186 protein-coding genes and 44 pseudogenes (1 of these 230 only partly in view) are annotated in these 230686 nt (G+C 65.5%); 137 read left to right on the top strand and 93 right to left on the bottom strand.

Translation table 11 applies throughout. The features are described from left to right. On the bottom strand, positions 1-619 hold the 5' portion of the coding sequence (locus ACPEE0_RS19730) for a LacI family DNA-binding transcriptional regulator (RefSeq protein WP_424575315.1). It extends 434 nt beyond the left edge of the window; the window shows 619 of its 1053 coding nt (coding positions 1-619); the start codon lies at positions 617-619; its stop codon lies beyond the left edge, outside the window. A gap of 345 nt (positions 620-964) precedes the next feature. Between ACPEE0_RS19730 and ACPEE0_RS19725 the strand changes: the two genes are divergently transcribed. The 7 genes from ACPEE0_RS19725 (at position 965) to ACPEE0_RS19695 (ending at position 8117) form a co-directional block, all read left to right on the top strand. Continuing rightward, complete coding sequence (locus ACPEE0_RS19725) at positions 965-1666, top strand: nucleoside/nucleotide kinase family protein (RefSeq protein WP_424575142.1); 702 nt, start codon at positions 965-967, stop codon at positions 1664-1666. 97 nt (positions 1667-1763) lie between these two features. Further along, positions 1764-2528, top strand: a complete 765-nt coding sequence (locus ACPEE0_RS19720; RefSeq protein WP_424575141.1) for an ATP-binding cassette domain-containing protein — start codon at positions 1764-1766, stop codon at positions 2526-2528. Then, positions 2525-3610, top strand: coding sequence for an ABC transporter permease (locus ACPEE0_RS19715; RefSeq protein ID WP_424575140.1), 1086 nt, complete (start codon positions 2525-2527; stop codon positions 3608-3610). Before ACPEE0_RS19720 ends, ACPEE0_RS19715 begins: the two co-directional genes overlap by 4 nt. 46 nt (positions 3611-3656) lie before the next feature. Then, a complete protein-coding gene (locus ACPEE0_RS19710; RefSeq protein ID WP_424575139.1) occupies positions 3657-4634 on the top strand; it encodes an ABC transporter substrate-binding protein in 978 nt (325 codons plus the stop codon). 77 nt (positions 4635-4711) lie between these two features. After that, entirely contained in the window at positions 4712-6211 is a 1500-nt protein-coding gene (locus tag ACPEE0_RS19705; protein ID WP_424575138.1) for a mannitol dehydrogenase family protein, read from the top strand. After that, on the top strand, positions 6208-7335 hold the full coding sequence (gene tal / locus ACPEE0_RS19700) for a transaldolase (RefSeq protein ID WP_424575137.1): 1128 nt from the start codon (positions 6208-6210) through the stop codon (positions 7333-7335). The genes ACPEE0_RS19705 and tal overlap by 4 nt, the downstream gene beginning before the upstream one ends. 53 nt (positions 7336-7388) lie before the next feature. Further along, the gene (locus tag ACPEE0_RS19695; protein ID WP_424575136.1) at positions 7389-8117 is read left to right on the top strand and encodes an SDR family oxidoreductase; all 729 of its coding nucleotides are present in this window, start codon (positions 7389-7391) and stop codon (positions 8115-8117) included. Positions 8118-8548: 431 nt separating this feature from the next. Here ACPEE0_RS19695 and ACPEE0_RS19690 read toward each other — a convergent pair whose 3' ends face one another. From ACPEE0_RS19690 to ACPEE0_RS19675, 4 genes are all read right to left on the bottom strand, one after another. After that, positions 8549-8851, bottom strand: coding sequence for a hypothetical protein (locus tag ACPEE0_RS19690; RefSeq protein WP_424575135.1), 303 nt, complete (start codon positions 8849-8851; stop codon positions 8549-8551). After that, positions 8848-9555: an HAD-IA family hydrolase gene (locus tag ACPEE0_RS19685; RefSeq protein ID WP_424575134.1), complete on the bottom strand. Its 708-nt coding sequence runs from the start codon at positions 9553-9555 to the stop codon at positions 8848-8850. The genes ACPEE0_RS19690 and ACPEE0_RS19685 overlap by 4 nt, the downstream gene beginning before the upstream one ends. After that, complete coding sequence (locus ACPEE0_RS19680; RefSeq protein WP_424575314.1) at positions 9546-10598, bottom strand: LacI family DNA-binding transcriptional regulator; 1053 nt, start codon at positions 10596-10598, stop codon at positions 9546-9548. The genes ACPEE0_RS19685 and ACPEE0_RS19680 overlap by 10 nt, the downstream gene beginning before the upstream one ends. Positions 10599-10875: 277 nt before the next feature. Beyond that, entirely contained in the window at positions 10876-11853 is a 978-nt protein-coding gene (locus ACPEE0_RS19675) for a LacI family DNA-binding transcriptional regulator (protein WP_424575133.1), read from the bottom strand. 329 nt (positions 11854-12182) lie between these two features. Here ACPEE0_RS19675 and ACPEE0_RS19670 point away from each other — a divergent pair, with 329 nt between their 5' ends. From ACPEE0_RS19670 to ACPEE0_RS19640, 7 genes and pseudogenes are all read left to right on the top strand, one after another. Then, on the top strand, positions 12183-13169 hold the full coding sequence (locus ACPEE0_RS19670; protein WP_424575132.1) for an ABC transporter substrate-binding protein: 987 nt from the start codon (positions 12183-12185) through the stop codon (positions 13167-13169). Between the two features lie 102 nt (positions 13170-13271). After that, positions 13272-14294, top strand: coding sequence for a zinc-dependent alcohol dehydrogenase family protein (locus ACPEE0_RS19665; RefSeq protein WP_424575131.1), 1023 nt, complete (start codon positions 13272-13274; stop codon positions 14292-14294). A 22-nt stretch (positions 14295-14316) separates the two neighbouring features. Continuing rightward, positions 14317-15375: a zinc-dependent alcohol dehydrogenase gene (locus ACPEE0_RS19660; protein WP_424575130.1), complete on the top strand. Its 1059-nt coding sequence runs from the start codon at positions 14317-14319 to the stop codon at positions 15373-15375. A gap of 102 nt (positions 15376-15477) precedes the next feature. Next, complete coding sequence (locus ACPEE0_RS19655) at positions 15478-15678, top strand: hypothetical protein (RefSeq protein ID WP_424575129.1); 201 nt, start codon at positions 15478-15480, stop codon at positions 15676-15678. A gap of 192 nt (positions 15679-15870) precedes the next feature. After that, a pseudogene (locus ACPEE0_RS19650) lies at positions 15871-17191 on the top strand (ABC transporter substrate-binding protein). A 26-nt stretch (positions 17192-17217) separates the two neighbouring features. Beyond that, positions 17218-18185, top strand: a pseudogene (locus ACPEE0_RS19645) (carbohydrate ABC transporter permease). After that, positions 18182-19090 carry a carbohydrate ABC transporter permease gene (locus tag ACPEE0_RS19640; protein ID WP_424575128.1) on the top strand — a complete coding sequence of 303 codons (909 nt, stop codon included), beginning with the start codon at positions 18182-18184 and terminating at the stop codon, positions 19088-19090. Before ACPEE0_RS19645 ends, ACPEE0_RS19640 begins: the two are co-directional and overlap by 4 nt. A gap of 199 nt (positions 19091-19289) precedes the next feature. Here ACPEE0_RS19640 and ACPEE0_RS19635 read toward each other — a convergent pair. Together ACPEE0_RS19635 and ACPEE0_RS19630 are read right to left on the bottom strand one after the other, a co-directional pair. Next, positions 19290-19448, bottom strand: a pseudogene (locus tag ACPEE0_RS19635) (GntR family transcriptional regulator); the annotation flags it as partial. A gap of 20 nt (positions 19449-19468) precedes the next feature. Continuing rightward, positions 19469-20491 carry an acetylxylan esterase gene (locus ACPEE0_RS19630; RefSeq protein ID WP_424575127.1) on the bottom strand — a complete coding sequence of 341 codons (1023 nt, stop codon included), beginning with the start codon at positions 20489-20491 and terminating at the stop codon, positions 19469-19471. Positions 20492-20656: 165 nt separating this feature from the next. On the opposite strand from ACPEE0_RS19630, the gene ACPEE0_RS19625 reads away from it, so the two are divergent. After that, a complete protein-coding gene (locus tag ACPEE0_RS19625) occupies positions 20657-21388 on the top strand; it encodes a FadR/GntR family transcriptional regulator (protein WP_424575126.1) in 732 nt (243 codons plus the stop codon). Positions 21389-21529: 141 nt separating this feature from the next. Beyond that, on the top strand, positions 21530-22291 hold the full coding sequence (locus tag ACPEE0_RS19620; RefSeq protein ID WP_424575313.1) for a glucosamine-6-phosphate deaminase: 762 nt from the start codon (positions 21530-21532) through the stop codon (positions 22289-22291). Positions 22292-22344: 53 nt separating this feature from the next. Here ACPEE0_RS19620 and ACPEE0_RS19615 read toward each other — a convergent pair whose 3' ends face one another. Beyond that, positions 22345-23031: an amidohydrolase family protein gene (locus tag ACPEE0_RS19615; RefSeq protein ID WP_424575125.1), complete on the bottom strand. Its 687-nt coding sequence runs from the start codon at positions 23029-23031 to the stop codon at positions 22345-22347. On the opposite strand from ACPEE0_RS19615, the gene ACPEE0_RS19610 reads away from it, so the two are divergent. Next, complete coding sequence (locus ACPEE0_RS19610) at positions 22996-23262, top strand: hypothetical protein (protein WP_424575346.1); 267 nt, start codon at positions 22996-22998, stop codon at positions 23260-23262. The two genes, ACPEE0_RS19615 and ACPEE0_RS19610, sit on opposite strands and share 36 nt — an antisense overlap. On the opposite strand, the gene ACPEE0_RS19605 is transcribed toward ACPEE0_RS19610, so the two are convergent. From ACPEE0_RS19605 to ACPEE0_RS19570, 8 genes are all read right to left on the bottom strand, one after another. Next, positions 23222-23602 carry a hypothetical protein gene (locus ACPEE0_RS19605; protein ID WP_424575124.1) on the bottom strand — a complete coding sequence of 127 codons (381 nt, stop codon included), beginning with the start codon at positions 23600-23602 and terminating at the stop codon, positions 23222-23224. The two genes, ACPEE0_RS19610 and ACPEE0_RS19605, sit on opposite strands and share 41 nt — an antisense overlap. Next, complete coding sequence (locus ACPEE0_RS19600; RefSeq protein ID WP_424575123.1) at positions 23599-24282, bottom strand: N-acetylmannosamine-6-phosphate 2-epimerase; 684 nt, start codon at positions 24280-24282, stop codon at positions 23599-23601. The genes ACPEE0_RS19605 and ACPEE0_RS19600 overlap by 4 nt, the downstream gene beginning before the upstream one ends. Then, a complete protein-coding gene (locus ACPEE0_RS19595) occupies positions 24257-25123 on the bottom strand; it encodes an ROK family protein (RefSeq protein WP_424575312.1) in 867 nt (288 codons plus the stop codon). Before ACPEE0_RS19595 ends, ACPEE0_RS19600 begins: the two co-directional genes overlap by 26 nt. A gap of 137 nt (positions 25124-25260) precedes the next feature. Further along, positions 25261-26178, bottom strand: coding sequence for a dihydrodipicolinate synthase family protein (locus ACPEE0_RS19590; RefSeq protein ID WP_424575122.1), 918 nt, complete (start codon positions 26176-26178; stop codon positions 25261-25263). A 44-nt stretch (positions 26179-26222) separates the two neighbouring features. Next, complete coding sequence (locus ACPEE0_RS19585) at positions 26223-27029, bottom strand: ABC transporter ATP-binding protein (protein ID WP_424575121.1); 807 nt, start codon at positions 27027-27029, stop codon at positions 26223-26225. Further along, a complete protein-coding gene (locus ACPEE0_RS19580; RefSeq protein WP_424575120.1) occupies positions 27026-29137 on the bottom strand; it encodes a dipeptide/oligopeptide/nickel ABC transporter permease/ATP-binding protein in 2112 nt (703 codons plus the stop codon). Before ACPEE0_RS19580 ends, ACPEE0_RS19585 begins: the two co-directional genes overlap by 4 nt. A 3-nt stretch (positions 29138-29140) precedes the next feature. Beyond that, complete coding sequence (locus tag ACPEE0_RS19575) at positions 29141-30097, bottom strand: ABC transporter permease (RefSeq protein WP_424575119.1); 957 nt, start codon at positions 30095-30097, stop codon at positions 29141-29143. A gap of 21 nt (positions 30098-30118) precedes the next feature. Continuing rightward, entirely contained in the window at positions 30119-31762 is a 1644-nt protein-coding gene (locus tag ACPEE0_RS19570; protein ID WP_424575118.1) for an ABC transporter substrate-binding protein, read from the bottom strand. 194 nt (positions 31763-31956) lie between these two features. Between ACPEE0_RS19570 and ACPEE0_RS19565 the strand changes: the two are divergent. Beyond that, positions 31957-32849: pseudogene (locus ACPEE0_RS19565) on the top strand (DUF4862 family protein). 768 nt (positions 32850-33617) lie between these two features. Here the strand turns inward: ACPEE0_RS19565 and ACPEE0_RS19560 are convergent. Then, positions 33618-34508 (bottom strand): annotated as a pseudogene (locus ACPEE0_RS19560) (sialidase family protein); the annotation flags it as partial. Between the two features lie 255 nt (positions 34509-34763). Between ACPEE0_RS19560 and ACPEE0_RS19555 the strand changes: the two are divergent. Further along, positions 34764-37720 (top strand): annotated as a pseudogene (locus ACPEE0_RS19555) (exo-alpha-sialidase). Positions 37721-38483: 763 nt separating this feature from the next. On the opposite strand, the gene ACPEE0_RS19550 reads toward ACPEE0_RS19555, so the two are convergent. Then, the gene (locus ACPEE0_RS19550; RefSeq protein ID WP_424575117.1) at positions 38484-40385 is read right to left on the bottom strand and encodes an AMP-binding protein; all 1902 of its coding nucleotides are present in this window, start codon (positions 40383-40385) and stop codon (positions 38484-38486) included. A gap of 171 nt (positions 40386-40556) precedes the next feature. On the opposite strand from ACPEE0_RS19550, the gene ACPEE0_RS19545 reads away from it, so the two are divergent. The 5 genes and pseudogenes from ACPEE0_RS19545 to ACPEE0_RS19525 all read left to right on the top strand — a co-directional run bounded on the left by ACPEE0_RS19545 (position 40557) and on the right by ACPEE0_RS19525 (position 45970). Continuing rightward, the gene (locus ACPEE0_RS19545) at positions 40557-41198 is read left to right on the top strand and encodes a GntR family transcriptional regulator (RefSeq protein ID WP_424575311.1); all 642 of its coding nucleotides are present in this window, start codon (positions 40557-40559) and stop codon (positions 41196-41198) included. A 27-nt stretch (positions 41199-41225) separates the two neighbouring features. Continuing rightward, positions 41226-42746 (top strand): MmgE/PrpD family protein, encoded by a 1521-nt coding sequence (locus ACPEE0_RS19540; RefSeq protein ID WP_424575116.1) that lies wholly within the window; start codon positions 41226-41228, stop codon positions 42744-42746. After that, entirely contained in the window at positions 42747-43652 is a 906-nt protein-coding gene (gene prpB, locus ACPEE0_RS19535; protein WP_424575115.1) for a methylisocitrate lyase, read from the top strand. It begins immediately after the preceding gene. Positions 43653-43681: 29 nt separating this feature from the next. Beyond that, positions 43682-44817: pseudogene (locus ACPEE0_RS19530) on the top strand (bifunctional 2-methylcitrate synthase/citrate synthase). Between the two features lie 583 nt (positions 44818-45400). Then, positions 45401-45970: an adenylate kinase gene (locus ACPEE0_RS19525; RefSeq protein ID WP_424575310.1), complete on the top strand. Its 570-nt coding sequence runs from the start codon at positions 45401-45403 to the stop codon at positions 45968-45970. 328 nt (positions 45971-46298) lie between these two features. Here ACPEE0_RS19525 and ACPEE0_RS19520 read toward each other — a convergent pair whose 3' ends face one another. Next, positions 46299-46508, bottom strand: coding sequence for a hypothetical protein (locus ACPEE0_RS19520; RefSeq protein ID WP_424575114.1), 210 nt, complete (start codon positions 46506-46508; stop codon positions 46299-46301). An 11-nt stretch (positions 46509-46519) separates the two neighbouring features. On the opposite strand from ACPEE0_RS19520, the gene ACPEE0_RS19515 reads away from it, so the two are divergent. Then, the gene (locus ACPEE0_RS19515) at positions 46520-47152 is read left to right on the top strand and encodes an acetate uptake transporter (RefSeq protein ID WP_424575113.1); all 633 of its coding nucleotides are present in this window, start codon (positions 46520-46522) and stop codon (positions 47150-47152) included. Positions 47153-47177: 25 nt separating this feature from the next. Here ACPEE0_RS19515 and ACPEE0_RS19510 read toward each other — a convergent pair. Both ACPEE0_RS19510 and ACPEE0_RS19505 read right to left on the bottom strand, forming a co-directional pair. Then, positions 47178-47330 (bottom strand): annotated as a pseudogene (locus ACPEE0_RS19510) (formyltetrahydrofolate deformylase); the annotation flags it as partial. 126 nt (positions 47331-47456) lie between these two features. Then, positions 47457-47668 (bottom strand): annotated as a pseudogene (locus ACPEE0_RS19505) (recombinase family protein); the annotation flags it as partial. Between the two features lie 386 nt (positions 47669-48054). Here ACPEE0_RS19505 and ACPEE0_RS19500 point away from each other — a divergent pair. From ACPEE0_RS19500 to ACPEE0_RS19435, 14 genes and pseudogenes are all read left to right on the top strand, one after another. Next, positions 48055-49014, top strand: coding sequence for a DUF6772 family protein (locus tag ACPEE0_RS19500; RefSeq protein WP_424575112.1), 960 nt, complete (start codon positions 48055-48057; stop codon positions 49012-49014). An 8-nt stretch (positions 49015-49022) separates the two neighbouring features. Then, positions 49023-49367 carry a hypothetical protein gene (locus ACPEE0_RS19495; protein ID WP_424575111.1) on the top strand — a complete coding sequence of 115 codons (345 nt, stop codon included), beginning with the start codon at positions 49023-49025 and terminating at the stop codon, positions 49365-49367. 177 nt (positions 49368-49544) lie between these two features. Continuing rightward, on the top strand, positions 49545-50945 hold the full coding sequence (locus ACPEE0_RS19490) for an ABC transporter substrate-binding protein (RefSeq protein ID WP_424575110.1): 1401 nt from the start codon (positions 49545-49547) through the stop codon (positions 50943-50945). A 39-nt stretch (positions 50946-50984) separates the two neighbouring features. Further along, positions 50985-52067 carry a LacI family DNA-binding transcriptional regulator gene (locus tag ACPEE0_RS19485; protein WP_424575109.1) on the top strand — a complete coding sequence of 361 codons (1083 nt, stop codon included), beginning with the start codon at positions 50985-50987 and terminating at the stop codon, positions 52065-52067. Next, positions 52064-52990, top strand: coding sequence for an ABC transporter permease (locus tag ACPEE0_RS19480; protein WP_424575108.1), 927 nt, complete (start codon positions 52064-52066; stop codon positions 52988-52990). The genes ACPEE0_RS19485 and ACPEE0_RS19480 overlap by 4 nt, the downstream gene beginning before the upstream one ends. Further along, complete coding sequence (locus ACPEE0_RS19475) at positions 52990-53874, top strand: ABC transporter permease (RefSeq protein ID WP_424575107.1); 885 nt, start codon at positions 52990-52992, stop codon at positions 53872-53874. Before ACPEE0_RS19480 ends, ACPEE0_RS19475 begins: the two co-directional genes overlap by 1 nt. 4 nt (positions 53875-53878) lie before the next feature. Beyond that, the gene (locus tag ACPEE0_RS19470; RefSeq protein ID WP_424575106.1) at positions 53879-54901 is read left to right on the top strand and encodes an ABC transporter ATP-binding protein; all 1023 of its coding nucleotides are present in this window, start codon (positions 53879-53881) and stop codon (positions 54899-54901) included. Between the two features lie 63 nt (positions 54902-54964). After that, complete coding sequence (locus ACPEE0_RS19465) at positions 54965-55879, top strand: ABC transporter ATP-binding protein (RefSeq protein ID WP_424575105.1); 915 nt, start codon at positions 54965-54967, stop codon at positions 55877-55879. 26 nt (positions 55880-55905) lie between these two features. Further along, positions 55906-57417 (top strand): FGGY family carbohydrate kinase, encoded by a 1512-nt coding sequence (locus ACPEE0_RS19460; protein ID WP_424575104.1) that lies wholly within the window; start codon positions 55906-55908, stop codon positions 57415-57417. Next, positions 57407-58141, top strand: a pseudogene (locus tag ACPEE0_RS19455) (FGGY family carbohydrate kinase); the annotation flags it as partial. The gene ACPEE0_RS19460 and the pseudogene ACPEE0_RS19455, both read left to right, overlap by 11 nt. Then, complete coding sequence (locus ACPEE0_RS19450; protein ID WP_424575103.1) at positions 58135-58917, top strand: FGGY-family carbohydrate kinase; 783 nt, start codon at positions 58135-58137, stop codon at positions 58915-58917. The pseudogene ACPEE0_RS19455 and the gene ACPEE0_RS19450, both read left to right, overlap by 7 nt. After that, positions 58914-59522, top strand: a complete 609-nt coding sequence (locus ACPEE0_RS19445) for a histidine phosphatase family protein (RefSeq protein WP_424575102.1) — start codon at positions 58914-58916, stop codon at positions 59520-59522. The genes ACPEE0_RS19450 and ACPEE0_RS19445 overlap by 4 nt, the downstream gene beginning before the upstream one ends. Positions 59523-59552: 30 nt before the next feature. Continuing rightward, positions 59553-60638: a 2-hydroxyacid dehydrogenase gene (locus ACPEE0_RS19440; RefSeq protein ID WP_424575101.1), complete on the top strand. Its 1086-nt coding sequence runs from the start codon at positions 59553-59555 to the stop codon at positions 60636-60638. Between the two features lie 134 nt (positions 60639-60772). Further along, a complete protein-coding gene (locus ACPEE0_RS19435; protein WP_424575100.1) occupies positions 60773-61957 on the top strand; it encodes a phospholipase D-like domain-containing protein in 1185 nt (394 codons plus the stop codon). A 406-nt stretch (positions 61958-62363) separates the two neighbouring features. Here ACPEE0_RS19435 and ACPEE0_RS19430 read toward each other — a convergent pair whose 3' ends face one another. The 4 genes and pseudogenes from ACPEE0_RS19430 to ACPEE0_RS19415 form a co-directional block, all read right to left on the bottom strand. Beyond that, positions 62364-63026 (bottom strand): RES domain-containing protein, encoded by a 663-nt coding sequence (locus tag ACPEE0_RS19430; protein WP_424575099.1) that lies wholly within the window; start codon positions 63024-63026, stop codon positions 62364-62366. Between the two features lie 157 nt (positions 63027-63183). Then, entirely contained in the window at positions 63184-63465 is a 282-nt protein-coding gene (locus ACPEE0_RS19425) for a hypothetical protein (protein ID WP_424575098.1), read from the bottom strand. A gap of 1179 nt (positions 63466-64644) precedes the next feature. Then, positions 64645-65954: pseudogene (locus ACPEE0_RS19420) on the bottom strand (MFS transporter). A gap of 90 nt (positions 65955-66044) precedes the next feature. Next, entirely contained in the window at positions 66045-67259 is a 1215-nt protein-coding gene (locus tag ACPEE0_RS19415) for a M20 metallopeptidase family protein (RefSeq protein ID WP_424575309.1), read from the bottom strand. Positions 67260-67405: 146 nt separating this feature from the next. On the opposite strand from ACPEE0_RS19415, the gene ACPEE0_RS19410 reads away from it, so the two are divergent. Beyond that, positions 67406-68440 carry an Lrp/AsnC family transcriptional regulator gene (locus ACPEE0_RS19410; RefSeq protein ID WP_320537122.1) on the top strand — a complete coding sequence of 345 codons (1035 nt, stop codon included), beginning with the start codon at positions 67406-67408 and terminating at the stop codon, positions 68438-68440. A 241-nt stretch (positions 68441-68681) separates the two neighbouring features. Here the strand turns inward: ACPEE0_RS19410 and ACPEE0_RS19405 are convergent, their stop codons facing one another. The 3 genes and pseudogenes from ACPEE0_RS19405 to ACPEE0_RS19395 all read right to left on the bottom strand — a co-directional run bounded on the left by ACPEE0_RS19405 (position 68682) and on the right by ACPEE0_RS19395 (position 71613). Further along, positions 68682-68924: an amidohydrolase family protein gene (locus tag ACPEE0_RS19405; RefSeq protein ID WP_424575097.1), complete on the bottom strand. Its 243-nt coding sequence runs from the start codon at positions 68922-68924 to the stop codon at positions 68682-68684. Between the two features lie 15 nt (positions 68925-68939). Continuing rightward, positions 68940-69980: an amidohydrolase family protein gene (locus ACPEE0_RS19400; RefSeq protein ID WP_424575308.1), complete on the bottom strand. Its 1041-nt coding sequence runs from the start codon at positions 69978-69980 to the stop codon at positions 68940-68942. A gap of 71 nt (positions 69981-70051) precedes the next feature. Beyond that, positions 70052-71613, bottom strand: a pseudogene (locus ACPEE0_RS19395) (AbgT family transporter). 203 nt (positions 71614-71816) lie between these two features. Here ACPEE0_RS19395 and ACPEE0_RS19390 point away from each other — a divergent pair. The 4 genes and pseudogenes from ACPEE0_RS19390 (at position 71817) to ACPEE0_RS19375 (ending at position 73784) form a co-directional block, all read left to right on the top strand. Then, entirely contained in the window at positions 71817-72848 is a 1032-nt protein-coding gene (locus ACPEE0_RS19390) for an Lrp/AsnC family transcriptional regulator (RefSeq protein ID WP_424575096.1), read from the top strand. Positions 72849-72934: 86 nt separating this feature from the next. Then, a pseudogene (locus ACPEE0_RS19385) lies at positions 72935-73159 on the top strand (recombinase family protein); the annotation flags it as partial. 81 nt (positions 73160-73240) lie between these two features. Beyond that, positions 73241-73510, top strand: coding sequence for a hypothetical protein (locus tag ACPEE0_RS19380; RefSeq protein ID WP_424575345.1), 270 nt, complete (start codon positions 73241-73243; stop codon positions 73508-73510). Between the two features lie 85 nt (positions 73511-73595). Then, positions 73596-73784 carry a helix-turn-helix domain-containing protein gene (locus ACPEE0_RS19375; RefSeq protein WP_424575307.1) on the top strand — a complete coding sequence of 63 codons (189 nt, stop codon included), beginning with the start codon at positions 73596-73598 and terminating at the stop codon, positions 73782-73784. Positions 73785-74518: 734 nt separating this feature from the next. On the opposite strand, the gene ACPEE0_RS19370 is transcribed toward ACPEE0_RS19375, so the two are convergent. The 4 genes from ACPEE0_RS19370 to ACPEE0_RS19355 form a co-directional block, all read right to left on the bottom strand. After that, positions 74519-74722: a hypothetical protein gene (locus tag ACPEE0_RS19370; protein WP_424575095.1), complete on the bottom strand. Its 204-nt coding sequence runs from the start codon at positions 74720-74722 to the stop codon at positions 74519-74521. Positions 74723-74749: 27 nt separating this feature from the next. Next, positions 74750-75403, bottom strand: coding sequence for a hypothetical protein (locus tag ACPEE0_RS19365; protein WP_424575094.1), 654 nt, complete (start codon positions 75401-75403; stop codon positions 74750-74752). A gap of 669 nt (positions 75404-76072) precedes the next feature. After that, a complete protein-coding gene (locus ACPEE0_RS19360) occupies positions 76073-77212 on the bottom strand; it encodes a helix-turn-helix domain-containing protein (RefSeq protein WP_424575093.1) in 1140 nt (379 codons plus the stop codon). Continuing rightward, a complete protein-coding gene (locus ACPEE0_RS19355) occupies positions 77209-78003 on the bottom strand; it encodes a hypothetical protein (protein ID WP_424575092.1) in 795 nt (264 codons plus the stop codon). Before ACPEE0_RS19355 ends, ACPEE0_RS19360 begins: the two co-directional genes overlap by 4 nt. Positions 78004-78144: 141 nt before the next feature. Here ACPEE0_RS19355 and ACPEE0_RS19350 point away from each other — a divergent pair, with 141 nt between their 5' ends. From ACPEE0_RS19350 to ACPEE0_RS19340, 3 genes and pseudogenes are all read left to right on the top strand, one after another. Then, a complete protein-coding gene (locus ACPEE0_RS19350) occupies positions 78145-78381 on the top strand; it encodes a DUF2188 domain-containing protein (RefSeq protein ID WP_424575091.1) in 237 nt (78 codons plus the stop codon). A gap of 159 nt (positions 78382-78540) precedes the next feature. Then, positions 78541-79371 (top strand): annotated as a pseudogene (locus ACPEE0_RS19345) (DUF6119 family protein); the annotation flags it as partial. After that, positions 79271-80065 (top strand): DUF6119 family protein, encoded by a 795-nt coding sequence (locus tag ACPEE0_RS19340; protein ID WP_424575090.1) that lies wholly within the window; start codon positions 79271-79273, stop codon positions 80063-80065. The pseudogene ACPEE0_RS19345 and the gene ACPEE0_RS19340, both read left to right, overlap by 101 nt. A 108-nt stretch (positions 80066-80173) precedes the next feature. Here ACPEE0_RS19340 and ACPEE0_RS19335 read toward each other — a convergent pair. Continuing rightward, a pseudogene (locus ACPEE0_RS19335) lies at positions 80174-80741 on the bottom strand (recombinase family protein). 849 nt (positions 80742-81590) lie between these two features. Between ACPEE0_RS19335 and ACPEE0_RS19330 the strand changes: the two are divergent. Beyond that, positions 81591-81785, top strand: a complete 195-nt coding sequence (locus ACPEE0_RS19330) for a hypothetical protein (protein WP_009359040.1) — start codon at positions 81591-81593, stop codon at positions 81783-81785. Positions 81786-81818: 33 nt separating this feature from the next. On the opposite strand, the gene ACPEE0_RS19325 is transcribed toward ACPEE0_RS19330, so the two are convergent. The 4 genes and pseudogenes from ACPEE0_RS19325 to ACPEE0_RS19310 all read right to left on the bottom strand — a co-directional run bounded on the left by ACPEE0_RS19325 (position 81819) and on the right by ACPEE0_RS19310 (position 86208). Further along, positions 81819-83336 carry a recombinase XerD gene (locus tag ACPEE0_RS19325; RefSeq protein WP_424575089.1) on the bottom strand — a complete coding sequence of 506 codons (1518 nt, stop codon included), beginning with the start codon at positions 83334-83336 and terminating at the stop codon, positions 81819-81821. After that, positions 83326-83664, bottom strand: coding sequence for a helix-turn-helix domain-containing protein (locus ACPEE0_RS19320; protein WP_235047031.1), 339 nt, complete (start codon positions 83662-83664; stop codon positions 83326-83328). The genes ACPEE0_RS19325 and ACPEE0_RS19320 overlap by 11 nt, the downstream gene beginning before the upstream one ends. After that, positions 83658-84764: a tyrosine-type recombinase/integrase gene (locus ACPEE0_RS19315; protein ID WP_009359043.1), complete on the bottom strand. Its 1107-nt coding sequence runs from the start codon at positions 84762-84764 to the stop codon at positions 83658-83660. The genes ACPEE0_RS19320 and ACPEE0_RS19315 overlap by 7 nt, the downstream gene beginning before the upstream one ends. Before the next feature lie 503 nt (positions 84765-85267). Beyond that, positions 85268-86208 (bottom strand): annotated as a pseudogene (locus ACPEE0_RS19310) (LysR family transcriptional regulator). 122 nt (positions 86209-86330) lie between these two features. Here ACPEE0_RS19310 and ACPEE0_RS19305 point away from each other — a divergent pair. The 4 genes from ACPEE0_RS19305 (at position 86331) to ACPEE0_RS19290 (ending at position 89780) form a co-directional block, all read left to right on the top strand. Beyond that, positions 86331-87323: a DUF1852 domain-containing protein gene (locus ACPEE0_RS19305; RefSeq protein ID WP_424575088.1), complete on the top strand. Its 993-nt coding sequence runs from the start codon at positions 86331-86333 to the stop codon at positions 87321-87323. Between the two features lie 20 nt (positions 87324-87343). Beyond that, positions 87344-88390, top strand: coding sequence for a methionine synthase (locus tag ACPEE0_RS19300; RefSeq protein ID WP_424575087.1), 1047 nt, complete (start codon positions 87344-87346; stop codon positions 88388-88390). A 2-nt stretch (positions 88391-88392) separates the two neighbouring features. After that, positions 88393-88965 (top strand): flavin reductase family protein, encoded by a 573-nt coding sequence (locus tag ACPEE0_RS19295; protein ID WP_424575086.1) that lies wholly within the window; start codon positions 88393-88395, stop codon positions 88963-88965. Positions 88966-89099: 134 nt separating this feature from the next. Beyond that, positions 89100-89780, top strand: a complete 681-nt coding sequence (locus ACPEE0_RS19290) for a YoaK family protein (RefSeq protein WP_424575085.1) — start codon at positions 89100-89102, stop codon at positions 89778-89780. A 401-nt stretch (positions 89781-90181) separates the two neighbouring features. Here the strand turns inward: ACPEE0_RS19290 and ACPEE0_RS19285 are convergent, their stop codons facing one another. The 3 genes from ACPEE0_RS19285 to ACPEE0_RS19275 all read right to left on the bottom strand — a co-directional run bounded on the left by ACPEE0_RS19285 (position 90182) and on the right by ACPEE0_RS19275 (position 93213). Continuing rightward, a complete protein-coding gene (locus ACPEE0_RS19285) occupies positions 90182-90466 on the bottom strand; it encodes a hypothetical protein (RefSeq protein ID WP_407710317.1) in 285 nt (94 codons plus the stop codon). Between the two features lie 62 nt (positions 90467-90528). After that, positions 90529-92676, bottom strand: coding sequence for a DUF7594 domain-containing protein (locus tag ACPEE0_RS19280; RefSeq protein ID WP_424575084.1), 2148 nt, complete (start codon positions 92674-92676; stop codon positions 90529-90531). A 318-nt stretch (positions 92677-92994) separates the two neighbouring features. After that, positions 92995-93213, bottom strand: a complete 219-nt coding sequence (locus ACPEE0_RS19275; protein ID WP_424575083.1) for a hypothetical protein — start codon at positions 93211-93213, stop codon at positions 92995-92997. 387 nt (positions 93214-93600) lie between these two features. Here ACPEE0_RS19275 and ACPEE0_RS19270 point away from each other — a divergent pair. The 3 genes and pseudogenes from ACPEE0_RS19270 (at position 93601) to ACPEE0_RS19260 (ending at position 98151) form a co-directional block, all read left to right on the top strand. Next, positions 93601-95818, top strand: a pseudogene (locus ACPEE0_RS19270) (catalase). 177 nt (positions 95819-95995) lie between these two features. Then, the gene (locus ACPEE0_RS19265) at positions 95996-97195 is read left to right on the top strand and encodes a pyridoxal phosphate-dependent aminotransferase (RefSeq protein ID WP_354177144.1); all 1200 of its coding nucleotides are present in this window, start codon (positions 95996-95998) and stop codon (positions 97193-97195) included. Beyond that, complete coding sequence (locus ACPEE0_RS19260; protein ID WP_424575082.1) at positions 97192-98151, top strand: 2-hydroxyacid dehydrogenase; 960 nt, start codon at positions 97192-97194, stop codon at positions 98149-98151. The genes ACPEE0_RS19265 and ACPEE0_RS19260 overlap by 4 nt, the downstream gene beginning before the upstream one ends. Before the next feature lie 152 nt (positions 98152-98303). On the opposite strand, the gene ACPEE0_RS19255 is transcribed toward ACPEE0_RS19260, so the two are convergent. Then, a complete protein-coding gene (locus ACPEE0_RS19255) occupies positions 98304-100583 on the bottom strand; it encodes a beta-L-arabinofuranosidase domain-containing protein (RefSeq protein WP_424575081.1) in 2280 nt (759 codons plus the stop codon). Positions 100584-100717: 134 nt separating this feature from the next. Then, positions 100718-101776 (bottom strand): TerC family protein, encoded by a 1059-nt coding sequence (locus ACPEE0_RS19250; protein WP_424575080.1) that lies wholly within the window; start codon positions 101774-101776, stop codon positions 100718-100720. Between the two features lie 227 nt (positions 101777-102003). On the opposite strand from ACPEE0_RS19250, the gene ACPEE0_RS19245 reads away from it, so the two are divergent. Continuing rightward, entirely contained in the window at positions 102004-102669 is a 666-nt protein-coding gene (locus tag ACPEE0_RS19245; protein ID WP_424575079.1) for a GntR family transcriptional regulator, read from the top strand. Next, positions 102666-103840, top strand: a pseudogene (locus ACPEE0_RS19240) (MFS transporter). The gene ACPEE0_RS19245 and the pseudogene ACPEE0_RS19240 overlap by 4 nt, the downstream one beginning before the upstream one ends. Here ACPEE0_RS19240 and ACPEE0_RS19235 read toward each other — a convergent pair. The 4 genes and pseudogenes from ACPEE0_RS19235 to ACPEE0_RS19220 form a co-directional block, all read right to left on the bottom strand. Beyond that, positions 103841-104490 (bottom strand): annotated as a pseudogene (locus ACPEE0_RS19235) (MOSC domain-containing protein). Beyond that, complete coding sequence (locus ACPEE0_RS19230; RefSeq protein WP_407710326.1) at positions 104477-106867, bottom strand: ATP-binding cassette domain-containing protein; 2391 nt, start codon at positions 106865-106867, stop codon at positions 104477-104479. The pseudogene ACPEE0_RS19235 and the gene ACPEE0_RS19230 overlap by 14 nt, the downstream one beginning before the upstream one ends. 76 nt (positions 106868-106943) lie before the next feature. Continuing rightward, positions 106944-107363 carry a VOC family protein gene (locus tag ACPEE0_RS19225; RefSeq protein ID WP_035752462.1) on the bottom strand — a complete coding sequence of 140 codons (420 nt, stop codon included), beginning with the start codon at positions 107361-107363 and terminating at the stop codon, positions 106944-106946. Then, positions 107351-107806, bottom strand: a complete 456-nt coding sequence (locus ACPEE0_RS19220) for a helix-turn-helix transcriptional regulator (RefSeq protein WP_424575078.1) — start codon at positions 107804-107806, stop codon at positions 107351-107353. The genes ACPEE0_RS19225 and ACPEE0_RS19220 overlap by 13 nt, the downstream gene beginning before the upstream one ends. A 219-nt stretch (positions 107807-108025) precedes the next feature. Between ACPEE0_RS19220 and ACPEE0_RS19215 the strand changes: the two genes are divergently transcribed. Next, complete coding sequence (locus tag ACPEE0_RS19215; protein ID WP_424575077.1) at positions 108026-108454, top strand: CBU_0592 family membrane protein; 429 nt, start codon at positions 108026-108028, stop codon at positions 108452-108454. On the opposite strand, the gene ACPEE0_RS19210 is transcribed toward ACPEE0_RS19215, so the two are convergent. The 6 genes from ACPEE0_RS19210 to ACPEE0_RS19185 form a co-directional block, all read right to left on the bottom strand. Continuing rightward, positions 108451-108726 carry a hypothetical protein gene (locus tag ACPEE0_RS19210; RefSeq protein WP_424575076.1) on the bottom strand — a complete coding sequence of 92 codons (276 nt, stop codon included), beginning with the start codon at positions 108724-108726 and terminating at the stop codon, positions 108451-108453. The two genes, ACPEE0_RS19215 and ACPEE0_RS19210, sit on opposite strands and share 4 nt — an antisense overlap. Positions 108727-108842: 116 nt before the next feature. Beyond that, entirely contained in the window at positions 108843-109958 is a 1116-nt protein-coding gene (locus ACPEE0_RS19205) for a Gfo/Idh/MocA family protein (RefSeq protein ID WP_424575075.1), read from the bottom strand. Then, positions 109943-110638, bottom strand: coding sequence for a ThuA domain-containing protein (locus tag ACPEE0_RS19200; protein WP_354177152.1), 696 nt, complete (start codon positions 110636-110638; stop codon positions 109943-109945). Before ACPEE0_RS19200 ends, ACPEE0_RS19205 begins: the two co-directional genes overlap by 16 nt. A gap of 167 nt (positions 110639-110805) precedes the next feature. After that, positions 110806-111912: a GTP pyrophosphokinase gene (locus tag ACPEE0_RS19195; protein ID WP_424575074.1), complete on the bottom strand. Its 1107-nt coding sequence runs from the start codon at positions 111910-111912 to the stop codon at positions 110806-110808. A gap of 74 nt (positions 111913-111986) precedes the next feature. Further along, on the bottom strand, positions 111987-112910 hold the full coding sequence (locus tag ACPEE0_RS19190; RefSeq protein ID WP_424575073.1) for an AEC family transporter: 924 nt from the start codon (positions 112908-112910) through the stop codon (positions 111987-111989). 77 nt (positions 112911-112987) lie between these two features. Beyond that, positions 112988-113644, bottom strand: coding sequence for a cyclodeaminase/cyclohydrolase family protein (locus tag ACPEE0_RS19185; RefSeq protein WP_407710334.1), 657 nt, complete (start codon positions 113642-113644; stop codon positions 112988-112990). Positions 113645-113717: 73 nt separating this feature from the next. Between ACPEE0_RS19185 and ACPEE0_RS19180 the strand changes: the two genes are divergently transcribed. The 3 genes from ACPEE0_RS19180 to ACPEE0_RS19170 are packed head-to-tail and all read left to right on the top strand — an operon-like array spanning position 113718 to position 116254. Further along, positions 113718-114518, top strand: coding sequence for an alpha/beta hydrolase family protein (locus ACPEE0_RS19180; RefSeq protein ID WP_407710335.1), 801 nt, complete (start codon positions 113718-113720; stop codon positions 114516-114518). A 42-nt stretch (positions 114519-114560) separates the two neighbouring features. Beyond that, positions 114561-115499, top strand: a complete 939-nt coding sequence (locus ACPEE0_RS19175; RefSeq protein ID WP_407710336.1) for a carbohydrate kinase family protein — start codon at positions 114561-114563, stop codon at positions 115497-115499. 53 nt (positions 115500-115552) lie between these two features. Continuing rightward, positions 115553-116254 carry a Pr6Pr family membrane protein gene (locus tag ACPEE0_RS19170; protein WP_424575072.1) on the top strand — a complete coding sequence of 234 codons (702 nt, stop codon included), beginning with the start codon at positions 115553-115555 and terminating at the stop codon, positions 116252-116254. Positions 116255-116270: 16 nt separating this feature from the next. Here the strand turns inward: ACPEE0_RS19170 and ACPEE0_RS19165 are convergent. Further along, positions 116271-117452, bottom strand: a pseudogene (locus tag ACPEE0_RS19165) (ABC transporter substrate-binding protein). Between the two features lie 210 nt (positions 117453-117662). Here ACPEE0_RS19165 and ACPEE0_RS19160 point away from each other — a divergent pair. From ACPEE0_RS19160 to ACPEE0_RS19125, 8 genes and pseudogenes are all read left to right on the top strand, one after another. Beyond that, positions 117663-118205, top strand: a complete 543-nt coding sequence (locus ACPEE0_RS19160; protein WP_424575071.1) for a TetR/AcrR family transcriptional regulator — start codon at positions 117663-117665, stop codon at positions 118203-118205. After that, positions 118202-118555 carry a DMT family transporter gene (locus ACPEE0_RS19155; protein WP_424575070.1) on the top strand — a complete coding sequence of 118 codons (354 nt, stop codon included), beginning with the start codon at positions 118202-118204 and terminating at the stop codon, positions 118553-118555. The genes ACPEE0_RS19160 and ACPEE0_RS19155 overlap by 4 nt, the downstream gene beginning before the upstream one ends. 1 nt (position 118556) lies before the next feature. After that, positions 118557-118880 (top strand): DMT family transporter, encoded by a 324-nt coding sequence (locus ACPEE0_RS19150; protein WP_424575306.1) that lies wholly within the window; start codon positions 118557-118559, stop codon positions 118878-118880. A gap of 59 nt (positions 118881-118939) precedes the next feature. Then, positions 118940-119524 carry a TetR/AcrR family transcriptional regulator gene (locus ACPEE0_RS19145; RefSeq protein WP_424575069.1) on the top strand — a complete coding sequence of 195 codons (585 nt, stop codon included), beginning with the start codon at positions 118940-118942 and terminating at the stop codon, positions 119522-119524. 387 nt (positions 119525-119911) lie between these two features. After that, positions 119912-121611: pseudogene (gene betA, locus ACPEE0_RS19140) on the top strand (choline dehydrogenase). Positions 121612-121642: 31 nt separating this feature from the next. Continuing rightward, positions 121643-123346, top strand: a complete 1704-nt coding sequence (locus tag ACPEE0_RS19135; protein ID WP_424575068.1) for an aldehyde dehydrogenase family protein — start codon at positions 121643-121645, stop codon at positions 123344-123346. Next, positions 123321-124955: an APC family permease gene (locus tag ACPEE0_RS19130; protein WP_424575067.1), complete on the top strand. Its 1635-nt coding sequence runs from the start codon at positions 123321-123323 to the stop codon at positions 124953-124955. The genes ACPEE0_RS19135 and ACPEE0_RS19130 overlap by 26 nt, the downstream gene beginning before the upstream one ends. Positions 124956-125102: 147 nt before the next feature. Beyond that, positions 125103-126071 carry a lipid kinase gene (locus ACPEE0_RS19125; RefSeq protein ID WP_424575066.1) on the top strand — a complete coding sequence of 323 codons (969 nt, stop codon included), beginning with the start codon at positions 125103-125105 and terminating at the stop codon, positions 126069-126071. A gap of 6 nt (positions 126072-126077) precedes the next feature. Here the strand turns inward: ACPEE0_RS19125 and ACPEE0_RS19120 are convergent. Together ACPEE0_RS19120 and ACPEE0_RS19115 are read right to left on the bottom strand one after the other, a co-directional pair. Next, positions 126078-127375, bottom strand: a pseudogene (locus ACPEE0_RS19120) (Y-family DNA polymerase). Between the two features lie 24 nt (positions 127376-127399). After that, on the bottom strand, positions 127400-127831 hold the full coding sequence (locus ACPEE0_RS19115; RefSeq protein WP_009357594.1) for a LexA family protein: 432 nt from the start codon (positions 127829-127831) through the stop codon (positions 127400-127402). A gap of 116 nt (positions 127832-127947) precedes the next feature. Here ACPEE0_RS19115 and ACPEE0_RS19110 point away from each other — a divergent pair, with 116 nt between their 5' ends. The 3 genes from ACPEE0_RS19110 (at position 127948) to ACPEE0_RS19100 (ending at position 129985) form a co-directional block, all read left to right on the top strand. After that, positions 127948-128766 (top strand): Cof-type HAD-IIB family hydrolase, encoded by an 819-nt coding sequence (locus ACPEE0_RS19110; protein WP_035752476.1) that lies wholly within the window; start codon positions 127948-127950, stop codon positions 128764-128766. Between the two features lie 111 nt (positions 128767-128877). Beyond that, entirely contained in the window at positions 128878-129126 is a 249-nt protein-coding gene (locus ACPEE0_RS19105) for a hypothetical protein (protein ID WP_009357596.1), read from the top strand. Positions 129127-129172: 46 nt separating this feature from the next. Then, entirely contained in the window at positions 129173-129985 is an 813-nt protein-coding gene (locus tag ACPEE0_RS19100) for a glycerophosphodiester phosphodiesterase (protein WP_354177171.1), read from the top strand. Positions 129986-130004: 19 nt separating this feature from the next. Here the strand turns inward: ACPEE0_RS19100 and ACPEE0_RS19095 are convergent, their stop codons facing one another. Then, positions 130005-130460, bottom strand: a complete 456-nt coding sequence (locus ACPEE0_RS19095; protein ID WP_354177173.1) for a hypothetical protein — start codon at positions 130458-130460, stop codon at positions 130005-130007. Positions 130461-130595: 135 nt separating this feature from the next. Between ACPEE0_RS19095 and ACPEE0_RS19090 the strand changes: the two genes are divergently transcribed. From ACPEE0_RS19090 to istB, 4 genes and pseudogenes are all read left to right on the top strand, one after another. After that, the gene (locus ACPEE0_RS19090; RefSeq protein WP_424575065.1) at positions 130596-130817 is read left to right on the top strand and encodes a DUF6480 family protein; all 222 of its coding nucleotides are present in this window, start codon (positions 130596-130598) and stop codon (positions 130815-130817) included. 495 nt (positions 130818-131312) lie between these two features. Further along, positions 131313-132077 (top strand): Mu transposase domain-containing protein, encoded by a 765-nt coding sequence (locus tag ACPEE0_RS19085; RefSeq protein ID WP_424575064.1) that lies wholly within the window; start codon positions 131313-131315, stop codon positions 132075-132077. Next, a complete protein-coding gene (locus ACPEE0_RS19080; RefSeq protein ID WP_424575344.1) occupies positions 132038-132226 on the top strand; it encodes a hypothetical protein in 189 nt (62 codons plus the stop codon). The genes ACPEE0_RS19085 and ACPEE0_RS19080 overlap by 40 nt, the downstream gene beginning before the upstream one ends. Next, positions 132223-132980, top strand: a pseudogene (gene istB / locus ACPEE0_RS19075) (IS21-like element helper ATPase IstB). The gene ACPEE0_RS19080 and the pseudogene istB overlap by 4 nt, the downstream one beginning before the upstream one ends. Before the next feature lie 58 nt (positions 132981-133038). Here istB and ACPEE0_RS19070 read toward each other — a convergent pair. The 5 genes and pseudogenes from ACPEE0_RS19070 to ACPEE0_RS19050 all read right to left on the bottom strand — a co-directional run bounded on the left by ACPEE0_RS19070 (position 133039) and on the right by ACPEE0_RS19050 (position 139190). Beyond that, positions 133039-134436 (bottom strand): annotated as a pseudogene (locus ACPEE0_RS19070) (IS30 family transposase). 278 nt (positions 134437-134714) lie between these two features. Continuing rightward, on the bottom strand, positions 134715-135779 hold the full coding sequence (locus tag ACPEE0_RS19065; protein WP_235046832.1) for an EAL domain-containing protein: 1065 nt from the start codon (positions 135777-135779) through the stop codon (positions 134715-134717). A 215-nt stretch (positions 135780-135994) separates the two neighbouring features. After that, positions 135995-137529 (bottom strand): annotated as a pseudogene (locus ACPEE0_RS19060) (putative bifunctional diguanylate cyclase/phosphodiesterase). A 21-nt stretch (positions 137530-137550) separates the two neighbouring features. After that, positions 137551-138411 carry a sensor histidine kinase gene (locus tag ACPEE0_RS19055; protein ID WP_424575063.1) on the bottom strand — a complete coding sequence of 287 codons (861 nt, stop codon included), beginning with the start codon at positions 138409-138411 and terminating at the stop codon, positions 137551-137553. Continuing rightward, positions 138330-139190, bottom strand: a complete 861-nt coding sequence (locus ACPEE0_RS19050; protein ID WP_424575062.1) for a hypothetical protein — start codon at positions 139188-139190, stop codon at positions 138330-138332. Before ACPEE0_RS19050 ends, ACPEE0_RS19055 begins: the two co-directional genes overlap by 82 nt. Before the next feature lie 112 nt (positions 139191-139302). On the opposite strand from ACPEE0_RS19050, the gene ACPEE0_RS19045 reads away from it, so the two are divergent. From ACPEE0_RS19045 to ACPEE0_RS19020, 6 genes are all read left to right on the top strand, one after another. Next, a complete protein-coding gene (locus tag ACPEE0_RS19045; RefSeq protein WP_009357602.1) occupies positions 139303-139689 on the top strand; it encodes an STAS/SEC14 domain-containing protein in 387 nt (128 codons plus the stop codon). Between the two features lie 112 nt (positions 139690-139801). Next, complete coding sequence (locus tag ACPEE0_RS19040; protein ID WP_407710347.1) at positions 139802-140620, top strand: class I SAM-dependent methyltransferase; 819 nt, start codon at positions 139802-139804, stop codon at positions 140618-140620. A 155-nt stretch (positions 140621-140775) separates the two neighbouring features. Next, positions 140776-140949 (top strand): hypothetical protein, encoded by a 174-nt coding sequence (locus ACPEE0_RS19035; protein WP_009357604.1) that lies wholly within the window; start codon positions 140776-140778, stop codon positions 140947-140949. 91 nt (positions 140950-141040) lie between these two features. After that, positions 141041-141457, top strand: a complete 417-nt coding sequence (locus ACPEE0_RS19030; protein WP_035752484.1) for a hypothetical protein — start codon at positions 141041-141043, stop codon at positions 141455-141457. Positions 141458-141517: 60 nt separating this feature from the next. After that, entirely contained in the window at positions 141518-142327 is an 810-nt protein-coding gene (locus ACPEE0_RS19025; protein WP_407710348.1) for an SDR family oxidoreductase, read from the top strand. A gap of 65 nt (positions 142328-142392) precedes the next feature. Continuing rightward, positions 142393-143517, top strand: a complete 1125-nt coding sequence (locus ACPEE0_RS19020) for a glycerate kinase (RefSeq protein ID WP_407710349.1) — start codon at positions 142393-142395, stop codon at positions 143515-143517. Between the two features lie 177 nt (positions 143518-143694). On the opposite strand, the gene ACPEE0_RS19015 is transcribed toward ACPEE0_RS19020, so the two are convergent. The 3 genes from ACPEE0_RS19015 to ACPEE0_RS19005 are packed head-to-tail and all read right to left on the bottom strand — an operon-like array spanning position 143695 to position 145157. Continuing rightward, entirely contained in the window at positions 143695-143949 is a 255-nt protein-coding gene (locus ACPEE0_RS19015) for a hypothetical protein (RefSeq protein ID WP_424575061.1), read from the bottom strand. Between the two features lie 25 nt (positions 143950-143974). Further along, entirely contained in the window at positions 143975-144637 is a 663-nt protein-coding gene (locus ACPEE0_RS19010; RefSeq protein ID WP_009357607.1) for a DUF6766 family protein, read from the bottom strand. Then, on the bottom strand, positions 144630-145157 hold the full coding sequence (locus tag ACPEE0_RS19005; protein WP_009357608.1) for a DUF6328 family protein: 528 nt from the start codon (positions 145155-145157) through the stop codon (positions 144630-144632). The genes ACPEE0_RS19010 and ACPEE0_RS19005 overlap by 8 nt, the downstream gene beginning before the upstream one ends. A gap of 220 nt (positions 145158-145377) precedes the next feature. Here ACPEE0_RS19005 and ACPEE0_RS19000 point away from each other — a divergent pair, with 220 nt between their 5' ends. The 3 genes from ACPEE0_RS19000 to ACPEE0_RS18990 all read left to right on the top strand — a co-directional run bounded on the left by ACPEE0_RS19000 (position 145378) and on the right by ACPEE0_RS18990 (position 147761). Beyond that, positions 145378-146277, top strand: a complete 900-nt coding sequence (locus ACPEE0_RS19000; RefSeq protein ID WP_424575060.1) for an SDR family oxidoreductase — start codon at positions 145378-145380, stop codon at positions 146275-146277. Positions 146278-146337: 60 nt separating this feature from the next. Beyond that, entirely contained in the window at positions 146338-146700 is a 363-nt protein-coding gene (locus ACPEE0_RS18995) for a hypothetical protein (protein WP_424575059.1), read from the top strand. 191 nt (positions 146701-146891) lie between these two features. Next, positions 146892-147761 (top strand): glycosyltransferase family 2 protein, encoded by an 870-nt coding sequence (locus ACPEE0_RS18990; protein ID WP_424575058.1) that lies wholly within the window; start codon positions 146892-146894, stop codon positions 147759-147761. Between the two features lie 83 nt (positions 147762-147844). Here the strand turns inward: ACPEE0_RS18990 and ACPEE0_RS18985 are convergent. The 7 genes and pseudogenes from ACPEE0_RS18985 to purU all read right to left on the bottom strand — a co-directional run bounded on the left by ACPEE0_RS18985 (position 147845) and on the right by purU (position 157535). Further along, positions 147845-149792: pseudogene (locus ACPEE0_RS18985) on the bottom strand (BCCT family transporter). Positions 149793-150141: 349 nt separating this feature from the next. Beyond that, positions 150142-151016 (bottom strand): annotated as a pseudogene (fdhD, locus tag ACPEE0_RS18980) (formate dehydrogenase accessory sulfurtransferase FdhD). Continuing rightward, positions 151013-152337 (bottom strand): annotated as a pseudogene (locus tag ACPEE0_RS18975) (molybdopterin molybdotransferase MoeA). Before ACPEE0_RS18975 ends, fdhD begins: the two co-directional pseudogenes overlap by 4 nt. A gap of 192 nt (positions 152338-152529) precedes the next feature. Continuing rightward, positions 152530-153404, bottom strand: a pseudogene (locus ACPEE0_RS18970) (bifunctional 5,10-methylenetetrahydrofolate dehydrogenase/5,10-methenyltetrahydrofolate cyclohydrolase). Then, positions 153401-154057, bottom strand: coding sequence for a cyclodeaminase/cyclohydrolase family protein (locus ACPEE0_RS18965; RefSeq protein WP_424575057.1), 657 nt, complete (start codon positions 154055-154057; stop codon positions 153401-153403). The pseudogene ACPEE0_RS18970 and the gene ACPEE0_RS18965 overlap by 4 nt, the downstream one beginning before the upstream one ends. Before the next feature lie 3 nt (positions 154058-154060). Further along, positions 154061-156553, bottom strand: a pseudogene (locus ACPEE0_RS18960) (GcvT family protein). Between the two features lie 76 nt (positions 156554-156629). Then, positions 156630-157535: a formyltetrahydrofolate deformylase gene (purU, locus tag ACPEE0_RS18955; RefSeq protein WP_424574469.1), complete on the bottom strand. Its 906-nt coding sequence runs from the start codon at positions 157533-157535 to the stop codon at positions 156630-156632. A 120-nt stretch (positions 157536-157655) separates the two neighbouring features. Between purU and ACPEE0_RS18950 the strand changes: the two are divergent. From ACPEE0_RS18950 to ACPEE0_RS18935, 4 genes and pseudogenes are all read left to right on the top strand, one after another. After that, positions 157656-158335 (top strand): annotated as a pseudogene (locus tag ACPEE0_RS18950) (GntR family transcriptional regulator). A 169-nt stretch (positions 158336-158504) separates the two neighbouring features. Further along, the gene (locus ACPEE0_RS18945) at positions 158505-158771 is read left to right on the top strand and encodes a hypothetical protein (RefSeq protein ID WP_424575056.1); all 267 of its coding nucleotides are present in this window, start codon (positions 158505-158507) and stop codon (positions 158769-158771) included. A gap of 176 nt (positions 158772-158947) precedes the next feature. Then, on the top strand, positions 158948-159835 hold the full coding sequence (locus ACPEE0_RS18940) for a GAF domain-containing protein (protein WP_424575055.1): 888 nt from the start codon (positions 158948-158950) through the stop codon (positions 159833-159835). Beyond that, entirely contained in the window at positions 159832-160671 is an 840-nt protein-coding gene (locus tag ACPEE0_RS18935; protein ID WP_424575054.1) for an SGNH/GDSL hydrolase family protein, read from the top strand. Before ACPEE0_RS18940 ends, ACPEE0_RS18935 begins: the two co-directional genes overlap by 4 nt. Positions 160672-160674: 3 nt before the next feature. On the opposite strand, the gene ACPEE0_RS18930 is transcribed toward ACPEE0_RS18935, so the two are convergent. After that, positions 160675-162027 carry a uracil-xanthine permease family protein gene (locus ACPEE0_RS18930; protein ID WP_424575053.1) on the bottom strand — a complete coding sequence of 451 codons (1353 nt, stop codon included), beginning with the start codon at positions 162025-162027 and terminating at the stop codon, positions 160675-160677. A gap of 193 nt (positions 162028-162220) precedes the next feature. Here ACPEE0_RS18930 and ACPEE0_RS18925 point away from each other — a divergent pair. Both ACPEE0_RS18925 and ACPEE0_RS18920 read left to right on the top strand, forming a co-directional pair. Continuing rightward, positions 162221-162825, top strand: a pseudogene (locus tag ACPEE0_RS18925) (malonic semialdehyde reductase). A gap of 104 nt (positions 162826-162929) precedes the next feature. Continuing rightward, positions 162930-163472, top strand: a complete 543-nt coding sequence (locus ACPEE0_RS18920; RefSeq protein ID WP_009358415.1) for a 2'-5' RNA ligase family protein — start codon at positions 162930-162932, stop codon at positions 163470-163472. On the opposite strand, the pseudogene pgm reads toward ACPEE0_RS18920, so the two are convergent. Beyond that, positions 163469-165134, bottom strand: a pseudogene (gene pgm / locus ACPEE0_RS18915) (phosphoglucomutase (alpha-D-glucose-1,6-bisphosphate-dependent)). The gene ACPEE0_RS18920 and the pseudogene pgm sit on opposite strands and share 4 nt — an antisense overlap. Positions 165135-165417: 283 nt before the next feature. Here pgm and ACPEE0_RS18910 point away from each other — a divergent pair. Beyond that, positions 165418-166311, top strand: a complete 894-nt coding sequence (locus ACPEE0_RS18910; RefSeq protein WP_424575305.1) for a nuclease-related domain-containing protein — start codon at positions 165418-165420, stop codon at positions 166309-166311. Here ACPEE0_RS18910 and ACPEE0_RS18905 read toward each other — a convergent pair. Continuing rightward, positions 166271-167212: a LysR family transcriptional regulator ArgP gene (locus tag ACPEE0_RS18905; protein ID WP_009358413.1), complete on the bottom strand. Its 942-nt coding sequence runs from the start codon at positions 167210-167212 to the stop codon at positions 166271-166273. The two genes, ACPEE0_RS18910 and ACPEE0_RS18905, sit on opposite strands and share 41 nt — an antisense overlap. Positions 167213-167306: 94 nt before the next feature. Here ACPEE0_RS18905 and ACPEE0_RS18900 point away from each other — a divergent pair, with 94 nt between their 5' ends. The 3 genes from ACPEE0_RS18900 to ACPEE0_RS18890 are packed head-to-tail and all read left to right on the top strand — an operon-like array spanning position 167307 to position 168532. After that, positions 167307-167879 (top strand): LysE/ArgO family amino acid transporter, encoded by a 573-nt coding sequence (locus tag ACPEE0_RS18900; protein WP_009358412.1) that lies wholly within the window; start codon positions 167307-167309, stop codon positions 167877-167879. A gap of 58 nt (positions 167880-167937) precedes the next feature. Next, positions 167938-168147: a hypothetical protein gene (locus tag ACPEE0_RS18895; RefSeq protein ID WP_424575052.1), complete on the top strand. Its 210-nt coding sequence runs from the start codon at positions 167938-167940 to the stop codon at positions 168145-168147. Further along, entirely contained in the window at positions 168131-168532 is a 402-nt protein-coding gene (locus tag ACPEE0_RS18890) for a DUF4190 domain-containing protein (RefSeq protein WP_424575051.1), read from the top strand. Before ACPEE0_RS18895 ends, ACPEE0_RS18890 begins: the two co-directional genes overlap by 17 nt. An 86-nt stretch (positions 168533-168618) precedes the next feature. On the opposite strand, the gene ACPEE0_RS18885 is transcribed toward ACPEE0_RS18890, so the two are convergent. The 5 genes and pseudogenes from ACPEE0_RS18885 to ACPEE0_RS18865 all read right to left on the bottom strand — a co-directional run bounded on the left by ACPEE0_RS18885 (position 168619) and on the right by ACPEE0_RS18865 (position 171667). Next, positions 168619-168921 carry a lipopolysaccharide assembly protein LapA domain-containing protein gene (locus ACPEE0_RS18885; RefSeq protein WP_424575050.1) on the bottom strand — a complete coding sequence of 101 codons (303 nt, stop codon included), beginning with the start codon at positions 168919-168921 and terminating at the stop codon, positions 168619-168621. Between the two features lie 221 nt (positions 168922-169142). After that, entirely contained in the window at positions 169143-169502 is a 360-nt protein-coding gene (locus ACPEE0_RS18880) for a hypothetical protein (protein ID WP_407710361.1), read from the bottom strand. Positions 169503-169609: 107 nt separating this feature from the next. Continuing rightward, positions 169610-169813 (bottom strand): hypothetical protein, encoded by a 204-nt coding sequence (locus tag ACPEE0_RS18875; protein ID WP_407710362.1) that lies wholly within the window; start codon positions 169811-169813, stop codon positions 169610-169612. 96 nt (positions 169814-169909) lie between these two features. Further along, the gene (locus ACPEE0_RS18870) at positions 169910-170137 is read right to left on the bottom strand and encodes a hypothetical protein (protein ID WP_407710363.1); all 228 of its coding nucleotides are present in this window, start codon (positions 170135-170137) and stop codon (positions 169910-169912) included. A gap of 124 nt (positions 170138-170261) precedes the next feature. Next, positions 170262-171667: pseudogene (locus tag ACPEE0_RS18865) on the bottom strand (amidase). A gap of 196 nt (positions 171668-171863) precedes the next feature. On the opposite strand from ACPEE0_RS18865, the gene ACPEE0_RS18860 reads away from it, so the two are divergent. The 3 genes from ACPEE0_RS18860 (at position 171864) to ACPEE0_RS18850 (ending at position 173468) form a co-directional block, all read left to right on the top strand. Then, positions 171864-172190 (top strand): rhodanese-like domain-containing protein, encoded by a 327-nt coding sequence (locus ACPEE0_RS18860; RefSeq protein WP_407710365.1) that lies wholly within the window; start codon positions 171864-171866, stop codon positions 172188-172190. Next, entirely contained in the window at positions 172190-173170 is a 981-nt protein-coding gene (pheA, locus tag ACPEE0_RS18855) for a prephenate dehydratase (RefSeq protein WP_424575049.1), read from the top strand. Before ACPEE0_RS18860 ends, pheA begins: the two co-directional genes overlap by 1 nt. Positions 173171-173261: 91 nt before the next feature. After that, positions 173262-173468 carry a hypothetical protein gene (locus ACPEE0_RS18850; RefSeq protein ID WP_009358403.1) on the top strand — a complete coding sequence of 69 codons (207 nt, stop codon included), beginning with the start codon at positions 173262-173264 and terminating at the stop codon, positions 173466-173468. Between the two features lie 88 nt (positions 173469-173556). Here the strand turns inward: ACPEE0_RS18850 and ACPEE0_RS18845 are convergent. Further along, positions 173557-174611, bottom strand: a pseudogene (locus ACPEE0_RS18845) (diacylglycerol/lipid kinase family protein). A gap of 92 nt (positions 174612-174703) precedes the next feature. Here ACPEE0_RS18845 and serS point away from each other — a divergent pair. The 4 genes from serS to ACPEE0_RS18825 all read left to right on the top strand — a co-directional run bounded on the left by serS (position 174704) and on the right by ACPEE0_RS18825 (position 178929). After that, positions 174704-175984 carry a serine--tRNA ligase gene (gene serS, locus ACPEE0_RS18840; RefSeq protein WP_133349787.1) on the top strand — a complete coding sequence of 427 codons (1281 nt, stop codon included), beginning with the start codon at positions 174704-174706 and terminating at the stop codon, positions 175982-175984. A gap of 183 nt (positions 175985-176167) precedes the next feature. Beyond that, positions 176168-177181: a hypothetical protein gene (locus tag ACPEE0_RS18835; protein WP_009358400.1), complete on the top strand. Its 1014-nt coding sequence runs from the start codon at positions 176168-176170 to the stop codon at positions 177179-177181. Positions 177182-177379: 198 nt separating this feature from the next. Next, complete coding sequence (locus ACPEE0_RS18830) at positions 177380-178249, top strand: HAD family hydrolase (protein ID WP_424575048.1); 870 nt, start codon at positions 177380-177382, stop codon at positions 178247-178249. A 95-nt stretch (positions 178250-178344) separates the two neighbouring features. Further along, a complete protein-coding gene (locus tag ACPEE0_RS18825; protein WP_133349627.1) occupies positions 178345-178929 on the top strand; it encodes a histidine phosphatase family protein in 585 nt (194 codons plus the stop codon). Between the two features lie 34 nt (positions 178930-178963). On the opposite strand, the gene ACPEE0_RS18820 is transcribed toward ACPEE0_RS18825, so the two are convergent. Continuing rightward, positions 178964-179563: a hypothetical protein gene (locus ACPEE0_RS18820; protein ID WP_009358397.1), complete on the bottom strand. Its 600-nt coding sequence runs from the start codon at positions 179561-179563 to the stop codon at positions 178964-178966. A 167-nt stretch (positions 179564-179730) separates the two neighbouring features. Between ACPEE0_RS18820 and ACPEE0_RS18815 the strand changes: the two are divergent. Then, positions 179731-182168, top strand: a pseudogene (locus ACPEE0_RS18815) (phosphoketolase family protein). Between the two features lie 6 nt (positions 182169-182174). Here ACPEE0_RS18815 and ACPEE0_RS18810 read toward each other — a convergent pair. Beyond that, positions 182175-182927: a DUF429 domain-containing protein gene (locus ACPEE0_RS18810; RefSeq protein WP_424575047.1), complete on the bottom strand. Its 753-nt coding sequence runs from the start codon at positions 182925-182927 to the stop codon at positions 182175-182177. A 124-nt stretch (positions 182928-183051) separates the two neighbouring features. Between ACPEE0_RS18810 and ACPEE0_RS18805 the strand changes: the two genes are divergently transcribed. Beyond that, a complete protein-coding gene (locus tag ACPEE0_RS18805) occupies positions 183052-183882 on the top strand; it encodes an alpha/beta fold hydrolase (protein ID WP_424575046.1) in 831 nt (276 codons plus the stop codon). A 9-nt stretch (positions 183883-183891) separates the two neighbouring features. On the opposite strand, the gene ACPEE0_RS18800 is transcribed toward ACPEE0_RS18805, so the two are convergent. Both ACPEE0_RS18800 and ACPEE0_RS18795 read right to left on the bottom strand, forming a co-directional pair. Next, a complete protein-coding gene (locus tag ACPEE0_RS18800) occupies positions 183892-185178 on the bottom strand; it encodes a carboxylesterase family protein (protein WP_424575045.1) in 1287 nt (428 codons plus the stop codon). A gap of 152 nt (positions 185179-185330) precedes the next feature. After that, entirely contained in the window at positions 185331-185819 is a 489-nt protein-coding gene (locus ACPEE0_RS18795) for an inorganic diphosphatase (protein WP_013599443.1), read from the bottom strand. 154 nt (positions 185820-185973) lie between these two features. Here ACPEE0_RS18795 and dacB point away from each other — a divergent pair. Then, positions 185974-187493: pseudogene (gene dacB, locus ACPEE0_RS18790) on the top strand (D-alanyl-D-alanine carboxypeptidase/D-alanyl-D-alanine endopeptidase). Positions 187494-187503: 10 nt separating this feature from the next. Here the strand turns inward: dacB and ACPEE0_RS18785 are convergent. Next, positions 187504-187710, bottom strand: a complete 207-nt coding sequence (locus tag ACPEE0_RS18785) for a hypothetical protein (protein WP_407710374.1) — start codon at positions 187708-187710, stop codon at positions 187504-187506. Between the two features lie 316 nt (positions 187711-188026). On the opposite strand from ACPEE0_RS18785, the gene ACPEE0_RS18780 reads away from it, so the two are divergent. From ACPEE0_RS18780 to ACPEE0_RS18715, 14 genes and pseudogenes are all read left to right on the top strand, one after another. After that, entirely contained in the window at positions 188027-189229 is a 1203-nt protein-coding gene (locus tag ACPEE0_RS18780; protein ID WP_424575044.1) for a zinc-dependent metalloprotease, read from the top strand. Positions 189230-189367: 138 nt separating this feature from the next. After that, positions 189368-190432, top strand: coding sequence for a tRNA lysidine(34) synthetase TilS (gene tilS, locus ACPEE0_RS18775; RefSeq protein WP_200859162.1), 1065 nt, complete (start codon positions 189368-189370; stop codon positions 190430-190432). Positions 190433-190462: 30 nt separating this feature from the next. Then, positions 190463-191014 (top strand): hypoxanthine phosphoribosyltransferase, encoded by a 552-nt coding sequence (gene hpt, locus ACPEE0_RS18770; protein ID WP_009358389.1) that lies wholly within the window; start codon positions 190463-190465, stop codon positions 191012-191014. Positions 191015-191017: 3 nt separating this feature from the next. Beyond that, a complete protein-coding gene (locus ACPEE0_RS18765; protein WP_424575043.1) occupies positions 191018-191497 on the top strand; it encodes a hypothetical protein in 480 nt (159 codons plus the stop codon). 80 nt (positions 191498-191577) lie between these two features. Further along, a pseudogene (ftsH, locus tag ACPEE0_RS18760) lies at positions 191578-193640 on the top strand (ATP-dependent zinc metalloprotease FtsH). A gap of 9 nt (positions 193641-193649) precedes the next feature. After that, positions 193650-194294 (top strand): GTP cyclohydrolase I FolE, encoded by a 645-nt coding sequence (gene folE, locus ACPEE0_RS18755; RefSeq protein ID WP_009358386.1) that lies wholly within the window; start codon positions 193650-193652, stop codon positions 194292-194294. A gap of 11 nt (positions 194295-194305) precedes the next feature. Continuing rightward, positions 194306-195226, top strand: a complete 921-nt coding sequence (folP, locus tag ACPEE0_RS18750) for a dihydropteroate synthase (protein ID WP_009358385.1) — start codon at positions 194306-194308, stop codon at positions 195224-195226. A gap of 14 nt (positions 195227-195240) precedes the next feature. Further along, positions 195241-195672: a dihydroneopterin aldolase gene (folB, locus tag ACPEE0_RS18745; protein ID WP_009358384.1), complete on the top strand. Its 432-nt coding sequence runs from the start codon at positions 195241-195243 to the stop codon at positions 195670-195672. Further along, entirely contained in the window at positions 195669-196214 is a 546-nt protein-coding gene (gene folK / locus ACPEE0_RS18740; protein ID WP_009358383.1) for a 2-amino-4-hydroxy-6-hydroxymethyldihydropteridine diphosphokinase, read from the top strand. The genes folB and folK overlap by 4 nt, the downstream gene beginning before the upstream one ends. Continuing rightward, a complete protein-coding gene (locus tag ACPEE0_RS18735; RefSeq protein WP_009358382.1) occupies positions 196211-196756 on the top strand; it encodes a DUF3180 domain-containing protein in 546 nt (181 codons plus the stop codon). Before folK ends, ACPEE0_RS18735 begins: the two co-directional genes overlap by 4 nt. Further along, on the top strand, positions 196737-197249 hold the full coding sequence (locus ACPEE0_RS18730) for a PH domain-containing protein (RefSeq protein WP_424575042.1): 513 nt from the start codon (positions 196737-196739) through the stop codon (positions 197247-197249). The genes ACPEE0_RS18735 and ACPEE0_RS18730 overlap by 20 nt, the downstream gene beginning before the upstream one ends. After that, a pseudogene (locus ACPEE0_RS18725) lies at positions 197246-198888 on the top strand (PH domain-containing protein). The gene ACPEE0_RS18730 and the pseudogene ACPEE0_RS18725 overlap by 4 nt, the downstream one beginning before the upstream one ends. After that, positions 198881-199774 carry a Rossmann-like and DUF2520 domain-containing protein gene (locus ACPEE0_RS18720; protein WP_009358379.1) on the top strand — a complete coding sequence of 298 codons (894 nt, stop codon included), beginning with the start codon at positions 198881-198883 and terminating at the stop codon, positions 199772-199774. The pseudogene ACPEE0_RS18725 and the gene ACPEE0_RS18720 overlap by 8 nt, the downstream one beginning before the upstream one ends. A gap of 2 nt (positions 199775-199776) precedes the next feature. Beyond that, a complete protein-coding gene (locus ACPEE0_RS18715; RefSeq protein WP_424575041.1) occupies positions 199777-200709 on the top strand; it encodes a 4-phosphopantoate--beta-alanine ligase in 933 nt (310 codons plus the stop codon). Between the two features lie 46 nt (positions 200710-200755). On the opposite strand, the gene ACPEE0_RS18710 is transcribed toward ACPEE0_RS18715, so the two are convergent. After that, a complete protein-coding gene (locus ACPEE0_RS18710) occupies positions 200756-201022 on the bottom strand; it encodes a hypothetical protein (protein ID WP_407710383.1) in 267 nt (88 codons plus the stop codon). 130 nt (positions 201023-201152) lie between these two features. Between ACPEE0_RS18710 and ACPEE0_RS18705 the strand changes: the two genes are divergently transcribed. Continuing rightward, entirely contained in the window at positions 201153-201779 is a 627-nt protein-coding gene (locus ACPEE0_RS18705; RefSeq protein WP_009358376.1) for a TetR/AcrR family transcriptional regulator, read from the top strand. Between the two features lie 63 nt (positions 201780-201842). Here ACPEE0_RS18705 and ACPEE0_RS18700 read toward each other — a convergent pair whose 3' ends face one another. Beyond that, a complete protein-coding gene (locus ACPEE0_RS18700) occupies positions 201843-203774 on the bottom strand; it encodes a DUF222 domain-containing protein (protein ID WP_424575040.1) in 1932 nt (643 codons plus the stop codon). 235 nt (positions 203775-204009) lie between these two features. Here ACPEE0_RS18700 and ACPEE0_RS18695 point away from each other — a divergent pair, with 235 nt between their 5' ends. Both ACPEE0_RS18695 and ACPEE0_RS18690 read left to right on the top strand, forming a co-directional pair. After that, positions 204010-204576, top strand: coding sequence for a type 1 glutamine amidotransferase domain-containing protein (locus ACPEE0_RS18695; RefSeq protein ID WP_009357788.1), 567 nt, complete (start codon positions 204010-204012; stop codon positions 204574-204576). A 127-nt stretch (positions 204577-204703) separates the two neighbouring features. Beyond that, the gene (locus tag ACPEE0_RS18690) at positions 204704-206182 is read left to right on the top strand and encodes a DHA2 family efflux MFS transporter permease subunit (protein WP_424575039.1); all 1479 of its coding nucleotides are present in this window, start codon (positions 204704-204706) and stop codon (positions 206180-206182) included. Positions 206183-206290: 108 nt separating this feature from the next. Here the strand turns inward: ACPEE0_RS18690 and ACPEE0_RS18685 are convergent, their stop codons facing one another. Both ACPEE0_RS18685 and ACPEE0_RS18680 read right to left on the bottom strand, forming a co-directional pair. Next, on the bottom strand, positions 206291-207127 hold the full coding sequence (locus ACPEE0_RS18685; protein WP_009357790.1) for an alpha/beta fold hydrolase: 837 nt from the start codon (positions 207125-207127) through the stop codon (positions 206291-206293). Positions 207128-207183: 56 nt separating this feature from the next. After that, on the bottom strand, positions 207184-207849 hold the full coding sequence (locus ACPEE0_RS18680) for a TetR/AcrR family transcriptional regulator (protein WP_424575038.1): 666 nt from the start codon (positions 207847-207849) through the stop codon (positions 207184-207186). Between the two features lie 227 nt (positions 207850-208076). On the opposite strand from ACPEE0_RS18680, the pseudogene ACPEE0_RS18675 reads away from it, so the two are divergent. The 5 genes and pseudogenes from ACPEE0_RS18675 to atzF all read left to right on the top strand — a co-directional run bounded on the left by ACPEE0_RS18675 (position 208077) and on the right by atzF (position 216737). Beyond that, a pseudogene (locus ACPEE0_RS18675) lies at positions 208077-209579 on the top strand (amino acid permease). A 44-nt stretch (positions 209580-209623) separates the two neighbouring features. Further along, positions 209624-210499, top strand: a complete 876-nt coding sequence (locus ACPEE0_RS18670) for an urea amidolyase associated protein UAAP1 (RefSeq protein ID WP_424575037.1) — start codon at positions 209624-209626, stop codon at positions 210497-210499. Continuing rightward, positions 210496-211191, top strand: coding sequence for an urea amidolyase associated protein UAAP2 (locus ACPEE0_RS18665; protein ID WP_424575036.1), 696 nt, complete (start codon positions 210496-210498; stop codon positions 211189-211191). The genes ACPEE0_RS18670 and ACPEE0_RS18665 overlap by 4 nt, the downstream gene beginning before the upstream one ends. 11 nt (positions 211192-211202) lie before the next feature. Next, a pseudogene (gene uca / locus ACPEE0_RS18660) lies at positions 211203-214905 on the top strand (urea carboxylase). Then, positions 214902-216737 carry an allophanate hydrolase gene (gene atzF, locus ACPEE0_RS18655; RefSeq protein ID WP_424575035.1) on the top strand — a complete coding sequence of 612 codons (1836 nt, stop codon included), beginning with the start codon at positions 214902-214904 and terminating at the stop codon, positions 216735-216737. The pseudogene uca and the gene atzF overlap by 4 nt, the downstream one beginning before the upstream one ends. A gap of 89 nt (positions 216738-216826) precedes the next feature. Here atzF and ACPEE0_RS18650 read toward each other — a convergent pair. Then, positions 216827-217680, bottom strand: a pseudogene (locus ACPEE0_RS18650) (alpha/beta fold hydrolase). 48 nt (positions 217681-217728) lie between these two features. On the opposite strand from ACPEE0_RS18650, the pseudogene lysS reads away from it, so the two are divergent. The 10 genes and pseudogenes from lysS (at position 217729) to ACPEE0_RS18600 (ending at position 228542) form a co-directional block, all read left to right on the top strand. Continuing rightward, positions 217729-219268 (top strand): annotated as a pseudogene (gene lysS / locus ACPEE0_RS18645) (lysine--tRNA ligase). Positions 219269-219270: 2 nt separating this feature from the next. Then, positions 219271-219477 carry a hypothetical protein gene (locus ACPEE0_RS18640; RefSeq protein WP_424575034.1) on the top strand — a complete coding sequence of 69 codons (207 nt, stop codon included), beginning with the start codon at positions 219271-219273 and terminating at the stop codon, positions 219475-219477. A 136-nt stretch (positions 219478-219613) separates the two neighbouring features. After that, on the top strand, positions 219614-219949 hold the full coding sequence (locus tag ACPEE0_RS18635) for a histone-like nucleoid-structuring protein Lsr2 (RefSeq protein ID WP_009357797.1): 336 nt from the start codon (positions 219614-219616) through the stop codon (positions 219947-219949). Positions 219950-220300: 351 nt separating this feature from the next. Next, positions 220301-222793, top strand: coding sequence for an ATP-dependent Clp protease ATP-binding subunit (locus ACPEE0_RS18630; protein WP_035752617.1), 2493 nt, complete (start codon positions 220301-220303; stop codon positions 222791-222793). Positions 222794-222936: 143 nt separating this feature from the next. Next, positions 222937-225055 (top strand): annotated as a pseudogene (locus ACPEE0_RS18625) (alpha/beta fold hydrolase). Positions 225056-225200: 145 nt separating this feature from the next. Beyond that, positions 225201-225710, top strand: a complete 510-nt coding sequence (locus ACPEE0_RS18620) for an amino-acid N-acetyltransferase (protein ID WP_424575033.1) — start codon at positions 225201-225203, stop codon at positions 225708-225710. 270 nt (positions 225711-225980) lie between these two features. Then, a complete protein-coding gene (gene dhaK, locus ACPEE0_RS18615) occupies positions 225981-226982 on the top strand; it encodes a dihydroxyacetone kinase subunit DhaK (protein ID WP_424575032.1) in 1002 nt (333 codons plus the stop codon). 2 nt (positions 226983-226984) lie between these two features. Further along, positions 226985-227617 (top strand): dihydroxyacetone kinase subunit DhaL, encoded by a 633-nt coding sequence (dhaL, locus tag ACPEE0_RS18610; protein ID WP_133349559.1) that lies wholly within the window; start codon positions 226985-226987, stop codon positions 227615-227617. Beyond that, positions 227614-228309: a dihydroxyacetone kinase phosphoryl donor subunit DhaM gene (gene dhaM, locus ACPEE0_RS18605; protein WP_424575031.1), complete on the top strand. Its 696-nt coding sequence runs from the start codon at positions 227614-227616 to the stop codon at positions 228307-228309. Before dhaL ends, dhaM begins: the two co-directional genes overlap by 4 nt. Before the next feature lie 71 nt (positions 228310-228380). Then, on the top strand, positions 228381-228542 hold the full coding sequence (locus ACPEE0_RS18600) for a hypothetical protein (protein WP_424575030.1): 162 nt from the start codon (positions 228381-228383) through the stop codon (positions 228540-228542). A 22-nt stretch (positions 228543-228564) separates the two neighbouring features. Here the strand turns inward: ACPEE0_RS18600 and ACPEE0_RS18595 are convergent, their stop codons facing one another. From ACPEE0_RS18595 to ACPEE0_RS18585, 3 genes are all read right to left on the bottom strand, one after another. After that, complete coding sequence (locus ACPEE0_RS18595; protein ID WP_424575029.1) at positions 228565-229050, bottom strand: hypothetical protein; 486 nt, start codon at positions 229048-229050, stop codon at positions 228565-228567. 110 nt (positions 229051-229160) lie between these two features. Then, positions 229161-229592 (bottom strand): DUF3592 domain-containing protein, encoded by a 432-nt coding sequence (locus ACPEE0_RS18590; protein ID WP_009357805.1) that lies wholly within the window; start codon positions 229590-229592, stop codon positions 229161-229163. Between the two features lie 87 nt (positions 229593-229679). Next, positions 229680-230627 (bottom strand): A/G-specific adenine glycosylase, encoded by a 948-nt coding sequence (locus ACPEE0_RS18585; RefSeq protein ID WP_424575304.1) that lies wholly within the window; start codon positions 230625-230627, stop codon positions 229680-229682. Between the last annotated feature and the right edge of the window lie 59 nt (positions 230628-230686).

The following is a 230686-nucleotide window of genomic DNA, read 5'->3' as shown; positions in this document are numbered from 1 at the left end:
CGTCCGTTTCGATGCCCTCTTGGGCATGGGCTGCCCGGTAACCCTCCAGACGCAGCCTGGTGGTCGGAATGTCCGTGGAGTCAGCCACGAAGGCGATGCGACGGTGCCCGTGTCCAATCAGATGCCGGGTCGCGTCGAAGCCTCCGCCAAAATCGTCCTCAACGAAATAGTCAGCACTCAGCTTCATGGGTGCCCGGTCGATAAAAACGATCGGCAAGTTGTCCTGCAAATGGGACAGGTAGGACTGGTCGGCGGCAATCGGTGCGATGATCAGTGCCCCCACCTGCTGGCGCAGGGTTGTCTCGATAATGCTTCGCTCCAGCGAGGGATCATCTCCGAGGCTGGTCACCACAATGGCCATGTCCCGCTCACGGGCAGCCATCTCGATTTCCTTGGCGACCGCAGCGAAGAACGGGTCGGCGACGTCGGGTACAGCGATGCCGATGACCGTTGGACGGCCCTGCCGGAAGGTGCGGGCCAGCATGTTGGGCACGTACTTGAGATCCTGGATGGCCGACTTTACGCGCCGCCGCGTCTCTTCCGTGACGTGTGGATCGTCATTGAAGACGCGCGAAACCGTCTTGGCGCTGACCCCCGCCCGTTTAGCCACATCATGCATGGTGGTCACCGGTCACCCCTTACCTTCAGCGGACGCGTCACGCTCTGACTGCCCGGGTTTTCAAGCCGTCACCACGCCGCTTCTGTCATCGGTGACATTCTTCTTTACAAGCCATCCTCCCGCATGATCTAGGGATTTTCAAGAAAATTATGTCACCGATGACAAGAAAAGTTCCGCTCCTTGTTGACACCGATGACATAGTGGCGCAAGATTGCTGTTAGTCAGGTCACAGGGACACCCCGGAGCAGGGGCCTGGACCAGAAACCTGCAGTTGATTTTGGCAACGCTTCAACGGTGTAGCAGTAGAGCTTCTTCACCGTGGCATGACCGACGGAGGAAAAAGTGATGAACACCGCCAAGGATGGGAATGCCGTTCCCGCCGAGGGTGCTGAGCCGATCAGCTGCACGATCGAGGAACTCATCGAGCGTGCCCGTAGCCTCGCGGAGGGTTCGCGGCGCATCCTGGGAATCACCGGCGCTCCCGGCGCGGGCAAGTCCACGGTCGCTGAAGCCGTTGCTGAAGCTTTGGGCGCACAGGCAGCACGCGTTGGCATGGACGCGTTCCACCTGGCCAACACGGTGCTGGCAGAGCACGGCTCCCGGGATCGCAAGGGAGCCCCTGACACTTTTGATTCCTGGGGCTATGCCAACCTGCTGCGCAGGCTCAAGGACAACGACGAACCCGTGGTTTACGCCCCGGTGTTCGACCGCAGCCTGGAGGAATCCATTGGCAGCGCAATCCCGGTTGAACGTGCTGTTCCCTTGGTCATCACCGAAGGAAACTACCTGCTTCTGGACACTGACGGGTGGGCCGCGTGCCGGGAGCTGATCGACGAGGTCTGGTATCTGGAAGTGGCCGAATCGGAGCGCCAGGTCAGACTCGTTCGACGCCACGAGGCCTTCGGCAAGCCGCACGACGAAGCCGAGGCCTGGGCTCTGGGCAGCGATCAGCGAAATGCCGACGTCGTCGATGCCACCCGCGAACGAGCGGACCTCGTGGTCGCGCTGACCGGCCATCCAAAGCCTGCCTCGTACGCCCAGGCCTGACAAAGAGGAAGTACCCAGTGACAACACAACGACGTGTCTCCGGCCAGCAGGCCGGGACCGAGACAACCGTCCCGTACCAGCTGACAGGTGTTACACCATGACAACAATCCCCGTTCTTGAAGCCCGCGGCCTGACCCGCAGTTTCGGCAACGTGCGCGCCCTCGACGGCGCTGACTTCGACGTCCACGCCGGCGAAGTCGTTGCCCTCATCGGCGACAACGGCGCCGGCAAGTCAACGCTCGTGAAGGCTTTGTCCGGAAACCTGGCCCTGGATTCCGGCAAGATTCTCTTTGCCGGCGGCGAAGTTGAGCTCACTTCACCCACCCACGCCAGCAGCCTCGGCATCGAAACCGTCTATCAGGACCTGGCTTTGGCGCCGCACCTGAACGCAGCCCAGAACATGTTCCTCGGCCGGGAGATCGCCAAACCGGGCTTCCAAGGCCGGCTCGGATTCATGGACAACAAGACGATGCGCACCAAGTCACGGGAGGCCTTCGACGAACTGGGTGCGACCGTTCGCAGCCTTTCGGATCCTGTTGGCAGCATGTCCGGTGGCCAGAAGCAGGCAATTGCCATCGCCCGCGCCGTGGCCTGGGCGAAGGGCGTGATCTTCCTGGACGAACCGACCGCCGCCCTGGGCGTCGTGCAGACCAAGAACGTCCTTGAAACAATCCGCCGGGTCCGGGACAAGGGCGTAGGCGTTGTCTTCATCAGCCACTCCATGCCGCACGTCATTGAAGTAGCTGACCGCGTCCAGGTCCTCCGGCTCGGGCGCCGTGTGGCCACCTATGAGGCAAAGAAAACATCCGTGGAAGAACTAGTCGGCGCGATGACCGGCGCACTTGATGGAGCACAATCATGACCACCACCGAAGCCACACCCCGCACGGCCGGGACAGGCAGTCTACTGTCCCGCACCCACTCCCTGCGTCAGATTCTGCAGGTCCAGTCATTCCAGATCCTCCTCGTCCTGCTGGTCATCTTCCTGATCTTCTCGGCCCTGGCACCGGAGATCTTCCCGACCTGGGGAAACGTCCGCCAGATCATCCAGAACGTCTCCATCCTCGGTGTTCTCGGAATCGGCATGACCTTCGTCATTGTCACCTCCGGCATCGACCTCTCCGTCGGATCGGTTCTGGTCTTCTCAGGTGTCGTTGCAGCCAAGGTCATGCAGGCCATGGGCGGCGGCGGGTGGGGGACCGCAGTGGTCGGGATCCTGGTGTCCATCGCCTGCGGCCTCGCTTGGGGACTCCTTAATGGTGTCCTGATCGCCAAGGCCAAGGTCCCGCCGCTGATTGTCACGCTGGGTACTCTGGGCGGTGCACTCGGGCTGGCCCAAGTCATCACCGGCGGCGTGGACATCCGCGATGTGCCTGCTGTTCTGCAGGACACCATCGGCTACGGCAACGTTCCCGGGACCACGCTGCCCACGATCTCCGTGATCGCGATGGTCCTGATCGTGATCTTCGGCGTGGTGCTCCACCGGACCCGATTCGGGCTTTACACGTTCGCCGTTGGCTCCAACGAGGAATCCGCCCGGCGTGTGGGCGTCAAAGTCGACCGCCAGCTGATTTCCATCTACGCCCTTTCCGGCGCACTGGCAGGCACGGCCGGCATCCTGTCGCTCTCCCAGTACGGCACGACCGCCATCGCCGGCCAGTCGGCCACCAACCTGAACGTCATCGCCGCCGTCGTTATCGGCGGAACGTCCCTCTTCGGCGGTGTCGGCACGATCTTCGGAACTGTCATCGGCCTGTTCATCCCCGCGGTGCTGCAGAACGGATTCGTCATCGTCGGCGTGCAGCCCTTCTGGCAGCAGGTCGCCGTCGGCGCGGTCCTCGTCGCCGCGGTATACGTGGACCAGCGGCGGCGGGCAGCAGCGGCAAGAGGCCACGCCCCCAAGAAAGAAGGCGCCAAGAAATTCTTCGGCCGGCGACCCAAATAATCCGCTCCGTACCGATCAGACACCCCAGCATTTGAGGAGCTACACCATGAAACTAGTGACTCCGAAGGTCACTCTGGCCGCGGCCGGCATCCTCGCCGTGGCATCGCTTACCGCCTGCGCTGGCAGCTCCACGGGCGGCTCGGGAAGTTCCCAGCCCAAGCTGGCGTTCATCCAGGGCGTCGCCGGTGACGAGTTCTACGTCAGCATGCAGTGCGGCATCGAATCGGCGGCCAAGGCCGCGGGAGCGACGGTAAACACCCAGGGACCGGCCAAGTTCGACCCCACACTGCAGAAACCCATCGTTGACTCGGTCGTTGCTTCGCGTCCGGATGCCATTCTCGTCGCACCCACCGACGTGGCGGCGATGCAGGCGCCGCTGAAGGCGGCCGCGGCCGCGGGCATCAAGATCGTGCTGGTTGATACGACGACCCAGGACCCCTCGTTTGCCTCCTCCGCGGTTTCCTCCGATAACAAGGGCGGCGGGCTCGAGGCCTTCAAGGCCATCAAGGCCCTGAACCCGAACGGCGGCAAAGTTCTGGTGATCTCCACCGATCCCGGTGTATCGACTATCGACGCCCGTGTCGCCGGCTTCGAAGAAGGCGCCAAGGCTGATTCGTCCTTCCAATACCTGGGTGTCCAGTACAGCCACAACGACCCGGCTGAAGCCTCCAAACTCGTCTCCGCGGCACTGGCCAAGGACCCGGACATCGTGGGCGTCTTCGCTCCGAACACGTTCTCGGCCGAAGGGACAGCTACAGGCATCCGACAGGCAGGCAAGCAGAACCAGGTCAAGATCGTAGGCTTCGACGCCGGACCCGCACAGGTCAAGCAGCTCAAGGAAGGCGTGGTGCAGGCGCTGATCGCCCAGGAACCGGCATCGATCGGAACCCAGGGTGTTGAGCAGGCCATCAAAGCCATCAAGGGCGAATCCACCGAGAAGGAAATTCAGACGGGCTTCAAGCAGATCACCGCGGACAACATTAGCGGTGAAGGCGCCCAGTATGTCTACAAGTCCTCCTGCTAACAAGTTCCGGTGCTGTTGAGGTTCCCCAATACCTCAACAGCACCGGTCCCACACCTCCGACCCGAAGAGAAAAGATCATGACGTCCCTGAACGAAACGGTTCTGCCTGCGCTGGCCGACAAGCTCCCCATCCCCACCTATGACCGGAGTGCGGTCAGGACCGGCATCGTCCATTTCGGCGTCGGAGGATTCCACCGCTCCCACGAAGCGATGTTCATCGACAGGCTCCTGAACCTGGGCCATTCCCGGGACTGGGGGATCTGCGGCGTCGGTGTCCTGCCATCTGACACGCACATGCGCGATGTCCTCAAAGCCCAGGACGGCCTGTACACCCTGGTCCTGAAAAGCCCCGAAGGCGGCGAAGACGGCAGGATCATCGGGTCCATCACCGAATACCTCTACGCCCCCGACGACGCGTCAGCGGTCATCGGCAAGCTCGCTGATCCTGCGACCCGCATCGTTTCCTTGTCCGTCACCGAGGGCGGATACAGCATCAACGACGCCACCGGGGAATTCGAACCCCGCGCCCTGGACATCGTCCACGACTTGAAGCCCAACACCGTTCCCTACTCGGTCTTTGGCCTCATCACCGCTGCCCTCGTACAACGGCGTGAACAGGGCACGGCCCCATTCACCGTTATGTCCTGCGACAACATCCAGGGCAATGGCAACATTGCACGCAAGGCTCTGGTGTCCTTCGCCCGACTGAAGGACCCCAAACTTGCCGATTGGATCAGTGACAACGTAGCTTTCCCCAACTCCATGGTGGACCGCATCACCCCTGTCACCACCGATGCCGACCGCGCAGCGGTCAGGGAAAACTACGGCTTCGCAGACGCCTGGCCCGTCGTCGCCGAGCCTTTCGAACAATGGGTCCTGGAAGACACCTTCACGACCGGACGCCCGCCATTGGAAGAGGTCGGCGTACAGATCGTGGACGACGTCGAACCCTACGAGCTGATGAAACTCCGCCTGCTCAACGCCAGCCACCAGGTCATGAGTTACCTCGGCTACCTTGCAGGACACCGGTACGTCCACGAAGTCTGCACCGACCCGCTGTTCACCGACTTCATCCTCGGATTCATGGAGCAGGAAGCGACGCCAACGCTTCGCCCCGTCCCGGGCATCGACCTGAACGCGTACCGGCACGAACTCATCCACCGCTTCTCCAACCCCGCCATCAGGGACACCCTCGCCCGCCAAATGGTCGACGCCTCCGAACGCATCCCCAAATTCGTCCTCCCGGTTGTCCGTGAACAGCTCGAACTCGGTGGCCCCGTTGACCGGGCAGCCCTCGTCGTCGCGGCCTGGGCACGTTTCCTGGAAGGCACGGACGAGCAGGGCGAATCCATCGAGATCGCCGACAGGCGCCTGGGCGAACTCCGCGAAGCCGTCCGGGCGGAACAGGAAAATCCCGCAGCCTTCCTCGGCCTGACCGACATCTTCGGCGACCTGGGCAGCAACGCCCGTTTCGTCAGCGCGTACCTGCAGGCGCGGGAGGCCCTTCAACAGGCCGGCGCGCGCGCCGCTGTCCGGGACTTCACCGACAACTCCACTCTTGCTAGGAGAACACCATGACCATCTCACCCACAGCGGCCCTCTCACGCGAGGGTGTGAGCATCTGGCTCGATGACCTGTCCCGTCTGCTCATCGACTCAGGCGACCTGCAGCAGCTGATCCATGACCGCAATGTGGTCGGTGTGACCACCAACCCGACGATCTTCGCTGCCGCGCTTTCCAAAGCGCACGCCTACGAAGATCAGCTCCGTCAGCTCGCCGACGCCGGAACGGCACCGGTAGACGCGATCTTCGACCTGACCACCGAAGATGTCCGCCGTGCAGCAGACCTGCTGGCACCGGTCTACGAGGCCAGCGGAGGCTTCGACGGCAGGGTCTCCCTCGAGGTCGAACCCCGGCTCGCCTACGACACCGCGGGCACCACTGCGGAGGCGGAGAAGCTGTGGGCCGCGATCGACCGGCCCAACGCCATGGTCAAAATCCCGGCCACCAATGAGGGACTGGAATCGATCACCGAATCGATCGCCGCCGGCATCAGCATCAACGTCACCCTCATCTTCAGTCTGGACCGGTACCGCAAGGTCATCGACGCCTACCTCTCCGGTCTTGAGCGGGCCCAGCTGGCCGGCATCGGGCTCTCAAACATCCACTCCGTCGCCTCCTTCTTCGTCTCCCGTGTGGATGCGGAAGTCGATAAGCAGCTCGATCTCATCGGAGGTGACATGGCAGCCGCGCTCAAAAGCAAGGCCGGCATCGCCAATGCGCGGCTGGCCTACGAAATCTACGAGCAGGCCTTCACCTCCGAACGGGCACAGCGTCTCCTCGAAGCCGGGGCCAACCCGCAGCGCCCCCTGTGGGCATCGACGGGAGTCAAGGACCCCGCTGTGCCCGACACCGCCTACGTTGTCGAGCTCGTCGCCAACCGGGTCGTGAACACCATGCCGCACAAGACGCTCGACGCCGTCCACGACCACGGTGAGTTCCGCGGAGACACCGTCACCGGAGCCTACGCGGACGCCAGGAAAACCCTCGAGGACCTTCACACCCTCGGCGTCAGCTACCAGGAAGTGACAGCAAAGCTCGAGCTGGAAGGCGTCCAGAAGTTCAACGCCTCCTGGGACGAGCTCGTCGACACAGTCACCACCGCCCTCGAAGGCAGCCGGACGGTCCAGGCAAAAGCCTGACGTTCCTTGCCCCACAGTTTCCACACCTTTAAGAACAAACAGAAAGTACGATCATGACTGATTTCAACGGCCGCACCATTCTCGTCACCGGAGCCAGCGGGGGCATCGGAGCCGCCACCGTCAGGCACCTCACAGCTGCCGGGGCAAAGGTCATCGCCAGCGCCCGCACGCTCGAATCACTGACCGAACTCTGCGACGAAACCGGCGCTCAGCCCCTGACCTTCGACCTGACCTCAGAGCAAAGCATCAAGGATGCACTTGAAGGCCTGGACCTGTGGGGCGTCGTCAACTGCGGTGGATACGGTGGCGAAATCGCGACCCCGCAGGACACCGACATCGACGTTTTTGACAAAGTCATCAGCATCAACGCACGCGGTGCCCTCCTGGTCATCAAGCACGCCGTTCCGGCCATGATCCGCCAGGGCAACGGCGGCGCCATCGTCAACGTTTCCAGCCAGGCAAGCCTGGTGGCGTTGACGGGTCACATCTCCTACGGATCCTCCAAGGCCGCCCTGGATAACATCACCCGCGTGTCGGCGCTGGAACTGGGCAAGCACAACATCCGCGTCAACAGTGTCAACCCCACTGTCGTCATGACCCCGATGTCCGCCTGGTACTGGGGCAGGGAAGACATTCAGGGCCCCTTCCTGGAACAGATGCCCCTGGGCCGCTGGGCGACCGTCGATGACATTGCCGCACCCATCGCCTTCCTGCTCAGCGACGCCGCTTCCATGATCACCGGTGTTTCCCTGCCCATCGACGGCGGCTACAGCAGCCGCTAGCCGCCCCCTCTCCATGCCCCACGGCACGGACACCTAATGGCCCACTGCCCGGTCCGCTGAGTACAGCGCACCGGGCAGTGTCATATCACCAGTGAACAGGAGAAAGCAGATGAAACGGGCGCAGTGCCTCGTGGACGGACAGGACTGGGATGCTGAGGAGTTCAGTCAGCAGGACGTCCAGTGGCAGCAACCTCGGCGTAAATCCTTCGTCTGCCTGGCGTGCAACGGCCCGGCCGTTTACCGCGCAGGCCCCCGGCGAAAACCGTCGTTCGCAGCACATCACGCCGCAGACTGCGTCCTCAAGGCACTCCCGAGCTGGAGCGCCTTCAAGTTTCTCGAATAGAAACCATCCGGTAGCAGGCGGCCGGGCTGCATCCCCCTGGGGCAACAGGTGTGTTCCACCGAGGCATGGTCCCCCGCGTGGACTCAGGTTATTTTGCGCCGTCGGAAATCACGGGGCAACGCGGGCCCGTGGGGTGAAGGCCAATACCGTCACTGGAGAACAGCATTGCGCGGCCCCGCCCGCCGTCCATCCAAAGCCATACGATGGAACCATCGGGCATGACCGCATCCACGACGCCGAATTCGACCGGAAATCCCGCGCGAACAACTTCGACTCGATCGCCACCAATGAGGTCGCTCCACCCGTTGAGAAGGTCCTGGCGGTTGCCGTCGCCACCTTCGGCCCCGGAGACGGCGCCGATCCTGTCGGTGCCGGGCGTCAGCCCGGTCATACGGAATGGCCTTGCAAAGAGGCTGTTGCAACGAGCTGCAGATTGCCGCCCACACTTTGGAACTCCAAGCCCTCAAGCGTGTCCACCACCGCGTCGGCCAGCAGGTCATCGGCCTGGTGGGTTCCTGTGACGGCGAGTACGCGGCAACCCGCAGCCCGGGCCGCCGCGATCCCGGCAGGAGCATCTTCGACGACCAGGCATCGTGAAGGATGGACGCCCAGGCCGGCTGCGGCCTTGAGGAAGGCGTCCGGGGCCGGCTTCCCGGCGCTGACATCGTCGTAGGAAACGACTAGCTGGGGTGCCTGCAGGCCGGCTGCCTTGATCCGCACGCTGGCCAGGGTCGCCGTGCAGGACGTGGCAATGGCAGCTCTGCCGACCGGTATGGAAGACAGCATGGTTTGCGCTCCAGGCAAGGGAGCGATGTCCTCCGTGTCCTGGTGTTCCAGCTCAAGGACGCGTCGGAGGGATTCCGAAAACCGCTCGGTCCCGACCAGGGCCAGTACGATCTCCGGGGCGGGCATGCCGTGCATGTGGTCCCTGAAGCCCGGGTCCAGGTTCTCTTCGGCGGCCCAGGTCAGCCAAGAACGGACGACGGCGGGCGTGGAATCAACGAGGGTGCCGTCGAGGTCGAAGAGGACCGCATCAAAGGTGAGGCCAAGAAGCCCGTCGACGCCTGAGGGAGGCATGGCTTGCGTTAGAGGCATGGTTGAGGGCTCCTGTTTCTCCTAGGCTGACACGCGGAGAATCTCCTGCTCAGCTGGTGTGGGGGTGCTGCAGCCGCATGATTCACGCCGCACGAGGGTGACAGGCAGGACGTTGCGGCGGCGCAGCTTGCGGGTCGGGCTGCTGAGGCGAGCAAAGAGGCGCTCCGCCGCAACCCGTCCCAGGTTCTGGGGTTTTGGTCGATGACCGATACGGACGGGCGGAGCACGTCTGCCATCGGAAAATCTCCGAAGCTGATCAATGCGACATCGGTCCTCTTCGCAGCCTGCAGGGCGGGGAAGACTCCGATGGAAAACCGTGCGTTCGAGGAAAAGATCGCGGTGGGCGGGTTGTCCATCTTGAGAAGATCCACGCACGCACCCGCTGCAATATCGGGATCCCGTGCGCCCAGTGCTATCAGGTCCTCATCGATGGTGAGACCGGCCGCTTCAAGGGCGGATTTATACCCTTCCAGGCGCAGGCGTGTCGTCGGGATGGCCGTGGAGTCACCAATGAACGCGATCCTTCGATGGCCGTGACCCAGAAGATGCTCCGTTGCCTCACTGGCCCCTCCCAGGTCATCTTCGACGAAGGAGTCTGCAGAGACCTTGTTGGGTGCGCGGTCGACAAAGACAACCGGCAGATTTGCCTGCCAGCGGCTTAAATAGGACTGGTCATGGGCGATCGGGGCGATCACGAGCGCGCTGATCTGGCGCCGGACGGTCATCTCCACAATCCCTTGTTCCAAAGCCGCATCATCGCCCAGGCTCGTGACGACAATGGACATGTCCTGTTCCCTGGCGGCGGTCTCGATCTCCTTAATCAGCGCGGCGAAGAACGGGTCGGCGATGTCCGGGACGGCGATGCCAATGACCGGAGCGCGTCCTTCCCGAAAAGTACGGGCCATCATGTTCGGCACATAGTTCAGCTGCTTCATCGCTGACCGAACTTTTTCCCGCAACGCATCAGTAACGTGCGGGTCGTCGTTGAACACCCTGGAAACCGTCTTTGCGCTGGTCCCGGCCAGATCCGCTACATCCTGCATTGTTGTCACTGGTGTGTCTCATTTCCCATCGAGAGGAAGACCCTTCTGCGCAGTCGAGTCATCCTGGCGTCGATGACTGCTCAGTCATCAAACCGGTCCTGAGCCGGCTCCGATTATCCTTTCAGAAGGACGGACCGACCACGGGACATGAACGGTTGGCAGCCGCCTTGGATCACCCTCCGCGAGAGCATGGCCCCACCATCATGTCATCGATGTCATCCGTCTGCAAGGGTCCGGTTTTGGAGGTCGAAGGCTTGGGGGGCGGCCCCCACTCATCTCACACAGAGAACGACGACGATGTGCGCTCGATCAGGTCGACGCCGAAGACCGTTCGGGCCGCTGGCGGATCTCCAGGCCCGTCCAGCCGCTCAAAAAGCCGGTCTGCCGCAGTCCGGCCAAGCCGCTCCGGGGCTTGGTTGATCACCGAGATGGACGGCTCGAGCACGGCCGCCATGGGAAAGTCCCCGAAGCTCACCAGGGCGACGCTGCGGGGTTCAAGGTGCTGGATGGTTGGAAACAGCGCCTGCGAGGTCCGGGAGTTTGATGAGAAGACTGCCGTCGGCGCGGAAGGGCCCGCGAGCAGGCGCAGCAGATGTTCGCTGGCCTGATCCTGCTCCACGAGAACAACAAGTTCGTCCCGCACCGGAATGCCCGCAGCCCGCAGGGCATCTTTGTATCCCTCCAGTCGACGTCGGGTGGTGATGACGGACTCCGAGTCTCCGATGAAGGCAATGTTTCTATGGCCGCGGCCAATCAGGTGGCTGGTGGCGCTTGTCGCCCCATCCTGATCGTCTTCGACGAAGATATCGGCCTCGATGCGGGCCGGTTCGCGGTCGATGAAGACTATTGGTAACTGTCCCTGCCACTTGGTCAGGTAGCTTTGGTCGTTGCTGATCGGGGCAACGATGAGCCCGTCGATTTGGCGCCGGAGGAGCGCTTCAATGACAGGGCGTTCCCTCGGCTCGTCGAAGCCGAGGCTGGTGACCGCGATGGCGTACCCGCGCGCCTGAGCCTTCCTGTCGATCGCTTTGACGATGGCGGCGAAGAACGGGTCAGCGATGTCCGGCACGGCGATACCCACTACAGATGCCCTGCCTTCCCTGAATGTTCGGGCGAGCATGTTGGGCACATAATTCAGTTGCTCCATGGCCTGCTGAACCCTGGCCCGCGTCGAAGCAGAGACGTTTGCTTCGTCATTGAATACGCGGGAGACGGTCTTCGCGCTGACTCCGGCACGCACGGCGACGTCCTGCATGGTGGTCAACATGTGCCTCCAGTTCGAAGCGGATTTTCCAGTCACACGGGCCAGGAGGCTCCCACAAGGAATCAGCGGCCTCACCCGACGCCGGCCGATGCGGGGATTTCATTCAAACTGACATCGATGACAAAAATCAATTGACATCGATGACATGGTCGCGGTAGCTTCGTGTTCTACCAGCATTTGGCCTTCACCGAGGCCCCTGACTGAATGATCTTGCTCACTGCTCCGTCCGGCGACTACCCCGCGCCGTCAGACTCCAGTCCCCGACTAGCTGCTGCCAAGAGTCCCAAGGCAGACAACCACCAAAGAATGAGGATCCACCAATGATGTTGAAAAAGCCCCTCGTCGCAATGCTCACCCTCGGAGCATTTGCTGCCCTCCCGTTGACCGCCTGTTCCTCACCAAGCGCCGGCGGTGCCGCGGCAGCGGGGGACAAGGCCTATAAAATCGCCTTCCTTCCAGGCCTCGTGGGCGATGAGTTCTACATCAGCATGAAGTGCGGCGTAGAGAAGCAGGCCAAGGCTGAAGGCGTTTCCGCGGACACCCAGGGTCCGCAGAAGTTTGACCCGAGTCTGCAGCGACCGATCCTCGATTCCGTGGTCGCTTCCAAGCCTGACGCCCTTCTGATCTCCCCGACGGACGCCACGGCACTGCAGGTTCCGATCAAGGCTGCTGCCGACGCCGGCATCAAGGTTGTTCTGGTCGACACGACCCTTGGTGATCCGTCGGTTGCAGTGTCCGCGATTGCCTCGGACAACAAGGGCGGCGGCGCTGAGGCGTTCGCGGCGATCAAAAAGCTCAACCCTGCCGGGGGCAAGGTTCTTGTAGTGTCCACTGACCCGGGCGTATCCACCTTGGACGAGCGCGTCGCAGGGTTCGAAGGAGCAGTGAAGGAAGACTCCGCCTTCGACTATGTCGGCGTCCAGTACAGCCACAATGACCCCGCCGAGGCAGCAAAGCTCGTCTCTGCGGCGCTTGCCAAAGACCCGGACATCGTGGGCATCTTTGCCGGCAACACCGCCTCGGCCGAGGGCAGCGCCACTGGCGTACGTCAGGCCGGAATGAAGAATCAGGTCAAGATCGTCGGCTTCGACGCAGGCCCCGCGCAGATCAAGCAGCTCAAGGAAGGAACGGTGCAGGCCCTCATCGCACAGCAGCCCGAGCAGATTGGTGTTGACGGCGTTAAGCAGGCGATGGCAGCACTCAAGGGTGCCGAAGTAACAGCGAAAATCCAAACCAAGTTCAAGGTCATTACTCAGGAGAACGTCGACACCGACGGCGCGGACTACGTGTACAAGTCCAGCTGCTAGCAGAGGGACTGCCGCGTCCCGGTGCATTCACCCGGGACGCGGCATACCACCATGGCACTACTCCGCCACGCACCCCCACCCCAACGATAAGGTCAGAATCCCATGAAAGCCGTTGTCTACGACGCTCCAAGTTCCTTCACTATCCAGGACATCCCAACCCCTGTGCCGGCTCACGGCGAGGTCCTTATAAAGGTGATTCAGACGGGTGTGTGCGGGACGGATCTCCACATCCATGAAGGTGACTTCTACGCTGCCTTCCCGCTTATTCCAGGCCACGAAATCGTTGGCACCATCGCCGGGCTCGGTGAAGGTGTTACGGAATTCTCGGTCGGGGACCGGGTCACCGTGAACCCAAACATCAGTTGCGGAAACTGCCACTTCTGCCGCTCGGGACGGCCCTTGCTCTGTAAGAACCTGAAAGGCATCGGAACGAACTGGCCGGGCGGATTCGCCGAATACCTCACCGTCCCGGTGCAGTACACCTACTCCGTGGACGGGATCGCCGATGACACGGCCGTGGCAACAGAGCCCGCAGCCTGCGCGATGCACGGACTCGAGACGCTGCAGGTCAAGCCCGGCAGCACGGCCCTGGTCTTCGGCGCCGGACCCACCGGCCTGCTGCTCTCACAACTGCTTGCCAAGGGCGGCGCCGCAAAGGTCACTGTCGCCGCGTCATCAGCCTTCAAGCTTGAACGCGCCAAGGAACTCGGCATCGACGAGACCTACCTCATGGACCGCAGCGACCTCACCGGAGACGTTGCCAGACTCCATGAACTCTCCGGAGGCGCCGGTTACGATATTGTCATTGACGCCACAGGATCCCCTGCCGTAGCGGAGACCACCGTGGGCCTGACCCGCGATGGCGGAACAGTCATGTTCTACGGCGTCACGGGACCCGACGACAGGGTCAGCATCAGCCCGTATGACGTCTTCCGCCGGGAAATCACCATCAAGGGATCGTTCGCAGAGATCTCGTCCTTCCCGGCAACCATCGAAGCGCTACGCAGCGGCCGTGCCAGCACCGCAGGAATGATTACACACCGGTTCAGCATCGATGAATACGGCAAGGCACTGGACACGCTGCGCAAAGACAAAACGGCCCACAAAGTCGTCATCGTTCCGTAGCAATCAGAGAGATCACTAAGCAATGAGCACAGCCACCATGAAACGTGTCGTCGTCCGCACGGACGGAATCATTCTCACCGATGCACAGAAACCGGAACCGAAGTCCCACGAAATTCTCGTGGAGACCACGGTGACGGGCGTCTGCGGCTCGGATACGCACGCCGCTGCGGGGCATCACCCGTTTGTCCCTCTGCCCTACAACCCTGGCCACGAAGTGGTCGGTGTCGTACGGCAGGTGGGCGACTCCGTGAACGGCATCAGCGTCGGCGATCACATCACCGTGGAACCGACACTGCCGTGTTGGAACTGCAAGATGTGCACCACCGGGCGGAGCAATATCTGCGAAAACCTCCAGTTTTTCGGATGCGGCTACGAACAGGGCGGGATGGCTGATTTCTTCACCATTCCCGCCAACCGGGTGCATGTCATCCCTGAGGGAATATCTGACCTTCAGGCAGCCCTGATCGAACCGCTGTCCACCCCCGTTCACGCCGTTCGGCTGTCGGGGGGAGTGGAAGGAAAGGCAGTTGTCATCATCGGCGCCGGAACGATTGGGCTGCTCGTCCTTGCTGCTGCGCGTTATGCCGGGGCCCGGAAGATCGTGGTGACGGACATGCTTCCCAGCAAGCGCGAACGAGCGCTGCGTCTGGGTGCGGATGCAGTACTTGCAGCAGACCGGGCTGACCTTATTGAGGCGGTACGCGCTGAACTCGGTGAGAGCGCCGACGTTGTTTTTGACTGCGTCTCCATCCAGTCCACGGTGGACCTCTCCGTGAAGCTGGCCTCCAAGGGAGGCACCGTCATGGTTGTCGGCGTTCCAGCCAAGCCTGTCACTGTCGCACTGCCGGAACTCCAGGACCTCCAGGTGCGTCTGCAGGGAAGCGCCACGTACATGCCGGAAGACTATGAGGAAGCACTCAAGATCATCCAGGCCGGAAAGGTCACCGCTGAAGACTTCATCACCTCGCAGTTTTCCTTTGACGACGTCGCTGAAGCCTTCCGCGCCTCTGCCGGGGGAGAGGAAGTCAAAGTTGTTCTGACACGGGAGGCCGCGGCGGCAGGAGCAAACGTCGGTGCCTAAAGATCTCTACGCCGAGTACACTGTCCTGCCTGGGCACGAGGACCGGGTAGCCGAGATGATGCGCGAACTTATTCCCCTCGTCCAAGCGGAACAGGCAATCTCATGTTTCTTGCCTTCACCCTGGCCGAGCAGCCGCGGACGTACTTCGTCATGGAAAGGTACCGCGATGACAACGCGTTCCGGCAGCACATGGCGGCAGAGTATGGACACCGCTTTAACGCTGAGATCGGCAAACACATCGAGGGCGACACGACTTCCCTGACCTGGCTGGAAGAGTTCCCGCACCAGGGGGAGGCCGCATAACAGCCCTTCCGTACCGGCTACGGTGCGGGAAAACTTCCATTCAGCTTTGGCGGGTCCGCGTCGCGGATCCGCCATTGCTGCTGCCCAGCACTTGGAGCAGCAACGACCGCTGACCTGCAGCGCTCGAATACTCGACAAGAAATCACGAAGGAGCATCCTGTGAAAGCCCGGAGAACCCTCCGCAAGATCGCCGTGCCCATAGCCGCCATAGCCACAGCGGCCCTGGCACTGACGGCCTGTGCGGGTGCCGGCGGAGGCAATTCCGCCGGCGATCCGAACAGCATCAGTGTCCTGATGGTGAACAATCCCCAGATGGAGGACCTCCAGCGGCTCACGGCGGATAACTTCACCAAGGAAACCGGGATCAGGGTCAACTACACGATCCTGCCCGAGAACGACGTCCGGGCCAAGATCAGCCAGGAGTCTCTTCCCAGGCAGGACAATACGACGTCGCTTCCCTTTCGAACTTCGAGATCCCGTTCTACTCCGCGAACGGATGGCTCGCCCCCCTGGACGATGTCGCCAAGGACCCCGACTTTGATCAGGACGACATTCTGCCCGCGTACACCGCCTCCCTCACCGGCGAAGACGGAAAGCTCTACGGCGAACCGTTCTACGGCGAATCCTCATTCCTGATGTACCGCAAGGACATCCTGGAGGCCAAGGGCCTGACCATGCCGGGAAAGCCCACCTGGGACGAGGTCGCAGACATCGCCGCGAAGGTGGACGGCGCGGAACCGGGGATGAAGGGCATCTGCCTGCGCGGGCAGCCGGGCTGGGCCAGGTCTTCGCGCCGCTGACCACCGTGGTGAACACTTTCGGCGGGACTTGGTTCGACAAGGACTGGAACGCCCAGGTCAACAGTCCAGAGTTCACCGCAGCGGTGGAGTTCTACACCAAACTTGTCCGCGAGCACGGTGAGGCAGGCGCGGCCCAGGCCGGCTTCACTGAGTGCCTGAACAACATGAGCCAGAGCAAAGTGGCCATGTGGTACGACGCGACATCGGCCGCCGGCGCGCTGGAAGCCGAGGATTCGCCGGTCAAGGGCAAGATCGGCTACGCCCAGGCACCGGTCAAGGAAACCAAGTCCTCCGGCTGGCTCTGGACCTGGTCCTGGGCCGTACAGGCGGCCTCCAAAAAGCAGGACGCCGCCGAGAAATTCATCGCCTGGGCCAGCTCCAAGGACTATGAAGCCCTCGTGGCGGACAAGCTTGGCTGGGCCAAGGTCCCGTCCGGCAAGCGCATCTCTACCTACGAGAACGCCGAGTTCCAGAGGGCGGCACCGTTCTTCGAGGCCGAACGGTTCGCCATTGAAAACGCCGACCCGAAGAACCCGGGCGCGCAGGAACGCCCCGCCGTCGGCATCCAGTTCGTCGGTATCCCCGAGTTCCCGGCACTGGGCACCAATATTTCCCAGGGTGTCAGCTCCGCCATCGCCGGCCAAGGCTCCGTGGCTGACGCCCTGGCCAAGGGCCAGAAAGCTGCCCAAAAAATCGGCGACAAGTACAAATGACCACCACCGAACCGCAGGAGAACTTCATGACTTCCGCAACGGCGCGTATCTCCCGACCGGGAGCCAACGCAACCAGACCATCACGGAACGGCAAGTCGCGGGAACGCGCGCTGGCCTGGGCACGTCGCGGGCCGCTGCTGCCGGCCCTGGTCTTCCTCATCGTCGTCACCCAGCTCCCGTTCGTGGTGACCCTGATCATTTCGTTCCTGAGCTGGAACAGCCTGAGCCCGGACAAGACCGGTTTCGCCGGCCTGGAAACTACGTCACAGTCCTCACCGACCCGGACCTGCGGCAGGCGATCTTCACCACCATCGTCCTGACCGTTTCCGTGGTCCTGGTCAGCCTGCTCGTGGGATCGGGGCTCGCGCTGCTGCTGGACAAAAAGTTCATCGGCCGCGGCCTCGCCCGCACCCTGCTGATCGCCCCGTTCCTGGTAGTGCCCGTGGCCGCGGCCCTGATCTGGAAGCATGCCCTGCTCAACCCCACCTACGGGCTGATCAACGGCATCCTGACCTGGGTCTGGTCACTCTTTGGCAGCGCCGCAGCGCCGCAACTGGACTTCCTGTCCCAGGCGCCCTTGGCCGCCGTCGTGGTTTCCCTGGTCTGGCAGTGGACGCCGTTCATGATGCTCATCCTCCTGGCCGGCCTGCAGTCCCGCCCCATGGACACCGTGGAAGCCGCCCAAATGGACGGCGCCACCCCGTGGGGCATCTTCCGCCATCTGACGCTGCCGCACCTGCGCCAGTACCTGGAACTCGGCGGACTGCTCGGCGCGATCTACATCGTGCAGAACTTCGACGCCGTCTTCACCCTCACCGCCGGCGGACTCGGCACCGCGAACCTGCCCTACGCCATCTACCAGACGTTCTACTTCGCCAACGAATACGGTCTAGCGTCCGCCGCCGGCGTCGTGGTGGTCATCGGTACCATCATCGTGGCCACCTTCGCACTCCGCACCGTCTTTTCACTCTTCAAGAAGGAGGCAGCACGATGAGCACCCTCACCCCCGCCGCACCGTCGGGCCCCACCGCCCTGAACACTGGCCGCAGTTCGCGGCACGGCAAGACCCGGATGGACCCCACCCGCAACAACACCGCCGCCGGGATCGCCGCCTGGCTTCTCGCCCTGCTTTTCGCCACCCCGGTCCTGTGGATGATCCTTACCTCATTCCACTCCGAAACGGACGCGGCAACGAACCCGCCCTCCATCGCCGCGAACCTCACCCTGGACGCCTACAAGGAGTTCTTCGGAGAAACCTCGGGTGTCAGCCCCTGGCCCTCTCTGATCAACTCCGCAACCGCCTCCATCCTGTCCACGGTGCTGGTCCTCGTTCTGGCCATCCCCGCCGCGTATGCGCTGTCCATCCGGCCGGTGAAGAAGTGGACCGATGTGATGTTCTTCTTCCTCTCCACCAAGATGATGCCGGTAGTGGCCGCAATCCTGCCGCTGTACCTGTTCGCCAGGACCGTTGGGGCCCTGGACAACATCTGGTTCCTGATCCTGATGTACACCTCCATGAACCTGCCCATCGCGGTCTGGATGATGCGCTCCTTCCTTGCTGAGGTACCGGAGGAAATGCTGGAAGCCGCGCAGATCGACGGCGCCAACCTCCTGCTCATCCTCCGAAAGGTCATCGCCCCCGTCGCCATGCCAGGCATCGCCGCCACTGCCCTGATCTGCTTCATCTTCAGCTGGAACGAACTGCTCCTCGCCCGGGTCCTGACCGGCGTGGTGGCAGGCACCGCGCCTGTCTTCCTCACAGGCTTCGTGTCCGGTCAGGGCCTCTTCCTCGCCCAGGTCTGCGCGGCCGCCGTCGTGATCTCCCTGCCGGTGCTCTTCGCCGGGTTCGCTGCCCAGGACAAGCTCGTCCAAGGACTCTCCCTCGGTGCCGTCAAATAGCAGGCCGTCATAACGCGCTCACATGAACGCCCTTCAGCAACGGCCGCTGATGCGGCCCATGACGATAACGGCGTCCATAGCTAGCCCCAATCTTTAGCATCAGGAAAAAGATTTTTCGCAACTCCACCACGGTGGAATAAACGCCGATAACCTGCCTTTCGTCAACCTAGGGAGTGACAGCAAAGCGTCTCGAGCAGGCGACAATTGCCCCCGAAGTAGGTCCGGAGCTGACGGAGCTTCGCAGCACGCCCATAGCGTCCAGGATGCGGATGGCTTCCCGCACAGATGCCCGGGAAATTCCGTGGCTTTCGGCCAGTGTGCGTTCGCCCGGCAGACGGTGATGCCGTACTGGGTGCAGGGCTGCCGAGGGTCCAGTTTCTAATCGCTGAGCCGTTTGTGCGCATACTTGAGTTGACGGACCCAGTGGTGCTCCTCCCCTCCCTCGTGGCCGTTGAAATGGTAGATGACGATGTCTTTGATGGGCACTTGTCCTGACTCCCTGGATCGTTTGGTTCCGTAGCTGTTGTAGGAGGCAAAGACCGTGGATGGCGGGCAGACGTCGTCGAGCAGGGCGACGGAAAACAGCGCCGGCGCGGTTGCCCTGCGCGCGAGGTGGACTCCGTCGAAGTAATTCAGGACCTTGAGGCTGTGCTCGTGGCGTTCCCGGTGGCGGCCCAGGAATGCGCTGATCTCGGGGTACGGCCCGCGTTGGGCGAGCTTGATGGCCCGGGGGAAGTCCTGGAGGAAGGGTACGTCTGCCATGACTGCCCGAATTCCCTCGAGCCTTCCTGCGATGAGTCCGGCGGCTGCAAGGGCCAGCCCGCCGCCTTGGCTTAGCCCGACAAGGAAGATGTTTTCGGCGTCGACATCGGGAAAGTTTTGGGTAGCCTCGATAGCCCTGAACGCGTCGACGTACAGCCGGCGGTAGTAGTAGTCCTCCTTTGCGGCCAGGCCGCGGGTCATGAGGCCGGGGTATGCGACGTTACCGGCTGAGGGGTGCGGGTCTGCCGTGTCGCCGGTGATTCCGCCGTAGCCCTGGCCGCGGGTGTCCATGATGAAGTGGGCGTAGCCTGCCTGCGCCCACCGTGTGTCCTGCTGGACCAGGCCGCGGCCGCCGGAGTATCCGATGTACTGGACTACCGCGGGCAAGGGGCGGGCGGGTGATCGGTGGGCCGGAAGGTGCAGCCAGCCGCGGATCCGGGCTCCGCCGTAACCGGAAAAGGAAACGTCGTAGCTGTCGATGAGTGGCAAGTAGTTTTCTACGGGAGTGTATTCAGGTGCCAAAGGGATGGTGCGGGCTTCCGCGAGGGTCGCCTCCCAAAACGCATCGAAGTCCTCAGGTTCGGTAGCCGCAGACCTATAGCTGCGCAGCTGTTCCAAGGGCATGTCAACGCTGGGCATACTGGTTCTCCGTTTCTTTCGGCTGCCGGCATCCCGCCTGGAGACCAGCACGAACTGTACGATCTGGAAAATAGGCGGACACAAAACAGGACAAAGGACGTCCCATCTCCTGTACCATTAGTTTAGATGATAGGCCGCCGCCCGAGTGTGGCCGAAGGAGATGACGTGACAGTAGCACCCGCCTCGGTATCGCCGGCCAGGTTCAGCGCACAAATTCGGTCCCAGGCCCTGCAGACACGGATCATGGAGCTCATCCTGGAGCGTCGCCTGGACGTTGGTGACGCCCTTCCCACCGAGAGCGAACTGTCCACCGAACTGGGCGTAGGGCGGAATACTGTCCGGGAATCCCTGAAAGTTTTGCAGGCTCTGGGCGTGATCGAGATCCGCCACGGATTCGGCATGTTCGTAGCTCCGAACAATTTCAGCGCCCTGGTCTCCGGGCTGACCTTCCGGGGCAGGCTCTCCCTGCGGCACAAGGGCGAGGAAGCGATGGAACTGATTGATGTGCGGCAGGCTCTTGAGTCAGGCCTGGTCGGGTCGGCCATTGACCTCTTGACCGAAGAGCATCTGACGGATCTGCGGGCCACCATGGAAGCCATGCAGGAGGCCGCCGGCAAGGGCGAGCTTCTCGTTCAGCACGATGCAGAGTTCCACCGCCGCCTTTACGCCCCCCTGAACAACGACCTGCTCATCAACCTGATGGATGTTTTTTGGCAGGTTTATCGCCAGATTCATGAGGCATTGGGCTCCGGTCCGGTCAACCTGGACGAACAGGTCCGGATGCATTGGGAGATCTACGACGCAGTCGCCAACAGGGACAAAGCCTTGGCTTCTGAACGCCTGCAGCGCCACTTCGACGGCATCCGGCAGAAGCTGAAGGACGTCGCATCAGCCTGACAAGCCCTATTACCGGACAGGGAGCGGGTACCTCCTTGTCGCTGTCTGGATTGTCACGTTAAGGCTCCCCGTCCCCTCCGTCCACATGACTTGCGGACAGATCGGTGGAGCGCCCATCGTATGAGAGAGCGCCATTTCGCCATGGAAATTTTTGTCGTCCCTGATGCCTCCGCTACCGGAGCTGTCGCTGCCGGGATTCTCGCCGCGGTCATCCGTAGTAAGCCGGACGCGGTCCTTGGAGTCGCTACGGGAAGCTCCCCGCTCCCGGTGTACGCCGCGCTGGCCGAGCACCAGCTGGACATGTCAAGGGTGCGGGCGTTTGCCCTTGATGAGTACGTGGGTCTTCCGGCCGGGCACCGGCAAAGCTATGCAGAAGTGGTCCGGCGTGAGGTGACTGAGCGCCTGGGGCTGGACCCGGCGCTTGTTACAGTTCCTGACGGGGGCGCCGAAGATCCCCACCGGGCAGCAGACCAGTATGACACCGCCATCCGCGCCGCGGGAGGGGTGGATGTTCAGATCCTCGGCATTGGCCACAACGGCCACATCGCCTTTAACGAGCCGGGTTCGGAGTTCGATTCCCGGACCCGGGTGGAAGTCTTGGCAAAACGAACCCGCCAGGCCAATGCCCGCTACTTCAGCTCTCTTGATGACGTTCCTGCCCTGTGCATCACACAGGGTCTGGGAACCATCCTGGAGGCCAGGCAGCTGCTGATGGTGGTCAACGGGGCGGACAAAGCCGAAATCCTGTCCGCAGCGCTCAACGGGCCGGTGTCGCCGGACTGCCCGGGTTCGGTGCTGCAGCTGCACCCGCATGTCACTGTGGTGGCAGATGAAGCTGCCGCGGCACACCTGGGTGAGCGGGACGGGCAGGTGGCCGTGCGGGTCGCGGCTCCCAGCGCCTGAACCGTGCGCGCCGGGAACCGGCCTCCTAAGCGCGGGACACGCGCTGTAAGGGCTTAGGAGGCCGTCGTCGGAGCGGCCGTGATGCTGACGGCAGCTTGGGATAGTGGAAGCCCTTGGCGGAACACCCGGACCGGCCGGAAGTCCCCGTCTACAGCCAGGATGTCGGCCCGAAGCCCCGCCCGGAGGCTTCCAATCTCGTCCTGGTGACCAAGGATGCCGGCGGGAACGGCCGTCGCCGACAGCACCGCGTCAGCAGCATCCACACCCGATGTGATCGTGCGGCGTACTACGTCCAGCAGGGTTGCCGTACCGCCGGCGAGGGAACCATTGCTTCGAAGTCTTGCTTCGCCGCCGCTGACCCGCACCCCTGCAGGTCCCAGGTCGTAGTCGCCGTCGGGCAGGCCGGTGGCGGCCATGGAGTCGGTCACGAGGATGACGTTATTGCTGCCAACAGTCTCGAAAACCATCCGGACGGTGTCCGGGTGGAGGTGGACACCGTCGGCAACAAGTTCCACCGCGATCATGCCTGACGCTGCCAGGCGAAGGCACGCCGCAACCGGCCCGGGCTGACGGTGATGCAGGGGCGGCATCCCATTGAACAGGTGGGTAACCGTGGGCCGTACAGTGCTTCCGGGCCGATTTGAGGTCAGCAGTTCCGCGGCCCGGGTGAGGGAATCTGCAGTCGTTTGTGTATCGGCGTCTGTATGGCCAAGGGAGGGGGTAACACCCAGATCAACCATCGATTGCACCAGTTCCGCAGCGCCGGGCAGTTCTGGCGCATAAGTCATCGTGCACAGGTGCCCGCCGGAGCCTCCGGCCAGGTCCCGGAGCAGGTCGAGGTCAGGGGCGAGAAGGAACCGTGGATCCTGGGCACCACAGCGTGTATGGGAGAGGAAGGGGCCTTCGGCGTGGATGCCCGCGATCAGTCCCTCATCGGCGAGGACCCGCAGGGCCGCCGCGGCCTGGAGTAGGTCTTCGCGGGGAGCCGTGACCAGGGCTCGCCAGGAGTGTGGTGGTGCCGCTGGCGTGAAGGAATTCCACCGCGGTGCGGGCTGATGCGGGGTCACCGCCGGGGAAGTCCCCGCCTGCTGCACCGTGGCAGTGCAGGTCCACCAGTCCGGGAAGGAGCAAGGTTCCCGGTGGCAGGTCCACTTCCTCCAGCCCCGGAAGAGAGAGGGGATCAAAGTTTGCTCGCGGGCCGGCGTAGGCGATGCGGTCCCCGACGACGGCGAGCACCGCGTCCTCAAGGACGGTCCCATCGGTGAGGATGGTGCCGGAGAGCAGGAACACGCCAGGAAGATGGGCGTTCATTTCAGGGCGTCCGCGAACCAGCCGGTGATGGTGGCGGGGTGCGTGATCGCTGTTCCCACCACCACCGCGAACGCCCCGGCATCCAGTGCCTGCCGTGCCTGGGCAGGGGTGTGGATACGGCCCTCGGCAATGAGCGGCACTTCGGAGCCTGCGGCGGCGATTTGTTCCAGCAGTTCAAGGTCCGGGCCTGGGGTTTTTGGCCGTTCGCCTGTGTAGCCGGCCAGTGTCGTGCCGATGAGGTCTGCGCCGGCGTCGGCTGCGGCGACCGCGTCCTCGAGTGATCCGCAGTCGGCCATGACCAGGGCGTGGGATTCTGTGTGGATGGCCGCTACCGTTCGTGCGAGCGTGAGGCCGTCGGCGCGGTCCCGCCTGGTGCCGTCGATGGCCACGATGTGGGCCCCGGCGTTTGCTACCGCCAGGGCGTGGCGGAGGGTGGGGGTAATGAAGACGCCGTCGTGCCCGTCCTTCCAGAGCCCGATGACCGGGACTTCCACAGCTGAGCGTGTGTGCTGGACATCGGCCAGTCCTTGTACCCGGACCGCGGCTGCTCCACCGGTGACTGCGGACGCAGCGATTTGCGCTGTAGTGCGGGGGTCGCGCATGGGCTCGCCCGGGTAAGCCTGGCAGGACACGATGAGCCGACCCTGGATGGATTCAAGGCCGCCTGGGGACAGGATCATGGTCAGTTCCTTTGGAAGACGATTGCTGGAGTGAGGACGAGGCGGGCTGCGCCGACCATGGCTGCGGCGTTACCCAGGGCTGCAGGCAGCACTGGAACGTTGGCGAGGGCCGGGAGGAGTTCGGCCCGCAGGGCCCGTTCCATCGGCCGCCACCATGGGGCGCCGGCATCTGAGAGCCCGCCGGAGACCACGACGACTTCGGGTCCAGGATGTTGGCGAGCCCGCCCACGGCCTGCCCGGCCGCGGCCGCCGCGGCGCTGATGACCTTGATGGCGATGGCGTCACCATGGGCGGCCAGAGCAAAGATGCTGCGGGCATCAGGCCCTGGTGCCTGCCCGCCCAGCCGTTGGTAGGCTTCCGCGATTGCAGGTCCGGAGGCGATGGCTTCAACATGGCCTGATCCGCCGCAGACGCAGGTCAGAGGCTGGCCGTTCCGGTAGGCGTAGGGCGAGGCGAAGTGGCCGACGTGCCCACCGACGTGGCGGTGGCCAAGAACCGGTCGGCCCTCGAGGACGTAGCTTCCGCCGACGCCGGTGCCGAAGGCCACCAGGAGTGAACTGGCGGTCCCCGCGGCGGCACCGGTCCACGCCTCGCCGAGCGCGTGGGCGTGGACGTCGTTCACGGCCTGAACGGACGACGGCGGCAGGTCCAGCCGCTCTGCCAGGCCGGTGGTGACTGCCGTCCCGGCCCAGCCGAGGATCGCGTCCGTCGCGGAGATCACATCACCGCTAAGGGCATCAATTACACCGGCCGAACCGACACCGACCCGTTCGACGGTTATGCCGCCAGCGTAAGCGCGCTCCGTAAGCACGGCGATCAGGCGGGCAGTGGCGTCGAGAATGGCTTCGCCGCCGTGACGGTTAAGGGTGGGGATGGCTTCGGAGAAGAGTACTTCCCCATGTCTGAAACGACCCCGGCGGCAGTTTTCGTGCCGCCGAGGTCAACACCAATGGCATACATCGGATTCCGGTGTCCCGCTTAGATAAGGTTGTTGCGTTCGAGGATGACCTTGATGGCTGTCGTCTCTTCTTCGTTCAGTGCTGGCATCGGTGCGCTCATGGTGTTCGATTCGATGATGCCCATGATCTGCAGCGCGGTCTTGAAGGCGCCCAAACCGGCGGCTCCGCCGGAGACGCGTCCGTTGGGGGTGTATACGATCTCGAAGAGGTCGGCCAGGCGGTCCTGTTCGGCCGCGGCTTTGGCCCAGTCGCCGTCGGCTGCGGCGTCAACGAGGTTGCGGTAGCCGCGGGGGTCGACGTTACCCAGTCCCGGGACCACTCCCTGCGCTCCGCCCAGGAGTGCGCCGTCAACGACGACTTCATGGCCGGTGAAGATGTCGAAGTTGTCGATGTCCCTGGCTGCGAGCAGGAGCTGGCGGAAGGAGACGTCGTCACCGGAGGAGTCTTTGACGCCGGCGATGACTCTGTCACGGCCGAGGCGGACCAGCAGGTCCGTGGGGAGCTTGAAGTGGGTGCGGACGGGGACGTCGTAGGCGAAGATGGGGGTGCCGACGGCTGCATGGATGCTGCGGAAGTGGGTCTCGGTTTCTGCGGCGTTGCCGATGGCGTAGTACATCGAGGTCACCACGATGGCGTCTGCGCCAAGGTCGATGACGCGTTTGGCTTCCTCAATGACGCGGTTGGTGGTCTGCTCGTTGGCACCCACGATCAGGGGCACGGTACCGGCGTTGGCCGCGGCGATGGTGCTGACCACGAGTTCGCGTTCGGTGTTGGTCATGTAGGGGACTTCGGCGGAGGAGCCGAGGACGAAGAGCCCGGACACGCCGCCGTCGAGCAGGTGCCGGGTGAGGTTCTGCAGGGAGGCGGTGTCGATGCTGCCGTCAGCGTGACGGGGGGTGACGACGGGCGGGATGACGCCGGAGAACTGGGAAGACAAAGGAATACTCCGATAACTGGGTTGGGAAATACGGGGTGGGTGGTCTAGGTGTGCAGCAGGCTGGGGGCTGCGCCGAGGAGCTTCCTGGTGTAGTCGTTCCGGGGGTTGTCGAAGACCTGTGCTGCGGGGCCTTCCTCGACGATTTCGCCGAAGTACATCACGCAGATGCGGTCGGAGACGTAGCGGACGGTCTGGATGTCGTGGGAGATGAATACCATGCCGAGGTTGAGCTGGGTCTTCAGGTCCGAGAGCAGGTTCAGGACCTGCGCCCGGACCGAGACGTCCAGGGCCGAGGTTGGCTCGTCGGCGACGATGATGTCCGGGTCCAGTGCCAGGGCACGGGCGATGGCCACGCGCTGCCGCTGTCCGCCGGAGACCTGCGAGGGTGTCACTTCAGCCGCGGAGGCAGGCAGACCCACCAGGGCGAGGAGTTCCTTCACTTTTGCGGCGCGGGAGGCGGCGTTGCCGATCCCGTGGACCTGGAGCGGGTCGGTGAGGATGTCCTGAATGGTCATGCGCGGGTTCAGGGCCGTGGCGGGGTCCTGGAACACCACGGAGACGGCGCGGCCGAACTCCTTGCGCATGGCGGCGTTGCGTTTGATGGCGGGTTTTCCGTGGAAGAGGACCTGCCCGGAAGTGGGTGGCTGCAGGCCCACCAGGACGGAGGCAAGGGTTGATTTGCCGCAGCCGGATTCGCCCACGATGCCTACGGTTTCGCCGCGGCTGATGGTGAAGTCCACCCCGTTGACGGCTTTGACGATGTTGGGCCGGAACAGGCTGCCGGTACGTGCCCGGTGATAGACCTTGACGTCCTTGAGTTCAATGACGGGTTTGCCGGTGGAGACGCTCACTTGGCGTCCTCCTTTCGGTGGCTTGCCCAGTAGTGGTCCGAATCGCCGCCGACGGCGGTGAGGACCAGCTGCTGGTTCGGGTCGGCGTCCCGGCGCAGGGAGCGCGGTGCGAAACGGTCGCCGGGGGCGAAGTCCTGTGGGGAGGGCACGGTGCCGGGGATCTGGTGCAGTCGGGCGGCGTCGGCTTCGATGGAGAGTACGGCGCCGAGCAGGCCCCGGGTGTATTCGTGCTTGGGGTTCTGCAGCAGCTCGGAGGCCCGGGCCGATTCGACGACCTGGCCTGCGTACATGACGGTGATGCGGTGGGCAAGGGAGGCGACTAGGGCCAGGTCGTGGCTGACGAACACCATGGCGAACCCAAGTTGTTCGCGGAGTTCGTTGAGCAGGTCCACCACCTGTTTCTGGACGGTGACGTCCAGGGCGGTGGTGGGCTCGTCGGCCACCACGATCTTCGGTGAGCGGGAGAGTGCCATAGCGATGAGCACGCGCTGGCGCTGCCCGCCGGAGAGTTCGTGGGGGTAGCTGGCGAGGGTCCGGACGGGGTCGAGCTTGACCATTTCCAGGAGTTCGGCCGGGGTTTTGCGGCCGCCGCGGCGGGTCAGCTGGACCATCTGGTCTTTGATTTTCATGGACGGGTTCAGGGAGCTGAGCGCGTCCTGGTAGACCATGGCGATTTGTTCGCCGCGCAGCCCCTGGTAGGCCTTGGGATTGCTGTGGCTGGTTTGAGGGTCCAGCAGTTCCTTGCCGTCGAAGGTGATGGAGCCGGTGATCCGGGCGGTTTTGGGCAGCAGTCCCATGACGGCGAGGGAGGTGATGGATTTGCCGCAGCCGGATTCGCCGACCAGGCCCATGGTTTCTCCTTCGCGGACGGTGAAGGAGACGTTGTCCACGATCGCTGTCTCACCGTAGCGGCCGGGGAAACGGATGGACAGGTTTTTGACTTCCAGGACCGTGCGGGCGCTGGAGGGGACCTGGGGGAGCCGGTCGGTGCGATGGGCTTCGACGGCGGCCAGGAGTTCCAGCTCGCGGTCGAGCAGGGCGTGCGGATTGGCGGCGGCCACCCGCACATCCGTGAGGACGTCCGAGTCGGCCACGTGCTCCCCGCTGGAGCCATTGCCGGAGGCGCGGCGGACGCCGTCGAGCTCGTGCTCTTCAACCACTGAAGGCTGGGCGACGGAGGTGGCGACTTCGGTGTCCACCGCGGCGCCTGCCACCGAGGCGGCAGCGCCGTCGTCGTCCTTCACAACCGGTGCCTTGCGGAGTCTGGGGTTCACCATGGCGTCGGTGAGGCCCTCGGCGAGGATGTTCAGGGCCAGGACGGTCAGCAGGATGGTCAGGCCGGCGAAGGTAGTGGCCCACCAGCCTCCGGACAGGACCAGGTTGCGGCCGTAGGAGATGACGTTTCCCCAGGAGGGTGCGGGGTCCTGGACGCCGGCGCCGAGGAAGGACAGGGATGCTTCCAGGATGATGGCGTCCGCCACCATGACTGTGGCGAACACCAGGACCGGGGCCGCGGTGTTGCGGACGATGTGCTTGATGAGGATGTAGAAGCGGCCGGCTCCGATGACCCGCTCTGCGCGGACGTAGTCTTCGCCGTACTGGGCCAGGACGTTGGCGCGGACCACCCGTGCCAGTTGCGGGGTGTAGATGATGGCGATGGCGATGATGATGGTGGGGACTGAGTTGCCGAACGCTGCCAGCAGTACGGCGGCAAGGGCGATGCCGGGGAAAGCCATCAGGATGTCCATGATGCGCATGATCAGTTCATTGACCGCTTTGCTGGATGTTGCGGCGAGGGATCCCAGGAGGGCACCTACGAGTACGGCGAGGCCGACGGCGCCGAGGCCGATCAGCAGGGAGGACTGGGAGCCGTAGAGGAGCCGGGAGAAGATGTCCCGGCCCAGCCGGTCGGTGCCGAAGAGGTGCTCGGCTCCGGGCGGGGTGGCCGGGATGAAGGTTTCGAGCGGATCATGCGGGGCCAGGACCGGGGCGAAGAGGGCGGCAATGGCGATCACCACGAGGAAGGCGAGGGCCAGGCGGGAGCTCCAGGGCAGGGCCTTGAAGCGGAGTCCCGGGGCGCTCAGACGTTCAGCGAGTTTGCTGCGCATGGGTCACACGGTCCTGATTCGGGGGTTGATGAGCAGGTAGAGAAGGTCCACGGCGATGTTCACCAGGACAAAGGTCACGGAGATGGTCAGGACCACGCCCTGGACCAGGTTGACGTCAAGGTTGGTGATGCCGTTGAGGATCAGCTGGCCCATGCCGGGCAGGGCGAAGATCATTTCAATCACGACGGCACCGCCCAGCAGGTAGCCGATCCGCAGGCCCAGTACTGTCACCGGGGTGACCAGGGCGTTGCGGAGCACGTTCTTGGAGACCACTTCGCGGTAGGGGACGCCGTTGCCGATGGCGGTGCGGACGTAGTCCCGGTCCAGCTCCTCCACCATGGAGGTGCGGACCACCCTGATGAGGGAGGCTGAGACCGGGATGCCCAAAGCCAAGGCGGGCAGTGCCATGGAGTTGAGCCAGCCGCCGAAACCTGATTCGGGGGTGGCAATGCCGCCGGACGGAAAGAGCGGGGCCGGACCCAGGGCGAACCACTGGATCAGCAGGATGCCCAGCCAGAACGACGGCGTTGCCACCGCAGCGATGGAGAAGACACGGACCAGCTGGTCCTGCCACTTGTCCCGGTAGAGGGCACCGGTGATGCCGAACACCAGGGAGACCACGACGGCGATGATCACACCCAGGAACGTCAGCTGCAGCGTGAGCGGGAATGCCGAACCGATCATGCTGGCAACGGACTTGGCCGGGGGAGTGGTGACGCCCAGGTCGAACTGCAGGAGCTTTCCGAGGAACCGGACGTACTGGAGCAGGATCGGATCGTTCAGGCCGTTGGCCTGACGGTACTGCTCCTTGGCTTCCTCGCTGGCCCCCTCGCCGAGGGCGCTGCTGGCCTGGTCACCCGGTGCGGCCTGCAGGACGAGGAATACCAGCAGGGTGATGCCCAGGATCATCAGCGGCAGGGCTGCCAGCCGTCGGCCCAGAAGGCGCAATATCGTGGTCAATGTCTTCTCCGGTTGGTCTGGCTAGGCGGTGCGGCCCACACCAACGAAGGAAACTCCGGTGGTGGGCAGTGGCTGGAAGCCGCTGAGCTTTTTCGAATCCCAGGCGCTGGGAAGCTGGCGGTGGAACAGCGGGTAGAGCGGCACTTCCTCAGAGACCAGGTCCACGATCTCGCCGGTCAGCTTTTTGGCCTCATCCTTGGACGCCTGGCCCGCCTTGGACATCAGATCCACGAGCTGGGCGCGTTCGGGGGTATCACCCCAGAAGGCACGGTTCTTCATCCAGACATCGCCGGCATCGAACCAGCTCAGCAGCAGGTCCGCGTCGTTGCCGAAGACCGACGGGTCCCCGGGCGCTGCCACCACCGTGTAGTCGCCCTTGGCCACCCGGTCCGTGTACAGGGCGCCGGACTGGATGTTTTTCAGGGTCACTTTCACGCCCGGGATCTTGTTCCAGGATTCGAGCATCAGCGGTGCCACGTCCTTGACCCATGCAGTGTCCGTGGTGAGCAGTTCGAACTCCAGGCTGGTGACGCCGGCTTCCTTGAGCAGTTCCTCGGCCTTCTTGGCGTCGTAGCCGTAGACGTTCTTGGCCTTGACGTAGTCCGGGTGGCCCTCCTGGAAGTAGGAGCTGGCCGGCTTGGCGTTGCCGAACAGGGCCTTCTTGATGATGGAGTCCTTGTCCAGGCCGTAGTGCAGGGCCTGGCGGACCAGCTTGTTGTTGAAGGGGGCTGCGTTGCAGTTGAACATCAGGAACAGCAGACCGAAGGACTGGACGGCTTCAACGGTCGCTGCGGACTTCAGCCCTTCCATGTCCAGGTAGGGAACGTCCTCGATGGCCTGGACTCGGCCGGACTGCATGGCGGTGACCCGCGCGGCGGCGTCGGAGAGCAGCAGCCAGGTCATGCCCTTGGCCAGTGCCGGCATGGGTCCGTTGTAGGCCTCATTGGCCTCAAAGATGATCTTGTCGTCCTTGACGGCGGAGATGAGCTTGTAGGGTCCGGTGCCCACGGGCTTGGCGTCGAAGGACTTCAGCTGCTCGGAGCCCACCGGGAAGTTGGTCAGGGCCTTGGGGACCACCTTGACCACGGAAATGCGGGGGCCGAAGCCCGGGAAGGCGTACTTAAGGGTGAATTCGACGGTCTTGGCATCGAGTGCCTTGACGTCCTTGATGAAGGGGATGAACTGCGAGAACAATGACTTGTTGGCCGGATCCATGACGCGGGTGAAGGAGAAGACCACATCCTCGGGTGTGACCGGGGTGCCGTCGTGGAATACGGCACCATCGCGGATCGTCACCTGGTAGGTGGTGTCGTTGACCATCTTCGGGTCGGCGGCGGCCAGTGCGTTGTAGGGCTCGCGGGTTGCCGGGTGCAGCTCCACGAGGCCCTCGAAGATGTGCAGGTTAGCAGCCATCGGGGTCGCGCCGGAGGAGGAGATGGGGTCAAAGCCGGTGGACAGGGCGTAGGAGATGCCCGCTTCGATGGTGAGGTCCTTGTTGATCGGCGAGGTGTTGGTGGTGGCGCCGGACGTCGTAGTGGCCGGCCCGCCGCAGGCAGCAAGGGTGGTGGTGAATGCTGCGGCGACACCCATGGCGCCAGTCAGCTTAAGGAAGTTCCGGCGGCTGGCATCTTTGACCAGCGGCAGGTTCTTGGAGGGGATGTTCATAAAAGCCTCGCCATTCCAGAAGGTTTATCGGATGTAGGACATCCGAGCTCGTGGTAAAACTGTAAGTGCCATCACAGCCGGGGGTCAAGTGCCAGTGTGTTTGTCAAGAGGAACCCGGGAACGTCCCCACCGGTTCCGGTGTCACCGGCGCCCGGCTGGGAGCGGCCCTCACCCACTTTCCCTTTAGGAGTTCGATGATGTCCCTGATTGTGGGCGCCTATCCTGCTGTGCCCGCAGAGCCGCAGCGGCAGCAGTTTTACGAAGGTCTTGGACGTGTCGCTTCCATCCGGGGGCTGGAGCTTCCCTACGGCGCCTCCGGTGGTTATCCCTGGCCGGCAGGGGCTCCGGAGACCTGGTCCGCGGTGGTGACCGCTATTCCCGGGACGATGCAGCGGTTGGGGCGGGATAGGACTTTCGGCCTGGCCTCCACTGACAGGCAAGGCCGGATGGAAGCGCTGACGTTTGCCTCGGAACTGCGGGATTATGTTTTTCAACTCAGGCAGGAAGGGCACCATGTGGAGGCAGTGGAAGTGCATTCGGCCCCGCACCGGTATTCCTCCGCAGCATCCCTGAAGGAGTCCTTGAAGGAAGTGCTTGACTGGGATTGGGGAGCTGCCAGGCTGCTGATCGAACACTGTGATGCTCCCGTCCCGGGAGTTCGCCCGAGAAGGGCTTTCTGACCTTTGCCGAGGAAGTGGATGTCGTCAGTTCCCTGCATGATCACGGGTGGGAAATGACGGGCCTGGTTGTTAACTGGGCCCGTTCGGTCATTGAAACGCAAAATCCCGACACTGCGGTGGACCACCTGTCCCAGGCCCGGGACGCCGGCGTCCTCGCCGGGCTCATGTTCTCCGGGTGCTCACCAAAGGAGACCGAATTCGGTTACCCCTGGATCGATGCCCACCTCGCCGCCAAGGAAGTGGACGGCGCCCCGTCGAGTTCGCTGCTGAACCGCAACGAGATCCGGCGGTGCCTCGAGGCGGCGGGCCCGCTTCCCCTGATCGGTTTCAAGGTCGGGCTGCGGCACGGGCTGAACGCGGAGGAGCGTGTGGAGCGCCTGCAGCACATGTGCGACCTGATCCAGTAAAAACTGCAGAGACCGGACGCCCCTGTCACAGCAGCCGCCGCCCACCGACGCTCCGCTATCGCCAGGGCGGGAATGCATCATGGACGCTGACTGCACCGGTAGCAACGTCGAACCGGAAAATCCGGGACCACTCGCGGCGGGAACCGCCCTGCACCGCCTCGACGGTATATGCGACGTCAAATGTCCCCTGCGCCACGTCCTGCTCGGTGACTGTGTAGGTCGGGTGAAATACAGCACCTGCTCACCCGTAGACAAGTCCGTGGCCGGGAAGGCCTCGGATCCAGGGCCGCTAAGCCTAACTGCGAAGGCGGTCTCGGCGCCCATGTTCCTTGCCCGCCCGGTAAACGCGAGGATGTCCCCGGCCTTATAGCCGGGAACGACCGGACCGTAATTCAGCTCCTGCGCCTCGCGGGTGCCGAGGACCTGAATCTGGTCCGCTGAATAGCCTTGGCCAATCTCTTTCCAGGTCCCGGCGCCCCAGCTGCTGCCGTCCGTGGCCAGCACATGAGATTCGCCGGCGTGCTGCCACACGTCGGGCAGGCCCGGGGTGATGGACCGCAGTTCCATGTCGAAGGACAGCCCCGGCCCTGCCGTATGTGGTTGTTCGTCCTCTGTGGCTGGTGCCGGGGTCGCGAGCTGTCCGGTAAGTTGTCCCGGAGGGACCGAGGCGAAGACAATTTCCCGGTAGCCCTGGCGCTCGTACAGCACGCCGATGTTGCCGTCGGGCAGTCGCGTTGCTGTCGAATACGCGGAACTGCCAGCGCACAGGACCAGCTTCGCCGGCCACGTTGCCCCGTTGTCGGGGGAGAGGCTGAGTACAGTGTTCCGGCGCAGGTCGGTGTCATGGTTGTGCGTGGCCAGGAGCCAGGAATCGGTTTCAGGCGCGGCCAGGTCCGCCACGGCGGGTAGGCCGTCGAAGCGTGCAAGGCAGCCGTTGTCGCTGGGATCGGGAAGGTCCTCGACCGGGTCCAGGGCGCTCCAGCTGTGGCCGCCGTCGTTCGAGAGGGCGGCCAGCCGCCGCGGGGTGGCGCGGCTGTGCAAAAGCAGCCGGCCGTCAGCCAGCGCCGCCACTTTGTTCTCGTTCGGTGCGGTGCCCCCGGGGACTGCATCAATGAGTTTCCCCAGGGTCCAGGTGTCTCCGTGGTCGTCGCTGTACGCCGACACCGCCTTGATCGTGCCGGCGTGGAGGACGACGAACTGCTGCACCAGCCGGCCCCGGAACGCTCCGGTGTGGATCTGGATGCCTTGCCCGGCGGCGGCGAAAATGCCGGTGACCTGTCCGGCCGCGGAGCTTGCCCCTTTCAGCTGGCCGGTGATGCGCCGGTGCTGCCAGCTCACGCCGTCGTCGTCGGAATAGCTGACGTCGCAGTGCTGGATGGACTCGTCCTCCGGGTCCACACCTGTGGTGGATTCAAAAAAGCCGGCCCGTGTGCCCGCGGCGTGGAAGAGAAAGATCCTGCCCGTTTCGGCATCCACCACCAGGCTGGGGTCCCCGTAGCCGTTCAGCCCGGACCCGGTGCGCACGACCTCCTGCGGGCTCCACGTCTGCCCATTATCGGGGCTGCGGCGGATCAGCAGGTCGATGGGGCTGGGCAGGTCATCAAGGTTGGGTCGGCCGTCATACGCCGCCAACAGTGTGCCCTGAACGGTCACGGCCATTGCCGGGATCCGGTACTGCCGGTACCCGCCGTACCCCGCACGGCAAGAACCCTCTCAAGAGACGGACGGGCATGCGGGAAGGGGAGCGGAACGTAGGATGTCACATCTTTAGTGTAGCTACCTCTGGCTTTGTGACGGCGGACACCCTATGGTTTGTAGGACGTCGTATGTGGAAGGAGCAGCAGGGTTGCTGCCTGACCTGCATCGACGTCTTCATGTAGGGCCGCGCGGCGGCGTCCAGAAAGGGCAAAGGATTTGCGAGATACGACAAGACGCAGGCGACAACGATCGATAGGACGGGCTGCGGGGGCCGGCGCACTGGCTCTGGCTGTGCTCGCCGGAAGCGGAATCGCCGCCCAGGCCGCGCCCATTCCGTCCAGCAGCCCAACCGTCCCTCCCGGGTCTTTCCAGGAAGTGAACCTGGCAGCGGACAGGACGGGGAACAACTTCTTTTACCGCATCCCTGCCTTGACCTACCTCGGTAATGGGGTGGTCCTGGCGGCGTGGGATGGCAGGCCCGGCAGCGCCGCCGACGCCCCCAACCCCAACTCCATCGTCCAGCGGCGCAGCACCGATGGCGGCCGGACCTGGGGCCCGGTGCAGGTCATCGCGGCCGGGCACGTGGGGGATGCGACCGGCCCGAAGTACGGCTACAGCGACCCCTCCTACATCCATGACGCCGAGGCCGGGAAGGTTTTCGCCTTCTTCGTGTACTCCAAGGACCAGGGTTTCGGCGGGAGCCAGTTCGGCAACGATGACGCGGACCGGAACGTCATTTCTTCTGCCGTCATTGAATCCACGGACGGTGGCATCACCTGGAGTAAACCGCGCCTTATCACTGACGTCACCAAACCCGGGACCAGCAAGACCAGCCCTGTGGCCGGGGATGTCCGCTCCAACTTCGCGTCCTCCGGTGAAGGCATTCAGCTTAAGTACGGTCCGCACAAGGGACGGCTGATCCAGCAGTACGCAGGGGATGTTCGACAGGCGGACGGCACCAACAGGATCCAGGCCTACAGCGTCTACTCGGATGATCACGGTGTTACCTGGCACAAGGGCGCCAACGTTGGCGACCGGATGGACGAAAACAAGACAGTGGAACTTTCCGACGGGCGGGTCCTGCTGAACTCGCGGGACAACGCCAACCGGGGATACCGCAAGATCGCATACTCCAGCGACGGCGGAACCACCTACGGTCCGGTCACCCAGGACACCGAACTCCCGGACCCGGCCAACAACGGCGCCATCACACGCATGTACCCGTCCGCGGCACAAGGCTCAGCCGAGGCAAAGAAGCTGATCTTCACCAACTCCAATTCCAAGACCGGCCGCGAGAACGTTTCAGCCCGCATTTCCTGCGACGACGGCGCCACCTGGCCCGGTGTGCGGACCATCCGGCCCGGTTTTCCGCCTACTCCACCGTGACCCGGCTGGAGGACGGCAAATTCGGGGTCCTGTATGAGGCCAACTACACCGACAACATGCAGTTCGCGACCTTCGACGACGCCTGGCTCAACTACGCCTGCGCCCCGCTGTCGGCGCCCCCGGTCACCACCACGCCCGGTGCCACCCAGCAGGTGCCGGTGACAGTAACCAACCAGGAAGCCGGCACACTATCTGGCGCCACTGCAACCATCTACACACCCACCGGCTGGTCCGCCACCACCGTACCGGTGCCCGACGTCGCACCCGGCGACTCCGTGACCGTGAACGTGGCACTCACCGCTCCCTCCAACGCCAGCGGCCCGCAAAACCTTAACGCCGCCTTCACCACCGCTGACGGCCGCGTGTCCCAGTACACCTTCACCGCCACGGTGCCGGTCGCGCCCCAGGTGGGCCTCACAATTACAGGATCCGCACCTGCCCGTGACGTCGCAACCAACCCCTACAAAGCCGGTGACGCGCTGACCTACACCTTCAACATCAGAAGCACCGCCAACGTCACCGCCAACTCCGTCCCTGTCTCCGGCTCCTTTGACGCCGGCTTCCTGCCCCCGACAGCCCCGAACTGCCGTTACAACAACCTCGCCGCCGGGGTCAGCTACACATGCACCACGGCCAAGCACACCGTGACGGCCGAAGACATGTCCCGCGGCTACTTCATCCCCGAAGCCGTGTTCTCCGTGACAGCAAGCGCAACACCCACCCTCACCAAGACCGTCGCCTTCACCGGAGCTGCGGTGGCGCTGCGCGACGGGCTCCTCGCGGCGGACATCAAGGGCAGCCGCAACGACGGCGGCCGGGACCTGGCAGCCCAGCCCTACGTGGCGGGCGAAGCTTTCCCCTACAAATTCGACGTCGCCAACACCGGCCCGCTCACCGAAAGGATCGTCCCCACGGCCGGGAACTTCAGCCCCTTCGTCCCTGAAGGGCCCGGCAACTGCCGCTACAGCGCCCTGCCCGCGGGCCAAAGCTACACCTGCGCAACCCCCCGCCACACCGTCACCGCCGAAGAGGCCGAACAGGGATTCTTCGTGCCCAGCACCACATGGGAAGTCAGCGCCGCCGGCCAGACCAGCAGGACCTACGCAATGGATGGCGGCGAAGTAGACCTGAAGGTCCGCGACGCGAAACTTGAAGGCACCGTTGCCGCCGAATGGAAAGACGCCGACGGCGACAAGTACGCCTCCGCAGGGGACACCATCACCTATACCTACACCCTCGGCAACGCCGGCAACGTCCTGCTGACAGGTGTCGGCGCCCCCGCGGCCGGCATCAGCCAAGAACGGCTCGCAGCCGGTGACAGCATCACAACCACCCACGACCACGTGCTCACAGCCGCCGACCTCACAGCGGGCACCCTTGAGTCCATGTCCTTCGAGGCAAGCGCCAAGAACGGGGCAAAGCACGTTTCCACCGCGGTGACCGGTGGCCGGATCGAGCTCAACCTCCAGCCCGCACAGCCTGAAACTGAACCTGCCCTGACTGTTCAGAACCTCGACGGGCTAACCGCACCATCCGATCTGGGCACCAGCGACAAGTACCGCAACGGCCAGAAAGTCATCCTCAACGGCCTCGAATACGGCCAGTGGTACTACGTCTACCTCAACAAGCACAGTTACAGAATCGGATGGATCTTCCCGACCACGGATAACACCGTCGAATTCATCCTCCCCGCCGACGTCCAAAACGGCCGCGACGACATCGTGGTCCTGAACAAGGACGGCGATCAGGTCTCCTTCGACCGACTACACGTCACACCGAAAGGATGACCAGGCAGGGCATTTGAAGCTCCTCCACCATTAGGAGTTACACAGGAAATGGAACAGCCGACGGTGATCCCGTCGGCTGTTCCTTCTTAAGGGCGTACGTTTCATTGCTCCCAGAGCGATTTCCCCACCTGCTTCAAACGCCGATAATGCAGATTTCGTCACGTAGCCGTTTGGTGCGTCCCGGGGAGCAGAAGCGATAGCGGCCTTCATGCCTTGGCGTCAGAACAGTGCGCAATACAGTTTTACTGACAGTGGCTCATGATGTTCTCAGATCCCACCCTGACAGTCGGAGGGGAAGGAAACAGGGCGGTCAAGCTGGGAATGGTCGACATAGCTCAATGAATTTGGACCTGCTGAGGTCGGCTAGGGTAAAAGGTGGCTATAGCACATGTTGTGACTGGGCCGCGGCGTAGGAGAACAAAGGGAAGCCACGCCTGCAGAACAAGTACGCCCACGTCAGGCGGTTCTGGCGTCAGGTTTGGGCGTGGTTTAGGCTGACTCTTGCCAAGGGCCAGTCTCATCCGCATACACGGGAGGAAGTTCCCAGACGCTACTGCGTGAATGGCAGCTTCCAGCGCGACCGTTAATGTGGACGCAAACCGCAGCGCGCCCTGGGCTCTCGCACTCGTGTGAACATGTTGCTTCCAAGTGCATCGGCTCGGGTGTCGCTGCCACACCCGCGTCCAGTTCACCGACCGCTGCACCCGCATTGTTCGCCCGGTCGTCGTTAGGACGCCCCTCCCCGCCTACCCGCGCCCCGGGGCTAATCGCCCGCGGCGGCGGGGCGCAGGGTCTCGATGAGCTTCTCAATCACGCCGGAGTCTTCGATCGTGGACGGCACCAGGTATTCGTCGCCGTCGGCGATTTGGCGCATCGTCTTGCGCAGGATCTTTCCTGAGCGGGTCTTGGGCAGGGCCTCTACGACGGTGACGTGCTTGAAGTCCGCCACGGCGCCGATGTCGCGCCGCACCAGGGCGATCAAATCCTTGACCAGGATCTCCTCGGGCACGTCGACCCCGGACTTGAGCACGACGTAGCCGCTGGGCCGCTGCCCCTTCAGCGGGTCCGCGAGGCCGATCACGGCGCATTCGGCCACTGCTGGGTGCTGGCCGATCACCTGTTCCATGGCTCCGGTGGACAGCCGGTGCCCGGCGACGTTGATGATGTCGTCGGTGCGGCCCATCACGTAGAGGTAGCCCTCCTCGTCCCGGTAGCCGGAGTCCCCGGTGGTGTAGTAGCCCTCGAAGGCCTGCAGATAGGAGGAGATGTAGCGCTCGTCGTCACGCCAAAGGGTGGTCAGGGTGCCCGGCGGCAGCGGCAGCCTCAGAACGATGTTGCCTTCTGTCCCGTTCTCGACGTCCCCGCCGGTGGCGTCGACAATGTTGAGCCTGAAGCCGGGCATCGGCACGCTGGGCGATCCGGCCTTGATCGGCAGGTCATCGAGCCCGCGCGGGTTCGCGCAGATGGCCCAGCCGGTCTCGGTCTGCCACCAGTGGTCCACCACCGGCACCCCCATCACGCGGGAGGCCCAGTGAAAGGTGTCGGTATCCAGGCGCTCACCGGCAGCAAACAGGGTGCGCAGGCTGGAAATGTCGTACCCTTCCAGCAGCTTCGCCTCGGGGTCGGCTTTTCGGATGGCGCGCAGGGCGGTGGGCGCCGTGAACAGTACGTTGACATTGTGGTCCTGGATGACCCGCCAGAACGCGCCGGCGTCGGGCGTGCCAACGGGCTTTCCTTCGTAGATCACCGTGGTGGCGCCAGCCAGCAGCGGGGCGTAGACGATATACGAGTGCCCCACGACCCACCCAACGTCGGAGGCTGTCCACATGACATCACCGGGACCAACGTCGTAGATGTTTTCCATGGTCCAGCTGAGGGCGACGGCGTAGCCGCCGTTGTCCCGCACCACCCCTTTGGGCGCACCGGTGGTGCCGGAGGTGTAGAGGACGTAGAGGGGGTCGGTGGCCTTGACGTCGACCGGCGCGGCGGGTACGGCGGTGCTCATCTCGGTATCCCAGTCCAGCCAGCCGGCGTGGTCCGCCACGGAGGAGGCGAAGCCCTCCCGGGCCTTGACCAGGACCGGCAGGCTTTCCGCACCGGCCAGGCCGAGGGCTTCCTCGACGGCAGGCAGGTACTCGATCCGGCGCGAGGGTTCGATGCCGCCGGAAGCCGTGACCACCGCTGCGGGCGCGGCGTCCCGGATGCGGGCGGCCAGTTCCCTGGGGGCGAAGCCGCCGAAGACGACGGAGTGCACAGCTCCCAGCCGGGCGGTCGCCAGCATGGCGATCGCCGCTTCGGGAATCATGGGCATGTAGATGACCACCCGGTCGCCTTTGCCAACACCGCGGGAGCGCAGAACTCCCGCGAACTGTGCCACCAGCCCGGTCAATTCGGCATAGGTATAGCTGCGTTTGATTCCAAGCATTGCTGAGTCGTAGATCAGCGCGTCCTGGTCACCGCGGCCAGCCTCCACGTGCCGGTCCAAGGCGTTGTAGGACGTGTTCAGGACGCCGTCAGGGAACCAGCCGTACAGCGGTGCCCTGCTGGAATCGATGGCTTGGCGCGGCGGGGTCGACCAGGAGATCTTCCTGGCGGCGTCCAGCCAGAATTCCGCGGGCTTCTCCAGGCTGTATGCGTAGCTGTCCCGGTAGTTCTTGGTGACCATGAATTCAATCCCGTCGACGATGTGATGCGGCTCATGCTAGCCCGAGACTGACGCATGACACAAGAGTTTTGTATACACCAACGACAGAAGCTACCCCTGGATCCGCGGAGCGCTAGGCAAAAGGGGCCGATCATGTATACACTGGACTCGACGCCGGTGAAGGAGGCAGGATTGCGCGCCAGTGACAAGGCCTATGCGGCCCTGCGTGATGACATCATTGAATGGCGCCTCCTCCCGGGCACTGTCCTGGCTGAAGTTGAGCAGTCGGAACGCCTCGGGGTGTCCCGCACGCCGCTCCGGGAAGCGCTGGGCCGCCTCACGGCGGAAGGGCTGACGACGGCGGCGGGCGGCCGCGGCGTCGTCGTCACCGATATTTCGCTGGCCGACATCGACGAGCTGTTCGAGCTGCGCGAAACACTTGAGTGCAAGGCAGCGGCGCTAGCTGCCGAGCGGGGCGACGCTGCACTCTTCCTGCAGCTCCAGAAGGAGCTGCAGGAAGCGCCGGCCATGATCAGCGGCGATGATCCGGCGCGCCACGACTACTACGTTCTTGTCGGCCGGCTCGATGAGGCCATCGATACCGCCATCTCCAACTCCTACCTGGCCCAGGCCATGAGGAGCCTCCGGGTGCATCTGGTGCGTGTCCGCAGGCTGGCGGCCGACGACGCCGCCCGGCTGACCGCGGCAGCGGCCGAGCACGCGGCCATCGCCGAGGCCATCGCGGCCCGCAACCCGCGCCTGGCAGCAGCGGCCACCACCGCGCATCTGCACCGCAGTCTTTCCCACGTCAAAGCCACCCAAACACCTCATTAGCCGTCCATATACAGCAAGGGAGCCCCCATGGTTAAGGAACATCACGTCCGCGTGTACAAGAGCGAGGAAAACCTGCCCCGCGAGGACCAGCTGGCCCACAAGATCGCCCTGGTGGCAGCCGACCCGGTAGCCGTCACTGATGATGTCACCGAGATGGTGATCAACCGCATCATCGACAACGCCTCTGTGGCCATCGCCTCGCTGAACCGGGCCCCGATCGTGGCTGCCCGGGCGCAGGCCCTCACCCACGCCCCGTCGACCGGGGGCCAGGGCGCCAAGGTCTTCGGTATCGGTGACCGCGTCTCCCCGGAATGGGCGGCCTGGGCCAACGGCGTGGCCGTCCGGGAACTGGACTACCACGACACCTTCCTCGCCGCCGACTACTCCCACCCGGGCGACAACATCCCCCCGATCCTTGCCGTCGCCCAGCACGTGGGCGCCAGCGGTGCTGACCTGGTCCGGGGCATCGCCACCGGGTACGAGATCCAGGTGAACCTGGTCAAGGCGATCTGCCTGCACAAGCACAAGATCGACCACGTCGCCCACCTGGGCCCGTCCGCCGCCGCCGGCATCGGCACCCTGCTGGGGCTCGACGTCGAGACCATCTTCCAGTCCGTCGGGCAGGCCCTGCACACCACCACCGCCACCCGCCAGTCCCGCAAGGGCGAGATCTCCACCTGGAAGGCCCACGCCCCCGCGTTCGCCGGGAAGATGGCCGTCGAAGCCGCCGACCGCGCCATGCGCGGCCAGACCTCCCCCGTGCCGATCTACGAAGGCGAAGACGGCGTCATCGCCTGGCTCCTGGACGGTCCCAATGCCTCCTACATGGTTCCGCTGCCGTTGCCGGGTGAGGCGAAGCGGGCCATCCTGGACACGTACACCAAGGAACACTCCGCCGAGTACCAGGCACAGGCATGGATCGACCTGGCCCGGAAGCTGAACCGGGAGCACCCGGAGGCCACCGACCCGGCGAATGTGAAATCCGTGCTGATCAAAACCAGCCACCACACGCACTACGTCATCGGTTCCGGCGCGAACGATCCCCAGAAGTACTCCCCCGCCGCGTCCCGGGAAACCCTGGACCACTCCATCCCCTACATCTTCACCGTGGCCCTGCAGGACGGGGCCTGGCACCACGTGGACTCCTACGCCCCTGAACGCGCCGCCCGGCCGGACACGGTGGCCCTGTGGCAGAAGGTCAGCACCGAGGAAGACCCGGAATGGACCCGCCGGTACCACTCCCTGGACATCTCCGAGAAGGCCTTCGGGGGATCCGTGGAGATCACGCTGGCCGACGGCACCGTCATTCAGGACGAGATCGCCGTGGCCGACGCCCACCCCCTCGGTGCCCGGCCGTTCGCCCGCGAGCAGTACGTGCACAAGTTCCGGACCCTGGCCGCCGGCCTCGTGGAGGAGGCCGAAATTGAAAGGTTCCTGGCCGCCGTCGAACGCCTGCCGGAACTTGCCGCAGGTGAGCTTGACCAGTTGAACATCACCGCCGCCCCCGACGTCATCGACCTCTCGGCCGCACCGAAGGGATTGTTCTAAATGCTGTATTCAAAGACCACGCCTGAGCAGAAGCGCATCAAGCTGCGGGAAATCCTGGCCTCGGGGACCATCGCGCAGTTCCCGGGGGCGTTCAACCCGCTTTCGGCCCGGCTGATCGAGGAGAAGGGCTTCGAAGGGGTCTACATCTCCGGCGCGGTCCTCGCCAACGACCTCGGCCTGCCCGACATCGGCCTCACCACGTTGACGGAGGTCGCGACCCGGGCGGGGCAGATCGCGAGGATGACGGACCTGCCCGCCATCGTGGACGCAGACACCGGCTTCGGTGAGCCCATGAACGTTGCCCGCAGCGTTCAGGAACTGGAGAACGCCGGCCTGGCCGGACTGCACATTGAGGATCAGTTCAACCCCAAGCGCTGCGGACACCTCGACGGCAAGAACGTGGTGGACCTGGAGACGGCAACCAAGCGCATTCGTGCCGCCGCCGACGCCCGCCGCGACCCGAACTTCCTCATCATGGCCCGCACCGACATCCGCGCCACGGATGGACTGGCGGCAGCGCAGGACCGGGCAAAGGCACTCGTTGAAGCAGGAGCGGACGCCATCTTCCCGGAGGCCATGAAGGACCTCAGCGAGTTCCAGGCCATCCGCGACGCCGTGGATGTGCCCATCCTGGCCAACATGACAGAGTTCGGCAAGAGCGACCTGTTCACCACCAAACAGCTCCAGGACGTCGGCGTAAACATGGTCATCTACCCCGTCACCCTCCTCCGCAGTGCCATGGGCGCCGCCGAACGGGTCTTGGACACGCTAAAGAACCTGGGAACGCAGGAGGTACGGGTGCCGGAAATGCTCACCCGGGCCCGCCTGTATGACCTCGTGGACTACGAGGCTTACAACAAGTTCGATTCTGGCATTTTCAACTTCCAGATCCCCCACATTCGCTAGTACAAGGAACTGCAACGAAGGAGTTCAGCATGGCTGACACAGAGATCAAAAAGGGCCTCGCAGGCGTCGTTGTGGACTACACCGCCGTCTCCAAGGTCAACCCCGACACGAACTCATTGCTGTACCGGGGCTACCCGGTCCAGGAACTGGCCGCCCGGTGCAGCTTTGAGGAAGTCGCCTACCTGCTCTGGAACGGAGAACTCCCCAATCCCGAGGAACTGGCCGCCTTCACAAGACAGGAACGGGCCGGTCGCGCCCTGGAGCCGGCAGTGAAACAGGTTGTGGACGCCCTGCCGGTCACGGCCCATCCCATGGACGTCTGCCGCACCGCCGCCTCGGTCATGGGCGCCCGGCACCCCCTGGCAGAGGACTCCTCCCGGGAGGCCAACATGGCCAAAGCGGTGGACCTATTCGCAGCCATGCCAGCCGTTGTGGCCTACGACCAGCGCCGCCGGCGCGGGCAGGAACCAGTGGAGCCGCGCGATGACCTCGGCTACTCCGCCAATTTCCTCTGGATGTCCTTTGGCGAGGAAGCCGTGCCGGAGGTCGTCGAGGCGTTCAATGTTTCGATGATTCTCTACGCCGAGCACTCCTTCAACGCCTCCACCTTCACGGCGCGAGTTGTGACCTCTACGTTGTCCGACCTTCATTCTGCCGTGACAGCGGCCATTGGGGCCCTAAGGGCCCCCTGCACGGCGGCGCCAACGAAGCCGTCATGCACACCTTCGAGGAGATCGGCATCCGGGCCGAGGAATCCTTTGAGGAAGCGGCGGCACGGGCCAAGGCCTGGATGGAAGATGCCTTGGCCCACAAGAAAAAGGTCATGGGTTTCGGCCACCGCGTCTACAAGCACGGCGATTCCCGCGTGCCCACCATGAAGGCAGCTCTAGACAAAATGATCGCCCACTACGGGCGGTCTGAACTGCTGGGACTCTACAACGGACTCGAGCAGGCCATGGACGAGGCAAAGGCCATCAAGCCGAACCTCGACTATCCGGCCGGGCCCACCTACCACCTCATGGGCTTCGACACCAAGATGTTCACCCCCATCTTCGTTGCCAGCCGCATCACTGGCTGGACAGCCCACATCATGGAACAGGCCGCATCGAACTCCCTCATCCGCCCCCTGAGCGCCTACAACGGCGTCGAGCAGCGGTCCCTCTAGCTGGCAGAACCACGCCGGCCCCTAGCTGCGGTGAGGCGCGCCCGATGGTCACCCGGATCATCAACTATCGCAACGTTCTGGGCGCCTCACCGCTTTACCAGCCCATACTTCACTACCAGCCCGCACTTTTCAGCAATACCGGAACCGACAGGACGCCGTGGATCCTTACTTGGAGCCAGACTGGCAGCGCCTCTTAGGCCTAGTGGAAGTACGACGTCACGGTGAGCTCATCAGAGCAGGAACGGTCGAAGAGGTTATGCCTGACAATTCCATGCTCTGGAAGTTGAGGGATATCAGGTCTACGCCCGCTACCCTTGGGATCCGCCCCCGCGGGCCCTTTCCCGGGCACAGTCAGAGTCTGACAAGAACAACGGCCTGCCCTCTGCTTCTGCGAACCAGAACGTCCAGCCCTGCCCGGACCGCAACGACTTGCGGTCATGAAAATCCGCGGCCCGAATCCTGCACGACTAAACTTCCACCCCGGCAATCGAGTACGGCAACGTGTCCGCAGATTACCTCACAATCCTGATGATGCCGGTGCGGACGGGAACCGCCACTACGAAAGGCTATTGCAATGACCAGAATGTTAATTATCGGACCACCGGGTTCGGGCAAGGGCACGCAGGCGGAACGAATTTCAGAGCGCCTCAGCATCGTTGCGATTTCGACCGGTGACATCTTCCGGGCCAACGTTAAAGGCCAGACCCGGCTGGGTGTCGAAGCCAAGAAGTACATAGATGCCGGGGACTTCGTTCCCGACAGCGTGACCAACAAAATGGTCCGCGACCGCCTCAGTGAGACCGACCTCGAGAACGGCTTCCTCCTGGACGGCTACCCGCGCACCACGGCACAGGTTGACTACCTTGATCAGATCCTGAAAAGCGGTGACCAGAAACTTGACGGCGTCCTTCAACTCACCGCCGACGACGAGGAGCTCGTGGCCCGGCTCCTGGGCCGTGCCAAGGAAACCGGCCGCAGCGACGACAACGAGGCCGTCATCCGCCACCGCCTGGACCTCTACCACCAGCAGACCGAGGGCGTGGTGACCCAGTATGCCCAACGCGGCATCCTGACCCAGCTTGACGGCATCGGCCAGATCGACGAGGTCACCGAGCGCATTATGCAGTCCATTAGGGCACTCCAGGTTGCTTAAGTCAGACAAGAGGAAGGCCGGCGCCCTGCCATCTGGCGGAGCTCACAAGGCGACGCCCGACGCTGGAAGTTTGGCCTTCTCATCAATTCTCGAAGGAAGCGCAAATAGATCCGCAACTCCTAGGGAAAGAAAGGAACAGGGCAGGAAGCCCTCTCGTTCTGGCCCAGGAGGAATGTGATGTCGTTCTTCTCGGTCATGACATCCAGCAACTGAACGACCTATGAAGCTAACCCAGCTCGTCGGAAGAATCCGAGATTCGGAAGGACCGGGGATGGCTCTGCTGCCTCCGTAACTCCTATCGCGAATGCACGGCAGAAGTGCAAGTCTGCTAGACCTCGAACGCGTTGATGCCTGGACCCGTGTACAGCGTGCCAGACCAAGAAGAGCCGTACAGGGGGAAGAGTGGACTCGGACAGGACTGGCGGCTCCGCCAGAGAGTGGAGCGGCCGTGGCGGTCGCGGACGTAGGTGGGCAAAAGCTGTTCATGCAGGAACTCTTCGGTCGAGCCGTAGACCAGCACCATCACCAAGCCACTCAAAAAGGAGTTCAATGATGAACAACCCCGCCACCGCAACAAGATCCCGCCCCGCGGCCAGCCCAGTACCGGCCGCTGCCGGGGCCACGGTTTCCGCTGACCCTGCCGCCCTAGGCCTGGCCGCGTTCGCGTTGACCACTTTTGTCCTCAGCACATTCAACGCCGGTCTGTTGCCGGCCACAGTGGAACCCGTCGTTCTCGGCCTTGCCCTGTTTTACGGCGGCATCGCCCAACTCATTGCGGGCATCTGGGAATTAGCCAAAGGCAACACCTTTGGCGCGACGGCCTTCTGCTCCTACGGCGCGTTCTGGATGGCATTCTGGTATCTCGTGCAGTTCACGGACCTCTCCGCCGCGGGAAAGGACGCCGGCAAAGGCATCGGCGTGTTCCTCCTGGCCTGGGGGATCTTCACCCTCTACATGACTGTAGCCGCACGCCGGACAAACCGGGCCGTCTTCCTGGCATTCATCACCCTAACTCCGACGTTCTTCGCCCTTGCCATCGGCGCCTACACCGGCGCCGTCACCGTCACCAGAGTAGGCGGCTGGCTGGGACTCCTGACAGCTCTCCTCGCCTGGTACGCATCCTTCGCGGTCGTAAGCAACTCCACCCACCAACGCATCGTTCTGCCCGTCAACCCACGCTGACCCGTACCCCCACGCATAGGGCCACTTATCCGAGCACTACGGTTCTGTTGCCTTGGAGGATTACGGCCCTCTCAGTGCAACGGACGGCCTTGGTGAGGCCCTTGTATTCGGTGTCGCGCCCGGCGGCCACCAGGTCCTCGGGACCATAGGTGTGGTCCACTTCCACCGTCTGCCGGCTTGGTGTCCGGGGTAAGGGGCACGTGGAAGAAGGGGATGCGGGCCACATTCCTCGAGAGTGTGGTTGGAGACTACAGCTGCCAACCTCACCGGGCACCGACCACAGCGGCTCAAGGTGAAGTCTCAGGAGGCCTTCCTGACGTGGGTATTGGTACACCGTTTCCCGGCAGATGCCGTAGTCGCTGGCGAGGACGAAGTTGGGAACTCCACGGGCGGCCCGCTGGACCAGCCTGGCCGCCCGTTCCGGTGTGAGGGTCTTCTTACGCCGGCGGTAGGCTCCGCGCTGCTGGCCAGGGCGATGTCTTCTCGCTGCCGCTCCCTGGTCAGGGAGCGTGCGTATCTCATGCTGCCTCTGCTTCCTCTGGGTCGCCAGCTTCGACCGCTTCCAACACGCTCCTATGGTCTGGGACGGGATCGAGCCAGTCCGCGCCGGGGTGGTATTGAATCGGGTTCCGCCATGTCATGCTCTGCCGGGTTGAGAGGTGCCTATCAAGCGGTTCACGTCACAGAAGCCGCCACGTTTAGATACGAAGCGGAACAGTCCTTGGACCCGACAGCGACCGAGAAGACGACCGAGAGGGTTGGCAAAAAAGCCTTGACAGAGTGAAAATATGAACGTTATCGTGAACGTTATCATTCCGATCTTCCCCCAGAAAGGGGCATCAACATTAGCGTTATCGTGAACGTTAATGTTGGAGATCCAAAGGTCCTGAAACGGAGCCAACGTGAGTATTGATGTATCAAGTGAACTGGTGGACGCTCTGCGGAAATCCGCCGTCGCTGCAGACCCGGCGCTGTCCAAGTTCAACCCATTGCCCCGCATTTTGGTGCATGACGATTTCAACTCCGGCACCCACGGCTGGATAGAACTCATTGGTAACCATGACGAGCAGGGAAACCTGGACACCGTGGATGACCACATGCGTGACTTCCGCCCGCCGCAGTTGAGTTCCTGCAACTTCTTTGACGTCGGAACCCATGGCGCTATGTCCGGCACGTATGCCCTCAAGATTTCCACACGTCCGGAGGCCGGGCATACCGGGGTAGCCATTCGCAGGCTCACGATGGCCGGACGGGGCAAGGTGCAGTTCGAGACCTACCTCGCGTACAAGGCAGAGGCTCATTCAGAGGAAAACGGCGCCGCATATGAAGCAGGCAGCGGTGACTGGGACGCAAATTTCCACCCGTCGGAGCGGCAGTTCGGTGCGCTGACGATTGCCACGGACATTTGCGACGGGGTGCGTTATCACTGTGTGGCTCGTTACCTGAACACCAGCCTGGACAATAAGATCGTGCAGAAATGGGTTTACCCGTCAGTTCCGGAACCCACTCCCCGCGAGCACTTCGAAGGCAAGCTAAAGCTGCCGCGGACAGCCGATTTCACTGCGCCCAACCCGGAGGACTGGCACGAGTTCACCGAACGGCAGGAACTGTGCTTCAACGAGGTCCCTACGAAGGTGAACTGGCACTACGTCAGATGGGTCATCGACACAGAAACCCGCACCAATGTTGAACTGCAGGTCAACGACGAGATCTTCGACATGCGCGACGTTCCTGTACCCGCTTATGACGAAGAATATGGGTCGCTTGGCAATTTGCTCAATTTTTACGTGTCCGTCCGCACACACACTAACGTGCGCAATTTCGTTTATCTCGACTCAGTTCTCATCTCCGTTGATTGGTAGGCCAGCACATGAAACAGTCTTTTACCGCAGTCCTGGAACGGAATGCCACTCTTCGTGGGAATTTCAAGACGGAACCCTACGAGGTTGCATGGGCCAATGAAGCCCGCTGGTTCATCAACACCTTGGCCATCGAACCCGGAACAGCCATCAAGGCGCGGGTACAGATCTCACCCGACGGGCTGAACTGGTGTGACGTGGACGGCGAAGCGCAGACTGTGTCGGATACCGGGACCGTCAGTTGGACCACCTCGGAATTCGGGGGATGGCTTCGCCTCAATGGGGATATCGAATCGGGGGCGGAGGATTCGCAGGGCAGCGCCAAGGTGCAGATCTACCTGGCGCTCAAGGGCTAGGACAAACAGCAGCTACCTAACGAGGGAACAAAGATGTTCAACAGAACGCCCGGTGGGCTTGAGTTAAATCGACGGAATTTCATCTTTCTCACGGGCGCGGGGGCGGCTGCCACGTTCCTTGCATCCTGCGGGGTTGGGGGAGGAACCACTGCGGGGGCGGACCGTGCGCTGAAGGCCGTGTTCGGACAGCCCATCACGGACCTGGATCCGCATGCAGCCAACACGGCTGTGGACGAGGCATCACTGATCGCGAAATACCTGATCTTCGATACCTTGGTGCGGCGCAACGGCACGGCCATCGAGCCTTCGCTTGCCACTAAATGGGAGCAGCCCGACCCCACCACTTGGGTGTTCACCCTCCGCGAGGGCGTGAACTTCCACGACGGTACGCCGCTCACGCCTGACGATGTGGTGGCCTCGGTGAAACGCATTCAGGCGGTCACCTCGGCCCAGACCCCGCTGTGGAAACCAGTGGTCTCCGTGGAAGCCAGTGGACCCAACACCGTCACCTTCAAGACGGACAGCCCCCTGGGCACGCTGCCGGTAAACCTCACCCTGCTCTTCATCGTCCCGGGGAAAGCAGCGGACACCGCCGGATTCTTCACCAAGCCGGTGGGGTCCGGGCCGTACACGGTGGATTCCTTCGTCCCCTCCTCCGTGCTCAAACTCAAGCGGGCTGAGTCCTACTGGGGCGAGGCAGGGAAACAGCCTGATATTGAGATGCCGTACATCGCCGAGACCTCAAGCTCCATCACCTCACTTAGTACGGGTGAGGTTGACCTCCTGTGGCCCATTCCCGCTGACCAGGTCAAGGAAGTCGAAGCAATCGCGGAAGCAACAGTGGAGCGGATCCCCAGCTACGTCTACTACTTCAACTGGTTCAACTGCAGCCGCCCACCTTTCACCGATCCGCGAGTGCGCAGGGCCATGTGGCACGCGGTGGACATCGAAAAGATCGTTTCCACTCTTTACGGTGCGGGCGCGGAAGTGATGACAGCACCCATCCCGTCAACGGTATTTGGCTATGCCAGGCAGGAGCCCTATAAGTACGACCCTGACATGGCCAGCAAGCTTCTCAGCGAAGCCGGGATGCCTGACGGTTTCTCCACTTCATTGATGTGGTTCGCCGGGACTGGGCCGGCGGCCACGGAGCTTGCCCAGGCCATGATTTCGGACTGGGCGAAAATCGGGGTCAAAGTCGAGGCACAGAGCATCGAAAAGGCGCAGTGGCTGCAGCGGCTAAATTCGCTGGATTGGGACATGGACCTGCAGACGAACACGGTGACCACAGGGGATGCAGACTTTACGCTTGGCCGGCTGTACACCACGGCTGCCAACCGTCTGGGCTACTCGAACAAGGACCTCGACGCTGTGCTGGACAAGGCTCATTCGGTGGGGGACCAAGGTGAGCGCGAGAAGCTTTATGCCGAGGCCTGCAAGACTATCTGGGAGGATGCTGCCGGCATCTTCCCGGCAAGTATCATCACCGCCTACGGCCGCCGGAAAAAGCTTGAGGGCTTCGTCCCGGTCGCCAGCAACCAGCCGGACCTTTCCCGCGTATCCCTGAGCACAACGTAACGCCGGAAACCCAACCGGCGGAGACTGAAGAAGGTAACCGTGAGCAGTAACAGAGCAACGCTCAAGAAAGTGGCCGATACCTTAGGCCTTTCCGTCAACACAGTCTCCCGCGCCCTCGCGGGCAAGGACGCTGTCAAGGAAAGCACCCGCCAGCTCATCGAGAAGACGGCGGCTGACATGGGCTACGTGCCTAACTCCATGGCGAGGTCCCTGGTCCTGGGGAAAGCGATGACGATCGGGCTGGTCATCACCAACCCGTCAAACCCTTTCTATGCCCGGCTCATCAGCTCCGTCGAGGAACAATGCAGGAACCACGGGTACTCATTGCTGCTCTTCGCCACCGAAGAGAACCCTGCAAATGAGCGCACAGCGGTCCAAACCCTATACCGCTGGGGCGTGGACGGTGCCATAGTCGTCCCGTCCCAGCAGTCGGTGGAATCCTGGGAACTCCTGAAGCGCTACGACATTCCCATGGTCCTTATCAACCGCTACCTGGACGGTTTCGACTGCGACTTCGTCGGCGTCGATTACGAACAGGGCGCTTACGACGCCACCCGCCAGCTGCTCCAGACCAACGCCGAACGGCGCGTCTTCCTCCTGGAAGAGGACTTGGAAATCTCCACCGTCCGCTCGCGCATCAGCGGCTACGTCAGGGCCATGACCGAGGCCGGGCAGGGTCCCGAACGGCACCTGGTCCAGCGGGTCCCCACTAACAGGCTGGATTCAAGCACATTGCCGTGGGACCCCGCGGCCGCCTACCGTGCAGCGAACGACCTGATGGACCAATTTGTCCCGGGCACAGCGGTCCTGGTGGGCAACGACCACTTCGCCCTGGGAATCTACAAGGCTTTGGTGGAAGCCGGGCGGCGGATCCCCGAGGACATCGAAGTGTTCGGATACGGAAACCACCCCTTCTCTGCCTACATGCAGCCCCCACTGTCTACTATGGCCCTGCCGGCTGAATCGATCGGATCCTCGGCCGTGAACCTGCTGATGCAAAGGATTGACCGCACAGCTTCCTCGGACGAGGTGTCGCACATCATTACTCCAGCGGAAATGATCCTTCGCGAGTCAACGCGGCACCTCAATGGAGCCGTAATCTCCGCAGGAGCAACCAGATGAATGCATTTGTGGCCAAACGTATCTGGCAGACCCTGGTCCTGATTTTCGGTGCCGTCACCGTAGTTTTCATCGTGCTGCGCGCCATTCCTGGCGACCCCGCGCTGCTCATGGTGGGAGCAAACGCCACCCCTGCGGAAGTGGCACAAGTGCGGGTAGAGATGGGACTCACGGACCCGCTCTGGATCCAGTACTTCCAGCACATGTGGGATGTTCTGCGTGGTGATTTCGGCGAGTCGTGGCGGCTGGGCGGCGACGCCTTGGCCATCACGCTGTCCCGGCTGCCGGCCACCCTGCTGCTGGCATTTTACGCTTTCGTCCTTACCGTGGTCCTGGGCGTACCTCTGGGCATTTACTGCTCTCGGCGCCCCGGCTCAATCGCGGACAAGGTCATCTCCGTCATGTCCCTGACCGGCCAGGCCCTGCCCGCGTTCTGGATAGGCATCATGCTGATCCTAGTGTTCTCCCGGTGGCTGAATTGGCTCCCGGCCGTCCCGGACGGAACCATCAGGACCGCCATCCTGCCCGCGTTTACGCTAGCCCTTCCCTTTATCGGATGGCTTGCACGCCTGGTCCGGAACGGGGCACTGGAGGAAAGCAGCAAGGATTACGTTCGGACGGCCAAAGCCAAAGGGCTTGGCCAAGGCACCATCTTCTACGTCCATGTCATGAAGAACACCATGGTCCCCATTGTCACCGCCCTGGGATTTATCGTGGGCCACTTTATCGCGGACGCTGTCATCATCGAGAACGTCTTCTCCTGGCCCGGGATCGGCTCGCTCATGGTGGATTCCATCACCAACCGCGACTACTCCATCGCGGAAGCCACCGTCATCGCCATCACCGTCGCTTACGTCATCATCAACTTTGCCGTCGATCTGCTCTACTTCGCAGTGGACCCCCGAATCTCACCGGAGACAGCCTGATGTCAAACACATTGACCGCCGCCTCGCCGGCGAAGACGCGGACCACTCGCCGTAAATTCTTCCTCAGTCCACTGACAGCTGCCGCTGCCCTGGTCCTTTTGCTGTTCGTCGTGGCCGGACTGTTCGGCAGCTTCCTCATCCCTTACGACGGCGTCAACACGAGCGTGGCGGACAGGCTGCTGCCTCCGGGTGGCCGGCTCAGCAACGGCACAGTTGCACTGCTGGGTACGGACCAGTTGGGCCGGGACATGCTCGCCCAGATCGTGGCGGGCAGCAGGGTGTCCCTGACTGTCGCCTTCGCCACGATCGCGATCGCAGGAGCAGTTGGACTGGTCCTGGGCGTCACTTCAGGTTTCTTCGGGGGTAAATGGGACGCGTTCATTTCGCGGCTGGGCGACATCCAGTTGGCCTTTCCCTCCATCCTGCTGGCCATCCTCCTGGCCGGCGTCCTGGGGCCAAGCCTGATCAACGTGATCCTTGCCCTCGCCATTACGCGCTGGGTGATCTTTGCCAGGGTAGTCCGGGCTTCCGCCTTATCCACCCGCAGCCTCGATTTCGTGGATTCGGCGCGCGTACTGGGAGCATCGAATACGCGCATCCTGCTCAAATACATCATCCCGTCGTGCTGGCAGCCGTTGATTGTGGCAGCAACCGTCCAGGTGGGGCTCACCATGGTGGCGGAAGCCTCCCTCAGCTTCCTGGGCTTGGGCGTGCCCCTCTCCGACGCCTCGTGGGGCGCCACGATCGCCAACGGCCGCGATCACCTTGCCAGTGCCTGGTGGATCGCAACCCTGCCGGGACTCGCCCTCGCCCTGGTGGTTGTCTGCGTCGGCATTCTTGGTGACGCCTTCCGCGACCGCTCCGACCTGCTCAAGAACGGATAGGACCATGACTGCCGAAAAATCAACGGGCAAACCGCCGCTGCTGCAGGTTTCCGGATTATCCATCGACTTCCAGGGCGACGGCGAAGCTGTGAAAACAGTGTGTGATGCCAGCTTTTCAGTCGAGGAAGGCAAGACACTGGCAATTGTGGGTGAGTCCGGCAGCGGAAAGACCCTCACCTCCCTGTCCATGCTCGGATTACTGCCGCCGCGGGCCGGAATCTCGGCCGGGAGCATCAAGTTCCGCGGCCAGGAACTCATCGGCCTCTCCGAACAGGAGTGGCGCTCCATCCGCGGGCAGCAGATATCGATGGTGTTCCAGGACCCGATGTCTGCCTTGAACCCGGTGATAACGGTGGGGGAGCAGATCGCGGAAATGTTCGTGCGGATCCGCAATATGCGCCGGCCGGAGGCGCGCGATCAAGCATTGGCGCTCATGAAGGAAGTCGGCATTCCGGATGAAACCAACAGATACAACAACTACCCGCACCAGTTCTCCGGCGGCATGCGCCAGCGCGTTGTCATCGCGATTGCCCTGGCGCTGCAGCCCAGCCTGATCATCGCCGATGAACCAACGACTGCGCTGGACGTCACCGTGCAGGCCCAGGTCCTCCGTCTCCTCCGCCAGCGCTGCCAGGCACGCGGTATGGCGATGATCATTGTCAGCCACGACCTCGGCGTTGTGGCGAGGTCCGCGGACGCGGTGGCGGTCATGTACTCCGGCCGCATCGTGGAGTTCGGCTCGGTTGAACAGGTCTTTACCCGCCCTGCCCACCCTTACACCAAGGGCCTCATGGCGGCGACACCTGAACGGTCAGGTCAACGACGGGCGGTGCCCATCCCCGGGCATCCCCCCGACCCCCGCAGCCGCCCTCAGGGGTGCGACTTCAATCCAAGATGTCCGTTCGCCACCGACGAATGCACGGCGTCCGTTCCCGAATTACGGGCTATAGGATCTGGCCGCACCGTCGCCTGCCACCACGCTGAACGAGTCCAGTCCCTCACCTCCACGGGAGCCACCCATGTCTGAGAACGCCGCACTCCTGGACGTATCCGGCCTGGTGGCCGGATACCAGGTCAAGTCAGTATCCTGTTGGGCAAGAAAAGGTCCGTCCACGCCGTTTCCGGCATAGACCTGACTTTGGCCCGCGGTGAGACGCTCGGAATCGTGGGCGAATCCGGGTGCGGCAAGTCCACCCTCGCAAGGACTCTTGTAGGGCTGCTGAAGCCGCTCTCCGGAAGCATCCACTTCGATGGCCGCGACGTTCGTTCCCTCCCGGCCAAGGAAGCACGGCCGGCGCGTCGGCATATCCAGATGGTCTTCCAGGACCCGTTCTCCTCCCTAAACCCGCGGATGCGCGCCGGGGAACTGATCTCCGAAGGATGGGAGATCCACCCGGGGATCGTGGACCGGAAGGATTGGGCACAGGAAATCAGCACCTGCCTGGAACGGGTTGGCCTGCGCCCGGAACACGCTGACCGGTATCCGCACCAGTTCTCCGGCGGCCAGCGCCAACGGCTCTGCATCGCCCGCGCATTGGCGTTGAAACCGCAGGTGATTGTCTGCGATGAGGCAGTGTCGGCCCTGGATGTCTCCATCCAGGCGCAGATCCTGAACCTATTGGAGGATCTGCAGCGCGAATCCGGCATCTCCTACATCTTCATCTCCCATGACCTCGGCGTCGTGCGCCACATTGCCCACAGGGTGGCTGTGATGTACCTCGGAACAATCGTGGAAACAGGCGATGCAGACCGGGTGTTCACCAATCCCCGGCACCCATACACCAAGGCCCTCCTTTCCGCAGCACCGAGCATGGATGACTGGATGAAGAGAGAGGACACGGAAATCATCCTCAAAGGTGATGTGCCGTCACCGCTCTACCCGCCCACAGGATGTCGGTTCCGGACCAGGTGCTGGAAGGCGCAGGACCGCTGCGCAACCGAGCCGCCCGCCCTGGAACTGCGGTCCGGCGAGGATGCGGTTGCCTGCCACTTTCCGCTCGCCTGAACCCTTAGTCCCAGGAAGGACATCCCATGGCCATCATCAGCGTCGATGTCGGAACATCCGTGATCAAAGCCGTCGCGTACGGCTCCGACGGCAAGGAACTCGGCCTCGCCCGGCGGGCCAGCACCGTCTTGCGCGAGCGGCCTGGCTGGGCTGAGCAGGACATGCAGGGAGTGTGGAACGCGGTTGCCTACACCCTCGCTATGGTGGCGCGGCAGGCCGGTGAACCGGTCGAGGCCATTTCCGTCACCGGCCAGGGTGACGGCTGCTGGCTGGTGGATGCAGCGCTGCAACCCACAGGCAACGCCATATTGTGGAACGACGCCCGCGCCAGCGGAATAGTGAGTTCTTGGACCTCTGCGGGGCTAGAAGAGGAAGTTTTTGCCATCAGCGGCACGCGGACTTTCGCCGGGCTTCCGCACGCGATCATGGCCTGGCTACGGGAAAACGACCCCGCACGGCTGGCACGGTCACGATACTCGCTCAGCTGTAATGGCTGGGTATTTTCCCGCCTCACCGGAACAGCCGCCATCGACGAATCGGATGCCGCGGCCCCTTTCCTGGATGTCAGCCTCCGAACGTACAGCCCCAAGACCTTGGCGCTTCTCGGTATCGGTTGGATGGAACAGTACCTGCCACCACTCCTGTCCGACGACGCCCGCATCCGGCCCCTCAGCACCGACATGGCCGTCACCCTTGGCTTGCCTGCAGGCATCCCCGTGGTGTTGGCTCCCTACGACATCGTGGCCACGGCGATCGGCGCGGGAACAGTTTCCCCGGGAAGCGCATGCACCATCCTGGGGACCACGCTCTGTACGCAGACAATCGTCCAGCAGCATCCCTCCGGCACCTCCGTGGCAGGGGCGACCATCCCCATCGGACCGCCGGGACATTACCTGCGGGCCTTTCCCACCCTCGCAGGGACCGAAGTCCTGGCGTGGGCTGCCGCGCTGCTGGGGGTAGATGGTGCTGCGGCCGTATGCAACCTGGCTACCCAGGCGCCGCCCGGTGCAGACGGGCTGGTCTGCCTTCCCTACCTGTCGCCCGCGGGGGAGCGGGCCCCCTTCCTGGACCACCAGGCACGCGGCATGCTCCTGGGACTGTCCTTTGAACACAGCGCCGCCCACGTGGCCCGCGCCGTGGTGGAAGGCCTCAGCTTTGTGATCCGTGACTGCCTCGAAGCTTCCGCCATCGCCCCGACCGAACTGCGGCTTTGTGGCGGCGGAGCAAACAGCGACGCCTGGTCGCAAATCATTGCCGATATCGTGGGCGCCCCAACCGTTCGTCCGGCCGCGGCGGAAGTAGGTGCCGTGGGCGCGTTCATGGTGGCCAGGGTAGCGCTGGGAGCAGACCCTGACCTTCCGAGTGCGGCACGGACCTTTGCCAGGGAGCGGGACTTCTTCGTACCCGGGCCACAAAGCAACGAATACCAGGCGGCATTTGCCGGTTTCCAAGAGCTGAAGGACTTGGCGGGCCAGACCTGGCCCCGGCTCGCATCGATGCGGGGCCCACGACTGAAGGGCCTGGCCAGTGCGTCGTGACACGGGAGTTCGCGCGGAGGACTGCTGGATCGGGATCGACCTGGGCACCCAAAGCGTGCGCGCCCTTGCCGTCACGGCTGCCGGAAAGGTCATCGGTTCCGGGCGGCGACCACTGCAAAGCCGCCGTGACGGAGCACGGCACGAGCAGGATCCCCACCAATGGTGGGAAGCAGTGGCCGGCGCCTGCTCCCAGGCCACGGCTGACCTGCACGGCACCGTCAGGGGCGTGGCCGTTGACGCCACCTCCGGAACCATCCTGCTCGCCGGGCGCCAAGGGACCCCGCTGAGTCCGGCACTCATGTACGACGACACCCGGGCCGTCGCGGAAACCGACCATGCCAACGAGCTCGGGCACCCGCTCTGGACAAGGCTGGGTTACCAGAGGATGCAAAGCTCGTGGGGATTGCCCAAAGCCTTGTGGCTGCTCACGAACACGGTTGCGGACCAACCCCCAAGAGTGCTGCATCAAAGCGATTTCATCAATGAAATGCTCACGGGAACCAGGACAGCCACTGACCTCAGCAACGCGCTCAAGACCGGATGCGACCTGCTCACAGGCACCTGGCCGCAGGATCTGATGACCGCCCTCGGCATCCCGGACGGCGTGCTTCCCGACCTCACACTGCCGGGCACAGTTATCGGCCAAATTTGCCCTGCAGCGGCCGAAGCCACCGGCATACCGGCAGGTACCAGGGTGGTCGCCGGGATGACGGACGGATGTGCCGCGCAACTCGGATCCGGGGCACTGGCTCCCGGATCGTGGAACTCGGTCATCGGAACCACCCTCGTCATCAAGGGCGTGACGCAGGAACTGCTCCACGACCCCGACGGAGTCGTCTACTCGCACCGGGCCCCCGGCGGGGGCTGGCTTCCGGGAGGAGCGTCAGGAACCGGAGCCGGATACCTGGCGCAGCGGCTACCCGGAGCAGACCTGAATGCGTTATCCGTGGGCCTCCCGGCACATACCCCGAGCAAGAGCATTGCCTACCCGCTGGCGTCGGCGCAGGGAGAGAGGTTCCCCTTCGTTGCACCCAGGCCGAGGCCTTCATCCTGGATCAGGAACAGGACCAGGATGACGCCGGACTCTATGCCGCAGCAGTCCAAGGCATCTCCTTCATCGAACGGCTTTCCTTTGACCATCTACATCGCCTGGGGGCCGCAATGGACGGGCCACTGGTCCTCACTGGAGGAGCCGCCCGCAGCCGCGAATGGTCGCAACTGCGGGCCGACATCCTGGCCCGCCCCGTCACCCTGGTGGAAAACGCGGAACCCGCGCTGGGCATGGCCATCCTGGCCGCTTCAGCAGAACTGGGACCGCTCCCCGCCACGGCCGAGGCCATGGTCCACGTGCAGGAGGTCATCGATCCCCGTCCGCAGGCTACGGCGACGTTCATGGAAACCTACCTCCGGCTCATCCAGGAACTCCACTCCAGGGGATGGCTCGGGGACGGCCTGGCCGCCCACGCGGCGCACAACACACAGAAAGTCTTCACCGCATGACACGCATAATCCTGGCCAGGCACGGCGAAAGCATCTGGCACCGAGAGAACCGTTACGCTGGCACCACTGATATCCCCCTCACGGCGACCGGGCGGGCCCAAGCGGATGCCCTGGCGGCTTGGGCCGGCCAACAAAACCTTGCTGCCGTCGTCGCATCCGGCATGGGCCGTTCCGTTGAAAGCGCAAAACCAAGCGCCGCTGCATCTGGCCTGGAGCTCGCAACCGACGCCCGGCTGAAGGAACTCGACTTTGGACAGGCCGAAGGGCTCACAGCGGATGAGATCAGGGTAAAGCACCCCCGGCACTACCAGGCCTTCCTCGCCGACCCTGCCCTGAACCCGCTTCCGGGCGGGGAGCGGCCCTGGGACGCTGCTGCCCGGGGGCTCGCTGCGCTGGCGGACCTGCGAAGCTCCCACCCCGACGGCCGTGTCCTCGTCGTTGCCCACTCCACCCTCATCCGGCTGGTTCTTTGCAGCCTCCTGGGCCTCCCCCTGAGGGACTACCGGAGGGTCTTCCCCAAGCTGGACAACTGTTCCTTGACTGAAATCCGGCTTTCACCCGCAGGCGTCTCCCTCCTTCAGTTCAACGCACCACTGCAACCCTGACGACTTCCAGCACATGAACCGAGGCATCCTTTGACCAAAATACTCACCGCCGGTGACCACTTTGTCCTCAATTCGCTCCTCCAGGAGGCCCTTGTACGCCACGCGCCCACGGCCGTCGAGGTCAGTGAACTGACCCTTCCATGGCCCGTGGAGCCGTTCCACCCCGTTGGCGAGGTTGATGAGGCCTCCGGCACGGAGGATGAGCTGATCGAGGCCCTCCAGGGAGTCCAAGTGTGCCTGACGCAGATGGCCCCGCTGACCGAGCGGGTACTCCACGAGTGCCCCGACTTGCGGCTCTTTGCGATCACCAGGGGAGGCCCGGTCAATGCCAATATCCCCGCCGCCACCCAACACGGGGTGGCTGTCACCTCCGCCCCGGGCCGGAACGCAACTGCCACCGCCGAGCACACGGTTGCCCTGCTGCTGGCCGCCGTCCGCCAGGTACCGCAGCGGAACTCCGAACTGCTGGCGGGGGAATGGCGCAGCGACTACTACCGGTACCAGGATGTCGGTCCGGAAATCCGTGGGGCCACTGTGGGCCTGGTAGGGTACGGCGCCATCGGGTCCCGGGTGGCAGGCATACTCAACGGATTCGGCGCGCGGATCCTAGTGTTCGATCCCTTCCTCCAGCCAGGCGCACTCCCCGAGTCCGCGCACCAGGCCGGGTCGCTGGAGGAACTCCTGGCCGCCGCGGACATCGTGACGCTCCATGCCCGGCTGACAGCGGCAACCACAGGGCTGATCGGGGCCAGGGAATTAGCAGCGATGCGCCCTGGATCCATCCTGATCAACGCTGCCAGGGGAGCATTGGTGGACTACGACGCTCTCTGCGATGCCCTGGAAGCAGGCCATCTCTTCGCAGCCGGCTTGGACGTCTACCCGGCCGAACCCCTTCCCGCCGCTTCGCGCTTGAGAACCATCCGCTCCGTGGTGATGACACCTCACCTCGCGGGGGCCAGCAAACCCACAGCACACAAGGCCGCCGATATCGGCGCTTCCGAGGTGGGAAGGTTCCTGAGGGGTGAGGCGCTCCAGCACTGCTCTAACCCCAGGCGCTTACCTCCCGGATGTCCTAGTCCGCCACCTGCCCGCCACGCCTTGGACCCCAACCGTTAACGACTCCCTTCAAAACTGAAGCGGACTTCACGACCCAGAAAAAATGAACGTTTCCGCGAACGCTCACCTCACCGGCAGCTCCAGTTACTTATCCGATAATCCAATCCGAACCAACCGAAGGAAAAGATATGCGCATGCCAAAAACCAAGGTTTTCGCCGCCGCTGCGACCGCAGGCCTGCTGGTGCTTTCCGCCGGAGCCGCCAACGCCCAGATGGCAGCGGCCGGAACCGCTGAGGCGCCTTGCGTCGACGCGCCCCTCAAACCGGTAACTACCGGGGCGGCCTTCAGCAACCCCGTTGCAGGCCGGGCCACCGGGGTCGTGGAGCAGGTCTGCAACCTGGTCAACCAGGCGGCTCCGGGATCCAGCATCCGGCTGGCCAACTTTGTCATCTCCGGAAATGCAGGCATGGATTTCACCAACGCCCTCCTGGCTGCCCATGACCGGGGAGTGGACGTGCAGGTGGTGATCGACGGCTGGCAGATCGACAATCCTGCCTCTGTGAAGCTGATCGAATCCCTCGGCGTTGATGAAGCTGCCCGCTCGTGGGTGCATGTCTGCAGCCACAAGTCCCCAGAGGGCAATACCTCATCCTGTATCGGCACAAAAGGCCAGCACAACAAGTTCTACCTGTTCTCCGAGACCGGCGGCGAGAAGGACGTGGTAGTGCAATCCTCGGCGAACTTCACGGACGTCAATTCAAAGACTTACTGGAACAACGCGCTCACCTTCACAGGGAACCACAAGCTCTTCGAAGGCTATGGCAGCTACTTCGATGACCTGGTGACCGAAGCCCAGGACCCTAACTACTACCGGACGGTCTCCACGGGTATGCAGGGCGGCAACGTCACCGCGCACTTCTTCCCCAGCGCTGCAGTCGACCCGGTCCTCGACCGAGTGCAGGAACTTGATTGCAAGGACAACGGCTCTACAGAGATTCGAATCGGCATGTCCGAATGGGATGAGTCCCGCACGGGTATCGCCGACCGGCTTGTAGAGATGTCCCAAGCCGGCTGCAGGGTCAAAATCGTGCATGGCCCCGTGAGCGAAACGGTGCTGCAGCGCGTTAGCGGGCAGCCGGGCATAGAACTACGTGAACTGGACTCCAGCGTGCTGCCCGGGCGTATCCATTCCAAGTACCTGATCGTAGAGAATGCCACCGGCAAGGGCTCAGGGCAGAATCTTGTCCTTACCGGCAGCCACAACTACAACACCACCTCTCTGCGCAGGAACGATGAGGCCATCGTTGAAACATCACGGCCTGACATCTACCTGCAGTACCGGGACAACTTCGAGGAGATGTGGGACGTAGCACGCTGAGATTGGTTGCTATCGTCACGTGCTGCTGCGGGATGACCGTGTCAAAGCACAGTCCATTCGCAAGATGGTGCTACGAACGGTAAACCGCTAGCCTCAGCGGATTGCGCACTACAAGCGCAGTCCGCTGAGGCTGCCAGCATTTGTGCCGGGCGCCAAAGCGTAGGCAGATTCTCCGCCGCACCAGCTTCGCTGCACGATTATCCTGCCTTCCTGGACGTCCCCGCCGTAAACCGGGCGCTGGCTGAACAGTTCTGACTCGAGGAGTCCGGGGAGAAAACGCCACGAAATGACGGCAGGAGACAGCCCCTTTCCAGGCACTCCCCTGCCTGTTTCAAAGAGCCGATAACCGGCCTTTCGTCAGCTAACTGACAGCTGGGCCTGACTGCAGAGGCTGTTGAGGCGTGCCCTACTCTTCACGCCGCCACTTGAGCTTGGGAATTTCGAATGCCTCCGTGATAGCTGCTGCGTCATGGTGGACGTCGACTATCTGGGTTCGGCCCAGTTTGGGGCTGACGGGGGGATCCCCTGGCCGCTCAAAAACGGCCCACAAGCGAAGGTCATCGCCGTGCCGGGAGGCGAAGGTAACCCCGTCGACCGCAGTTGTTTCGTAGAGCCATGCTGCGATGGCCTGGGTCAGCTGCCGAGGTCTGGCATCCTTCAACGCCGCGGTATCAAAGTCAGCCAGCCCGAGACTCAAAGCCGTGGCAATGAAATGCGGATACAGGGCGGCCACGGTTTGCGAGGCGGTGACGGCGCAGTAACGCCCGGAGAGCTCGGCGCGGGTCGCGGCGCGTGCCTCCAGCCATTCACGCGGAACTTCGCCTGGTGGGATGGTCGGGTACAGCACCTGGTCTTCGGCGTCATCGACGATTTCGTCCACTTCCGCGGCGAGCCGGGCATCGCGCCGGAAACCGGCCAGAACCTCCAGGAGGCATGCTTTCAGGCTGGAGCCGGCGTAGACAGTGCGGAAGTTGCCGTGCAGGTCATCCCAGCGGCCGGGGAAACGGCCGTCCGTGGCCCATTCCCAGCCGCTCCACGCCCAGGGTTCGGGCGGAACCCGATGCGCCATACAGTGCCGGCCGCCGGAATGATGGCTAGTTCGTTCTGCTCCATCCGTCAGCCGGCGGCCGCGAAGGACCGGGCAGCGGCAAGGACAGATTGTGCCGCTTCGTCGATAAGGCCTTCACGCAAGAGCCTGGCTGGCGGTACGTCGTCCAGCTGCGGGTTCATGCCCTGGAACAGGCCTGAACCACGGCCCTGGAGTCACGCTCGGCCAGCAACGCCGCGACATGATACGCGTGCCGCAGCCGGGTCATGACTTCCACGGAGGGCTTCCGCTCACCGTCTGCCCACTGGCGTACCGCGCGGGTTTCTTTCACCGAGCCGATGTAGGCGACCAGTTTCGCTCCCAGGATGTCCCTGAGGTCGCGGACCAGCTCGGCCTCGGGCAACCTGATGGAATCCTGGTGGGCCTTCAGCCCTCCGCGGGCTCCTGCAACTGCTGGCATGTCTCCATGCTGCCACGGATGACACATTGTTTCAACGGTTAGAACACACAACAAATCACACCCGAAATAACAGGCGGCAGAACGCCGATAATGGAGAATTCGTCAAACTGCCCAAGCCTTAGTCCTGTAGGTATTTGAGGACAGCGAGGAAAAGCTAGTGGGCGGGGTCCGAGGGCCAGTTTCACGCCGAAACCTACGAGGACAGATCCGTGATGCTGTTGATGATGCGGATGTTTCGGGCGACCTCGAGCCAGCGGGCGGCGCAGCCCGTGCCGGATTAGCAATGTGAACCAGGCCATGGACAGCAGGCAGTGGACGCCGGCGAGCAGCACGCCCATCAGCAGTGGTGACGTGCCTGCGGGTATGAACTGGGGGAAGGTGGCGATGTAAAAGACACCCACCTAGGGATTGAGCAGGTTTGTTCCGGTTTGTTCCGGTACCGGTCAGCCAGCCTTTGAACAAATGATTGCTTCCGGAGGTGAATTCAGCCGCTTTACCTGCCGGCTTGGCAGGAACTTTGTCTTTTCGCAGACTCTTCCGCAGGAGAGTCGCTGCCAGCCAGACCATGTAGGCCGCTCCGGCGAGCGGAAGCACACGGTAGGCCTACTCCGAAGCGGCGAGCAGCGCTGATACGCCCACGGCTACGCCCCAGATCATCGCGCCGGTGCTGATCCCCAGGGCGGTGGCGAAGGCGAAGCTTCGCGACCGGGAAATGGATGACCGCAGGACTAACGCTGTGTCCAGGCCGGGCCGGGGACCAGTGTCAGAAGTCAGGCAACAAGCGCGAAGGAAAGAACAGCTGACATGAGAGTCACCGTTCAAGAATAGGTGGGGGAGAGCTGTAGCGTTCGAAAAAGGAGTCTGTTGCGACGATGGTTGAAAACCTCCCCTCATAAGTTGGAATGCATCAAGCAGCCGCGCGCAGTTCAGAAATCCCTCCCGGGCAAGCCCACTGCGGACGGAACCTTGAACGGTGGACAGGCAGGCAAGCACTTCGGCACTCGGGGGCTGAAAGTCACTTATCCCGCGGGAGTCCGGCGCCGAACCTACCCGGCGGACGGGGGAGCGGCGGTCCCGGCCAATCACTGTTTCGCAGCTCAGAAAACCCTTCCCCTCCCTAAGACATGCCTTGCAGTGCCGCCTCGCCATCGTCGCAGGGGCAATGGTGTGGGCCGCTGGCTAGCGGGTGCTGAGGTCGATGCCGCGGCTTTCGCGTAGCGAGAGCGCTGTGGCAGCGCCGATCAGCAGCAGGACGATCGTGTACACCCCGAAAACGGTGGGGCCGCCGGGGCCGACCAGATGCTGAACCCGGCCTGGAGGTATGCGGCGGTGCCGCCGAAGGCTGCCACGCAGAGTGCGTACGGGATTGCCACTCCGATGGTGCGGACGGCAGTGGGAAAGAGTTCCGAGTAGACGGCTGGCATGATGGAGGCGGATGCGGCGATGAAGACCAGCATGGCAGACATGGCGAGTCCCAGTTGCATGGCCGAGTTTTGGACGAACCAGATGGCGGGGAAGAAGGTCAGCGCGCTGCCTATGCCGCTGATCAGGAGGACCGGTTTCCGGCCTATCCGGTCTGAGAGCCGGCCCCACAAGGGCAGGGCCACGATGAAGACCAGGTTGGCTGCCACGCCGGCCCAGAGGGCTTCCGTTGCGTCGATCTTCAGGACGTTGATCGCGTAGGCCGGGGTTGAGACGCCCCAGACATCAGTAGGCGACAGTCAGGCCCACGGTAAGGCCGATGACCTGCAGGGCCTGGCGCCAGTGCCGGGCCAGATCGGTGAACAGGCTGCTGTGGGGTGGGGTGGGGTTGCCGGGGACGACAGCGTCATGGGTGGCGGTCCCGGATTCGAAGAGTTCGGACTCTTCCATGCGGGCTCGCATGACCAGAGCGACCAGCCCGAAGACTGCGCCGAGGAGGAAGGGGATGCGCCAGCCGTAGGCGGCCATGGTCGATTCCGGCATGGCAGTGGAGAGGACTGCGCCCAGCAGGGTCCCGAACAGGATGCCGACTGTGCCCGAAGCGTAGATCAGCGATGCCCAGTAGCCGCGGCGGGACGGTGGTGCCATTTCCGAGAGGTAGGTTTGGGCGCTCGGAAGCTCCCCGCCATGCGCGAGGCCCTGGATCAGCCGTGCGATAAGCAGCATGACCGACGCGCCCGCGCCGATCGAGTCGTAGGTGGGGGTCAGTCCGATCGCCAGGGAGCCGAGCGAGGCCAGACCGACGCAGAGCGTCAGTGAGGCCTTGCGGCCTACCTTGTCGCCGATCCAGCCGAAGATAAAACCTCCGAGCGGGCGCGCGACAAACCCGACGGCGAAGATCGCGAGGGTTGCGAGGAAGGCGCTTGAAGTGTCCTGCTTGCTGAACAGTTGGGAGGCAATGAAGGAGGCGAACGTGGCGTAGATGGCCCAGTCGTACCATTCGACGGCGTTCCCGGCGCCGGTGCCAATCAGCGTCTTGAGGATTCGGGACCGCTGGGCGGGCTCATGCGGGTGGACCCATCGGCCTGCGTGGCCATCTTGGGGCGGGGAGTGGACATGGAAGTCTCCTGGGAAGGGGCGGGGAAGGTAAGCCAGGCTCAGGCGGAGGCGAGGCGATCGAGGGCAAGACGTGCGTAAAGTGCGGCTCCGTCGGCCAGTACGGCGTCGTCGAAGACGGCAAACGGTGAGTGATTGTAGGCCGCTGTGGCGGCGTCGGTGCCGTCGGGGACGGCGGAGAGGAACAGGAATGCGCCCGGCACTTCGGCCAGGACGCGGGAGAAGTCCTCGGAACCTGCCAGCGGGTGGGCCAGCTCGCTGTAGCGCCCGGGGCCGAACAGTTCGTCGACAGTGTGTCGCGCGAAGGCGGACTCGGCTCCGTCGTTGAGGGTCACCGGGTACTCCTCGATGTAGTCGACCGAGACCTCCAGCCCGTGGCCTGCTGCGATGGCTCCCAGCAGCCGCGGAATTGAGGTTTTTAGCCGTGTCTTGGCTTGGGCGGAGAAGGAACGGATGGTGGCTTCGAAGCGGGCCGTGTCAGGGATGACATTGCGCTTGGTGCCGGCCTGCAGCATGCCGACGGAAATCACGACAGGGTCGAACACGTCGAACTGGCGGGTGACCATTGACTGCAGCGCCAGCACCATTTCGGCGGCGACCGTGACCGGGTCTTTGGCAGCGAACGGTGCCGAGCCGTGCCCGCCTGCCCCGTGGACGGTCACGACCAGCCCGTCCGAGGAGCTCATTACCGGGCCCGGACGGGAAAGGAAGGCCCCGCTGTCGCCGAGGGCGCTCATGACGTGCAGCGCGTAGGCGGCGTCCGGGCGGTGTCCGGCGGCATCCAGGACGCCCTCGCGGATCATGACTCCGGCACCGTCGAAGCCCTCTTCGCCGGGCTGGAACATCAGGACGACGTCGCCGGAGAGGTGGTCCCGCCGGGACGCGAGCAGGTTCGCCGCGCCCACCAGCATCGCTGTGTGCAGGTCGTGGCCACAGCCGTGCATTGCGCCGGGAACCTCGGAGGCATACGCAAGACCTGTCTTCTCCTGTACCGGCAAGGCGTCCATATCACCACGCAGCAACACCACCGGACGCACCGATTCTCCGGCGTTCGATCCCGCTGCTCCCCGCAGCACGGCCGTCACAGACGTGGTGTCCGTGCCCGTGGTGATCTCATAGCCCAGCCCATCGAGGGCGGCGAGGATTTTTTCCTGGCTGCGCGGAAGGTCCAGCCCGACCTCCGGCTCGCGGTGCAGGCGGTGGCGAAAGTCGGCAATCTCGCCGGCCAGGGCGGCAGCATCATCGCGCAGGGCGATGGTCAGGTCGGCTGAGGAAGCGGGACGTGCCACGGCGGGCCCTTTCGCTGGAAAATGGATCCCTCGAGTGTGACGGCCTTCCCCTGACCCACGCTCGATAACGTGAGAAAATTGCAGCCAACCATCTGAAAACCGAAGGATCCTGCATGGAGCTTCCTCCTGATGACCTCGAACTGATTCACGCTCTTCAGCTCGCTCCCCGCGCCACGTGGACCCAGCTCGGATCCGTGCTCCGCCGGCATCCGGCAACCCTTGCCGCCCGCTGGGAACGGCTCCGCGCGGACGGACAGGCCTGGATCACCGGTCATATCGGCACCGCCGACGGCCAGGGGTGTGTCACTTTCATCGGCCTCGAATGCCGTTCCGGGCACCGGGCGGAAGTACTCGAACGCCTGTGCGCTGTCCCCGAGATCGGAACCGTGGAGGAAGCGGCCCGGGCCTGGGACCTCCGGCTGACCGTCCTCACCCGCAATTGGGAACAGGTGGCCAGGGGCGTGCTGCCAATAGTGCGCACCGATCCCGACATTATGCGCAGCCAAGTGACGCTCGCGACCAGGCTCTACTCGGCCGGAAACAACTGGCGCCTGGACGTGCTGTCCCCTGAGCAGCAACGACGCATAGCTGCCCTGCATCCCGGCGTGACACGTCCGCCCGGCGCCACTCCTCCAACCTTGCCGCAATTAATGACCGTACTGGCACGGGACGGGCGAGCCTCCGCGGTCGAGATCGCAGCCGAAACGGGCACCCATCCGACCACCGTAACAAGACACTTGCGCCAGGCATGTGAGACCGGCCTGCTGGCGTTGCGTTGTGAACTAGCCCAGGACTGGTCCGGTTACCCCATAGGTTGCCAATGGTACGTGCGCGTACCGCCCGCCCAGCTGGAGGCGGCAGTAAGTTATCTTCGCTCCTACCGAACCTTAAGGCTTTGTGCCGCCACAACCGGAGACGCCAATCTGACGTTCTATCTCTGGCTACGCACACCAGGTGCCATCGCCGACGTGGAAGCCGGCCTCCAACAGGCTGCACCTGCGGTGCAAGTCATCGAGTCCGACGTCGGGGTCAGAACGCACAAACGTACGGGATGGATGCTGAACGAGGATTCCACCGCCACCGGCGAAGTAATTGTCACCCCGGTCCTGCCCCCAGCACCACCGCTGCACGACCACCGCCGCCACTGAGAGGCGCGGCCCCACCATTAGACGGAGCACCACCCCGACTAGTGGCGGGACGTTTTTGCCGCAGCAAAGACCGCCGCGGCCAGTAACGGGGCCGGTCCGGTGACCGGCCGAGGGGCGCAGTAAGTGCGCCTCGTGGGAGCCCGGTGTCCGGTCCCTGCGGTGATTGTCGTCGATCCATGGAGTTGGTCTATAAGTGTTTCGATGAGGGCCTGTCCAGTCCGTCGAGGTGGTTCCCTGAGTTTCAGGAGGCGTTGAACGTCGAGGCGGCGGGCATGGGGAGCCATCCTTTGAGGTCCTTCACGCATCGTCCGCCTTGGATGATGGCGCCGATGGTGGTCGGGTCTGAGAGCAGGCTGATGTCCGTTAGCGGGTCAATCTCTGTTATGACCAGGTCGGCGAGCTTGCCGGCCTGCAGGGTGCCAAGGTGGTCGTCCAATCTCATCAGTTCCGCCGCGTTTTTGGTGGCTGCGACAATGGCGTCCATGGGGACAGGCCCAGTTCAACCATGTACGCGAGCTCTTTCAAATTCTCGCCGTGGGGACAAACGCCGGCGTCTGTGCCCATGGCGACCTTCACCCCTGCTTTGAGAGCCGCGCCGAGATGTTCGCGGGCGATCCCGGACCACAGCACTTTTTTTCTCGTACAGGTAGGCCGGGACCTTCGCGGGGTCCGGGACGCGCAGGGCGGAGCTTAGGGTCGGGACCAGGAAAGCGTCCTGCTCCTGCAGGAGCGCGATAGCTTCAGCATCGATCTCATATCCGTGTTCGATGCTCGTAACCCCTCCACGCAGTGCTTCGAGGATGCCGGCGGCACCCTGGGCGTGTGCCGCGACAGGCTGGCCGCTGCGGCGGGCGGTCTCGTTCTTTATCAGCCGGATCTGGTGTTCAGGAACGCCAAGATCGTGGGGTGTGTCCGAAGGGCTGGATACGCCGCCTGTGGTGCAGATCTTGATGACGTCGGCCTCGGAGCGAATCAGCGTCCGAACGGCGCGTCGCATTTCGTCGTCAGAATCTACGGTCATCAAGGCCGTCAGTGACATGCTCCTTTCGCCGTTGGGCATGCACGTGTCGGCGTGTCCCCCGGTGGGGGAGAGCACAGCAACCGCCAAATGAAGTCGCGGGCCGAGGATGGCGCCGCCCGCTATTGCCCTGCGGTAGCCAGCGTCGAGACCGCCGAGGTCCCTGGCTGTGGTGATGCCGGCCATGAGGGTGTCGTGGATGATCCCTGCGGCGGCCAGGACGTGTTCGGACTCGAACCGTGCGGCGCGCTGTGCCGGGGGCGTTTCCAACGATAGCGACAGGTGGACGTGAGTATCGATGAACCCGGGCAGGAGCGTTTTTCCTTTGAGGTCCACGGTCGTTGCTTCAGGATGGTCATCGGGGCCGCGCCGTGGGCCGGCATAGAGGATGCGGTCACCGTCGATAATAACTTCTGCGTCATCGACAGGTGCTGCGCCGGTGCCGTCGATCAGTCTGGCTCCCGTGAGCCTCAGAACGGCCCCGGTGGGGGAGGGGGTCAGGGGAAGTCGTGCTTCGTGCATCACAGTACTGCCTTACGTCGCATCATTATGGTTGGTGTTCTTGGCGTCAGGGGCGCAGTCTTTTGTTTCGGTCAGCGGACCAGGATTCCCATGCCCGGCCCGGTTCCGGTGCCGGTGAAGAAGAATGCGCTGAGCACGAGTACCCAGAGGAACCAGAACACGATGGTGAAGGGGAGCATCCGGCCGATTATCGAACCAATGCCGGCGTCGGGCTCATATTTTCGGAGGAACGCGAGGATGATGACGAGGTAGGGGTTCAGGGGAGTGAGGGCCTGGGTGGCGGAGTCCCCGACGCGGAAGGCGGCCTGGATAAACCCGGCTTCATAGCCGATCAGGGCGAACATCGGAATGAATACTGCGGCGATGAGGGTCCACAGCGAGGAACCCGACGCGATGAGCAGGTTCAGCAACGAGACCACCACAATGAATGCGATCACGGCACCGAAGCCGGTGAAGTTGACGTCCTGCAGAGTGCGGGCGCCGTTGACAGCGACCCAGGAGGCCAGACCGCTCCAGGTAAACAGGGCCAGGAACTGAGCCATGACGAAAGCCACCACGATGAAGGAAACGGCGTCCTTGACGGACTGGCCCATCATCTCAACCACGGATTGGATCCCCGTGATCTTGCGCAATCGGGCCCCGTACACGATGGAGGGAACGATCAGGACGGTGAACACGAGGAAGATGACTGAACTCAGCAGGGGGGATTTCGGCAGGAACCCGCCTTGCTCGTTGCGCAGCGGTGAGCCTTCGGGCAGGGTCAGTGCCAGCACGCCGGCGACTACGAGCACCAGCGCCAGCCCGGCCCAGCGCAGGGCGCTGCGTTCGGGTGCGGTGACTGCTGCGGATGCCGCTGCATCACTGTCGTGCTCGGCTGCCTTGCCGGTACCGACGCCCATCCGGTTCAGGCGTGGCTCAAGGATCTTGTCAATGACAAGGCCGCCGGCCACTGTCAGAACGACCGATAGCACCACGTTCAGTGCCAGGTTGGACACCGCCGTCACGGGAAGGACCGCCCCGGCCACTGGTACGGCAGCAGCGTTCGAGATGCCGGCCAGCAAGGCGTCGGTCGACGTGACGAAAGGCGTGCAGCTGAACGCGGCAATGCCGATCGCGTAGGATCCCAGCAGCCCGGCGACCGGGTTGCGTCCTGCAGCTTTGAACACCAGCGCCGCGATCGGCGGAATTACCAGGATCGAGGCGTCAGACATGATGTGTGCGCACAGCGCCACGAGCGCAATCACGTACGGCAGTGCCCATCGCGGTGCCCTGCCCAGCGTCGATTTCACGAGAGTGAGCAGCAGGCCCGTGCGTTCTGCCACGCCGACGGCAAGCAGCAGGGTGACCACTACGCCGAGAGGGGAAAGGAGATGAAGTTATCGACCGCTGTGGTCATCAGCCAGGCGATGCCCTCGCCGGTGAACAGTCCCTTGACGGGAGTCAACTTGCTGCTGCCGGGAACCTGCGTGTTGACGCCGAACCATGACACAACCGTAGAGACAATGCCGACCCCCAACAGCAAGTAGAGGAACAAGGCGAAAGGCTCAGGCAGCTTGTTGCCGGCGCGTTCTACACCGTCGATAATCCGGGCCCCAAGTCTGCGGCGCGGCTCCGTGGGAGTCTTCAGAGCCATCACAACGCTGACCCTACATTCGGGAGGCAAAAGGCGACCTGGCCTGCCCGGCGTATCACTGCAACCTGCTTGTCCGCTTTTGCGACGGACTGGAATGATGAGGGGGATCCCATTGGTTCTCCGATGTGGCGTGGGTCATATGGACGAAGGCAAACTCTACGGTCCACGAGAAAATGCGTCCCAAAATGCAGGAAAATAATCCCATGGAAGAAATAGTGCAGCATAGTTCTCCCTTGGCGGAACGGGACATTGAGTTAGTCAACGCCCTCCAAGTGGCACCGCGTGCGCCATGGGAAGACCTGGCTGAGGTCCTGAACGTTCACCCCACGACGCTTTCGCGACGATGGGCGCGGTTGACCGGTGCTGGACTCGCCCGTGTCTCGATCACACCGGGGCCAGAACTTTTGCGGGTCATGGACGTGGCGTTCGTCGAACTGACCTGCCAGAACAACCGCGTCCTGGACGTTGTCGAGAAACTCATTCTGGACCAGCGGCTCATGTCCATCCAGTTCATCGCCGGCCCGGCACATCTTTTGTTGACGATCGCTGCGGCAGAGCACAGCCTCTCCACTTTCCTGCTCACTACCATCGGCAGTCTTGACGGGGTGCTGCACTACTCGGTGCGTTCCGTCACCAGCCAGATCCTCGACGCCGGCCGGTGGCACTTCCACGCACTGCCGGCAGCAAAACTGCGCAGCCTGTCCCAACTCCATAAGCAAGCATTTAATGCCGGCGAAGGAGCCGCGGTAAAAATGGATACCGCCAACCAGGCTCTGATGCGTGAGCTCAGTGCTGATGGCCGCGCCAGTCTTCGCGAACTCGCTGCCGTCGCCGGCATATCCCCGGTGGCCGCCGCACGGCGCGTTACCCGCCTGGTCGGTGGAAAATACATCACCGTGCGCTGCGACGTCGCCCGACGAGGATCAGGACGCAGCTACAGCGCCATCCTGTGGGGCTCAATACCGCCTGACCGGGTCCCGACCCTGGGTGAAGGACTCCCCGACCGGGTACCGGCCCTGCGCCTAATGTCATCGGTCACCGGGGCCAACAACATCCACATGGTCGTCTGGCTAAACAACCCCATGGACCTACTCCACGTCGAGCGGCAGCTCCTCCAGTCCGTTGACGGCCTGGCGATCGAGGACCGCCGTATAGTGCTCCGCACCTTTAAATACAACGGCGTAAGACTCAACGACGACGGAACATTTGGCCAGATAGTCCCCATGGCCTACTAGCCATGAAAACGAGAATGCTGGCCCGCTCAGGACTTGCTTGGAACGAACACCCTGATGAACAAGCGGATGTCCGCCGGCGACCATTGGAGTTCGCACGCGAGCTCATCTCCGAACGCACCATCGCCGGCCTCGCGTCAGCCTGCGCTTGTGGCCGGAATGGGGAAGGCCCTACAAAATGACCGCGGCGAAACTCCGGCTCGCTTTGGCGTCCATGGGCAAGCCCGGAACCAAGTCAGCACCCTCTGCACCGAACTCGGGATCACCCGCCAGACCCTGACCGGCATGTATCCCCGACCGGGGAACCCCAGCCCGGGCTGCTGGAGGGAATCGCCGGTACCCTTCAGGTACCCCTCGACGCCACCTTCGAGCTCGTGTCGGCGATCGGAGACGAGATGCCTCTGCTGCAAAGTTTCCTCGAGCGTCAGCGAGAGAGGGATGCGATCTTCGACTACGAATCGGGAGGCGTATTCGTGATCTTCCGACGCCAGTATGCCGAAGGCGACATCGCCTTCTATACCGGTGTCCATGGAGGGTACATCGGGGCCATCAAGGGGCTGTCGAGCGTACCGGCGCACTTCGCCGCTGCCGTGGCTCTCGCTCGGATGGGGAGAAAAGACCGCTGTCTGGTCGACGCGCGGATCGCTTGGCCGAGACTTGCTTAGGACCACCTGTCGAGCCTGCTCCCGGGATGGGCGGAACGATTTACGCAGGGATTGAAGACCATCCTTCCAGGAGAGGACAAGAGTCATTGAGACCGCAACCCTGTTTCTAGAGAGCGGATCCATCAAGGCTGCGGCGGAGTCCCTCTATTGCCATCGGAATACGGTGGTCAATCGGTTGGCGAGTCTTCGCGCAGCAACTGGACTGGATCTTCACGTACCGCGGGACGCGGCGCTGGCAACGGTCTTACTCGCGGACGTGGCACCAGAAGCTTAGCCACACGATCAGGCTCTTGGCAGCCACCATGCCCCGGGGCGCAGAGGAAATAACCGATCAGGCAAAGCTAGGACGGTCTCAGTGCTTTGCAACAGCTGTCCTAGTCCAATATCAGGTTCCATTTTCTGTTCCTCAGTACATTCATTGCCAGTCGCCTTTGCTCTGGCAAGTTCGCCCCCACGTTCGCATCAGACGTTCACCGCAGCCCGCTGGCTGTTGTCCAGAAGCTATCCCTCGCTACGGAGCTTTTCTAGTCACAGAAGACGTACGGCGATCGGGTGCCAATTTCCACTGGCACGGTCAGAAATGCTACGAACAGTGCCTACCAGGGTGTCCTAACGCCGATAATGGAGATTCTGTAAAGTAGCGGAGCGAACTCGAACCAATGGCTTACTCCAACGAGAAGAAAGACGCCATTTGAAATTGAGCCCCAGGTCCTCCGGTGAGCGCCAATCACCAAGTCTCGCGGCCGGGGAGGTGGTCCGAGTCAGTTAGGACGTCCCGCGTCTCGCCAATTCCTCCCGCCCCGTCGCTGCCTCAGGTCCGACCCCACTCCGAAGTTAGGGTAGGTCTGCTACACCCCGCTCGGTCTCGGCAGACCCAGCCTAGGTATATCTGGTGAGAGGCCAAAGCTCGAGCGGCTGCGGGACCTACCTGCAGGTTCCTTGTTCTTGCGTATGCCGACTAGCGCGGCGCAAAACATTATGGAGCAACAACGAACGGAGCTACGAGCCTTACGATTTCTTGTCAATCGAGGTAGCCGGAGCAGACTTTCGAGTAGGGCGAATCAGAGTATGACGAGGGAGGCGAAGTCGGCGGGCGGCTTCTTTTCGCCGATCTTCCATAAGTTCAATTGCTTCTGGAGCGTTGATGGCTCCCTGGAGCATACGAACGCCTGGCGCGACTTCCAGCCACTTTGGTTCAGCTGCAATGCTCACGGCGGCCTCCTAATGGTCATTGGGGCTTCACTTGCCTAACGCTCCCTTAGCAAGAGCATACAGGAGCTGAGTGACACGCCTATCAGCATCGTCAAATTCTCCACCCAGCTTGATTGCGGCAGCATCTTTAGGGTCCATGTCCAGAGCTACGACACCGCAGGGCGACGCACCCTCATAGTAGGGAACGGCCATCACGAATGGGCCCAATGATTGGCTGCTGCTGGCGGGTCTCGCGACCTTCAAAAACTCCTCGTGGGTTAAGCCGAATTTCGACTCTTGAGGGAGGGCTTCCCAGCTGTCTTTAGATCGATCGTAGGCCTTTGCCCATGCCTGAGAAACATCCACAGCTAGCGGATTATTGTCTTGCAGAGCTGTACCCATCACGCCCATGCCGACCCGCCAGCGGAGACCCGAAGAATGGGTCTCCATCAGCAGTGTCGATTCAGCTACCTTGAACAGGGGCTTACGTTCGCGCTTGACCCAATCCAAGAAGTTCCTTCTCCTGACAGCCCATACCTTGACGGCACATTCAGACAGTCGTAGTGCATGTTTGTTCACAACAGCCAGATCCTCGAGCTCTCGCAGCACTACGTTGATGTCTATGTAGATTGCCTGCGCCTTCTTCTTGTTCTTGCGCGACAGCCAGTCCCAGAGAGCATCTAGTAGTCCCCAAAGGGTCACAGGTGCGGCGGCGGCTGCGCGGACCAGGCTCCAAACATCCGGCGCCGGCGAAGGGAATAGTCAGGGACCTAGCACCCAGCCCATTAGGAGCATTAAGACCGCTATGACGAGGAGTACTATCCTAGTTTGCGATCCAAAGCGCTCAAACTGTTGAAAGATCCACGAATTCACTCCTCGACGCTATATGACGAGTCGTCAGTGCGGTGCAGATGACACCGAAACCCTGCTTAGCGGGACAACTGGGCCCCAACAGGCGGGTTAGTAGGAAGTCGAATAAGCAAACCGAGAAGGGCGCTTCCTTCCAGGAAATTGCGTGCACTACTCATCGGCACTCCCTTGACCCCTAGGGCTACAACGCAGCAGGCAGCTTCGTCAGCTTTGCGGCCGGCCAGGATTCACAACTAGTGGAAGCCAGGAACTCCGCAGGTCGGGATTGTCGGCAAATCGAGAACTTGGCGGATACATGCGGGATTCGCTCGCCTGATGACAGCTATAACGGACGTTCTGTCAACCTAACTCTGTGTGCCTTGCGGCTCAACGTGTCGGAAAAAACTAGTCAATGAGGCCTCGGCAGCTGATCCGACAGATTGTCAGATTGCCTCACAAGGCTGAACGGCGTTCTCGATTTTTGCAGGGATGGCAGAGTTCTGAGCGAAGGGTCGAGGGGTGCTAGTGAGGTTCAACCACGACAAGTTTTCGCTGCTTCCTTCCGCTGCCAGCAGCAATTACCGATTCGAGCTGCTCTAACGGAAAGCGGCTAGATGTTGCAATCTCTTCTAGGGAGATGCCCTCGGAAAGGAGTAGATCTTTGGCCTTTTCTAGAAGAGATGGTGACTCTGGTGGGCCCAGTGGTCCAGGTTCGGGTAGGCCCATCGTCGATAGTTGGATATTTGCCCTGCGGTAGAGTGCATCGGACCATAGCCCGAGCCGATTGGCCCGGAAGCAGAGAGCTCTGAGGCTGACTCCCCATTTTTTCTTCGCTTGCTGAAGTGTTTCCCAATCGAGTCGTTTGGGCAGGTCCGGGACGATCTCTTCTTCCGGCATTAGGAAGGCGGCCGCGAAGCCATGCGCTTGATTCTCGACGAGCTTGGAACCAGGTGCGACTCCTTCGTGCATCACAAGGTGGCCTAGTTCGTGCGCTGCATCAAAGCGGCTTCGTGCTTTGTCGTCCTTTTGTGGAGAGAGGAGGATGAGCGGACGTTCACCCGAGTTGGTAGAGAAGGCGTCGACGGCCGAGTCGATAAAGTTGGGAAGCCTTAGGGCGATGATTCCATTCGCTTCAACGAGTCGCACCATGTTGGCTATTGGCCCGGAGGGAACGCCCCACGACTTGCGAACCTCGGCGGCAGCGGCAGAGATTTCCGAGCTACTTGGCGTTTCTGGCAGGAAAGCAGCTGGCAAGTTGACTCCCGGCAATTCGACGTATTGTTCAAGCACGTCAATCACGGCCAAACCTGTTTCAGCGAAGGCTAGGGCTTGGTCGCGCGTGAGGGCGGGTGTAGCGCGTAAAGAGCGAAAATGCGCTTCGGTGGCTGGCACTTGGGTTATGGGGCGTCCCATCCGCAGATAGTCGGTAGGTACACCGAGTGCAAGGGCCAGCTGTCCCAAGACCGTACGTGTGGGCCGGCTTTGTCCCTTTTCGAATTGGGTTACGGCAGCTGGTGTGATTCCCGCGTTTGAGGCAAGGGTGGTTCGCTGGAGTCGCTTGAGTCGTCGTGCCACGGCCAGCCGCTGCCCGTCGAAGTCGACCACAGCGCCGTCGGCACGCCGTCGTCGTGCTGCCATGAGCTGGTCGGATTCGCTGGTCATTTCGATTCCTCTTTAGGCGGCTTGATCTTCAGCCGGACCTTAGGCGTCGGCTCTTCGAGCGCGTCAAAGTCGGCTGAGTCTGTTGGCTGTATCGACGAAGGGACAGGCAACAATATGTTCTCGTCGGTTTCGTCCAGCCACAAAGGGCGGCTTACTGCAATCCATGGACTAGGGCCTATCACGGGTATGCCCAGCCAGCCAGCTGTTAGTCCCGTGGATTCTTGCCCGCTCCACACCAAGAACACATCAGAGTAGGCATTAACTGCAGATCGGGTGTCCTGGTCGACGGCTGCTATATCGAACAGAGACTCCTGGCCTGAACTACTTGCTTGGGTGGGCTTGAATGCGGTGTTCCGCAGTGCCGCATTCAATCTCGTCAAGCTGTTGCTGTCCCATTTGAAGTCGCGTTCCCATAAGGGAGTTCTGCTTCCGCTGCGCGGCGCCTTGAGGATATGGAGATTCACACCCCCGGCTGTGATTAGCAGGGAGCCGTCAGGTTCGGATGCCCTGGCTCGGCTTGCGCCCCAAGCACCTTCCCCCGCTTGGAATGCTTTTAAAGCCCTTTGACGGATATTGTGCGCGGACAAGATGCCGAACGCGCCGGCGGTGTCCCCAAGAGCGGCCGGTTCATAGCGATCCATGTTGATGGACCAGACATCACTGATCGTCTTGTGAAGCCAGTCCAGCAGTTCCGACTCCCTGAATTTGTCTGTGAGTGAGTCAAGAAACTGAAGCCCGCCTGCGTTCCATGGGTACATGCAACAAGTAAAGCACACAGTCTCAACGACCATCTCTGCAGCTGAAAAATTAGCGAACCGCACGTTCCCTGCGGAAAAATTAAGCAGAATCCTTGCTTCTTAGGCACAGTTCGCTTATGGTTGCCGGAGGGCAGCGGAAGACTGCCGGGTTCGGTTCACGATGAAGGACGGGTTATGGGGACTAACAGGCGGATTGTGCAGAAACGCGATGACGGCACGTTTGAAGTCAAGAAACCGGAGTCCACGCGGGCGTCTGCTGTAGCCAGAACACAAGGTGAAGCGATAGTTCGGGCTCGGCAGATCCTGTCAAAAGATGGGGGAGGGGAACTTCAGGTCAGAGGCCTCAACGGCCAGATTCGGAAGCAGGACACGGTTACTCCTGCCAACGACCCTCGTTCTACCAAGGGCTGAAACAGGTGCCAGTGCCAGCGAGTGAAGAAAGCCGGATGTCCCTGTATCGACTCACGGGGCTCGACTCGTCAGTAGATGCGATCCGAGAAAAATACGTAGAAGGCTTCCACGGTGAGACAGTGCAGGTAGGCGACCGTTCCGCCCTGCTTTTTCTGCGGTAGGACCGACGAAAAGGACGTGGGCTGGGGCCCGACCCTTCACAGCCTGAGCGGCAAGGCGGTCAGCCTGAAAAGTTCTGTTCCTGCAGCAGTACTCCTGATCCCCGACGAGCAGCCCAGCGTCCCGCACAGCAGCCGGGAGGACGCCGCAGTAGAGGCAGCGACCGATGACCGTGTTGTCTGGGCAGTTACGTTTGGCATGGGATTCCAGCTCCTCGATCAGCGATACGTTGATAACGGCTTCGGTCAGCGCATCGCCATACGCTGTGCTGACCAAACCAGGCTGAACTCCGTCACCAAAGTAACTCTCGATGAAAGATCCAAGACCGAACGATCATCAATCCCGTCTGGGGCGTCACTGCGGAGCTTTGGCTTCGAAGACATCGGCGAACTCGCCACGCGTCTCGTGGCCTCCGGCAACGTACAAGGCGTAGGCAACCCCCTGAAGCCGGTCACGATCCGCGGCGCCGATGCCCTCAGCCTGCCGCTGTCCAAGAAGCCCGAGGCCTTTCTCCAAGACCTAGAGAGCATCAAGAAGACACTCAAGCTTCCACCCGTGAGTGACGAGCTGGGCTTCTTGGAGAAACTGACCCTCATTAAGGACAAGGAGTTGATTGCGACCCTCGACGAAGACTTGCTTGACGCCATCATTGCGTCCGACGGTAAGCGGCTCGGCCTTGCATGGCCTCACGAAACCATTGACGAATTCGGCATGCCCCAGGCATACAAGCTTGTCGGCACGTCGGAACGATCCCCCCCGAGACGGACTTCCTACACTCGATGCCCTGCTGGAGCCTGTTCGCAAGGCACCCCCAGCTCGCCGGAAGCATAAGTTCGACAGCCTTGCCGTCATGCTCTTGGAAAACGCGGATGAGCAGCTGGCCAGCGGAAAGCTGCCCGTACGGAAGTGGCTATCGTACGAAACTGACAGGCATGGCCGGAAGTACTTTCTCCATGGTGGACGGTGGTACATCATGGAACGGGACTACGCCGAAACAGTCCGGAAACGGACCGTGGAGATCTTCAACAGGGCTTCGCCGCTGCCAGCGCTCCCAGCGTGGACGACTAAGTCCGGGGACGAGTTGGCCTACAACCAGGAGCTAGCTGAACTTACCGGCGGCCTGTGCCTCGATCGTCAATTGATCCAAGGCGACACGCGCAAGGGAAGGATTGAGGCCTGCGACGTGCTCCTTAAAGATGGAACGTTCATCCACGTTAAGCACGCGGATTCGTCATCACCAGCAAGCCACCTACTCGCCCAAGCGTTGGTGTCCACTGAAGTCCTTACCTACGACAAGACGGCAAGGCAGAGCCTCGCAGCAAAAATTGAACAACAAGGCGCCGATCCGGCCGATTACCAGCTCATGCCCAAGCGGGTGGTAATCGTTATCGCCAAAACTGGAAAACTTCTGGACGCAGACTCCCTCTACACCTTCACTCAGGTCAATCTTGGGCGTCAGGACCGTGCACTCGCTTCACGAAGCGTCGATGTGTTTCTGGTCCCCATCATCAAGGAGGATAGATAGGGAACGCCGTCGGCAACTGACTCTGCGTGGTTTCTCTCGCAGCCGGTAATCAAGGTGTTTACTGCCGGATCGCTCGGGCCAGCGTCGTGGGGCCCGGATTTAGGGTGGCTACTTCGGTCTGGCATGGCGCAGGTACTGGTAGACAGTTTCCCTGCTGATCCCGTACTCGCGGGCCAGGGCGACTTTCGGAACCCCGGTGCCGGCGCGCTCCACCATTTCAGCGGCCCGTTCCGGCGAAAGTGTTTTCTTCCGTCCCGTGTAAGCTCCGCGCTGCTTGGCAAGGGCAATTCCTTCCCGCTGCCGCTCCCTGATCAATGAGCGTTCGAACTCTGCGAATGCACCCATGACGGAGAGCATGAGGTTGGCCAGCGGGGAGTCTTCGCCGGTGAAGACCAGATTCTCTTTCAAGAACTCGACGCGTACTCCTCTGCGAGTGAGGCCCTGCACCAGGGCGCGCAGGTCGTCCAGGTTTTCGGGCGAGCCGGTCCATGCTGTGTACCACGACGGCATCGCCGTCGCGTGCAAACCGCATGAGCTCGGCGAGCTGGGGCCTGGCGGTGTCCCTGCCAGAGGCTTTGTCGGTGAAGACCCGATCCAAAACTTGGTCTTCGAGCTGGCGCTTCTCGTTCTGGTCCAACGAGCTCACGCGGACGTACCCGATGCGTTGACCTGCCATGGCTGCCTCCAACCTTCACGCTCTGGGATTGAGTGTCAGCGCCTTCCCGGACGCACGTCAAGGGCCACCGCAGTCGGCCCGACGCCGAGCGGGGCGGCTCAGCCCCTTGTTTTCTGCAGCGGTCATGGGTCCGGTGCCGCGCCGGCATTCTTCAGCGAATTCTCAGGTTGCAGCTACACACTGAGGTGAAGCTCCGGTCCAGCCGCTATCTGGTCGGAGCTTCGCCATGTGCGGCCCGGGGAGTGGCAGAGCCCCGCGGGTGGACCGTGGTCACCCCTGGTGCGCCTCGGCAACTGCAGTGAGAGGCCTGGGCGCAGAATCCATCAAAGTCAGATATGCGAACACCGGTACGGGTGCTGGTGTCCTATGCGGTCGCGCCGGGGTTGCTTGTCAGAAACTATCCGCGCGGCATTTGCGTTGTCCATCAGCATCCTTCGGAAGCGGGGCAGTGAGTGATGAACTCAAAAAGGCAATGCTAGTTGAACCTTCAACTAAGTTTACTGGCATCCCTGCGGATCTAAGCCGGTCGTATTCTCTCGAGAGTCGGATGAGGAACAGAGCTGGGATAAAAGACCACGTGTGCGATAAGCGGTCAGCCGGTATCGTCTCGGAGTAGCAAGGACGGCTACTAGTGGAAGCGATCGACATGCGTGGAGTAGGGCCCTTTTCGCAACGGCAAAAGCTGATAATGACGATCGGGACGTCTAGCTTGACCGCGCTTGCGTTTATTACGTTTGTCGTGCACCTAGTCACAGGTAGCGGCGAATGGCCGTTTTATGGATTGTGTGTTGTAGCTGGAGTAACCATGGTCGTTTGGGTCCGAAAGGCTCCGACTACTGGTGCTCGAGGATGACCGGTCTCGGTTTGAGCCTGTTCGCGATTGGCGCTGTTGGTTTGTTGGCCAGCGTCGTTTATGCGCTCATCGATAAGCTGAAAACTGGGGTCCTGTTTCGGCGGAAGAAACTTCTACTCCCTGTGGCGTTCGGGTCGGGTGCGCTTGGTCTGGTCGGCATGCTGATCGTTTATTTCTCCCAACAGCCTTGAACGGATGAGGCAGGTGGTTCCCAAGCGGTTGCCTCAGGGTCTGGTTCTGAGGTTGACGTAGCGGGACCAGGCGTCGCCTGCCGCGTCTGCGTGGAGAAAGGCTACTTGGTGGCTGTATCCGAGTGCGTCCGCGACCAGTGGCGGTGGTGAGACTAAGAGGTGTTCGTCGAGGGCCGTGTTTCGTGCGCCCCGAAGGTCGATGCCCAAGCTTCGGAGCCTATCCATGATGCCGTTTGGGTGAAGTGGTTGTCCGGCCCGGGTCCCCGGGAAGAGCCAGGGGCTTTGTGCGTCTGATCCTGTTCTGAGATTGGGACGGCCTGCAAGGTGCTCTCGAAGCAAGTCGGCGAAGGGTTCGGGAATGGGCACTGGGTGCGGGCCGAAGGTGATCCGCATGTTCCCGGTGCTTTCATTGGTTTCGATAGCGTCGGTCCGGAGTTTTGCGACCCGAACGAGCGGCTGGGCATAGAGAAGCAGCAGGATGCCGGCGACTCGGTAGGGCAGGGACTCGCTGGTGCCGGTAAGCAGTTCCCGGAGCCAGGCCACGCGCTGGTCCTGGGTGATCGCGGGGCGGGTTTTGGCTGCGTAGTGGCCCATGTCCACTCGGTGGTTTTTGCCGGTGTTCTTGATGAAGACGATGAAGGTGCGGATGGCTTTTCTTGTCGTGGGACCGGTTGCGAGCCAGGTTTCGATGTCTTGCTGGGTGCAGCTCGCAGCCGTCCGCTGGTGGGTTTCCCAGAGCCAGTCCAGAAACTTTACGGTTTCGGTGATCTCTTGCTTGGCCGAGTGGACCGGGGCTTGGGCGCTCTTCTCCGGTGTTGTGATGGACCGGATGCGCCGGAGGTGATGCCAGGTGGCGAACTGTGCGACGGGTTTGGCGACCTCCTCGGGCAGGTGGCGGACCTTGTCGTCAATCCAAGTTTCGAACCGGGCCAGATACGGGTCTTGGTAGGGGAGGAGTCCATGATGAATGAACAGGGCGCGCAGGTGATTGGCTTCGCGGCTGGCTGACTTAGCCGCGGCATCGAGTCCTTCGTGCGTCAAGGGGGTTTCCCCGCTCGATAGAGAGCCGAGGAGTGCTTGGACTATGAGGGAGCGCTTCCACGTGATGATGCTCTCGGGCCGGTCCGCTTTGCAAAGGGCCTCGACGATTTTGCCGGCGGTGTCCGGGTCGACGGGGTGCATGAGCAGTAGTTCGTTGAGGTCCTCCCGGAGGGCGCAGCGGGCGCATATGCCGCGCCGGTAGAACTCGCCCTCCGTATTGCAACGGGTGCAGTGGAAGTCGTGGATGATGCCGGCGCAGGGCGCGCAGCGGGGCCCTCCGGCAGCCGCGGGAGGGCCTGGCAACAGTCGATGCTGGCCGCAGTCCGGGCAGGTCCCGTGGGTGCGGGTGGCGGTGGTAAAGCATGGGCCGCAGATTTTCCCTTCGGGCCAGGTGGCGCGGGTTTTACCGGCGGCCCGGCCGCAGCGTGCGCAGGTAGCAGTCCCGGTGGTGCGGGGCCGGCCGCGGCTGGTGTTGCGGGGGCTGAGACCTTCGGGTTTGTCAGTGATCATTGTCGATGATGCGTGCGCGCCGTGGTCTGACGGTGCGGTTTAGGTCGACGACGTTGGGGGCGCTGGTGCCGGTTTTGCGTCCGCGGACGTCGGCGGCCGTGACGGTGATGAGGTCCTCGGGTCCGCAGGAGAAGATGTCGCAGATCGCGGCGATGACCTGCAGTGCGACGCGTTCAGGTTTCTGGTTGACGAGCCGGTAGACCTGTGGTCGGGACAAGGTGATCCCGCGCTCGGCCAGCAGTGGGATGAGGTCGGTGGTGTTGTGAAGTCCCCGTGCCGCCATGAGCTCGGAGAGCCGCCACTTGTATTCAACTTCGCGTCTCACCATTGACCTCGCATCTGCACGCCCAGGACTTCATCCAGGGTGCGGTCCAGCGCAGCCCGGAGGGTCGTGTTGCGGAAGTCGTCGCTGACGAACTGGTAGATCCCGGTGGTGGAGGCGTGTTCGTGGCCCATCTGATGTTGCACGAATCTAGGATCCCATCCGTCCTCCAGCAGGTGCGTTGCATAGGAGCGCCGGAGCGAATGCAGGTCCAGGCCATCCATTGGCAGGCCCAGCTCGTCGAGGTAGCGCCGGAGCCGGCGCAGCAGGGTGGATTCACAAATTAGGCCACCGCGTTCGCTGGGGAACAGGTCCAGGGTGTCGAGCGTGCCTCGTCCGTTGGCGAGCCAGTCCTCGAGGACGCCTGCGGTCCAGTCGAAGACCGTCAAGACGCTGCGGGGTTTGTGCGGGGACCCCTTGCGGGATTTGCCGAACCGGACCTTGCAGACGCCTGCCTTGCCGAACCTTCGTGCTTGGGGGTTGGCCGCAAAGTCGATGGTTTGCAGGTGCCGGAGTTCGTTGAACCGCAAGCCGTACGAGTAGGCGACTTTCAGCATGACGGCGTCCCGGTAGGCTGCCTGCCAGCCTTTCTTGCCCGAGGCGGCGATGAGTTCGACCTGGTCGTCGGCGTGATCGAACAGCATCTGCAGTTCCGTCTTGGTGAAGGGCCGCTTGGAGGCGCGTCCTTCGTACTCCTGTGTGTGGGAGGCGGTGTTCCAGTCAAAGAAGACCTGGGACGGGTGTGTGCCGAAGCGCTGTTCGCAGACCTGGTCCCAGCCGTAGTCGGGGTTCGACACGTAGGACGTGAACCGGCGGAGCGTGGACTGGTAACCCCGGATAGTGGAGTGCGTCAGCTGGTGGATTGAGCGGAGGTCACCGAAATACTCCTCGACGTGCTCCGGTGCCCAGTTCCAAGGGAACTCGTTCACATGGTTGACGAACCTGCGGACACTTGCGATTCCCTTGTCGATCGTGTCGAACTGGAGGTTCCTGGAGAGCTGCTGGTTGCGCCACCCGGTCAGCATGTCCTCGAGCGTCTGTTCCTCGGGATGCAGCAGCTGCACCGCGCTCAGCTGCAGCACACGCCCGGACGCGTCGACCGCCATTCTCACCCCGCTTTTCCCTCGAAGTTGTGCTCAAATCCTGAATCAATGATTCATTAAATGCATCATCAGCACAAAACTGCAGGTCAGAGGCTTGTCATGACTGCTTAAAGGTTCAGCCGTGCAGCTGCCGGACAGCACCTGACCAGCTGCACATCAAAGCTTTCGCGTCGAATGTTCCGCGGAATCTCAAGGAAGTTAGAGATCTGCTCGCGCATCCGGGGGATCGGGACGATTGATTCATCTGATGCAATACGCAGAGTACGAGTTTACATAAGGTCCACTATCGGCGTTTCAGAATGCCCGGGGGAGAGCCTATTTTGGCCTAAACCCGAGCGTTCCGCTCGGGCTGGATCGTCACCACCTGGAACAGGCCAGTTTCCTCGCTGGCGTTCGCCCCGGCCATGCCAACGACGGCGACGGGCATGTGCGATACCAGCAGCCCGCCCGGCTGCAACAAACACGTCCGATCACCGAAGGGGTAAAGACCGCCCGCTCAACAGCAGTCAGTCGAGTAGCGCTACGCCAAACTCAGCGACGACGGCCCGCAATTCCCCGAGGTAGCGCTGCGCTTGGTCGGTAAGCGGAATCGCGGCGTGGCCGATCCAGCCGATCTCGATGCGTTCGTCAACGTCGAGCGGGATGGCGACGATCTCCGGGTCCAGCTGCCCGCTGATGATGCCCGTCGAGATCGTGTAGCCGTGGAGCCCGATCATGAGGTTGAAGATCGTCGCACGGTCAGAGACCCGGATCTCCTGCTTACTGGACAGGGTGGAGAGATCTCCTCGGCGAAGTAAAAAGAGTTGTTCGCACCTTGATCGAAGGTTAGCCGCGGCAAGCCGGCGAGATCGGCGAGAGTCGCACGCTCTTTTGAGGCGAGCGGGTTGTTCCGTGAAATGAAAATGTGCGGTTCGGCGAGGAAAAGCGGAGTGAACGCGAGCCCGGATTCCCGGAGCAGCTTGTCGATGATCTTCCGGTTGAAATCGTTCCGGTAGAGGATGCCTATCTCGCTGCGGAGCGTCCGGACATCCTCGATGATGTCCCAGGTGCGGGACTCCCTGAGCGAGAACTCGTATTCGGCGACCTCGGTGGCCTTGACCATCCGGACGAAGGCGTCCACCGCGAACGAGTAGTGCTGCGTTGAGACCCCGAGCAGACGTCGCGTCGGTGGCCTGCCAAGGTATCGCTGCTCGAGGAGAGCGAATTGCTCGACGACCTGCCTCGCATAGCCGAGGAACTCTGCCCCGTCGGCGGTGAGGGTGACCCCGCGGGCTGAGCGAACCAGGAGCGCACGGCCCACCCGGGCCTCAAGGTCCTTCATCGCCGCGGACATTGTCGGCTGCGCTACGTAGAGAAGATCGGCAGCCGCGGAGATCGACCCCTCAGCTGCAACCTCAATGAAGTACCGGAGCTGCTGCAGGGTCAGTCCGCTCGAAGGCTGGGGCATAGGAATATCCTATATGAATGCATAGCATCGCCTAGTTACCCGATACCCCCCTGAAGTCAGCACTATGGATACATCCCCTTCTGAAAGGCCGTCGCCGGCCATCATCAACGGATTGGCAGCGCATGGCAGACGACTTCACCTTCAGCATCAGCACGACCCGCTTCGACGAGGACTACTCCCCGTCGGAAGGCTCCCGGATCACGACGAACTTCGCCAACCTCGCACGGGGCGAGCACCGCCAGGAGAACCTCCGCAACGCCTTGACCATGATCCGGCGCCGCTTCAACGATCTCGCAGACTGGGACAACCCGGACCGAGACCGCTACACGCTCGAGCTTAATATCGTCTCCGCGCAGATTGAGTTCACTGCGGAAGGTACGGATCAGCAGTTCCCCCTGTTCGAGGTTCTCGACATCCAGATCATTGACCTGCTGAACGGGGTCCGCCACCAAGGAATCGTCGGGAACAACTTCTCCTCCTACGTCCGTGACTTCGACTTCAGCGTCGTACTGCCGGCGGCAGCAGGGGACTCAGGCAAGCCCACCGTTCCCGAAGACTTCGGCGACCTTCACGGCAAGCTGTTCCAGCACTTCCTCGACTCCCCGGTAGGCCAGGAACGCTTTCCGCAGCCGCCAGTGGTCTGCATCAGCGTTTCCACGACCAAGACGTACCGGCAAACCGGGAACCGTCACCCGGTCCTCGGTGTCGAGTACAAACAGGACGATTTCTCGCTGACGGACGCGTACTTCGGAAAAATGGGGCTGCAGGTCCGCTACTTCATGCCACGCGGCAGCGTGGCTCCCCTCGCCTTCTATTTCCGCGGCGACCTGCTCAACGACTACTCCAACCTGCAGCTCATCGGCACGATCAGCACCATGGAGACGTTCCAAAAGATTTACCGCCCGGAGGTCTACAACGCGAACTCTGCCGCCGCCGCCGTCTACCAGCCGAGCCTGGGCGAGCAGGATTACTCGCGGACCCAGATCGCTTACGACCGCGTCGAGCGCAGCCAGCTCGCGCTCACGCAGGCGAAGTACACGGAGGAGCACTTCATCACGCCCCACAAGGATCTGTTGGACCAGTGGACCGCCAACTACCCCGCTCTCGTCAACTGACCCACGGAGAATCGCCAATCATGAACACACTTTTGCCCACCACCCTTGTCGGAAGCCTGCCGAAACCATCGTGGCTCGCCCAGCCGGAGACTCTGTGGTCCCCGTGGAAGCTGGAGGGAGATGCGCTGCTCGAGGGCAAGCAGGATGCGCTGCGCATCGCCATCCACGAGCAGAGCCGGCGCGGCATCGACATCGTCAGCGACGGCGAGCAAACCCGCCAGCATTTCGTCACCACCTTCATTGAGCACCTCAGCGGGGTGGACTTTGAACAGCGTAAAACCGTGCGCATCCGCGACCGCTACGACGCGAGCGTACCGACCGTCGTCGGACCGGTGGGCCGCGAGCGGCCGGTATTCGTCGAAGACGCAAAGTTCCTCCGCGCAACCACCGACAAGCCAATCAAATGGACTCTTCCCGGCCCGATGACCATGGTGGACACACTCTACGATGACCACTACAAGAGCCGCGAGAAGCTGGCCTGGGAGTTTGCCGCGATCCTGAACCAGGAAGCGAAGGAACTGGAGGCCGCCGGCGTGGACATCATCCAGTTCGACGAGCCCGCATTCAATGTCTTCCTCGATGAGGTCAAGGACTGGGGCGTGGCCGCGCTTGAGAGAGCGGCAGAAGGACTGCGTGCGGAGACCGCCGTGCATATCTGCTACGGCTACGGGATCAAGGCGAATACTGACTGGAAGGCGACGCTCGGCTCACAGTGGCGGCAGTACGAGGAAACGTTCCCGCTGCTGCAGAGCTCCAGCATCGACATCATCTCGCTGGAATCCCAGAACTCGCACGTGCCCATGGACCTCATCGAGCTCCTTCGCGGCAAGAAAGTCATGCTCGGGGCAATCGACGTCGCAAGCGAGACCGTCGAAACCCCGGAGGAGGTCGCCAACACCCTCCGCAAGGCACTGCAGTTCGTCGATGCGGACAAGCTCATCCCCAGCTCGAACTGCGGCATGGCACCGTTCCCGCGGGACGTCGCACTGGCCAAGCTGAGTGCCCTCAGTGCGGGGACAAGCATCGTTCGCGAGGAACTCGCCCGCTCCGTCCCCAGGGTGTCATAACGGTGTTTCACGCCTACCCCACAGACACCTGGCTCGAGGCTCCGCGGCAAAGCTTCCCGTCCTCCCTCTCGGCCGATGAATTCAAAGCACTGTTCCGTGGGCACCCGGGAGGTGTCGCCGTCGTCACGGCCGATGCCGGCGAAGGGCCTGTGGCGCTGACGGTATCGTCGGTCGTGTCGGTGAGCGCGGACCCTCCGTTGCTGATCTTCTCGGTCTCGGCACTGTCTTCTGCGTCCGAGGTGCTGTCGCGCGCCGAAACCGTCGTCGTGCACCTGCTGGACGCGCACGACGTCGGCTTGGCGAAGTTTGGAGCGACCCCCGGCGCCGACCGCTTCGACCAGACGCACCGCTGGTCGGCCCTTGCAACCGGCGAAGCGGTGTATGACGATGTCCGCGCCTGGGTGCGCTGCGCCGTCATCGATCGCATGGAGGTGGGGACCTCCACAATCATCGCCGTTCACGCCCTCGAGTCCCGCGTGATGCGTGACGTCCAAGCGGGCGAACCCGGCGACGCTCTGGTTTACCACAACCGTTCATGGCACCGTCTGGGCGAGCACTCCAAGCTTGAAGGCTGAGCGCCGCGCTAACAATGCTGGGCAGCAAGGCGAACGGCCCATGACGGCGGGAGCATAAGCCCCGCCGTCGTTTTAGCGACGGTCACACCTCCCGCCAAGCTGCAGCCCTTCAGAACCATTCAGGAGATTCAAAAATGACCACATCCCTACATACCCCATCTGCCGCACCCGGTGCCGGACTTGGTAATCAAGCAGACGAAGCACAGGTCCTGGCCGAGAAGCGCTGGAATGTGCAGTTGCTTGGGCTCCTAATGGTCCTGACTTTTGGGACTGGGATCGTCGATGCAGTTGGTTATCTCGCCCTTGACCACGTCTTCATCGGAAACATGACGGGGAACGTGGTGATACTGGGCATGGCCATGGCGGGAGCAGATGGCCTTCCAGTGCTAGGTCCTCTGACAGCGATGGTGTGTTTCTCAATCGGCGCCGCGGTGACCGGGCTGGTACTGAGAAAACGATCTGCGGAATGGCGCCTGCCAATCACGGTGCTGCTGCTTGTCGCAGGGCTCCTTCTTTGCTCCCTCGGGGCCCTAGCCTCCCTGGTCGAAAATAACCTCACCACCGACGTCCGAGTCATCATCTCTTCATTGGCGGCAGCTGCAATGGGCATTCAGGCATGTGTGGCCCGAAAGCTCGCGGTCAGGGAAATGACAACCGTGGTCGTGACCTCCACCTTAACCGCGTTGTCGGGTGAGCTTTTCCTCGTAAGGGGGCACAAGGGATTGCTGAACCGGAGAAGTGCTGCGATTGTTGTGCTTCTTCTTGGGCGGCTCTTGGCGCGCTGCTTGCCGGCGCCGGAGCCGGCCCTGCTTTGATCGTTTCCGGAGCCCTGATAGTTGTTGTGGCATTGCTGGGGCAATGGGGAGCCCGGACTCATCGTTCCTGCCTATCTACCTGAGCCGAGGCGCCGAAGACTCTCAGTCCAACTCCATGGGGGAGCAGTTTAGAAGGGTGCGCCCTTTCTAGTGCCCGCATATGGTGCGGACAGCTGAGACGGCAGCTGTTCCGCACTGCCCCGAAGAAGTGCCGCGTCGGACACCGCTGCTTGGCCTTTGTGTCCTGAAGGACGCACCGCTTGGGAAGCGGTCGGCCAAGGGCTGAGCCGCATGGCCAGCTATCCGGGTCGGCTCCCCTGTTTCAGTCATCGATGCGGAGGGAACTCTCGGGAGTGGTACTAGCTATCGCGGGAAGTCAGCTATCTGGTCATCTTTTGGCGTCAGCTGTTCAGCTCGTACCACTTGCGGTTCTGCACTGCGTTGGTTCCGTCCACGTGCAGGCATCCACCGCTGCACACTGATCTGTCCACGCAGAACCCTGTGCCGTCCTCTTGGGTGGCGTAGCACAGGGATGGTGCGACTGTGCCGTTGGCTGATGGGTCTTCGTTCGTGGGTGGTTCGGTGTTCTGTGCCGGGGCTTTGTCCGCGCCGCCGACTGCTGATGCGATGGTGCCTGCTGCGACTACTGCTGTTACTGCTGCTGTTGCAGCTTTCCTGATGCCCATGGTGGTGCTTCCCTTTCCGGCAGATGGTGGGCCCCATGATTGGGGGCCACCCTTTCTCTTGCTTATGGTGCGGGGCGTGATCCGCTGTCGGTTTGCATGGCGCCGTGAACAGGCTTGAACTCCCATGAGTAGGAACCGTCAGCCTTCAAGCTCATCCGCAGATGCCCCCACGTGTCGCTGAACCGTTTCTGCATGTAGCTTGGCGAGCTCGTGAACGCACGCAGGCTGATGCCGCCCGTGGACACCTGGAACTGCTGCATCCCGTCAGTGGTGCAAACGTCACTCTTGTTCACCGGGCAGGTCCGCTCATAGTTGTGCTGCGAACCCGACAGCAGCACCCGCACCCGGTGCTTGTCGAACACGTCAATCCATGGCTTGCCCTGAGTGAAGCGGCTGTGGCTGGACGTGTTGGACGTGAAGTACGGGTCATGGTAGACAACCGCCAGGTGCTTGCCCGCGGCTTTGGCCCGCCCGAGGTCCGCGTCGAACTCTGCGGTCATTTGGCTTGCACGCGTGGAGTTGTAACGCCATACCGCCGTGGGAGCAAACAGGATGTGCCAGTTGCCCTTATCAATCGCGTACCATTCCAGTGCGTCCTGGAACCTGCCCAGCGTGGTGCTGGTAGCAGACTTGGACGTGCTCACACACTGCCCGTCCATGTAGCGGTCCAGGTCGTCGTTCCGGCCAGGCTCCACGTCATGGTTCGGCCCAGGCGTCCAGTAGGTCTTGGACTTGATCGCCCCCCAGTTGCGTTCATAGTTCGCGTAGGAATCGTTGCCCGGACCGCAGGTACCGACGCTGTACTGGAAATCACCGACGCCGATGAAGTTATCCAGCGCTCCACTGTCCAGCGCGCCTCGGATGCTGGCCGCGTTCTTCCCGGACGCCGAATTCGGGTCCGTCACGCCGGACGGGTTCATATCACCCGTAGCGGCGAAGTCGAACGTATCTCCGCTGGCCGGCGGCATGATAGGCGCGGGTGTGGGTGTAGGCGAGGGTGTTGGTGACGGCGCGGCCACGTTGTAGACGCGCACCCAGTCCACCCGCATTTCCCCGGCCCCGTCAGCCGTGCTGTCCGGGAACCAGTCCAGCTGCAGCGTTTGGTGCATGGGGCCGGGAGGTTGATGTGCCGGGTCCCTGTCCTCGAACCACTTCACGCCGTCCACGTAACCAACGATGCCCTTGTCGGTCCACTCGACCGCGTAGTTGTGGAACTGGGACACATCGAGGGCCTTCTGCGCCGATGTTTGTTTGTTCTCGCAGGAGTAGTGGTGGAAGAACTTGATGACGTTCCAAGCGCCATCAGTTTCGGCGTAGTCAATTTCGCCGTCGCACGGCCAGTTCTCACTGTCCGGCCAAAGGATGGACACCATGTGATATTCGTTGTCACCGGATCCTGCTGCCCGGACTTCCCACCGCCCATACTTGCGTTTGTCGAACTTGGCGCCCATGCCGGCGGTGGTGCCGTTAGGCGTGCCGTTGATCACGAGTTTGGAGCCGTCAACGATGGCCTGCTGAGGTGAGCGGATGCCGTTGCCCGCGTGGCCGGCGCTGTTGTAGACGGTCCACTTGGCCGGGTCAGGTGCCCCGGTGTAGTTGAATTCGTCCCCAGCCACTGGGGTACCCCAGTTGAAAGTAGCGGCGGCGGTGGTGCCGTCACCCGGCGGCTGCGTTGGCGTTGTGGTGACAGCTTCCGTAGTGACTACCAGGCGCGGGCGCCGAGCCGGATCCGCGGACTCGTCAGATTTGAAGCCCACCCACTTTTGCCCGTTCGTTTCGAGCTTCAGATTGTTCTCGCCGGCCGTCACACCCTTGGTCACGTCCCACTCCACCCAAGCGCCTGCGGCAAAGCCGCCGGTCTTCCCGAGCCAAGTTCCCCGTGCAGGTGCGTTGTTCCACGTCACGCCGGTTTCAGTCCAGCCGCCCGCCGTGGTGTAAACGTCCACGTACTCACTCGCGGTTGTGGACGCTTCCGAGTAGGCCCTCAGCTTGGCCGACGTGATCTTTTCGCCAGCCGGGACCGTGACGTTGAAGCGCAGCAGGCCATGACGCCAGATGTTCGTCCGGCCTTCCGTCGACCAACGGACGCTGGACCCGAAGTTCTCCGTTGGCCGGTCCGCCTGCACGTACGTGTCGGCGGCGGCCAGGACAGTAACCGGACCCGCCGCGCTCACGGTCCCGCCGCCCACGACGGCAAGTGTAATAAGCATGGCTAACGTTGCTAGGGCGGCAGCGGTCCTCCGCAGGGTGGTTCTCATGGCAGTGCCCTCCATGGTGTTAGGGGTTTTGGCTATGCCTTGCCCCACCCTGCCGTCGCAGGACCGGTGTTGGCCGACGTATGAGTGGCCGGTAGCCAAATCATAGATGAACGTGTGACTTGTGTGACAGACGTTGAATTTGGGGCGGAAGTATGGGTCAGCCAATTGCGGGACCCCTTCAATGCAGCACCCTTGACCATCCTGAATAACATCGAGCTAGCCCCGCCCAGCTCTCAGCAACGGAAAGACGGTCGTGGAAGAACCGGAAGGTTAGAGGCCGAACCGCTCCTGCGCAGTCCGGGCGGACGTGCCGAGGGCGGCGCCGATTGCCTCCCAGGAGTCTCCGTTTGCGCGGGCAGCCCGGACTGCGGCTTTCAGTTCGGCCTCGGCCTTCGCGGCAGCCGTGCGGGCAGCGGTGATCCGGCGGAAATCTGCGGCAGTCCTGTCGGTGTGAGGTGCCGGGCTGAGGCGAAGGAGTGTGCCATCCACCCGGAGCGGCGCGACCAGTTGCTCGATGTGCAGGACGTAGCCTTCTTCGGGCCGGCGCTGTATGCAGGCAGTGAGGACGGGGGATCCCGGTGGGGTCGCAGAGGCATTGGGCGGCGCTCCAGTACAGATACCAGTACAAGCCGCCACGGGTTGAAGCGCACGAGTACCCAGTACTTGTTCCTTCCCGATCTGGGCACGGCCCGGGACCCGATCGACAAGGGAGCAGCTCCTGGGGCGCACCTACGCGGGTATCCGGGCCAGCACTGACGGCCGCTGCAGGGTTGGGGATTTGTGGCAGAAAGCATCGTTGCCTAGGGTACTAAGCACGCTTAGTATCTTGGTTTCGACAGCGGACTGCCAGATTTCCCATCCTGAGGAGAAGAATTCGTGCCAGAAGAGAGCAACATCTACATCCCCGGCGTCCCCGCCAGCGAGCCTGCCAGCCTGGAGGAACCGACAACCCCGCGGGAGCCGCTGCCGCCAAAGCCGGACCAGCGAGGACCTGAAGCCGTCTCACCCACTGGGAGCCCGACTGGGGCGCCGGCCACGGCGCGGGCCCAGTCCGGCCAGTACCTGACTACCGCCCAGGGGCTGCGCGTTCGCGACACCGACCACTCCCTGAAGGCCGGTTCGCGCGGTCCGATCCTGTTGCAGGACCACCACCTGCGGGAGAAGATCACGCACTTTGACCACGAACGCATTCCCGAGCGGGTGGTGCACGCCCGTGGCGCCGGGGCCCACGGTGTCTTCCGTTCCTACGGCACTGCTGCAAACATCACCCGTGCTGGCTTCCTGGCCAAGGACGTGGAGACTCCGGTTTTCGTCCGCTTTTCCACCGTATTGGGTTCCCGTGGCTCTGCTGATACGGTCCGGGACACCCGGGGCTTTTCCACCAAGTTCTACACGGACGAGGGCACCTACGATCTGGTGGGCAACAACATCCCCGTCTTCTTCATCCAGGACGGCATCAAGTTCCCGGACATCGTCCACGCCGCGAAGCCGCACCCGGACCGGGAAATTCCCCAGGCGCAGAGTGCCCATGACACGTTCTGGGATTTCGTCTCCCTGCACACCGAGGCCCAGGCGCACACGATGTGGAACATGTCCGACAGGGGAATCCCGCGTTCCTACCGGACCATGGAGGGCTTCGGCGTCCACACGTTCCGGTTCGTCAACGCCGAGGGCCGCACCACCCTAGTGAAGTTCCACTGGAAGCCGAAGCAGGGCGTCCACTCGCTGGTGTGGGAAGAAGCGCAGATCATCAACGGCATGGATCCGGACTTCCACCGCCGGGACCTCGCGGACGCCATCGAAGCAGGCGCCTACCCTGAGTGGGAGCTCGGAGTCCAGACGTTTCCGGACACCGAGGACCAGATGTTCGAAGGCATCGACCTGCTGGACCCCACCAAGTTCGTTCCCGAAGAACTGGCCCCGGTCCAGCCCATCGGCGTCATGACCCTGAACGCCAATCCCACCAACTTCTTCGCCGAAACGGAGCAGGTGGCGTTCCACCCGGGCCACCTCGTCCCCGGAATCGACGTCACCAATGACCCCCTGCTCCAGGTGCGCCTCTTCTCATACCTCGACACCCAGATCTCCCGGCTGGGCGGGCCCAACTTCGGCCAGATTCCCATCAACCGTCCGCAGGCCCCGGTGAATGACATGCTGCGGGACGGCATGCACCAGCAGGCGGTCCACGGTGGGGCGGCTCCTGACCATCCCAACTCGCTCGACGGCGGCTGCCCGTTCCTCGCCGGGCAGGATCTTGGCGCATTCATCGACGTGCCGGAGGAAGTGGCTGCCTCCATCAAGGAGCGGAAGAACCCGGCGTCCTTCGATGACCACTACAGCCAGGTGGGCCTCTTCTACCGCAGCCTGAGCCCGGTGGAGCAGGACCACGTGATCCAGGCCTACACCTTCGAGCTGGGCAAGTGCTACGAGAAGTCCATCCGCGAACGGCAGCTTGCAGCCTTGGCCAACGTGGACGCCGGACTGTGCGCAGCGGTAGCCAAGGGCCTGGGCCTCCCCGCCCCGCAGGCAACAGAGCAGGTCCCGGAGTCCGACCCCAGCCCCGCTTTGTCGCAGGTGGGCAAAACGCCGGCCCGTTGCCGGCCGCATTGTCGGGATCCTCGCCGATGAGAACAGCGACCTTGCTGCCGTGAACGCAGCACGAAAGGCGCTGGACGCCGAGGGGATCGTCCCCCTGGTCATCGCCCCGCAGGGCGGCTTCCTTGGGTCAGAGGACGACGGCGGGGTCCCCGTGCAGCGGACGTACCTCACCGCCCGCTCCACGGAGTTCGACGCCGTCATCGTTGCGGCTTCTGCCGCCCCGGCGCCCGACGCCGAACCAGGACTGGACGCCAAGGCCGGCACCCCCGGGAGTGCACTGGATCCCCGGGCTGTCCTGCTGCTGACTGAAGCATTCCGTCATGCCAAGGCCATTGGCTCCTTGGACGCCAGCACGGATGTCCTGACGGCGGCAGGCATACCCGGGGATGCCCCAGGAATAGCTGCCGGGGAGAACGCTGAAGCCTTGGTCGCGGAAATGACCCGGCTCTTGGCGGCCCACCGCGTCTGGGAACGGTTCCCGGTGACGTCCGCCTAGGCACTCCAGGAAAGCCAACCAAGGGAGGGGAGCGCCGCCGTCGTTCCGTCGGCCGGCGTTCCCCTCTCTGCGTCTCCATTAATCTTCGAGAAAGCCTATATATCAAAGCGTGCAATCTGATATATTAGCCAGCGGATCGGCAGTACCGATTGTCAACTCGATGAGGAGTGGAACAGCATGCAGCAACTCGCACACCGGCTCGACCGGCTGGGCACCGAGACGGCCTTCAGCGTCGCGCAGGCCGCCGCGTCCTGGAAGGCGCAGGGGAACCGGGTCTACCCGTTCCACCTCGGCGACATCAACACCCCGACGGCCCCGCACATCGTCGAGGCGATGAACAAGGCCATCGCGGACGGCTACACGGGCTACTGCCCGGGCCCCGGCATCCCGCAGCTGCGGGAGGCCCTTGCCGAGGACATCGGCTCGCGCCGCGGCATCCAGTTCTCGCCGGACAACGTGGTGGTCATGACCGGCGGCAAGCCCGTCATCACCAAGTTCCTCCAGGCGGTCATGAACCCCGGCCAGGAAGTGCTCTACCCGAACCCCGGCTTCCCCATCTACGAATCCCAGATCGAATACCTCGGCGGCACGTCCGTTGCCTACCGCTACGTGCCCACCTCCACGGGCTTCGCAATCGACCTGGACCAGATCCGCGCATCGATCACCCCCAACACGGTCGCCATCATCTACAACGACCTGCAGAACCCCATCTCCGCGGAATCCACTGCCGCGGAACGCGAGGCCATCGCGCAGATCGCGATCGAGCACGATCTTTGGGTGCTCTCCGACGAGGCGTACTTCGAGACCCGCTACGAGGGCGTCTCGAACTCGATCGCGTCCCTGCCCGGCATGGCAGAACGCACCGTCATCCTCTACACGTTCAGCAAGAAGTTCGCGATGACGGGCTCGCGCCTCGGTTGCGCCGTCGCCCCGGTCGAGATCGCCAAGGTGCTCAGCACGCTCAACACCAATGACGAATCCTGCACCACGCACTACGTGCAGTGGGCCGGCATCGAAGCACTCCGCGGTTCCCAAGAGCCGGTACAGCAGATGCTGGACGTCCTCAAGACACGGCGGGACGCGGCCTGCGAGCTCCTAAACGGGATCCCCGGCATGCACGTCGCCGTCCCGCAGTCCACGTTCTACCTGTTCCCGGACGTCACCGAGGCCATGGAGCGCCTGGGCTACACCGCGGTGGGCGATTTCGCCACCGAAGCCCTCTACAAGACCGGCGTCTCCTTCTGCACGCGTGAGCACTTCGGCCGCCGCCAGCCCGGCGAAGACCGGCAGTACATCCGCCTGGCCTACTCGGGCATCGACGTTCCGGACATCCGTGAAGGCCTCGGCCGCCTGCGTGAGTGGATCGAAACCGCATGAGCCGCGTCGTCGTCACGGGACGCATCCCCGAAGCAGCACTCGAGAAGCTCCGCGCCGAGCATGAAGTCGACGCCTGGGCAGGCCCGGAATCCATCAGCCGCGAGGAACTGCTGCGCCGGGTAGCCGGCGCGGACGCCGTCGTCAGCCTGCTCACCGAACGCATCGACGCCGAACTGCTCGACGCCGCCGGCCCGCAGCTCAAAGTCGTGGCCAACGTCGCCGTCGGCTACGACAACGTTAACGTCCCGGCCTGCACAGAGCGGGGCGTCGTGGCCACCAACACCCCGGGCGTGCTCATCGACGCCACGGCCGACATCGCGCTCAGCCTCATCCTCATGGCCACCCGCCGGCTTGGCGAGGGGGAGCGCCTCATCCGCTCCGGCGAGGCCTGGAAGTGGGGCATGTTCTTCCTCCTGGGCAGCAGCCTCAAGGGCAAGACCCTCGGCGTGGTCGGCATGGGCGGCATCGGCCAGGCCACCGCACGCCGTGCCAAGGCGTTCGGCATGGAGATCGTCTACCAGTCCCGCAGCGAAATCGATCCCGCCGTCGCCTCTGAACTGGGCGCCCGGCGGGTGGACCTCGACGAACTGCTCGCCGTCTCCGACGTCGTGTCCCTGCACTGCCCCTACGGCCCCGCCACGCACCACCTCATCGGCGCGGAGCAGCTGGCAGCGATGAAGGACTCGGCGTACCTGGTCAACACCGCCCGCGGACCCATCGTCGACGAAGCGGCACTCGCCGCCGCACTGCGCGATGGCATCATCGCGGGAGCCGGCCTGGACGTCTACGAGCAGGAGCCGACCGTGCATCCCGGGCTGCTGGACCTTGACAACGTGGTCCTGCTGCCCCACCTGGGCTCCGCCACCGTCGAGACACGCACCGCGATGGCGATGCTCGCCGCGGACAACGCGCTCGCCGTGCTCAGCGGGAACCAGCCGCCTGCCCCCATAGGGTAACAGGCCACAGCTGCCGTGCCGCAGATTTCCGGGGGAACGGATCTGCGGCACGGCCATCCCTCAGCGTTCGACGGCGGTGCCGCCGCATCCGGGACAGGATTACGACGGCGGGACGCACCAAAGCGGGCAGCGCCGGCTGGGTGGATCCAGGGTCAGGCTCCCCGCCGGAGCAACGCAACGGAGAACAGGTCGCCGGACGTGTGGCCGGGCAGGGCATGGACGCTGAAGACCAGCCGCCCGTCTGCTTCGTGGCCGGGGTAGGCCGCCGGAACCTGGTAGTCGAGCACCACAATGTCGCCGTCCCGGCGCTCCAGGGCCGGCCGGTCCAGCACTGCGCCATTAAGCCGCAGCTGATGGCCGCGCCCTTCGTCAGCCCGGAACCGGACGCGCAGGCTTTCCGCCTCCTGCCCCGGATCCGACAGGACGTAGGAGAACCACCCGGTGGCACTGCGCCAGTGCAGCCCGTCCCCGCCGCCGGCGCGCGTGGCCTTCCCGGCGAAGCCGTGATCGGATTCGGGCTGTTGTTCCCCCGCCATGACCTCGTCCACCACCGCCATGCGTTCCGCGGCGGCCTGCTCCAGGAGCCGCAGTTCGGCGGACCGCTGGCCGGGATCGCCCGTTGGCCAGTAGACGGTGTAGCGCTCGTCATGGATGCCCGCGAAAGGCTCCAGCAATACAGTGCCCGCGCGCCCGGATGCGTCCACCACGTCCACTTCGGCACGCAACGCCTCCCGGTCCACAAGCCTGATGGCGCCGCAATCCGGCACCACGGGAGTCTGGCTGAGCGGCAGCATGGGTCCGGAGGCGACGTGCCCCATCCGTTCGTCCGGCGCCTCAAAGCCTTCAACGCCCTCATGTCCTGCCCGGGCGGCCAGCACCACGGGCCCGTACCGGAACGAGACCCATGGGGACCCGTCCGGCAGGGCCTCGGCAGCGAAATCGGCCTGCAGCCGGATGTTCACGGTGGAGATGCCCTGCCAGGTGCGGCTGATGCTCACGTACCTGCCGCCGTCCTCCGCCTCCGCGCCCGGCCCTGTGCCGGCGTCGACCTCCATCTCCGCAGCCCAGAAGGGCCGGCGCAGCCGGATGGTGGCCTTCACCGGCGCTTCCGCGGTAACAACCAGGGCCACGTGGTCGGAGAACGGAAACCCGGTTTCCAGCCGCACGCGCAGGCCGTACTCCGGCCAGTCGAGGGTGGACGGGATGTACAGGTTGACCAGGAGGTCATTCCCGGCGCGGCTGTAGATCAGCTCCCCGTAGCGGGCGTGGTTCTCCAGGCCTGATCCCACGCAGCACCACATGGACTCCTGCGCCCGCGAGTACACCCGGTAGTGCCCCGGCCGCATCGGCGTGAAGTACACCAGCCCGCCCGTCCCGGGGTGCTGCGAGGACAGGATGTGGTTGTACGTGGCCCGTTCAAAGAAGTCGACGGCGGCCGCGTCACCGTGGGCCTCAAAGCGCAGCTTGGCCAGCTTCAGCGTGTTGTACGTGTTGCAGGTCTCCGGTCCCTGCGGGTCCTGGACCATCGGGGAGAAATCCGACGCCGGGTGGAAGTGCTCGCGTACGCTGTTCCCGCCGATGGACACCGACCGCCGGGACACTACTGACTCCCAGAAAATATCGCACGCGTGTGCCAAATCCGCGTCATGCGTCGGGCCGGCCAGCCGCGCGTAACCTACCACCTTGGGAATCTGGGTGTTCGCGTGCAGGCCATCCAGCAGGTCCTGCCCGGCAGCCAGCGGATCCAGCAGTGCGCGGTGCGAGAAGCGCCGGGCCTCCTGGAGGTACTCCTCCCGGCCCGTCAGCTCCCACAGAATGGCAAATGCCTCGTTCATGCCCCCGAATTCGGCGTGGAGGACTTCCTCGAACGCGTCATCACCGAGGTGCGCCGAGACCCGCAGCCACCAGCCCGCCAGCCCGACGGCAATGTCCAGCGCTTCCCTGGACCCGGCGAACACGTGGGCGTCCAGCAGCCCTGCCAGCGCCTTGTGCAGGTTGTACAGCGGAACCCACCGGCCATTGAGCGTGAACAGGTCTGCATCCACGTCACCGCGGGCCAGTTCCTTGCCGAGGTCCCGGCCGCGGGGCACCCCGCCCAGGTAGCCGTCACCGTGCGCGGCCTGGCAGGTTCCGAGGATCACGACGGCGGCCCGCACCTTCGCCAGGAGTTGCGGGTTGCCGGTGGCTGCATACAGCTTGGCGCAGCCGGACAGGTAGTGCCCGCCGATGTGGCCGCCCAGGCCATCCGACTCCCAGTTGCCGTAGGGTACGGCGGCGGGCTCCAGTCCGGCCTCGTGAAGATAGGGCGCGAACAGCCGGTCGGCGTCGAGGGACAGGATGTAGCGGACAGAGGTGTCCTGCGCCTGCCGGAGCGGGCTGTCCAGGAGCCGGATCCGGTCCAGCGGGAACGAGGTCCCCCTTGCATTCGCCACGCCACTCCTCTTTGCCTGAACTGCCAGCCATATTCCTTCTACAACGATGTAGATTATGCGGAAAACAGCGGGGACAGCAAGCCCCTGTGCCGCGCCTGCTGTCCCCGCTGCGTCTTCTGCCTACCTGGCGCCGGCTACCGCACGGACTCCTCTGCGGGCGGGACGTCCTCCTTGCCCCGTGCCTCATGCCGGCCGCCCCACAATGGCTGCAGCGCCTCGAGTTCCTCGGGCGTCGCATTGCGGAAAGGCGGTACTGCCGGCGCCGGCGGCTCATGCCGGGCCTGGCCGCGGGTGGCAATCAGGCTCGCGGCGATGGAGACGCCCAGGATGGTGGTGATGACAGCGAGGGAGACCGGCGTCGGAATGTAGTAGACGTCGATCTTGAGCGCCATCTTGATGCCCACCCAGACCAGCACCAGGGCCAGGCCCGCCTTCAGGTACACGAACCGGTGGATAAGGTCCGCCAGCAGGAAGTACATGGCGCGCAGGCCCAAGATGGCGAAGGCGTTGGCCGTGAACACCAGGAAGACCTCGTCCGTGACGGCGAAGATGGCGGGGATGGAGTCGACGGCGAAGATGATGTCCGTGACCTCCACCAGGACAAGGACGGCCAGCAGGGGAGTGGCGAGCAGGACGCCGTTCCTCCTGATCAGGAACCGCTGGCCGTGAAAGGCATCCGTCATCGGCACATGCCGGCGGAACAGCTTCAGCGCCCGCGACTTCTCCGGGTCGATGTGCTCGTTGCGCTGTTTGAGCATCCGGTACCCGGTGAACAGCAGGAAGGCGGCGAACAGGTAAAGGACCCACCCGGCGCTGGCGATGATCGCCGACCCGGCTGCGATGAACACGCCGCGGAATAACAGCGCCCCCAGGACGCCGAAGAACAGGACCCGGTGCTGGTACTCGCGCGGCACCGCGAAGAACGTAAAGATGATCGCCCAGACAAACACGTTGTCTACCGCCAGCGACTTTTCGATGAGGTAGCCCGCGAAGTACTGCTGCCCGAACTCAGCGCCGTACATCAGCCAGACGACGCCGCCGAACGCCACGCCGAAGACCACCCAGACGGCGGACCAGGCCGCAGCCTCGCGGACGGAAATGACATGCGCATGGCGGTGGGCGACGAGGTCGACGACGAGCATGAGGAGGATGAATCCGACGACAGCGAACCACATCCACAGGGGAACATTCATGGAGCACCTGCTTCCAGTCAGTAGTAACCAACTGGAGGTCTCTCCCGGCCAGTGCTGGCCTGTCCACCGGAAGGCGCTGGGGCCTACGTACTGACGATGGACGGAGTGGGGGATACTCCCCTCCGGAAAGACCAAGTTAACTGCTTCGCCGGAAATTGGCAACCGCCCGGTCCGCGCGCCACATCTGTATAGATGTATACATGTATGATTCCGGAGGAGGTAACACCATGCCAGAATCACCGGCCCGGAACACCGGAGCCCACGTTGTCTATGCCGAACTGAAGCGCCGGATCCTGACCCTGGAGCTGAAACCGGGGGAGCGCATCTACGAACCGGCGATGGCGTCGGCGCTCCAGGTGAGCCGCACGCCCCTGCGTGAAGCGGTGCGGCGGCTCATTTCCGAGAGCCTGCTGGAGCAGCAGCCAACCGGCGGTGTGGTGGTGCCGGCGCTGGATGAGGCCGCGATTTCCGAACTCTATGAGGTCCGGGCTGCCATGGAATCCCTCATGGCGCGGAACGCCTGCCTCAAGGCGACGGAGGCGGACGTCGAAGCGCTGCGCGGCATCCTTGCGCGCAACGCAGCCATGGTGGAGTTTGCCGATGACGCGATGCAGCAGGGGATGGCCCTGCATGCCAAAATTGCCGCCATTGCCGGGAACTCTTGGGCCCGGCGCTTCCATGAGCAGATCTCCAGCCAGATGGAACGGTACCGCCACTTCACCAACAGCACCCAGGAGCGGCGGGACCAGGCCCTGGACCAGCACCGGACCCTGGTGGATGCCGTGGCGGCCGGCAACCCGGAGAAGGCCGCCAAGGTCGCCTTCGACCACGTGATGGGTGCACGCGACGCGGCAGTGCGCGCCGTGACCGCCAACGCCGCGGACAACCAGTGATCGGGGAACTCGGACGCCGCTCCGCCACAGCCCTGCTGGTCCATTCCACGCTGATCCAGGCCGTCACCTTCCTGGTCCGGCCGGCCGCCACCTACCGTGCACTCGAACTCGATGTTCCCGGCTTCGCCCTGGGGCTGCTCGCCGCCAGCTATGCCGTCTTTCCCCTGCTGCTCGCCGTCCCCACGGGCAGCCTGGTGGACCGCCTGGGTGAACGCCGGCTGATGGCGGCCGGCTCCGCCGTCGTTCTGCTGTGCTCCGCTTTCCTGCTGCTGTGGGGTTCGTCAATCGTTGCGCTGGTGGCCGGAACGGCGCTGCTGGGCGCGGGACAACTGGCCTGTGTGGTGGGGCAGCAGGCGGTGGTTGCCAACAACGCCGCCGCAACCCGGCTGGACTCCGCCTTTGGCTACCTGACTTTCGCGGCCTCCCTGGGCAGGCCCTGGGACCGCTGGCGATTTCGCTCGTGGGCGGAGCTTCCGTGCGCCCCGATACCCAGGCCATTTTCTTCCTCTCGGTCTGCATGAGCCTGGTGCTGTTCCTGGCCACCTTCCTCATTTCGGCGAAGTTCGGGGGAGGCAAGAAAAACGCGATTGCCGGAGAGGGCGCCAAAGGCAGTGCCCTTGGGCTGCTGAAGGCACCGGGTGTCGCCAGGGCGCTGGCCACCAGTGCCACCGTCCTTGCCGTGGTGGACCTCACCATGGTCTACCTTCCCGCGCTCGGCGCCGACCGCGGGCTCACTGCCGCAACCGTCGGCGCCCTGCTGACGGTCCGGGCCGTGTTCTCCATGGTCTCCCGGATCCTGCTGGGCAGGATTGCCCGGACGATCGGCCGGATGAGGCTGCTGGTGGTGAGCCTTGCCCTGTCCACCGCCGCGCTGGCTGCCGCCGCGATCCCCATGCCGGCATGGCTGCTCTTTGTGGTCATGGCAGTGCTCGGACTGGGACTGGGCATCGGCCAGCCCCTCACCATGTCCTGGCTTTCAGCGCAGGCTCCGGCCGGGCAGCGCGGGCGTGCCCTTGCCCTGCGGCTGGCGGGGAACCGGGTGGGCCAGGTGGTGCTGCCCAGCGCCATCGGCGTCGTCGCGGCAGGCCTTGGCACGGCCGGCGTCTTCCTTGCCTCGGCGGTGGTGGTGGGCGGAACGCTGGTGCTGCTCCGGGGTGTGCAGCTGGATTAGTTACGGCAGCCGCGACGGGCGCAGCACGCTGGGCACGCCGGCCTGCGCCGGATCCAGCGGTACCGGGCTGACCAGGACTGCCGGGCCGCGGTGCAGGAAGCCGCCGGAGACAGCACGGCAGCGGATGCCCCCGCGTCCGCGCATCGCGGCGTGGGCGCCCGGGGCGAGCACCTCGTTCATCCAGGCGCACGGCTGGGCGTGCCGCCCGGCGTGCAGCGTTACCGCCGAGCCGCCCGATTCCAGCACGAAGTCCTGCCCAGCAGGGGCGCCAGCTGCGCGCCGCGGAGCACTACGTTCCGCCGGGTCAGCAGCGGATCGAAGGGCCCGGCCCCCAGCTCGGCGGCAATGGCCTCCAGGGATTCGACGGCGAACAACGTCACCGCGGCATCCATGTGGGCCGCCTTGCCGAAGAAACGGTCTCCCACGATGCCCTTGCCCGCCACCACCTCGGCCTGTTCCGCGTCCACCGTGGGCACGTCCGCGGCGCCGTCCCGGGCACGGCCAAAATAGGCATGCCCGGGGGACACCAGCAGGTGCAGGATCTCGACGTCGTACCGGTAGGTTTCGACAGGCTCAACCACCGGACGGGCAGGCTCAACCACCGGATCGACAGGCTCAACCACCGGACGGGCAGGCTCAACCACCGACATACGCCGCCAGGTGCTGCCCGGTGAGCGTGGCCCGCTTGGCCACAAGGCCGGCCGGCGTGCCCTCGAAAACGATCCTGCCGCCGTCGTGCCCTGCTCCGGGCCCGATGTCGATGATCCAGTCCGCGTGCGCCATCACGGCCTGGTGGTGCTCGATGACGATCACCGACTTGCCCGACTCCACCAGCCGGTCCAGCAGGCCCAGCAGGTTCTCGACGTCGGCCAGGTGCAGGCCCGTGGTGGGCTCGTCCAGGATGTAGACGTCGCCCTTCTCCGCCATCTGCGTGGCCAGCTTCAGCCGCTGGCGCTCGCCGCCGGACAGGGCGGTGAGGGGCTGGCCAAGCGTGATGTAGCCCAGGCCGACGTCCGCCAGCCGCTCCAGGATTTTGTGTGCGGCCGGGGTCTTGGCGTCGCCTTCGCTGAAGTAGGCCAGTGCCTCCTCGACGGACATCGCCAGCACTTCGGCGATGTTGCGGCCGTCCAGCGTGTACTCCAGCACGGCGGCCTGGAACCGGCGGCCTTCGCAGTCCTCGCAGGTGGATTCCACCGTGGCCATGACGCCGAGTTCGGTGAAGATCACGCCGGCGCCGTTGCAGGTGGGGCAGGCGCCCTCCGAGTTGGAGCTGAAGAGCGCCGGCTTGACGCCGTTGGCCTTGGCGAAGGCCTTGCGGACGGGTTCGAGGAGCCCGGTGTAGGTGGCGGGGTTGCTGCGCCGCGAGCCCTTGATGGCGCCCTGGTCGATGGTAATGACGCCTTCGCGGTCAGCCAGCGAGCCGTGGATGAGCGAGCTTTTGCCCGAGCCGGCCACACCCGTGACCACGCACAGGACGCCCAGCGGCACGTCCACGTCCACGTTGCGCAGGTTGTTGGTGGACGCGCCGCGCACTTCCAGCGCCCCGGCCGCAGTCCTGAAGGTGTCCTTGAGCCGGGCCCGGTAGCCGATGTGCCGCCCGGTGATGGTGTCGCTGGAGCGCAGCCCGTCGACGTCGCCCTCGTAGACAATCTCGCCGCCGCCGGAGCCGGCCAACGGGCCGAGGTCGACGACGTGATCGGCAATGGCGATGGTCTCGGGTTTGTGCTCCACCACCAGGACGGTGTTGCCTTTGTCGCGCAGCTGCACCAGGAGGTTGTTCATCCGCTCGATGTCGTGCGGGTGCAGGCCGATGGTGGGCTCGTCAAAGACGTAGGTGACGTCGGTCAGGGAGGAGCCAAGGTGCCGGATCATCTTGGTGCGCTGCGCCTCGCCGCCGGAGAGGGTGCCGGCGGGCCGTTCCAGGGACAGGTAGCCCAGGCCGATCTCGGCGAAGGAGTCCAGCAGGTCCCGGAGCCCGCCGAGCAGCGGCCGGACCGAGGGCTCGTCCAGCCCTCGGATCCATTCGGCGAGGTCGCTGATCTGCATGCTGCAGAGGTCTGCGATGTTCTTGCCCTTGATCTTCGAGGACAGCGCCTCAGGCGTCAGGCGGGTGCCCTTGCAGTCCGGGCAGGTGTCGAACGTGACGGCCCGCTCCACGAAACGGCGGACGTGCGGCTGCATGGCCTCCACGTCCTTGGACAGCATGGATTTCTGGATCTTGGGGATGATCCCCTCGAACGTGAGGTTGACGCCTTCCACCTTGATCTTGGTGGGCTCGGCGTACAGCATCGTGTCCAGCTGCCTCTTGGTGAAGGAGGCGATGGGCTTGTCCATCGGCAGGCCCATGCCCTCGAACAGCCGCCCGTACCAGCCGTCCATCGAGTAGCCCGGCACGGTCAGGGCACCTTCGTTCAGGGACTTGGAGTCGTCGTAGAGGGCGGTCCGGTCGATGTCGCTGATGTTGCCCATGCCTTCGCAGTGCGGGCACATGCCGCCCAGGTACGTCACCTGCTGGACGACGCTTTTCTCCACCCGGCCGCCCTTCTCCGTGCTCATTACGCCGCTGGCCTTGCGGGTGGGGACGTTGAAGGAGAAGGCGGTGGGCGGGCCGACGTAGGGCTTGCCCAGCCTGCTGAACAGGATGCGCAGCATGGCGTTGGCGTCCGTGGCGGTGCCTACCGTGGAGCGCGGGTTGGCGCCCATGCGCTCCTGGTCCACGATGATCGCCGTCGTCAGTCCCTCCAGCCGGTCCACGTCGGGACGGGCCAGGCTGGGCATGAACCCCTGCACGAAGGCGCTGTACGTTTCGTTGATCAGCCGCTGCGACTCCGCGGCGATGGTGGCGAACACCAGCGAGCTCTTGCCCGACCCGGAGACCCCGGTGAAGACGGTCAGCCGGCGCTTGGGCAGCTCCAGGCTGACGTCCTTGAGGTTGTTTTCCCGCGCGCCCTGGACGCGGATGGTGTCGTGGGTGTCAGCGACGTGCATTCCGGCCGTGGGGGTGCCGGTGCTCGTGTCCGTGCTCATGAGGTCTCCATCTGTTCGGCCGTTCGGGCGGAGGGAGGCCGGTTCGGAGCCCTCCTTGGCGTCGCTGGGTTCAAGCTTAGGGCTGCTGGTTGATGCGGACGGTGTTGCCGGCGGGGTCGCGGAAGGCGCAGTCCCGGATCCCGTACGGCTGGTCGATCGGTTCCTGGACGACGTCGGCCCCGCTCGCCTCCACCTTGGCGAAGGCGGCGTCCACGTCGGGGGAGGACAGGACCACGGTGGCGTAGGTGCCCTTGGCCATCATTTCGGCGATGGTGCGGCGCTCGTCGTCGGTGATGCCGGGGTCCGCGGCGGGCGGGTAGAGGACGATGGAGACGTCCGGCTGGCCTGCCGGGCCGACGGTGATCCAGCGCATGGTGCCGCGGCCAACGTCGTTGCGGATTTCGAAGCCCAGGGCGTCGCGGTAGAACGCCAGGGAGGCGTCGGGATCGGTGTGCGGAAGGAAGCTGGAGGAGATGGTGATGTTCATGGCAGCCATGCTAGTTGCGGCTCCGGAAGCGGCGCTTCTCGATTCCTGACCGGTCTGCTGACCTGCTTTTCCACGCAGGCGGGGATGCCCGCCGCCGAGCGTTCCGCCTCCTGTTTGTAGGCGCTGGGAGGCATGCCCACCAGCTCGCTGAAGCGGGTGCTGAAGGTGCCCAGCGAGGAACAGCCGACGGCGAAGCACACCTCGGTGACGCTGAGGCCGCCTTTGCGGAGCAGCGCCATGGCGCGTTCGATCCGCCGGGTCATGAGGTAGCTGTAGGGCGATTCACCGTAGGCGAGCTTGAACCGTCGGCTGAAGTGGCCGGCGGACATATGGACGTCCCTGGCGAGGGACTCGACATCCAGCGGCTCGGCGTACTCCCGGTCCATCCGGTCCTTGGCGCGGCGAAGCTGGGTGAGTTCGCGGAGGTACGGGTCCGAGGGAGTGGAAGTCACCTTCAGATCGTGCTACGGGGCGGGGGTGTTGTCCAGAGGTGTGCAGCATCACTGCGCGGCGGTCAGAACAGCGCGGGCCTGCAGGATATGATTGTCCCGCCAGCTGGTAGTCCTCGCCCGAACAGGGCTCGAGTAAACGCAGCATCCGGTCAAAAACAAACCTTCATCACTATCGAAACCCCTGCCCGGATACTGCCCGGGACACCTTGAAAGGACGCCATGGAGCTGCTGTGGGAAATTGCCGGCTGGGCAGGCGCGGCTGCGATTCTCAGTGCATACCTGGCCGTGTCCATGGGCTGGATGAAGGCCGGAAAAGGCTTCCAGGTGGCAAACCTGTTCGGCGCCGTTGCCTTCATCATCAACGGCACCTTGCACGGTGCCTGGCCCTCGGTGTTCACCAACGTGGCCTGGTTCCTGATCTCCGCGGTGGCGCTGGTCCGCATGCGGGCAACGGACGGCCCCGCTGCCGCTCCCGCCGAAGCTCCCCAGGTGCAGTACCCCGGCGTCCCGGACACCACCGGCCAGATGGCAGTGGTTGAGGTCCTGACGGGCGCCATTCCCGTGGTGGCCCCCCGCCCCACGATGGCGCCTGCACCGGTGGCCTGTTCCGCACCTGCCATGGCTGAGGGGCAGCGGCTGGCCGTCTAGGCTGGCGCGCCGGTCCTTCCCGTACTAGGGACGGGTGCCGTCACCCGGACTTCACGATAACGCGGTGGGATGCGGACAACCTCGAGTTCGGCCAGGTCGAGGAGCCGCCTGTCGCCGGTGAGGGTGTCGAGGATCCAGACCAGCCCGTGGTCCGGCGCAGTGTCCACCACCGGACCACGGTGAACCAGGGTGTTCCTGTAATACGCTTCGATGGCATCGCCTGACGCGAGTCCGCGACAGAAATCGACGTCGATATGGTCATTGTGGGCCATGACCTTTTCCCCGCCTCTCGCATGGGAGTTTCCTGGTCCGATTCTCCCGGGTGCAGGTGTCCGCAAGGTGTCTTCGGGGTGATCTTCTGCTGACGCTATCCGTTTCCGGGACGCGGTCACCGGGCCTGCAGCGCGTCCGCCTGTTGTGCCAACGTAGCCAGTTCGACGCCCTCCGGCCGCTCCACGGTGCTCTCGATGCGCACGGAAGAACCGGTGCGGGCTGATTCGAGGACGGATTCCATGACCTCCAGGACGTGGTAGGCCAGGGTGCCGCCCGCCCGCGGCTCACGGCCCGGCGGGGTGGCGGCCAGGTCCGCGATGCCGAAGCCCCGTCCGGAATCAAGGTATCCGGCCGACACCGGAAGGGTCTCCCAGCCACCAGCGTCCAGGGTGAACAGTTGGACATCGCCGTCGAAGTGGTTGGGGTCGGGCACGATCAGCGATCCGAGCTCGCCGTGGATCTCGATGTTCGGCGACTTGGACTTCACGGCGTCGAAGCTCATGACCAGGGTGGAGAGCGCACCGGAGGCATGGGTCAGGACACCGGTCACGTGGGAGTCGATGTTCACCGGGACCTTTTCGCCCTGGCGGGGCCCGGATCCGATGGTCCGCTCACTGCGGGTGTGGCTTGCGGCTCCCATCACCGAGACGACCGGGCCCAGCAGGGTTACCAGTGCGGTCACGTAGTAGGGGCCCATGTCCAGGAGCGGGCCGCCGCCGGGCTGGTAGTAGAAGTCCGGATTCGGGTGCCAGCGCTCATGGCCAGGCGTGGCCATGGTGGCGGTCGCGGAGATCGGCGCCCCGATGAGGCCGTCGTCGATTGCCTTGCGTGCCGTCTGGATGCCCGTGCCAAGGACGGTGTCCGGGGCACAGCCGACGGCGACACCCGCCTCGCCCGCTGCGTCCAGCACCTGGCGTGCCTCGGCTGTTGTGGCTGCGAGGGGTTTCTCGCCGTACACGCCTTTTCCTGCGGCGATCACCTTCAACGCCACCTCGGCGTGCGCGGCCGGGATGGTGAGGTTTACAACCAGTTCGACGTCGTCCGCGGCGAGGAGTTCCTCAACGGTGACGGCACGGACGCCGTCGTACTGTTCCGCCACTGCCTGCGCGCGCTTCAGGTCCAGGTCGGCCACCGCCACGAGTTCGAGGTCCGGAAGCCGGCGGAAACTCGCGAGGTACTGCCCAATGATGGCTCCGCAGCCAATGATTCCCAGTTTCAACGGCTTGCCCACAGCAGGCCCCTTTCGATGATGGTGCGGACGTTGGTGTCCTGGAGGATTTCCACCCGGTGGCCCGGGGTGGCGACGAAGATCCGCCCTTTGCCCCATTGGCGGGTCCAGATGGCGGGGGACGTGACTTCACGGTTCCAGGGATCCCATTCCCGGACTGTCTGCGTGGTGGTGGCGAGGACGTCGATGTAATCGTCGGCGAGCACCCAGTACTGCTCGGTGACCAGATCGAAGTCCTTGATCCCCTTGGTGATCGGGTGCTCCGCTGCTGCCGGCAGCATGTTGACGGTGTAGGGCACATAGTTGTCGGACTGTTCACCGACGCACGCATCAGGGTGCTTGCCCGGGTGGCAGGCGAACTGGCCGCCGATCAGCTGCAGGTAGTCGGAGGTGTTCCGGTAGGAATCGGCGATCCCGCCGTGCCAGCCGGCAAGCCCTGTCCCGTTCTCTATAGCGGCGCGCAGCCCGGCGAACTCGTCCTTCTCGATGGTACTCATGGTCATGCACTGCATGACCAGGTCCACGCCTACCATGTACCCGGCGTCCGCGTAGACCTTGGGCGATTCCTCCACGCGCACGTCGTAGCCGCTGTCTTTGAGGAAGGGAATGAAGAGCTCGGTGGCCTCGTAGGGCTGGTGGCCGTCCCAGCCGCCACGGACCACCAGGGCTTGTGGCTGCTTCATAGCTTCTCCATCCGGTTTTGCTTCTTCGCAAATATTGGGAGACGCAAAGAGTCCCCGTTCGAAGCCTGCGCGCTGCTGATTTAGGTCACCCTCTAAACTAAAAGGATGCCGTACCCGTGGTCAAGGGTTGCAGCGTGCTGATTTAGCGAGGAGGCACCCGATGACTGCTACTTCTTCGTCAGCCGGTACCGTTCGATCTGTTTGAGCCGCCGCATGAGGCTGTCGCGCCGGGGGTGCGGGACGACGTCGGGCGCTTCTGCGGTGAGTTCGATGTGCTTTTTGCCGTACTGCCACAACAGGAGGTCGTCCAGGAGGCGGTCCGGCCCGGGGGAGTAGCGGTGGTCCAGTGCCTTGCGGACCTCGGTGATCCGGTTGGCGCTGAGCAGTCCGGCCAGCTGCATGGTCTGGTTGAGGCCGTGCGCGGCGAGAAGTTCGGCTGCCCAGCCCCAGTCGTCGTCGACTTTCCGGTCAACGTGCGGCAGCAGGGTCCGCCAGACGTCGCGGATGCGGTTGGGCGTGAGCGGCGCCGCACCCTCGCCGTCCATGTCCCAGAAGCTGCGGACCTCCTCATAGCGTTCGTGCAGGTCCGCGAAGGCCGTCTCCACCGTTTCCAGCATGGCGGCGGTGGCGGTGAACTGGCGGTCGAAGTGCGGTGTCCAGGCGCGCGGGTCCTCGGCCTTGAAGCGGATGTCATGCTCGATCTCGCTCCAGGCATGGGCGAAGATGGTGCGGATCTGGCACTCGAAGAAGTAGCTGCCGTTGGGCTGGGCGTCCGGGTTGAAGACCTGCTGGTATTCCTTGACGGCCTCGTTCTGGATGGTCCGCAGGATCAGGTGCCGGCTGGAGTAGCCGTAGGTGCCGGATTCGATGGAGCCGATGTCCTTCTCGCGGTCGCCGCGGCAGTCAAACAGCTGGCGCTGGCGCTTGATCAGGTTGGCCACGGTCGCATTCTCCGCCGGCAGCCTGGTGATGACACGGATTCCCACCATGTCATTGAGGGTCCGGAAGGGGTCCGGGAACTTCAGCACGCGGGGCCCGCCCGGTTCCAGCGGCTCCTCGGTCCGGGAGATCTTTTCCTTGAACGAGTCGACGGTCTTGGTCCGGCCGGTGACGAAGAGCGGGGTGACCTCGGTGTCCTTGAGCATGTCCCGCATGATGATCAGGACATCCTTGGTGACGAGCTTCAGGGCGGGACGGACGCGCTCGTAGATCTCCACGTTGTGCTGCACGGACTCACGCAGCGGCGCGTCAAGGCTTTCCCAGTTACTCGGCATGCTCCCAGCTTACGGCGGGGGTAGGACACCAAGCGGGAATGCGACGCGACCCGGACTGGCTCGAGGATGCCTGATTAGTTCAGCACCCACGCCGCCCCGAGCAGCAGGGGAACGGCAAGCGCCGAGGTGAGCACCGCCGTCGACTGTGCCAGGCCTTCACCCACCCGATAGCGGACTGCGTACAGGACCACGTTCTGCCCGGTGGGCAGGATGGCGCAGGCCGTGACCACGAAGGTGCTGAAGGTGTCCAAGCGGAACACGAACACCGCCAGGGCCCAGGCAAGGACGGGCTGGGCGACGGACTTGAGGAAGACGGCCACCAGCGTCGGGGCGCCGTCGCCGCTGCTGCCGCGGGGTGAGAGCCCGTGCAGTGACATGCCAAAGATGATCAGCATGAGCGGCACGGTCACCTGGGCAATCAGCGAGAGGGGATCCAGCACCAGTTCCGGAACGGGGATGCCGGCGGCGCTGACGACGATCCCGAGGATGGCCGCCACGGTCACGGGGTTGCGGAAGGGCGTGGCGACGATCCGCCCGGCGGAGGGCTTCTCACCGCCGGGATTGCTGAGGTCCAGGATGGTCAGCGCGATGGGAGTGACGATGGCCAGCTGGAACAGCATGATGGGCGTGACGTACGTGGCACTGCCCAGCACATAGAGGGAGAGCGGAACGCCGAGGTTGGTGGAGTTGACGATGCCGGTGGCCAGTGCGCCGATGGTGGTCCGGCGGACGCCCCACCTGGCGATCGCTCCGATGATGGCGAACAGGACCATCATGGCCGCGGCTGTGGCCACCGAGATCAGGCCGGTTTCGCTGAGGACGTCCGAGATGTGCCGGGTGGCGATCATGGAAAACATCAGGCTGGGCAGCCCCACCAGGAACGTCAGGGTGGACAGCACCTTAGTGCCGTGCGGGCCCAGCGCGTTGGTCCGGCCCAGGATGTAGCCGACCAGCATGACGGCGCCCACAACAAAGAAGCCCTTTAAGACTCCGTCCAAAATTCGTGTCCCCTATCCCGGTCCGCCAAGCCCGGCGCTATCTCCCGCCGGGCAGCCCAAGCAGGGGAACCGTGCCCTCAGATGCTATCGGTGGGGGCGGCGCGGTCATCAATCCGGGCGGCCAGGCCGTCGATCCGGTCCAGGGCGGCGGTGAGGCGTTCTACGTTATCCCACAGGTCCGGGTGCTGCTCCCGGACATCCTCCAGCGAGGTGCCGGCGGACCGCAGCGACCCCAAGTCGAAGCTGACGTTCGTCCGGGCTCCGGCCACCGCCGCCCGGAGGGCCCCGAACGCGACGACGGCGTCGGCCACGAGCGCGGGGTTCCCCTTGTCCGCCAGCCAGGCGAGGTCGTCGATCGCGTCGATGGCGCGCTCGCCGAGGACGGCTGAGGCCTTGGCGGCCTCCACGGATGCGTTGCGGATGGCCCCGTCGCGTTCCGGTCCCGGCTCCAGCCGGAACGCTGCGCCGAAGGCCCGGGACGCCGTCGAATCGTCATCAGCAAGTTTGAGCGCTTCCCGGCGGAGCTGCTGCGCGCGTTCTTTGATTGAGGCGACCCTGCCGCCGTCGTCCTCCTTCTCGGAGTAGCCGGCGACCATGGAGGTCAGGGACGCGGCGATGGCCAGCATGACTCCCGTGCCGGCGCCGCCCCCGGGCGAGCCGGTGGACTCGGCCAGGGCGCGGGTCCAGTCGTCGACCGTCGAATCGTGGGTGGTGACTGCTTCAGAGGAATCCATGACAGGAACGTGCCCACAAAGGTCGCCCGCCAAACGGAAAGGACGACGGCGTCACTCGCTGTAGTCTCGGCTCATGATTGAGCGCCGCCGCTACTCTTACGGCCAGGACCCCAGCCAGTGGGGCGAGCTGTTTCTGCCGCCACGGCCAGCCGAGTCCGGGCCGCGGGGCGTGGTGGTGGTCATCCACGGCGGCTACTGGCGCGCCAAGTACGGCGCTGAGCTGGGCGAACCGCTGGCGCTGGATTTGGCGGAGCACGGCGTGGCCGCCTGGAACCTGGAATACCGGCGGGCGGGCAACGGTGGCGGCTGGCCCGGCACCTTCCAGGACATCCTCGCCGGAATCGACACACTGGGTGAATTGGCAGGGCCGCACTCTCTGGACCTCGGAAAGGTGGTGGCGCTGGGCCATTCGGCGGGCGGGCACCTCGCGGTCTGGGCGGCGGGACGGGACAGGCTGGGCTCCCTGGGCCTGACGGAGGAGGAGGGGAAGGTCCGGGCAAACAACGCCGGCGTCCGGCTCGCCGGCGTGGTGAGCCAGTCCGGCGTCCTGGACCTGGCAGGGGCGGAAAGGCTACGCCTCAGCGACGGTGCGGTGGCCAACCTGCTGGGCGGACCGCCGTCGGACTTTCCCGGCCGGTACCGGTACGCGGATCCGATGGCTGCGCTGCCGCTGGACGTCCCCGTCTTCGCCGTCCATGCGGAGGATGACGACGACGTCCCGCCGGCAATGTCCGCAGGGTACGTTGACGCGGGCCGCTCGGGGCCGGTGCCCCCGCGGCTGGTGACCGTCCCCGGCGACCACTTCGAGCTGATCGACCCCGGCGCGGAGGCCTACCGGACGTGCCGGGAACTCCTGCTGGAGCTGTTGCGCTGACACGAACTGCTGGCAGCGGCCCATCTCTGGCAGAGTATGACCATGCTCACTGTTATTGGCGAAGGCCTTGTTGACGTTGTCCAGCGCGCCTCGGGAATCGAGGCCCACGTGGGCGGCAGCCCGCTCAACGTCGCGGTGGGCCTGGCCCGCCTTGACCACCCGGTGCAGTTCATCGGCCGCTACGGACGGGACGCCTACGGTGACTCCGTGGCCGCGCACCTCCGCGCCAGCTCCGTCATGCTCCCGCTGGGCCCGGATGACCTGCCCACCAGCGTGGCCACCGCCCTGATTGACGACGACGGCGCCGCCACCTACACGTTCGACCTCGCCTGGGAGCTTCCCGGCATCGCCGACCGGCTGGGCTTCATGCTGCAGGGCACCACCCTGCTGCACACCGGGTCCATTGCCACGATGCTGGCGCCGGGCGCAACCGACGTCCTCGCCGCCGTCGAATACGCGCACCCGTCCGCCACCATCAGCTTTGACCCCAACTGCCGGCCGAGCATCATCACGGACGTCGATTACGCCCGCCGCCACACCGAAAAGTTCGTGTCCCTCGCGGACGTGGTCAAGGCCTCCGACGAGGACCTGGCCTGGCTGTACCCCGGTGAGGATGTGCTGGAATCGGCCCGGCGCTGGATGACTCTCGGCAGGACCGAAAGGCCGGCCATGGTGGTGGTCACCCGCGGCGCGGCCGGGCCCTGGGGCATCACCGCCGCCGGCGAAGCGGAATGCCCGGCCCCGAAAGTGGACGTGGCGGACACCGTGGGCGCAGGGGATTCCTTCATGGCCGCGCTGCTGTCCGGCATCGTGGACCGCGGCCTGGACGGTGCCCAGAACCGCAAGGACCTCCGCGAACTGCCCGCCGAAAGCCTCGCCGAACTCCTTGAGCACGCTGCCCGGGCAGCCGCCGTCACCGTTTCCCGCCCCGGAGCCAATCCGCCCACGCGGGCCGAGATGAACGGGGTCTCCGCGGGCTGACGCGGGGTGCAACGGCTCTAGTGCTACCCGGTCCGGGCCGCCACACTGGGCGAATGACCGGTGAACTCATGCTCCCCTCCGCCGTCGATCGCCGCGCTTCCGTCAACCACGCCTTGCATCCGGACCGTCTGTGGGTCCGGGTGCTGCGTGCCGCGGTGGGCATCTTCGTGCTGGCGGCCGTTATCCAGAAGACCTACGATGCGACGTTGCCGGGCAGCGATGTGGACATCGCCCAGCTCTACTCGGAATTCACGGTGCAGGGGAACCTCGTGCTCGCACTGGTGCTCCTGGCTTCAGCCTGGCGGCCAAGGGCCCGGCTGCCGCAGTGGTGGGACCACCTGTTCGGCGCCCTCGTCCTCTATCTGGTGATGACCGGCATCATCTACATCGTCCTGATCGCTCCTGCCGACGAACCCTGGTGGAGCTGGAACCTCTACTGGCCGCAGTTGGCACACCACCGGCTGGCGCCATTGTTCGTTGCACTCGACTGGCTGCTGGTGACCAGGACTGCCCGCGGCACGTGGTGGCGTCCCCTTGCATGGTTGGGCTACCCCGTTGCCTTCCTCGTCTTTTCCTGGGTACGCGGCGGCATGGATGGCTGGTATGTCTACGACTTCCTCGATCCGACACTCGAAGGTGGCTGGCCGGCCGTTCTCATCACGACGGCGGAGGTACTCGTCGCGTTCCTCGTGGCCGGGCTCCTGGTGCACCTGGCCGGAAAACTCCGGGCCTCGCTTGCGGCGGGGACCAGGTGAGCGCGGCTGCCTTCGCCTACTCCTTGCCGAGGCCTGCCGCCGAGGTCTTCCCGTCCGTCACCTCATTGAGCGCGGCGAGGTCGAAGATGCCGTTGATGTCGGCCTGCTTGGTGGTCCCGGCGGTGACGCCGTCGGCCAGGAGCTTCTGGTAGGTTCCGGCCAGCGGGTCCACGGTGAACACGATGTTCTTCAGCGAGCGGTCGATCACGTCCGCCTTCAGCTCCGCGCCGGCAGCCTCCTTGAGGGCGGCGTTGATGACGCTGGCCTTTTCGCCGTCGGACGCGCTGTTCAGCCAATCCACCGACTTCGCATGGCCCTTGAGGAGGGCCTTCACGGTGTCCGGGTGCTCGGCCGCGAACTTCTGGTTCACGATGAGGATGGTGGTGGGGAACTCGCCGGGCTTACCGGAGAGGGAGCCGTCCCAGAGGTCCTTTTCGTCGACGAGCACCTTCGCTCCGGCGGTCAGCACGAGGCGTGACGCCCACGGCTCGGGCAGCCACGCGCCGTCGAGCTTTCCGTCCTGGAACAGCTTGAGCGTCTGGGCGTTTTCGGTCGGGTTGATGGCCACGTCGCCGCTGCCGTCCACGTTGGTCTTGTAGCCCTGGAGGAGAGCCAGGCGCGGAGCGCAACGTCCTGCGTGCCGCCGAGCTGCGGCGAGGCGAGCGTCTTACCCTTCAGGTCCGCCGCGGAGCTGATCTCCGGCTTGACCACCAGCTGGGCGCCGCCTGCCGCAGCGCCGGCGATGATGTGGATCGACTCGCCCTGGCTCTTGATGAAGGAGTTGATGGCCGGGTTGGGGCCGATGTAGGTGGCGTCGATGGCGCCGGCGTTCAGCGCCTCGATGGCGGCGGGGCCTGCGTTGAACACCTGGGTGCTGAGTTTGGTGTCCCCGAGCTCCCTAGCGATGTGGCCCTGGCTCACGCCCACCAGTGCGGGAGCGTGGGTGACGTTGCCGAAGTAGCCGAGCTTCAGTTCAGCCGCGGGGTTTCCGGCGGGTGCAGCTTCGGCAGCAGGAGCAGTCCCGGCGTTGGTGCTGTTGACGGCGGAGGCGACGGCGGCGCCACCGCCAACGAGGGCGAGGACTGCTGCTGCGATGCCGATTTTGAGGCCGAGGGGGGCGCTTGGGTGCTGCCTGGCCGGCGACAATGCGGGTGGAGTTTCCCGCGTTCTGCGGGCTCTTCTCTGTTGGTTCTGACATTGGGATTCCTTTGCTGGGTCTGATGCGTTGAGAGTACGGAGCGCCCAGCGGCCCCACAATCGTTCCTGTAGCAGGCGTTCACGGGAAGACGCGGACGCTCAATACGGCGTAGCGGAGCGTCAAGAAACGTCGCGCTTCGTCTTTTTGGGACGGCCTGCAGAGGGCGGGAACGGCGCTCAAACTTTACCGTCCGGATGGTAAAGTTTGAGGGTGAGAGAGAGTCAGCGGCCCCAAATCCTTGAAGCGGGCCTGCGTGTGGCGGCGCGCAACCAAGGCGCCGCCATCACCCTGGATGCAGTGGCTTCGGAGGCGGGTGTCACCAAGCCCGGGCTGATGTACCACTTTCCAAGCCGGGATGCGTTGATGGTCGCCCTGGTGGAGTACGCCGCCTGCCAGCTGGAGCGCAGGATGGTGGCACTTCTGGGCGGCAGCGACGGAACGGTGGAGGAACGGTACCGCTCCTATGTCCAGGCAGCGGCTGACGGGCAGAACATGCGTGCGGAGTGGGCCTTGTGGTTCCACTCCTCATGCCGGGCCGAGCTGCAGCAGGCCTGGGCCCGGCACCTGGACCACTGGCTCTTGATCCCGGACGGGACGCCACCTGCACGGCGGGCGAGGCTTCTGACTGCCCGGCTGGCGGCGAACGGACTGTGGGCTGCCCAGGCCAGCGGCGTGGGTGCCCCCGGCAAGGCCGACAGCACGGCAATCGTGGCCCACATCCTCGGCCTGATCGATGAAGGGGGAGCGGAGTGAGGCGGTGGCTTTACCTCGGCGGAGCCGTCGTCACGGAAGTCAGCGCCACCCTGGCCCTGAAGGCGGCCCTGGAAGCGCCGGGCTGGTACGTCCTGGTGGTCGCCGGCTATGCCGCCGCCTTCTTCCTGCTGACCGTCTGCCTGCGCCTGGGAATGAGCATCAGCGTCGCCTACGGCGCCTGGGGCGCCGGTGGTGTCACCGCTACTGCACTGTTGTCGGCCGCGATCTTCGACGAGCCGCTGACGTGGCTGATGGGCTTCGGCATCGCGCTGATCCTGGCGGGAGTCATCACCGTGGAAGCCGGATCGCAAAAGGCCCACCGTGCCGGCCGCGGGGAGGAGCAGGCGTGACCTGGTTTTCCTCGGCTTGGCCATTCTCACCGAAGTTGCGGCAACCATGTCCCTGCGCGCCTCGGAGGGCCTGAAAAAGAAGGTGTGGCTGGTTCCCATCGTGTCCGGCTACGTAGCGGCCTTTGGGTTCCTGAGCCTGGCGCTTGACCATGGGATGCCCCTTGGGGTGGGGTACGGCATCTGGGTGGCCTGCGGCGTGGCGCTGACAGCGGTGGCCAGCCGCGTCCTGTTCAAGGAACCGCTGACGCGCACCATGGCCGTCGGGATCCTGCTCATTTCCGCCGGAGTGATGGTCGTCGAAATCGGTGCCGGCCAGGCCCACTAGGAGAGCCCGCGCCCGGCACCCGGGATGCACCGCCTGCGTGTTCCCCATATTCTGGCCGGGTGGACACAAGCACCGTGAACTCCGGCGAACAGGTCGACCGGCAGGCCCGCATCCTCGAGGCGGCACTGGACCTCCTGTCGCGCCACGGCATCTCGGGTGTGAGCATGCGTGCCGTGGCCCGCGAAGCCGGGGTGGCGCTGGGGCTCGTGAACTACTACTACGAGGACAAGACGAGCCTGATCCGCGCCGCCCTGCACCGGATCGATGAACGCGACCTGAGGCTGGTGGCACCCGACCCCGCGTCACCCCCGGACGAACAACTCCGGAAAGCCCTCCGGCGCGTCGCCGACCCGGAGTTCCTCACCACCCAGCACCTGTCCCTCCGCCTTCACTTGTGGGCACTCGCCCAGGCCCATGAGGACTTCGCGCACATCAATGCGGCAGCGTTTGACCGCTACCTCAGGGGGCTCGCCGCACTGCTGGCGAATGCGCGGCCCGAGCTGTCCGCCGACGTGTGCAGGGAGCGGGCGGCCGACATCGTCGTCGTGCAGAACGGCATGTGGCTGACAGCCCTCCTGGGCGTGGACGAAGCCTCGATCCAGCGAAGCATCGCCCGGACCGAAGAAATCGCCTTCGCCGCCTAACGGCATGCTCCAATACCCCGGCGGACCAAACGAATCCGCCGCCCTTCGGCGCGCCCGGATCGGGTTCCGCTGCCGCGTCACATTTGAGCCAGGAACGGTACAACCTGCCCAAAGGGTGCCTCGAAAAACGCGGAAATCCGCGCTCTGCAAGCGAGCCCGCGTTACGCCCTTGTAAATTTTGAACGTTTGTCCAGCAGACCTATTGAACACTCGTTCAAACTGGATTACTGTCCTTGGGTATGACCTGCACCACACAAGCGGAGCCCATCTTTCCTGGAGGGCTTCACCGGCGAAGCTCCTCCGCCACAGCCTGACCACTGACCCATTCCCTGGACGGCCACCGCGAAGTGCGGGAGGCCTCCCCCAGGCAGAAGGAGATTTAGCAGCATGACAAAAACCAGTTACGACTACGTCATCGTCGGCGGCGGAAGCGCGGGTTCCGTGCTCGCCAACCGGCTGAGCGACGGCGGCCGGGCCAGCGTCCTGGTCCTCGAGGCCGGGCGGAGCGACTACCCTGGGACCTCTTCATCCAGATGCCCGCCGCGCTCACCTTCCCCAGCGGCAACCCGCTTTATGACTGGCGCTACGAGTCGGACCCCGAGCCCTACATGGGCGGCCGCCGCGTGGCACATGCCCGCGGCAAGGTCCTGGGCGGCTCAAGCTCGATCAACGGCATGATCTTCCAGCGCGGCAACCCCCTCGACTACGAGCGCTGGGGTGCCGACCCCGGCATGGAGACCTGGGACTTCGCGCACTGCCTGCCGTACTTCAACCGGATGGAAAACGCGCTCGCCGCCGACCCGGACGATGAACTCCGCGGGCATGACGGTCCGCTGGTCCTGGAACGCGGTCCAGCCACGAACCCGCTCTTCCAGGCGTTCTTCAAAGCCGCGCAGGAAGCCGGCTACCCGCTGACGGACGACGTCAACGGCTACCGCCAGGAAGGCTTCGCGGCCTTTGACCGCAACGTGCACAAAGGCCAGCGGCTCTCGGCGTCGCGCGCCTACCTGCGGCCCAACTTCGGCCGGAACAACCTGACCGTCCTGACCCGGGCACTGGCCACCAAGATCAACTTCACGGGCAACGTGGCCACCGGTGTCACCTACCGCCGCAACGGCAAGACCCACCAGGTGAACGCGGGCGAGGTGATCCTGGCCGGCGGCGCCATCAACACCCCGCAGCTGCTCCAGCTCTCCGGCGTCGGCGACGCCGCCCACCTGAACTCCCTGGGCATCAACTCCGTGGTCAACCTGCCCGGCGTCGGCCAAAACCTGCAGGACCACCTGGAGGTCTACATCCAGCACGCCTGCACCCAGCCGGTGTCCATGCAGCCGGCCCTGGACGTCTGGCGCATGCCGTGGATCGGCATGCAGTGGATGTTCGGCCGCAAGGGCCCGGCCGCCACCAACCACTTCGAGGGCGGCGGCTTCGTCCGCTCCAACGAGGACGTGGCGTACCCGAACCTGATGTTCCACTTCCTCCCGGTGGCCGTCCGCTACGACGGCCAGAAGGCGGACGCCAAGCACGGCTACCAGGTGCACATCGGGCCCATGTACTCGGACGCCCGCGGCACCCTCAAGATCAAGTCCACCGACCCCACCGTGCACCCGTCCATGGTGTTCAACTACCTGTCCACCGACCAGGACCGCCGTGAATGGGTCGAGGCCATCCACGTGGCCCGCGACATCCTGGGCCAGTCCGCCATGAGCCCCTTCAACGGCGGCGAACTTTCCCCGGCCGTGCGGTGCAGACCGACGCCGAGATCCTGGACTGGGTTGCCCGCGACGCCGAGACGGCGCTGCACCCGTCCTGCACCGCCAAGATGGGCCCGGACTCCGATCCGATGGCCGTGGTGAACCCCTGGACATGACCGTGCACGGCACCCGCGGCCTCCGCGTGGTCGACGCTTCGGCCATGCCCTACGTCACCAACGGCAACATCTACGCCCCCGTGATGATGCTCGCCGAAAAGGCCGCCGACCTGATCGCCGGCAAGGCACCCTGGCGCCGCAGCACGCGGAGTTCTACCGGCACGGCATCAGCCCGCTGGAGCGGAACGCCGCCGCTGCCCCGGCAGGCAGGGCCTAGGCATGATTGATGCACAGGAAAAGGAGCAACCATGACCGCCACCGTTGAGCAGGCACAGCAGGCCCAGCAGGCCGGCCAAGCGCAGGACACCATCAAGGGCCTGTACATCGACGGCGCCTGGCAGCAGGCGTCCGACGGCGGCACAACAGTCGTGCGCTGTCCTGCAGACGGCAGCGAGGTGGCAGTTGTTGCCAAGTCGACGCCGGAGGACGCGGAGCGGGCCATCGCCAGTGCACGTTCCGCGTTCGACGGCGGCCCCTGGCGCCGGCTCACCGACCTTGAACGCGGAGCGGTCATGCTCCGCGTGGCCGACCTGCTGGAGCGGGACAAGGCCGCCTACGCCCGGGCCGAGGCGCTCGATACCGGCAAGCGCCTCGTCGAAGCCGAATACGACATCGACGATATCGCCGCCTGCTTCCGGTACTACGGAAAGATCGCAGGCCTCGACGCCGGCCGGGTGATCGACACCGGCCGCCCGAACGCCATCAGCCGCGTGGTGTACGAGCCGCTGGGCGTCTGTGCCCTCATCGCCCCGTGGAACTACCCGCTCCTGCAGGCCGCCTGGAAGGTGGCCCCGGCGCTCGTCGCGGGAAACTCGTTTGTGCTCAAGCCCAGCGAGCTCACGCCGTCCACCGCCATCCTGCTCATGGAGACCCTCGCGGAAGCCGGGGTTCCCGCCGGCGTCGCAAACCTGGTGACCGGAAGCGGGTCGAAGGTGGGCGGCCCGCTCAGCTCCGACCCGCGCGTCGACCTCGTCTCCCTGACCGGCAGCCTGGCCACCGGCCAGACCATCATGGCCGCCGCCGCGGAGACGGTGAAGCGCGTCGCCTTTGAGCTCGGCGGAAAGAACCCCAACGTCGTCTTCGCGGACGCGGACTGGGACGCCGCCGTCGACAACGCCCTGACCGCCGTGTTCCTGCACTCCGGCCAGGTCTGCTCGGCAGGGGCGCGGCTCGTCGTCGAAGAGTCCATCGCGGAACGGTTCGTGGCTGAGGTGGTGGAGCGGGCGCAAAAGATCCGGATGGGCGGGCCCTTCGATCCCGACGCCGAGACGGGCCCGCTGATCTCCGCCAAGCACCGGGACCAGGTCCACGCCTATGTCCAGGCCGGGATTGCGGAGGGCGCCGAGCTGTTGTGCGGCGGCTACATCCCGGACGAGGGACCGCTCGCGGACGGCTTCTTCTACCCGCCCACGGTGCTCGGCAACTGCCGCTCCGGCATGAGCGTGCTGCAGGAGGAGTCATTCGGCCCGGTGCTGACCGTCGAGACGTTCCGGACCGAGGCCGAGGCCGTGGCCATCGCCAACGACACGGAGTACGGCCTGGCCGGCGCGGTCTGGACCTCGGACGCATCCAAGGCGCAACGTGTTGCGGGCGGCCTCCGGCACGGAACAGTATGGATCAACGACTATCACCCGTACGTCCCGCAGGCGGAGTGGGGCGGCTTCGGAAAGTCCGGCATCGGCCGGGAGCTCGGCAGCGCGGGACTCAATGAATACCGCGAGGCAAAACATATCTGGCAGAACATCCAGCCCGCACCCAGCGGCTGGTCGGCCCACCTGCCGGCGCCGGGGTGGGGCCGCCGGCTAGCAACAGCATTTGGGGGAAACGGCCGGGCGCTGCAGGCGTGGCGCCCGGCCACCGATATCACCCGCGTCCAATGGCGGCCGCGGGGCATCACCATCGTGCTTTTCTCATCTAGGAGTTCGGATGTTGGAACCCAGCAAGAGTACTGATTCAAGTGGCATGGACGAGTTCGGCTATGCCCAGACCCTGGACCGCAGCATCGGCAAGTTTGCCAGCTTCGCGGCCGGCGTCAGCTACATCTCCATCCTCACCGGCGTTTTTCAACTGTTCTACTTTGGCTTCTCCATGGCCGGGCCGGCCTACGCATGGTCCTGGCCCATCGTCTTCGCCGGCCAGCTCATGGTGGCCCTCTGCTTCGCCGAGCTGGCCGGCCGCTATCCGGTGGCCGGATCGGTCTACAACTGGGCCAAACAGCTCTCGTCCGGGACGTTCGCCTGGCTGGCCGGCTGGCTGCTGCTCATTTCCTCGATCGTGGCGCTCGGGGCCGTGGCCCTGGCGCTGCAGCTGACCCTGCCCCAGATCTGGTCCGGTTTCCAGATCATCGGAGACGGCACCGGCACCTACGATTTCGCCCTCAACGGCGTGCTGCTCGCCAGCATCATGATCTCCATCTCGACGCTCATCAACGCCTTCGGCGTGAAGCTGATGACCAAAATCAACAGCATCGGCGTCTTCGTGGAACTCGCCGCCGCAGTGCTCCTCATCCTGGCCCTGGGCTGGCATGTGGTGCGGGGGCCGGAAGCCCTTTTCAGCACCGAGGGCTACGGCATGGACCACGACCTTGGCTTCTTCGGGGTGTTCCTCATCGGCGCCATGGCATCGGGGTACGTGATGTACGGCTTCGACACCGCCAGTTCCCTCGGCGAGGAGACGAAGGATCCCAAGAAGACCGCCCCCAAGGCCATCCTGCGGGCAATCACGGCGTCCTTCATCCTCGGCGGGCTCATTCTCCTCGGCGGGCTCCTGGCCGCCCCGGACCTGAACGACCCCAAGCTGGGCTCTGCCGACGGCGGCCTGCAGTACATCGTGCTCTCCGTGCTGGGAGGCCCGTTCGGCAAGGCCTTCCTGGTGTGCATCGTCGTCGCCGTGTTCGTCTGCACCCTCGCCGTCCACGCCGCAGCCATCCGCATGATGTTCGCCATGGCCCGGGACAACAACCTGCCCTTCAGCCGCCAGCTCAGCAAAGTACACCCGGAGCGGAAGACGCCCACGGTGGCGGCCATCGTCATCGGACTCATCGCCATCATGCCGCTGATCGTCAACGTCTCCCAGCCCGCCATTTTCACCATCCTGTCCAGCATCAGCATCGTGCTGATCTACCTCTCCTACCTGCTGGTCACCGTCCCGTTGCTGCGGCGGCGCTTCCTGAAGAAATGGCCGCTCTCGGACGACACCCACGGAAAGGCCGGGTTCAGCCTGGGCAAGTGGGGTCTCCCGGTGAACATCCTCGCGGTCCTGTGGGGCGGCGCCATGACGCTGAACCTGATCTGGCCCCGGCCGGAGATCTACAACTCGGTGCCGCCCTTTGAGTGGTACCTGCAGTGGGGCGGCGTGATCTTCGTGGGCGCGGTCGCCATAGGCGGGACCCTGCTGTACCGGCTGAAGATCCGGCACCAGACAGGTGTCCTGGCCGAGCATGCAGCCGCTGCCAGGCCCGCGGCAGCCCAGCCCGCCGCAGCCCTGCCCACCGCCGGCGTCCGCGATCCGGATGCTCCGGCGGAACCGCAGCTGGTATCAGCGCCCCTATCAAATCCGTAGCACTGTCCAACCAGTAGCGCTGTCCAACCAGTAGCACTGTCCAACCCGTAGCGCTGTTCAACCTGGGACCATAGCCAGGAAGGGCGTCCCCTCCACCACTCGGCGGAGGGGGCGCCCACAGGCATTTCCCGGCCAGATGGACCTAACATGTCCCACATGAAGGTTGCCCGAGAGGCCCGCTCTGCTGCCCTGGTCATTAACTCCGGATCACGCCGCGGGGCGGCCGCGCGCGAACTGGCGGTGGAAGCGCTGCAGAAGGCAGGCGTGCCGGTCTCCGCAGTGCATCACGTGCATTCGGGGGCCGAGCTGGCCGGGACGCTGGACCGGGTGGTTGCGGACGGGCATGACCTGCTGGTCGTGGGTGGCGGCGACGGGACGGTTTCCTATGCCGCCGGCCGGATCGCCGGCACCGAAGTGATGCTCGGCGTCCTTCCGCTGGGCACCGCCAACGACCTCGCCCGGACCCTGCAAATCCCGGACAACCTGGCCCAGGCATGTGCCGCCATCGCCGGTGGGAAGGTGGTGGACATCGACCTGGGGCGCGCCAACGGGCAGCCCTTCCTCAACGTCGCCTCCGCCGGCCTGTCCGTCCAGGTGACCGAGGCGCTCAGCCCCGGCCTGAAGCGGCGCCTGGGGCCGCTGGCGTACGCCATTGCGACCCTGCGTTCGTATGCCCGGCACAAGCCGTTCCGTGCGCGGCTTGAGTTCCCGGACGGGGACCACGAGCCATTGCAGCTTGAGGGCCTGCTCCAGGTGGCGGTCGGCAACGGCAGGCACTACGGCGGCGGCAACACGGTTTCGCCCACGGCCGGGATCGACGACCACATCCTCGACATTTACGCCATCCTGGCGGCGCCGCTCCGGGAGCATGTAAAGATCGCCCGGCTGCTCCGGAATGGGAGCTTCGTGGAGCACGACCGGGTGTACCACCTGACCAGCCGGTCCGTCCGGCTGGTCACCGAACCGCCGATGCCGGTGAACCTCGACGGCGAGATCGCGGCCGTCACGCCCGCCGACTTCGCCATCGAGCGGAACGCCGTCCACGTGGTGGTGCCGCAGGCCAGCACCGGTGCCATGTTCGACGGACCGTCCGCCCTGCCGGAGCCCCCGGCCTGACAAGCCTTAGGCCGCCTTCACCAGCGGGAGCTCGTCCCAGTGCGTGGTGTACCGGGGGGACTGCATGCCGCGCTTCATGGACCAGTCCACGCCGCCTTTGATGCCGCCGTGGCCAAGCCCGATGGAGCCGCGCCCGAAGCGGCGGCTCACATCCTCCAGGAGCGGGCCGATGCCGCGCTCTTCATGCCGGTTCTCGAAGGGTTCCAGGGGAGACTGGTTGCCGGTGGGGCGCAGGTCCGTGAGCATGAGGCCGGCCTTGGCGTACTTGAGCCCGTTCCGGATGTGGGGCAGCAGGGCATGCGTGGCTTTGGTCAGCAGGAGCGGATCCGCCGTGGGCATGGGAAGGGACAGGCACACCGAAGGGTAGGCCTGCTCGTTCTGCCTGAACGGGGACGTGGCGGCGAACGCTGTCAGGACTTTTGCCTGCAGGCCGTGTTTTGCGAGCCTGGCGCTCGCCTGCTGGCCATAGATGCTGAGCACCTGGCGCATGCCGTCAACAGTGGTCACCGGCGTGGAGAAGGAGCGGGAAAAGATGAGCTGGTCCCGGCCCAGGCGCTCCTCCTCCATGGGAATGCAGGGGATGCCGCGCAGTTCCAGCACCGTGCGCATCACCACTACCGAGAACTTGTCGCGGATGACCACAGGATCCGCCCGGACCAGGTCCAGCACCGTGAAGATGCCCAGGACATTCAGGCGCCTGGTCAGCCGGCCCGCGATGCCCCACACCTCGTCCACGGGAAGCCGGGCCAGCAGGGACTCCTTAACCGGTGCCGGCACGGCCTCCCAGTGGCACACCCCGCCGAAGGAGGCGTTGTTTTTCGCCCACTTGTTGCACAGCTTGGCCAGCGTCTTGGTGGGCGCTATCCCCACGCAGACCGGGACGCCCACGTTCCGCCGGACCTCGGCCTTCATGGTCCGGCCGAGCGCCAGCAGCTCTTCGGGCCGGCCCTTCACGCCCAGGAAGGCCTCGTCGATGCTGTAGACCTCCAGCCACGCCGAATGCCTGCCGAGCAGCTCCATGACCCGGGCGCTGATATCGCCGTACAGCTCGTAGTTGCTGGACCTGGCCACCAGGCCCCACTCCTTTGCCCGGGGTGCGAGTTTGAAGCAGGGTCGCCGGTCCGGATGCCCAGCGCCTTCGCCTCGGGGGAGCGGGTCACCGCGCAGCCGTCATTGTTGGACAGGACGATCAGCGGCCGCCCTTCGAGCGACGGATCAAAGGCGCGCTCGGCCGAGGCGTAAAAGCAGTTCACATCCACGTGGGCGATCTGCGGCATCTGCCGCATCAGGACAGGCTTGGGCATGGCCCTCCTTCCGCAGTCTGCGGGTCACACATGGTGCAGGCACCTGGTGGCCACGCCCCACACCGTCAGCTCGGACAAGGCGGGGACCCGGATGTCCGGGTACTTCGGGTTCTCCGCCTGCAGCACCACCCCCGTGGGCGTGATGCGCAGCCGCTTGACTGTCAGTTCTCCATCCAGCACGGCGACCACCACCGAGCCGTCCTTGGGCTCAAGGGCCCGGTTCACGATCAGTTCGTCGCCGTCGCTGATGCCGGCGCCCTCCATCGAATCTCCGGTTACGCGCACCACGAATGTGCTGGTGATGTCCTTGATCAGGTGCGCGTTCAGGTCGATCCGGCCATCGAAGTAGTCCTGCGCCGGCGACGGGAAGCCGGCCGCAACCGCGACAGGGGAGATCAGGACCGACAGGTACGAGGCACCCGCATCTATCACGCGGGGACCAATAATAACGCCCACAACACACCCTTATTCGAATATTTGTTCGATTAGTTCAGTGTAGCGCTGCAGGCTGACAAGCGGACCTCCCAGCTGCGGGAATCATCCCCTTGGCCGCCGCCACGTAGACTTGCAGGATGCGGTTGGTGGCAAGCGATATTGACGGAACGATCCTCGGGCACGACGGAAAAATCAGCGACCGCACCGTCCGCGCCTTCCACGCCTGCCGGGACGCCGGCGTCGAACTCGTCTTCGTCACCGGCCGGCCGCCCCGCTGGCTGCATCCGCTCCAGGACCAGCTGGGCCATACCGGGACGGTCATCTGCTCCAACGGGGCTGTGGTCTGGGACCTCGAAGCGGACAAGTTGGTCTCCGCCCGCACGCTCGGCATCGCCGCGGTGCTGGAAATCCGCCGGATCATCAAGGACCTCCGCCCGGCTGCCCTGTTTGCCGCGGAAACGCTGACCGGGTTCCACCTTGAGCCCGGGTTCATCGAAAACGAGTCGAGCGAACTGCTGTCGCAGTTCACGCCGGCGCCGCTGCGGGAAACCCTGGTTGGCGATGACAGCGTGGTGAAGTTCCTCGCCATTGTCCGGGACGGCACTCCGGACGACTTCCTCGCCGAGGTGCGTCCCGCCGTCGAACATCTCGCCGCCGCCACGCACTCCTCGCCGGGCGTGGCCATGCTGGAACTGTCCCTGCCGGGCGTGAACAAGGCCGTCACCCTTGCCGAATACGCTCGGGCGCTGGGCATTGACGCCTCCGACGTGGTGGCCTTCGGCGACATGCCCAACGACATCGAGATGCTCCGCTGGGCCGGGCACGGCTACGCCATGGCCAGCGGCCACCCGGAGGCCATCCGCGCGGCGGGCCAGCGTGCGCCGCACTTCGACGACGACGGCGTGGCCCAGGTCCTGGAGGCGCGCCTCGCTTCCCTGGGCGCCCCGCGTTCCTGATTTCCGCGGCCGCCGCCGTATTCACAGCTGGCGCTCACCTCGCGTTCACCTTTGCTCCGTAGCGTGAAGCCCGGAGAGCAGACTCCTCTCCGGCAGGCCGAAGGGGTAGGGATGGCACGGAATACCAAGCGCGATACCGCCGATGCACCACTGCGCAGGGCAACGCCTGCGCCGCACTGGAAGAAGCTGCGGCAGGGCGACCGCGTCCGGGTCCTGCTGACCCCCGGGTTCGAAGCCGGCGGCGTGGTGGACGCCGTCACGCCGGACAACACCGTGGTGTGGATCAATCTTGACGGCGGCCGCGGCCGGACGCTGCTGCACTGCGGCGACGGGGTCGAGATCCTGCCGTTCGAAGACTGACCCGGGGCGGCGCCAAGGGTCCGGCCAGCTCGGGTACGCTCGCACTGTGACCCTGCCGTTCTTCGCCAATCCGGATGCCGCCGGCAACCAGCTGCCCATCGCGATGGCCCACCGCGGCTTCTCCCTTGAGGGGCTGGAGAACTCGAAGGCCGCCTTCCGGGCCGCCGTGGACCTCGGCTACCGCTACCTGGAGACGGATGTCCACACCACGTCCGACGGCGTGCTGCTCCTTTTCCACGATGACACGCTGGAACGGGTGACGGACGGCAGGGGCAAGGTTTCGGAGCTGACGGCGGCGGAGGTTGCCCGGGTGAACATCGGCGGCCGTGAGCCCGTCCCGACCTTTGACGAACTGGTTCCGGAACTGCCCGGCATCCGGCTCAACCTGGACGTCAAGGACTGGAGCTCCGTCAACAGCACGGCGGCCGCCATTGAGCGCCACCGGGTGCATGACCGGGTGCTGGTCACCAGCTTCTCGGACCGGCGGCGGCGGGCGGTGCTGAAGCTGCTCAGCCGCCCGGTTGCGGCCTCGGCGGGGGTTACATCGATCGCTCTTTTCACGTGCCTGGGCCCGCTGCTGCCTGGACCTGCCTTCCGCTGGCTGATGCGCCGCGTCCTGTCCGGCGTCCACGCACTGCAGGTTCCGGCCCGCCGCGGTGGCATCGAAGTTGTCACCCCCGGGTTCGTCCGCCGGGCGCACGGCCTGGGCCTGGCGGTGCACGTCTGGACCATCAACGATCCCGCCGAGATGCGCCGCCTGCTGGACCTCGGCGTGGACGGCCTTGTCACCGACCGAGGCGACCTGCTCAAGGAGATCCTCGTCGAAAGAGGCGGGTGGCCGCCCGGGCCGCCCGCCTGATCCGCTGTTTTACCTGGTGCTAGCCCCGGCCTGTGCTGGTGGACGGGTCCTGGTCGCCCTCCGTCGGGTCGGCGCGCAGCTCGTCCGGGTTGCTGTCCGGCAGCCCGCCCGCAACGCCGCCGGGGCCCCCGTTTCCTGCCGCAGCCGCCCCACCCGCGGCGGCGGCACTGCCTGTCAGCCCGTCGTCGCCCGTTCCACGGCCTGCTTCCGCCCTGTCATTGTTCGTTTCGTCAGTGTCCCCGCCAAAGGGGCTCTCGGAGACCGGCCCGGGAGCCGGCCCGGTCTTCAAGCCCGGCGCCTTCTCCTTCTCCGCCTCCATTGCATTGGACCCCTCGCTGATGGAGGAGTGGACCTCCACGTCGTCATTGGGGTCCGTGGGGTCGGGAACGTTCATCTTCTCCGTGGGCTTCGATGTACCCGCCAGGTCCTCCATGGCGTTCTCCGCTGCCTTGCCGATGCTGTCGCCGATTCCCATCTCTGTTCCTCCTGACATCGTGCGTGCGGGCGCCCCAGCGGCCGCCCGGCCCTACCCCTCCAGAATTATCAGCATGCTTACAATTAGTCCAGAGCTGGGGTGAAGAACCGCGGCCGGGAAGGAAGGACACGCACCATGAGCAGCTACCATCCGGAAAATGATCCCGCCAATCCTGACCAGCCGGGCAGGGGCCACGCTGACGCCCAGGCAGCCCCGGGCAAGGATTCGGCAGGCTCGGCGAACCCGGACCCTGCCGAAGGCAACGTCACCGGCCTGGAACCGGGCGGGGGAGTGCCGCCGGGTGAGACGCCTCCGGCGGAGGACCAGATGAGTGGCGACCAGGGCCACGACGAATAGGGCGCGCACAGCACAATACGCGCACAACACAACAGTGGACCGGTGGCACGCATGGCGGTTTCAAGGGGTCGTTGCAACACCTGCTGGTTAGGTGGTTAGTAGTAAATTGTTGACGCCAACCGAAAATCGGGCCAATAACGCCAACTGAAAATGAGGCCACTGACCATTATGGAAGGTGATCACATTGGATGTTTGGGCGCAGATACGCCACCGATACGCGACGGAGAAGATCTCCAAGAGGGAGCTGGCTAAACAGCTCGGGGTTTCGCGGGGGACGGTGGACCGGGCGTTGGAGGCAGAGCGGCCACCGAAGTATGAGCGGAAACCGGCCGGTTCGAGCTTTGATGCTTACGCGCCACAGGTGCGGGCCTTGTTGGTGCAGACGCCGACGATGCCGGCCTCAGTACTGGCCGAACGCGTCGGCTGGACGGGCTCTGCATCCTTGTTCCGGGACAAGGTCCGTGGACTCCGGCCCGATCTATGCCGGCGGATCCGGTGGACCGGCTGGTCCATAAACCGGGCCAGGCGATGCAGTGCGATTTATGGTTCCCCCATGAGCCGCTACCCCTGGGGCACGGGCAGGAGGGCAAGCCTCCGGTGCTGGTGATGACGAGCGCGTTCTCCGGATATATCCAGGCCAGGATGCTGCCGACCCGCACGACCTTTGATCTGCTTGGCGGGATGTGGTCGCTGCTGCAGGAGGCCGGCGCGGTCCCGAAGCAGCTGGTCTGGGACAACGAATCAGGGATCGGCCAGGGCCGGCTGACCGAGCCGGCGGCGGCGTTCGCGGGCGTCCTGGGCTGCGAGATCCGGCAGTTGCCGCCACGGGATCCGGAATCCAAAGGAGTGGTGGAGCGGATGAACCGTTACTTCCGCCAAGGCTTCATGCCCGGACGGACGTTCGCGTCCCCGCTGGATTTCAACGATCAGCTCGCGGACTGGCTGCCACGCGCGAACGCGCGCTACTCCCGGACCCGTCATGGCCGTCCGATCGAGCTCTTCGTCCGGGACCGGGATGCGATGCGCCCGTTAACGCCAGTGGCGCCCGAGTTCGCCTTCCGCAGCAGCGTCCGGCTACCACGGGACTACTACGTGCGGGTCTTCTCCAACGACTATTCCGTGGACCCGGGCGCGATCGGGCGGATCGTGAACGTCGAAGCAGACCTGGAAAAAGTCACCGTGAGCGCAGACGGCCGGCTACTGGCCAGCCATGAGCGGCGGTGGGCCAGGCACCAGATCTTCACCGACCCGGCCACGTAGACAAGGCCGCCTCCCTCCGACGGATCCACCGCAGCGTCAAGGCCGGACGGTCCACGGTAGTGGAGGAACGTGACCTGTCGATCTATGACGAACTGTTCGGCGTCGCCATCCCCGACGATGCCCGCGAGCTCTCCGGGGCAGCACGGTGAACGCTGCAGTGAAGGACATCGAGTACTACGCCCGCGCACTGCGCGCCCCGCGGATCGCCGACGGCTACCGTACCCTCGGCGACCGGGCCCGGGAGGCAGGCTGGTCACACGAGGAATACCTCGCCGCTGTCCTCTCCCGCGAGGTTGCCGAACGCGAAGCCTCCGGGGCCGCCCTGCGGATCAGGGCCGCGAGGTTCCCCGGACACAAGCTGCTGGAGGAGTTCAACTTCGACCACCAGCCCGCCGCGGACCGGAACCTCGTCGCGCACCTGGGAACTGGGGTCTTCCTGGAGGAAGCCAAGAACGTGGTCCTTCTGGGCCCGCCCGGCACCGGGAAAACCCACCTGGCCGTCGGGATCGGGATCCGGGCCGCACACGCCGGGCATCGCGTCCTGTTCGACACCGCGACCGGGTGGGTATCGAGACTGGCCGAAGCCCACGACCGCGGACGCCTGCCCAGGAACTGGCCAAGCTGCGCCGTTACAAGCTGCTCATCGTTGACGAAGTCGGCTACATTCCCTTCGACCAGGACTCGGCCAACCTGTTCTTCCAGTTAGTCTCATCCCGCTACGAACACGCCTCCCTGGTGCTTACCAGCAACCTCGCCTTCAGCAGGTGGGGCGAGGTCTTCAGCGACGCGACAGTGGCCTCGGCGATGATCGACCGGATCGTTCACCACGCAGAAGTCCTGAACCTCACCGGTAGCAGCTACCGGCTCCGGAACAAGACAAGAACCCAGCTTCAGGCACAATAGAACAGCAACCCGTGGCCCTGTTTTCAATCGGCAAAACTGGCCCTGTTTTCGGTTGGCGTTAACATAAATCACGTAAACGCTCGGCTGGAGTTTTCCAGCCGAGCGTTTTGCGTGGGCGGCCGTTGAGTTCCTGGGCGACGTGTTCGAGGTCCTCGGGTCCGAAGACAGACAGATCGGTGCCTTTGGGGAAGTACTGGCGCAGCAGGCCGTTGGTGTTCTCGTTCGAGCCGCGTTGCCACGGGCTTGCGGGGTCGCAGAAGTAGACCTGCATGTCGGTGGCGAGAGTGAAGGATTTGTGGGCAGCCATTTCCGATCCCTGGTCCAGGTCAGGGATCCCCGAAGGTGCGCCGGAAGGGTGGCCATGGTTTTGATGAGGCCGTCACGGACGGTTGAGGCAGAGTGGTCCTTTGGCAGGTGGACGAGCATTAGGTAACGGGTGGTGCGCTCGACCAGGGTCGCGATCGCGGACTGGTTGTGGGCGCCAGTGATGAGGTCCCCCTCCCAATGCCCCGGTATGGCGCGGTCCTCGATCTCGGGCGGACGTTCGGAAATCATGATCATGGGGTCGGTGAACCTGGGAGTGCGCTGATCAGCGGTGGCATGGGGTTTTCGCCGGGTCCGGCCGGTCCGCAGAGCTGCTTGCACCTCACGTTTAAGTCCGCCTCTGGCTTGGAGGTAGAGGGCCTGGTAAATCGTCTCTGGGCTCACGCGCATCTCCGGGTTGTCGGGGAACTCTTCGACCAGCGTGTGGCTGATCTGTTCCGGAGACCAGCGTAGGAGCAGCTTGTCCTTCACGTACTTACGCAGGTCCGACTCGCCCGCGAGTTTGGCTGTCTTGGGCCGGGCCCGCCGGGCAGTTGCCTTCCGATGTGCACCGTGGGGAAGGTAGCCCATCCGCGGATCGGTGTTTCGGGCCAACTCGCGGCTGACTGTTGAGGGCGATCTGCCGAGGGCGTGGGCGATCGCCCGCACCGAGGATCCGGCGGCCTGCAGGTCCCGGATAAGTTCCCGTTCCTTGACGTTGAGGTACCGCGGGTGGATAGGTTTCTCCAGCGCGGCCACCGGGACCTGGACCGTTTCTGTTGTGCCGGCGGCAGAGGTCATAGTGATCACACCACGTTTGTAGTCGACCACCCGGCCATCCGGATAAATGCGTCGTCCGCCGGACTTCCGGATTCCCTGGTCCCGACTCCTCAGCGGTCCGTAAATGAATACCAACTGCCGCGGCAGCTTTCCGTCGGCTCACGCCGGCGTTGCGCAGCCGGGAGAACTCGTCCCTTCCAGGGTGTGGACCTGTCCCCGGCTTTCCCTGACCCTTCAGCCCGGCTTTCCGCACCCACGCGGCGCACGTATTGGGATTCAGCCCGAGTTCCTTTGCAGCCTCCGTGGTGCTCTTAAGACGGTCGAACACGGCGAAGAACTGCTCTTTCTGCCTAGCCGTGTACTTCCGGTGCACCGACTGCTTCCGTACTTTGCCCCGGGGCAAACCAGCCTTGCGGATCCATTGGTGACAGGTCATCACATTGAAACCGAGTTCCCTCGCGGCGGCACTGACATTTTGAACCCGATCGAGGGCCGCAAAGAACTGATCCTTCTGCTCCTGCGAATATCTCCGCCGCCCAGCGGGCTTCTCCCTAAAGACGACACGGTCGTTGCAACTCCCAAAAATTCTGGGTGTTGCAACGACCGCTAGAACCCGCCCATGCCTGCCGGTCCACTGTCCGAAGATTCAGCTCAAGGTGCGTCGTTTCCCTGGGGATTGAGCGTGGCCTGGTCCGGCCCCACGAGCTGCCGGTTCAGGCCGTCCGCGTCCAGCCGGGTGTTCCAGGAAACCCAGTCCTTTGGCCGGACGGACGGGCGTCCCAGCAGGTAGCCCTGCCCCGCATCGATGCCCAGTTCGGTCAGGACTTTCAATTCCCCAACCGTTTCGATGCCCTCCGCCACGAGGGTTGTGCCGATCTGCTGGCTGAAATCCACCAGACAGGCGGTCAGGGCGCGCTGCAGGCCGTCGTTGTCCACGTCCCCGATCACGTCACGTCCCACCTTGAGGAAATCGGGGCGCAGGTGCACCATGCGGCTCAGGGCGCCGGCCCCGGAGTGGGTGTCGTCCACGGCGATCCGCAGGCCCTGGTCGCGCAGCGGATTGATCGCGGCGATGAACTGCGCGTATTCCTCATCCGGAATGGTTTCCGTGAGTTCGAGGACAATCCGGTTGATGGGAAGGTCAATATGTTCGAACAGTTCCGGCAGCCGCGGGTCCAGGCAGGACGTGGGGGAGATGTTCAGCGACACGAACAGGTGCGGCGGAAGGTCCCTGGCAGCCGCTGCCGCGGATCCGAGGGCCGAGAATTCCAGGTTGGCGCCCAGGCCCACGGCGGCAGCTTCGGCGAACCACAGCTCGGCCGCCGCGCCGTCGTCACTGACGAAGCGGGACAATGCCTCCACGCCCACCACGTTTTTGTCGCCCAGCCCGTAGATCGGCTGGAAAGCCGTCATCAGCATCTGGTTCTCAAGCAGCGCGCTGATCCGGGACATGCTGCGGATGGCATCAATCTGCTCGGCGAGTTTGGGCGGGAGGGCGGCGGGAGTGAGGCGCATTTCCCGTGCGGTCTCCAGCGTTTCAACAGTATTGGCATCGCTGCGCCGCGTTTCAAGAAGGTATTCCAGCAGGGCCCGTTCGGGCACCCCCGGATTCTCGTCGAGGCTGTTGCTAAGGCGCTGCCGGACGGCCGCGCCGGACGGATCTGTTTCCGCCAGTACCGCGGCAATAATTCCCCATGCCTGTACACGAACCGACATTAGCTACGCCCCCAGTTGACGAAGTAATGACCCAGTGGCCCAATTAATTTTCAATTTATGAACGCCTTTTAATTCCGGTGCTTCTGTGAATCCCCAGCTCTAGCGGCCAGGAAAACCAGACACCGCACGATGATCGTATATCGGCAGCACCAAAAAACGCAGGGGTTTGCGGGAGTTTTAGCAGTAATTTGGGTACCTTGCGGTAACTTGGCGGGTCAGGGGTTGGCGCCTTCGGGCTGGTCGGCCAGCAGCAGCGGGATCTGGTCGGGCGGCACCGGCCTGCTGAAGTAGTAGCCCTGCGCGCTCAGGCAGCCGAGCCCCCGCAGGATCCCGGCCTGCTCGGCGGTTTCAACGCCCTCCCACACAGCCTCCAGCCCGCATGCACGGACCAGCTGCAGGACGGCCGCCACCAGCGCGGGCTGGCTCGGATCCGTGCCCAGGCCGGTGATCAGCGAACGGTCAACCTTCACCCGGTCCACCGGGAGCCGGCGCAGATAGCTGATGGAGGAGTAGCCGGTGCCAAAGTCGTCGATTTCGATTCCCACCCCCAGGCCGCGCAGCCCGGCCAGCGAGTAGCGGTCCAGTTCGTTGCCCTTGACGATGGCCACTTCCGTCAGTTCCAGGACCACCTGCTCGGGCCGTACCCCGGTTTCCTTCAGCACATTCCGGACATCCTCGATGAACTGCAGGCTCTGCAGGTCCGTGGCGGAAATGTTGATGCGGACGGAGAACCTGTTGTCCACCAGGGAGGCGGCGATCCACGACCGGAGCTGGTGCACGGCCGCCCGCAGCACCCACAGGCCAAGCTCGGAGATCAGCCCGGCTTCCTCGGCCAGCGGTATGAACTCGTCCGGCATGATGAACCCGCGGGTGGGGTGGTTCCAGCGCACCAGCGCCTCCACGCCCTCCACCCTCCCTGTGGCGAGCTCCACCACAGGCTGGTAGTAGAGAGTCAGGCCGTCGCTCTTGATGGCGGCGCGCAGGTCTTCCACCAGCTGGCTGCGGAGCCTGCGCATCAGCAGCAGCGCCGGCTCGAAGCGGTGCAGCCGGTTCTGCCCCTCCGCCTTGGAGGCATACATGGCGACGTCGGCCTCCATCAGCATGTCCTCGGGGGTCTGGCCTTCGGCGCCCGCACTCAGCCCGATGCTGGCCCCGCAGCGCACGCTCCGGCCGGGGAGTTCGATGGGCTGCTTGAGGGCTGCGAGGATCCGGTGGCCTACGACAGTGGCCTGGTCCGGGGTGGCGGACGGCATGACGATGGCGAATTCGTCCCGCCCAGCCGGGCCACGACGTCGTCCGCCCGCACCGCGCCCCGGAGCCGTTGCCCCACGGTGATGAGGACCTGGTCGCCCGCGGTGTGGCCCATGCTGTCGTTGATGGATTTGAAGGCGTCCAGGTCCATGAGCAGGAGCACCGGCCCCTCTTCGGGAGCGGCCCCGGCGTCCAGTGCCGTCTTCAGGGCGTCGATCAGGGCGGAGCGGTTCGCCAGGCCCGTGAGCGGGTCCTGCATGGCCATTTTCTGCATCTCAAGGTGAGCCTCGTGCAGGAGTTGGGTCCGCACCTGGACCCGCTGCTCGAGCTCTTCGTAGATGATCTGCAGGTCCTCCGCCAGCAGGTTGGTACCGGTGATGATGGCGTCCAGCTCGTCCCGCGCCGGGGACACCTCTATCCGGGAGCTGAGGTCTCCCGATGCCAGCCGGACAATGCCTTCCAGCAGCTGGGAGAGCCGGGGATCATTGTCCGCGAACATCAGCTTTCCTTCTTCCCCCGCTCAGTTGGCCCGGGACCGGTCGGCATCCAGGGGGAGGCTGACGGTGACGGTGGTGCCGGCGCCCAACGTGGACGCCACGTCTATCTTCCCCCCATGCCGCACCACGATGTCCTTGGTGATGGCCAGTCCCAGGCCCGTCCCCGGGATCGCCCCGGACATGGCGTTGGAGGCTCGGTAGAACCGGGTGAACACGTGGTCGATCTCGTCGCTGGAAATGCCGATGCCGGTGTCGGCCACGCTGACCGTTGCCCAGCGGGTGCCGTCCTCGGCGGCGTGCGACTCGCTGCCCACCTCGATCCGTCCACCGCTGGGGGTGAACTTGATGGCGTTGGATACCAGGTTGGTGAAGACCTGCTGCAGCTGCACCTCGTCGGCCAGGATCTCCGGATCCTCCGGCACCGGGTCCACCTCGATGGTCACGTTCTGCAGCTTGGCCAGCGGCCGGAGCGCCGCCGCCACCAGGTCCAGGGTCTGTCCCAGGCGCACGGGGGTGAAATGCATCAGGCTGTCATCCAGGCCGTTGCGCGAAACGCTCAGCATGTCCTCGATCAGCGACCGCAGCCGCTCCGTGTTCCGCACCACGATGTCCAGCATCTGGTGGACCTCGGGCGAGACCGGCTGCTCGGTGCTTTCCTGGATCATGTCCAGGTACGCCATGATCGAGGTCAGCGGTGTGCGCAGCTCATGGTTCACGGTGGCCAGGAAGTCCGTCTTGGCCTTGTCCAGCTGCTGCAGCTGCTTGACCACCTGCTGCTGGCTGCTGATCAGGTGGCTCTGGATCAGCCCGTACGCGGCGTTGCCCGCCACGTGCTGGATGAGGCCAAGCTCCGCACGGGACCACTGGCGCCGCCGGTCACGCATGGCAATCCAGATGATTCCAAGCGAGGAATTTCCCTCCCCAATGGGCACTGCGAGGGTGGAGAACGTGCTGGAAAGGCCCGACGCCGTTCCCCCGCCTTCGCCGGTCCGCGCGCCCTCGGCAGGGGGGTCGTCCGTTTCGGGTGCGTCCGTGGACATGGTTTCCGCACCGGCCCAGAGCAGGTCCGCCGTCCGGTGCGCCTCTTCCCGTCCGGCAGGACGCCGGGGGGCAGCGGCTGCAGTCCCGGGGCGTCCCAGGTGGCGGTGATGCGCGGAACCCGCTCGTCCTCGAAAGTGGCCAGCAGGACATGGTCGGCCTTGAAGGTCCGGCCGAAGCCTGCCACCACATGGTTGGCGATCTCCTGTGGATCGTTGGTGGCGCGGACCGCAGCGGAAACCAGCCGGAGCTGTTCGCGCAGTGCCTCGGCCCGCTGCCGTGAGGCGTTCCGCCTTGCCACCAGGTCGATCAGGGCGGAAGCCCGGTGGACGAGCTCCCGTGGGGCCGGCGGCTTGGTGATGCAGTCATGGATGCCGGAGGGGCGGGCGGAGGTTTCGGCGGGATTGTCCAGGTCCACCATCAGCAGGACCGGCGCTTCGGTTCCAATGGCAGGAAGCAGCGACGCGTCCGCAATGATGACCGCCGGCTTGCCGTCCTGCAGGAGTGCTGCCAGTCCGGCTGCGTCGGTCGCGGACGTCACGCAAAAGCCCGCCTCTTCAAGGGCGGAGGCGTTCCGCGCGAGCCGCGCGGCGTCGGGGTCCGCCACCACGGCGGCGCGTGGCACGCGCAAGTCACACGGCGAATCAGCCGCCACAATGACCCCTTCCCTCCCAGTTGAGTACATTGTAGGGGGATGCGGGACGTGTGGCTCCAGAAAAATCGTGCGGAGGGACAAAGTGACAGAGCAACCGGAAGGATCCACCAAAGGAGATCTGAGCCTGGATGAGGGCGGGATCCTCCAGCTGCGGTGGCCGCGGGGCGCTTCGATCAGCGAGGCCGACGCCGAGAACGCCATGGACAGGGTCAACGACCTGTGCGGTGAGGACCGGCGTCCCATGCTGGTGGACATGGCGACGACGGAACGGGTGAGCCGGGGAGCGCGTGCGGTGTTCGGCCGGCCGTGCCAGGCCTCCCGCATCGCGCTGCTGGGTTCCTCGCCCGTGGACAAGGTCATGGCCAACTTCGTCCTGGGAGTGAGCAAGCTGCCCTGCCCCACCCGGTTCTTCACCTCCAGGCAGGAAGCCATGGCATGGCTCACCCTGGACGGCGGCCCCTCGGCCTGAAGCCCGCTCACTCCGGGCATGGGCGGCGGAAGGGACGCGCCGCCGTCGTAAGATCCGGCCTCAATGCCCGGCAATGGCGGGCTGTGTGTGCTCCGCGACATATATTTGACCGGTGTACTCCCCAGCGAAGTCTTCACCCGCCAAGTCGCTACTGTCTGCCCTGCGGAAGTACCTGCTGATTCCCAGGCTTGTCCGGCTCTCCCGCTCTGCACCCAAGGACCGGCCGCTGGCGTGGGACCGGTACTGGGCGGGAATCAGGGCAACGGGCGTGGGCGGCGAGGTGCTGTGGGATGCCGGGACGGACGACGAGTTCCTTGGCTACAAGGATGTCCTCCTCCGCTACCTGGACCCGGAACTCCCGGTGGTGGACGTGGGCTGCGGACACGGCAGCTTCACCCGCGCGCTGGCTGGAATTTTTCCCGAGGCCGTCGGCATGGACGTCTCCGAGCACGCGGTCAGGCGGGCAGCGGCGGAGTCCGGGGAGACCGGCAACGTCCGCTTCGAAGTGCGCGACATGACCGCGCCAGGGGCGGAAAAGGGCTTCGACGGCGGCGCCAATGTCTTCATCCGCGGCGTTCTCCATGTCCTCGAGCCGGCTGACCAGGCGGCCTTGGTGGAAAACCTCCGCCTTCTCGCCGGGAAGCGGGGCACCGTGTTCCTGGCTGAAACCAACTTCCAGGGCAACCCCGTGGACTACGTGACCCATCTGGGCGCCACCATGCAGGGCATTCCCGCTCCGCTCGAACGCGCCATCAGGGGCCTGCCAATGCCGGGCCACTTCGGCCCCGTGGAAAGGCAGCAGGTACTGCCCGCCGAAGCCTGGGAGCTGCTGGAGGACGGCGAAGTGGCCATCGAGACCAACCCCGCAACCGGCGTGGACGGGCGAAGCCGGGTGCCCGGGTACTACGCGGTACTGCGGCCGCGGGGTTAGCCGCCGAAACCGGTCCTTCCACCGTTGTGGGAAGCCGCTGAAACCAGCCAATCCCCTTGACACATGGCCGGATCCGGAGGCTACATAATAAGTAGACTTATTAGTTCCAGCCTCTGGGGAAAGGAAGGCCACCATGGCGGAGGAACCGCCTGCGAGTGCTGCGGATCGACTTCGGCGGCGACAGCGATAAGCTCCGCCACATCAGCCGGGACGAATGGTTCGAGACCTTCGACTCCCGGCGCCTCAATTACATCCATCAGAAACAGCGTAGCGACGGGCAACAATCCACCTTCTTTTGGTTGGAAAACCCCAACCGCGAAGATGCCTAAGCCGCACCGGCGCCCCCATCGTTTCAGCAGCACCGGAGCACATCCGGCGCCACTTCGGCGACGGCGGACGCAAGACCACCAGGAACCAACAATGCGAGAACTCATACCGTCAGGCTCCCTCCGGGGCATGCTGCTGCCACCCACTTACGGAAGCCACGTCACGGACTCCACCGAATTCACCGTCCTGTCCGTCGAGATCTGGGACACCGGGCTGGTGGTAAATATCCAGATGGCATCCGAAGGGGGACCGCAGCCGAACATCATCCTGCAGGACCATTTTGGAACCCAATACAGGCTCAAAAACTCGGCAATCCTGGGCTCGCGGAACCTGCAGGTCTTCACCCCCTCCGTGCCGCCGGGCACCCGGAGCCTGACAGTAAGGTCCGCGGACGACACCGACCGGCCTGTGGTCACCTTCGCCGTTCCGCTCATGGCCGTCAAGGACGAACCGGACGTCGCAGCCGCCCGGCGCTTCCCTCCCGAGCCGGAACTGCGCCGACCCGCCTGACCCGCCCCGCCTGACCCCGCACCACCTTCCAGCACCTGACCTACCGAAAGGCTTGCCACGATGCAGGACACCAGCAACTTCGCGCCCGCCACCGCCATCGTCACCGGCTCGGACTCCGGGATAGGCAAGGCCACCGCCGTCGCTCTTGCCAGGGCTGGCATGGATGTGGGCGTCACCTGGCACTCGGACAAGGCCGGGGCGGAGCGGACGGCTGAAGAGATCCGGGCCGCGGGCCGCAAGGCTGTCGTCCGCCAGCTGGACACCACCGAACTCCGGTCCGCGGGTACCGTGATCGACGAACTCGCGGACGAGCTGGGCGGCGTGGACGTCTTCGTCAACAACGCCGGTACCGGCGAAAGCACCAAGTTCCTGGACATGGACCTGGACCGCTGGATGCAAACCCTGGACACCAACCTCAACGGTGCCTTCGTGTGCCTCCAGGCCGCCGCCCGCCGCATGGTCCGGGCCGGCAGGGGCGGCCGGCTGATTGCCGTCTCCAGCGTGCACGAATTCCAGCCCCGCGTGGGCTCCTCCGCCTATGACGCATCCAAGCACGGGCTTGGCGGACTCATGAAGACCCTTGCCCTGGAACTGGCCCAGCACGGAATCACCGCCAACACAGTGGCGCCCGGCGAGATTGCCACACCCATGACCGGGCAGGAGGACGAGGACCCCACCACGAAGGACCGCCCGGGCGTGCCCCTCGGCCGGCCCGGCGATGCGCGGGAGGTCGCGGCCGTCATCGCGTTCCTGGCCTCCCCTGCTTCCAGCTACGTCACCGGCGCGGCCTGGGCCGTGGACGGCGGCATGCTCCAGATGGGGCCGCAGGCCGGTTCCCACATCACCAGCCACGAGTGGCGCGAGGGGTAGGCTGCTTCCCTCCGTATTACGTCGGGGCAAGCGCTTTCCGTCGGCTTGCTGGCATGATGGAGCGCATGCGCATCCTTATTGCTCCGGATAAGTTCAAGGGCTCCCTGACGGCTGCTGAAGCCGCAGCGGCCATCGCGGAAGGGGCCCTGCGGGTCTACCCCGACGCCGTGGCCAACCAGTTCCCGATTGCCGACGGTGGTGAGGGCACCCTGGAGGCGGCAGTTGCTGCCGGATACGAGGAAAGACTCAACGCCGTGGTGGGCCCCGTCCTCGCCCCGGTCGGCGCCGCCTGGGCCATCCGGAAGTCCGGCGACGGCGCGGTTACCGCCGTCATCGAAACCGCGCAGGCCTCCGGCCTGGCGGACATGGAGCCCACTCCGGACAATGCGCTCCGCGCGCACAGCTACGGGTGCGGCCAGCTCATCGCCGCCGCCCTGGATGCCAGCGCCACCGAGATCGTGCTCGGGCTGGGCGGCTCAGCGATGACCGACGGCGGCAGCGGCGCGCTCCGGGCACTCGGGCTGAAGCCCCTGGACTCCGCCGGCAACGTGGTGCCACTGGGCGGCGGATCGCTCGCCGACGTCGTCTCGCTGGATACCAGCGGACTGGACCCGCGCCTTGCAGCCACCACCTTCCGCATCGCCGTGGACGTCCGCAACCCCCTTTACGGCCCGCAAGGGGCCGCCCACGTCTTCTCGCCGCAGAAAGGCGCGGACCAGGACGGCATCGAACTGCTCGACGCCGGGCTCCGCAACTGGGCCTCGGTGCTGCGGGAGGCGACCGGCCGGGACGTCAACGTTCCCGGCGCCGGCGCCGCGGGCGGGTTCCCGGCGTCGTTCCTTGCCTTCACCGGTGCCGCCCTGGAGGGCGGCTTCGCGCTGGTGGCGGGACTCACCGGACTGGCCGACCAGCTGTCCGGCGCTGACCTGGTCATCACCGGCGAAGGGTCCATGGATTCGCAGTCCCTCACGGGCAAGGCCCCCATCGCGCTCGCAGATGCGGCGCGGGAGAAGGGCATCCCGGTGATCGTCGTGGCGGGCCGGATCCTGGTGACCCTCGAGGACCTTGCCGAACACGGCGTGGTGGCCGCGGCGCAGCTGCTGGACGTGGCCTCCAGCCCGGCAGACGCCGTTGCCAACGCGGGAAAGTACCTTGCCTGGGCAACAAGCCAGGTGCTCGAAGGGGCCTAGGTTCCCCCGCCGCCTTTTCCAGGCGTAGGCTGCAACATCGCGGCCCCTGCCAGCAGGCCGGCGTCGACCGGTCCAGCGCCTGTCAGCCGACGATGGTGGTGTTGCGGCGGCGGCGCCAGAGCAAAATCAGGATCAGGACCACCACGGCGATGGCGCCAATGACCAACGGAGCCCAGTTCAGGCGGGTGCCTTCATTCTCCGCGGACTCACCGGTCCCGGGATTGGCCGGGCCGCTGGAGGCGGTGTCCCCGGGGACGGCGTAGGGGTGTTGCCGGCAGGCACCAGCAGCCCTCCGGAGGATACCGCGGCATCCACGGTGGCTGCCGCGGAACTCGCTGGCGCAGCCGGGGCTGCAGAGGCTGCGCCTGCCGCAAGCCCGGGGACAACCATGAGCAGCAGGGCCAGGAGGATGGTTTTCGCAACGGTTCGCATGGATTCCTCTCGATGTCGATCCGGCTCAGGAGCCGGTTTCGTAGTGCGGTTCGGCGACAGGCTTGGACTCGGGGGAGCCCTTCTCGCGGAGGTACACGGACGCACCCACCAGCACGGCGATGGCCAGGAACTCGCTCTGCCAGTTCTGGAAAGACTCGAACCAGAAGCGGCTGGTCCCGATGTACTGCAGGAACGTGACGGTGGGCTCGCCATGGCTTTGCTGTTCCTCGTTGTAGGCCTCGGTCCCGCCCAGGGCATGGGCCGTGAAGGATGCCAGGAAAAGCGCGAACATCAGGATGGACAGTGAGTGCTCATAGAACTTGAGCACCATGCCTCCGCGCTTAACCGGCCACGGCGTTGCCTTCTTGATGGCTGCCTCCCTGGGATCCTCGTCCTGCGGGGCTTCCTTGCCCATCGGCTTGGACTCCGAGGATCCCTTCTGGAACAGGAAGACCGTCAGCACCACGTAGAGGGCCATCTGCAGGAACTCAGATTCCCAGTTTTCGAAGGTGGCCTCCACAAACTCGCCGGTGCCCAGAAACTGCAGGACCGAAACCCCTGCCTCGCCGTGGGCCTGCTGTTCCTCGCTGTAGGTTGCCGCGCCGGAGAGGATCATCCCGCCAAAGAAGATCAGGAACAGTGCCAGGTTCACCAGCAGCAGTCCGTGCTCTTTGGCCCATTTAGCCATCGCTGTCCCGTTCGGTGGATGGTTTGCCGTTCGCCGCTGCACGCCTGTTCAGGTGCAGGGGAACATAGACCAGCAGGACCAGCAGTACGCCCAGCAGTGCACCTCCCGCGGTGAGGCCGGCGGACCGGTCCAGGGTCACGTCGAAGACCAGCGCGGCGGTCCCGGCGCTCAGGAGGCCAACTCCGCCCAGGGCGATCTTGGTGATCGTGTCCGCGCTTGAGACGAGGGTTTCCTTGAGCCGCTTCCGGAAGAGGCGCCGGTGGACGCTGACCGGGAGGAGGATGAATGACGTGGTCAGGGCTGCGACCACCACATTGGCCAGGTACAGGTTCACCTGGAAGTCGTCCAGGTCCTCAAACCGCTCCTGGAAGGGGAGTGTGAGCAGGAAACCTGCCAGGATCTGGACGCCGGTCTGCAGCACGCGGAGTTCCTGCAGGAGCTCGGCCCAGTTACGGTCCAGTTGTTCCTCGCGGGTCTCGTTCCGCCCCGTTCTGCCGGTGTAATCCTCCACCTCTGACATTGCTTCTCCTTCCTGCGACAGCCAGTCCTTGGTCCCTTTCTACTCCCCAGGTACCCAGAAGCAAGGCAGGCATTGCGTCACGACCATCATTTGATAAGTTTACTGATTATTCGTACCAATCGGTGGACTTGTTCCTCCGGCCGGGATAGCTTCGAAGGGCCGGTGCTCCGGCAGGGCCCTTCGAAACCGGTACAGCGGAACCGACACAGGGAGGCGGACTATGAGCGGCAGCGACAAGCAGACAGACCAGCCAAAGGACCCCCGGGGCGGCTACCACTCGGGCCCCTTTCCGGAGCAGGAGCAGAAGCAGCCCGGCCTCACGGCGCCCATGGATCCCAAGCCGGACCACGGCGAGCTCAGCTACGAGGGGCACCGAAAGCTTGAGGGAAAGGCCGCACTCATCACCGGTGGCGATTCCGGGATCGGCAAGGCCGTGGCCATCGCGTTCGCCCGCGAGGGGGCCGACGTCGCTATTTCCTACCTGCCCGAGGAGGAGGACGACGCCCAGGACACCGCCGACTGGATCCGGAAGGCGGGCCGGCGCGCCCTCCTGTTCGCCGGTGACGGGCGGGAGGAAGAGTTCAGCACCCGGATCGTCGAGGAAGCGGCGGCTGAGTTCGGCCGCCTGGATGTGGTGGTGCTGAACGCGGCCTACCAGAAGAACCGCGAGAGCCTTGAGACCCTGCCCACGGAGGAATTCGACCGGGTCTTCAAGACCAACCTCTACTCGCTGCTGTGGAGTGCGCGGGCGGCCGTCCCGCACCTCAAGGCAGGCGCCTCCATCATCACCACCGCATCGATCCAGGCGTTCAACCCGTCGCCCGGCCTGATCGACTACGCCATGACCAAGGCGGCGCAGGTGGCGTTCACCAAAGCCCTTGCGCAGGAACTGGGCCCCAAGGGCATCCGCGTCAACGCCGTGGCCCCCGGCCCCATCTGGACACCATTGATTCCCGCCACCGAATGGCCGGACAAGCTTCCCAAGTTCGGCCAGGACACGCCCCTGGAACGCGCGGGCCAGCCCGCCGAGCTGGCGGCCGCCTACGTGCTGCTGGCCTCCGAGGACGGGTCCTACATCTCGGGGGCAGTACTGCCGGTGACCGGCGGCAAGGGACTCTGAGCACACGCCGGGACCCAGGCCGCAAGCCCCTCTCAAACCGCAAACCCAACAGGAGGAACCATGACGCAGGAAAACCAGCACGCGCAACCCGAGTCGGATCCCGGCGGCTACGGAACCCCCACCGCCGAGCAGGAGATGGGCGGAAGCCAGGGCGCCGGCGGCGCTGCCGGCAGCCAGGCAGCAGGCAGCGCCGACACCAACGAGCCACAGGCCGGCGCCGGCACGGAGCCGGTCCCGCACGACATGGACCTTCCCTCCAGCGCCGCCGAGATCGACGAATCCAACGATGACTCGCAGGGCTCCGCGCCGGTCTCCTCCGAGTCCGGCCAGGAAGCGGCGGGCATCCCGGACGGCAGCGGCAACGACCTTCCGCAGGAAAAGTCGCCCAAGGATGACGGCGGCGAGAGCTTCGACGCCGGCTGAGCCAATGTGAGCGCGGCGCCTGCATGAAGGCAGGCTGCACAGCCACGGGGCCCCTGTTCCGTTTCCTCGATTCGAGATGCGGGACAGGGGCCTTTGCCTTGCCGCCGGCATACATGCCTGCGGTCTGGGTAAAGGACATTCGAAACCCATTCACCAGTTGCCGGCCCTGCCCGCCGGCACCAGGAGGAACTGTGAGCAGGAGATCGTCCGAACAGTGGGCACGCCCGGCAGGCCTGCCCGGCCACGTAGCCGTCGACGTGCTGGTGCCAACCTGCAACCGCCCGGCTGAACTCGCCGTCACCCTCGCCGGACTCGCCGGCCAAACCGACCCCGCGTTCGCCGTCGTCATCAGCGACCAGTCCACCGGGGACCCGGGGTGGGAGCATCCCGCCGCTGCTGCCATGGTGCGGGTCCTGGAGGCGCAGGGGAGGCCGGTCACGATGCTCCGGCACCTGCCGCGGCGCGGACTGGCCGAACACCGCCAGTTCCTGCTGGAGCAATCCACCGCGGACCAGTGCCTTTTCCTTGACGACGACGTCTGGCTGGAGCCGGGTGCCTTGGCCAGGCTGAGCGGGGCGCTGGACGAGCTCGCGTGCGGTTTTGTGGGGATGGCGCCCCAGGGGCTGTCCTACCTGAATGACAGGCGCCCTGAGCAGACAGCCAATTTCGAAGCCTGGGAGGGGCAGGTGGGTGCGGAGCGAATCCGCCCCGGCGCCCCCGGCTTCGACCGCTGGCCGCTCCACAGTGCGGCCAATCTCAGCCACCTGAGTGCCGAGCTGTCCCTGCAGCCCGGCCAGTGGGTGCCCTACCGGGTGGCGTGGCTGGGCGGCTGCGTGCTCTACCGGCGGGAAGCACTGAACGACGCCGGCGGGTTCACCTTCTGGGCGGACCTTCCGGCTGACCACGCGGGCGAGGACGTCCTGGCCCAGTGGCAGGTTATGGAGCGGTTCGGCGGCGCCGGTATTTTGCCGTCGGGGGCAGTCCACCTGGAGTCGCCCACCACGGTGACGGACCGGCGCGTGGAGGCCTACGACGTAATGCTGAACCGGGAATCGGCTTAGAGGTGCCACCTGTTCCCGAAACCGATAGGGGCTTAACGCGATTCCGGCCCCGGTGGGTGTCCACCGGGGCCGGAATCGATTGGCTATTTCTTGTCGTTGTCCACCACGGAGCTGCCGCCCGGGCAGTCTTCGGGTCGGGGCATGAATCGCCGCAGTCGTGCCGGGTGACCAGGTCGAACTGGACGCCGCGGTGCTGTTCCACGCCCGTCTTGATGGCCCGCTCCACCACGGAGGTGGCCAGCCGTTTGCGCAGCGAGAGCGGATCCCGCCGCAGGTCCTTGGCCAGGGCGAAGCAGAGCAGCAGCATGACGATGACGAACGGCAGTGCCGCCACAATGGTGATCCGTTGCAGGCCGGACAAAGCCTCGGAGGGCTCATCGCCGCCCGCCAGCAGCATGACTGCTGCCACTGCTCCGGTCAGCGTTCCCCAGAAGATGACCAGGCCGCGCTTGGGTTCGGAGGAACCGTTGGAGCTCAGCGACGACATGATCAGCGATGCAGAGTCGGCACCCGTGATGAAGAAGATGGCAACCAGCACCATGGCCAGGACGATAACGGCCGCCGTGAGCCATCCCGGCATGGAAAGGTTCTTCACCAGGTTGAAGAGGGCACCGTCAAAATCGATGCTCGCCACCCCGTCGGTGACGGTCATCAGGCCCGGCTGGTTGGCCTTGTCCGCTTCCTGCTGGATGTTGAAGGCGGTGCCGCCGAAGATGCCGAACCAGATGACGCTCACAATGCTCGGAACCAGCAGGACGCCGGTAACGAACTGGCGGATGGTCCGGCCGCGGCTGATGCGGGCAATGAACATGCCTACGAAGGGCGTCCAGGAAATCCACCAGGCCCAGTAGAAGATGGTCCAGCCGGACAGCCAGGTCCGCAGCGCTTCGTCGCCGACAGCCTCTGTCCGGGAGGACATCTCCGCAAGGTCGCGGGCGTAGTCTCCCACGGCCGCCGGGATGAGGTTGAGGATGAACAGGGTGGGTCCGGCCACGAAGACGATCATGGCCAGGATGACGGCCAGGACCATGTTGATGTTGGACAGCCACTGGATGCCGCGGCTAATGCCGGATACGGCCGAGGCAACGAAGCAGGCCGTCAGGATGGCCACGATGGCCACCAGGACGGGGTCCCGATCTCGCCCATCCAGCCATTCGACGTCAGGCCGCTGCCGATCTGCAGTGCCCCGAGGCCCAGCGAGGCCGCGGTGCCGAAGAGCGTGGCGAAGATGGCCAGGATGTTGATGAACTTGCCAACCGGTCCTTCGACCGTCCGGATGCCGAAGATGGACGTGAAAGCGGCCGAAATCAGCTGCTTACGGCCCAGCCGGTAGGTGCCGTAGGCCATGGCAATGCCAACCACCGCGTACATGGCCCAAGGGTGCAGGGTCCAGTGGAAGATGGACGTGGCCATCGCCGTCTGGATCGCGTCCGGGGTACGGCCGTCAACTGTGCCCGGCGGGGGAGAGATGAAATGGTAGAGCGGCTCTGCCACACCGTAGAACATGAGGCCAATGCCCATGCCGGCTGCGAACATCATGGCCACCCACGAAACCGTCCGGAATTCCGGCTTCTCGCCGTCTTTGCCGAGCGGGATGTTCCCGAACTTCCCAAGGGCCAGCCAGAGGACGAAGACAACGAACAGGGAGGCCAGGACCATGAAGAGCCAGCCGGTGTATTCCATCACCCAGTTAAGGGCGTCTTTTGATGTGGTGGAGAGGCTGTCCTTGCCGGTGAAGCCCCAGATCACGAAGGCGATGGCGATGACGCCGGTGATCCCGAACGTGGTCTTGTCCAGGATGAGCTTGCGGTTGCGGCGTTCGGAGACGGCCTGTTCGGTCTTGGTCTGTCGCAGCTCCTCGAGGATCTGCTCGTACTCCTCGTTCTCGGGCAGGACGGTAGTTTCGGCCTCGGTCTCGGCGGGATCGATGGGGGACGCCGTGGCGGAGTCCGGAAGGGTTGGATCAGGCAACGGATCGCTGCCTGACGGTTTCTTGGGTTGTGGGGACTTTAGTTCACTGTTGATGGCCATGAGCGGGTCCTTTGCTCGGCGAGTCATGGGCTTGCGATTAGGCGTGGGGTATCAAGCCGGAGATTTCCGTTCGGAAAAGGCTTTGGGGGGCATGCCTTGTGCATTGATGCACCTCTTCGGTTGAGAAACGTGGTCGCACTAGGGCTGGAAGCCCGTCGGGGGAGGTGTTCCGCAAGAATCAACAGAACTCGCGCTAAGCAACAGAGTGAACCAGGCCACATTGAAAGTCAAGGGATTTCGGCCCATGACACAAATCTTTAACACTCGTCGTTGCGTAGGTCACACTGTTGCTTATTGTGGTTCAGGTTGCGCTAGGAGCGGCTAAGGACCGCGGCACAGCGGCGCTGCGCTAGGCAAAACTTTCCTGCCGGACCGCCGTCGCTGGCCGTCCCACCCGTTCGCGTCCTGCATAGACGTTAAGCCGCTCCCCCGGCTGAAGCCCACCAGGGTCACGCCCGTTTCGGCGGCCAGGTCGGCGGCCAGGCTGGAGGGTGCGCTGACTGCAGACAGGACCGGAATTCCCGCCAGGGCGGCCTTCTGGACGAGCTCGAAGGATGCGCGGCCGGAAACCTGCAATACGGTGCCACTGAGCGGCAGCTGCCCCTCCCTAAGGGCCCAGCCCACCACCTTGTCTACGGCGTTGTGCCGGCCAACATCCTCGCGGAGGCACAGCAGCTCCGCTTCCGGCCCATCAACCCTGAACAGGCCGGCTGCGTGGACGCCGCCCGTCTTGTCAAACACGGCCTGCGCTGCCCGCAGCCTGTCCGGCAGGCCCGCCAGGACGTCAACCGGGACCCGGAGACCGTCCTCTGCCGGGTGGAAGTGGATAGCCTTGCGGACCGCGTCGATCGATTCCGTTCCGCAGATGCCGCACGAGCTTGAGGTGTACACGTGCCGCATGGTGTCCGGCATCGGCACGTCCGGCGCCAGCTGGGCGTCCACCACGTTGAAGGTCTGGGTTTCCCCGTTCCTGCCGGCGCAGAACCGCAGCGAGACCAGGTCCGCCTGGCGCCGGATGACGCCTTCCGAGACGAGGAAACCGGCTACGAGGTCGAAATCGTCCCCTGGGGTGCGCATGGTGACGGCGAACGAGCGGCCGTTCAGGCGGATCTCAAGCGGTTCCTCGGCGGCCAGGACATCTTCCTTGTGCCGCACCGGGTACTCAGTGCCTGCCCCGTCCAGGTGGAAGCGGTGAATTTTGCGGCGCTGGGTCATGCGGGTCATGGGATGCTCCGTCCTTGGGGGTTCGTGCCGGGAACCATGTCCATGCCGGGGCTCCAGGGAAGTGGAAGCACCGGGACGGGCTGCCCCAGTCCACGCCGTCCGGCGGAACCACCATGACTCCCTCCGCCCAGGCAAGCCCGCGCATCATGCCCGGGCCTGTGTGCTGGACAGGAAACGCCAGCCCCGACAGGATCCTGCAGGGGACAAGGCGGGTGCGGCCCGGGTCCGGTGGCATGTCGCTGCCGGACAGCACGTCCGTCGCGGGGGGCAGGGGGCGGCCGCCCAAGGCGGCGATCAGCGGGGCCCCGACGGTCAGGAGCGCCATCATGGCGGCCAGGGGGTTGCCCGGCAGCCCGGCCACAAACCGCCCGTCGGGAAGTTCGGCCAGGACGGCAGGGTGGCCGGGGCGCATGGCGATGCCGTCGAGCAGGATGCGTCCGCCCAGTGAGCCAATGGCGGCACGGAAATGGTCTGTACCGGACCGTCCAGTTCCGCCCGTGGTGATGACGACGTCGGCCTTGCCGCCGCCGGGCGCTGTGGCGGTATCAAGGGCGGACAGCCACTCGCTGAAGGAATCGCCGATCCTCACCGGACTGCCGGCAATGCCGCCCAGCTGCGAAAGAACTGTGCCCAGCTGCGGGCCGAAGGTATCCCTGACCTCGCCGGCCGCGGGGACTCCCTGCGTCACCACTTCGGAACCGGTAAGGACGACGGCGACCGACGGCCGGGCCCGCACCTGGACTTCATCGTGCCCCGCCACAGCGGCCAGGGCGATGCGTGCCGGGTTAAGGACGGTGCCGGCGGGCAGCAGCACATCGCCGGCCAGCGCCTCCTCGCCGGCAGGACGGATGTGTTGTCCGCGGCGGGGTTCGTCCGGCCGGGCGTCGGGGCCGACGGTGAGGAGCGGGCTCCCGGAGGGCCCGGGGACCACCTCGCCGCTCTCCTTGCGCAGGATGGCCTGGGCGCCCGCGGGGACCAATCCGCCGGTAGCGATGACCCTTGCATGGTTGGGTGCCAGGCGGCCATAGGCCGCCAGGCCCGGATGCGCCGGTGGCTGCTGCGGGTCCGGAAGCAGCCAGGGGCCTGCGCCGTTGACGGCCCAGCCGTCCATGGCGGAGGACGCGTAATGCGGCAAATCCTGCAGCGCCGTGACGTCCCGGTTCAGGACCCGTCCATCAGCGTCCGCCAGCGGAACCCAAACGGGCGGAAGCGGACCGGCGCACTCGTACGCCAGCCGCCGGGCCTCGGCCCAGGAGGGGGCCTCATGGCAGGGGTGTGCGTGGGCGGCCCGCGGGCCGGCCATAGTTTCAGTAATGAGCATCGGTGCTCCTTCCCTTTCGGATGGATGCCGGAACCGGCCGGGGTACGGCAATGGCCCCGTTATCCGTAAACGGTGCTTCGATGAGGAATACCTCCCCAGGTTTTAGGCCCACCGAAGCACCAGTTACGGATAACGGGACCATCAGGCCCGTCTTGATTGGGTTGATCTGCCCGTCGTTCCTTCCGCGGCTGCCTAGCCCGCGGCTTCAAGGACAAGGGCCGGCGACTGCAAACGTGCCGCCTCCACGGTGTGGAGGAGCAGCAGCGCCGTGGTGACCGAACCCACCCCGCCCGGGACGGGGGTGAGGGCGGCAGCGACGCCGCTGACGCTTTTCTCATCCACGTCACCCACGAGGGAGCCGTCGGGAAGGACGTTCGTGCCGACGTCGACCACTACGGTCCCGGGGGAGACATGGCTGCCGGTCAGCAGGCCGGTCCGCCCCGCGGCGACTACCACCACGTCCGCCTCCTTGGTGTACTTCCCAAGCGGCCCGGACCTGGAATGGCAGACCGTGATGGCGGCGTCACGTGCCAGCAGGAGGAGGGAGAGCGGCTTTCCCACCACGGCCGAGCGGCCGACGATCACCACGTTCCGGCCTGCCACCGGAATGGCGTAGTGGTCAAGGATTTCGACGACGGACCGCGCGGTGGCGGGTGCGAAGGCTGCCTGGCCCACCGCCAGGCGCCCCAGGCTGAGCGGGTTCGCGCCGTCGATGTCCTTTTCGGGTGCGATGAGTCCACCAGGGAATCGGTGCGCACGCCCTCCGGCAGCGGTGTCTGCAGGATGATGCCGTTCACCGACGGTTCGGCACTCAGGTCCCGCAGGACACTGGCCAGGACTTGTTCGGTGGCGTCGTGCCCGAGGTCGATGATCCGGCAACCAATTCCTGCACGTTCGGCTGCCCGCTCAATAGAACGGACGTACCACTTGGTCGACTCGTCGTCGGTGGCCATAACCACGGCCAGGACGGGGCGGACGCCGTCGTGCTCCAGGGACCGGATCTCCTGCTGGACCCGTTGCCCGATGATCCCGGCAAGCTCCTTGCCGGACAGGGTGGCAGTAGTCAATGGAGGATCCTTTCACGTACGCGGGCTGCGAGGGAGTCGGCGGCAAGCACCACTTTGTCCTCAAGGCCGTCCGTTTCCTGGGCGAGCTGCGCACGCGCGCCGGGATCCTTGACGGCCACCACATTGATGTCGATGTTGACCCGCGCGGTGGTTGCTGCCGCACGGGCGGCATCCGCGGCTGCGGCAACGTCGCTGATCACGTTGGGATTGGCCACGTCGAACAGCTCGGTTGCGAGCTCCACCACGGACCCGGCAACACCGATCAGGCTTGCCGGTGTCCTGGCTGCCTGGACGAGGGCTTCCTGGATGGTGGCGGCACGGGCCGCCTTGAGCTCCGCTGTCTCCGAGGGGAGCTTGTAGGCATCAATGACGCCCTGGAAGGCAGCTTCATCCGCATCCGCCAAACCGAGTGCTTCGAGCACCAGGCCTTCGGCGGCTTCCGTGACGCGCTGCACCAGGGCCGCGTGCTGCTCATACTTCGCGCCGGTGGAGTAGCGCGCCACCATAGCCACAAGGGCAGCGCCCTGGGCGGCGTGCAGCGCGGCTGCCGCGCCCCCGCCCGGGGTGGGCTGGCGGGAAGCCAGCCGCGTGAGGTAACTGCTGATGGTCTCCGAGCCGATGGTTGCGGCCCCGGCCGTTTCCGTTCCGGTCATGGCTTAGCCCCGGAGCCTGGTCATGGTGGGGTCGTAGAGGGGGTCTTGGGTGATGGTGGCGGGGATGCGGCGGCCGAAGTATTCGATTTCGACGGCGTCGCCGATGTTGACGGTGGATGGGAGGTAGGCGTAGGCGATGGGTTTTTGGATGGTGTAGCCGTAGGCGGCGCTGGTGATGTAGCCGAGGGGCTGGTTTTTGTAGAACACGGGTTCTTTGCCGAGGACGATGGAGCGGCCGTCGTTGATGGTGAGGCAGCGCAGGCGGCGTGTGGAGTTCTCTTCGGTGCGGCCTTCGAGGGCTTTTTTTGCCGACGAAGTTGTCTTTGGTCATTTTGACGGCGAAGCCGAGGCCGGCCTCGTAGGGGTCGTGTTCGGTGGTCATGTCGGTGCCCCAGGAGCGGTAGCCCTTTTCCAGGCGGAGGGAGCTGAACGCTGCGCGGCCGGCGGCGATGATCCCGTGGGGTTGTCCTGCCTTCCACAGGGTGTCCCAGAGGCGTTGGCCGTTGTCGGCGCTGGTGTAGAGTTCCCAGCCGAGTTCACCGACGTAGGACAGGCGCATCGCGGTGACGGGCACGCCGCCGATGACGACTTGCTTGGACCGGAAGTATTTCAGGCCGTCGTTGGTGAAGTCGTCGTTGCTGACCGCGGCGACGACGTCGCGGGCGAGGGGGCCCCAGAGGCCGATGCAGCAGGTCCCGCCGGTGGTGTCGCGGACCTGGACCCAGTCGGCCGGGCCGCCGTTAGCGGTTTGGTGGCGGGCGGCGCGGTCGAAGTAGGCGGTGTCGATGTTGCCGTTGGCGCCGAGCTGGAAGGTGTCTTCGGTGAGGCGGGCGACGGTGATGTCGCTGCGGATCCCGCCGGCGTGGTCCAGCAGCAGGGTGTAGGTGACGGCGCCGGGTTTTTTGGTCATGTCCGCGGTGGTCAGTTCCTGGAGGAGTTTCTGGGCTCCGGGGCCGGAAACTTCGAGGCGTTTGAGCGGGGTCATGTCATACATGGCGACGGCGGTGCGGGTTTTCCAGGCTTCGGTCGCGGCGATCGGGGAGCTGAACATCCCGGACCAGGCATCCCGGGCCGGGGGCTGCCAGTTGGCGGGCATGTCTTTGAGGAGGTCTGCATTGGCTTCGAACCAGTAGGGCCGTTCCCAGCCGCCGCCTTCGAGGAAGACCCCGCCGAGCTGTTTGTGCCGGGCATGGAAGGGGGAGACGCGCAGGTTGCGGGGGAGAGTTTGGGCTGCAGCGGGTGCAGGACGTCGTAGATTTCGACGAAGTTCTGCTGCGAGGTCTCACTGACGTATTCGTTGGTGAGCTGGACGTCTTCGAAGCGGTGGATGTCGCAGTCGCCCAGGTCGATGGAGGACTTGCCCTCGACAAGGAGTTCGGCGACGGCGCGGGCGATCCCTGCGGAGTGGGTGACCCAGACGGCTTCGGCGACGTAGAAGCCGTCGACTTCCTTGGATTCGCCCACGAGGGAGCCGCCGTCGGGGGTGAAGGAGAAGATGCCGTTGAAGCCGTCCTCGATCTCACTTTCGTGCAGGGCGGGCAGCAGCTGTTTGGTTGCTTCCCAGGCGGGCAGGAAGTCCTCGAGGGTGAAGTCCAGCCGGGAGGGCATGTTGTGTTCGCTGATCTCGTTCGGCTTGAAGCTGCCGAGTTCGTCGAGGTCCACGGGCATGGGTTTGTGGGCGTAGGAGCCGATGCCGTACCGGTCGCCGTGTTCGCGGTAGTAGAGGTCCTGGTCCTGGTGGCGCAGGATCGGCAGGCGGGCCCCGTTCGGGAGCTCGTTTTTGCCCTGCTGGGCCGGGACCGGGGTGGTTTTGACGTACTGGTGTGCCAGCGGCAGCAGCGGCACTTTCATGCCGATCAGCTCGCCGACCTTGGCGCCCCAGAACCCGGCGCAGGAAACCACGATGTCCGCGTCGATCACACCGTCGGGGGTCCGGACGCCGGTGACGCGGCGGTTTTCCTGTTCGATGCCGGTCACTTCGGTGTTGCCGATGTACCTCACGCCGGCGGCTTCGGTGCGTTTGATCAGCAGCTGCACCGCCCGCGCGGCACTGGCGAGCCCGTCGGAGGGCACGTGCAGCCCGCCGAGGATGTCCTCTTCGTTCAGGAGCGGGTAGAGCTCCTTGCACTCGTCGCGGGAGAGGATCCTGCCCTCGATGCCCCACGATTGGGCGTAGCCGAGCTTGCGCTTCAAATCCGCGAGGCGGGTTTCGGTGGTCGCTACCTCCAGGCCGCCGACCTGGTTGAAGCAGGAGACGCCGTCCTCGGTGAGGGAGAGGAGTTTCTCGACCGTGTATTTGGCGAACAGGGCCATGGACTTGGACGGGTTGGTCTGGAACACCAGGCCGGGGGCGTGCGAGGTGGACCCGCCCGGCATGTTCAGCGGCCCCTGGTCCAGGACCGTGATGTTGTTCCAGCCCCGGGTGACGAGTTCATCGGCGAGGTTGGTGCCCACGATCCCGGCTCCGATGATGACAATACGTGGCGACGATTCCATAAAAGGGTTCTCCTGCAAATTCTTCTAAGACTGTGTGCCCGGTGGCGGTGCGGTTGCCCTGGTGGCGGGGTGGGGGTTAGCGGAAGACGACGGTGCTGGTGTCGTCGAGCAGGACGCGGTGCTGGCAGTGCCAGCGGACGGCGCGGGAGAGGGCGAGGGCTTCGGCGTCCTGGCCGACGGTGGAGAGCTGGGCGGGGCCGTAGGTGTGGTCCACGCGGATGACTTCCTGTTCGATGATCGGGCCTTCGTCCAGGTCGGCGGTGACGTAGTGCGCGGTCGCGCCGACGAGTTTGACGCCCCGGTCGTAGGCCTGGTGGTAGGGGCGGGCGCCCTTGAAGCCGGGCAGGAAGGAGTGGTGGATGTTGATCGCCCGGCCCTCGAGCTTGCGGCAGAGGTCGTCGGAGAGGACCTGCATGTAGCGGGCCAGGACCACCAGGTCCGCCTGGTACTCGTCCACGAGGTCCAGGAGCTTCGCCTCGGCGTCGGCTTTGGTGTCCGGGGTGACGGGGAGGTAGATGAAGGGCAGGCCGGCAGCTTCTGCCATTGCCCGGTGGGTTTCGTGGTTGGAGACCACTGCCACGAGTTCCCCGCCCAGGGTCCCGCCGCGCCAGCGGAAGATCAGGTCGTTCAGGCAGTGCCCGAACTTGGAGACCATCACCAGGACCCGCTGCTGGGTCTGGTCGTGGAAGCTGAACTTCATGTCGAACCGGTTCGCGATCGGGCCGAATTCGGCCGCGAGGGTTTCCGGGGTCAGGTCCGGGGAGCCGGAGAACGCGGTGCGCAGGTGCAGGGTCTGGCGCAGGCTGTCATCGAACTGCTGGTGCTCGTCAATGTTGAAGCCGCGCTCGAACAGGAAGGTGGTCACGGCCTGCACGATCCCGGCCTGCTCGGCGCACGAGAGCGTGAGCACGAACTTCTGCGCCTGCTCCGTTGCCGGCGCTGCCAGGGCTGCTGCTGTTGCCTCTGTCTGCATGAGGGTCATGGCCCCTCCTCCTTTAGATATATTCAAAAGTACCGAACTGATATATTAGATTGGACCCCAGCGTATACTCGACTGTGACGCAGGTCAACAGTTAATTTTCGCGAGGAGAAGGGGCCTGGCATGGCACTGGAAACTTTGGCGGCCGCGGAAGAGGGCAGCAGGAAGTCCCTCGCCGACGTCGCCTACGAGAGCATCCGGGACCGGCTCCTGGTGCTGGACATCAAGCCCGGCGAGCTGCTGAATGATGAGGCGCTGGCGAAGTCGCTGGGCGTGGACGCACTCCCGTGCGTGAGGCGCTGAAGCGGCTTGAACTGGACCGGCTGGTCATCACGTACCCGCGGCGGGGCACCTTCGCCACCCGCGTGGATGTCACGGACCTGTCCTTCATCTCCGAGATCCGCGCGCAGCTGGAGCCCCTCGCGGCTGCCCGCGCCGCAAGGGTTGCCACCGAGGCGGTCAGGCAGCAGCTCCGGGCCATCCTCAAAGACGTTGAGGCGTTTGACGTCGCAGCCGCCTCCGTCACGGAGACGCTCCGCCTGGATGCCCGCGTGCACCAGGGGATCTATGCCGCCGCTGCCAACCCGCACCTCGAGGACATCCTGATCCGCTACGACAACCTTGCCACCCGGATCTGGTGCATGGTGATCGACCGCCTTCCCGACCTGTCCCTGCATGTGCACGAACACGTGAACCTGCTGAATGCCGTAATTGGCGGGGATGAGGACAAGGCTGCGGAACTCGCGCGGGTGCACGTCAGTGGCTTTGAGCGGGCGGTGCGCGAAGCTCTGTTCGCTGCCTGAAACGGCGTTGGCAGCGGGGGCGGGTCCTTCATTGCGGTGCTGTCAGTTTTGAACCTCCTTTGACTCTTGATGTGACCTGGAACATACTTGGTTCCCAGTCTGATATATCAACTAGATATCAGTTCGAGTCCCGATAGACGCTCGAGTGGAGCCCAGCGATGGAGGAACCATGAACCTGTGCGTACTGGCCGACCTGCCGGCGGCCGTAAGCAGCCCCAAGCAAGAAGACGCGGCGCCCGGCACCAACCGCGGGCTGCGCAAGGATTGGTCGCGCCTGACCGGCCATACCGTGGAGGTGTGGCTGGGGGGTGAGTATGTGGCCAGCGGCGTGGTGGACCAGGCTGCGGAGGACGGTTCAGTCCTGTGGATAGCCGGCGAAGGCATCACAACCCGCAGGCTCTTCGACAAGTCGACCGGGTACCAGGTCTGGCTCTGAGAGCAGATCCCCGGTGCGGGGAGTGCCGGCACCCAGGCGGCGGGCGCCTTCCCGGGCGTAGGTAGCACTGCGGAAAGCCCCAAAGTTTCCCGGAGTTCCCCGCAGCGTGGCTGCGGGACGTATTCTTAGAACTAGGTTTTGCAGTGGGCCGGAGCGCTTCGAACAAGGCGTGGAGAATGGCCGCTGAACCCACGGGGCAGGTTGGCTGGGGACCTCTTCCAATGCCGCCGGAGCCTGTTTTCGACAGCAAGGACGTCGAGACATACCTCTGGGAAGTCACCCGCGACTTCATGACAGACATCAAGGGTGAACGCCGCGGTATCGCCTGGGCTGCCACGCTTTTCCGCCTTGGCAAGGCGCACACGCTTGCTGCCAGCACCGAACAGGCCCGTGAGGCGGACCGGGAACAGTGCTCTTTTGCGGACGGGCCAGTCGTGGAAGCCCTGCGCACCGGTGAATTCGTCCTGCTGTCCGATCTCAGCCGGGACCGGCGCTGGCCCGGCTATTCGAGCGCAGCTGCCAGCCACGGGGTGCAGTCCCTGCTCTCCGCGCCCATCGTGTCCGAGGGCGGCACCAGCGCGGCCATCAACCTCTACGCTTCCGTACCCCACGCCTTCACCAGCGACGACCTGGTCAGGATCCGCAGCTACGTGCACCAGGTGGCGCGCGCCCTGCGCGTTGTGGTGCGCGTGGCCGAACGGGCCGAGACCACGGCGGGAATCGCCGTCGTGCAGAGCTCGCTGGTCCTGGTGGACCTGGCGGTGCGCAGCCTCATGAACGAGTACGGCCTCAGCCGCGAAGGGGCCCTGCGGTTCCTGCAGACGCAGGCACTGCATCACGAGCTGGACCTGCGGGATGCGGCCCTGAATATCATGGCGCCCGGTGCGGCCATGGACCGGCCCGGCCCGGCAGTCACCGGACTCCGGCAGGAACCGCCCGACGGCGTTGAAGACTTCCGGCTGCTGGCACCGGCGGAGCTGGACCAACAGTCAGACATGCCATCGGCGGCGGGCTCCGCAAAGAAGCAGCGCCCGCGTTCAACCGTGCGAAGGAGGACGGCATGACAACGGAAAAGCAGGACCTGCAGGCCGGCGCTGAAACCGGAGGAAGGCACCCCTGGCGCCGGTTCGTGGCATTGGGCGACTCCTATACGGAGGGTGTGGGCGATCCCGAGCCGCGCAGCCTCGGCGGGCTCCGGGGCTGGGCCGACCGTGTGGCGGAGGAACTCAGCGCCGGACAGCCGGGCTTCGCCTACGCCAACCTCGCGGTCCGGGGCATGCTGCTGCGGCAGATCCTGGACAGGCAACTTGCCCCGGCCCTGGCGCTGAAGCCGGATTTGATTGCCATGTCCGGCGGCGGGAACGACATCATTTTCCGCCGCGGCGATCCGGACAAGCTCGCCCGGCACATGGACCAGGCGGTGGAAAACCTGGCCGCCACGGGAGCGACAGTCCTCCTGTACGCAGGGCCGGACTGGGGCGGCACCCCCGTCTTCAGCCAGATCCGGGGGAGGGTGGCCATCTATAACGAGCACCTGCACAAGATAGCCCTGCGCCACCATGCCATCATGGTGGACCTGTGGTGCCTGCCCGAGCTCCAGGACATCAGGATGTGGGATCCGGACCGACTGCACCTGTCCCCGCTGGGCCACCATGCCGTTGCGGTGGCCACCCTCAATGCGCTGGCAGTGCCGCACGCCCTCGAGCCGCTTGAGCCGCGGCCGGTGCCGGCCCACGGCTGGACGCAGGCGCGGGCGGAAGACCTGGTGTGGGCCCGGCAGTACTTCTTCCCCTGGATGCTGCATCGCATCCTGCCGCACGGGTCCGACGAGTCGTTGGCGGCAAAGCGGCCCAAGCCGGGGCCCGTCCATGGCCTCAACCGCCCTGACGAAGTCGCCTAGGTACTAGCGCTTCCTGGGAGCCCGTTTCGCCGCAGCGTTGGCGGCGGCCTTGGCTGCCGGCGGCAGTCCTGCCTGCTCGGACTCCGGTTCCGCCACGGTTCCTCGGGCCTTGGCGATGGCCTTCATGCCGTGGTAGATCACCAGCGCGGCTGCCGAGCCGAGCGCGATGCCGGTGAAGGTGAGTTCACCCACGGTCAGCGTGTAGTCGGCGATGCCGATGATCAGCGCCACTGCCGCGGTGGTCAGGTTCACCGGGTTGGAGAAGTTCACCTTGTTCTGCACCCAGATCTTCACGCCAAGGATGCCGATCATGCCGTAGAGCATGGTGGCCGCGCCGCCCAGCACGCCCGGCGGGACGGTGGCGATCAGCTCACCGAACTTGGGTGAGAAGCTCAGCAGGATGGCGAAGATGCCGGCCACCCAGTAGGCCGCCGTCGAATACACTTTGGTGGCAGCCATGACACCGATGTTTTCGGCGTAGGTGGTGGTTCCCGAACCGCCGCCGATGCCGGCGAGGACGGTGGCGGCGCCGTCGGCCATCAACGCGCGCCCGGAGACGCCGTCGAGGTTCTGCCCGGTCATCGCGGCCACGGACTTCACGTGGCCGATGTTCTCCGCCACCAGGACCAGGACCACCGGCACGAACAGGCCCAGGACGCCGATGTGGAACTCGGGGGTCTGGAACTGGGGCAGCCCAACCCATGCTGCCGCGTTCATCTTTTCGTAGCTGACTTCGCCGCGGAGCATGGCCACGAGGTAGCCCACCACCACGCCCACCAGGATGCTGAGCCGGCCCAAAATCCCGCGGAACAGGACGCTGACCAGGATGATGGTGGCAAGGGTGACGACGGCGGTGACGGGCGCGGCGGCGAAGTTCTGCTTCGCGGCGGGGGCCAGGTTGAGGCCGATCAGCGCCACGATGGCGCCGGTGACGATGGGCGGCATGAGCCGGTTGATCCACTCCGCCCCGAACTTCTGCACAATGGCACCCACCAGGGCCAGGAGGGCGCCGGCCAAGACCACGCCGCCCAGTGCGCCGGGCACGCCGAACTGCTGCTGGGACGCCATGATGGGGGCGATGAACGCAAAGCTCGAGCCCAGGTAGCTGGGCACCCGGCCCTTGGTGATGACCAGGAACAGCAGGGTGCCGATGCCGGAGAAGAAGAGTGTGGTGGCCGGCGGCATGCCGGTGATGATGGGCACCAGGAAGGTGGCGCCGAACATGGCCACCACGTGCTGCATGCCCACGCCGATGGTGAGCGGCCAGGCCAGCCGTTCATCGGGGGCCACCACGTGGCCTGGCTTGATGGATTTGCCGGTGCCGTGCAGCTTCCACTTGATTCCGAGCATGCTCATGGGAGGGGGCCTTTCAGGGGTGCCGCCGATGGCGAAGATGAATGCCACCAGAATACCGCCAAGCCGTTTGTCCCGGCCGCTGTGGCTAAGGTCACGTGATTTTCGGGAAGAGCAGGGCAGAGGTTGAAGTTGCAAGTATGGACAGCGAAGAGGCCGACCCGGCAGGCGGGGAGGCGCAGCGAAAGGTATGCAAATGACCATTGCCCACGAAGAAGCGGTTATCGATTCGGCCGCCGTCGACGCCATTTTCGCCGAGGCCCGCACCGCCAACACCTTCACCGGTGAAGTCACCGAGGAACAGGCCCAGGCCATCTACGAACTCACCAAGTTCGGCCCCACCGCCTTCAACTCCCAGCCCTTGCGCATCACCTACGTCCGTTCCGACGAAGCCCGCGCCAAGCTCGTGGACGCGCTCATGCCCGGCAACCGCGCCAAGACCGCCTCCGCCCCGCTGGTGGCCATTCTCAGCTACGACACCGACTGGGCCGGCCAGTGGGACAACTTCCTCCCGGGCTACAACGCCCCCAAGGCGATGTACGACGCCAACCCGGAACTGGCCGCGGCCACCGGCAACAACAACGCGCACCTGCAGGCCGGCTACTTCATCCTGGCCGTCCGCTCCCTCGGCTTCGCGGCAGGCCCCATGACCGGCGCCGACTTCGGCGCGATCGACGAGGCCTTCTTCCCCGCCGGAGACCAGAAGAGCTTCCTGGTGGTCAACATCGGCCAGCCCGGTGAGGACGCCTGGGCGAAGCCAAGCCCAAGTTCGCCTACCAGGACGTCGTCCGCACCGTCTAATGCTTCGGATGCTCTATCATTTATGGTCCTTATCCGCCCGAAATGGGAGCCATAAGTGATAGAGCATCGGCGTTTAAGGGGGGGGGCGGTGGGAGACTGGGGCCATGCCTGCACAGCTCCGGAAGCCACCGCGCAACCTCATTTTCGTGGCATTCGTCGAACCGGTGGCCGGGGATGCCGTCTTCCCGCGCACGGACTGGCCGCTGCACATCACCCTGGTGAGGTTCGACGCCGGCAGTCCGGACAGTGCCGACGCGGCGGATCGCGTCGCCGCCCTTGCCGACGCTCCTGCGCGGGCCGCGCTTGGCGCCCGCCTGGCGGTAGCGGAGGACGCGGCCTTCGGGCGGAACGGTTCCGTGGCCGTCAGCCTGGTGGAGCCGCATCCGGCGCTCCAGGCCCTGCATGAGGCCCTGGTCCAGGCAGTCGCCGCCGTGGAGGGCAGGATCCTTACGCCGCGCCACACCCTTTCCGGCTACCGCCCGCACGTTTCGCACCACGGCACCGGCCCTGGCCTGAAGCGGCTGAACCCGGGCGACGCCGTCGTGCTGGACCGGATCGCCCTGGTGGACATGGCGCCGGATGGTGACCACACCATCCGGCGCGTCCTCCGCCTGTGGACCCTGGATCCGGGGAAGGAAACCGCCTAGGCGATGACGCCGTCCACCAGCGCCTTGGCCTCGGCCTGCACCTGCTTGAGGTGCTCCTCGCCCTTGAAGGACTCGGCGTAAATCTTGTACACGTCCTCGGTGCCGGACGGGCGCGCAGCAAACGCAGGCGTTCTCCGTGACCACCTTGAGCCCGCCGATGGAAGCGCCGTTGCCCGGCGCCTCGGTGAGCTTCGCCGTGATCTCCTCGCCCGCCAGGGACGTCGCGGTGACGTCCGCAGCGGACAGCTTGCCCAGCTTGGCCTTCTGCTCGCGCGTGGCGGCGGCGTCGATCCGGGCGTAGACCGGCGAACCGAACCGGTCCGTCAGGCCCTTGTACAGCTGGGACGGGGACTTGCCCGTGACGGCGGTGATCTCGGACGCGAGCAGGGCCAGCAGGATGCCGTCCTTGTCGGTGGTCCAGACGCTGCCGTCCTTCTTGTTGAACGAGGCGCCGGCCGATTCCTCGCCGCCGAAGGCGCCCTCGCCGGACAGCAGGCCGGGCACGAACCACTTGAAGCCCACCGGGACCTCAACAAGCTTCCGGCCCAGGCTTTGTGCCACGCGGTCGATGATGGAGGAGGACACCAGGGTCTTGCCCACCACCGAGGCAGGGTTCCAGCCGCTGCGGTTCCGGTACAGGTAGTCGATGGCGACGGCGAGGTAGTGGTTGGGATTCATCAGCCCGCCGTCGGGGGTGACGATGCCGTGCCGGTCGGCGTCGGCGTCGTTGCCCGTGGCCACGTCGAAGGCCGGCTGGCCGGAGGAGGAAGCGTCGGACATCCGCTGGATGAGGGATGCCATGGCCGACGGCGACGAGCAGTCCATCCGGATCTTCTCGTCCCAGTCCAAGGTCATGAACGCCCACTGCGGGTCCACGGTGGGGTTCACGACGGTCAGGTTCAGCTGGTGCCGCTCGCCGATCTCGCCCCAGTAGTCAACGGACGCCCCGCCCATGGGGTCGGCGCCGATCCTGACGCCGGCCTCGCGGATTGCGTCAAGGTTGAGCACGGACGGCAGGTCGTCGACATAGCTGCTGAGGAAGTCGAACTTGCCGGTGGTGTCGGCGGCCAGGGCCTCGGCGACCGGGATCCGCTTCACCCCGCGGAGGTCGTTTTCGAGCAGTTCGTTGGCGCGGTTGGCAATCCAGCCGGTGGCGTCGGAGTCGGCGGGGCCGCCGTGCGGAGGGTTGTACTTGAAGCCGCCGTCCGCGGGCGGGTTGTGGCTGGGGGTCACCACGATGCCGTCAGCCTGCGGTGCCCCGGGTGCGGCCTTCCGGTTGTAAGTGAGGATCGCGTGGCTCAGGGCCGGCGTGGGGGTGTAACCGTGCCGGGCGTCGACGAGGACCTGGACACCGTTGGCAGCCAGTACCTCCAGCGCGCTGTTCTGCGCCGGTTCGCTCAGCGCGTGCGTGTCCTTGGCCAGGAACAGGGGACCGGTGACGCCCTGCGCTGCCCGGTACTCCACGATGGCCTGCGTGATGGCAACGATGTGCTTTTCGTTGAACGACGCCTTGAGGCTGGATCCGCGGTGCCCGGAGGTGCCGAACACAACGCGCTGCCCCGGATCAGCGAGGTCCGGCGTGATGTCGTAGTACGCGTCGAGGAGCGCAGTGATGTCAACAAGGTCCTGGGGTTGGGCAAGTGTGCCCGCGCGGCTAGCCATGGCACCAGCATGCCAGAACCTCGCGGCAGTCAAAACGAACCGCCCACATTCCGGCCCCTGTGACGGCGGCACGTCATCAACAGCAGGGCCGTGAACCAAGTAGCCAACCTGAGTACACGGGCGAAAAGTACTTATATACCGGCCCCTGCACGCCCTGTTACTTTCGGAAAATCCGGAAGAACATCCGCAGGCAAGGACGACGGCGGCCTGCCGCCGCCGTCGCGACGGCAGGGAAGCAGGGACCAACCATGGGGCAGGAGACGGAGCGGCCGAGCAGTCCCGGCTGGCTGCTGAGCGGGTTGCCAGGCTCAAGCGCCAGCTCGACCAGGCCGAGCGTGCCACGAAGGCGTGGGACGCGGGGGCCGCGGGCGAACGGGTGGTGGCGGACAAGCTGAGTGAGCTGGTTCCCCGCGGCTGGTACGTCCTGCACGACGTGCACTGGCCGGGGCGCCCGAAGGCCAACCTGGACCACGTGCTGGTCGGCCCCGGCGGCGTTGTGGTGGTGGATGCCAAGAACTGGACCGGTGAGGTGCGGGTGGCATCCGGGGTGCTCTGGCAGGGCCGCTACGCACGTACCCAGGCGGTGGAGGGTGCGCTGGCGCAGTGTGCCGCCGTCGCGTCCATCCTTTCTCCGCCGTACCGCAGGCTGGTCCGGCCGCTCATCTGCATGGCCGCCCAGCCGGACCTGTTCGGCGTCACCAACTCCGACGTCGCCGTCGCCGGGGCGCAGCGCGTCGTGGGGGCCATCGAGTCGTTGCCGGCCGTGCTGGACCAGAAGGCGGTGGTGGGGCTGTACGAGCACCTCGGCCAGCAGCTCACGCACGAACAGGAGCCCGGCATCACTGCCTTCCGGAATGTGCGGCCTGGAACCGTGGTCCGCCCGGCGGGAGGGTTGCCACCCGGAGGCGCGCATACGGAAAGCCAGCGCACGGAAAGCCAGCGTACGGAAGGCCCGCGCGCGGAGGGGGCCAATGCGGGCGGCAACCGGACCCGCAGCGGCAGCATCGCGCGGCATCCGGCCGGGCGTGGACTCCCCGGCGGCAGCCAACCGGGAACCGCCCGGCCCGGCAGGAGCATCAAGGCACATCCGCACGGCGGAACAAGTGCCGGCAGGCTGGCACTCCTCGCTGCTTTCGTTATCTTCGCCGTGTACGTCCTGCCGTACTGGACCCGCTAGGCCCCTTGCCCGTCCTGCGCTCCGCCGCGGCGGGCAGCAGCCGGTGACGGCCGGCGTCCCGGATGGTCCGGGTGATCCGGTGCAGCCGCGCCGAGTCGAGGGTCCAGGACTGCCAGTAGAGGGGCACGTCCTCGTGGACGTCCTCTTGCAGCAGCACCAGTGACCCCTCGGACAGCTCATTACCAAGCTGCAGTTCCGGAACCATGCCCCAGCCCAGCCCGGCTTTGATGGCTGCCAGGAAGCCCTCGGACGAGGGGACGGTGTGCGTCGGAGGCGACTGTTCCACGCCCTTGGCCGCCAGCAGCTGGCGCTGGAGGTTGTCCTTGGCATTGAACTTCAGCACCGGCATGTCCGCCCAGTCCGCACCGCCGGCACCTCCGAACTGCCGGTGCAGGCCGGCGGCGGCCACCGGGATGTACCGCATATGGCCCAGCAGTTCCACCCGGCAGCCGTTGACGGGGACGGGATCGGAGGTCACGGCGCCCATGACGTCGCCCTGGCGCAGGAGCTGGCTGCTGTAGCCCTGGTCTTCGACGTGCAGGTCGAGCGTGGTGTCCTGCCAGCCTGCGGCTTCGTGCAGGACCGGAACGAACCAGGTGGCCAGCGAATCAGCGTTGACGGCGACCGGCAGCTGGGCGCGCGACGCGACGCCGTTGCCGAGGGCTGCCGAAGCTTCCGCTTCCAGGACCTGCACCTGGCGCGCCATCCGAAGCAGCACCACCCCGGCGTCGGTGGCGGTGCAGGGCACACGGCGGCGCACCAGGACCTGGCCTGTCGAAGCTTCCAGTGCCTTGATGCGCTGGCTGACAGCCGACGGCGTGAGCCGCAGGAGGTCTGCAGCAGCCTCGAAGGTGCCTTCATCGATGACAGCGGTGAGGGCGCGGAGGTGTTCGAAGTTCATGAAGTAATTCTAATGATCCCTAAGAATCAATCGTTTGTCTTCATCTTCTTACCTCCGTACCGTCGGAGGCATGTGGATGACAGGAATCATCGGAATGCTGACGGGCTTGGCTCTGATCGTGGCGATCGGCGCGCAGAACGCCTTCGTCCTGCGGCAGGGGATCCGCCGGGAACACATCGGCGCCGTCGTGGCCGTGTGCATGGTGGGCGACGCCGCCCTCATCCTCGGCGGCACCGCCGGGATCGGCGCCCTGGTCACCCGCTTCCCCGAGGCGCTGGAGGTGCTGCGCTGGGGCGGCGCCGTCTACCTGGTGTGGTTCGCCATCAGGTCGTTTGCCGCTGCGCTGAAGCCCTCCGGCCTCCACGATGAACCGCCCCGGTCAAAGGGATCCGTGGTGGCCACAACGGTGGCGCTGACTTTCCTGAACCCGCACGTGTACCTCGACACCGTGGTGCTGGTGGGCAGCCTCGCCAACCAGCAGGGCCCGGACCTGCGGTGGGTGTATGCCGGCGGGGCGGTAGCGGGCAGTGTCCTGTGGTTCTCGGCGCTGGGCTACGGTGCGCGCGCGCTCGCAGGCGTCCTGGGCAGCCCCCGGACCTGGCGCGTGGTGGACCTGGTGATCGGTATCGTCATGCTCGCCCTGGCGGTGAAACTCGTCCTGCATTGACGGGTCCGGGAAGCGGGGCAGGCGATAGGCTGGAACCGAAAATTCCAGGGGGAAAACCATGACTGACCAGCCTTCCCAGCGCCCTGATTCCCAGTGGCCCGACTCCTCGCGCAAACCCGCCTCCGAGCCCGGGGTACCGCCGTCGGGCGCTGAAACCCCGTCCGGGTACGAGCCGCCCCGCTTCGTGCCGCCGTACGGATCGGACGCGCCGTCCGCGCCGTACGGATCGGACGCGCCGTCCCAGCCGGCCTATGGCCAGGGACCCTGACGCCCAGGGCAACCAGTACGGCGGACAATACGGTGGAAGCCAGTACGGCGGCGGCCAGTACGCGCCGGGAACCGCGCCATACTCCCAGCCGGCAGGCCCCTATGGGCAGCCTTCCTACTACGGTGCGCCTGCCGAGCCCAAGACGCTGAGCATCGCCAGCATGGTGTGCGGCATCGCCTCCGTCATCATGGGGTGGCTGCTGCTCCCGCAGATTGCGGCGATTGTGACCGGGCATATGGCGCTCAAGCGCGAGCCGTCCGGCAAGGGTATGTCCATCACGGGACTGGTGCTGGGCTACCTGTGCCTGCTGGGCTACGGGGCGTTCTGGCTGCTGCTCATCATCGGGCTTGCCTACGCCGGCACCAGCGGATCATATACCTACTAAAATCCAGATTGCTCTATCACTTGTGGTCCCTAAACCCGGGGCTCAGGGACCACAAGTGATAGAGCAACGTAGGTTGGTGCGCTGGCCTACCTGCGCTGGCCGGTCCGCGCGCGGCGGGCGTTGGCGCGGAGCTGAAGAATGCGGGCGCCACCGGCCACCGCCACCAGGACCCCGCCGGTAACGCTGGCGATGAACAGGGCCATGCCCAGCGGGACGGCACCTTCGAAGCCAAGGAACCGGACCAGCACCAGGTCCTGGTTCTGCAGGATGAAGACGATGAGCAGGATCAGCAGGACCAGCGCTGCCACCACGGCAGCCCAGACGACGCCGGCGCGCGTCACCCGCGGTTCGGCCGCCGCGGGCTGGGAGGCTGCAGGGCCGGACGTCACGGGACTTGTAGGCGCGGGGCCGGTGGGCGCACCTGCCCGCCCTGGTTCGGAGCTGCGGTTCCGCCGGCGCGTTCAGCCTGGTAGTTCTTGTCGGGCCCCGGCTCTGGCTGGCCCCCGGTCCCCGGTGTGTACTGTCCAGCACTCATTACCGTCCCCTTCCGCGATCATAAGCATGCTTACCATGCCACCTTAGCCGGAGGGTTTCGGCCGGCACAACACTGCTACGTGCCGGCGATGCGCTCCACATGCTCGCGTTCCGCCGCCGTGAGTTCGCCCGGTGCAGCTTCCAACAGGGTCCACCGGGAGGATTTTCCGTCCGGGCCGGCCATGGATCCGCGGCCGAGGGCCGCCCCGATCCGACGGCGGACCTCGCCTTCCTGGGCATCCTCCGCCGCGAAGATGGTCCGCAGCCTCAGCGTGCCGGCGACCAGCTCGGTTGCCGTGTGGTGGGCAGCGAGCGGGCAGGGCGGAGGGTGCTCCCAGCTGCCGCACAAAGCTTCTGTGATTGCTGCCCCCGGCGCTGCTGGATCGGCGTCGGCGTCCATTCGAAGGGCGGCCACGTGCACGAACTGTCCCTGCATGCGTCAATTCTCCTGTCTCCGGCAATTCTCTGGGTACGGGCCGGCCCGGAAGCGCCTTGCACGGCAGAAGGGCCTCCAGTGGAGGCCCTTCTGTGGTCAGCGGCGCGTTACACCCGTTCCCTGCTCCGTTCAGCGGAGGGGGTGCGGGGAGTTGGCGTCCTGCGCCAGTTCGGGAAAGCCCAGAACGTGTAGTCCTGCGCCTTGATCCGCGGCTCCGGGGTCTCCGCCGGAGTGTCCTGCTCGGCTTCAGGCCGGCGGTCGGCTTCCTTCTTGCGTTCCCACCCGAAGTCCTTGTTGTATCCGTAGCACATCACAGACCTCCTCATAGTGACTGCCCTTTAATCGTCCTCCTGATCCGCGGGGGAGTCGACACTCTGCGGCTACATTCGGGATCCGCGTGAGGGCTGTCAGGAGGAAGCGCCGGCCACCGACTCGGCCTCCTGCGGTCCGTGGAACTCGCACGGTCCCTGGTGGCGGAGCGGGAGGAGGCAGGTCCTGCCGGTCGGAAGGTGCACCAGGGCGCAGCGGCCGGTCATGGCGAGGTCTTCCCGGACCGTGGCATTGCTCAGGTCCGGCCGGGAATCCCCGAAGGAGCGGGTTTTGCCGGTGGCAGGGGCGGGGATTTCAGCGTTCATGCGGGCAACTCCTCGTCGAGCATTGGCCAGGTGGAGGATGCAATGGGTGACGCCCTTAAGAGTCTGTACCTGCCGGGTTACAGGAGGGTTAAGCTGCGTTAGGTGCAGGTCAACATCAGGCCGGCTAGAAGCCCAGCTGGCGCGCCACCTGCAGGAGCAGCAGCTCCGAACCTGGCTGGCCCACCAGCTGGATCCCCATCGGAAGGCCCTGTCCGGGGGCCGTGCCCGTCCAATGCACCGGAATGGTGATGGCCGGCAGTCCGCACACATTGACCATTGAAGACCATGGGGCGAATTCGCACTGCCGCCGGTAGTCGCCGTCGGCATCCCCCGGCCACTGCGCGGCAGGCCAGCGGTCACCGCCGTGTGCGGTCCCGGTGAACCAGCCCACCGGACGCGGCGTCTGGGCTAACGCCGGCATCAGCATCAGGTCCCACTGCGCATACTGGGCCACTGTGTCCTGCTGGAACTTCCGCAGGAATGCGAGTGCTTCGGCAAGCTTGGCCGGGCTGCGCTGCTGGGCCCGGCGGCGGAAGGTGCGCGTCAGCGGGGCAAGCAGGGCTTCACGCTGCGGGCTGATCCGGGCAGCGCCCACTCCCGCGGTCCAGGCGGTGGTGAAAGCCTCCGGGTAGCGGTTGTCATAGCGGACGGCGGCGTCGGCAACCGCATGCCCGGCGTGCGCCAGGAGCCTTTCCCCGGCCTCAAGGGCGTCCAGCGCTTCCCGCTCCGGCGTGAACGGGTACGTGCCGGACCAGGGGCTGTCCAGGGTGACGCCGATCCGCAGCCGGGGCGGCTCCTGCCGATCGCCCGCAGGTACCCGCCGCCGGGCACCATGGCATCCAGCAACAGCGCTGCGTCCGCGGCGCTTCTGGCGAGTGGCCCCGGCACCACCAGCCGGGCAGGATCCCCCTGGCTCTCCCCGGCGGGCACCAGGCCCCTGCCCGGCTTCAGTCCCACCAGCCCGCAGGCCGCCGCGGGGATGCGGACGGAACCGCCGCCGTCGGTCCCGGGAGCGAAGGGGAGCAGGCCTGCCGCCACGGCGGCAGCGCTGCCGCCCGAGGACCCGCCGGAGCTCCTGCTGGGAGCGTGGGGATTGCGCGACGGCGGCGCGATCCGGTTTTCGCTGTAGGCCGTCAGGCCGAACTCGGGAACCTGCGTCTTGCCCAGGCAAATCACGCCGGCTTCCTTCATCAGCGCCACCAGGGGCGCGTCCGCCGGTGCGGGCTTGTGCTCCAGGGCGGCGCTTCCGTGGGTGGTGACGACGCCCGCAACGTCCGTGAGGTCCTTGAAGGCCAGCGGCATGCCATGCAGGACGGGCAGTTCCTCCCGGGCCGTGCCGGAACGCCGGGCATCCGCTGCACGCGCCTCCGCCATAGCTTGGTCCGCCGTGACGGTGATGAAGGCGCCAAGCATCGGGTTGCGCTGCTCTATCCGCGCCAGGAAATGGGCGGTAACGTGCGCTGCCGAAACGTCTCCATCCCGCAGGCTGCCGCGCAATTCGACGGCGGACAGTTCGTGGAGCTCAGCCACCGTGCTTCGGTTCGGTGCGCTGGCTGGCGGCGCCGGTCCGGGCGGTTGTGGAGCCGGCCGGGATGCCGGGCTTGTCTGCGGGCACGCGTCCTCCTTTGGATTCCCTAGAAGAGTAACTTGCCCGCTCCGCAGGGCCCGGCGCCGGCCAAAGCACTAGGCTTTAAGCTGACTCCGATCCGCCACGACAGGACTTGCCATGAGTGATTTCGATACCGTTCCCGTCCACGACATCCCCGACGGCGCCGTGGTGCTGGATGTCCGGGAGGACTATGAATGGGTGGCGGGGCACGCCGAGGGGGCAGTGCACATTCCCATGGACCAGATCCCCGCCCGGCTCGACGAGCTCGACCCGGACGAGGACCTCTACATCATCTGCCGCACCGGCGGACGCTCGTTCCGGGTGGCGCAGTGGCTCACCGGCCAGGGCTACACCGCCATCAACGTGGCCGGCGGCATGGACCAGTGGCTGGAGCTCGGAAAACCCCTGGTCTCGGACAACGGGCTGAAGCCGATCGTCCTCTGATGCCCGCCATACCGGCCACCTACGCCTTCCTCGGTCCCGAGGGAACCTTCACCGAGGCCGCCCTGATGCAGGTTCCGGACGCCGCGGCGGCCACCCGGCTCCCGGCGTCGAACGTCAACGCCGCGCTGGACCTGGTTCGCGAAGGATCCGCCGGCGCCGCGATGGTTCCCATCGAGAACTCGGTGGAGGGCGGCGTCACCGCCACCCTGGACGCCATCGCCGGCGGCACCGAACTGCGGATCATCAGGGAGGTCCTGGTGCCCATCAGCTTCGTCCTGGTGGCCCGGCCCGGTGTCCGGCTGGAAGACGTGCGGCGGGTCTCCACCCACGGCCATGCCTGGGCGCAGTGCCGGCTGTGGATGGACAGGCACCTTCCGGCTGCGGAATACGTGCCCGGATCCTCGACGGCTGCCGCAGCAATGGGCCTGCTGGCCGAGGACTGCCACTACGACGCCGCGATCTGCGCGCCGCTCGTGGCCCGGGAACAGCCGGGGCTCTCCGTGCTGGCCGAGAACATCGGGGACAACCCCGGGGCCGTGACCCGCTTCGTCCTTGTCAGCCGGCCCGGCCTGCTCCCCGAGCGGACAGGTGCTGACAAGACCACTGTGGTGGTTCCCCTTCCGGAAGACCGCCCGGGTGCCCTGATGGAGATCCTGGACCAGTTCGCCAGCCGCGGCGTGAACCTGAGCCGGATCGAGTCCCGCCCCACGGGGCAGTACCTGGGGCACTACTTCTTCAGTATCGACGCCGACGGCCACGTAGGCGACGCCCGGGTTGCCGATGCCCTCGCCGGCCTGCACCGGATCAGCCCCAATACCCGGTTCCTCGGCTCCTACCCGCGGGCCGACGGGCAGGAAACCGCAGAGGAAGCCCACACCTCCGATGCCGCGTTTGCTGCGGCGCGGGCATGGGTGGAGTCCCTCCTTGATCCGGCATCAGAAGCGGCGGAAAGCGCTTCCGCCGCTTCGCCCACAGCGTAGGCGATTGGGGTTCCGGGTACTTCCCGGGGCTGTGGACAGTGCGTATGCTTACTTGATCCATACGGATGGCCCCTAACGAAGGGAGCGGGTCATGACCAGCAGCAGCACCGAGAACGATGGCCAGGGAATGATCGTCAATCCCCGGCCCACCGCCGATAACCAGGACTGGGACGGTGACGATGCAGACCGTGCTGACCGCCTGCGCTTCGAAGAGGAGCAGGCCATGATCCGCGAGCAGTCCGAAGCCCGCGCCGCAGCAAAGGCCGCCGCCGAGGCCGCCAAGGACTCAAGCGACTAGGACCCCGCCAGCCGTTTCCCCACTCCGGACTACCCAACACATAACGTATCCGTCCCCAAGGCACCCGCCGGACCCGCCGGCGTCGTCCTTACATCCGGCCTTTGACCCTGACCAGCAGCGACCGTGGATCCACCTGCACGGTGAGCCGCGTGGCCTCACCTGACGTGTCGCCGTCGAGCTGGGTGGGCATGGGCTCGGGGCAATCGATCACGATCCTGCCGGAGCGGTAGACCGTCATGATCGGCAGCTTTCCGCTGTGCTTGAACATGATCTTCATGTACATCAGCAGCCAGCCGAGGGCACTGCGCGGGCTCATGACCACCACGTCCAGCATGCCGTCGTCGATCATCGCCTGCGGGATGAAATCGATGCCGCCCGGGACCAGGCCGCAGTTGGCAAAGAGCACGCTGCGGATGTTCCGGACCTGTTCGGGGCCGCCGTCCAGCGAGATGGAAACCTTCTTCCGCCGGCCGGGAAGGTGCCGCATCCCGGCCTCGGTGTAGGCCAGCCAGCCCACGGCCTTCTTCAGTCCGTCATTCGTGTCGGCAAGCACCTCGGCGTCCATGCCGATTCCAGCGATGACCAGGAAGACGTGCTCGGAGGAGTGCCCGGTGCGGGAATTGGTGATTCCCATCCGCGCCGTGTCGATGAAGCGCTGCCGGCCGAACAACGAAATCTGGACGTTGCCCTGCAGATCGTTGACATCCAGCTCCAGGTTGCGTGCCAGCAGGTTTCCCGTTCCCAGCGGAACGATGCCCATGGCCACGCCGGTGTGCGCCAGGGACTCGGCCACCACCCGGACCGTGCCGTCACCGCCGCCCACCAGGACGACGTCGGGCTTGGTTGCCAGGGCGGCCCGCGTCTGGGAGTAGCCGGGATCATCCGCGGTGGTCTCGAAAACGCCGGCTCTTCCCAGCCTGCAGTCTGGCAGGCACGCCGGATGGCGTAGGTGGCGTCGTCGGCCCGCGCCTTAATGGGGTTCAGGATCACCGCCACCCGCTGCCGGGTGAGCCCGGATTCATGGGCGTCCCCGCCCACTGCGCTGCGCACGTGGAGGGCCTTGAGCTTGCGCACGCCCCACCAGCTGGAGATGGCGAAGGCAAGCGCCACCCCGATCAGTAGGTAGAGAATCCAGTCGCTCATGGTGGTTCAACAGTAGCCCGGCGGAAGGCGGCCCGTTCCGGCACGCTCCGTAACCGCCCGACGTCGTGCATTCTTTTGGATACCCTTGGATGGTGATCGACGTAAAAGACCTCAGCGAAAACCCGGACAAGTTCCGGGCCAGCCAGCGCGCCCGCGGCGCGGACGAATCAGTGGTGGACGCGATCATTGCCGCGGATTCCGCCCGCCGGGCAGCGTTGATCCGCTTCGAAAACCTGCGGGCCGAGCAGAACGCCTTCGGCAAGAAGGTGGCGCAGGCCAAGGGCGAGGAGAAGCAGGCCCTGCTGGCAGAGGTCAAGGAACTGGCCAACTCGGTCAAGGCGGCGTCCGCCGAAGCCGATGCCGCGCAGACCAAGCAGGAGGAACTCCTGCGCACCATCCCCAACCTCATCGAGGACGGCGTTCCCGAGGGCGGCGAGGACGACTACGTTGTGGTCAAGACCGTCGGTACGCCGCGCGAATTTCCCGACTTTGAGCCGCGCGACCACCTGGAGATCGGCGAGCTGATCGGCGCGATCGACATGGAACGCGGCGCCAAGGTGTCCGGCGCACGCTTCTACTTCCTCCGCGGCGTGGGCGCCCGGCTGGAGATGGCCCTGCTGCAGATGGCCATGGACCAGGCCATCGAGAACGGCTTCGTCCCGATGATCACCCCCACCCTGGTGCGTCCCGAAACCATGCAGGGCACCGGCTTCGATGTGAAGCACGACGCCGAGATCTACCGTCTCGCCGAAGACGACCTTTACCTGGTGGGCACCTCCGAGGTTTCCCTGGCCGGCTACCACGCCGACGAGATCCTGGACCTCTCGGCGGGCCCCATCCGCTACGCCGGGCAGAGCTCCTGCTACCGGCGCGAGGCCGGATCGCACGGCAAGGACACCCGGGGCATCATCCGCGTGCACCAGTTCAATAAAGTGGAGATGTTCATCTACACCACGGTTGAGGAAGCTGCCGCCGAGCACCAGCGGCTGCTGGCGTGGGAAGAGGAAATGCTGGCCAAGTGCGAGCTGCCGTACCGCGTCATCGACACCGCCGCCGGCGACCTTGGCACCTCCGCCGCCCGCAAGTTCGACTGCGAGGCGTGGGTCCCCACGCAGGGCGCCTACCGCGAGCTGACCTCCACCTCAAACTGCACCACGTTCCAGGCCCGCCGCCTCAACATCCGTGAGCGGGCTGTTAATGCGGATGGTGTTGCCAAGGGCACCCGGGCTGTTGCCACGCTCAACGGCACCCTGGCCACCACCCGCTGGATCGTGGCGCTGCTGGAGCACCACCAGAACGCTGACGGCTCCGTGAACGTCCCCAAGGCGCTGCAGAAGTACCTGGGTGGCCTCGAGGTGCTTCCGGTCCTGTAGCCCCGGGTTTGTTTGGTCGCTCCCAGGCTTGTCCGCGGATCAGTGCCCTCAAGGGCCGGATGTGCGAACAAGCCTGGACCGATGCGCAACTCTATGGTTTGCCGGTGCCCTTCGTTTTCCCCGGCTATCCACATAGCAGGGCCGTCCCCTGACCGCCGGCTGTCCGGCCATCATTCTGGAGGGATGGACGTTCCGCCTGGACTGATCGACTCTGCCGCTGTTCTGCGCACAGGATCCGGCACCGACCGCATCCACCGGGAATTCCGGGCCGGGAAACTGGTACGGATCCGGCGTGGTTTCTATGTGCCCACCAATGACTGGGTAGCGGCCCAACCGTCGCACCGCTTCGCCTGGTCGACGGTGGCAATCACCAGGTCAATCAACGGTGCAGTACTGACCGGACAAACCGCTGCCCTGGCCAGCGGGCTGCCCACTCTCGGCACTCCGGCTTTCGTTGAGCTTGCCACCACACAGCCGGGACGCAGCGGTGCCAGGAAGTCGTCACTTCAGGTGCTGGGCGAGGACAGCACGGCCTTGGAGGCGCGGAAGATTCGCTCATATCCGCTCCGCTACTGCCTCAGGTCGGGAATGGAGCCGGTGCGCCACGGTGAATTCCTCTGTGTGGGACTGGCCCAGGTGACGGCCGACATTATGGCTTCCGCAGCGCTCAGCGAGGCGTTGGTTGTGGCGGACGGAGCCGCGCGCAGGCTAAGTGGCCAATGGACGATTGCGCCGGGGTCAGGTTTGATGTCCGTGCCTGAAGTGGCAGCCGCCATCTCGGCGCAGCCTAATGAAGCGGCCCGGCAACGGGCAGAGTTCGTGGCATCGCTGGCAAGCCCGCTGCCGGAATCGGTGGGCGAATCCTACAGCCGGGCTGCATTTGAGTTCCTTGGATTCGAGCAGCCGGTCCTCCAGCAGGTATTTAACGACCGGAACGGCTTCATCGGCAGGAGTGACTTCTGGTGGCCGCGGCAAAGAGTCGTAGGCGAGTTCGATGGCAAGGCGAAGTATGTTGACCCGGCAATGCGGGGCGGGATCTCGGCAGACGAAGCTGTTTACCGGGAGAAACTCCGGGAAGACCGGATCCGCGCCTTGGGGTATACCTTCGTGCGGTGGGCTTGGAGTGATGTCCAAAGCCCGGACCGCCTTAAGCGCAAGCTCCTGGCTGCCGGCCTCCGTCCACGACAGAAACGCTGAGGCCCGGCGCCGTTCCCGGGCTTGTTCGCGACTCCTAACCATCAAGGCACGGAACGGCGAACAAGCCAGGGGTTGAGGCGGTGGAGCTGCCAAGGTAAACACTCACACGGGGGACAACCTGTGAGTATTAACCCGGAGTTCAGCCAACCTGTGGCGCGCGTCCTACCCGGTGTCATGGCCTTCTGCTCTACTAGATGAATGACAACGCTGACTGAAAACACAGTCGCCGGCAACGATGACCGGCGAGACAACCAGAACAACACCGAGGGCCAGAATCGCCGGAAGCTCATGATCGCCCTGGATGTGGACGGCACGCTCGTGAACCATGACGGCCACATGTCGCCGGGTGTCCGGGAAGCTGCGCAGGCCGTAGTGGGCGTGGGACATGAAGTCATGATTGCCACCGGCCGGTCCCTGAATGCCACCCTGCCCATCATCGAGAAGATCGGGATCGAGCGCGGCTACGCCGTGTGCTGCAACGGCGGCGTAACCCTGCGCCTTCACCCCGAACTGGAGGACGGCTACGAGGTCATCCACAAGGCAACCTTCGATCCCGCCCCCGCACTCCGCGCCCTCCGGGAACGGCTGCCGTCCGCCAAGTACGCCCTGGAGGACGCTGACGGCAACTTCCTCTCCACCGAGCGGTTCCAGGACGCCAGCTTCGGGGTGGAAGCCGTAGGTGTGGATTTCCATACCATGCTCGAAGCCACGGCAGTGCGCGTGGTGGTGTTCAGCACCGAAAACACGCCGGAGGAGTTCAACGAGGCCATCCGCCACATCGGCCTTGCCGGCGTCACCTACTCGGTGGGCTGGACCGCGTGGCTGGACATTGCCGCAGCCGGGGTTACCAAGGCCAGCGCCCTGGAAAACCTCCGCCTCCAGCTGGGCATCGATCCGGACCTCACCGTTGCCATCGGCGATGGCCGGAACGACATCGAGATGCTTGCCTGGGCAGGCAGGGGCGTGGCCATGGGCCAGGCGCCGGAGGAAGTGCTGGCCGTCGCTGACGAAGTCACCCACTCGGTGTTCGACGACGGCGCCGCCCACGTGCTGCGCAGCCTCCTCTAGGGATCCGTCCGGAAGGCCCGGTGAACCGGCTGCGGGCGGACGGTGAGGGCTGCCTGGTCCTGACCCCGCCGCCAGCCAAGGCAGAATCAGGAACCATGACCCTTACGACGTTCGCCCTCGTCCGCCACGGCCAGACTGACTGGAACGCCGAGCGCCGGCTGCAGGGAGCCACTGACATTCCCCTGAACGACGTCGGCCGCGGCCAGGCGCGTGACGCCGTCGCCGTCCTCGCCCCGTACCAGTGGGACGCCATCGTTTCCTCGCCGCTGAGCCGTGCGGCCGAAACAGCAGACCTGATCGCCGAAGGCCTGGGCCTGGCAGTGGCCCGGCGCGTACCGGAACTGACCGAGCGCAGCTTCGGCCCGGCCGAGGGCATGCAGGCAGGGCCCGAGCTGGAGGCCCTGCGCGTCCCGGGCGGCTTCAAGGGCGCCGAGAGCGAGGACGAGGCAGCAACCCGCGGCCTCGCCGCGCTGGAAGCCCTCGCCGACGAGTTCCGCGGCCAGCGCCTCCTGGTGGTCACGCACGGCACGCTGCTCCGCGTCACCCTGAGCCGCGCCACCGGGCAGACCCTGACGAGCGTCAACAACGCCGTCCTCAACCTGGCGCACCACCACACCATCGACGGCTGGCAGCTTGAATACTTCAACGGGGAACCTGTGCTGGCGGCCACCTCAAGCTAAATACAGGCCCGACGGCGGCCGGCGGCTTTGCCGGTCAGCGCACCTCGAGGATCAGTCCCAGCAGCCGGGCCGCCGCCGGCCGTGCTGCGTGCTCCTCGTTCCACTGCGCCCGCGCCACCGCCTTGCTGACGGCCTGGGTGGTGATGCCCAGCTCCTGCGCCACGGCCTTCTGCTGCCCACGGACGCCGGGCGTCAGCAGGTCGAGCACCCGCCACTCGGCGCCGGACCTGTCGCGCACAATGTGGCCGAGCAGCCGGAGCACCGCCTCGGCGTCGTGCGCCACGTCAGCCAGCGGACCCTCCACCGCCACAGGAACGCGGTCCTTGCTGCTGCGCAGCCGGTCCACTGCCCGCCGCGCGTAGACCAGGCCGTGTCCGGAAGCATCCTTGATCTGGTTGGGCAGCGGCTCGTTCACCGGTCCCACCCCGATCCCCACATACCATAAGCCGCTGCGCAGGGCGATCAGCGCCGCATCCACCGCCTGGTGCGGGCAGTCGACGATGCCCTGGACCTCGTCCTCGACGGAGCGGTCAAAGTCCAGGCGCGCCGGAATATGCCGCAGGTCCTTGAGGAGCTGCGGAACCCGGTCCCCATCGCGCCGGCTGTCCGTTTGATTGATAGTCAGCGTGAACATTCTGGCTACACACTACCCGGTGGTAGGAATCCCGGAACTTCAGTGTTACGGCTGGTCAAGCCGTAAGACGGACCCGATCCTGCCGCCAGCAGTTGCCTCGGCCCGGCCCATCTGTTGCGATGGAGTGACGGCTGCCGGAAGGCGGCGGACGCGACGTGAGGATGGCTATGACCGGCAGCATGGGGCAGGACGAGGCAATGCACGACGACGCAGTGCAGCACGACGCAGGGCAGGAAGAACTCGAGCTGGTGGACCGCTGGTGGCGTGCGGCCAACTACCTTTCCGTTGGCCAGATCTACCTCCGCTCCAACCCGCTGCTGCGTGAACCGCTCACGGCGGAGCACACCAAGTCCAGGCTGCTGGGGCACTGGGGGACCACCCCCGGACTCAACTTCGTCTACGCCCACCTGAACCGCGTGATCCGCCGCGACTCCACCGAGATGCTCTTTGTGGCCGGACCCGGCCATGGTGGTCCCGCCGTCGTCGCCAATGCCTGGCTGGAAGGCACATACTCGGAGATCTACGCCCACGTGGGCAACGACGCCGAGGGCATGGCGGAGCTCTTCCGCCAGTTCTCCTACCCGGGCGGCATCCCCAGCCATGCCGCGCCGGAGAGCCCCGGCTCCATCAGCGAGGGCGGTGAACTCGGCTACTCGCTGGCCCACGCCTACGGCTCGGTGTTCGACAACCCCCAGCTGGTCACCGCCGTGGTCATTGGCGACGGCGAGGCCGAAACCGGGCCGCTGGCCGCCAGCTGGCACTCCCACAACTTCCTGGACCCGGCAGCGGACGGTGCCGTGCTGCCCATCCTGCACCTCAACGGCTACAAGATTGCCAACCCCACCGTCCTGGCACGGATGCCGGAGCAGCAGCTGGAACAGCTGCTGCGCGGCTACGGCCACGAACCCTATTTCGTCACTGTGGACGACCCCGACGCCTTCGAAAAAGCGCACCGTGACTTCGCCGAAGCGCTGGACCGCTGCATGGCGGAGATCCGCGCCATCCAGGACGCCTACAAGGCCCCCGCAGAAAATCCCGAAAACAGGGATACTGCGGACCGGGCAGCACCCCGCTGGCCCATGATCGTGCTGCGCTCGCCGAAGGGCTGGACCGGGCCGCGGAGCGTTGACGGGAAGCAGGTGGAGGGCACGTGGCGCAGCCACCAGGTCCCGCTCTCGGAGGTGCGGACCAACGGGGACCACCTGCGGCAGCTTGAGGAGTGGCTGAAGTCCTACCGCCCCGAGGAGCTGTTCGACGGCGACGGCCGGCTCCGCCCCGACGTCGCCGAGGGGGCGCCCACCGGGAACTTCAGGATGAGCGCCACACCCCACGCAAACGGCGGCCTGCTCCGGCGTGCGCTGAAACTGCCAGAGTACCGGGACCACGCGGTGGAAGTTCCGGCCCCCGGCACGGAGCGGGTGAGTCCCATGATCACGTTGGGTTCATGGATGCGGGACGTCATCTCCCTGAACATGGAAAACTTCCGGCTCTTCGGCCCGGACGAGACGGCGTCAAACCGGCTGCAGAACGTCTACGAGGTCACGGACAAGGTGTGGCAGTACCGGATCGACGACGTCGACGAGCACCTCGCCCGGTCCGGCCGGGTCATGGAGGTCCTGAGTGAGCACCTGTGCCAGGGCTGGCTCGAGGGTTACCTGCTGACCGGACGGCACGGGGTGTTCAGCTGCTACGAGGCGTTCATCCACATAGTCGACTCCATGTTCAACCAACACGCCAAATGGCTGAAGGTCCACCGCAAGCTGCCGTGGCGCCAACCGGTGGCTTCACTGAACTACCTGCTGTCCTCGCACGTCTGGCAGCAGGATCACAACGGCTTCTCGCACCAGGATCCCGGGTTCATCGACCATGCGGTGAACAAAAAAGCCGAGGTGATCCGGGTGTACCTGCCGCCGGACGCGAACACCCTGCTGTCCGTCATGGAGGGCTGCCTGGCGTCCACGGACTACGTGAACATCGTGGTCAGCGGCAAGCAGCCGTCCCCACCTGGCTGGGACCCGCCGATGCCGCCCACCATTGCCGGCGCGGGCTGGGAATCTGGGGGTTCGCCGGGTCCGAAGTCCCCGGTGAGGAGCCGGACGTGGTCCTCGCCTGCGCGGGCGACGTCCCCACCGTGGAAACCGTGGTCGCGGCGGAACTGCTCCGCGATGGCGTACCCGGGCTGAAGGTCCGGGTAGTCAATGTGGTGGACCTGATGCGGCTGCAGGACGAGAGCGAGCACCCGCACGGGCTACCGTCACGGGATTTTGACGGGATCTTCACCACGGACAAGCCGATTATTTTCGCCTACCACGGCTACCCGGCGCTGATCCACCGGCTCACCTACCGCCGCACCAACCAGGAAGGCATGCACGTGCGCGGGTATAAGGAGGAGGGAACCACCACAACGCCCTTCGACATGGCCATGCTGAACGGCATCGACCGTTTCCAGCTGGCGATCGATGCGATTGACCGCGTTCCGGGGCTGGCCGAGAAGCACTCGCTCCTGCGGCAGGACCTCCAGGACCGGCGCATGCGGGCGAGGGACCACACCAGGCAGCACGGTGAAGACCTGGAGGAGATCAGGGACTGGAAGCTGGGGAGCTGACCCGTTTTAGTCCGCCAACTCGTCCAGCGGGCAGGACGGCAGGTGGATCCACCCCTCCGTCAGCGCGGCGGCGGCCTGGGTTTCGCCGGGCAGGAGCGTGCGACGGCGCGCCACGGCGCGGGCGGTCAGCGAAGCGACGACGGCGTCGAAGAGGTCGTCCGATCCGGCCAGTTCGTCCCCGTACCCGGCCAGGTCCAGCCAGGGCGCCTGGCTTCGCAGGGCGTCCAGCAGCACCCCGAGCCGTTCCGCCTCGGGGATTCCGCGTCCCTTGTAGCCGCGCCCGTTGAGCCCCCAGATCTTCAGCGAAGCTGCGGGATAGACCTCCGCCAGCCGGCCGGAGCCGTCCCTTGCCTGCGGTCCGTGAATCGCCGCGATTTTTGCCTGGATCACGGCGCAGCGCATGGCCGGATGGGCCAGCCGGTCCGCGGAGACGCTCAGCGGGATGAGGCCCGTGCGTGCGGTGACGAACTGGTCCGTGTCGCGGTAGGCCAGGAGGCGCCGCCCGGCTATGCCGTCGTGCGCCAGGACCGGTCCGGCGTCGAACGCTGCGTGCCCGGTGAGGAACGGGACCAACGCGTCCGGCCAGCCCACGGGACAGTCGACGCCCGCCATGTCGCAGGTGCCGAACAGGTCCACGATCGCTTGGTCGTCTACATCGAGCGCAAGGTGCACCAGTTTCGCTGCGCCACCGTCCCACTCGATGACTGCCACCGCAGTCTTCTTCGTGGCCGCAGCCAGGTCCACGCCGAGCGTCTTCACGTGACCAGACTCTACCTCCGGCTGGTCCGGCCGGCGCCGGACACCACGTGACTCCCTGCCCGTGTTCTGCAACTCTGGTGCGTGGTGGGCTGCCCGGCCGACCCTGCGTGAAAGGACCATCCCCGTGCCATGGCTTGACGTACTCGGCAACGACATCCACTACACGGACTCCGGCCGCGGCCGCCCTGTGGTGCTGCTTCACGGCCATGCCTCGGGGGCAGCATGCTGGGAGCCGATCATCAGCGAACTGCAACAGGGCTTCCGCGTCCTGGCCTATGACACCTACGACCATGGATGGTCCTCCAACTCCCCGCGGCAGGGGCCGCTGGTGGACAGGGTTGCCGAGCTGGACGCTTTCATCACCGCCCTCGGCCTTGAGCGGCCGGTCATCGTGGGCCAGTCAATGGGCGGCATGACGGCACTCCGCTGGGCCATCCGCCACCCCCACGGTGCTGCTGCGCTGGTGGTGTGCGGGATGGGCTGGCCGCTGGTGGTGCCGCCTCCCGGACAGGCCGGCCAGCCGGAAAAATTCGAGGTGTTCAGTTCACTGGACGATGACGAGCGGATCTGGCTGGGCGTCGGAAACTCTTTCACGGAGCAGTGGGTCGCCGACAACCCGCGCGACTATGCCCGCTACATCCGGATCCGTTCCACTGCCACCGCCATCGAGGCCGCCCGGCATCCCCGCAGCCTCGAGGAAAGCCAGGGGGAGTTCCTCAGCGCCGACCCGGCCGACGTCGAGTGGTTCCAGCAGGGCCTGGAATCAGTAGCCAGTCCGCTGCTGGTGATGATCGGGGACCAGGAAAGGCCGCGGATCCGGCGCGGTGCCGAGCATGTTGCCGCAACAGTGCCCGGCGCCCGGCTCCTGGTGGTCGAGGATGCCGGGCACAACGCCTACTTCCAGCGCCAGGACATCCTGGTGGAGGCCATCAAAAACATTGCCGGCGCGGCCTGAACTCCTGGATTAGGCGGCGTGGTAGGTGAGCGTCCCCGGGATTCCGCCTGCGTCACCCAGCGCATCACCGCGGGCGAAGCCTGCCCACAGCGCCCGCACCTGCCTGCCTACCGCGTCCACCTCGTCCCAGCCGGCCCCCGCGATCAGGCCCACGCCCTCCCAGGTGCTGCGTGTACCGAAAAGCAGCGGAAGGTCGATGGTGTGGGCAGCGCCAAAAATGTTGCCCGGGGCGTGCCAGTGCAGAATGTAGCGGTGTGCACGGCCGCCGGCACGCGCATGGCGGCGGGCAAACCTCCGGGCCGCCCTGCCGTACACGGTTTCGGTGACCACCCGGTCCACAGCGCGCACCGCCGCGGCTCCCACCACGGGAACGCCCTGCACCCGCATCAACAGCCGGTTCCGTGGCAGGAACAGCCGTGCTTCTTCGGAAGTATGCCCAATCAGCACGTCGATGCCCGGGGCGGAGCGGTTCCAGGCGGCCTCGATGTCCTCTTCTTCGGGCAGCGGCGCGTGACCGTACTGGGTACCGAAGGGCATCGCCGCCAGCATCCCAAACCTGCGGGCCACCTGGGCAACGTGCGCTTCCCGCTCCACCACCTCCATGGCCGGAGTGTCCTCGGTGACCGCATCAGCCGCGATGCCCATGGCGTGGTTCATCTTCGCGCGGCCCCGGGCAATGCCCAGCGGTGCGCTCTGGATGATGGCCCGTTGAAAGAGCGACGGCGCTTCCGGCGTCGCCATGAGGTGGGCGATGGCATCACCACCGGCGGACTGGCCGAAGGCGGTCACCCGGCCGGGGTCGCCGCCGAAGGCAGCGATATTCCGCCGCACCCACCTGAACGCTTCCAGCTGGTCCAGCAAACCAAGGTTTCCGGGCCGGCCGTTGTGCGTGGCCAGGAATCCGAACAGCCCCAGCCGGTAGGTCACGGAAACCACCACCACACGGTTTTCGGCCACCAGCACGGCAGGATCGAAGATCGCGAGATCGCCCGACCCGGTGGTGTAGGAGCCGCCGTGGATCCACACCATGACGGGCAGGCGTTCATCGGCGGCGGCATCCCCGGGCATGGTGATTGACAGGTTCTGGCAGTCCTCGCTGCCGGGAAGTTCGCCGTACCGGGTGCCCAGGACGTCGTCGAGGAAGGGAACCGGGCCCTGCGGGCACGCTGGCGCCAGTGAGGTGGCGGAGAAGGGCTCCGTCCAGTCCGGAACCGGGACGGGCGGCTGGAACCTGGCGGCGGTGGCGTAGGGGATACCGGTGGCGCGGAGGACGTCCCCGTCACGCCAGCCGAGCACGGGGCCGCAGGGGGACTGAAGGTAGCCTCGGAAATCACAGGTCCACGATTCCACATGTTCAAGATGGCGGGGCAACAAAAATCCCCGCCTCCTGGACCATTCCCCCTTGCATGATGGGGGATCTGTCCAGCAGACGGGGATCTGTGGCGAACTTAGTGGCCGGTGGGCACGTAGCGCTTGATGGACGCTTCCAGCTCTGCCTCGGCGGCGGCGCGGTCGCCCCAGCCCTCGGCCTTGACCCACTTGCCCGGCTCCAGGTCCTTGTAGCGGGTGAAGAAGTGCTCGATTTCCTTGATCAGGAACTCGTTGACGTCGCTGACTTCCTGGATGTGGTCGAAGCGGGCGTCCACCGGAACGCACAGGATCTTGGCGTCTCCGCCGCCGTCGTCGGTCATGTTGAAGACGCCGATGGGGCGGGACTCCACGATGACGCCGGGGTGCAGGTCGAAGTCCTGCAGGAGCACCAGGGCGTCCAGGGGATCGCCGTCCTCGCCGAGGGTGTTTTCGAAGTACCCGTAGTGCGTGGGGTACTGCATGGCGGTAAAGAGGACGCGGTCCAGGCGGACGCGGCCGGTCTCGTGGTCAACTTCGTACTTGACGCGCGATCCCTTGGGGATCTCGATGGTCACGTCGTGCTTCATGGAATGCTCCTCGGCAATTGCAGGGGGTGCGCGGCACACTTGACGGGCCCAAAAAAGGAGTGTCCGTGCCGCCGACTACACTTGAGGATATAGCGAGAGGCCCTGGAATCAGGAACTTGTGGGGAAATTTCAGGACTTGAGGACCAGCACCAGCATGACCAAAACAACCGGCACGGATCCGTGGCCTGACCGCATCCGCCGGGGCGTCATGAGCGGCAGGGAGAGGGCGCGCCGCACCTGGCCGCAGGCCGCGCTCCTCGCACTCCTGGTGGTGCTGGCCATCCCCGCCGTACTGCTCGTAGCCCCCGGATTCCTAGGCCCGGAGCCGCCCGCCCCGCCGCCTGCCGCTCCGGAATGGCAGCAGGCCCCCACGACTCTTTCCCCGCAACAAGGCCTTCGCGCTTTGGACGCATCCGCAGCAGTCCCGTCCCGGGAATCGCTCACCGCGCAAGTGGACCCCCTGTTAAAGGCCGACGGCGGCGGCGGGTTCACGGGCATCGTCCAGGATGCGCTTACGGGCCAGGTCCTCTTCGACAGGGGTGCCTCCGAAGGCCGGGTGCCGGCGTCGAACATGAAGCTGCTGACGGCGCTTGCCGCGCTGCGCACCCTGGGCCCGGAGCATCGATTCAGCACAACCGTGACTTCCGGCCCGGCCGCGGGCCAGGTGGTTCTCACGGGCGGCGGGGACGTCCTCCTGGGCCCCGGGGAATCCGACGCGGAACGGGTGCTGGGCCACGCCGGCCTTGCCACCCTGGCGGCCCGGACCGTGGAGGCGCTGCAGGCGCGTGGAACAACCGGCGAAGTCAAAGTCCTGGTGGACGATTCCCTCTTTACCGGGCCTGCCCTCAACCCCGCCTGGCAGGAGGGCGATGTTGCCGCCGGCGAGGTGGCGCCGCTCTATCCGCTGGCACTGAATTCGGCACGTTTCGATCCTGCCGTCACCACCGGACCGCGCCCGCAGGATTCCGCCATCACCGCCGCCCAAGAGTTCGCGGCCCGGTTGCGGGAAGCGGGCGCGGCTGCGGGACTCACCGTGGCGGCCGGCATCGAACGTTCACCCGGGGCGGCCCAAGGCGGGGTGGACGGCGGGTCTGGCGCGGCCCCTGCCGTCCTGGCGGAAGTGGAATCGGCCACGGTGGCGCAGCAGGTCGACCTGATGCTGCGGGATTCGGACAACTACCTGGCCGAGGCACTGGGCCGGCTGGCTGCCGTTGCCACCGGCCAGCCCGGCAGCAATGACGGCGCCACGGCGGCTGTCCGGGCCCAGGTGGCAGAGGCCGGGATCCCGGCGGACTCCATGAAACTTGTTGATGTGTGCGGGCTTGCCATGGGCAACAGGTCTCCGCCCGCCAGTTCGCCGAGGTGGTGCGTGCCATGACGGCCGGTACCGACGGCAGGCTGCGGGAAGCACTGGACGGGTTCCCTGTGGCCGGCCTGACCGGCACCCTGGACACCCGATACGGGGAAGGCACCACCGCGGGCGGCGCGGGGTTGGTACGGGCCAAAACCGGCACGCTGAACACCGTGCTGGCGCTGAGCGGCTATGTGGTGGATGCGGATGGCCGCCTCCTGGTGTTCTCCTTCATCGGCAACGGACTCACGCCCGGCGCCGCCGGCAACAAGGTGGCACTGGACAGGGCGGCCACGGCCCTCGCCGCCTGCGGCTGCCGCTAGGACTCTGCCGCTAGGCCTCGCGGCGGACCGGTTCCGTTGCCGCAAGCTGCGGCGCCACGCTGGCGGACACCACGCCCGACGGCGGTGCCGCCTCCGCTGCCACGGCGGCAGGGGCAGCGGTACCCAGCAAGGCGGCCATGACGACGGCGGCAACCACCGATGTCCAGCCCTTGCGCGGACCGGCGGTCAGGGGAGCAATGGGGCGGTAGGGAATCATGGTTACCTCCTGGGGACATGGGCTCAGCGGATATAAGCGGCCGCGGACCGCATAACCGGCGCGGGCGAGCGCCGGTTATGCGGGCCAGCGCCGGTTATGCGGACCGGCCGTTCGTGCGGACCGGGCCACCGGCTTGATAGCAACAACATTGCCGGGTCCTCTTAGGCAAGGGCTTTCGGGATCCTGTGCGCGGACTGTGTGAAGCGGACTGTGTGAAGCGGACTGCGTGAATCCGCGCCGGCAGGGACGCCCCGTGTGGTTCGCCGGTCAGCGAACTTAAGGACGATCCCCGGCCTGCTGTGTTCTGATGGGACCTATGGAGTCCACTGCACGCGAGTCCGCATCGACCCTGCCCACATCGGACGGGTCGGAAGCCCTGTCCACGAACGGGCAGTCCACCAGTGCGCAGCCGAACGCTGCCCAGCCAGTCTCTGCCCAGTCCCTGATCAACTGGGACCTGGCCGCCTCAACCGCGGCGCGGCTGGCTCCTGCCGGGCCGGTCCTGAACCAGGCGGAAATCGCGGAAGCCGTGGACAGCCTGCGCCGACTCGCCGACGCCTCCGTATCCCACGTCCACGAAATCACCGGGCTCGAAGCCGCGCGGGACCTGCGGGACTCCACAGTTCTCGTGGTGGACAGGGCATCCTGGGCGAAGGCCAACACCCAGAGCTTCGCCGTGATGCTGAAGCCCGTCATGGAGAAGATGCTTGAAAGCCGCCGCGGAACCTTGAGTCCTGCGGCAGCCAGCGTCAGCGGCGCCATCACCGGAAGCCAGTTGGGCGCCGTCCTTGCCTTCCTGTCGAGCAAGGTGCTCGGCCAGTACGATCCCTTCGCAGCGATGGCCGAAGGGTCGAACGCGCCGTCGGGCGGCAGGCTCCTGCTGGTTGCGCCCAACATCGTGTCCGTGGAGCGCGAGCTTAACGTCACGCCGGAGGACTTCCGTCTTTGGGTGTGCCTGCACGAGCAGACCCACCGCGTTCAGTTCGCCGCTGCCCCCTGGCTGCGGCACCACATGCTGCAGCAGATCGACGAACTCAGCGGGCACCTGCTGGGCAACGTCGACTCGCTGATGGAGCGGGCCACGGCGGCCGCCCGCTCGCTGAAGGACCGCACGGCCACCGGCACCACCCCCGGCCGGGGCGCCATCCTGGACCTGCTGCAGGACCCGGAGGAAAAGGCCGCCATCTCGCACCTCACGGCCGTGATGAGCCTGCTGGAGGGGCACGCGAACGTGGTGATGGACGCCGTCGACGCCAGCATTGTGCCGTCCGTGAAGACCATCCGGCAGCGCTTCAACGACCGCGGCAAGGACCGCGGCGTGATCGAGAAGTTCATCCGCAGCCTCCTGGGACTCGATGCCAAGATGCGCCAGTACTCCGATGGCGCCCGGTTTGTCCGCGCCGTGGTGGACGTTGCCGGGATGGAAGGGTTCAACCGGGTCTGGGAGTCGGTGGACCACCTGCCCGCCGAGCCTGAGATCCACGACGCCAAGCTGTGGCTTGAGCGGATGGGACTGTAATTGCCGGAGGCTGAAGTTGTTCCTGCGGCTGCCGCTCCCGCAAGCGTCCCCGGCAGGACCATCAGCACAGGCAGGACCACCAGCACAGGACGACGGCGGCCCGGCAGGCTGGCGCCCGTCGTCGGCACCGCGCGCAAGATGTTGGGCGACGCCCTGGCGCAGGCCGGGTATCCCCGCCACGTCCTGGTGGCCTGCAGCGGCGGGCCGGACTCGCTGGCGCTCGCCGCCGTCGCAGCCTATTTCGCACGCCGCGGGCACGTTGAGGGCCACCCGGTGACGGTGGGTGCGGTGGTGGTGGACCACCAGCTCCAGGAAGGTTCCGGCCACGTGGCCGCACGCACGGCAGCGGCGCTGACGGACCTTGGACTGTCACCGGTGGAGATCCGCGCCGTGACCGTGGCGGGCGCGGGCATGGGCCCGGAGGCCGCGGCCCGGGAAGCGCGGCACGAAGCCCTGGAAGCGGCGGCTGCCGGCCAGGGCGCTGACGCAATCCTGCTCGGGCATACGCTCGATGACCAGGCCGAACAGGTATTGCTGGGGCTTGCCCGCGGCTCGGGAACCCGTTCCCTCGCCGGCATGCGGCCTGCCCGCCGGGGCCAGGGAAACAGCGTCCTGCTGCGGCCGTTCCTGGGCCTCCGGCGCGCGGATACCGAGGAGATCTGCGCCGTGGAGGAACTGGAGCCCTGGCACGATCCCACCAACGCTGACCCGTCCTTCGCCAGGTCCCGCACCCGGGTGGAGGTCCTCCCGCACCTTGAGGAGAAGCTGGGTCCGGGCGTTGCCGAATCCCTGGCCCGGACGGCAGCCATCCTGCAGCTCGACGCCGACTACCTCGAGGATGTGGCCGAAAGCACCTACGCCGCCCTGGCCGAGCGGACCGGTCCCGACGTCGCCCTCCCCGAGGAGGCGTTGCGCGCCTTGGCCCCCGCCATCCGGTTCCGCGTGATCGCCAAGGCAGCGGCCGACGTCGGCGGGCAACAGCCCAGCTACCAGCGGCTCCTTGCGGCGGAGGCGCTGCTGCGGCGGCAGGGCTCCGCGGGTCCCGTCCAGCTTCCTGGCGGAGTAGGCGTGTACCGGTTGTCGCTGGCTGAACTGGAAAGCGCCCCGGACGATGCCGGGCCGGATCAGCCCGGATCCGTTCCCCGTGGAGGGCCGCGCTGTGGGAAGCTAGTGTTCCGGCATCAAAAGCCGCCCACAAAATAGTCGCACCCCGCATCTACACAGGAGCCATTGGTGGATTCAAACGACGTCCAGGCAGACCTCAAGCACGTTCTCTACACCAAGGAACAGATCCAGCAGCGGATCACCGAACTCGCAGCCCAGATCGACAAGGACTACGAGGGACGCGAAATCCTCATCGTGGGCGTGCTCAAGGGCGCTGTCATGGTCATGGCCGACCTGGCCCGGGCGCTGCACAGCCACATCTCGATGGACTGGATGGCTGTCTCCTCCTACGGCTCCGGCACGCAGTCCTCCGGCGTGGTGCGCATCCTCAAGGACCTCGATACGGACCTGATGGGCAAGGACGTGCTGATCGTCGAGGACATCATCGACTCCGGCCTGACCCTGTCCTGGCTGAAGACCAACCTGGAATCGCGCGGCACCGCGTCCGTGGAAATCTGCACCGCGTTCCGCAAGCCCACCGCCGCCAAGGTGGAAATCGACGTCAAGTACGTGGGCTTCGACATCCCCAACGAGTTCGTGGTGGGCTACGGCCTGGACTACGCCGAGAAGTACCGCAACCTGGACTTCGTGGGCACGCTGGCCCCGCACGTATACGAGTAAGCCATGGAACTCGGCGCTTTTTCGGTAGGCCTCGCCGTGGAGGACCTTGCGGCGTCCATGGAGTTCTACGGGAAACTGGGCTTCACGCAGTACGCCGGGGATCCGGCCCAGAACTGGGTGATCATGAAGAACGGCCACGCGAACATCGGGCTGTTCCAGGGGATGCTTGAGAAAAACGTGCTGATCTTCAACCCCGGCTGGAACCAGGACGCCGAAGCGCTCGGGTCGTTCACGGATGTCCGTGAACTCCAGCGGCAGCTGAAGGCCCAGGCGCCAGGTTCGACGCCGAGGCGGACGAGGCAACAACGGGCCCCGCAAGCGCGATCCTGGCAGATCCGGACGGCAACCCCGTCTACCTGGACCAGCACGTGTAGGTGCCGCGTGTGTACCCAGCAGTCCCCGGGCCAGCCCCGGCGCCCGTACGCCTACAGGGAACTTTTGCTTTTCACCATGCGTGATCTACTCCGGACGGTGTATAGCTAGAAGCTGACGCAGCACCATCACGCGCGCAAACTACTCGCCGTGCAGCACTACCAGAAGGGACGGGGCCAGCCCCCGAACAGATGAAAGCTAAGAACTTTTTCAAGGGCCCGGGCATCTGGATCGTCGTCGTGGTCGGTCTGCTCCTGGTGGCTTTTGCGACGCTGGCTCCCGGCGGTGCGGCACGGATCGACACCGACAAGGGCCTTGAACTGCTCGCCGGCGACCAGGTGGAGCAGGCAAAGATCTTCGACGGCGAAAACCGGGTTGACCTGACGCTGCGGGACAACCTGAACCTGGACGGCCAGGACAAGGGCAAGAGCGTCCAGTTCTTCTTCGTGGACGCCCGCGCGGAAGACGTGGTTAAAGCTGTCACCGATGCCCGTCCGGCCCAGGGTTACACGGACCAGCCCATCGAGAGCAACTGGTTCTCCGGCCTGCTGTCCCTCCTGATCCCCGTCATCCTCCTTGGCGCACTCTTCTGGTTCCTCATGACCCGTATGCAGGGCGGCGGCTCCAAGATCATGCAGTTCGGCAAGTCCAAGGCCAAGATGGTCAGCAAGGACATGCCGCAGGTGACCTTCGCGGACGTCGCCGGCTCCGACGAGGCCGTCGAGGAACTGCAGGAAATCAAGGAATTCCTGCAGGAACCCGCCAATTCCAGGCCGTCGGTGCCAAGATTCCCAAGGGCGTACTCCTCTACGGCCCTCCGGGCACCGGTAAGACCCTCCTGGCCCGCGCCGTCGCCGGCGAGGCCGGCGTCCCCTTCTTCTCCATCTCCGGTTCCGACTTCGTGGAAATGTTCGTCGGTGTGGGTGCCTCCCGCGTCCGCGACCTCTTCGAGCAGGCCAAGGCCAACTCCCCGGCCATCATCTTCGTTGACGAGATCGACGCCGTCGGCCGCCACCGCGGTGCCGGCATCGGCGGCGGCAACGACGAACGCGAACAGACCCTGAACCAGCTGCTGGTTGAGATGGACGGCTTCGACGTCAAGACCAACGTGATCCTCATCGCCGCCACCAACCGTCCCGACGTGCTGGACCCCGCGCTGCTCCGTCCGGGCCGCTTCGACCGCCAGATCGGCGTGGATGCCCCGGACCTGATCGGCCGCGACCAGATCCTGCAGGTACACGCCAAGGGCAAGCCGATGGCCCCCGGCGTCGACCTCAAGGCAGTCGCCAAGAAGACCCCCGGCTACACGGGCGCGGACCTTGCCAACGTGCTCAACGAGGCCGCGCTGCTCACGGCCCGCTCCAACGCCAACCTGATTGATGACCGTGCGCTGGACGAGGCCATCGACCGCGTCATGGCCGGCCCGCAGAAGCGCAGCCGGGTCATGAAGGAACACGAACGCAAGATCACCGCGTACCACGAAGGCGGCCACGCCCTGGTGGCGGCCGCGCTGCGCAACTCCGCGCCGGTCACCAAGATCACCATCCTGCCCCGCGGCCGCGCCCTCGGCTACACCATGGTGGTCCCGGAGAACGACAAGTACTCCGTAACCCGCAACGAACTCCTGGACCAGATGGCCTACGCCATGGGTGGCCGCGTGGCCGAGGAGATCGTCTTCCACGACCCGTCCACCGGCGCATCGAACGACATCGAGAAGGCCACCGGCACCGCCCGCAAGATGGTCACCGAATACGGCATGAGCGAGCGCGTGGGCGCCGTCCGCCTCGGACAGGGCGGTGGCGAGCCGTTCCTGGGCCGCGACGCCGGGCACGAGCGCAACTACTCGGACCAGATCGCTTATGTGGTGGACGAGGAAGTGCGCCGCCTGATCGACCAGGCCCACGACGAGGCCTACGCCATCCTCACCGAGAACCGCGACGTCCTGGACCGCCTGGCCCTCGAACTGCTGGAACGCGAAACGCTGAACCAGGCCGAGATTGCCGACATCTTCCGTGACGTCCGCAAGCGCGACTTCCGCGAGGTGTGGCTGTCCAAGGAGACCCGGCCGGTGCAGATGGCCGGGCCCGTGGAAACGCCGCGGGAACGGGCCGAACGCGAGGCGCAGGAGGAAGCCAAGCAGGCCCGCCTGGACGAGCCGCTGGACGCCCAGCCCCCGCATCCGCAGGGCGTCCCGGAGGATGCACCGTTCAAGGGCGGGGTCACGGACTCGGGGCCTGACGCCCTTCGCGGCTAAGCTTTCTTCGTGACTTCCTTCGACGACGACGACGTTCCCGCTTCCGCCGACACCCTGGCGGAGGATGGTTCCTCCCATTCCAAGCACCAGAAAGTGGACCGGCCAAGGATCGAGGCGGCCGTCCGCGAAATCCTGCTGGCCATCGGCGAGGACCCCGACCGCAGCGGCCTGGTCGACACCCCGAAACGGGTGGCCAAGGCGTACGCGGAAGTGTTCGCCGGGCTGCACCATGACCCGGCGGACGTCCTGTCCACCACCTTCGACCTGGACCACGAGGAACTGGTCCTGGTCAAGGACATCCCCTTCTACTCCACCTGCGAGCACCACCTGGTGCCGTTCCACGGAATGGCCCACGTTGGTTACATCCCCTCGCATGACGGAAAAATCACCGGGCTGAGCAAGCTGGCCCGGCTGGTGGATATCTACGCCCGCCGCCCCCAGGTACAGGAGCGGCTCACCACTGAGATCGTCGAAGCACTGGTCCGCCACCTCAACCCGCGTGGCGCCATCGTTGTTGTCGAATGCGAGCACATGTGCATGTCAATGCGCGGTATCCGCAAGCCCGGAGCGAAGACCGTCACCAGCGCGGTCCGCGGGCAGCTTCATGACCCGGCCACCCGTGCCGAAGCCATGAGCCTCATCCTCGGAAGGTAACCAAACAGACCATGGACTCACTAGCTGCAGCCCCGGGAACCGGGCCCGCAACCTCGCCGCTGCCCATCCTGCGCAAACCGCGCCCGGCAGCGCGCTTCGAAGACCTTCCCACCGACCGCACCCTGGTCATGGGAATCCTGAATGTCACGCCCGATTCCTTCAGCGACGGCGGCAAGCATGCCACCGCGGACAGCGCCATCGCCGCCGGCCTGCGTATGTTTTACGCCGGAGCGGACATCATCGACGTCGGGGGCGAATCCACCCGCCCGGGCGCTGAGGACGTCAGCCCGGAAGAAGAGCAGCGCCGCGTCATTCCCGTCATCGAGGCCCTGGTCAAGGCGGGGGCGCTGGTCAGCATCGACACCACCCACGCCTCCACCGCTGCTGCCGCAGTGGCCGCCGGCGCGGCGATCATCAACGACATCTCCGGCCTCAGCATCGAACCTGAGATGGCCGAACTCGTGGCCGCTTCCAAGGTCCCGTACATCCTCACCCACCGCCGCGGCGACGCCCGGACCATGAATTCCCTAGCGGAATACACGGATGTGGCCGGGGAAGTGGTGGCCGAACTCGCCGGCGTGCGGGACAAGCTCTACGCCGCGGGCGTCAGCCAGGAGCAGATCATCATCGATCCAGGCCTCGGCTTCGCGAAGAACGACGCGCAGAACTGGGAGCTCCTGCAGAACCTGGACCAGCTGGACAGCCTGGGCCACAAGGTCCTGGTAGGTGCTTCCCGCAAGCGGTTCCTGGGAACCCTGCTGACCGTGGCCGGCAAGTCTGCCTCTCCTGAGGAGCGCGACTCCGCCACCGCCGCGATCACCGCCATCTGCGCCTACCGCGGCGCCTGGGCGGTCCGCGTGCACGACGTCGGCGCCAGCCTGGACGCCGTCAAGGTCGCCGCCCGCCTCGCGGCCGCCTCCACAACGACGTAAGGGCCGGGGGACCCATGGACAGGATTACGCTGACCGGTGTGACCGCCGTCGGCCATCACGGCGTTTTTGATTTCGAACGCCGCGACGGCCAGCCTTTTGTCGTGGACGCAGTCCTGTACCTGGACTTCGCCAAGGCGGCGGAATCCGACGACGTCGCCGACACAGCGCACTACGGCGAGGTTGCGCAGCGTATTACCGAATGGGTCTCGGGTGAACCGCTGAATCTGATCGAAGCCCTGGCTGTCAGGATTGCCGACAGCCTGCTGGCGGAATTCCCACTCCGGGCGGTGGACATCACCGTGCACAAGCCGCAGGCACCCATCGAGGTGCCCTTCGGCGATGTGGCAGTCTCTGTCCACCGCGAGAAGCCCGTGCACCGGGAACAGCCGGCCCGGCGGGAACGGTCCGCGCACGGGGAGAGGCCCGTGGAGGGGGATACGGCGTGAATGCCGGCTATGCCAAGGTGGTGCTGGCCCTTGGCAGCAACCTGGGGGAGCGGAACGACACGTTGTCCGAAGCGGTGGGGGACCTCGTTGACCCGCCGGAAGTACGGCTCCTGGACGTGTCCCCGATCGTCCAGACCAAAGCGGTGGGTGGCCCGCCAGGCCAGCCCGACTTCCTGAACATGGTCATCACGGTGGAAACCAGCCTTTCCCCGCTCGAGCTGCTGGCACACTGCCATGCGGTGGAGAACAAGCACCACCGGGTACGGGAGGTGCGCTGGGGACCGCGGACGCTCGACGTCGACATCATCACCTACGGGGACCTCCGCAGCGACAACCCCGTGCTCACGCTGCCGCATCCCCGGGCCGCCAGCCGGGCCTTCGTCCTGTACCCCTGGTCCCTGATTGAACCCGCCGCAACGCTGGAGGGTGAACGCATCAGCGCGTTGGCTGCCCGGGCTGACGACTTCGAAGACCTGGCGCCGTTCGACGGCTTCGGGGATTTCGACGGTATGCCCACGGCCGGGGCGGTGGAGGAACGATGAAGCCCATCAGCCCGCTGCGCCTCCTGGTCATCGGCGTCATCCTGGCCGTTGCCGGCTGGTCGGCCACAGTGGTCACCAGCCGGTACAGCATGGCCACTCCGGTCCTGCCTGCCACCGCCCTCGCCACCATGGGCGTGATCGTGGCCATCACCCTCATCCTGGGGATCCGCGTCCTGCGGTGGCGCAACAGCCTCAAGGACAGCACCAAAAAGAAGACCGTGCTGGATCCGCTCCTGGCCGCCCGCACCCTGGTCCTCGCCCAGGCATGCGCCTACGCAGGCACCGTACTCCTGGGCTGGCACGTGGGCATTTTCCTGGACCAGCTGCGCATCTGGAGCCTCCGCAGCGACCAGGGCATCACCTGGCTGGCCCTGGCCATGGCCGGCGGCGGACTGGTGATGATCGTGGTGGGCCTGCTGGTGGAGCGCTTCTGCCGGATCCCGCCGGAGGACGGCGACACCAAGGGCGTGGACGGCAAGCCCGGCCGCGCGGTCCGCGGGGAGGCCGCAGGGGAAGGCGAATATGCATACCGGGGCGATTGATCCGCCGGGCATCGTCTGGCAGCGGGTCTCGCCCAAGTACGTCACGGTCCGCCTGGTGGAGTCGGCCCTGGGCAACGTGGTTGCCGTACTGCTGCTGTCCCTGCCCCTGGTGTTCGTGCTCCTGGGCTGGTGGATCTGGCCGCCGCTTTGGCTGGCCGTCGCCGTTCCCGCCGGGATGCTCGTGGTTGCTGTCTGGCGGCTGGTGCTGATCCCGCGCCAGGTCCGCGCCATTGGCTATGCAGAACGGGACGACGACCTCCTGATCCGCACCGGAATCTTCTTCCAGCGCACTATGGCCGTTCCGTACGGCCGGATGCAGTACGTGGACATCGGGGTGGGGCCGGTGGAACGCGGGCTTGGCCTGTGCACGCTCAAGCTGCATACCGCGTCGCCCGGAACCAACGCCAGGATCCCGGGCCTGCCCGCAGCCGAAGGCGCCCGGCTCCGTGAACAGCTGGCAGCCCGGGGCGAAGCCAGGCTGGCAGGGCTGTGACCGCTGACGGGCGGATCCCCGGCCCGGGCGGGCCTGCAAACGCGCCCCTGCCGGCCGCCTCCCCGCCGCCCGCTGCAGGCCAGTTGGCGCCCGACGGCGAGTGGTTGCGCGTGCACCCAGCCTCGCCGTTCGTCCGGGGCTGGCTGGCGCTGGTGGCGATCGGTTTCTTCTTCGGCCGCGACATTTTCGAGCGGTCGCTCCAGGGCCGGCCCGTGTTCGAGGAAGGGCTGGCAGGCCGGGCGCCGTTCCTGCTGGCCGGCGGCGGGACCGTGCTGCTGCTCACCGTGCTGGGTTTCGTCCTCACCTGGTACTTCACCAAGTACCAGGTATCCGGCGGCTACGTCAGGGTCAACACCGGCTTCCTGTTCCGCCAGCAGCGGCAGGCGAGGCTGGACCGGGTGCAGGCCATCGACATCGTGCAGCCGCTGCTCGCCCGGATCTTCGGCCTGGCCGAACTGAGGTTCGAGGTGGCCGACGCCGGGGAGTCAGCCGTGCGCCTGGCCTACCTGAAGATCGACGAGGCCCGGCAGCTCCGCGCCACCATCCTCGCCCGGGCCGCAGGTGTGGACCTCGGCCCGGAAGGGGCGGGGGAGGCCGCGCCCGAGGCGCCGGAACTCCCGGTGCTTGCGGTGCCGCCGTCGCGCCTTGTCGGTTCGCTGCTGCTCAGTGAGCAAAGCTTTTTCGTGGCCCTGGGCGCCGTGGTGTCCGTGGTCCTGTCCGCCGTCACGGACAACCAGGGTTCTACCTGTACCTGATTCCGGCGGCTCTGGGCCTCGCGGCGAGCTACTGGAACCTGTTCAACAAGGGCTACAACTTCACTGCCGCCATCTCGCCGGACGGCATCCGGCTCCGGTACGGGCTGCTGGACACGCAGGCGCAGACGCTCCCGCCCGGCCGGATCCAGGCCCTGAAGATCACCCAGCCGCCGCTGTGGCGGCCGTTCGGCTGGTACCGGATGCAGGTCAACGTTGCCGGCTACGGCCTGGCGGAGAACGCGGGGGAGGGGACATCGCGCACCACGCTCCTGCCCGTGGGGAAGCTCGAGGACGTCATGGGCATGCTCGCGCTGGTGCTGCCGGATCCCGGCACGGACCAGCCGGCTGCTGTTTTTGGTGCCGGCCTCACCGGACTGGATTCCGAGGGCGGCTTCGTCACCACGCCGCGGCGCGCACGGCTTCTTGCCCCGCTGGGCTGGCGCCGGAACGGTTTCACGGCCACCGGCACTGCCCTGCTCATCCGCTCCGGCCGGTGGTGGCGGGAACTTGTGGTGGTGCCGCACCAGCGAACCCAGTCCATGGCGCTGCACCAGGGACCTCTGGCGCGCCGGTTCGGTGTTGCCGACCTGGTCCTGCACACCACGGCGGGCCCGGTCACTCCCCGGCTGGCCCAGGCGGACAGCCACGAGGCACTCGCGCTGTTCGACGCCCAGTCAGCCAGGGCCAGGCTCGCCAGGAAGCGGCAAACCACAGAACAATGGCTCCGGCAGGTGGCACCGGCAGGGATTGAACCGCAGCCGGGTGCTGTTGAACCGGCGCCGGGTGCAGTTGAACCAGCACCGGCCGCAGCTGAACCGGGGCCGGTGGTCCAGCCCGCGGAAAGCCCTGCCCACGATCAACAGGAAGGCCGCCAGCATGGCTAAGCCCGGACGCCTCGGCGTCGGAATCATTGGTGCAGGGAAAGTGGGGGCGGTCCTTGGCGCCGCCTTGCGCGCAGCGGAACATGCGGTCGTCGGGGTGTCTGCGGTGTCTGATGCAAGCCGTGAGCGGGCTGAATCGCTGCTTCCCGGCGTTCCGGTCCTGCAGGTGCAGGACATCGTGGAGCGCGCGGAACTGGTGCTGCTCGCGGTGCCGGACGATGCCTTGCCGGATCTCGTAGACGGGCTGGCCACCCTGGGTGCGTGGCAGCCGGGCCAGCTGGTGGCACATACGTCGGGCCGGTTCGGGGTGGGCGTCCTGCATCCCGTGCGTGCCGCGGGTGCGGTTCCGCTGGCACTGCATCCGGCCATGACCTTCACCGGGATGAGCCTTGACCTTACCCGGCTGCTCGACTGCACCTTCGGGGTCACCGCGGACGCGGCCATGCTTCCGATTGCCCAAGCGCTGGTGGTGGAGATGGGGGCGGAACCGGTGGTTATCGCCGAGGCAGACCGCACGCTCTACCATGCAGCGCTGGCGCACGGGTCAAACCACCTGGTAACCCTAGTGGCGCAGGCCTCCCAGCTGCTGGGCGAGGTGGGCGTGGAGCAGCCCGAGCGCATGCTTGGCCCGCTGCTGCGCGCCACCCTGGAAAACGCACTGGCCTCGGGCGAATCTGCCCTGACCGGACCGGTGGCGCGGGGCGACGTCGGAACGGTGAGAGCGCACGCGGAAGCTTTGCGCGAGTACGACGGTGGCGGGCAGGGCGACGTGCTGGAGGCCTACCTGGCGATGGCACGGGCCACGGCGCGGCGGGCCGAAGGGCGCGGACTGTTGAAACCCGATCAGCTGGACGGGCTGCGGCACGCCCTGGAACAGAGGGAGGACTGACGATGCCCATCAAGCTCGTGACCACAGTGGCGGAACTGCACGCCGAGAGTGCCCGGCTCCTGGCCGCCAAGCAGGGCGTGTCCCAGGCCCTGGTGCCCACCATGGGCGCGCTTCACGAGGGCCATGCCGCCCTGGCGCGTGCCGCCGTCGCGCAGAACGATGTGGTGGTGGCCAGCATCTTCGTCAACCCGCTGCAGTTCGGCGATGCAGTGGACCTGGACCGCTATCCGCGCACGCTGGACGCGGATCTTGCGCTGCTGGACGCGGAAGGCGTGGACCTGGCTTTCGCGCCTTCGGTGGAGGAGGTCTATCCCGGCGGGGAACCGCTGGTGCGGATCACGTCCGGACGGCTGGGGGAGAAGTGGGAGGGCGCCTCCCGCCCCGGGCACTTCGACGGCGCCCTCACCGTGGTGGCCAAGCTGCTGCACTACGGCATCCCTGCCGCGGGGCTCCCCGGTTCCGGTCCGGCAGTAGCCGATGCTGCCGGGACCCGGCTCCCGGCCTACAGCGCATACTTCGGGCAGAAGGACGCCCAGCAGCTGGCGCTGGTGCGGCGCATGGTGGCTGACCTGAACTTCCCGGTGGAGATTGTGGGGGTTCCCACCGTCCGGTCGGCGGAAGGCCTCGCGCTGTCCAGCCGTAACCGTTTCCTGTCGGACGACGAGCGGGAGGCGGCGCTGGTGCTGTCCCGGGCGCTGCGCCTGCTGGAGGCGCGGGCCGACGCGCGGGAGCCGCTGGACCTGGAGTCGGCCGTGGACCTGGTGAAGTCCCAACCGCTGGTGGAGCTGGACTACTTCGATGTGGTGGATCCCGCCACCCTGGAGCCGCTTGCCGAGAACTGCCGCGAGACCCCGTTCCGTGGTGAGGCGCTGGCACTCATCGCCGCAAAAGTGGGTCCGGTACGCCTGATCGACAACGCGCCACTGAATTCGTGACCGGCATCCCTGGATCCGCGACGCGGCGCAGGGGCCTTTCCGCCGGCTACAGTCCGGGGTGCTCGCGGTTTGTCATGAGCTGTTCGAGGAGTGCCCGCTCGGGGCGGCCGGGGTTCCGGGCCACGCACCGTCGTAGCCTCGCGCGGGAGAGCTCTTCTCCGGGGTCCTTGCTGCAGAGCAGTTCATCGATGATTTCCTGTGCCTGCCATCGGAGGGATTCGATGGCGAACTGCCTGATCTCGGCAGGGGTATCGCCGGCCATCCAGGGGTCGGGATCCGAAGGCACGCTTTGGAACAACCGCTCTGCTGACATAGGGGCCTCCTTGCACCAATCCGAAGTGGCCGGTGTGGCTGGCCTCCACGGTGTCCGTAGCACTGCGCGTAGGAAAAACATTACAGCGGGAAAGACCGGTCTGTCTTCCCCACGATAGACTGGAATTGCGATGAATCCCGAGGCAGAATTCACACCGCCTGCCGCCCCTCCGGCGGCAGATGCGGCGATCAGTCCTGCCGGCTCCGTGGAGAAAATCCTGACGGTCGCCTATGACCTCTTCTCCAGGCGGGGTGTCCGCGATGTGGGGGTCAACGAGCTGATCGAGAAGTCGGGCGTGGCCAAGGCGACGTTCTACCGGCATTTCCCGTCAAAGGATTCCCTGGTCCTGGCCTTCCTTGAGCAGCGTGACAAAGAGTGGACCGTCAAGGCCATTGTTTCCGAGGCCCGCCGCCGCGGCAGCACTCCCGAAGAGCAGCTGCTGGCCATCTTCGACGTTTTTGGGGACTGGTTCCTTCGGGAAGATTTTGAGGCCTGCTCCTTCATCAACGTCCTGCTGGAGATGGGGCCGGCCCACCCGCTGGGCCAGGCCAGCATCGACTACCTGGCGAAGATCCGGGGCCATGTGCAGGTGCTGGCGGAGGAAGCCGGGCTAGTCCGTCCGGAGGAGTTTTCCCGGTCCTGGCACATCCTCATGAAGGGGTCCATCATTTCCGCTACCGAGGGTGACATGAAAGCCAACAAGCGCGCGCAGCAGATGGCGGGCTGGCTGATTGAGCACCACCGGCCCGGTTCCTGATTCGCTAACCGTCGTACCGCAGGTTTGCGTGGCTTCAGCCGTAGCTGGGTTCTTTGGGCGCGGTCAGGTGTGAAGCAAGGATGGGACGCCTGAAGCCCAATCGCTAAGGGTCCTGCCCCTGAGGGTTAGGTCCTTTTCTGGATCCGGTGGGAGGACGACGGGCATGGCGTAGAAGTCGTCCCAGACGGGGTCGTAGGGTGCGATGTCGTCGGCGTCGATGAGGGTGTCGTCTTCTGGTTCTTCCCAGGATGGCTCTTCACATGGGGGATCCAGCAGATGCGGCACAGTATTCATCTCCTTGAGCAGGACGTTGTCTGGCCAGATGGTTGGTTCCCGGTCGGGTTGTTCGGCGGGGTAGGTGCGGCCGGTGGGTGAGGTCCAGCCTGGTGGTTCGTTTTTTGTTGCTTGGCTGGGTGTCCAGCCGCTGTTGTGTTTGAGCCGGTGGTGTTTTGGGCAGAGTTGTGCCAGGTTGCTGATGCCGGTGGTGCCGCCGTGTTGCCAGGCTGTGAGGTGGTCGGCTTCGTTGTCGAGTGCGTTGTTGTTGCAGCTGGGGAAGGTGCATTTGCCGTCCCGAAGGGTGAGTGCTTGTCGCATGGCTTTGGTGAGCCGGTAGCTGGTGCGGCCGATTTCCAGCGGGGTGCTGTCGCGGGGGTCGATGAGGACGCGGGTGAAGGAGTTGGCTCCGTCGGTGAGGAGTTTGCGGGCCATCGACGCGGGGATGGGGCCGTAGCTGTCGAGGGTGGCCGGTTCATCAGTTAGGCCGAGCAGGGCGAACACGGGGACGGTGACGAGGACGTCGGTGCGGGGTGTGGGGACTTTCCCGGCTCCGGGGCTGGTTGCGTCAGGGAACGTGGTGGTGATGCTGGTTCCTGCCTGGCCGCTGGTGTTGGTGCTGGTTCCTGCTTGGCCGGCGCTGTTGTCCTGGGTGGCAGGGTTACTGGTTGCGTCGATGTGACTGTTGGTTCCGAGGTGAGTGTTGTCGGGGATGCCGAGCTCCGCTGCTGGTTCGTCTGACCCGACGAGCGTGGCGAGCCCGAGGAATTCATTGGTGATCTTTTCTTGGCTGCCTTCTGTGTCCCCGCCGTCTGCGAGGGTGCTGCTGCTGGGAGTGCTGCCGGCGATGGCGTCTGTGGCGGTGGTGATGGCTTGGGCGGGGGCGAGGAGGCGTCGGGCGACTTCATCGGCCCTGATCTGGGTGAGGGTTCGGGTTTCGTTGGGGCCCTGGAGGCCGCGGGCGATGGCTGTAGTTTTGTTCCAGGCCGCCAACGCGCAGTCTGCCTGCATATAGATCGCGAACCAGGCCATGCCGTCGCGGTCGGGGGTGAATTCGACCCGCCGGTCGGCTGCGGATTTGGTGTGGCGTTTTTCGATGGATTCGGGGTGGTGGCGTTCGCGCCAGGATCGGACCTTGGCACGCAGCCGGGACGGTACAAGGTTTGTGGCGGGGCAGCCGCGGGCCGGGTTCGGCGCGTCCGGGTCCAGGAAGTGGTCCGCGAGGGCCACGGCGGCGGGGTGGTCCAGGTTCTCGGTTTCGTCGGCGATGATCCTGGCGCCCTGCCAGGACGAGGACCCGGTGGACAGGGCCTCGTACACGGATGGGAGGGAGCAGACCTGCCGGGCCTGGGTGATGAACGCCCCTGCTGCTCCGGAGTTGATTGTCAGGACCCCGGCGATTTCTTCCAATGCTGATATTTCCGCATACGTGCGGTCCTGGGTGGAGGCGTCGGGTGCTGTCATGGCCTGCTGCAGGTCAAGGCACTGGGCAGCGTCCCTGGCCTTGAGTGCGGTGGTCTGTGCCTCAAGCTTGGATTCCAGGCCAAGCCGTTCCAACCGAAGCTCATACAGTCGGCCGAGAACATCAACCCCGGATCCGTCCGCATCTCCATTGCCATGCGGGGTCTTCAAGGCTGCTTCTTCAAGGAACAGCGCGTTGATGGCAGCTGTAGTGGCAAAAACGCCCTCCATCGGTGCCGCTACTACTGCGCTGTTTCCCATACCTAAATCATCGTGGGAGGGTACGACATTCTTTCGGCTCCCGGCACAGGATCGAGGCCAAGCCAAGCCAAACCGGCCGGCCGCCGTCGCAATACCCTTAATCCCAGCCGAGGGGATAGTCAGCTTGCTTATTACTTTCAGGATTCCTAGGCTGGTAGGTGTCAGGCAATCAACTCTCGCGGCGGAACTTGGCGCGCCAAAAGCGGGCCGGGGCCGCCTCAGATGAGGAGGAACAATGTCAGAACACAACATCGCAGGCAAGAAGGTTGCATTCCTGCTGACGGACGGCGTGGAGCAGGTTGAACTTACCAGCCCCTGGCAGGCCGTGAAGGACGCCGGCGGACTGCCCACGCTCGTGGCCCTCAAGAGCGGCAAGCTGCAGGGCTTCAAGGGCACGGAAAAGGGCGACACCTTTGACGTCGACCTCACTGTTGCCGAGGCCAACGCATCAGACTTCGACGCACTGGTCCTGCCGGGCGGCGTGGTCAACGCGGACCACCTCCGCGTTGACAAGGATGCGCAGAGCTTCACCCGCAGCTTCTTTGAGCAGCACAAGCCCGTCGCCTCCATCTGCCACGGGCCGTGGATGCTCATCGACGCCGGCGTGGTGCGCGGGCGGAACGTCACGTCCTACCACACGCTGGAAACAGACCTGAAGAACGCCGGGGCCAACTGGACGGACCAGGAAGTGGTGGTTGACCAGGGCCTGGTGACGAGCCGCAACCCTGACGACCTTCCGGCATTCAACAGCAAGCTGGTGGAGGAAATCTCCGAAGGCCAGCACGCAGGCCAGACAGCCTGACACCTTCTGTTCCCTCAGGGTTTGAAAAAAAGATCCGGTGCGGAGGAATTACTCCAGCCGGTAGAGTGTTGGCATCTGCAGCGGCCATGTTCGCGCACCACACTCATCACTCCCTGAGGGAACACTCATGTCTACCGAAGTCTCGCCGAACGCCAGCGGCCAGTCCGTCCAAGCAGAAGGAACGCAGCCCGCCGCGCCGGAGAAGATGTCCCGGGAGTCCGTGACCATCATCAGCACGCTGCTGGTGGCCACGTTCGTGGTCATCCTCAACGAGACCATCATGAACGTCGCACTCCAGCGGCTCATGGTGGACCTGCAGGTGGACGCCCCCACCGTCCAGTGGCTCTCCACCGGGTTCATGCTGACCATGGCAGTGGTCATCCCCACCACCGGCTTCATCCTCCAGAGCCTGTCCACCCGCAAGGTCTTCATGCTGGCCATGGGACTGTTCGCCGGCGGCACCGCCCTGGCGGCCGTGGCTCCCGGATTCGAGATCCTGCTGCTCGCCCGCATCATCCAGGCCGGCGGCACGGCGATCATGCTGCCGCTGCTGATGACCACCATCCTCACGCTGGTGCCGATGGCCAAGCGCGGCGCCGTGATGGGCAACGTCAGCATCGCCATCTCGGTGGCGCCCGCCATGGGGCCCACTGTTTCAGGCCTGATCCTGGAGCACTTCACCTGGCGCTTTATGTTCGTGTTCGTCCTGCCGGTGGCACTGGCCGCCCTGGCAATCGGCGCCAAATACCTCACCAACGTTGGTGAAGCTGAGCGGACCAAGCTGGACTTCCTCTCCGTCCTCCTGACGGTTCCCGCGTTCGGCGGACTGGTCTACGGCCTGAGCCAGATCGGCGGCGGCCACGGCGGGCAGGCCGGTCCGGGTGCGGGCGCCATCACGGCCCTCGTGATCGGTGTTGCCAGCCTGGCAGTCTTCGTCCTGCGGCAGCTGCGGCTGCAGAAGGCCGAGGCGCCGCTGCTGGACCTCAGGGCGTTCAACTTCCGGATGTTTACCGTCTCCGTGCTGCTGATGGTGGTGGCCATGATGGCGCTGTTCGGCGGCGTCATCCTGCTGCCGCTCTACCTGCAGGAAGTCCGTGGCCTGGGATCCCTGGAAACGGGCCTGGCACTACTGCCGGGCGGCCTGGCTATGGGCCTGCTGGGCCCGGTTATCGGCCGGCTCTTCGACAAGGTGGGCCCGCTGCCGCTCACGGTCACCGGCTCCATCCTGATGGTCGTTACCCTCTGGCAGTTTTCAATGCTCGACGCCGGCACGGCAGTATGGTGGATCGTCACCCTGCACGTGGGGCTGAGTTTCGGGCTGGCGCTGCTGTTCACTCCCGCGTTCACCACCGGCCTGAACCCGCTCCCGCCGCACCTGTACTCCCACGGGTCGGCGATCATGAGCACCACCCAGCAGGTGGCCGGCGCCGCCGGAACCGCCCTTCTGGTGTCCATCTTCGCGGTGGTGTCCGCGACGTCGGGCCTCGTCGCCGGGATGAGCGCCGCCTTCCTGACGGCAACCGTCATAGCCTTTGCCGCCGTCGTGCTTTCAGTGATGATGCGCAAGACGGAAGGCGCCACCGCAGGCCACGGCGCCGGGCACTGACGCGTCGGTGATGGAGCCTGTTGAGATCCCAGGAGGTTTCGACAGGCGGGTTTCGACAGGCTCAACCGCCGATGGGCCGGCGTAGAACTCCGCTGGCCCAACCGCCGATCAGCCGGCGTAGAACTCGGCCAGTTCCTTGATGAGGACGTCCGGGGCCTTGATGGCGCCGTCATGCCCGAAGCCGGGAAGAATGGTGTAGCTGGACCCGGAGAGGACGTCGTGGATCTGGCCGCACGCCACCCCGAAGTAGGCCGGGCTCTTCTCGCCCACCACGATCAGGGTCTCCAGCGGAAGTGCGAGGAACGGCTCGGCCGGCATGTCCGCCGCGATAATTGCCTTGATTTCCCGGACGCCGGTGCGCATCAGTTCGCGCTGCTGCTTGCCTTCGGACGTGCCGGCGGTCAGCTTGTTGGCGAGGGTCAGCATGGACAGCGGCATCCGGGACGAGAACGGTCCGCCTTCTTCGAGCCCGCGCTGGATCACGGCGAGGGCCCGGTCGTCATCACCGGCGGCAGCCGCGGACTCGTACTCGGCGATCCACTCCGCCTTGACGGAGTGGTTGACGGAGACGGCGGGGTCGTACACGGCGAGCCGCTCCACCGGCAAGGTCCGCGCCGCGTGCAGGGCCACGGCGCCGCCGAAGCTGTGGCCGAAGACATCCGTGCTGGACGTGTGTTTCATGACGGTGTCCAGGTCGCGGATGTCCACATCCAGCGTGTAGTCCTCCGGCTGCGGCGACGACGATCCCCGGCCGCGGCGGTTGAACGTGTGCACCGGGCGGCCCAGGGCTGCGCTGAGCTTCTGGGCGAACTTGGTGTAGTCGGCCGCGGTCACCATGGAGGGCGGGATGACCACCACGCCCGAACCGGCGGAAGCCAGTTCGGCGCCGGTGGAGAAGAGCTCCAGAGTGCCGCCGTCGGGGGTCCTGATGTTCTCACGCGTCATGGTCCGAGCCTAGCCGAGCAAGCTGGGCGTCAGCATCACGGACACCCGGGCGGAAATCAGGAGAACCGGGCGATGAGGGCTGCGCTTTCGGCCCGGATGGCCGGCAGTTCCGGGCCCCGTCCGCAGAGGATAAGGCCCGCATCCGCGGCCTGCAGCGGGGAATCACCCGTTACCAGGCCGTCCGCGCGGAGGCTGATCAGCGACTCAACCAGCCGGAAGGTGACATCCCCGCCGCCGGCTTCCTGCATGCCGGTTTCGCCCGCAGCGGAGCCGCCCAGCCGCCGGTACAGTCCGCGCAGCTCCTGCCGGTCGGCAAGGAACCGGGCAAAGCGCTCATTCCGGACCTCGGGCAGGTGGTACAGGATCCCCAGGTTCCAGCGGGCGCTGCAAAGCTGGGTGCCGTCATAGAGGGCGACGGCGTGAAGCCGGCTTCCAGGGGCCGCCTCGCCTTCCGCGCCGGCAGCGACAGCCCGGGCGAACGCCAGCCCGCCGGACACGGTGCCGTCCAGGAGGTCCTCGAGGATGTCGTCCTTGGTTTTGAAGTGGTGGTACAGCGATGACTGCCGGATGCCCACGGCGTCCGCAATGGACCGGGTGGAGGTGCTGGCGTAGCCCTGCGTGGTGAAGAGCTCGGCTGCGGCGTCCAGGATTTCATCCCTGGCTGTGGCTCCCGGACGGGAGGGCTGTTGGTGGCGGGGGCGTCCCGGGCCGGCTGAAGTCACCGCATCATTCTTGCATTACCGCCGGGGCCGGTTTGGCCCGGACAGGATGGTGAGGGGCCGGAAATACAACGGAAACAAGATGTCTATCCGCCTTTTACAGAAGTGAAACTGTTTGGGGACATGGCGCTGGAAAACTATCAAGTGACCGGTAATCAGCAGCCATCGGCCGAGAGCTGCGCTGCCGGGAGGCTTTATTCCCCCCCGCCGTTCCAGCCCCGGAGATTCTGATGACATCAACTGTTCTCCCCACCGTCCACCAGGACGATGCGGACCTGACGTCCCTTGGCTACCAGCCCACCCTCCACCGGAAACTCGGCCGCTACGCTTCCTTCGCCGCCGGCTTTTCGTTCGTCTCCATCCTCACCACCATCTTCCAGCTGTTCGCGTTCGGCTACTCCTTCGCCGGACCGGCGTTCTTCTGGACCTGGCCGGTGGTGCTGGTCGGGCAGCTCCTGGTTGCCCTGAACTTCGCCGAACTCGCGGCCCGCTACCCGCTGTCCGGTGCCGTCTACCAGTGGGCCCGGCGCGTGGGGGAGAGGGCGTGGGCTGGTTCGCCGGCTGGTTCATGGCCATCGCGCAGGTGGTCACCGCCGCGGCAGCCGCCATCGCCTTGCAGGTGGTGTTGCCCCAGTTGTGGGACGGATTCCAGGTGGTGGGCGGGGACCCGGCGCTGAACACCGTCACCGGTGCCGCCAACGCGGTGATCCTCGGGGCCGTGCTCCTGGTGGCCACCACCGTCATCAACTCGCTGGGCGTAAAGCTCATGGCCCACGTGAACTCGGTGGGCGTCACCTGCGAGATCGTGGGCGTCATTGCCGTGATCCTTGCGCTCATCACCGCCGCGCAGCGGGGTCCGGACGTGGTGGCAGACTCCACCGTCCTGCAGACCTCCGAGCTGGGGGCAGTGGGCGCCTTCCTGGTCTCGGGCCTGATGGCCGCCTACGTCATGGTGGGCTTCAACTCCGCAGGTGAGCTGTCCGAAGAGACCAAGGACCCCCGCCGTACCGCACCCCGCACCATCCTCTCCGCCCTCCTCATCTCCGGCATCGGCGGCGCACTCATGATCATCACCGCCCTGATGGCCGCACCCAGCCTCGACGACGGCCGCCTCGCCACCGAGGGCCTGCCCTACGTCCTCACCGCGGTGCTGGGCACCTTCTGGGGCAAGGTGCTGCTGGTGGACGTCGCCATCGCCATCTTCGTCTGCACCCTCGCCATCCAGACCGCCGGCTCCCGGCTGGTGTTCTCGATGGCCCGGGACGGCAAGCTCCCCCGCCTCCGCGCTGCTGTCCTCCGTCCACCCGACACGCGGGACCCCGATGTGGCCCTCGATCGTGATCGGCGCCCTGGCAGTAGGCGTGCTGGCCATCAACGTGGGCAACGCCGCCCTGTTCACCACCCTGTGCAGCGTCTGCATCGTCATGGTCTACCTCGCCTACCTCCTGGTCACCGTGCCGCAGCTGGCCAACCGCCTCCGCGGCGACTGGAACCGCGTGGGCCAGACGATGCCGGAAGGCCTCTTCTCCCTGGGCCGCTGGGGGTTGCCGGTCAACATCCTCGCCGTGCTCTACGGGGCCGTCATGGTGGTCAACCTCGCCTGGCCGCGGCCCGAGGTCTACGACCCCAGCGGCGAGAACGGCATCCTCCTCTACTCGGCGCCCCTGATGGTGACGGCAGTCCTGCTGGTGGGCCTGTGGGTCCGCCGCCGGAACCTGGCTGCCAGCGCCTGACGCACCGGACCAATCCTTCGCTTTCGAAACAACACAGGACTGACATGACCCAGACGATCGAAACCAACGCCACCGGTACGGCCACCACCGCCGGTGCCCGCGCCCACGCCAGGGAGCAGCACGGCAGGACCGCGGAGACCATGCGCTTCGTGCCAGCCGCTTCCGCCCCCGCACGCCTGACGGACGGACTGCCCGACGGCGTCCGCCCCACCTGGGCGGAGTCCCTCGCCTTCGGCCGGTACACCACCATGACCCTCGCCCGCGGCACCAGGATCCGGCTCGCCGACACCGCCGGTGACACCTGCGTGCACGCCCTGCTGTACCGCGCCGGTGCCCTGCACGAGCGGCTCAACGTTGCGGACACCGTCAAGGTCCCGTGGCAGGCCTACCCCGGCGCGGGCCACCCCTTGCTGTCGGACGCAGGCCGGCTGATGGCAACCATCGTCGCCGATACGTCCAACCGCCACGACGCCCTCACCGGTGCCACCACCCTGGCCGGTAACACGGCGAAGTACGGCGCCGGTACGGCGCACAGCCCCTCCCCGGCAGCCCGCGAATTGCTCACCCTCGGCGCACTGAAGTGCGGGCTGGGTCCCAGGGACGTGGCGCCGTCGCTGTCTTTCTTCAAGGGCATCAACGTCGACCCGGCCGGCACCATCACCTTCACCGGAAGCGCCGGCCCGGGAGCCGGCGTCGAACTCCTGCTCCAGATGGACGCCGTGCCGGTGCTGGCCAACACCGCCCACCCGCTGGACCCCCGCCCGGAATTCACCGGAACCGCCGTGGACATCACCGCCTGGCATGCACCGGAGGACCTGGTCGCACTCGAAGCCGGCAGCCTGGCCGGACCGCTGGCCCCCGAGCACCTGCAGGCGCTCCGCAATACCGAACACGACCTGACCGCGAGGAACGCCCGATGAACACCGCCACTTTCACCAAATTCCCTGCGGACACCACGTCCGTCCCGGCCGCAGGCGAAACCGCCCTGGCGGCAGGCCAGGTGATCCTGGACGAATTCGTGGAAGCCCGCGGCCCCTGGTCCGCCGTGGTGGCAGCCGGCGACGTGCTGACCATCGTGGACCTGGAAGGAAACCAGGCCGTTGACTGCCTCCTCTATTCGGCCGCCGATACTTCCGTCCGCTATTCCGCCGCTGCCACCATCGCCGCGCAGCAGTCGATCGTCCTCACCACCGGGTCCGTGCTCCGGGCGGACACCGGCGCCCCGCTGATGACCGTAGTGGCGGACGAGGTGGGCGTGCATGACACCATCGGCGGCGCCTGCTCCCAGGAGTCCAACACCCTCCGCTACGGCCAGCACACCCGCGAACAGCACGCCTGCGTGGAGAACTTCCTGATCGAAGGCTCCCGCTGGGGCCTGGGCAAGCGGGACCTGGTGTCCAACATCAACTGGTTCATGAACGTCCCCGTGGACCCGGACGGTGCGCTGGGCATCGTTGACGGCCTCTCTGCCCCCGGCAAACGGGTGGCCCTGCGCGCCGAGGCGGACACCCTGGTCCTCGTCTCCAACTGCCCGCAGGTCAACAACCCCTGCAACGGCTTCAACCCCACCCCAGTCCGCATGATCGTCACCCGGCCGGAGGCAGCGCTGTGAGCACCACAAACCTGAGCACTTTCGACACCCTGCTGATCGCAAACCGCGGTGAAATCGCCTGCCGCATCATCGACTCCGCCCGGAAGCTCGGGCTGCGCACGGTGGCCGTCTTCTCCGAAGCGGACCGCGGCGCCCGCCACGTCCGCCTGGCTGACGAGGCAGTGCTCCTGGGCCCGGCACCCGCGAAGGAGTCCTACCTGAAGGTTGACGCCCTGCTGGCCGCCGCCGCGTCCACGGGCGCCGGCGCCATCCACCCCGGGTACGGCTTCCTGTCCGAGGACGCTGCCTTCGCCGAGGCCGTGGAAGCGGCGGGGCTGGTCTTCGTCGGCCCCACCGCTGAACAGCTGCGCATCTTCGGCACCAAGCACACAGCGCGCGACGCCGCCCGCGCGGCCGGGGTGCCGATGATCGCCGGTTCCGGGCTGCTTGAGGACGTGGACGCCGCCGTCGCGGCCAGCCAGGCGATCGGGTTCCCGCTGATGCTGAAGGCCACCGGCGGTGGCGGCGGGATCGGCATGACCGTCTGCCGCACCGAGGCCGAACTGGTGGATAGCTTTCCGCGCGTAGCCCGCCTGGCCGGCGCCAGCTTCGGCACGGCCGGCGTTTTTGCCGAACGGTATGTCGAGAACGCCCGGCACATCGAGGTCCAGGTCTTCGGCGACGGCGAGGGGCGGGTGGTGAGCCTGGGCGACCGGGACTGCTCGCTGCAGCGCCGCCACCAGAAAGTGCTCGAGGAGGCACCGGCCCCGGACCTGCCGGACAGCCTGCGGGAAGAACTGCACCGCACCTCCCGCGCCCTCTGCGCCTCCCTTAACTACCGCTCCGCCGGCACCGTGGAGTTCGTCTACGACTCCGCCCGCCAGGAGGCGTCCTTCCTCGAGGTCAACGCCCGCCTCCAAGTGGAGCACCCCGTCACCGAGGCCGTTACCGGGGTGGACCTGGTGGAATGGATGCTCCGGCTGGCGCAGGGCGGCGGGGAAGCGAAGAGCGTCCTTGCCGGCCTTCCGGACGGCCTGCCCGTTTCGGGCAGCGCCGTGGAGGCCCGCGTCTACGCCGAAGACCCGGCGCGCAATTTCCAGCCCAGTGCCGGGACTGTCACGAACGCTGTATTTCCCGCCACGGATGGTGTCCGGGTGGACGCCTGGGTGGAGACGGGCACCGAAGTGTCCACCAACTACGATCCCCTCCTGGGCAAGATCATCACCTCCGGCCCGAACCGGGCCGAGGCCTTCGACCGGCTGGCAGCCGCGCTCGCCGGCACCCGGATCGACGGGATCGAGACCAACCTGGGGATGCTCCGCGCGGCCACCGGCCTGGAGGTGGTCCGCAGCGTGCTGCACTCCACCAGCACGCTGGACAAGGTGGGGACCCCGAACCCCGCATCACCGTGGGCCGCCCCGGCCTCCAGACCAGCGTCCAGGACTGGCCGGGAAGGACCGGCCTGTGGCAGATCGGTGTGCCGCCGAGCGGGCCCATGGATGACTTGTCCTTCCGGCTCGGCAACATCGCCCTGGGCAATCCCGAAGGCGCCCCGGGGCTGGAGTTCACCATGACCGGGCCCTCCCTGACCTTCACGCACGCCACCACTGTCTGCGTCACCGGCGCGGAAGTAACGGTCACCGTCGACGGGAAAAAGGTGCCCGCGTGGACGCCGGTGACGGTCCCCGCGGGCGGAACGCTCGACGCCGGCACGGCCTCCGGCGCCGGGCTTCGCGGCTACGTCCTGTTCCAGGGCGGCCTGGACATCCCGCAGTACCTGGGCAGCGCCTCCACATTCACCCTGGGCCAGTTCGGCGGCCATGCCGGGCGCGTGCTGCGTGCCGGAGACGTTCTCCGCGCAGCAGCACCGTCCGCTGGGGGCGGCAGCGACACAATGGCGACGGCGGCAGTTCCCCTGGACAGCCGTCCCGCCCTGGCCTCAAGTTGGGAACTTGCCGTGACGGAAGGGCCGCACGGCGCGCCGGAGTTCTTCCGGCGCGAGGACATCGACGAGCTCTATGCGTCCGAGTACGAGGTCCACTTCAACTCCGCCCGCACCGGCGTGCGGCTCATCGGCCCCAAGCCGCGCTGGGCACGTACCGACGGTGGCGAGGCCGGCCTGCACCCGTCCAACATCCACGACACCGCCTATTCAGTTGGCGCGCTGGATTTCACGGGTGACACCCCCATCCTGCTCGGCCCGGACGGGCCCAGCCTGGGCGGGTTCGTCTGCCCGGTCACCGTGGTGACGGCCGACCGCTGGAAGCTCGGCCAGCTCCGGCCGGGCGACAAGGTACGGTTCGTTCCCGTCCGTGTCAGCCAGGCACCGTCGGCCAGGGACCTGGGACCCGGCCGGCAGCTGCTGCTTCCGGGCAGCGACGGGTGGCAGGCTGGCCTGCCGGCGGAAAGGGACGGCGACGACGGCGTACTGGGCCGGGTGCCGGAAGGTTCCGGCCGCCCTGCAGTCACGTACCGCCGCTCCGGCGACGACAACCTGCTGGTGGAGTACGGAGACATGGTGCTGGACCTGGGCCTCCGGGCGAGGGTCCATGCCCTGCACCAGCACATCGAACAGCTCCGGGTGCCCGGAATCGTGGACCTTACGCCGGGAATCCGTTCCCTGCAGATCAAGGTGGACCCCTCGGTCCTGCCCACCAGGAAGCTGCTGGGAATGGTCCAGGAGATCGAGGCTGCACTGCCCGCAAGCTCCGAGCTGGTGGTCCCCAGCCGCACCGTCCGGCTGCCACTGTCCTGGGACGACCCCGCCACCCGGGAAGCCATTGAACGCTACATGGCAGGTGTCCGGGACGACGCCCCCTGGTGCCCTGGAATATCGAGTTCATCCGCCGCATCAACGGCCTGGACTCCGTCAACGAGGTCTTCGACACCGTCTTCAACGCGGAGTACCTGGTCCTGGGACTGGGCGACGTCTACCTCGGCGCGCCGGTGGCCACGCCGCTGGACCCGCGGCACCGGCTGGTCACCACCAAGTACAACCCGGCCCGCACCTGGACGCCGGAGAATGCGGTGGGCATCGGCGGCGCGTACATGTGCATCTACGGCATGGAGGGCCCCGGCGGCTACCAGTTCGTTGGCCGCACCACCCAGGTGTGGTCCCGCTACGCGGACTCCGCGCCGTTCGAGCCAGGCTCACCGTGGCTGCTCCGCTTCTTCGACCGGATCTCCTGGTACCCGGTCAGCCCGGAGGAACTGCTGGACCTGCGGGCGGACATGGCCGCCGGAAGGGGCCGCGGCGTCGAGATCGAGGACGGCAGGTTCTCCCTGGCCGACCACGAACTGTTCCTCGAGGAGAACCGGGAGTCCATCACGGCATTCCGCGAGAAGCAGGGGGCGGCCTTCGCCGTGGAGCGCCAGGCCTGGGCCGACGCCGGCGAGTTTGACCGTGCGGAGGCGCTCGCCGCCGTCGTGGCCCCCGCTGCGGACGAGGTAGTGGTTCCGGAGGGAGGGTCCCTCGTCTCGGCACCCTTCGCCGCCAGCGTCTGGAAGGTGGACGTGGCGGAAGGCGATCTCGTGGTGAAAGGCCAGCCACTGGTGTCCCTTGAGGCCATGAAGATGGAAACAGTGCTGGAAGCCCCGTCCGACGGCGTGGTGCTCCGCGTCCTGCCGGCCGCGGGTTCGCAGGTGGTGGCGGGCGAGGCAGTGGTTGTCCTCGGCGGCTCGGACCTCGAGCCCGTTGGCATGGAATCCCCGGAACTGGAAGAGGCAGCAGTATGAGCACCCCAGCCGCAGGCGCCGCCACGGCCCGGGTCCGTGCAGCCCTGGCTGCCATCGAAACAATCGACCGGCCCGAAATCTGGATCACGCTGCGCGGCTGTGAGGAGCTCCTTGCCGAAGCCGCCGCCATCGATACGGCAGTTGCCGGCGGTGCGCACCTGCCGCTGGCGGGGCTCCTGCTGGCAGTCAAGAACAACGTGGACGTGGCAGGCATTCCCACGACGGCGGCGTGCCCCGGCTTCGCGTACACCCCAGACAAGGATGCTGGGGCGGTGGCCCGGCTGCGTGCTGCCGGCGCCCTGGTCCTGGGTGCCACCAACCTGGACCAGTTCGCCACCGGGCTGGTGGGCACGCGCAGCCCCTATGGGGCCGTCCGCGACTCCCGCCGCCCCGGCTTCATCTCCGGCGGGTCCAGTTCCGGCTCCGCCGTGGCCGTGGCGCTGGGACTGGCGGACATCGCCATCGGGACGGACACGGCAGGCTCGGGCCGGGTGCCGGCAGGACTGCAGGGGATCGTGGGGATCAAGCCCACCCTTCACGTCGTATCCACCGCCGGCGTGGTTCCTGCCTGCCGGTCCTGGGATGCCGTCACCATCTTCGCCCGGCACCTTGCCACGGCGGAACTGGCCATGGGTGTCATGGCAGGCAATGCCCGTGAATGGCCGGCGGATGTCCGGCTGGCGGCACCGGCACGGCCGCGGGTCGCCTACCCGGCAAGCCTGCCGGCCCTGCCGGAGGCCTGGGCCGCGGAGTTCCACCGGAACATCCAGCGGCTCCAGGGCCTGGGCGTGGACGCCGAACCAATTGAGTTCGACGCCTTCCTCGACGCTGCCCGGCTGCTGTACGACGGCGCGCTGGTGGCCGAGCGCTACGCCGCTGTCGGGGACTTCCTGGCGGAGTGCGACGGCGGCGCGGGCCTCGATCCCACCGTGGCGCGCATCATCCGGGCTGCCGGGAAAGTGCCCGCACACCGCTATGTCGCGGACACTGCAAGGTTGGAGGAGCTGAAGCACACGGCCATGGAGCGGCTGCACGGCTTTGACGCCCTGCTGGTCCCCACCGCCCCGTTCCACCCGACGCTGGCCGACGTCGCTGCCGATCCAGTGGGCGTGAACTCCCGCATGGGCACCTACACGAACTTCTGCAACCTCTTCGACCTGTGCGCCGTGGCCGTTCCGGCCGGGGAAGTGGACGGCGCGCAGTTCGGCATGACAGTGGTGGCCCGGACCTTCGACGATGCGGTGGCCGCGGATATTGCCCGCCTGCTGGAGGTTACCCCTGGGGTGCCCGCCCTCTTCGCCGCGGGAGCGTCGCCGTCGGCCGGGCAGCCTGCCGGGGTGCCGGCGTCGTCCGCTCCCTGGCCGGTGGCGGCAGGTGCGGCAGCTGTGCCGCTGGTGGTGGTGGGCGCGCACCGCAAGGGGCAGCCGCTGGCGCACCAGTTGGAGGAACTCGGCGCCGCCTGGGACGGGACCGTCCGGACTGCCGCCCGCTACCGCATGGTGTCGCTGGACACGGTGCCGCCCAAGCCGGGGGTGTACAGGTCCGACGACGGCGCGGAGCTGGTGGGGGAGCGCTGGCTGCTGCCGCCTGCCGCGCTGGGTTCGTTCCTGGCGTCCCTGCCCGAGCCCATGCTGCTGGGGTCCATGCTGCTGGCGGACGGCACTTCCGCCGTCGGCTTCGCCTGCGACGCCGTGGCCGCGGCCGGCGGGGAGGACATCACGGCCTGGGGTGACTGGCTGGCGGACCGCAGCGGCGGGCGGAAGGAAAGGAGCCTCTGGCAGGATCTCGGCGACGCCGCCCTGGCCGGATTTACCCGGGGCGAACGCACCTGATCCCCACCCCCATCGGGTTTTTGTCCACGTATGGCGACTTCAGGGCGCGCTTCAGCCCGCCATATGTGGACAAAAACTCGGGTTTCCGGTCAGCCTTTGAAGTACTCCGAGATGTCCGTCACGAGTTCGTTGACCGCCGCCGGGATCGAGCCGTGGAAGCCCTTGGGGGAGAGCTCGAACGTGCTGCCGGGGACGGCCGCGTGCAGCCGTTCCGCCGTGACCTTGTAGTAGCCGGGACTCTTGCCGCCGGCCATGAAATGGGTATTGGGAGGCAGCACGCTGAAGTCCCTGGCATGGTCGGCCTCCTTGTACGCGGCCCGCAGTTCGCCGACGCCGCTGGGCATCACTTCACGGAACATCCTGTTGATCTTTGTCCGTGAGAGCAGCGCCATCAGCCCGGCAAGGACGGGTTCGGGGATGCGGGCCAGGGCCGACCCCGGGGACGTTGCTTTCTTCATGTGCGCCAGGGCGTGGCCCACCCTGCCGTTGTTGACCGCATCCTCAAACCCGTCCAGCCACTCGGTGTCGATGCTGCCGTCGATGTTCACGGCTGCGTCGTACACGGCGAGCTTGTCCGGAACATACGAGGTCCCGGTGAATTCCTGGACGGCGTTCAATGCCACGGAGCCGCCGAGGCTGTGGCCCAGGATGTTCCGGGCGCCGGTGGCGTCCATGACCGTGCGGACATCGGCGATCTCGGTGCCCATGCAGTAGTCGGCCGGCTGTTCTGTTGAGCGGCCGCGTCCCCGGCGGTCGTACACGTCCACGGCCCAGCCCTCGCCCAGGCCCTTGGCAAGGGCGATGGAGAACGGCCGGTAGATCAGGGCAGTCAGGAACGCCCCGCCGATCAGCAGCACCCGGCGTTCCCCGGGGCATCCACGGTGCCGTAGCTGTACAAGGCCAGGCGGCCGCCGTCGTGTGTTGGAAGGAACCGTTCTTTCACCCACCCCATCCTAGGCGGGAGCGGGCACGCGAAGTCCCGGTAAACTTGATGACTGTGACTTCCCAAAACACCCCCGCCCCCAAGAACGCCCCCGAGCCCCTCGATGCCAGCGAGCAGATGCGGATCCGCATGGAGAAGCGCGCCAAACTGATCGAGCGCGGCACGGAGGCCTACCCGGTGGGTGTGGAGCGGACGCACTCGCTCGCCGAAATCCGGGAAAAGTACCGCCCACCTCGAGGCGGACGACACCACCGGCGACATCGTTGGCGTCACCGGCCGCGTGGTGTTCATCCGCAACACCGGCAAGCTTTGCTTCGCGACCCTGCAGGAGGGCGGCACCGACGGCAAGGGAACCCGCCTCCAGGCAATGCTCAGCCTGGCCAACATCGGTGAAGAAGCGCTCGCCGACTGGAAGGCACTGGTTGACCTCGGTGACCACGTCTTCATCAAGGGCGAGGTCATCTCCTCACGCCGCGGTGAGCTCTCCATCATGGCCGACTCCTGGTCCATGGCCTCCAAGGCGCTGCGCCCGCTGCCGGTGCTGCACGCCGAACTGAACGAGGAAACCCGCGTCCGGCAGCGCTACGTGGACCTGATGGTCCGCGACGAGGCCCGCGAAATGGTCTACACTCGTGCCGCCATTACCCGCTCCATCCGCGAGACGCTCTTCCGCCACCGCTACGTGGAGGTTGAAACCCCCATCCTGAACCTGGTCCACGGCGGGGCCCTGGCCCGCCCGTTCGAGACGCACATGAACGCGTTCGACCAGAAGATGACCCTGCGCATCGCCACGGAGCTGTACCTGAAGCGGGCCGTGGTGGGCGGAATCGACCGGGTCTACGACATGGGCCGCGTGTTCCGGAACGAGGGCGTGGACTCCACCCACAGCCCCGAGTTCACCACCCTTGAGTGCTACGAGGCGTGGGCTGACCAGTTCGTCATGGCGGAGCGCATCAAGGAGATCATCCTGGACGCCGCTGACGCCGTGGGCGCCGGCCGCACCATCCAGACCGAGGCCGGCGAGATCAACCTCGACGGCGAATGGGCCTGGCTCGCCGTGTACCCGGGGCTGTCCGACGCCGTCGGGCAGGAAATCACTCCGGACACCCCGCTTGAGGTGCTTCGCGAAGTGGCGGAAAAGCACGAGGTCAAGGTGGACCCCAAGTGGGACGCCGAAAAGCTGGCCGTGGAGCTCTTCGGCGAAATCGTGGAACCCACCCTGCTGAACCCCACGTTTGTCTACGACTACCCGCCCTCCGCCCAGCCGCTGGCACGCCCGCACCGCAAGGACGGCCGGCTCATCGAAGCCTGGGACCTGATCATCGGCGGCATGGAGCGCGGCACGGCCTTCTCCGAACTGATCGACCCCGTCATCCAGCGCGAACGGCTCACGGAGCAGTCCCGCCACGCCGCGGCCGGCGACGACGAGGCCATGCAGCTGGACGAGGACTTCCTGCGGGCACTGGAATACGGCGCACCGCCCATGGGCGGCATCGGGCTGGGCATCGACCGCCTGGTGATGCTGTTCACCGGCGCCGGAATCCGGGAGACCATCCTCTTCCCGCTGCTGAAGCCCGAAGGGCACTAGGCATGGAAGATGTAGCAGTCCTGCTTCCCTCCATAGTGGTGGGCCTCCTTTTCTGGTTTGCCATGAAGGCGATTTTCAATGCCGACAAATCGGAACGGCAGGCAGAAGCCCGCGCCCAGGCCGAGGCCGACGCGCGGGCGGCACAGTCCGCCGAACGCAGGCAGGCCGACGAACCGCCGTCCGGCCAGCCGGGCCCCGAAGCCAAATAAAAATCCCCTAATCTTCTGCGGTTATCCCCAAGGAACCATTAGGCGCTTTGACGCGTTGCCATAAAGAGAGTCATACTTTTTAGGGAAACATCCTGCTTTTCTGAAAAAACCACCCTTTCCAAGAGGAAGACGTTAAATGGCACAGAAAGTAAACATCATCCTCGTTGATGATCTGGATGGGGGATCCGCAGACGAGAATGTGAAGTTCGGCCTTGACGGGACGAACTACGAGATTGACCTTTCAGCGGCCAATGCCGCTGAACTCCGGTCTTCGCTGGAGCGCTTCATAGCCGCTGCACGGAAGGCCTCGGGAGGCCGCGCCGCCGCCCGCACGCCCAAGGCTCCGGCCGCAGGCCGCAGCAATGATTCAGCCCAGATTAGGCAGTGGGCCCGGGATAACGGGTACACCGTAAACAGCCGCGGCCGAATTCAGGCGGAAATCCAGGAAGCCTACCAAAAGGCAAATTCCTAGCAGCAGCCAGGACCTGGTTAAACCCCGCTTCCCGTCGCCGGGAAGCGGGGTTTTTTCGGTTTCCCGCACAAAATGTGCGGGAGCGGCACCGCCCTCGGGGGAATTTAGGCGCGGCCTGCAGAGGGATGCCTGCGGCACTTTTTTTATAAGCCCGGCGCCAGCTTCGCCATTTGCTTCGTTATCAGCAGGGGAGGGCAGCACTCCGCCTTGTCCCCGGCCGCCCGTCCGGGCCGGGAGGTATGCCTGCGGGATATTCCCGAACGGTGCGGGTTTCCCCTGTGGCGAACACGCTCCACAAGTCCGGGCCCGCCACGTAGCATCAAAGTACGTCGTAGCTAGGAGTGTGGCGAAATGTTTGAGCGATTTACGGACCGTGCCCGTCGCGTAGTTGTGCTTGCCCAAGAAGAGGCACGCATGCTGAACCACAATTACATCGGTACCGAACACATCCTCTTGGGTCTGATCCATGAGGGTGAGGGCGTTGCCGCCAAAGCTCTTGAGTCCTTGAGCATTTCGCTCGACGGCGTTCGCGAGCAGGTGCAGGAGATCATCGGACAGGGCCAGCAGGCGCCGTCCGGGCACATCCCCTTCACCCCCCGTGCCAAGAAGGTACTGGAGCTCTCGCTGCGCGAGGCACTCCAGCTGGGCCACAACTACATCGGCACGGAGCACATCCTGCTCGGCCTCATCCGCGAGGGTGAGGGCGTTGCCGCCCAGGTGCTGGTCAAGCTCGGCGCCGACCTCAACCGCGTGCGCCAGCAGGTCATCCAGCTGCTCTCCGGCTACCAGGGCAAGGAAACCACCGGTGCGGGCGTTGGCTCAGGCCAGCCCGAGGGCGCGCCGGCCGGCTCCGTCGTGCTGGACCAGTTCGGCCGCAACCTGACCCAGGCTGCCCGCGAGAACAAGCTGGATCCGGTCATCGGGCGCGAGCAGGAGATGGAACGCGTCATGCAGGTCCTCTCCCGCCGCACCAAGAACAACCCGGTCCTCATCGGCGAACCCGGCGTCGGCAAGACCGCCGTCGTCGAAGGCCTTGCCCAGGCCATTGTGCGCGGCGACGTCCCGGAGACCATCAAGGACAAGCAGCTGTACACCCTGGACCTCGGCTCCCTGGTGGCAGGCTCCCGCTACCGCGGTGACTTCGAAGAGCGCCTGAAGAAGGTCCTCAAGGAGATCCGCACCCGTGGCGACATCATCCTCTTCATCGACGAGATCCACACGCTCGTTGGTGCCGGCGCCGCCGAAGGCGCCATTGATGCCGCGTCCATCCTGAAGCCTATGCTGGCCCGCGGCGAGCTGCAGACCATCGGTGCCACCACGCTGGACGAGTACCGCAAGCACATCGAGAAGGACGCCGCGCTGGAGCGCCGCTTCCAGCCGATCCAGGTCAAGGAACCCTCCGTGGCGCACGCCATCGAGATCCTCAAGGGCCTGCGTGACCGCTACGAGGCACACCACCGCGTCACCATCACCGACGGCGCCCTGGCCTCTGCCGCCAGCCTCGCCGAGCGCTACATTTCGGACCGCTTCCTGCCGGACAAGGCGATCGACCTGATCGACGAGGCAGGCGCACGGCTGCGCATCCGCCGCATGACCGCTCCGCCGGAGCTCAAGGCCATGGACGAGCGCATCGCCAAGCTGAAGATGGAGAAGGAATCCGCCATCGACGCGCAGGACTTCGAAGGCGCAGCTTCGCTCCGCGACAAAGAGCAGAAGATGATCGCCGAGCGTGCCGAGAAGGAACGCCACTGGAAGTCCGGCGGCATGGACGACATCTCCGAGGTGGACGAGGACCTCATCGCTGAGGTGCTGGCCAACTCCACCGGCATCCCCGTCTTCAAGCTGACCGAGGAAGAATCCTCGCGCCTGCTGAAGATGGAAGAGGAACTGCACAAGCGCGTCGTTGGCCAGGACGAGGCCATCAAGGCACTGTCCCAGGCCATCCGCCGCACCCGTGCAGGGCTCAAGGACCCCAAGCGCCCCGGCGGCTCGTTCATCTTCGCCGGCCCTACCGGCGTCGGCAAGACCGAGCTGGCCAAGGCACTCGCGGAGTTCCTGTTCGGTGAAGAGGACGCCCTCATCACGCTGGACATGTCCGAGTACTCCGAGAAGCACACGGTCTCGCGGCTGTTCGGTGCCCCTCCGGGCTACGTCGGCTACGAAGAGGGCGGGCAGCTGACCGAGAAGGTCCGCCGCCGTCCGTTCTCCGTGGTGCTGTTCGATGAAGTCGAGAAGGCCCACGCGGACCTCTTCAACTCGCTGCTGCAGATCCTGGAAGACGGCCGCCTGACCGACTCCCAGGGCCGGGTGGTGGACTTCAAGAACACCGTGATCATCATGACCACCAACCTGGGCACCCGGGACATCTCCAAGAGCGTTGCCACCGGCTTCCAGTCCGGCACCGACACCCAGACCGGCTACAACCGCATGCGTGCCCGTGTGACCGAGGAACTCAAGCAGCACTTCCGCCCCGAGTTCCTGAACCGCGTGGATGACGTTGTGGTGTTCCCGCAGCTCACCCAGGACGAGATCATCGAGATCGTCGACCTGTTCGTCACCCGCCTGGAGAAGCGCCTCAAGGACAAGGACATGGGCATCGAGCTCACCAAGGCCGCCAAGGTGCTCCTGGCAACCCGCGGCTACGACCCCGCAATGGGTGCCCGGCCGCTGCGCCGCACCATCCAGCGCGAGATCGAGGACCAGCTCTCCGAGAAGATCCTCTTTGGCGACATCCACCCCGGCGACATCGTGGTGGTGGACGTGGAAGGCGAAGGCGACGACGCGAAGTTCACGTTCGCCGGCAACGCCAAGCCGCGCATCCCGGAGATCGCTCCGAGCGTCTGACCCGAACCCCACAAAAGGTACAGCTCCACAAAAGCCCCGCCGCTCCGCAAGGAAACGGCGGGGCTTTTGCGTTCCCCTGCACGGCATGCCGAAAAGGCCGCGGGTGCTGTGATGCGGGACACAAAGCGTGTTGAATCGGAGGCATGGCTATTTTGAACCCGGCGATCCCGGGCGATCAACCACAGACCCCTTTCCACGACCTCGACCACTACCTGTCCATCCCGCGGGTCAGCGGGCTCACCCTCAGCCCGGACGGATCCCGCCTTGTCACAACCGTCAGCACCCTGAACGGCAAAGGGACGGAGTTCGCCACGGCCCTGTGGGAGCTGGACCCGGCCGGCCAGCGGCACGCCCGGCGGATCACCCGCAGCGCCAAGGGTGAGGCGGGTGCCGCCTTCGCCGCCAACGGAGACGTCTACTTCACCTCAGCCCGGCCCGACCCTGACAGCCCGGACGAGGATCCGGTCAATGCCCTCTGGCTGCTTCCTGCCGACGGCGGGGAAGCCCGGGTGGTCCTCAACCGGCCGGGCGGCGTCGCCAGGGTACTGAACGGCCAGGGGCGCGGACGCTGCCTTCGTGACCGCCGAGGTCCTGGCTGGCTCCACCGACGAGGAAGACGACGCCCGGCGCCGCAAGGCCCGCAAGGACAACAAGGTCTCGGCCATCCTGCACAGTGAATATCCGGTGAGGTACTGGGACGCCGACCTTGGACCCGGGCAGCCGCGGATCTTCGCCGTCGAACCGGGAGAGGACAAGGGACCGGGCAGGCCGACAACGGTGGATGCGGCCGCGCCCCTGGTGCTGCGGAACCTGACGCCCGGCGCGGGGCCCCGGCTGCGGGAGGCGGAGACGGTTGCCAGCCCGGACGGCAGGACGATCTACACGAGCCTGACCAAGCCACTTGCCCGCGCGGACAGCCGTTCCGTCCTGGTGGCCGTGGACGTGGAGTCCGGCAGCATGACGGTGCTGCTGGACCATGAAGGTATGAGCTACTTTCCCGGCCCCGTCAGCCCGGACGGCAGGACGCTGGTGGTGGTCAGCGAGAGCGACTCCACGCCGCGCCAGGCGCCGGAGGTCAAGCTTCACCTGCTGGACGTCACCAACCCCGCCGACGGGACCGCGCGCCTGCAGCCCCTTGCGCACGACTGGGACCGCTGGGCCAGCCGGCCGCCTGGCTGCCGGACGCGTCAGCCATCCTGGCCACGGCGGACGACGACGGCGCGTCGCCCCTTTTCCGGATCAGCGTTCCGGCGTCTGCCGCTGAGGTGAGTGTCTCCCGGGTGACGCAGGACGCGGCGGCGTACACCGACGTCGTGGTTTCGCCGGACGGGCGCGCCGCCTACGCGCTGCGCAGCTCCTATGCCTTCCCGCCCGAAGCGGTACGCATCGACCTGGCGACAGGGGAAACCACACGGCTGCCGGCGCCCGCGGAGCGGCCCGTGTGTCCGGGAAGCCTGCAGCGCATCGCAGCCACGGCCCGGGACGGGTCGCGGGTTCCGGCCTACCTCGCCCTGCCCGGGGAGGCGTCCGCCGGCAGCCCGGCGCCACTGCTCCTCTGTATCCACGGCGGGCCGCTGGGATCGTGGAACGCGTGGACGTGGCGCTGGAACCCCTGGCTCCTCACCGCCCGCGGCTATGCGGTGCTGCTGCCGGATCCCGCACTGTCCACCGGCTACGGCCAGGCCTACATCCAGCGGGGATGGGGCGCCTGGGAAAGCCCCCTTTACGGACCTGATGGCCGTGACGGACGCCGCCGTGGAGCGGCCGGACATCGATGCCTCGCGGACGGCTGCCATGGGCGGCTCCTTCGGCGGCTACATGGCCAACTGGGTGGCCGGCCAAACGGACCGGTTCGACGCCGTCGTCACCCATGCCAGCCTGTGGGCCCTGGACCAGTTCGGCCCCACCACGGACGCGTCCCAGTACTGGCTGAAGGAAATGACGGAAGAGATGGCGCTGGAGAACTCCCCGCACCTGCACGTGGAGAAGATCAGCACGCCCATGCTGGTCATCCACGGGGACAAGGACTACCGGGTGCCCATCGGGGAAGGGCTGCGGCTTTGGTACGAACTGCTCTCCAAATCCCAGCTGGCCGCCGATGCCGACGGCCAGACCGCCCACCGGTTCCTGTACTTCCCCGACGAGAACCACTGGGTCCTCCAGCCGCAGCACGCCAAAGTCTGGTACCAGGTGGTTGAATCATTCCTGGCCAAAAACGTCCTCGGCGAGGACGTCGCACTGCCGCCTGAGCTGGGTCTTTAGCCACTTCGCGCATGTTCCGTGGCTAAGTAGGGTGACGGCCATCAGAGGTTTCCCGGCGCCGGCAGCAAGCGGCAATGGCTCCGGCGCCGTAGCGCTCCCGGGCCGGTGGACGAGCCCCTGAGTGCAGGCCAACTAGGATTGGCGTGTGAGCGACTCCTTCCACATCCGCCCGGCCCGTACAAGTGATGTGTCCGCCATCAAGAAGCTGGTAGCGCCGCTGGCGGACAAGCGGATCCTGATGGCAAAGGAAACGGTGGCCTACTACGAAAGCCTCCAGGAGTTCAGGATCGCAGAGTCCAGCGAGGGGGAGGTCATCGGCTGCGGGGCCTTGCATGTCATGTGGGAGGACCTGGCTGAAGTACGCACGCTGGCCGCTTCCGAGGACTGGCGCGGCCGGGGCGTGGGCCACGTGCTGGTGGAGAGCCTGCTTGATGAAGCACGTTCCCTTGGCGTGGCCCGGGTCTTCTGCCTCACCTTTGAGGTGGACTTCTTCAAGCGGCACGGGTTCGAAGTCATGGCGGACCAGTCGGCGGTGGATCCGGAGGTCTACTCCGAGCTCCTGCGCTCCCACGACGAGGGTGTCGCCGAGTTCCTGGACCTCGCGCGGGTCAAGCCGAACACTCTCGGAAACACCCGCATGATCCGCTTCCTGTAGGAGGCATGCCGCCTTGCGCCTTCCGTTGCGCACCGGGTACCCGCCGCCAGTGGCACTGTCCTGGCTGTCTCACGCTTAACACACCCGCGTTGGCTTAATTCGATTTGATGGATAAACTGGCTGGGCCGGTATGGGGACCCGGTAAAGGGACAGTCATTGGGGGCTGTCCCTTTGCCGCATTCGCCTCCCACCAGCGGAAACCTATCGTTCAGGCGTGCCCCGGTAGTAGGGTCGAAAAGACATCCTTCAGCAGCACAGCCGGGAGCCGCCGTGAAGAAACTCATCAACGACCCCAAGTCTGTGGTTGACGAATCCGTCCAGGGCTTTGGCCTGGCCAACGCAGACCTTGTCACGGTGAGCACGGATCCCACGTTCATCAGGCGCCTGGACGCTCCGGTCAGCGGAAAAGTGGCCCTCGTGTCCGGCGGCGGAAGCGGGCACGAGCCCCTGCATGCCGGGTTTGTGGGAAAAGGGATGCTCGATGCCGCCGTACCCGGGGCAGTGTTCACCTCGCCCACCCCGGACCAGATCCTGCCTGCCACCCTCGCAGTGGACTCGGGCGCCGGCGTCGTGCACATTGTGAAGAACTACACCGGTGACGTCCTGAACTTCGAGACGGCGGCGGAACTTGCGGAGGCGGAAGGCATCAGCATCCGCACGGTCCTGGTCAACGACGACGTTGCCGTGGAGGACTCTCTCTACACCGCAGGAAGACGCGGCGTGGGCGGCACCGTGCTGGTGGAGAAAATCGCCGGCGCTGCCGCCGAACGGGGCGATGACCTGGATACGGTGGCATCCACTGCCTCGCGCGTCAACGCCAATGTCCGCAGCATGGGTGTTGCCCTCTCGGCCTGCACCGTCCCGCACGCCGGTACGCCCAGCTTCGACCTGGCAGAGGACGAGGTGGAGATCGGCATCGGAATCCATGGCGAGCCCGGCCGGCACCGCATTCCGCTGGAAAGCGCGGATGCCATCACGGACAGGCTGCTGGAACCCGTCCTCTCCGACCTCGGCATCAGCAGGGGCGACAGGGTGCTGCTCTTCGTCAACGGAATGGGCGGCACGCCGCTGAGTGAGCTGTACATCGTCTACCGCCGTGCGGCGCAGGTCCTCGCGGACAGGGGCGCCGTGGTGGAGCGCTCGCTGGTGGGCAACTACATCACGGCGCTGGAGATGCAGGGCTGCTCCATCTCCGTCCTCCGGCTGAACGACGAACTGACGGAACTGTGGGATGCGCCAGTCCACACCGCAGCCCTGCGGTGGGGTGCTTAGCCGTGGTGCTGGACGTCAACTGGGCAGTGAAATGGCTGACCCTCTGCGCGCAGGCGATGGCCGAACACCGGGTGGAGCTGATCGAACTGGACCGGGCCATCGGCGATTCCGATCATGGCGAAAACATGGACCGGGGCTTCCAGGCCGTCCTGGACAAGCTGGCGGAAGCCCCGCCGGCCACTCCGGGTGCGGCGCTGAAACTCGCGGCGATGACCCTGATGTCCAAGGTGGGCGGGGCCGCGGGCCCGCTCTACGGCACCGCTTTCCTGCGGGCCGCCGGAACCATGGGCGACGCCGCTGAAATCGACCCCGCAGGCTGGGCCGCGGCGGTCAGTGCCGCACGGGACGGGATTGTTGCCCGCGGGAAGGCTGAGCCGGGGGACAAGACCATGGTGGATGCGTGGGCGCCCGCCGCCGACGCCGCGAAAGCCGCCGCGGACACCGGCGGCCCGGAGGTCCTGACCGTGCTGGTTGCCGCCGCCGAGGCGGCCGAGGCCGGGGCGGTGGCCACAGATCCGCTGGTGGCGCGCAAGGGCCGTGCCAGTTACCTGGGCGAGCGGAGCGCGGGCCACCGGGACCCCGGCGCGGCATCCAGCGCGCTGATCCTGCGTGCTGCGGTGGGGGCTGCTGCGTGACGGTCAGCATTGTGGTGGTGTCCCATAGTGAAAAGATCGCCGACGGCGCCGCGGAGCTGGCCGCGCAGATGGCACCCGACGTCCTGGTTTTGACAGCCGGAGGCACCGCCGACGGCAGGATCGGCACCAGCCTGGAAAAAGTCCTTGCTGCCCTGGACCATGCGGCAGGCGGTGACGGTACGGTGATCCTCACGGACCTGGGATCGGCGGTGATGACAGCGGAATCCGCCCTGGAGTTCGCCGAAGATCCGGCAGGCGTGCTGCTGGCCGACGCCCCGCTGGTGGAGGGACTGGTGGCCGCGTCCGTGGCCGCGCAGGGCGGGGCGGACGTGCAGGCGGTAAAGCGTGCGGCGGAAGCTGTCCGCGGACCCTCCCGGAATAGCGGGCCGCCGCCCCAGCGGGAGGTCTCGGAAGGGTCCGTCACGGGGCAGGGCCCGGACTTCACCGGCGACTTCGAGCTCATCAACCAGGCAGGCATGCATGCCCGGCCTGCTGCAAAGATCGCCGGCGGACTGTCCGCCCTGGATGCCGAAGTAACGGTCAACGGAGTGGACGGCGCATCCATGACGGCGCTCATGACGCTGGCAGCAGGCAAGGGATCCGTCCTGCACGTGGAAGCCCGGGGAGTGGATGCCGAACGTGCCGTGAACTACGTGGGCGGGCTTGTGCAGGCGGGCTTCGGCGAGCCGTAGCGCCCGCCAAATCGCTGCCATGCGGTGTGTTCCGAAAGGCTTCACCGGCTCCTGCGAATAAGCTCGATGGCATGGAACGGCAGGATCCCGAAGGCAGCTACCCGGCTATTGAAGTGCTTGACGGGCAGACGTCTGTGGAGGATCTGCTCGCGGACCTGGGTTTCGAATGGCGCGTCGAATCTTCGGATCCGGGCAGGGCGGACGAGCCCTTCAGCCAGCCGGCGTTGTTCTGACAGCACCCCGGCCGCTTTGCCCTCAGCTCCGTTCGTGAAGGCCCGTCCCGTCCAGGGTCACGGAGGCGGAAATGAATTTTCCGCACTGCACCCCGAACGGATAGTTGGCCTTCGGCCGGAAGTCCAGGGTGTGCACGGGCAGCGGTGACCCGTCAGCCGCATGTCCGGAGGACGTCACCGTCATCAATGACTCCGTGAGCGTGTCCAGCATGAGCATGCCCACCTTGGTCCCGTCCGGCGAGGCTGTGGCGGAACAGACGCCTTCCGGGGTGCAGCCCTGGTCGATCGAGGTGCTGCCGGCCTGGAGTTCGACGTCGGCTTCCTTGCAGGTGCCGTCCTGGCAGGCCTTCACATGGAGGGATCCGACGTGGGGGACGTAGTCCGCTGCGACCGTAACGGAGACCACCGTGGCCTGGGCTATGGCCGGGCAGGCAACTGCGCCCGGCCCGCAGCCGGAGGCGAGCCCCGCCGTCATCATCAAAGCCAAAAGCAGTCCCTGCCTGCGCATACTTCAGCGTAGGACGGTGCCGGGGCCGGGTGGGCCTGAAGGCGGCAAGTGGTACCGCCATTGTTATGGCCCGGACGCTGCTGACACCCGAAAGGAGACCGAAGGCGCCGTCAGTCGAGCGGGAAGATGCTGATGAACCAGAACAGCGCAAGGGCAAAGACGGCGAAGAACGGGACCAGGCAGCCGAGCGTGGTCCGGGGCACCGGGGAGACCTGCAGTGATTCGTTCGGATTGTCCGGGTTGTAGGCCACCTCGATCAGGGATCCGGGTACCGGCTCTGCCGCCCGGGAGATTTCCGATTTGCCGGTGTACAGCGTCCCGGCGGAATCGCTGAACTGGTATGTGGGGAAGAACCGCCGGCTGCGGCTTGAGCCGCCCCCGCCGCTGGTCCAGCCGGGAACGCTGCCGGTAACAGTTGCCTGGGCCTTGGGCCAGACTGCCATCAGCTGCTCCTGCCGCCGGGTCTTCCGCGCAGCGTGAACCATGGCAAAGGCAGCTGCGGCGACGAAGAGCGCCCACACAACGTACAAGATGATTCGCATGCATCCCCCGGTTCCGGTCACCAGAAAGTATGCCATCCCGGGCATGATTCGGATGCACCGCTGCCGGCCGCACCGTGCCGGCGGGCGTCAGGCAGGCAGGCGGTAGCCGCCGTCGTGCAGTTCTGCCAGCCCGTCCGCCAGCAGCCCCGCCAGCGACCGCTCCAGCTGTTCCGGGGGCGGGTTCAGCCGGTGCAGCGCGGCCAGCGGCACGCCGATACCCTCCGGCGCGAAGCCCAGGTCGGCCGGGGCATGATGGAACATCTCGGCCGGCACGGGGGCCTCGGCCAGGCGCAGCACCGCCACCACGGCTCCCCGCACCTGGCGGTCGGTACCGTGCCAGGCCTGGCCCTTGGGAACGTACGACGGCGGCGGCTCACCGGCCGCGAGCCAGGCGCAGGAGTCCTTCACCGGGCACGCGGGACACTTGGGGACCCGGGCAGTGCAGACCAGGGCACCCAGTTCCATGACTGCCGCGTTCCAGCGGACCGAGGTGGCGTCGTCGTCGGGCAGGAGCGACGCCGCCAGGCGCATCTCGGCAGCGGTCAGCGCGGGGGCAGGGAGGGCGGACCCGGTCACCAGGCGCGCGTGCACCCGGCGGATGTTGGTGTCCACCACGGTTTCGCGGCGGCCGTAGGCGAAAGCGGCGACGGCGGCCGCCGTGTAGCTTCCCACGCCGGGGAGCGCGAGCAGTTCCGGGTAGGTGTCGGGGACCTTGCCGGCATGCTCGCCCACTATCGCGGCGGCAGCAGCGTGCAGCCGCAGCGCGCGGCGGGGATAGCCGAGCCTGCCCCACGCGCGAACGGCTTCACCGGCCGGTTCGCCCGCCAGGCCGGCGGGAGTGGGCCAGCGTTCAAGCCACTCGTGCCAGACAGGCAAAACCCGGACCACGGGCGTCTGCTGCAGCATGATTTCACTGACCAGGACTCCCCAGGGGGAGCACGACGGGTCCCGCCAGGGAAGGTCGCGGGCGGTTTCGGCGAACCAGCCGGTGATGCTGTCGTGAAGCTGCTGGAGCCCTTCCGCGGCGCCAGGCACGGCGGCGGGGGCTGCTGGAGCGGGAGTCTTGGTGTCGATGCCAACACTGTAGTGGATGC

Source organism: Arthrobacter sp. SD76 (genome assembly GCF_049726125.1).
Classification (GTDB): Bacteria; Actinomycetota; Actinomycetes; order Actinomycetales; family Micrococcaceae; genus Arthrobacter; species Arthrobacter nitrophenolicus.
Note: the sequence above shows the minus strand (reverse complement) of the source record. Positions and strands in the feature narration are given on the sequence as shown.

Coding starts and splice junctions, on each gene's coding strand:
- ACPEE0_RS19725 (WP_424575142.1), top strand. CDS start 965: ATGAACACCGCCAAGGATGGGAATGCCGTTCCCGCCGAGGGTGCTGAG.
- ACPEE0_RS19720 (WP_424575141.1), top strand. CDS start 1,764: ATGACAACAATCCCCGTTCTTGAAGCCCGCGGCCTGACCCGCAGTTTC.
- ACPEE0_RS19715 (WP_424575140.1), top strand. CDS start 2,525: ATGACCACCACCGAAGCCACACCCCGCACGGCCGGGACAGGCAGTCTA.
- ACPEE0_RS19710 (WP_424575139.1), top strand. CDS start 3,657: ATGAAACTAGTGACTCCGAAGGTCACTCTGGCCGCGGCCGGCATCCTC.
- ACPEE0_RS19705 (WP_424575138.1), top strand. CDS start 4,712: ATGACGTCCCTGAACGAAACGGTTCTGCCTGCGCTGGCCGACAAGCTC.
- tal (WP_424575137.1), top strand. CDS start 6,208: ATGACCATCTCACCCACAGCGGCCCTCTCACGCGAGGGTGTGAGCATC.
- ACPEE0_RS19695 (WP_424575136.1), top strand. CDS start 7,389: ATGACTGATTTCAACGGCCGCACCATTCTCGTCACCGGAGCCAGCGGG.
- ACPEE0_RS19690 (WP_424575135.1), bottom strand. CDS start 8,851: ATGACCGGGCTGACGCCCGGCACCGACAGGATCGGCGCCGTCTCCGGG.
- ACPEE0_RS19685 (WP_424575134.1), bottom strand. CDS start 9,555: ATGCCTCTAACGCAAGCCATGCCTCCCTCAGGCGTCGACGGGCTTCTT.
- ACPEE0_RS19680 (WP_424575314.1), bottom strand. CDS start 10,598: ATGCAGGATGTAGCGGATCTGGCCGGGACCAGCGCAAAGACGGTTTCC.
- ACPEE0_RS19675 (WP_424575133.1), bottom strand. CDS start 11,853: ATGCAGGACGTCGCCGTGCGTGCCGGAGTCAGCGCGAAGACCGTCTCC.
- ACPEE0_RS19670 (WP_424575132.1), top strand. CDS start 12,183: ATGATGTTGAAAAAGCCCCTCGTCGCAATGCTCACCCTCGGAGCATTT.
- ACPEE0_RS19665 (WP_424575131.1), top strand. CDS start 13,272: ATGAAAGCCGTTGTCTACGACGCTCCAAGTTCCTTCACTATCCAGGAC.
- ACPEE0_RS19660 (WP_424575130.1), top strand. CDS start 14,317: ATGAGCACAGCCACCATGAAACGTGTCGTCGTCCGCACGGACGGAATC.
- ACPEE0_RS19655 (WP_424575129.1), top strand. CDS start 15,478: ATGTTTCTTGCCTTCACCCTGGCCGAGCAGCCGCGGACGTACTTCGTC.
- ACPEE0_RS19640 (WP_424575128.1), top strand. CDS start 18,182: ATGAGCACCCTCACCCCCGCCGCACCGTCGGGCCCCACCGCCCTGAAC.
- ACPEE0_RS19630 (WP_424575127.1), bottom strand. CDS start 20,491: ATGCCCAGCGTTGACATGCCCTTGGAACAGCTGCGCAGCTATAGGTCT.
- ACPEE0_RS19620 (WP_424575313.1), top strand. CDS start 21,530: ATGGAAATTTTTGTCGTCCCTGATGCCTCCGCTACCGGAGCTGTCGCT.
- ACPEE0_RS19610 (WP_424575346.1), top strand. CDS start 22,996: ATGGCCAAGGGAGGGGGTAACACCCAGATCAACCATCGATTGCACCAG.
- ACPEE0_RS19615 (WP_424575125.1), bottom strand. CDS start 23,031: ATGGTTGATCTGGGTGTTACCCCCTCCCTTGGCCATACAGACGCCGAT.
- ACPEE0_RS19605 (WP_424575124.1), bottom strand. CDS start 23,602: ATGAACGCCCATCTTCCTGGCGTGTTCCTGCTCTCCGGCACCATCCTC.
- ACPEE0_RS19600 (WP_424575123.1), bottom strand. CDS start 24,282: ATGATCCTGTCCCCAGGCGGCCTTGAATCCATCCAGGGTCGGCTCATC.
- ACPEE0_RS19580 (WP_424575120.1), bottom strand. CDS start 29,137: ATGCGCAGCAAACTCGCTGAACGTCTGAGCGCCCCGGGACTCCGCTTC.
- ACPEE0_RS19570 (WP_424575118.1), bottom strand. CDS start 31,762: ATGAACATCCCCTCCAAGAACCTGCCGCTGGTCAAAGATGCCAGCCGC.
- ACPEE0_RS19550 (WP_424575117.1), bottom strand. CDS start 40,385: ATGGTCACCAAGAACTACCGGGACAGCTACGCATACAGCCTGGAGAAG.
- ACPEE0_RS19540 (WP_424575116.1), top strand. CDS start 41,226: ATGGTTAAGGAACATCACGTCCGCGTGTACAAGAGCGAGGAAAACCTG.
- prpB (WP_424575115.1), top strand. CDS start 42,747: ATGCTGTATTCAAAGACCACGCCTGAGCAGAAGCGCATCAAGCTGCGG.
- ACPEE0_RS19525 (WP_424575310.1), top strand. CDS start 45,401: ATGTTAATTATCGGACCACCGGGTTCGGGCAAGGGCACGCAGGCGGAA.
- ACPEE0_RS19515 (WP_424575113.1), top strand. CDS start 46,520: ATGATGAACAACCCCGCCACCGCAACAAGATCCCGCCCCGCGGCCAGC.
- ACPEE0_RS19495 (WP_424575111.1), top strand. CDS start 49,023: ATGAAACAGTCTTTTACCGCAGTCCTGGAACGGAATGCCACTCTTCGT.
- ACPEE0_RS19480 (WP_424575108.1), top strand. CDS start 52,064: ATGAATGCATTTGTGGCCAAACGTATCTGGCAGACCCTGGTCCTGATT.
- ACPEE0_RS19475 (WP_424575107.1), top strand. CDS start 52,990: ATGTCAAACACATTGACCGCCGCCTCGCCGGCGAAGACGCGGACCACT.
- ACPEE0_RS19470 (WP_424575106.1), top strand. CDS start 53,879: ATGACTGCCGAAAAATCAACGGGCAAACCGCCGCTGCTGCAGGTTTCC.
- ACPEE0_RS19460 (WP_424575104.1), top strand. CDS start 55,906: ATGGCCATCATCAGCGTCGATGTCGGAACATCCGTGATCAAAGCCGTC.
- ACPEE0_RS19450 (WP_424575103.1), top strand. CDS start 58,135: ATGTGCCGCGCAACTCGGATCCGGGGCACTGGCTCCCGGATCGTGGAA.
- ACPEE0_RS19445 (WP_424575102.1), top strand. CDS start 58,914: ATGACACGCATAATCCTGGCCAGGCACGGCGAAAGCATCTGGCACCGA.
- ACPEE0_RS19435 (WP_424575100.1), top strand. CDS start 60,773: ATGCCAAAAACCAAGGTTTTCGCCGCCGCTGCGACCGCAGGCCTGCTG.
- ACPEE0_RS19430 (WP_424575099.1), bottom strand. CDS start 63,026: ATGGCGCATCGGGTTCCGCCCGAACCCTGGGCGTGGAGCGGCTGGGAA.
- ACPEE0_RS19425 (WP_424575098.1), bottom strand. CDS start 63,465: ATGCCAGCAGTTGCAGGAGCCCGCGGAGGGCTGAAGGCCCACCAGGAT.
- ACPEE0_RS19410 (WP_320537122.1), top strand. CDS start 67,406: ATGGAGCTTCCTCCTGATGACCTCGAACTGATTCACGCTCTTCAGCTC.
- ACPEE0_RS19405 (WP_424575097.1), bottom strand. CDS start 68,924: ATGGACGCCATTGTCGCAGCCACCAAAAACGCGGCGGAACTGATGAGA.
- ACPEE0_RS19400 (WP_424575308.1), bottom strand. CDS start 69,980: ATGCACGAAGCACGACTTCCCCTGACCCCCTCCCCCACCGGGGCCGTT.
- ACPEE0_RS19390 (WP_424575096.1), top strand. CDS start 71,817: ATGGAAGAAATAGTGCAGCATAGTTCTCCCTTGGCGGAACGGGACATT.
- ACPEE0_RS19380 (WP_424575345.1), top strand. CDS start 73,241: ATGCCTCTGCTGCAAAGTTTCCTCGAGCGTCAGCGAGAGAGGGATGCG.
- ACPEE0_RS19360 (WP_424575093.1), bottom strand. CDS start 77,212: ATGACCAGCGAATCCGACCAGCTCATGGCAGCACGACGACGGCGTGCC.
- ACPEE0_RS19355 (WP_424575092.1), bottom strand. CDS start 78,003: ATGGTCGTTGAGACTGTGTGCTTTACTTGTTGCATGTACCCATGGAAC.
- ACPEE0_RS19350 (WP_424575091.1), top strand. CDS start 78,145: ATGGGGACTAACAGGCGGATTGTGCAGAAACGCGATGACGGCACGTTT.
- ACPEE0_RS19330 (WP_009359040.1), top strand. CDS start 81,591: ATGACCGGTCTCGGTTTGAGCCTGTTCGCGATTGGCGCTGTTGGTTTG.
- ACPEE0_RS19325 (WP_424575089.1), bottom strand. CDS start 83,336: ATGATCACTGACAAACCCGAAGGTCTCAGCCCCCGCAACACCAGCCGC.
- ACPEE0_RS19320 (WP_235047031.1), bottom strand. CDS start 83,664: ATGGTGAGACGCGAAGTTGAATACAAGTGGCGGCTCTCCGAGCTCATG.
- ACPEE0_RS19315 (WP_009359043.1), bottom strand. CDS start 84,764: ATGGCGGTCGACGCGTCCGGGCGTGTGCTGCAGCTGAGCGCGGTGCAG.
- ACPEE0_RS19305 (WP_424575088.1), top strand. CDS start 86,331: ATGGCAGACGACTTCACCTTCAGCATCAGCACGACCCGCTTCGACGAG.
- ACPEE0_RS19300 (WP_424575087.1), top strand. CDS start 87,344: ATGAACACACTTTTGCCCACCACCCTTGTCGGAAGCCTGCCGAAACCA.
- ACPEE0_RS19290 (WP_424575085.1), top strand. CDS start 89,100: ATGACCACATCCCTACATACCCCATCTGCCGCACCCGGTGCCGGACTT.
- ACPEE0_RS19285 (WP_407710317.1), bottom strand. CDS start 90,466: ATGGGCATCAGGAAAGCTGCAACAGCAGCAGTAACAGCAGTAGTCGCA.
- ACPEE0_RS19280 (WP_424575084.1), bottom strand. CDS start 92,676: ATGCTTATTACACTTGCCGTCGTGGGCGGCGGGACCGTGAGCGCGGCG.
- ACPEE0_RS19265 (WP_354177144.1), top strand. CDS start 95,996: ATGCAGCAACTCGCACACCGGCTCGACCGGCTGGGCACCGAGACGGCC.
- ACPEE0_RS19260 (WP_424575082.1), top strand. CDS start 97,192: ATGAGCCGCGTCGTCGTCACGGGACGCATCCCCGAAGCAGCACTCGAG.
- ACPEE0_RS19250 (WP_424575080.1), bottom strand. CDS start 101,776: ATGAATGTTCCCCTGTGGATGTGGTTCGCTGTCGTCGGATTCATCCTC.
- ACPEE0_RS19245 (WP_424575079.1), top strand. CDS start 102,004: ATGCCAGAATCACCGGCCCGGAACACCGGAGCCCACGTTGTCTATGCC.
- ACPEE0_RS19230 (WP_407710326.1), bottom strand. CDS start 106,867: ATGAGCACGGACACGAGCACCGGCACCCCCACGGCCGGAATGCACGTC.
- ACPEE0_RS19225 (WP_035752462.1), bottom strand. CDS start 107,363: ATGGCTGCCATGAACATCACCATCTCCTCCAGCTTCCTTCCGCACACC.
- ACPEE0_RS19215 (WP_424575077.1), top strand. CDS start 108,026: ATGGAGCTGCTGTGGGAAATTGCCGGCTGGGCAGGCGCGGCTGCGATT.
- ACPEE0_RS19210 (WP_424575076.1), bottom strand. CDS start 108,726: ATGGCCCACAATGACCATATCGACGTCGATTTCTGTCGCGGACTCGCG.
- ACPEE0_RS19200 (WP_354177152.1), bottom strand. CDS start 110,638: ATGAAGCAGCCACAAGCCCTGGTGGTCCGTGGCGGCTGGGACGGCCAC.
- ACPEE0_RS19195 (WP_424575074.1), bottom strand. CDS start 111,912: ATGCCGAGTAACTGGGAAAGCCTTGACGCGCCGCTGCGTGAGTCCGTG.
- ACPEE0_RS19185 (WP_407710334.1), bottom strand. CDS start 113,644: ATGGATTCCTCTGAAGCAGTCACCACCCACGATTCGACGGTCGACGAC.
- ACPEE0_RS19180 (WP_407710335.1), top strand. CDS start 113,718: ATGATTGAGCGCCGCCGCTACTCTTACGGCCAGGACCCCAGCCAGTGG.
- ACPEE0_RS19175 (WP_407710336.1), top strand. CDS start 114,561: ATGCTCACTGTTATTGGCGAAGGCCTTGTTGACGTTGTCCAGCGCGCC.
- ACPEE0_RS19170 (WP_424575072.1), top strand. CDS start 115,553: ATGACCGGTGAACTCATGCTCCCCTCCGCCGTCGATCGCCGCGCTTCC.
- ACPEE0_RS19135 (WP_424575068.1), top strand. CDS start 121,643: ATGACCGCCACCGTTGAGCAGGCACAGCAGGCCCAGCAGGCCGGCCAA.
- ACPEE0_RS19130 (WP_424575067.1), top strand. CDS start 123,321: ATGTTGGAACCCAGCAAGAGTACTGATTCAAGTGGCATGGACGAGTTC.
- ACPEE0_RS19125 (WP_424575066.1), top strand. CDS start 125,103: ATGTCCCACATGAAGGTTGCCCGAGAGGCCCGCTCTGCTGCCCTGGTC.
- ACPEE0_RS19110 (WP_035752476.1), top strand. CDS start 127,948: ATGCGGTTGGTGGCAAGCGATATTGACGGAACGATCCTCGGGCACGAC.
- ACPEE0_RS19105 (WP_009357596.1), top strand. CDS start 128,878: ATGGCACGGAATACCAAGCGCGATACCGCCGATGCACCACTGCGCAGG.
- ACPEE0_RS19095 (WP_354177173.1), bottom strand. CDS start 130,460: ATGGGAATCGGCGACAGCATCGGCAAGGCAGCGGAGAACGCCATGGAG.
- ACPEE0_RS19090 (WP_424575065.1), top strand. CDS start 130,596: ATGAGCAGCTACCATCCGGAAAATGATCCCGCCAATCCTGACCAGCCG.
- ACPEE0_RS19065 (WP_235046832.1), bottom strand. CDS start 135,779: ATGTCGGTTCGTGTACAGGCATGGGGAATTATTGCCGCGGTACTGGCG.
- ACPEE0_RS19055 (WP_424575063.1), bottom strand. CDS start 138,411: ATGCGTGACCGGCGGCGCCAGTGGTCCCGTGCGGAGCTTGGCCTCATC.
- ACPEE0_RS19030 (WP_035752484.1), top strand. CDS start 141,041: ATGCGAGAACTCATACCGTCAGGCTCCCTCCGGGGCATGCTGCTGCCA.
- ACPEE0_RS19025 (WP_407710348.1), top strand. CDS start 141,518: ATGCAGGACACCAGCAACTTCGCGCCCGCCACCGCCATCGTCACCGGC.
- ACPEE0_RS19020 (WP_407710349.1), top strand. CDS start 142,393: ATGCGCATCCTTATTGCTCCGGATAAGTTCAAGGGCTCCCTGACGGCT.
- ACPEE0_RS19015 (WP_424575061.1), bottom strand. CDS start 143,949: ATGCGAACCGTTGCGAAAACCATCCTCCTGGCCCTGCTGCTCATGGTT.
- ACPEE0_RS19010 (WP_009357607.1), bottom strand. CDS start 144,637: ATGGCTAAATGGGCCAAAGAGCACGGACTGCTGCTGGTGAACCTGGCA.
- ACPEE0_RS19005 (WP_009357608.1), bottom strand. CDS start 145,157: ATGTCAGAGGTGGAGGATTACACCGGCAGAACGGGGCGGAACGAGACC.
- ACPEE0_RS19000 (WP_424575060.1), top strand. CDS start 145,378: ATGAGCGGCAGCGACAAGCAGACAGACCAGCCAAAGGACCCCCGGGGC.
- ACPEE0_RS18995 (WP_424575059.1), top strand. CDS start 146,338: ATGACGCAGGAAAACCAGCACGCGCAACCCGAGTCGGATCCCGGCGGC.
- ACPEE0_RS18965 (WP_424575057.1), bottom strand. CDS start 154,057: ATGACCGGAACGGAAACGGCCGGGGCCGCAACCATCGGCTCGGAGACC.
- purU (WP_424574469.1), bottom strand. CDS start 157,535: ATGACCCTCATGCAGACAGAGGCAACAGCAGCAGCCCTGGCAGCGCCG.
- ACPEE0_RS18945 (WP_424575056.1), top strand. CDS start 158,505: ATGAACCTGTGCGTACTGGCCGACCTGCCGGCGGCCGTAAGCAGCCCC.
- ACPEE0_RS18940 (WP_424575055.1), top strand. CDS start 158,948: ATGGCCGCTGAACCCACGGGGCAGGTTGGCTGGGGACCTCTTCCAATG.
- ACPEE0_RS18935 (WP_424575054.1), top strand. CDS start 159,832: ATGACAACGGAAAAGCAGGACCTGCAGGCCGGCGCTGAAACCGGAGGA.
- ACPEE0_RS18930 (WP_424575053.1), bottom strand. CDS start 162,027: ATGAGCATGCTCGGAATCAAGTGGAAGCTGCACGGCACCGGCAAATCC.
- ACPEE0_RS18920 (WP_009358415.1), top strand. CDS start 162,930: ATGCCTGCACAGCTCCGGAAGCCACCGCGCAACCTCATTTTCGTGGCA.
- ACPEE0_RS18905 (WP_009358413.1), bottom strand. CDS start 167,212: ATGAACTTCGAACACCTCCGCGCCCTCACCGCTGTCATCGATGAAGGC.
- ACPEE0_RS18900 (WP_009358412.1), top strand. CDS start 167,307: ATGCTGACGGGCTTGGCTCTGATCGTGGCGATCGGCGCGCAGAACGCC.
- ACPEE0_RS18895 (WP_424575052.1), top strand. CDS start 167,938: ATGACTGACCAGCCTTCCCAGCGCCCTGATTCCCAGTGGCCCGACTCC.
- ACPEE0_RS18890 (WP_424575051.1), top strand. CDS start 168,131: ATGGCCAGGGACCCTGACGCCCAGGGCAACCAGTACGGCGGACAATAC.
- ACPEE0_RS18880 (WP_407710361.1), bottom strand. CDS start 169,502: ATGCAGGGACAGTTCGTGCACGTGGCCGCCCTTCGAATGGACGCCGAC.
- ACPEE0_RS18875 (WP_407710362.1), bottom strand. CDS start 169,813: ATGTGCTACGGATACAACAAGGACTTCGGGTGGGAACGCAAGAAGGAA.
- ACPEE0_RS18870 (WP_407710363.1), bottom strand. CDS start 170,137: ATGAACGCTGAAATCCCCGCCCCTGCCACCGGCAAAACCCGCTCCTTC.
- ACPEE0_RS18860 (WP_407710365.1), top strand. CDS start 171,864: ATGAGTGATTTCGATACCGTTCCCGTCCACGACATCCCCGACGGCGCC.
- pheA (WP_424575049.1), top strand. CDS start 172,190: ATGCCCGCCATACCGGCCACCTACGCCTTCCTCGGTCCCGAGGGAACC.
- ACPEE0_RS18850 (WP_009358403.1), top strand. CDS start 173,262: ATGACCAGCAGCAGCACCGAGAACGATGGCCAGGGAATGATCGTCAAT.
- ACPEE0_RS18835 (WP_009358400.1), top strand. CDS start 176,168: ATGGACGTTCCGCCTGGACTGATCGACTCTGCCGCTGTTCTGCGCACA.
- ACPEE0_RS18830 (WP_424575048.1), top strand. CDS start 177,380: ATGACAACGCTGACTGAAAACACAGTCGCCGGCAACGATGACCGGCGA.
- ACPEE0_RS18825 (WP_133349627.1), top strand. CDS start 178,345: ATGACCCTTACGACGTTCGCCCTCGTCCGCCACGGCCAGACTGACTGG.
- ACPEE0_RS18820 (WP_009358397.1), bottom strand. CDS start 179,563: ATGTTCACGCTGACTATCAATCAAACGGACAGCCGGCGCGATGGGGAC.
- ACPEE0_RS18795 (WP_013599443.1), bottom strand. CDS start 185,819: ATGAAGCACGACGTGACCATCGAGATCCCCAAGGGATCGCGCGTCAAG.
- ACPEE0_RS18785 (WP_407710374.1), bottom strand. CDS start 187,710: ATGATTCCCTACCGCCCCATTGCTCCCCTGACCGCCGGTCCGCGCAAG.
- ACPEE0_RS18780 (WP_424575044.1), top strand. CDS start 188,027: ATGGAGTCCACTGCACGCGAGTCCGCATCGACCCTGCCCACATCGGAC.
- tilS (WP_200859162.1), top strand. CDS start 189,368: ATGTTGGGCGACGCCCTGGCGCAGGCCGGGTATCCCCGCCACGTCCTG.
- ACPEE0_RS18765 (WP_424575043.1), top strand. CDS start 191,018: ATGGAACTCGGCGCTTTTTCGGTAGGCCTCGCCGTGGAGGACCTTGCG.
- folP (WP_009358385.1), top strand. CDS start 194,306: ATGGACTCACTAGCTGCAGCCCCGGGAACCGGGCCCGCAACCTCGCCG.
- folB (WP_009358384.1), top strand. CDS start 195,241: ATGGACAGGATTACGCTGACCGGTGTGACCGCCGTCGGCCATCACGGC.
- ACPEE0_RS18735 (WP_009358382.1), top strand. CDS start 196,211: ATGAAGCCCATCAGCCCGCTGCGCCTCCTGGTCATCGGCGTCATCCTG.
- ACPEE0_RS18730 (WP_424575042.1), top strand. CDS start 196,737: ATGCATACCGGGGCGATTGATCCGCCGGGCATCGTCTGGCAGCGGGTC.
- ACPEE0_RS18720 (WP_009358379.1), top strand. CDS start 198,881: ATGGCTAAGCCCGGACGCCTCGGCGTCGGAATCATTGGTGCAGGGAAA.
- ACPEE0_RS18715 (WP_424575041.1), top strand. CDS start 199,777: ATGCCCATCAAGCTCGTGACCACAGTGGCGGAACTGCACGCCGAGAGT.
- ACPEE0_RS18710 (WP_407710383.1), bottom strand. CDS start 201,022: ATGTCAGCAGAGCGGTTGTTCCAAAGCGTGCCTTCGGATCCCGACCCC.
- ACPEE0_RS18705 (WP_009358376.1), top strand. CDS start 201,153: ATGAATCCCGAGGCAGAATTCACACCGCCTGCCGCCCCTCCGGCGGCA.
- ACPEE0_RS18700 (WP_424575040.1), bottom strand. CDS start 203,774: ATGGGAAACAGCGCAGTAGTAGCGGCACCGATGGAGGGCGTTTTTGCC.
- ACPEE0_RS18695 (WP_009357788.1), top strand. CDS start 204,010: ATGTCAGAACACAACATCGCAGGCAAGAAGGTTGCATTCCTGCTGACG.
- ACPEE0_RS18690 (WP_424575039.1), top strand. CDS start 204,704: ATGTCTACCGAAGTCTCGCCGAACGCCAGCGGCCAGTCCGTCCAAGCA.
- ACPEE0_RS18685 (WP_009357790.1), bottom strand. CDS start 207,127: ATGACGCGTGAGAACATCAGGACCCCCGACGGCGGCACTCTGGAGCTC.
- ACPEE0_RS18670 (WP_424575037.1), top strand. CDS start 209,624: ATGACCCAGACGATCGAAACCAACGCCACCGGTACGGCCACCACCGCC.
- ACPEE0_RS18665 (WP_424575036.1), top strand. CDS start 210,496: ATGAACACCGCCACTTTCACCAAATTCCCTGCGGACACCACGTCCGTC.
- atzF (WP_424575035.1), top strand. CDS start 214,902: ATGAGCACCCCAGCCGCAGGCGCCGCCACGGCCCGGGTCCGTGCAGCC.
- ACPEE0_RS18640 (WP_424575034.1), top strand. CDS start 219,271: ATGGAAGATGTAGCAGTCCTGCTTCCCTCCATAGTGGTGGGCCTCCTT.
- ACPEE0_RS18635 (WP_009357797.1), top strand. CDS start 219,614: ATGGCACAGAAAGTAAACATCATCCTCGTTGATGATCTGGATGGGGGA.
- ACPEE0_RS18630 (WP_035752617.1), top strand. CDS start 220,301: ATGTTTGAGCGATTTACGGACCGTGCCCGTCGCGTAGTTGTGCTTGCC.
- ACPEE0_RS18600 (WP_424575030.1), top strand. CDS start 228,381: ATGGAACGGCAGGATCCCGAAGGCAGCTACCCGGCTATTGAAGTGCTT.
- ACPEE0_RS18595 (WP_424575029.1), bottom strand. CDS start 229,050: ATGCGCAGGCAGGGACTGCTTTTGGCTTTGATGATGACGGCGGGGCTC.
- ACPEE0_RS18590 (WP_009357805.1), bottom strand. CDS start 229,592: ATGCGAATCATCTTGTACGTTGTGTGGGCGCTCTTCGTCGCCGCAGCT.